General features: G+C 64.5%; 211 protein-coding genes, 9 tRNA genes, 3 rRNA genes, 4 pseudogenes and 1 riboswitch. Of the genes and pseudogenes, 163 read left to right on the top strand and 64 right to left on the bottom strand.

Features of this window, described 5'->3' with window-relative positions; genetic code table 11:
* The first annotated feature begins 153 nt into the window (after window positions 1–153).
* Window positions 154–789: a septal ring lytic transglycosylase RlpA family protein gene (locus BTH_RS28230; protein WP_009906517.1), complete on the top strand. Its 636-nt coding sequence runs from the start codon at window positions 154–156 to the stop codon at window positions 787–789.
* A 94-nt stretch (window positions 790–883) separates the two neighbouring features.
* Here the strand turns inward: BTH_RS28230 and rsmI are convergent, their stop codons facing one another.
* Window positions 884–1,771, bottom strand: a complete 888-nt coding sequence (gene rsmI / locus BTH_RS28225; protein ID WP_009906515.1) for a 16S rRNA (cytidine(1402)-2'-O)-methyltransferase — start codon at window positions 1,769–1,771, stop codon at window positions 884–886.
* A gap of 46 nt (window positions 1,772–1,817) precedes the next feature.
* On the opposite strand from rsmI, the gene BTH_RS28220 reads away from it, so the two are divergent.
* The 5 genes from BTH_RS28220 to BTH_RS28200 all read left to right on the top strand — a co-directional run bounded on the left by BTH_RS28220 (window position 1,818) and on the right by BTH_RS28200 (window position 4,267).
* On the top strand, window positions 1,818–2,252 hold the full coding sequence (locus BTH_RS28220; RefSeq protein WP_009910065.1) for a YraN family protein: 435 nt from the start codon (window positions 1,818–1,820) through the stop codon (window positions 2,250–2,252).
* Between the two features lie 122 nt (window positions 2,253–2,374).
* The gene (locus BTH_RS28215) at window positions 2,375–2,953 is read left to right on the top strand and encodes an SIS domain-containing protein (protein WP_009910064.1); all 579 of its coding nucleotides are present in this window, start codon (window positions 2,375–2,377) and stop codon (window positions 2,951–2,953) included.
* A gap of 18 nt (window positions 2,954–2,971) precedes the next feature.
* On the top strand, window positions 2,972–3,772 hold the full coding sequence (locus tag BTH_RS28210; RefSeq protein ID WP_009906511.1) for a BON domain-containing protein: 801 nt from the start codon (window positions 2,972–2,974) through the stop codon (window positions 3,770–3,772).
* On the top strand, window positions 3,769–4,131 hold the full coding sequence (locus BTH_RS28205; protein ID WP_025369721.1) for a c-type cytochrome: 363 nt from the start codon (window positions 3,769–3,771) through the stop codon (window positions 4,129–4,131). Before BTH_RS28210 ends, BTH_RS28205 begins: the two co-directional genes overlap by 4 nt.
* Window positions 4,132–4,191: 60 nt before the next feature.
* Window positions 4,192–4,267, top strand: a tRNA-Ala gene (locus BTH_RS28200).
* A 10-nt stretch (window positions 4,268–4,277) separates the two neighbouring features.
* On the opposite strand, the gene BTH_RS34120 is transcribed toward BTH_RS28200, so the two are convergent.
* Window positions 4,278–4,634 carry a hypothetical protein gene (locus tag BTH_RS34120; protein WP_127446418.1) on the bottom strand — a complete coding sequence of 119 codons (357 nt, stop codon included), beginning with the start codon at window positions 4,632–4,634 and terminating at the stop codon, window positions 4,278–4,280.
* A gap of 50 nt (window positions 4,635–4,684) precedes the next feature.
* Here BTH_RS34120 and BTH_RS28195 point away from each other — a divergent pair, with 50 nt between their 5' ends.
* From BTH_RS28195 to BTH_RS28175, 5 genes are all read left to right on the top strand, one after another.
* Window positions 4,685–7,972 carry a DEAD/DEAH box helicase gene (locus BTH_RS28195; protein ID WP_227739566.1) on the top strand — a complete coding sequence of 1,096 codons (3,288 nt, stop codon included), beginning with the start codon at window positions 4,685–4,687 and terminating at the stop codon, window positions 7,970–7,972.
* 45 nt (window positions 7,973–8,017) lie between these two features.
* Window positions 8,018–8,425, top strand: a complete 408-nt coding sequence (gene tnpA / locus BTH_RS28190; protein ID WP_009888727.1) for an IS66-like element accessory protein TnpA — start codon at window positions 8,018–8,020, stop codon at window positions 8,423–8,425.
* Window positions 8,422–8,769, top strand: coding sequence for an IS66 family insertion sequence element accessory protein TnpB (gene tnpB / locus BTH_RS28185; RefSeq protein WP_009889515.1), 348 nt, complete (start codon window positions 8,422–8,424; stop codon window positions 8,767–8,769). The genes tnpA (BTH_RS28190) and tnpB (BTH_RS28185) overlap by 4 nt, the downstream gene beginning before the upstream one ends.
* Before the next feature lie 29 nt (window positions 8,770–8,798).
* Window positions 8,799–10,370 (top strand): IS66 family transposase, encoded by a 1,572-nt coding sequence (tnpC, locus tag BTH_RS28180; RefSeq protein ID WP_009889500.1) that lies wholly within the window; start codon window positions 8,799–8,801, stop codon window positions 10,368–10,370.
* Window positions 10,371–10,526: 156 nt separating this feature from the next.
* Window positions 10,527–12,176 carry a type ISP restriction/modification enzyme gene (locus BTH_RS28175; protein WP_234982862.1) on the top strand — a complete coding sequence of 550 codons (1,650 nt, stop codon included), beginning with the start codon at window positions 10,527–10,529 and terminating at the stop codon, window positions 12,174–12,176.
* 500 nt (window positions 12,177–12,676) lie between these two features.
* Here the strand turns inward: BTH_RS28175 and BTH_RS28170 are convergent, their stop codons facing one another.
* Window positions 12,677–13,945, bottom strand: coding sequence for an IS256 family transposase (locus tag BTH_RS28170; RefSeq protein ID WP_011402592.1), 1,269 nt, complete (start codon window positions 13,943–13,945; stop codon window positions 12,677–12,679).
* A gap of 829 nt (window positions 13,946–14,774) precedes the next feature.
* On the opposite strand from BTH_RS28170, the gene BTH_RS28165 reads away from it, so the two are divergent.
* On the top strand, window positions 14,775–16,754 hold the full coding sequence (locus BTH_RS28165) for an AAA family ATPase (protein ID WP_045592532.1): 1,980 nt from the start codon (window positions 14,775–14,777) through the stop codon (window positions 16,752–16,754).
* A gap of 253 nt (window positions 16,755–17,007) precedes the next feature.
* A complete protein-coding gene (locus BTH_RS34115; protein WP_127446417.1) occupies window positions 17,008–17,238 on the top strand; it encodes a hypothetical protein in 231 nt (76 codons plus the stop codon).
* Here BTH_RS34115 and BTH_RS32550 read toward each other — a convergent pair.
* Entirely contained in the window at window positions 17,218–19,164 is a 1,947-nt protein-coding gene (locus BTH_RS32550; protein WP_011402590.1) for an ATP-dependent nuclease, read from the bottom strand. The genes BTH_RS34115 and BTH_RS32550 overlap by 21 nt on opposite strands.
* Before the next feature lie 394 nt (window positions 19,165–19,558).
* On the opposite strand from BTH_RS32550, the gene BTH_RS28160 reads away from it, so the two are divergent.
* Window positions 19,559–20,206, top strand: a complete 648-nt coding sequence (locus BTH_RS28160) for a recombinase family protein (protein ID WP_025404133.1) — start codon at window positions 19,559–19,561, stop codon at window positions 20,204–20,206.
* Window positions 20,207–20,264: 58 nt separating this feature from the next.
* On the opposite strand, the gene BTH_RS28155 is transcribed toward BTH_RS28160, so the two are convergent.
* On the bottom strand, window positions 20,265–20,507 hold the full coding sequence (locus BTH_RS28155; RefSeq protein ID WP_011402588.1) for a helix-turn-helix domain-containing protein: 243 nt from the start codon (window positions 20,505–20,507) through the stop codon (window positions 20,265–20,267).
* A gap of 59 nt (window positions 20,508–20,566) precedes the next feature.
* Between BTH_RS28155 and BTH_RS32545 the strand changes: the two genes are divergently transcribed.
* The 4 genes from BTH_RS32545 (at window position 20,567) to BTH_RS28130 (ending at window position 23,499) form a co-directional block, all read left to right on the top strand.
* The gene (locus BTH_RS32545) at window positions 20,567–21,376 is read left to right on the top strand and encodes a lysozyme inhibitor LprI family protein (protein ID WP_080511557.1); all 810 of its coding nucleotides are present in this window, start codon (window positions 20,567–20,569) and stop codon (window positions 21,374–21,376) included.
* 111 nt (window positions 21,377–21,487) lie between these two features.
* Entirely contained in the window at window positions 21,488–21,973 is a 486-nt protein-coding gene (locus tag BTH_RS28140; protein ID WP_127446416.1) for a YbjN domain-containing protein, read from the top strand.
* A 211-nt stretch (window positions 21,974–22,184) separates the two neighbouring features.
* Window positions 22,185–22,916 carry a hypothetical protein gene (locus BTH_RS34110; protein ID WP_127446415.1) on the top strand — a complete coding sequence of 244 codons (732 nt, stop codon included), beginning with the start codon at window positions 22,185–22,187 and terminating at the stop codon, window positions 22,914–22,916.
* A 229-nt stretch (window positions 22,917–23,145) separates the two neighbouring features.
* Window positions 23,146–23,499, top strand: a complete 354-nt coding sequence (locus BTH_RS28130) for a hypothetical protein (RefSeq protein WP_025404128.1) — start codon at window positions 23,146–23,148, stop codon at window positions 23,497–23,499.
* Window positions 23,500–23,573: 74 nt separating this feature from the next.
* Here the strand turns inward: BTH_RS28130 and BTH_RS32540 are convergent, their stop codons facing one another.
* Window positions 23,574–24,065 (bottom strand): site-specific integrase, encoded by a 492-nt coding sequence (locus BTH_RS32540; protein WP_158347310.1) that lies wholly within the window; start codon window positions 24,063–24,065, stop codon window positions 23,574–23,576.
* Between the two features lie 236 nt (window positions 24,066–24,301).
* Here BTH_RS32540 and BTH_RS28125 point away from each other — a divergent pair, with 236 nt between their 5' ends.
* The 3 genes from BTH_RS28125 to BTH_RS34100 all read left to right on the top strand — a co-directional run bounded on the left by BTH_RS28125 (window position 24,302) and on the right by BTH_RS34100 (window position 26,079).
* Window positions 24,302–25,561, top strand: a complete 1,260-nt coding sequence (locus BTH_RS28125; RefSeq protein ID WP_009891862.1) for an IS256 family transposase — start codon at window positions 24,302–24,304, stop codon at window positions 25,559–25,561.
* 68 nt (window positions 25,562–25,629) lie between these two features.
* Window positions 25,630–25,989, top strand: coding sequence for a hypothetical protein (locus BTH_RS34105; protein ID WP_127446414.1), 360 nt, complete (start codon window positions 25,630–25,632; stop codon window positions 25,987–25,989).
* Between the two features lie 24 nt (window positions 25,990–26,013).
* Window positions 26,014–26,079, top strand: a tRNA-Ala gene (locus tag BTH_RS34100).
* Between the two features lie 155 nt (window positions 26,080–26,234).
* Here BTH_RS34100 and BTH_RS28120 read toward each other — a convergent pair.
* Window positions 26,235–27,641, bottom strand: coding sequence for an amino acid permease (locus BTH_RS28120; RefSeq protein WP_009910062.1), 1,407 nt, complete (start codon window positions 27,639–27,641; stop codon window positions 26,235–26,237).
* A 515-nt stretch (window positions 27,642–28,156) separates the two neighbouring features.
* On the opposite strand from BTH_RS28120, the gene BTH_RS28115 reads away from it, so the two are divergent.
* The gene (locus BTH_RS28115; protein WP_011402584.1) at window positions 28,157–28,474 is read left to right on the top strand and encodes a hypothetical protein; all 318 of its coding nucleotides are present in this window, start codon (window positions 28,157–28,159) and stop codon (window positions 28,472–28,474) included.
* A 627-nt stretch (window positions 28,475–29,101) separates the two neighbouring features.
* Complete coding sequence (locus tag BTH_RS34090) at window positions 29,102–29,497, top strand: hypothetical protein (protein ID WP_127446413.1); 396 nt, start codon at window positions 29,102–29,104, stop codon at window positions 29,495–29,497.
* A 94-nt stretch (window positions 29,498–29,591) separates the two neighbouring features.
* Here the strand turns inward: BTH_RS34090 and BTH_RS28110 are convergent, their stop codons facing one another.
* Entirely contained in the window at window positions 29,592–29,963 is a 372-nt protein-coding gene (locus tag BTH_RS28110) for a hypothetical protein (RefSeq protein ID WP_009910060.1), read from the bottom strand.
* A 1,089-nt stretch (window positions 29,964–31,052) separates the two neighbouring features.
* Here BTH_RS28110 and BTH_RS34720 point away from each other — a divergent pair.
* Window positions 31,053–31,283, top strand: a complete 231-nt coding sequence (locus tag BTH_RS34720; RefSeq protein ID WP_009906499.1) for a hypothetical protein — start codon at window positions 31,053–31,055, stop codon at window positions 31,281–31,283.
* Window positions 31,284–31,374: 91 nt separating this feature from the next.
* Here BTH_RS34720 and BTH_RS28095 read toward each other — a convergent pair whose 3' ends face one another.
* Window positions 31,375–32,130 carry a Mut7-C RNAse domain-containing protein gene (locus BTH_RS28095; RefSeq protein WP_009906498.1) on the bottom strand — a complete coding sequence of 252 codons (756 nt, stop codon included), beginning with the start codon at window positions 32,128–32,130 and terminating at the stop codon, window positions 31,375–31,377.
* A 126-nt stretch (window positions 32,131–32,256) separates the two neighbouring features.
* Here BTH_RS28095 and BTH_RS28090 point away from each other — a divergent pair, with 126 nt between their 5' ends.
* A complete protein-coding gene (locus tag BTH_RS28090; protein ID WP_011402580.1) occupies window positions 32,257–33,126 on the top strand; it encodes an NAD(P)-dependent oxidoreductase in 870 nt (289 codons plus the stop codon).
* Window positions 33,127–33,231: 105 nt separating this feature from the next.
* Entirely contained in the window at window positions 33,232–33,888 is a 657-nt protein-coding gene (locus BTH_RS28085) for a LysE family translocator (protein ID WP_009906493.1), read from the top strand.
* A 99-nt stretch (window positions 33,889–33,987) separates the two neighbouring features.
* Here the strand turns inward: BTH_RS28085 and BTH_RS28080 are convergent, their stop codons facing one another.
* A complete protein-coding gene (locus BTH_RS28080) occupies window positions 33,988–35,256 on the bottom strand; it encodes an MFS transporter (RefSeq protein WP_011402579.1) in 1,269 nt (422 codons plus the stop codon).
* 94 nt (window positions 35,257–35,350) lie between these two features.
* Here BTH_RS28080 and BTH_RS28075 point away from each other — a divergent pair, with 94 nt between their 5' ends.
* Window positions 35,351–36,289: a LysR family transcriptional regulator gene (locus tag BTH_RS28075; protein ID WP_009910052.1), complete on the top strand. Its 939-nt coding sequence runs from the start codon at window positions 35,351–35,353 to the stop codon at window positions 36,287–36,289.
* A 142-nt stretch (window positions 36,290–36,431) separates the two neighbouring features.
* Here the strand turns inward: BTH_RS28075 and BTH_RS28070 are convergent, their stop codons facing one another.
* The 8 genes from BTH_RS28070 to BTH_RS28035 form a co-directional block, all read right to left on the bottom strand.
* Window positions 36,432–37,652 carry an ISL3-like element ISBma1 family transposase gene (locus BTH_RS28070; RefSeq protein ID WP_025404127.1) on the bottom strand — a complete coding sequence of 407 codons (1,221 nt, stop codon included), beginning with the start codon at window positions 37,650–37,652 and terminating at the stop codon, window positions 36,432–36,434.
* 135 nt (window positions 37,653–37,787) lie between these two features.
* Complete coding sequence (locus BTH_RS28065; protein WP_009888202.1) at window positions 37,788–38,618, bottom strand: OmpW/AlkL family protein; 831 nt, start codon at window positions 38,616–38,618, stop codon at window positions 37,788–37,790.
* 19 nt (window positions 38,619–38,637) lie between these two features.
* On the bottom strand, window positions 38,638–39,888 hold the full coding sequence (locus tag BTH_RS28060) for a DUF2957 domain-containing protein (RefSeq protein ID WP_009888204.1): 1,251 nt from the start codon (window positions 39,886–39,888) through the stop codon (window positions 38,638–38,640).
* Between the two features lie 126 nt (window positions 39,889–40,014).
* Window positions 40,015–41,388 carry a DUF2957 domain-containing protein gene (locus BTH_RS28055; protein ID WP_009910051.1) on the bottom strand — a complete coding sequence of 458 codons (1,374 nt, stop codon included), beginning with the start codon at window positions 41,386–41,388 and terminating at the stop codon, window positions 40,015–40,017.
* 476 nt (window positions 41,389–41,864) lie between these two features.
* Complete coding sequence (argC, locus tag BTH_RS28050; RefSeq protein ID WP_009888209.1) at window positions 41,865–42,809, bottom strand: N-acetyl-gamma-glutamyl-phosphate reductase; 945 nt, start codon at window positions 42,807–42,809, stop codon at window positions 41,865–41,867.
* A 151-nt stretch (window positions 42,810–42,960) separates the two neighbouring features.
* Entirely contained in the window at window positions 42,961–43,536 is a 576-nt protein-coding gene (locus tag BTH_RS28045; RefSeq protein WP_009888211.1) for a flavodoxin family protein, read from the bottom strand.
* A 209-nt stretch (window positions 43,537–43,745) separates the two neighbouring features.
* Window positions 43,746–44,342, bottom strand: coding sequence for a YbhB/YbcL family Raf kinase inhibitor-like protein (locus BTH_RS28040; RefSeq protein WP_011402576.1), 597 nt, complete (start codon window positions 44,340–44,342; stop codon window positions 43,746–43,748).
* Between the two features lie 322 nt (window positions 44,343–44,664).
* On the bottom strand, window positions 44,665–45,351 hold the full coding sequence (locus BTH_RS28035; protein ID WP_009888218.1) for an orotate phosphoribosyltransferase: 687 nt from the start codon (window positions 45,349–45,351) through the stop codon (window positions 44,665–44,667).
* Window positions 45,352–45,883: 532 nt separating this feature from the next.
* Here BTH_RS28035 and BTH_RS28030 point away from each other — a divergent pair.
* Window positions 45,884–48,154: an NADP-dependent malic enzyme gene (locus tag BTH_RS28030; protein ID WP_009906482.1), complete on the top strand. Its 2,271-nt coding sequence runs from the start codon at window positions 45,884–45,886 to the stop codon at window positions 48,152–48,154.
* 524 nt (window positions 48,155–48,678) lie between these two features.
* Here BTH_RS28030 and BTH_RS28025 read toward each other — a convergent pair.
* Window positions 48,679–52,260, bottom strand: coding sequence for an indolepyruvate ferredoxin oxidoreductase family protein (locus tag BTH_RS28025; protein WP_009888221.1), 3,582 nt, complete (start codon window positions 52,258–52,260; stop codon window positions 48,679–48,681).
* Window positions 52,261–52,578: 318 nt separating this feature from the next.
* Between BTH_RS28025 and BTH_RS28020 the strand changes: the two genes are divergently transcribed.
* Complete coding sequence (locus BTH_RS28020; RefSeq protein WP_011402574.1) at window positions 52,579–52,779, top strand: hypothetical protein; 201 nt, start codon at window positions 52,579–52,581, stop codon at window positions 52,777–52,779.
* 198 nt (window positions 52,780–52,977) lie between these two features.
* Here BTH_RS28020 and hppD read toward each other — a convergent pair whose 3' ends face one another.
* The gene (gene hppD / locus BTH_RS28015; RefSeq protein WP_009888225.1) at window positions 52,978–54,075 is read right to left on the bottom strand and encodes a 4-hydroxyphenylpyruvate dioxygenase; all 1,098 of its coding nucleotides are present in this window, start codon (window positions 54,073–54,075) and stop codon (window positions 52,978–52,980) included.
* A gap of 151 nt (window positions 54,076–54,226) precedes the next feature.
* Between hppD and BTH_RS28010 the strand changes: the two genes are divergently transcribed.
* A complete protein-coding gene (locus BTH_RS28010) occupies window positions 54,227–54,742 on the top strand; it encodes an Lrp/AsnC family transcriptional regulator (protein WP_009888227.1) in 516 nt (171 codons plus the stop codon).
* A 124-nt stretch (window positions 54,743–54,866) separates the two neighbouring features.
* Here BTH_RS28010 and BTH_RS28005 read toward each other — a convergent pair whose 3' ends face one another.
* From BTH_RS28005 to paaA, 8 genes are all read right to left on the bottom strand, one after another.
* On the bottom strand, window positions 54,867–55,514 hold the full coding sequence (locus BTH_RS28005) for a GNAT family N-acetyltransferase (RefSeq protein WP_009888228.1): 648 nt from the start codon (window positions 55,512–55,514) through the stop codon (window positions 54,867–54,869).
* 243 nt (window positions 55,515–55,757) lie between these two features.
* Window positions 55,758–56,357 (bottom strand): TetR/AcrR family transcriptional regulator, encoded by a 600-nt coding sequence (locus tag BTH_RS28000; protein ID WP_009888231.1) that lies wholly within the window; start codon window positions 56,355–56,357, stop codon window positions 55,758–55,760.
* 28 nt (window positions 56,358–56,385) lie between these two features.
* Entirely contained in the window at window positions 56,386–57,216 is an 831-nt protein-coding gene (locus BTH_RS27995) for a DUF1835 domain-containing protein (protein ID WP_011402573.1), read from the bottom strand.
* Between the two features lie 121 nt (window positions 57,217–57,337).
* Window positions 57,338–58,426, bottom strand: coding sequence for a 1,2-phenylacetyl-CoA epoxidase subunit PaaE (gene paaE, locus BTH_RS27990; protein ID WP_009888234.1), 1,089 nt, complete (start codon window positions 58,424–58,426; stop codon window positions 57,338–57,340).
* A gap of 1 nt (window position 58,427) precedes the next feature.
* Window positions 58,428–59,048 (bottom strand): 1,2-phenylacetyl-CoA epoxidase subunit PaaD, encoded by a 621-nt coding sequence (paaD, locus tag BTH_RS27985; RefSeq protein ID WP_009888235.1) that lies wholly within the window; start codon window positions 59,046–59,048, stop codon window positions 58,428–58,430.
* Window positions 59,049–59,079: 31 nt separating this feature from the next.
* Window positions 59,080–59,883, bottom strand: a complete 804-nt coding sequence (paaC, locus tag BTH_RS27980) for a 1,2-phenylacetyl-CoA epoxidase subunit PaaC (RefSeq protein WP_009888236.1) — start codon at window positions 59,881–59,883, stop codon at window positions 59,080–59,082.
* 10 nt (window positions 59,884–59,893) lie between these two features.
* Window positions 59,894–60,178 (bottom strand): 1,2-phenylacetyl-CoA epoxidase subunit PaaB, encoded by a 285-nt coding sequence (gene paaB, locus BTH_RS27975; RefSeq protein WP_004553825.1) that lies wholly within the window; start codon window positions 60,176–60,178, stop codon window positions 59,894–59,896.
* Window positions 60,179–60,231: 53 nt separating this feature from the next.
* Window positions 60,232–61,230 (bottom strand): 1,2-phenylacetyl-CoA epoxidase subunit PaaA, encoded by a 999-nt coding sequence (gene paaA / locus BTH_RS27970; protein ID WP_009888238.1) that lies wholly within the window; start codon window positions 61,228–61,230, stop codon window positions 60,232–60,234.
* A 525-nt stretch (window positions 61,231–61,755) separates the two neighbouring features.
* On the opposite strand from paaA, the gene BTH_RS27965 reads away from it, so the two are divergent.
* The 6 genes from BTH_RS27965 to rrf all read left to right on the top strand — a co-directional run bounded on the left by BTH_RS27965 (window position 61,756) and on the right by rrf (window position 68,781).
* A complete protein-coding gene (locus tag BTH_RS27965; protein WP_009888239.1) occupies window positions 61,756–63,042 on the top strand; it encodes an SGNH/GDSL hydrolase family protein in 1,287 nt (428 codons plus the stop codon).
* Window positions 63,043–63,563: 521 nt separating this feature from the next.
* A 16S ribosomal RNA gene (locus tag BTH_RS27960) occupies window positions 63,564–65,094 on the top strand.
* 64 nt (window positions 65,095–65,158) lie between these two features.
* Window positions 65,159–65,235 (top strand) — tRNA-Ile (locus BTH_RS27955).
* Between the two features lie 35 nt (window positions 65,236–65,270).
* Window positions 65,271–65,346: transfer RNA gene (locus BTH_RS27950), tRNA-Ala, on the top strand.
* Window positions 65,347–65,669: 323 nt separating this feature from the next.
* Window positions 65,670–68,550, top strand: a 23S ribosomal RNA gene (locus tag BTH_RS27945).
* A 117-nt stretch (window positions 68,551–68,667) separates the two neighbouring features.
* Window positions 68,668–68,781: ribosomal RNA gene (gene rrf / locus BTH_RS27940) — 5S ribosomal RNA — on the top strand.
* Together the 16S, 23S and 5S rRNA genes with 2 tRNA genes alongside form the textbook arrangement of a ribosomal RNA operon.
* 69 nt (window positions 68,782–68,850) lie before the next feature.
* Here the strand turns inward: rrf and tnpC (BTH_RS27935) are convergent.
* The 3 genes and pseudogenes from tnpC (BTH_RS27935) to tnpA (BTH_RS27925) form a co-directional block, all read right to left on the bottom strand.
* Window positions 68,851–69,522, bottom strand: a pseudogene (gene tnpC / locus BTH_RS27935) (IS66 family transposase); the annotation flags it as partial.
* The gene (gene tnpB, locus BTH_RS27930; protein ID WP_009892112.1) at window positions 69,504–69,830 is read right to left on the bottom strand and encodes an IS66 family insertion sequence element accessory protein TnpB; all 327 of its coding nucleotides are present in this window, start codon (window positions 69,828–69,830) and stop codon (window positions 69,504–69,506) included. The pseudogene tnpC (BTH_RS27935) and the gene tnpB (BTH_RS27930), both read right to left, overlap by 19 nt.
* Window positions 69,827–70,234 (bottom strand): IS66-like element accessory protein TnpA, encoded by a 408-nt coding sequence (gene tnpA, locus BTH_RS27925; RefSeq protein WP_009888727.1) that lies wholly within the window; start codon window positions 70,232–70,234, stop codon window positions 69,827–69,829. The genes tnpB (BTH_RS27930) and tnpA (BTH_RS27925) overlap by 4 nt, the downstream gene beginning before the upstream one ends.
* 97 nt (window positions 70,235–70,331) lie before the next feature.
* Here tnpA (BTH_RS27925) and BTH_RS32490 point away from each other — a divergent pair.
* From BTH_RS32490 to dsbD, 50 genes and pseudogenes are all read left to right on the top strand, one after another.
* Window positions 70,332–70,496: pseudogene (locus BTH_RS32490) on the top strand (DDE-type integrase/transposase/recombinase); the annotation flags it as partial.
* A 485-nt stretch (window positions 70,497–70,981) separates the two neighbouring features.
* Window positions 70,982–71,067: transfer RNA gene (locus tag BTH_RS27920), tRNA-Tyr, on the top strand.
* A 43-nt stretch (window positions 71,068–71,110) separates the two neighbouring features.
* A tRNA-Gly gene (locus tag BTH_RS27915) sits at window positions 71,111–71,184 on the top strand.
* Between the two features lie 15 nt (window positions 71,185–71,199).
* Window positions 71,200–71,274, top strand: a tRNA-Thr gene (locus tag BTH_RS27910).
* Window positions 71,275–71,336: 62 nt separating this feature from the next.
* A complete protein-coding gene (gene tuf, locus BTH_RS27905; protein ID WP_004198356.1) occupies window positions 71,337–72,527 on the top strand; it encodes an elongation factor Tu in 1,191 nt (396 codons plus the stop codon).
* Between the two features lie 59 nt (window positions 72,528–72,586).
* A tRNA-Trp gene (locus tag BTH_RS27900) sits at window positions 72,587–72,662 on the top strand.
* A 42-nt stretch (window positions 72,663–72,704) separates the two neighbouring features.
* Window positions 72,705–73,085, top strand: coding sequence for a preprotein translocase subunit SecE (gene secE, locus BTH_RS27895; RefSeq protein ID WP_011402570.1), 381 nt, complete (start codon window positions 72,705–72,707; stop codon window positions 73,083–73,085).
* 1 nt (window position 73,086) lies between these two features.
* Window positions 73,087–73,644, top strand: coding sequence for a transcription termination/antitermination protein NusG (nusG, locus tag BTH_RS27890; protein ID WP_004525645.1), 558 nt, complete (start codon window positions 73,087–73,089; stop codon window positions 73,642–73,644).
* A gap of 143 nt (window positions 73,645–73,787) precedes the next feature.
* Window positions 73,788–74,219 carry a 50S ribosomal protein L11 gene (rplK, locus tag BTH_RS27885; RefSeq protein ID WP_004198368.1) on the top strand — a complete coding sequence of 144 codons (432 nt, stop codon included), beginning with the start codon at window positions 73,788–73,790 and terminating at the stop codon, window positions 74,217–74,219.
* Window positions 74,220–74,918 (top strand): 50S ribosomal protein L1, encoded by a 699-nt coding sequence (gene rplA / locus BTH_RS27880; protein WP_004185135.1) that lies wholly within the window; start codon window positions 74,220–74,222, stop codon window positions 74,916–74,918.
* A 297-nt stretch (window positions 74,919–75,215) separates the two neighbouring features.
* Window positions 75,216–75,713: a 50S ribosomal protein L10 gene (gene rplJ / locus BTH_RS27875; RefSeq protein ID WP_011402569.1), complete on the top strand. Its 498-nt coding sequence runs from the start codon at window positions 75,216–75,218 to the stop codon at window positions 75,711–75,713.
* 63 nt (window positions 75,714–75,776) lie between these two features.
* Complete coding sequence (gene rplL, locus BTH_RS27870) at window positions 75,777–76,151, top strand: 50S ribosomal protein L7/L12 (RefSeq protein WP_009888286.1); 375 nt, start codon at window positions 75,777–75,779, stop codon at window positions 76,149–76,151.
* 363 nt (window positions 76,152–76,514) lie between these two features.
* Window positions 76,515–80,621, top strand: a complete 4,107-nt coding sequence (gene rpoB / locus BTH_RS27865; protein WP_009906448.1) for a DNA-directed RNA polymerase subunit beta — start codon at window positions 76,515–76,517, stop codon at window positions 80,619–80,621.
* Between the two features lie 21 nt (window positions 80,622–80,642).
* Complete coding sequence (gene rpoC, locus BTH_RS27860; protein WP_009888293.1) at window positions 80,643–84,881, top strand: DNA-directed RNA polymerase subunit beta'; 4,239 nt, start codon at window positions 80,643–80,645, stop codon at window positions 84,879–84,881.
* Between the two features lie 203 nt (window positions 84,882–85,084).
* Entirely contained in the window at window positions 85,085–86,932 is a 1,848-nt protein-coding gene (recQ, locus tag BTH_RS27855; RefSeq protein WP_009888294.1) for a DNA helicase RecQ, read from the top strand.
* A 213-nt stretch (window positions 86,933–87,145) separates the two neighbouring features.
* Window positions 87,146–87,526 (top strand): 30S ribosomal protein S12, encoded by a 381-nt coding sequence (gene rpsL / locus BTH_RS27850; protein ID WP_004521903.1) that lies wholly within the window; start codon window positions 87,146–87,148, stop codon window positions 87,524–87,526.
* A 170-nt stretch (window positions 87,527–87,696) separates the two neighbouring features.
* Window positions 87,697–88,167: a 30S ribosomal protein S7 gene (gene rpsG / locus BTH_RS27845; protein WP_004198359.1), complete on the top strand. Its 471-nt coding sequence runs from the start codon at window positions 87,697–87,699 to the stop codon at window positions 88,165–88,167.
* 120 nt (window positions 88,168–88,287) lie between these two features.
* Window positions 88,288–90,390 carry an elongation factor G gene (fusA, locus tag BTH_RS27840; RefSeq protein ID WP_004198357.1) on the top strand — a complete coding sequence of 701 codons (2,103 nt, stop codon included), beginning with the start codon at window positions 88,288–88,290 and terminating at the stop codon, window positions 90,388–90,390.
* A gap of 41 nt (window positions 90,391–90,431) precedes the next feature.
* Window positions 90,432–91,622, top strand: a complete 1,191-nt coding sequence (gene tuf, locus BTH_RS27835) for an elongation factor Tu (RefSeq protein WP_004198356.1) — start codon at window positions 90,432–90,434, stop codon at window positions 91,620–91,622.
* Between the two features lie 152 nt (window positions 91,623–91,774).
* Complete coding sequence (gene rpsJ / locus BTH_RS27830; RefSeq protein WP_004199280.1) at window positions 91,775–92,086, top strand: 30S ribosomal protein S10; 312 nt, start codon at window positions 91,775–91,777, stop codon at window positions 92,084–92,086.
* 186 nt (window positions 92,087–92,272) lie between these two features.
* Window positions 92,273–92,932 (top strand): 50S ribosomal protein L3, encoded by a 660-nt coding sequence (rplC, locus tag BTH_RS27825; protein WP_009888354.1) that lies wholly within the window; start codon window positions 92,273–92,275, stop codon window positions 92,930–92,932.
* Window positions 92,932–93,552 carry a 50S ribosomal protein L4 gene (gene rplD / locus BTH_RS27820; protein ID WP_004199276.1) on the top strand — a complete coding sequence of 207 codons (621 nt, stop codon included), beginning with the start codon at window positions 92,932–92,934 and terminating at the stop codon, window positions 93,550–93,552. The genes rplC and rplD overlap by 1 nt, the downstream gene beginning before the upstream one ends.
* A complete protein-coding gene (rplW, locus tag BTH_RS27815; RefSeq protein ID WP_004199275.1) occupies window positions 93,549–93,863 on the top strand; it encodes a 50S ribosomal protein L23 in 315 nt (104 codons plus the stop codon). Before rplD ends, rplW begins: the two co-directional genes overlap by 4 nt.
* A 2-nt stretch (window positions 93,864–93,865) precedes the next feature.
* Complete coding sequence (gene rplB, locus BTH_RS27810) at window positions 93,866–94,693, top strand: 50S ribosomal protein L2 (RefSeq protein ID WP_009888363.1); 828 nt, start codon at window positions 93,866–93,868, stop codon at window positions 94,691–94,693.
* A gap of 10 nt (window positions 94,694–94,703) precedes the next feature.
* Complete coding sequence (gene rpsS, locus BTH_RS27805) at window positions 94,704–94,979, top strand: 30S ribosomal protein S19 (protein ID WP_004199273.1); 276 nt, start codon at window positions 94,704–94,706, stop codon at window positions 94,977–94,979.
* 12 nt (window positions 94,980–94,991) lie between these two features.
* Entirely contained in the window at window positions 94,992–95,321 is a 330-nt protein-coding gene (rplV, locus tag BTH_RS27800) for a 50S ribosomal protein L22 (protein ID WP_004199272.1), read from the top strand.
* An 11-nt stretch (window positions 95,322–95,332) separates the two neighbouring features.
* Entirely contained in the window at window positions 95,333–96,133 is an 801-nt protein-coding gene (rpsC, locus tag BTH_RS27795; RefSeq protein ID WP_009910030.1) for a 30S ribosomal protein S3, read from the top strand.
* A gap of 2 nt (window positions 96,134–96,135) precedes the next feature.
* A complete protein-coding gene (rplP, locus tag BTH_RS27790; RefSeq protein WP_004199857.1) occupies window positions 96,136–96,552 on the top strand; it encodes a 50S ribosomal protein L16 in 417 nt (138 codons plus the stop codon).
* A 9-nt stretch (window positions 96,553–96,561) separates the two neighbouring features.
* Window positions 96,562–96,756 (top strand): 50S ribosomal protein L29, encoded by a 195-nt coding sequence (gene rpmC, locus BTH_RS27785; RefSeq protein WP_004199856.1) that lies wholly within the window; start codon window positions 96,562–96,564, stop codon window positions 96,754–96,756.
* A complete protein-coding gene (rpsQ, locus tag BTH_RS27780) occupies window positions 96,753–97,025 on the top strand; it encodes a 30S ribosomal protein S17 (protein WP_009888377.1) in 273 nt (90 codons plus the stop codon). The genes rpmC and rpsQ overlap by 4 nt, the downstream gene beginning before the upstream one ends.
* Window positions 97,026–97,341: 316 nt before the next feature.
* Complete coding sequence (gene rplN / locus BTH_RS27775; protein WP_004197951.1) at window positions 97,342–97,710, top strand: 50S ribosomal protein L14; 369 nt, start codon at window positions 97,342–97,344, stop codon at window positions 97,708–97,710.
* A gap of 9 nt (window positions 97,711–97,719) precedes the next feature.
* Entirely contained in the window at window positions 97,720–98,028 is a 309-nt protein-coding gene (rplX, locus tag BTH_RS27770; protein ID WP_004197950.1) for a 50S ribosomal protein L24, read from the top strand.
* Window positions 98,029–98,045: 17 nt separating this feature from the next.
* Window positions 98,046–98,585: a 50S ribosomal protein L5 gene (gene rplE / locus BTH_RS27765; protein ID WP_006029291.1), complete on the top strand. Its 540-nt coding sequence runs from the start codon at window positions 98,046–98,048 to the stop codon at window positions 98,583–98,585.
* A 7-nt stretch (window positions 98,586–98,592) separates the two neighbouring features.
* On the top strand, window positions 98,593–98,898 hold the full coding sequence (rpsN, locus tag BTH_RS27760; RefSeq protein WP_004197948.1) for a 30S ribosomal protein S14: 306 nt from the start codon (window positions 98,593–98,595) through the stop codon (window positions 98,896–98,898).
* Window positions 98,899–98,912: 14 nt separating this feature from the next.
* Window positions 98,913–99,308 (top strand): 30S ribosomal protein S8, encoded by a 396-nt coding sequence (gene rpsH / locus BTH_RS27755; protein ID WP_004185153.1) that lies wholly within the window; start codon window positions 98,913–98,915, stop codon window positions 99,306–99,308.
* A gap of 20 nt (window positions 99,309–99,328) precedes the next feature.
* The gene (gene rplF, locus BTH_RS27750) at window positions 99,329–99,859 is read left to right on the top strand and encodes a 50S ribosomal protein L6 (RefSeq protein ID WP_009888397.1); all 531 of its coding nucleotides are present in this window, start codon (window positions 99,329–99,331) and stop codon (window positions 99,857–99,859) included.
* 12 nt (window positions 99,860–99,871) lie between these two features.
* On the top strand, window positions 99,872–100,237 hold the full coding sequence (gene rplR / locus BTH_RS27745) for a 50S ribosomal protein L18 (protein ID WP_004197946.1): 366 nt from the start codon (window positions 99,872–99,874) through the stop codon (window positions 100,235–100,237).
* A gap of 13 nt (window positions 100,238–100,250) precedes the next feature.
* Window positions 100,251–100,769 (top strand): 30S ribosomal protein S5, encoded by a 519-nt coding sequence (gene rpsE / locus BTH_RS27740; protein WP_009888402.1) that lies wholly within the window; start codon window positions 100,251–100,253, stop codon window positions 100,767–100,769.
* A gap of 15 nt (window positions 100,770–100,784) precedes the next feature.
* Window positions 100,785–100,967 carry a 50S ribosomal protein L30 gene (gene rpmD / locus BTH_RS27735; RefSeq protein WP_004202755.1) on the top strand — a complete coding sequence of 61 codons (183 nt, stop codon included), beginning with the start codon at window positions 100,785–100,787 and terminating at the stop codon, window positions 100,965–100,967.
* A 28-nt stretch (window positions 100,968–100,995) separates the two neighbouring features.
* Complete coding sequence (gene rplO / locus BTH_RS27730) at window positions 100,996–101,430, top strand: 50S ribosomal protein L15 (RefSeq protein ID WP_009888412.1); 435 nt, start codon at window positions 100,996–100,998, stop codon at window positions 101,428–101,430.
* Window positions 101,431–101,474: 44 nt separating this feature from the next.
* Window positions 101,475–102,821: a preprotein translocase subunit SecY gene (gene secY, locus BTH_RS27725; protein WP_009888413.1), complete on the top strand. Its 1,347-nt coding sequence runs from the start codon at window positions 101,475–101,477 to the stop codon at window positions 102,819–102,821.
* A gap of 9 nt (window positions 102,822–102,830) precedes the next feature.
* Window positions 102,831–103,049 (top strand): translation initiation factor IF-1, encoded by a 219-nt coding sequence (infA, locus tag BTH_RS27720; RefSeq protein WP_004521905.1) that lies wholly within the window; start codon window positions 102,831–102,833, stop codon window positions 103,047–103,049.
* A gap of 20 nt (window positions 103,050–103,069) precedes the next feature.
* Window positions 103,070–103,186 carry a 50S ribosomal protein L36 gene (gene rpmJ / locus BTH_RS27715; RefSeq protein ID WP_004199844.1) on the top strand — a complete coding sequence of 39 codons (117 nt, stop codon included), beginning with the start codon at window positions 103,070–103,072 and terminating at the stop codon, window positions 103,184–103,186.
* Window positions 103,187–103,224: 38 nt separating this feature from the next.
* The gene (gene rpsM / locus BTH_RS27710; RefSeq protein ID WP_009888432.1) at window positions 103,225–103,590 is read left to right on the top strand and encodes a 30S ribosomal protein S13; all 366 of its coding nucleotides are present in this window, start codon (window positions 103,225–103,227) and stop codon (window positions 103,588–103,590) included.
* Window positions 103,591–103,613: 23 nt separating this feature from the next.
* Window positions 103,614–104,015 carry a 30S ribosomal protein S11 gene (gene rpsK, locus BTH_RS27705; protein ID WP_004197937.1) on the top strand — a complete coding sequence of 134 codons (402 nt, stop codon included), beginning with the start codon at window positions 103,614–103,616 and terminating at the stop codon, window positions 104,013–104,015.
* Window positions 104,016–104,165: 150 nt separating this feature from the next.
* Window positions 104,166–104,789 (top strand): 30S ribosomal protein S4, encoded by a 624-nt coding sequence (rpsD, locus tag BTH_RS27700; protein WP_009888438.1) that lies wholly within the window; start codon window positions 104,166–104,168, stop codon window positions 104,787–104,789.
* A gap of 127 nt (window positions 104,790–104,916) precedes the next feature.
* Entirely contained in the window at window positions 104,917–105,894 is a 978-nt protein-coding gene (locus BTH_RS27695; protein ID WP_009888441.1) for a DNA-directed RNA polymerase subunit alpha, read from the top strand.
* Between the two features lie 140 nt (window positions 105,895–106,034).
* Entirely contained in the window at window positions 106,035–106,430 is a 396-nt protein-coding gene (gene rplQ / locus BTH_RS27690) for a 50S ribosomal protein L17 (protein ID WP_004197924.1), read from the top strand.
* Window positions 106,431–106,587: 157 nt separating this feature from the next.
* Window positions 106,588–106,914, top strand: coding sequence for a divalent-cation tolerance protein CutA (gene cutA, locus BTH_RS27685; protein WP_009888446.1), 327 nt, complete (start codon window positions 106,588–106,590; stop codon window positions 106,912–106,914).
* The gene (gene dsbD, locus BTH_RS27680) at window positions 106,907–108,790 is read left to right on the top strand and encodes a protein-disulfide reductase DsbD (protein ID WP_009888447.1); all 1,884 of its coding nucleotides are present in this window, start codon (window positions 106,907–106,909) and stop codon (window positions 108,788–108,790) included. The genes cutA and dsbD overlap by 8 nt, the downstream gene beginning before the upstream one ends.
* Before the next feature lie 196 nt (window positions 108,791–108,986).
* On the opposite strand, the gene hemB is transcribed toward dsbD, so the two are convergent.
* Both hemB and yihA read right to left on the bottom strand, forming a co-directional pair.
* On the bottom strand, window positions 108,987–109,985 hold the full coding sequence (hemB, locus tag BTH_RS27675) for a porphobilinogen synthase (protein WP_009888449.1): 999 nt from the start codon (window positions 109,983–109,985) through the stop codon (window positions 108,987–108,989).
* Window positions 109,986–110,267: 282 nt separating this feature from the next.
* Complete coding sequence (gene yihA, locus BTH_RS27670; protein WP_009888451.1) at window positions 110,268–110,927, bottom strand: ribosome biogenesis GTP-binding protein YihA/YsxC; 660 nt, start codon at window positions 110,925–110,927, stop codon at window positions 110,268–110,270.
* A gap of 215 nt (window positions 110,928–111,142) precedes the next feature.
* Between yihA and BTH_RS27665 the strand changes: the two genes are divergently transcribed.
* From BTH_RS27665 to msrQ, 5 genes are all read left to right on the top strand, one after another.
* The gene (locus tag BTH_RS27665; RefSeq protein ID WP_009888453.1) at window positions 111,143–111,790 is read left to right on the top strand and encodes a c-type cytochrome; all 648 of its coding nucleotides are present in this window, start codon (window positions 111,143–111,145) and stop codon (window positions 111,788–111,790) included.
* Between the two features lie 128 nt (window positions 111,791–111,918).
* Window positions 111,919–114,099: a cytochrome c biogenesis protein ResB gene (locus tag BTH_RS27660; RefSeq protein WP_025404124.1), complete on the top strand. Its 2,181-nt coding sequence runs from the start codon at window positions 111,919–111,921 to the stop codon at window positions 114,097–114,099.
* A gap of 4 nt (window positions 114,100–114,103) precedes the next feature.
* Window positions 114,104–115,294, top strand: a complete 1,191-nt coding sequence (gene ccsB, locus BTH_RS27655) for a c-type cytochrome biogenesis protein CcsB (RefSeq protein ID WP_009888456.1) — start codon at window positions 114,104–114,106, stop codon at window positions 115,292–115,294.
* A 177-nt stretch (window positions 115,295–115,471) separates the two neighbouring features.
* Window positions 115,472–116,467: a protein-methionine-sulfoxide reductase catalytic subunit MsrP gene (msrP, locus tag BTH_RS27650; RefSeq protein ID WP_009888459.1), complete on the top strand. Its 996-nt coding sequence runs from the start codon at window positions 115,472–115,474 to the stop codon at window positions 116,465–116,467.
* A gap of 9 nt (window positions 116,468–116,476) precedes the next feature.
* Window positions 116,477–117,199, top strand: a complete 723-nt coding sequence (msrQ, locus tag BTH_RS27645; RefSeq protein WP_009888461.1) for a protein-methionine-sulfoxide reductase heme-binding subunit MsrQ — start codon at window positions 116,477–116,479, stop codon at window positions 117,197–117,199.
* A gap of 171 nt (window positions 117,200–117,370) precedes the next feature.
* Here the strand turns inward: msrQ and lysA are convergent, their stop codons facing one another.
* Window positions 117,371–118,642, bottom strand: coding sequence for a diaminopimelate decarboxylase (lysA, locus tag BTH_RS27640; RefSeq protein ID WP_009888462.1), 1,272 nt, complete (start codon window positions 118,640–118,642; stop codon window positions 117,371–117,373).
* A 10-nt stretch (window positions 118,643–118,652) separates the two neighbouring features.
* Window positions 118,653–118,937: an LPS translocon maturation chaperone LptM gene (gene lptM / locus BTH_RS27635; protein WP_009888464.1), complete on the bottom strand. Its 285-nt coding sequence runs from the start codon at window positions 118,935–118,937 to the stop codon at window positions 118,653–118,655.
* 36 nt (window positions 118,938–118,973) lie between these two features.
* On the opposite strand from lptM, the gene cyaY reads away from it, so the two are divergent.
* The gene (gene cyaY / locus BTH_RS27630; RefSeq protein ID WP_009888466.1) at window positions 118,974–119,300 is read left to right on the top strand and encodes an iron donor protein CyaY; all 327 of its coding nucleotides are present in this window, start codon (window positions 118,974–118,976) and stop codon (window positions 119,298–119,300) included.
* 118 nt (window positions 119,301–119,418) lie between these two features.
* On the opposite strand, the gene BTH_RS27625 is transcribed toward cyaY, so the two are convergent.
* The gene (locus tag BTH_RS27625; protein ID WP_011402563.1) at window positions 119,419–121,812 is read right to left on the bottom strand and encodes a penicillin-binding protein 1A; all 2,394 of its coding nucleotides are present in this window, start codon (window positions 121,810–121,812) and stop codon (window positions 119,419–119,421) included.
* 233 nt (window positions 121,813–122,045) lie between these two features.
* Between BTH_RS27625 and pilM the strand changes: the two genes are divergently transcribed.
* The 12 genes from pilM to ugpQ all read left to right on the top strand — a co-directional run bounded on the left by pilM (window position 122,046) and on the right by ugpQ (window position 134,464).
* Window positions 122,046–122,996: a pilus assembly protein PilM gene (pilM, locus tag BTH_RS27620; protein WP_009888468.1), complete on the top strand. Its 951-nt coding sequence runs from the start codon at window positions 122,046–122,048 to the stop codon at window positions 122,994–122,996.
* Window positions 122,993–123,673, top strand: coding sequence for a fimbrial protein (locus BTH_RS27615; RefSeq protein WP_009888470.1), 681 nt, complete (start codon window positions 122,993–122,995; stop codon window positions 123,671–123,673). The genes pilM and BTH_RS27615 overlap by 4 nt, the downstream gene beginning before the upstream one ends.
* Before the next feature lie 38 nt (window positions 123,674–123,711).
* Complete coding sequence (locus BTH_RS27610) at window positions 123,712–124,557, top strand: hypothetical protein (protein WP_025988500.1); 846 nt, start codon at window positions 123,712–123,714, stop codon at window positions 124,555–124,557.
* A complete protein-coding gene (gene pilQ / locus BTH_RS27605; RefSeq protein ID WP_009888474.1) occupies window positions 124,554–126,284 on the top strand; it encodes a type IV pilus secretin PilQ in 1,731 nt (576 codons plus the stop codon). Before BTH_RS27610 ends, pilQ begins: the two co-directional genes overlap by 4 nt.
* A gap of 80 nt (window positions 126,285–126,364) precedes the next feature.
* Entirely contained in the window at window positions 126,365–126,919 is a 555-nt protein-coding gene (locus BTH_RS27600) for a shikimate kinase (protein WP_009888477.1), read from the top strand.
* The gene (gene aroB, locus BTH_RS27595; protein WP_009888479.1) at window positions 126,916–127,995 is read left to right on the top strand and encodes a 3-dehydroquinate synthase; all 1,080 of its coding nucleotides are present in this window, start codon (window positions 126,916–126,918) and stop codon (window positions 127,993–127,995) included. Before BTH_RS27600 ends, aroB begins: the two co-directional genes overlap by 4 nt.
* Before the next feature lie 48 nt (window positions 127,996–128,043).
* On the top strand, window positions 128,044–129,276 hold the full coding sequence (locus BTH_RS27590; RefSeq protein WP_009888481.1) for a deoxyguanosinetriphosphate triphosphohydrolase: 1,233 nt from the start codon (window positions 128,044–128,046) through the stop codon (window positions 129,274–129,276).
* 84 nt (window positions 129,277–129,360) lie between these two features.
* Window positions 129,361–130,686 carry a sn-glycerol-3-phosphate ABC transporter substrate-binding protein UgpB gene (gene ugpB, locus BTH_RS27585; protein WP_009888483.1) on the top strand — a complete coding sequence of 442 codons (1,326 nt, stop codon included), beginning with the start codon at window positions 129,361–129,363 and terminating at the stop codon, window positions 130,684–130,686.
* 128 nt (window positions 130,687–130,814) lie between these two features.
* Window positions 130,815–131,699, top strand: a complete 885-nt coding sequence (gene ugpA, locus BTH_RS27580; RefSeq protein WP_009906395.1) for a sn-glycerol-3-phosphate ABC transporter permease UgpA — start codon at window positions 130,815–130,817, stop codon at window positions 131,697–131,699.
* Entirely contained in the window at window positions 131,696–132,541 is an 846-nt protein-coding gene (ugpE, locus tag BTH_RS27575) for a sn-glycerol-3-phosphate ABC transporter permease UgpE (protein ID WP_009888484.1), read from the top strand. The genes ugpA and ugpE overlap by 4 nt, the downstream gene beginning before the upstream one ends.
* 25 nt (window positions 132,542–132,566) lie before the next feature.
* A complete protein-coding gene (locus BTH_RS27570) occupies window positions 132,567–133,649 on the top strand; it encodes a sn-glycerol-3-phosphate import ATP-binding protein UgpC (RefSeq protein WP_009888485.1) in 1,083 nt (360 codons plus the stop codon).
* A gap of 53 nt (window positions 133,650–133,702) precedes the next feature.
* The gene (ugpQ, locus tag BTH_RS27565; protein ID WP_009888486.1) at window positions 133,703–134,464 is read left to right on the top strand and encodes a glycerophosphodiester phosphodiesterase; all 762 of its coding nucleotides are present in this window, start codon (window positions 133,703–133,705) and stop codon (window positions 134,462–134,464) included.
* A gap of 145 nt (window positions 134,465–134,609) precedes the next feature.
* Here ugpQ and BTH_RS27560 read toward each other — a convergent pair whose 3' ends face one another.
* Window positions 134,610–135,341, bottom strand: coding sequence for an OmpW/AlkL family protein (locus tag BTH_RS27560; protein ID WP_011402559.1), 732 nt, complete (start codon window positions 135,339–135,341; stop codon window positions 134,610–134,612).
* Window positions 135,342–135,532: 191 nt separating this feature from the next.
* Here BTH_RS27560 and BTH_RS27555 point away from each other — a divergent pair, with 191 nt between their 5' ends.
* The 5 genes from BTH_RS27555 to thpR all read left to right on the top strand — a co-directional run bounded on the left by BTH_RS27555 (window position 135,533) and on the right by thpR (window position 145,149).
* On the top strand, window positions 135,533–136,246 hold the full coding sequence (locus BTH_RS27555; protein ID WP_009888488.1) for a transposase: 714 nt from the start codon (window positions 135,533–135,535) through the stop codon (window positions 136,244–136,246).
* 290 nt (window positions 136,247–136,536) lie between these two features.
* Window positions 136,537–141,240, top strand: a complete 4,704-nt coding sequence (locus tag BTH_RS27550) for a glutamate synthase-related protein (RefSeq protein ID WP_009888489.1) — start codon at window positions 136,537–136,539, stop codon at window positions 141,238–141,240.
* Window positions 141,241–141,334: 94 nt separating this feature from the next.
* Complete coding sequence (locus tag BTH_RS27545) at window positions 141,335–142,801, top strand: glutamate synthase subunit beta (RefSeq protein WP_009888490.1); 1,467 nt, start codon at window positions 141,335–141,337, stop codon at window positions 142,799–142,801.
* Window positions 142,802–143,080: 279 nt separating this feature from the next.
* The gene (locus BTH_RS27540) at window positions 143,081–144,592 is read left to right on the top strand and encodes an alanine/glycine:cation symporter family protein (RefSeq protein WP_009888491.1); all 1,512 of its coding nucleotides are present in this window, start codon (window positions 143,081–143,083) and stop codon (window positions 144,590–144,592) included.
* Window positions 144,589–145,149: an RNA 2',3'-cyclic phosphodiesterase gene (gene thpR / locus BTH_RS27535; protein WP_025404123.1), complete on the top strand. Its 561-nt coding sequence runs from the start codon at window positions 144,589–144,591 to the stop codon at window positions 145,147–145,149. Before BTH_RS27540 ends, thpR begins: the two co-directional genes overlap by 4 nt.
* Window positions 145,150–145,305: 156 nt before the next feature.
* On the opposite strand, the gene BTH_RS27530 is transcribed toward thpR, so the two are convergent.
* Complete coding sequence (locus BTH_RS27530) at window positions 145,306–145,500, bottom strand: hypothetical protein (RefSeq protein ID WP_009888495.1); 195 nt, start codon at window positions 145,498–145,500, stop codon at window positions 145,306–145,308.
* The gene (locus BTH_RS27525; protein WP_009888497.1) at window positions 145,497–147,263 is read right to left on the bottom strand and encodes an ABC transporter ATP-binding protein/permease; all 1,767 of its coding nucleotides are present in this window, start codon (window positions 147,261–147,263) and stop codon (window positions 145,497–145,499) included. The genes BTH_RS27530 and BTH_RS27525 overlap by 4 nt, the downstream gene beginning before the upstream one ends.
* A gap of 273 nt (window positions 147,264–147,536) precedes the next feature.
* Window positions 147,537–147,667: riboswitch (TPP riboswitch) on the top strand.
* A 225-nt stretch (window positions 147,668–147,892) separates the two neighbouring features.
* On the opposite strand from BTH_RS27525, the gene BTH_RS27520 reads away from it, so the two are divergent.
* The 29 genes from BTH_RS27520 to tatC all read left to right on the top strand — a co-directional run bounded on the left by BTH_RS27520 (window position 147,893) and on the right by tatC (window position 169,458).
* Window positions 147,893–149,026, top strand: a complete 1,134-nt coding sequence (locus tag BTH_RS27520) for an FAD-dependent oxidoreductase (RefSeq protein WP_009888499.1) — start codon at window positions 147,893–147,895, stop codon at window positions 149,024–149,026.
* Window positions 149,027–149,080: 54 nt separating this feature from the next.
* Window positions 149,081–149,278, top strand: a complete 198-nt coding sequence (gene thiS, locus BTH_RS27515) for a sulfur carrier protein ThiS (RefSeq protein ID WP_009888501.1) — start codon at window positions 149,081–149,083, stop codon at window positions 149,276–149,278.
* A 52-nt stretch (window positions 149,279–149,330) separates the two neighbouring features.
* Complete coding sequence (locus BTH_RS27510) at window positions 149,331–150,146, top strand: thiazole synthase (RefSeq protein ID WP_009888503.1); 816 nt, start codon at window positions 149,331–149,333, stop codon at window positions 150,144–150,146.
* Window positions 150,143–151,237 carry a thiamine phosphate synthase gene (gene thiE, locus BTH_RS34085; protein WP_009888505.1) on the top strand — a complete coding sequence of 365 codons (1,095 nt, stop codon included), beginning with the start codon at window positions 150,143–150,145 and terminating at the stop codon, window positions 151,235–151,237. The genes BTH_RS27510 and thiE overlap by 4 nt, the downstream gene beginning before the upstream one ends.
* 99 nt (window positions 151,238–151,336) lie before the next feature.
* Window positions 151,337–152,155: an ABC transporter ATP-binding protein gene (locus BTH_RS27500; protein ID WP_009888506.1), complete on the top strand. Its 819-nt coding sequence runs from the start codon at window positions 151,337–151,339 to the stop codon at window positions 152,153–152,155.
* Window positions 152,152–152,919 (top strand): lipid asymmetry maintenance ABC transporter permease subunit MlaE, encoded by a 768-nt coding sequence (mlaE, locus tag BTH_RS27495; RefSeq protein WP_004199929.1) that lies wholly within the window; start codon window positions 152,152–152,154, stop codon window positions 152,917–152,919. The genes BTH_RS27500 and mlaE overlap by 4 nt, the downstream gene beginning before the upstream one ends.
* A 12-nt stretch (window positions 152,920–152,931) precedes the next feature.
* The gene (mlaD, locus tag BTH_RS27490; protein ID WP_009888512.1) at window positions 152,932–153,462 is read left to right on the top strand and encodes an outer membrane lipid asymmetry maintenance protein MlaD; all 531 of its coding nucleotides are present in this window, start codon (window positions 152,932–152,934) and stop codon (window positions 153,460–153,462) included.
* A 47-nt stretch (window positions 153,463–153,509) separates the two neighbouring features.
* Complete coding sequence (locus BTH_RS27485; RefSeq protein WP_009888514.1) at window positions 153,510–154,445, top strand: MlaA family lipoprotein; 936 nt, start codon at window positions 153,510–153,512, stop codon at window positions 154,443–154,445.
* A gap of 114 nt (window positions 154,446–154,559) precedes the next feature.
* Window positions 154,560–155,192 carry an MlaC/ttg2D family ABC transporter substrate-binding protein gene (locus tag BTH_RS27480; RefSeq protein ID WP_009888516.1) on the top strand — a complete coding sequence of 211 codons (633 nt, stop codon included), beginning with the start codon at window positions 154,560–154,562 and terminating at the stop codon, window positions 155,190–155,192.
* Window positions 155,189–155,458, top strand: coding sequence for an STAS domain-containing protein (locus BTH_RS27475; RefSeq protein WP_009888518.1), 270 nt, complete (start codon window positions 155,189–155,191; stop codon window positions 155,456–155,458). The genes BTH_RS27480 and BTH_RS27475 overlap by 4 nt, the downstream gene beginning before the upstream one ends.
* 314 nt (window positions 155,459–155,772) lie before the next feature.
* A complete protein-coding gene (locus tag BTH_RS27470) occupies window positions 155,773–156,699 on the top strand; it encodes an ABC transporter ATP-binding protein (protein ID WP_009888520.1) in 927 nt (308 codons plus the stop codon).
* On the top strand, window positions 156,696–157,451 hold the full coding sequence (locus BTH_RS27465) for an ABC transporter permease (protein ID WP_009888522.1): 756 nt from the start codon (window positions 156,696–156,698) through the stop codon (window positions 157,449–157,451). Before BTH_RS27470 ends, BTH_RS27465 begins: the two co-directional genes overlap by 4 nt.
* Before the next feature lie 95 nt (window positions 157,452–157,546).
* Complete coding sequence (locus BTH_RS27460) at window positions 157,547–157,786, top strand: BolA family protein (RefSeq protein ID WP_004199917.1); 240 nt, start codon at window positions 157,547–157,549, stop codon at window positions 157,784–157,786.
* A gap of 13 nt (window positions 157,787–157,799) precedes the next feature.
* Window positions 157,800–159,149, top strand: coding sequence for a UDP-N-acetylglucosamine 1-carboxyvinyltransferase (murA, locus tag BTH_RS27455; RefSeq protein ID WP_009888526.1), 1,350 nt, complete (start codon window positions 157,800–157,802; stop codon window positions 159,147–159,149).
* A complete protein-coding gene (hisG, locus tag BTH_RS27450) occupies window positions 159,146–159,802 on the top strand; it encodes an ATP phosphoribosyltransferase (protein WP_009888527.1) in 657 nt (218 codons plus the stop codon). Before murA ends, hisG begins: the two co-directional genes overlap by 4 nt.
* A 39-nt stretch (window positions 159,803–159,841) precedes the next feature.
* A complete protein-coding gene (gene hisD / locus BTH_RS27445) occupies window positions 159,842–161,179 on the top strand; it encodes a histidinol dehydrogenase (RefSeq protein WP_009888528.1) in 1,338 nt (445 codons plus the stop codon).
* A 154-nt stretch (window positions 161,180–161,333) separates the two neighbouring features.
* Window positions 161,334–162,404, top strand: a complete 1,071-nt coding sequence (gene hisC / locus BTH_RS27440) for a histidinol-phosphate transaminase (protein ID WP_009909979.1) — start codon at window positions 161,334–161,336, stop codon at window positions 162,402–162,404.
* Window positions 162,405–162,466: 62 nt separating this feature from the next.
* Window positions 162,467–163,054 carry an imidazoleglycerol-phosphate dehydratase HisB gene (gene hisB / locus BTH_RS27435; protein ID WP_009888530.1) on the top strand — a complete coding sequence of 196 codons (588 nt, stop codon included), beginning with the start codon at window positions 162,467–162,469 and terminating at the stop codon, window positions 163,052–163,054.
* 55 nt (window positions 163,055–163,109) lie between these two features.
* Window positions 163,110–163,730, top strand: coding sequence for a YchE family NAAT transporter (locus tag BTH_RS27430; protein ID WP_004199909.1), 621 nt, complete (start codon window positions 163,110–163,112; stop codon window positions 163,728–163,730).
* Window positions 163,727–164,368 carry an imidazole glycerol phosphate synthase subunit HisH gene (gene hisH, locus BTH_RS27425; protein WP_009888535.1) on the top strand — a complete coding sequence of 214 codons (642 nt, stop codon included), beginning with the start codon at window positions 163,727–163,729 and terminating at the stop codon, window positions 164,366–164,368. The genes BTH_RS27430 and hisH overlap by 4 nt, the downstream gene beginning before the upstream one ends.
* 167 nt (window positions 164,369–164,535) lie before the next feature.
* Window positions 164,536–165,291: a 1-(5-phosphoribosyl)-5-[(5-phosphoribosylamino)methylideneamino]imidazole-4-carboxamide isomerase gene (hisA, locus tag BTH_RS27420; RefSeq protein WP_009888536.1), complete on the top strand. Its 756-nt coding sequence runs from the start codon at window positions 164,536–164,538 to the stop codon at window positions 165,289–165,291.
* Window positions 165,292–165,373: 82 nt separating this feature from the next.
* Window positions 165,374–166,147, top strand: coding sequence for an imidazole glycerol phosphate synthase subunit HisF (gene hisF / locus BTH_RS27415; RefSeq protein ID WP_009888537.1), 774 nt, complete (start codon window positions 165,374–165,376; stop codon window positions 166,145–166,147).
* Window positions 166,147–166,560, top strand: coding sequence for a phosphoribosyl-AMP cyclohydrolase (hisI, locus tag BTH_RS27410; protein WP_009888538.1), 414 nt, complete (start codon window positions 166,147–166,149; stop codon window positions 166,558–166,560). Before hisF ends, hisI begins: the two co-directional genes overlap by 1 nt.
* Window positions 166,557–166,925 carry a phosphoribosyl-ATP diphosphatase gene (locus BTH_RS27405; RefSeq protein WP_009888539.1) on the top strand — a complete coding sequence of 123 codons (369 nt, stop codon included), beginning with the start codon at window positions 166,557–166,559 and terminating at the stop codon, window positions 166,923–166,925. Before hisI ends, BTH_RS27405 begins: the two co-directional genes overlap by 4 nt.
* Window positions 166,926–166,977: 52 nt before the next feature.
* Window positions 166,978–167,367 carry a DUF4870 family protein gene (locus tag BTH_RS27400; RefSeq protein WP_009888541.1) on the top strand — a complete coding sequence of 130 codons (390 nt, stop codon included), beginning with the start codon at window positions 166,978–166,980 and terminating at the stop codon, window positions 167,365–167,367.
* 28 nt (window positions 167,368–167,395) lie between these two features.
* A complete protein-coding gene (locus tag BTH_RS27395; RefSeq protein WP_009888543.1) occupies window positions 167,396–167,761 on the top strand; it encodes a histidine triad nucleotide-binding protein in 366 nt (121 codons plus the stop codon).
* 88 nt (window positions 167,762–167,849) lie between these two features.
* The gene (gene tatA, locus BTH_RS27390; RefSeq protein WP_009888545.1) at window positions 167,850–168,083 is read left to right on the top strand and encodes a Sec-independent protein translocase subunit TatA; all 234 of its coding nucleotides are present in this window, start codon (window positions 167,850–167,852) and stop codon (window positions 168,081–168,083) included.
* Window positions 168,084–168,109: 26 nt separating this feature from the next.
* Window positions 168,110–168,637, top strand: coding sequence for a Sec-independent protein translocase protein TatB (gene tatB / locus BTH_RS27385; protein WP_009909978.1), 528 nt, complete (start codon window positions 168,110–168,112; stop codon window positions 168,635–168,637).
* Between the two features lie 38 nt (window positions 168,638–168,675).
* Window positions 168,676–169,458 (top strand): twin-arginine translocase subunit TatC, encoded by a 783-nt coding sequence (tatC, locus tag BTH_RS27380; protein ID WP_009888550.1) that lies wholly within the window; start codon window positions 168,676–168,678, stop codon window positions 169,456–169,458.
* 394 nt (window positions 169,459–169,852) lie between these two features.
* On the opposite strand, the gene BTH_RS27375 is transcribed toward tatC, so the two are convergent.
* Window positions 169,853–171,058 (bottom strand): S1C family serine protease, encoded by a 1,206-nt coding sequence (locus tag BTH_RS27375; protein WP_009888560.1) that lies wholly within the window; start codon window positions 171,056–171,058, stop codon window positions 169,853–169,855.
* A gap of 21 nt (window positions 171,059–171,079) precedes the next feature.
* Here BTH_RS27375 and BTH_RS27370 point away from each other — a divergent pair, with 21 nt between their 5' ends.
* The 7 genes from BTH_RS27370 to BTH_RS27340 all read left to right on the top strand — a co-directional run bounded on the left by BTH_RS27370 (window position 171,080) and on the right by BTH_RS27340 (window position 176,213).
* On the top strand, window positions 171,080–171,826 hold the full coding sequence (locus tag BTH_RS27370; protein ID WP_009888562.1) for a Nif3-like dinuclear metal center hexameric protein: 747 nt from the start codon (window positions 171,080–171,082) through the stop codon (window positions 171,824–171,826).
* Window positions 171,827–172,046: 220 nt separating this feature from the next.
* Window positions 172,047–172,667, top strand: coding sequence for a ubiquinol-cytochrome c reductase iron-sulfur subunit (petA, locus tag BTH_RS27365; RefSeq protein ID WP_009888563.1), 621 nt, complete (start codon window positions 172,047–172,049; stop codon window positions 172,665–172,667).
* Window positions 172,668–174,050 carry a cytochrome b gene (locus tag BTH_RS27360; RefSeq protein WP_009888565.1) on the top strand — a complete coding sequence of 461 codons (1,383 nt, stop codon included), beginning with the start codon at window positions 172,668–172,670 and terminating at the stop codon, window positions 174,048–174,050.
* A 22-nt stretch (window positions 174,051–174,072) separates the two neighbouring features.
* A complete protein-coding gene (locus tag BTH_RS27355) occupies window positions 174,073–174,831 on the top strand; it encodes a cytochrome c1 (protein ID WP_009888567.1) in 759 nt (252 codons plus the stop codon).
* A 92-nt stretch (window positions 174,832–174,923) separates the two neighbouring features.
* Entirely contained in the window at window positions 174,924–175,535 is a 612-nt protein-coding gene (locus BTH_RS27350; RefSeq protein ID WP_004185176.1) for a glutathione S-transferase N-terminal domain-containing protein, read from the top strand.
* Between the two features lie 69 nt (window positions 175,536–175,604).
* Window positions 175,605–176,117, top strand: a complete 513-nt coding sequence (locus BTH_RS27345) for a ClpXP protease specificity-enhancing factor (RefSeq protein WP_011402553.1) — start codon at window positions 175,605–175,607, stop codon at window positions 176,115–176,117.
* A gap of 20 nt (window positions 176,118–176,137) precedes the next feature.
* Window positions 176,138–176,213, top strand: a tRNA-Thr gene (locus tag BTH_RS27340).
* 497 nt (window positions 176,214–176,710) lie between these two features.
* Here BTH_RS27340 and BTH_RS35935 read toward each other — a convergent pair.
* A pseudogene (locus tag BTH_RS35935) lies at window positions 176,711–176,836 on the bottom strand (transposase); the annotation flags it as partial.
* 1 nt (window position 176,837) lies between these two features.
* On the opposite strand from BTH_RS35935, the pseudogene BTH_RS27335 reads away from it, so the two are divergent.
* Window positions 176,838–177,341: pseudogene (locus tag BTH_RS27335) on the top strand (IS3 family transposase); the annotation flags it as partial.
* A 119-nt stretch (window positions 177,342–177,460) separates the two neighbouring features.
* Here the strand turns inward: BTH_RS27335 and icmH are convergent.
* The 3 genes from icmH to tssJ all read right to left on the bottom strand — a co-directional run bounded on the left by icmH (window position 177,461) and on the right by tssJ (window position 180,312).
* Window positions 177,461–178,246, bottom strand: a complete 786-nt coding sequence (gene icmH, locus BTH_RS27330; protein WP_009888580.1) for a type IVB secretion system protein IcmH/DotU — start codon at window positions 178,244–178,246, stop codon at window positions 177,461–177,463.
* A complete protein-coding gene (gene tssK / locus BTH_RS27325) occupies window positions 178,243–179,589 on the bottom strand; it encodes a type VI secretion system baseplate subunit TssK (protein WP_009888581.1) in 1,347 nt (448 codons plus the stop codon). The genes icmH and tssK overlap by 4 nt, the downstream gene beginning before the upstream one ends.
* A 108-nt stretch (window positions 179,590–179,697) precedes the next feature.
* Window positions 179,698–180,312 carry a type VI secretion system lipoprotein TssJ gene (tssJ, locus tag BTH_RS27320; RefSeq protein WP_025404121.1) on the bottom strand — a complete coding sequence of 205 codons (615 nt, stop codon included), beginning with the start codon at window positions 180,310–180,312 and terminating at the stop codon, window positions 179,698–179,700.
* Window positions 180,313–180,685: 373 nt separating this feature from the next.
* Between tssJ and BTH_RS27315 the strand changes: the two genes are divergently transcribed.
* From BTH_RS27315 to tssA, 9 genes are all read left to right on the top strand, one after another.
* Entirely contained in the window at window positions 180,686–181,375 is a 690-nt protein-coding gene (locus tag BTH_RS27315; RefSeq protein ID WP_011402551.1) for a tetratricopeptide repeat protein, read from the top strand.
* A 36-nt stretch (window positions 181,376–181,411) separates the two neighbouring features.
* Window positions 181,412–181,930 carry a type VI secretion system contractile sheath small subunit gene (gene tssB / locus BTH_RS27310; protein WP_009888592.1) on the top strand — a complete coding sequence of 173 codons (519 nt, stop codon included), beginning with the start codon at window positions 181,412–181,414 and terminating at the stop codon, window positions 181,928–181,930.
* A 16-nt stretch (window positions 181,931–181,946) separates the two neighbouring features.
* Window positions 181,947–183,437, top strand: coding sequence for a type VI secretion system contractile sheath large subunit (gene tssC / locus BTH_RS27305; protein ID WP_009888594.1), 1,491 nt, complete (start codon window positions 181,947–181,949; stop codon window positions 183,435–183,437).
* A 72-nt stretch (window positions 183,438–183,509) separates the two neighbouring features.
* Entirely contained in the window at window positions 183,510–184,013 is a 504-nt protein-coding gene (locus BTH_RS27300; protein WP_009906860.1) for an Hcp family type VI secretion system effector, read from the top strand.
* 57 nt (window positions 184,014–184,070) lie between these two features.
* Window positions 184,071–184,553: a type VI secretion system baseplate subunit TssE gene (gene tssE / locus BTH_RS27295; protein ID WP_009888597.1), complete on the top strand. Its 483-nt coding sequence runs from the start codon at window positions 184,071–184,073 to the stop codon at window positions 184,551–184,553.
* Between the two features lie 80 nt (window positions 184,554–184,633).
* A complete protein-coding gene (tssF, locus tag BTH_RS27290; protein ID WP_009888599.1) occupies window positions 184,634–186,472 on the top strand; it encodes a type VI secretion system baseplate subunit TssF in 1,839 nt (612 codons plus the stop codon).
* Window positions 186,436–187,536, top strand: a complete 1,101-nt coding sequence (tssG, locus tag BTH_RS27285) for a type VI secretion system baseplate subunit TssG (protein ID WP_009888601.1) — start codon at window positions 186,436–186,438, stop codon at window positions 187,534–187,536. The genes tssF and tssG overlap by 37 nt, the downstream gene beginning before the upstream one ends.
* A gap of 33 nt (window positions 187,537–187,569) precedes the next feature.
* Complete coding sequence (tssH, locus tag BTH_RS27280) at window positions 187,570–190,233, top strand: type VI secretion system ATPase TssH (RefSeq protein WP_009910486.1); 2,664 nt, start codon at window positions 187,570–187,572, stop codon at window positions 190,231–190,233.
* Between the two features lie 85 nt (window positions 190,234–190,318).
* Window positions 190,319–191,449, top strand: coding sequence for a type VI secretion system protein TssA (gene tssA, locus BTH_RS27275; RefSeq protein ID WP_009888602.1), 1,131 nt, complete (start codon window positions 190,319–190,321; stop codon window positions 191,447–191,449).
* 199 nt (window positions 191,450–191,648) lie between these two features.
* Here tssA and BTH_RS27270 read toward each other — a convergent pair whose 3' ends face one another.
* The 4 genes from BTH_RS27270 to BTH_RS27255 all read right to left on the bottom strand — a co-directional run bounded on the left by BTH_RS27270 (window position 191,649) and on the right by BTH_RS27255 (window position 198,617).
* Window positions 191,649–192,584: an OmpA family protein gene (locus BTH_RS27270; protein ID WP_009888604.1), complete on the bottom strand. Its 936-nt coding sequence runs from the start codon at window positions 192,582–192,584 to the stop codon at window positions 191,649–191,651.
* A gap of 4 nt (window positions 192,585–192,588) precedes the next feature.
* A complete protein-coding gene (gene tagF, locus BTH_RS27265; RefSeq protein ID WP_009888606.1) occupies window positions 192,589–193,578 on the bottom strand; it encodes a type VI secretion system-associated protein TagF in 990 nt (329 codons plus the stop codon).
* Window positions 193,575–197,480, bottom strand: a complete 3,906-nt coding sequence (gene tssM / locus BTH_RS27260; protein WP_011402549.1) for a type VI secretion system membrane subunit TssM — start codon at window positions 197,478–197,480, stop codon at window positions 193,575–193,577. Before tssM ends, tagF begins: the two co-directional genes overlap by 4 nt.
* A 285-nt stretch (window positions 197,481–197,765) precedes the next feature.
* Window positions 197,766–198,617: a M15 family metallopeptidase gene (locus BTH_RS27255; RefSeq protein WP_025369750.1), complete on the bottom strand. Its 852-nt coding sequence runs from the start codon at window positions 198,615–198,617 to the stop codon at window positions 197,766–197,768.
* A gap of 125 nt (window positions 198,618–198,742) precedes the next feature.
* Here BTH_RS27255 and BTH_RS27250 point away from each other — a divergent pair, with 125 nt between their 5' ends.
* Complete coding sequence (locus BTH_RS27250; RefSeq protein WP_009910677.1) at window positions 198,743–199,708, top strand: hypothetical protein; 966 nt, start codon at window positions 198,743–198,745, stop codon at window positions 199,706–199,708.
* Between the two features lie 196 nt (window positions 199,709–199,904).
* Here BTH_RS27250 and BTH_RS27245 read toward each other — a convergent pair whose 3' ends face one another.
* The 7 genes from BTH_RS27245 to BTH_RS27220 all read right to left on the bottom strand — a co-directional run bounded on the left by BTH_RS27245 (window position 199,905) and on the right by BTH_RS27220 (window position 209,304).
* Window positions 199,905–201,353 (bottom strand): TolC family type I secretion outer membrane protein, encoded by a 1,449-nt coding sequence (locus BTH_RS27245; protein WP_009888616.1) that lies wholly within the window; start codon window positions 201,351–201,353, stop codon window positions 199,905–199,907.
* On the bottom strand, window positions 201,350–203,605 hold the full coding sequence (locus BTH_RS27240) for a peptidase domain-containing ABC transporter (RefSeq protein WP_009888617.1): 2,256 nt from the start codon (window positions 203,603–203,605) through the stop codon (window positions 201,350–201,352). The genes BTH_RS27245 and BTH_RS27240 overlap by 4 nt, the downstream gene beginning before the upstream one ends.
* A 14-nt stretch (window positions 203,606–203,619) precedes the next feature.
* A complete protein-coding gene (locus tag BTH_RS27235) occupies window positions 203,620–204,888 on the bottom strand; it encodes an HlyD family secretion protein (RefSeq protein ID WP_009888619.1) in 1,269 nt (422 codons plus the stop codon).
* Between the two features lie 650 nt (window positions 204,889–205,538).
* Entirely contained in the window at window positions 205,539–205,760 is a 222-nt protein-coding gene (locus BTH_RS27230; protein ID WP_009888621.1) for a hypothetical protein, read from the bottom strand.
* A 101-nt stretch (window positions 205,761–205,861) separates the two neighbouring features.
* The gene (locus BTH_RS27225; protein ID WP_009888623.1) at window positions 205,862–206,110 is read right to left on the bottom strand and encodes a hypothetical protein; all 249 of its coding nucleotides are present in this window, start codon (window positions 206,108–206,110) and stop codon (window positions 205,862–205,864) included.
* Window positions 206,111–206,196: 86 nt separating this feature from the next.
* Window positions 206,197–206,538, bottom strand: a complete 342-nt coding sequence (locus BTH_RS34710; protein ID WP_154659998.1) for a hypothetical protein — start codon at window positions 206,536–206,538, stop codon at window positions 206,197–206,199.
* A 615-nt stretch (window positions 206,539–207,153) separates the two neighbouring features.
* Window positions 207,154–209,304, bottom strand: coding sequence for a M1 family metallopeptidase (locus BTH_RS27220; protein ID WP_043288838.1), 2,151 nt, complete (start codon window positions 209,302–209,304; stop codon window positions 207,154–207,156).
* A gap of 602 nt (window positions 209,305–209,906) precedes the next feature.
* Between BTH_RS27220 and BTH_RS27215 the strand changes: the two genes are divergently transcribed.
* The 3 genes from BTH_RS27215 (at window position 209,907) to BTH_RS27205 (ending at window position 213,267) form a co-directional block, all read left to right on the top strand.
* Window positions 209,907–210,413 (top strand): LEA type 2 family protein, encoded by a 507-nt coding sequence (locus BTH_RS27215; protein WP_009888629.1) that lies wholly within the window; start codon window positions 209,907–209,909, stop codon window positions 210,411–210,413.
* Window positions 210,414–211,102: 689 nt separating this feature from the next.
* Window positions 211,103–212,239 carry a methyltransferase gene (locus tag BTH_RS27210; RefSeq protein ID WP_009888630.1) on the top strand — a complete coding sequence of 379 codons (1,137 nt, stop codon included), beginning with the start codon at window positions 211,103–211,105 and terminating at the stop codon, window positions 212,237–212,239.
* 131 nt (window positions 212,240–212,370) lie between these two features.
* Window positions 212,371–213,267, top strand: coding sequence for a class I SAM-dependent methyltransferase (locus BTH_RS27205; protein WP_009888631.1), 897 nt, complete (start codon window positions 212,371–212,373; stop codon window positions 213,265–213,267).
* Between the two features lie 60 nt (window positions 213,268–213,327).
* On the opposite strand, the gene BTH_RS27200 is transcribed toward BTH_RS27205, so the two are convergent.
* Together BTH_RS27200 and BTH_RS27190 are read right to left on the bottom strand one after the other, a co-directional pair.
* Window positions 213,328–213,933, bottom strand: coding sequence for a DUF1415 domain-containing protein (locus BTH_RS27200; protein WP_009888632.1), 606 nt, complete (start codon window positions 213,931–213,933; stop codon window positions 213,328–213,330).
* A gap of 320 nt (window positions 213,934–214,253) precedes the next feature.
* A complete protein-coding gene (locus BTH_RS27190; protein WP_009888634.1) occupies window positions 214,254–214,901 on the bottom strand; it encodes a TetR/AcrR family transcriptional regulator in 648 nt (215 codons plus the stop codon).
* A 158-nt stretch (window positions 214,902–215,059) separates the two neighbouring features.
* Between BTH_RS27190 and BTH_RS27185 the strand changes: the two genes are divergently transcribed.
* From BTH_RS27185 to BTH_RS27175, 3 genes are all read left to right on the top strand, one after another.
* Window positions 215,060–216,343, top strand: coding sequence for an MFS transporter (locus tag BTH_RS27185; protein WP_009888636.1), 1,284 nt, complete (start codon window positions 215,060–215,062; stop codon window positions 216,341–216,343).
* Window positions 216,344–216,654: 311 nt separating this feature from the next.
* The gene (locus tag BTH_RS27180; protein ID WP_009888637.1) at window positions 216,655–217,260 is read left to right on the top strand and encodes a nitroreductase family protein; all 606 of its coding nucleotides are present in this window, start codon (window positions 216,655–216,657) and stop codon (window positions 217,258–217,260) included.
* Window positions 217,261–217,476: 216 nt separating this feature from the next.
* Complete coding sequence (locus BTH_RS27175) at window positions 217,477–218,739, top strand: Hsp70 family protein (protein WP_009888639.1); 1,263 nt, start codon at window positions 217,477–217,479, stop codon at window positions 218,737–218,739.
* Between the two features lie 177 nt (window positions 218,740–218,916).
* Here the strand turns inward: BTH_RS27175 and BTH_RS27170 are convergent, their stop codons facing one another.
* A complete protein-coding gene (locus BTH_RS27170; protein WP_004196837.1) occupies window positions 218,917–219,120 on the bottom strand; it encodes a cold-shock protein in 204 nt (67 codons plus the stop codon).
* A gap of 434 nt (window positions 219,121–219,554) precedes the next feature.
* Here BTH_RS27170 and BTH_RS27165 point away from each other — a divergent pair, with 434 nt between their 5' ends.
* Window positions 219,555–221,156 carry an APC family permease gene (locus BTH_RS27165; protein WP_009888654.1) on the top strand — a complete coding sequence of 534 codons (1,602 nt, stop codon included), beginning with the start codon at window positions 219,555–219,557 and terminating at the stop codon, window positions 221,154–221,156.
* 156 nt (window positions 221,157–221,312) lie between these two features.
* Here BTH_RS27165 and BTH_RS27160 read toward each other — a convergent pair whose 3' ends face one another.
* From BTH_RS27160 to hemA, 6 genes are all read right to left on the bottom strand, one after another.
* Window positions 221,313–222,101, bottom strand: a complete 789-nt coding sequence (locus tag BTH_RS27160; RefSeq protein ID WP_009888656.1) for a DODA-type extradiol aromatic ring-opening family dioxygenase — start codon at window positions 222,099–222,101, stop codon at window positions 221,313–221,315.
* Window positions 222,102–222,356: 255 nt separating this feature from the next.
* On the bottom strand, window positions 222,357–222,953 hold the full coding sequence (locus tag BTH_RS27155; RefSeq protein WP_009888659.1) for a UbiX family flavin prenyltransferase: 597 nt from the start codon (window positions 222,951–222,953) through the stop codon (window positions 222,357–222,359).
* Window positions 222,954–222,966: 13 nt separating this feature from the next.
* Window positions 222,967–223,275: a Grx4 family monothiol glutaredoxin gene (gene grxD, locus BTH_RS27150; RefSeq protein WP_009888661.1), complete on the bottom strand. Its 309-nt coding sequence runs from the start codon at window positions 223,273–223,275 to the stop codon at window positions 222,967–222,969.
* A 79-nt stretch (window positions 223,276–223,354) separates the two neighbouring features.
* Complete coding sequence (prmC, locus tag BTH_RS27145) at window positions 223,355–224,212, bottom strand: peptide chain release factor N(5)-glutamine methyltransferase (RefSeq protein ID WP_009888662.1); 858 nt, start codon at window positions 224,210–224,212, stop codon at window positions 223,355–223,357.
* A gap of 25 nt (window positions 224,213–224,237) precedes the next feature.
* The gene (gene prfA, locus BTH_RS27140) at window positions 224,238–225,320 is read right to left on the bottom strand and encodes a peptide chain release factor 1 (RefSeq protein ID WP_009888664.1); all 1,083 of its coding nucleotides are present in this window, start codon (window positions 225,318–225,320) and stop codon (window positions 224,238–224,240) included.
* Window positions 225,321–225,388: 68 nt separating this feature from the next.
* Complete coding sequence (gene hemA / locus BTH_RS27135; RefSeq protein WP_009888666.1) at window positions 225,389–226,687, bottom strand: glutamyl-tRNA reductase; 1,299 nt, start codon at window positions 226,685–226,687, stop codon at window positions 225,389–225,391.
* Window positions 226,688–226,814 lie beyond the last annotated feature (127 nt).

The following is a 226,814-nucleotide window of genomic DNA, read 5'->3' as shown; positions in this document are numbered from 1 at the left end:
TTGCGCCAGACGTGAAAGCTAATCAGGACCGGTTGCGGCAGAACGTGAGCCGCGCCAGATGCAAGCCGCCCGCGCGCGAGCGCGACTGGGGCATGCATGTCCGTCCGGATCGCATTCGTAGCGACGCGATCCGTACAAGCAGGCGACACGTCGATGAGATTTCGATTACCGAGGCATCTCGGGACTTTAGCTGTATTCTTCGCGCTGACAGGCTGCGCGGTGCCGCCGAACGCACCGACTTCCGAACAGGCGAAAGGCGCCGCGTCGAAGGACGCGCTGCGCACGGCCGCGTCGGGCGCGGCCAACAACAATAAGGAATCGGCGGGTGCGCCGCTGAACTTCGACACGGCACTCGCGTCGATGCCCGCCGCCGGCTCGCAGGACGCATCGCGCCAATCGCTCGCGAACGCGAAGCCGATCGACGCCGCGGACATCTCGGATTTCCGCCAGACCGGCCGCGCGTCGTGGTACGGCAAGGGCTTTCACGGCCGCCGCACCGCGAACGGCGAACGCTTCAACATGAATGAACTCACGGCCGCGCACCGAACGCTGCCGCTCGCGTCGTACGTGCGCGTGACGAACCAGGCGAACGGCAAGTCCGTCGTCGTGAAGATCAACGATCGCGGCCCGTTCTCGCGCGGCCGAATCCTCGATCTGTCGTATGCGGCGGCGAAGGTGATCGGCCTCGTTCGCGCGGGCACCGCGCGCGTGAAGATTCAGGGGCTGTCGCCTGAAGAGGCGCGCGTCGCGCGCGACGAGATGCTCGCGTCGAACAGCACGACGAAGTAATCGCGACAAGGGCGCCGCGTCGGCCGCCCGGACGACGATCGAACGCATGCGAAAGGGCCGCTTCGTGCGGCCCTTTCGCTTTTGCAGCGAATCCTTACTCTTCTTCCGTTTTCTTCAGCGCGAGCGCGCGCGCATAGAGCGCGTTGCGCGACGCCCCCGTCAACGCCGCCGCGAGCTTCGCCGCGCTCTTCACCGGCACTTCGTCGAGCAGCAGCTTGAGCAACGCGTCGTGCGCGTTTGCATCGTCGCCGCGCGCGTCTTGCGGCGCGCCCTCGACCACGAGCACGAACTCGCCGCGCTGCCGGTTCGCGTCCGCGCGCAGCCACGTTGGCCCTTCGGCCAGCGTGCCCTCGAACAGCTCCTCGTGTAGCTTGGTGAGCTCGCGCGCGATCAGCAGCCGGCGGTCGCCGCCGAGCGCCGCCGCGAGCGCCTCGACTGTCTCGACGATCCGGTGCGGCGCCTCGTAGAACACCAGTGCGTACGGATGCGTCTGCAGCGGTTGGAGCGCCGCGTCGCGCTGCTTCGGCTTCGGCGGCAGAAAGCCCGCGAACGTGAATGCGCCCGCCCAGTCGCCCGCCACGCTGAGCGCAGCGGCGGCCGCGTTCGCGCCCGGCAGCGGGATCACGCCGAAGCCGGCGGCGCGCACGGCGTCGACGAGTTTCGCGCCGGGGTCGGAAATGCCGGGCGTGCCGGCGTCCGACACGTACGCGATCCGCTCGCCTGCGCGCAGGTGGTCGATCAGCTTCGCGGCGGCCGCGCGCTCGTTGTGCTCGTGCACGGCGACGAGCGGCTTCGAGATTCCGTAGCGCGCGAGCAGTTGGCCCGTGTTGCGGGTGTCCTCGGCGGCGATGCGGTCGGCGAGCGCCAGCACGTGCAGCGCGCGCAGCGTGATGTCGGCGGCGTTGCCGATCGGCGTCGCGACGACGTAGAGGGCGCCCGTCGGGTATTGCTGCGCCTGCGCGAGATCGAGGAGGGAAGTCATGACACGAAAGGCGCCCGCACGCGGCGCAAACGGAACAAGCCCAGCATTGTGCCACGCACGCGCGGCGCGGCAGGCAACGGGCGAGGCCGAAGCGGCGCCGCGCGACAACTTTTCGAAGGCGGCCGGGTCCAAGCGCGTCGTCGGCGCTGCGTTCGAGACGCGCGCGCAGCGCTTTCTCGAGCGCGCGGGACTCGCGCCCGTCGCGCGCAACGTGACCGTGCGCGGCGGCGAAATCGACCTCGTGATGCGCGAGCGCGACGGCACGCTCGTGTTCGTCGAAGTGCGCGCGCGCACGAGCGGCCGCTACGGCGGCGCGGCGGCGAGCATCGGCGCGCGCAAGCGCATGCGGCTCCTGCACGCGGCGCATCTGTTCTGGGCGCGAATGGGCGGCGCGAGCGCGTGCCGCTTCGACGTCGTCGCCTTCGAAGGCGGCCGGCTCGTGTGGCTGCGCGATGCGTTTCGCGCCGACGAAACAGCCTAGCTTGTGTCGAGATGTAAGGAGATGCGGCGACGCTCTGGCGGCGGGGGCGGAGTGCGGTAAACTCGCCGCACTCACGATGCCGCGCGACGCAGGCCGCGCGCGCAGTACCCGATTAGGAATCGATGTCAGTCGAACGTATACAGCAACATATCCGCGACAGCGCCGCGCTCGCTCACGAAGCGCTCGACGCGCTGTCGCTGCCGATCGCGGCGGCCGTCGACGCGATGTTCATGGCGCTCGCGAACGGCAACAAGATCGTCGCATGCGGCGATGGCCCGTCGGCCGCCGCGGCCGAGCGGCTTGCCGCAGCATTGATCGGCGGATTCGAGCGCGAGCGTCCCGGCCTGCCCGGGCTCGCGCTCCACACCGATGCGAGCCGCGCCTGCACGGGGGCCGACGGCGATCAGATCTTCGCCAAACAAGTGCGCACGCTCGGCCAGATGGGCGACGTGCTGCTCGTGCTCGATCCGCTCGGCGACTCGCCGCGCGTGCTGGCCGCCGTCGAGGAAGCGCGCGAGCGCGAGATGATCGTCATCGCGCTGACGGGCAATGGCGGCGGGCGCCTCGGCGCGTCGCTCGCCGACACCGATATTCAGATCTGCGTGCCGTCCGGGCGGGCGGTGCGTATCCAGGAAGTCCATCTGCTGACCATCCACTGCCTGTGCGACGGCATCGACGCGATGCTGCTGGGCGAGGATTGAATCGAAGGAGAGCCGTCGATGAGTAACAGCCGCGTCAGACAGACGCTAGTCAGAACCACGCTCGTGATCGGCCTGTCGGCCGGCCTGGCCGCAACGCTGCAAGGCTGCGTGCTCGCGGTCGCCGGCGCGGCGGCGGGCGGCGGCGCGCTCGTCGCGACCGATCGCCGCACGCTCGGCGCGCAGACAGAGGATCGCGAGATCCAGGTGAAGGCGTTGACGCAGATGAACAACGGGCTGCCAGACGGCTCGCATGTGAACGTGACGGTGTTCAACCGCCGCGTGCTGCTGACGGGCGAAGTGCCGAGCGACGCCGCGAAGCAGCGCGCCGAAGAGATCGTCCGCGGGATCAACAACGTGAACGCGATCGTCAACGAGCTTGCGGTCGGGCCGGCGAGTTCGCTGTCGGACCGGGCGAACGACTCGTATCTCGAAGGCCGCGTGAAGACCTCGATGATCGCGGAGAAGGGCATCTCCGCGAACAATTACAAGGTCGTGTGCGAGCGGGGCAACGTGTATCTGATGGGCCTCGTGACGAGCGACGAAGGCAATCGCGGCGCGGACGTCGCGAGCCGCGTGCCGGGCGTCGAGAAGGTCGTCAAGGTGTTCCAGTACATCAAGCCGCAGGAAGCGGATGCGCTGACGGCGGCGGCGCCCGCGAGCGGCGCGTCGGCAGTCGCCGCGCCTGCGACCGCGCCCGATGGCGCGACGGTCGGCGCGGTGCCGGATTCGAGCGTCACCGCGACGCCGCTGCAAGCGCCCGCGCCGGTCTCCAATTCGACGAACGTGCATCCGGGCAATCCGAAGACGGGGACGCCGTGATGGTTGCGACGCGCGTGAAACGGATGATGGGCGGTGCGGTTATCGCGATTGCGGCGTTTGGTGGCGCGATGACGGCTGCGCCGGCATATGCGGATGTCGGCGATGGGCTGAGGGTCGCGCGCGGCAATGCGTGCATGGGCTGCCACGCGGTGGACCGGAAGCTAGTCGGACCATCTTTCCAGCAGATTGCCGAGCGGTACAAGAACGACAAGCAGGCGGTGCCGAAGCTCGTGAAGAAGGTGAAGGACGGCGGCTCCGGCGTGTGGGGCGCGATTCCGATGCCCGCGCACCCTCGAATGAGCGACGCGGACGTGCGCTCGGTCGTTCAATGGGTGCTGGCTGGTGCGCCGTCGAAATAATCGGCGCAAACCTGTTGCCAAGCGCCGATGACGTGATGTATGATCGTCGGCTGTTGGTGAGGGGCGGTAGCTCAGCTGGGAGAGCGTCGCGTTCGCAATGCGAAGGTCGTGGGTTCGATCCCCATTCGCTCCACCAAAAAATCCCTTTAAAAACCGGCGCTTAGCCGGTTTTTTCTTTTCTGCGTTGCTTCCGTCGTCGTTGGCTCGACACCCCGCAGGGTGACATCAGGGTGACAGACAGTAGCCTGTCGGGTGGAAGCATGGCACGCGCTCCGATGCAAGGTCAACGGTGACAGCAGGGCGTGCCCGCCATTACCCACGTCTGATGGCGGTCTGTCAGCGATGCGGTTCTTCTCCCGAAGCAATGCCAGCACCGTTTCATAATCATCGTACAAGTCGTGCAACAGGTAGGCCGCGTATTCCTTGGCTACCTTCATTTCTGGCGACGTTACTTCCCCACGCTTCGTGATTTCGTCAGTGTCGGCGGATTGGCCGAAAGGCATAATGTCGCCTTCGTGGTTTCATCTCCACAATAACAAGCGACTCAGCACCTATGACCGCACTCGAAATGCTTCTCGACACCTTCCGCCAAACTGCCGTAACCGAAAGGGAGAAGGGAACCTACTTCGAAGAGTTGATCGTCACCTATTTGCGGAATGAAGCCACGTACCGCGATCTATACAGCGATGTCTGGACCTATGCGGAATGGGCGGACCTGCAAGGGCTGGACAAGCGGGACACCGGCATTGACCTTGTGGCGAAGACGCGGGGCACGGACGAGTTCCATGCGATCCAGTGCAAGCTGTTTGCACAGGGCCACAAGGTCCAGAAAAGCGACATCGACAGCTTCTTCACGGCATCGGGCAAGAAGCCATTCACGCGCCGGATCATCGTCGCCACGACGAATCATTGGAGTGAACACGCCGAAGATGCCTTGCTGGATCAGCAACCGCCAGTCAGCAAGATCGACCTGACCGCCCTTGAAGAAAGCCAGATCGATTGGGGCCAGTACCGTCCCAAGGCCATGCCGGTCATCAAGGCGAAGAAGGAACTGCGCCCGCACCAGACCAGTGCGCTTAACGCAGTCGTGCATGGTCTGGCCGATGCCGACCGTGGCAAGCTGATAATGGCATGCGGAACCGGCAAAACGATGTCCGCGCTGAAGATCGCCGAAACGATGGCCGGTGCGGGCAAGCGCGTACTTTTTCTCGTACCGAGTCTGTCGCTACTTTCCCAGACTTTGACGGAATGGACGCAAGAAAGTGAGACGCCGCTTCACAGCTTTGCGGTTTGCTCGGACAGCGACGTTGGCAAGAAGCGCAAGAAAGAAGACGACATGGTGCAAACCTTCGTCCATGAACTACGCTACCCGGCCACGACCGATTCGGCCCGACTGGCGGCAGAGATGGTGAAGCGGCACGACACGTCGCACATGAGCGTCGTTTTCTCGACCTATCACTCGATTGATGTCATCAGCCGTGCGCAGAAGCAGTTCGGGTTGGCTGACTTCGACCTGATTGTCTGCGATGAAGCGCACCGCACGACCGGTGCGACGTTTGGCGACGATGACGAAAGCACCTTCGTTCGGGTCCACGACGCCGACTACATCCGCGCTGCCAAGCGCCTGTACATGACGGCCACGCCGCGTATCTATGGGGATTCGGCCAAGGCCACGGCGGAACGTGACAACGTTGCGCTTTGTTCGATGGACGACACGGCCCTGTACGGTGACGAACTGTTCGTCATCACCTTCTCGGAAGCCGTGAAGCGCGGGTTGCTGGTGGATTACAAGGTGATCGTGCTGGCGGTCGAAGAGACGCACGTCAACCGGCGTCTGCAAGACCTGCTGAAGGATGAGAACAACCAGTTGAAGGTTGACGACGCTGCCAAGATCGTTGGCTGCTGGAAGGCACTGTCGAAACAGGGATTGACGGAAGATTTGGTTGGCGACGGCGATCCTATGAGCCGTGCGGTGGCCTTCTGTCAGGTCATCGAAGTCTCGAAAGGGGCCAAGACTCACAAGGTTAGTTCGAAACAGATCGCCGGAATGTTTCAAGCGGTCGTTGAAGCGTATCAGGAATCTGAAGAGACCGAAGAATTCGAACAGGCGGCCCGACTTCACTGCGAAGCCGAACACGTTGACGGCGGCATGAATGCCAGTGAGAAGGAAGCGAAGCTGGCATGGCTGAAGGCAGAGACGCCCGAAAACACCTGTCGGATTCTCAGTAACGTCCGTTGCTTGTCCGAAGGTGTGGACGTACCGGCATTGGATGCCGTGCTGTTCCTGACGCCGCGTAACTCGCAGGTTGACGTGGTGCAGTCGGTCGGTCGCGTCATGCGCAATGCGCCGGGCAAGACGCGCGGGTATGTGGTCCTGCCGGTCGTGATTCCGGCTGGTGTCGAACCACACGAAGCCCTGAGCGACAACAAGACCTATGCCGTCGTCTGGCAGGTCCTGCAAGCCCTGCGTTCGCACGATGATCGATTCGATGCGATGGTGAACAAGCTCGACTTGATCGGCAAGGACACCAGCAAGATGGAAGTCATCGCGATCACTGACAAGATTCAGAAGAAGCAGCAGAAAACCAACGGGACGAAGAACAAGGACGCTGGTAAGGGCGGCTTCACCATCGGTGAAGCGGTCAAGAAGCGCACGCCGCAGGAACAGCACGAACTGCAATTCGAGATCGGCGAGATCGAGAAGGCGATCTACGCGAAGCTGGTCCAGAAGGTCGGCAACCGTCACCATTGGGAAGATTGGGCGAATGACATTGCGAAGATCGCGCGGACCCACATCGACCGCATCACCGGCATCATCGAAAACCCGGAGAACACGAAGGAACGGGAAGCGTTCGATTCATTCGCCGCTGAACTGCGTGACGACCTGAACGGCAGCATCACGGATGGCGAGATCATCGAGATGCTGGCGCAGCATCTCATCACGAAGCCGGTGTTCGATGCCCTGTTCGCCGACTACAGCTTCGCGAAGCACAACCCGATGTCGCTGGCGATGCAGAACGTGCTGGATGTGCTGCACGAACACCGGCTAGACAAGGAAGCAGACACGCTGGAAAAGTTCTACGACAGTGTGAAGCTCCGGGCGGAAGGGATCGACAACGCGGCGGGCAAGCAAAAGATCGTCGTCGAACTCTACGACAAGTTCTTCCGCAACGCCTTCCCGAAGATGACCGAGCGTCTAGGGATCGTCTATACGCCGGTCGAAGTCGTGGACTTTATCATTCATAGCGTCGGTCACGTGTTGCAAGCCGAGTTCGGCCAGACCTTGGGTAGCAAGGGCGTTCACATCATCGACCCGTTCGTCGGTACGGGTACGTTCGTGACGCGTCTGCTGCAAAGCGGGCTTATCACGCCGGAAGAACTACCGCACAAGTACAAGCACGAAATCCATGCGAACGAAATCGTGCTGCTGGCGTATTACATTGCTTGCATCAACATCGAAGCGGTATATCACGGCATGGTCGGCGGTAAGTACCAGCCGTTCGAAGGCATCTGCCTTGCGGATACCTTTCAGCTTTACGAGAAGGAAGACTTGGTTGATGCCGTACAGGCAAGTAACAGCGCCCGTCGTAAGAAACAGAAGAAGCTCGATATCCGGGTCATCTTCGGCAATCCGCCCTATTCGGCCGGTCAAGACAGCGCAAATGACAACAACCAGAATGTGGCGTACCCACATCTCGACAGTCGCATCCGAAGCACCTATGCCGAGCGGTCCAGCGCCACGAACAAGAACGCGCTGTATGACAGCTACATTCGTGCGATCCGCTGGGCCAGCGACCGGATCGTAAGCGAGTCGCCGGTACCGTCTCGACGGTGTGAATGAATGTTGCCAGAGTAGACCCCACCACGGCGAGTAGCGGGGACCACAGTGTCAACAGAAGCACCGAAGAGAACTTCACGCAAAGGCATTCCTAATCACCCCGTCGAATTTCGACGGAAACTCGCCAAGCTGGCCTGCGAACCGGGCGTATCCGTAGCGCGGCTGGCGATGGAACACGGGGTGAACACGAACTTGTTATTCAAATGGCGTCGCGCGTTGCGTGCCGGCGAATACGATTCTGTGGGATTTTTGCCGGTCACATTGGAAGCGCCAGCGCCACAGATCGAGCGACCGACTGCGACCGTGGCGCCGACGCCGGTGATCGGCGCTGCCGCGATGGGCGCCATAGAGATCAACGTCGGTAACACTCGTGTGCGGATCGAGGGCTCGCCCAACGAGGGCACGTTGCGGCTGGTGCTGCGCATGTTGCGCAACACACCGGAATCGGCAGCATGATCGGGCTGCCCAGCCGCACAAAGGTCTGGCTGGCCGCGGGTGTGACTGATATGCGTTCAGGCTTCAACAGCTTGGCCGCGAAGGTCCAGACCGTATTGGAACGCGATCCCTTCAGCGGCCACGTGTTCGTGTTCCGAGGCAAGCGCGGCGATCTGGTCAAAGTGCTGTGGTGGAGCGGCGACGGCATGTGTCTTCTGATGAAACGCCTGGAACGGGGCCGATTCGTTTGGCCACGCGCCGACGGTGGCGTTGTCTGCCTGAGCCAAGCCCAACTGTCGATGCTGCTCGAAGGTATCGACTGGCGCCAGCCGATACGAACGACCGAGCCGACATCGGCGTTGTAAACCCGTCGGCCGCCGCGTAAACTGCCGGCATGACCGCGGCCAACGCCTATCCGGACGACATCGAAGCGCTCAAAGCCATGCTGCTCGAGCGCGATGCTCGCATTGGGCATCTCGAGGACGTAGTCGAATCGCACAAGGCGGCGAACGCCACCGCCAAGGCAGAGATCGAGCATCTGAAGCTGCTGATTGCGAAGCTGCGCCGCATGCAGTTCGGTCGCAAGTCGGAGAAGCTCGATCGTCAGATCGAACAACTCGAACTGCGTCTGGAAGAACTCGAAGCGGACGAAGGCGCGGCTCCGATCGAAATCCCGAAGACACCTCGTACCGCGCCGGAACAGTCGCCTCGCAAGCCGCTGCCCGAGCATCTGCCACGTGAAGAGCAAACGCACTTGCCGCAATCGACCGAGACGTGCTCGGAATGCGGCGGCAAGCTCAAGCTGCTAGGCGAAGACGTCTCCGAACAACTTGAATATGTACCTGCGAGCTTCCGCGTAATCCGTCATGTGCGGCCCAAGTTCGCCTGCGCGTGCTGCGATCACATCGCGCAAGCAGCAGCGCCGAGTCGTCCCATCGAGCGCGGCCTGGCGGGCCCTGGACTACTCGCGCACGTGCTGGTCTCGAAGTTCGCAGACCACATCCCGCTGTATCGGCAGTCGGTCATGTATGCGCGTGAAGGCGTCGAACTCGACCGCTCGTTGCTCGCGAAGTGGGTCGGCCACGGCGCGACGCTTTTACAACCACTGGTCGATGCATTACGCCGTCATGTGATGACCGGGACGAAGCTGCATGCCGACGACACGCCGGTCCCAGTGCTCGAACCGGGCAACGGCAAGACGAAGACTGGCCGCTTGTGGGTCTATGTGCGTGACGATCGATCGTCAGCCGATATGACGCCGCCAGCGGTGTGGTTCGCTTACACGCCGGATCGCAAAGGCATCCATCCGCAACAACATCTCGAGACGTTCAGCGGCACGCTGCAAGCGGACGCCTATGGCGGCTACCAGGCTATCTACGAGACCGGACGCGTGAGGGAAGCTGCCTGCTGGGCGCATGCCCGACGCCAGTTCTATGAGCTACACGCTGCGCGCCCGAACGCATTGAATACCGAAGCGCTCGAGCGTATCGGTGCGTTGTACAAGATCGAAGACGCGATACGCGGCAAACCGCCCGACGAGCGTCGTGCGTATCGAGAAGCACATGCCCGACCGCTTCTCAGTCAGCTTCACGCCTGGCTCACCGCCACGCTGGAGACACTCTCAAAGAAATCCGATACGAGTCGGGCGATTCTCTATGCGCTGAACCGATGGGAAGCGCTCACACGCTATTGCGACGACGGCCAACTCGAGATCGATAACCTGCCGGTCGAGCGAGCGTTGCGTGGAGTGGCCATCGGGAGGCGGAATTACCTGTTCGCCGGTGCCGACTCCGGCGGCGAGCGCGCTGCCGCGATCTATAGCCTCATCGGAACGGCGAAGCTCAACGGCATCGATCCCGAGGCGTATCTGCGCTTCGTCCTTGCCCGCATTGCTGATCACGCAATCAATCGTGTCGATCAGCTCATGCCGTGGGCCATAGCTGATCAACTCCGCGACGACAGCTGACATCAAGATCCCGTCGTCAAGACGGCGCTGCCGACACGCTTACACCGGATCGGCAAGAGCGGCGTAATCGGTTTCGTGACCAATGCAGGGTTTCTTGAAGCAAACACTGCCGATGGCTTGCGAAAGTGTCTGGCTGACGAGTTCAGCAGCATCCATGTGTTCCATCTGCGGGGAAATCAGCGAACTTCCGGTGATGTATCTCGCAGGGAAGGTGGCAAAATTTTTGGTGGCGGCAGCCGCGCACCGATTGCCATCTCGATTCTGGTCAAGAATCCGGACGCCGCGCAGCACGGCCAGATTTACTTCCATGACATCGGCGACTACCTGACGCGTGAAGAGAAGCTGGTGAAGATCAGCACCTTCGGCAGCATCGAAGGGATCACGCAAGTGGATGGTTGGCGGTCAATCACGCCCGACCAGCATGGAGATTGGTTGAAGCAGCGCGACGACCGCTTTGGTGAGTACATCGCCCTTGGCGACAAGGACAGCAAGTACGACCGAAAGATTTTTGAAATATATTCGCGTGGTGTGGCTACTAGTCGCGATGCGTGGTGCTACAACAGTTCCGCAACCACAGTGTCATCCAACATGACGCGGATGATCGATTTTTACAACACGGAGTTGTATCGCTTTAATAAGGCGTTTCCCGGTCAGGAAAAAAAAGCACGCGAAGCGAATGTTGACGACTTTGTTGGGAGCGATCCAACGCAGATCAGTTGGAATCGCAGCTTGAAGCAGGAATTCGTGAAGAATCGGAAGTGCGAGTATGACGCGCAGTCCCTGACGCCAAGTTTGTACCGTCCCTTCGCAAAGCAGTGGCTGTACTTCAATCGTCGTCTTAACGACATGGTGTACCAGATGCCGCGTATATTCCCTGACGCCACCGCCGGGAATCTGGCGATTGTGACATCAGGTACGGGCGGACGTACTGCGTTCACCGCGTTGATGGTGAATGTCATACCGAGTCTGCATATGGCGGACATCGACGGTTCCCAATGTTTCCCGTTGTACCTGTATAGCGAACCTGCGGATGAAATCACGGAAGTGTCGCCAAACGCCGAATTGTTCGAAGCGCCGACCGCAGCCACGGCGCATCGCGAACGTCGAGACGCACTGACGGATGAAGGGCTGACGCACTTTCAGGCTGCATATCCGGGCCAAGCGATCACCAAGGAAGACGTGTTCTATTACGTCTATGGCTTGCTGCATTCGCCGGACTACCGTGAACGATACGGTGATACGCTTCGGAAGGAGCTGCCGCGCATCCCATGCGTGAAGACGCCTGCCGACTTCTGGGCGTTCTCGAAGGCTGGTCGTAAGCTGGCCGACCTTCACATCAACTACGAGACTGTCGCGATGTACCCATTGCAGATCGAAGGCGGCGGGCTGTTGTTGACCGATAACGACTACCGTGTCGAGAAGATGCGATACGGCAAGAACGGCAAGGACAAGGACCTGACTACGCTGATCTACAACGACAAGATCACGATCAAGGGTATCCCGCTGGAAGCCTATGAATATGTTGTCAATGGCAAACCGGCCTTGGACTGGGTTGTCGAACGGCAGTGCGTCAAGGTTGACGATGGCAAGAACGGTAGTGGCATCGTCAACGACGCGAACGATTACGCCATCGAGACGATGAATAATCCGCGTTACCCGCTGGAACTGTTTCAGCGGGTCGTGACGGTCAGTCTGGAAACGATGAAGATCGTGAAGTCATTGCCGCATCTCGACATTCAGCAGCCGGGTCAGACTGTAGGACAGTTGATGGAAGCGAAGGACGAACCGGACGCGCTGACTGCGTGACCGGTGCACACCCGTCGGCATCTGCAATGGTGGATCGCCGACCGGTGTACAGTGGTCGGTTGCATTGGTGTGGTCATCACCATTGACAGTGAAGCACCGTTGCCGCCAATGGTGCCGCCGACTGTTGCACCGGACTGTTGCATTGGACCGGACCGAAGAAACTGTCGCTACAGTGGTCGCGCAACGGTATGTCGTATTGATTGCGTGACCGGCCCACGATCACCACGGTGGACGCTGGCGGTACAGTGGTCGGTGTCATTGGTGTCGTTGTCACTGTAGCAATTGAAGCACTGTTACCACTGCCGATGACACTGTTACCAGTGATGCTGGCAGGGTTACACCCACCAACAATGGTAACGCGCACACCACCGTTGATGCAGTGTTACCGCTGACGATGGTGTTGCCAGCCATGCCGATGGGGTGATACACCACCGACCGTGATCGGTGTTCGCCGTTGCGGACGTGTCAGGAATTTCGTGTGCTGAGGCCGGTTAAAGGTCTCAGTTGATGGCGGAGGTGAATCGCTCGCCGAACAGAATGGCGAACTGATTAACTGCTTGCCGCCAAGTGATAGGCGGCATCTTCCAATCCTTTTCGATGTTGCGCAAGGCCAGATACAGCAGTTTGCTGGCGGCTTCGTCGCTCGGGAAGTGGCCGCGGTTCTTGACGATCTTGCGCAACTGCATGTGCATGCTCTCGATAGCGTTTGTCGTATATACGATTCGACGCACCTCCGGCGGATAGGCAAAGAAGGGAATCACCTGTTCCCATTGGCGCTGCCACATGGCCGCGACGGTAGGGAATTTGCGGCCCCACTCGCTCTGCGCAAAGGCGTCGAGCGCCGCTGCCGCCGCCTCGGCCGTGGCGGCCTGGTAGATCGGCTTGATCGCGGCAGCCAGCGGCTTGCGATCCTTCCAGCTCGCCAGATTCAGCGAATTGCGGATCAGATGCACGATGCAGGTCTGGATTTGGGCGGCCGGATAGACCGCCTCGATCGCTTCGGGGAAGCCGCGCAACCCATCGACCACCGCGATCAGGATGTCGTGCAAGCCGCGGTTCTTCAGCTCGTTGAAGACCTTCAGCCAGAACTTGGCGCCTTCGGTTTGCTCGATCCACAAACCCAGTACTTCCTTGCGGCCGTCGGCGCGGATGCCCAGCGCCAGATAGACCGCCTTGTTCTTGACCGTGCCTTCGTCGCGGATCTTCAGCCGCAGCGCGTCGAAGTACACAATCGGATACATGGCCTCGAGCGGGCGCTGCTGCCACTGTTCGACGTCGGCCAGCACCTCGTCGGTGACCGTCGAAATCAGGTCGGGCGACACCTGCAACCCGTACAGTTCCAGCAGATGGCCCTGAATCTCGCGAACGCTCATGCCGCGCGCATACATGCTGATCACGTGGTCGTCGAAGCCTGGCAGCCGGCGTTGGTACTTGCCGACCAACTGCGGCTCAAACGTCGCCTGTCGATCGCGCGGAATATCCAGCTTCAGTTCGCCGTTGGGCGTCAGGACCGTCTTGGGGCTGGTGCCGTTGCGGTGGTTACCGGCCCTGCCTTGCTCGGTCTCGGCTGCCAGATGGTGGCTCAACTCGGCCGCGAGCATGCGCTCGGCCAGTTGCTTCTTGAGCTGGCCGGCCAGCCCCGATTCGCCCAGGATCGACTCGGCATCCTTGCCCTGAACCTGGGCAAGCAACTGATCGATCAGCTCATCGGGAAACAGCTTTGGTGCCTTCGGATTCTTGCTCTTCTTGCTCACTGTTGCATCGGTCATAGGACGTTAGTTCCGTTATCGTCTCATGACCTCAGCACACTAAAAATCTGACAGGCTCGCCGTTGCAGGTACAGCACTAGTGTTAGCGACGACGGTCGATGACACCCCATTCGTGATGACACCCGCGAAGGTCGGCACACCCGTCTATCATTGCCGATACCGTCACGTTGCACCACTGAAGCTGGATCGGACAGTACCAGTGCAACTGGTTGTTATGGTGTTGCCCGATGGGTAGGGGTCGATTGTATGGTTGTGCTGTCGCGGACAATCATCAATGGCAGTGCTACGACGTGGTAGCCGACTGTTGTCGCCACCACTGGTTGCTACCGTCTTTCAACGGTCGGTAATCGAGTGTTGGCGCGACCCAACAAAACGCTACGATGTCAAGAGCACAATTGACAAAGTGGTCGCGCTCTGGCATAATGCGCACTGTTGAGTTGATTATGTGTTCGCGCCTTCGGCGGAACCTACCTGACGTGGCTTCTGCCGCAACGCTTCGACTGTTCTGGTCAAGCGTCTACATGATTCCTTCTAGCAGTATCCAAGCCGTTCCTGGACCCATTGCGTCCGCATGTTTCGCATGGCGTTGTTGCGCCTGATGAAAAGCCGTCCGGGAACTCAATCTAACAATAGGCTTCCTTGTCGTCGGCATCAGCGCGATACGCAATGCGACTGTTCGCGCCCATGATGGTCATTCGATAAGGATTGCGAATTTATCAAGTGCACTCGCACATACGAACATGTTGTCCCGCAATACATATGTAACCGTCATCCAATCGCCGTTTGGCATTCCGCTGCTTGCGGTTACGCTCTCCCGTGGTGCCGAATGATGTCGGCGCTACCTGTCCAAAAAAAGCCGGTCGCCTTGCCGGTCAACTTCGAAGGCATTCCCGCATCGCTGAAAGAGCGTCCGCAGTGGCTCCTGTGGCAGTACGAGTATGACGGTAAGCGGTGGACGAAGGTCCCGAAGCAATCGAACGGACGCCACGCAAGCACGAAGAATCCCAACACGTGGACGAATTTCGATCAGGTCCGTGACGAGTATCAAAGTGGTGAGTTCGACGGTATCGGCATCGTTCTTGTCGATGGCTTGTTCGGTATCGATTTCGATCATGTGCTGGATGCGGACTGCAACCCGGAAGCATGGGCCGACGACGTGCTGCGACAGTTTCCACATACATACGTCGAGAGATCGCCGAGTGGCGATGGTCTTCATCTCTTCGGTCTCGGTGAACTGGTCGAATGCGGCAAGGCCGGTCCCGGCAATCGTCTCGAATGCTACGACCAGAAGAGTCCGCGCTACTTCACGATGACGGGCCATGAGTTCCGCAGCGGCTACGATGTAACCGAACAGCAAGAAGGGCAGAGCTGGCTGCACGAACACTACTATAGCCAATCGGCCAAGCCTGTTGATTCGAATGTCGTTGAACTGGTGCAGCGGCAGGGCAAGGTCCTGACCGACGATGAAATTATTGAAAGGGCTTCCCACATCGGTGACGGCGAGCGATTCCGCAATCTGTTCCATGACGGCCACTGCTTCGATCATCCGAGTGCGTCTGAAGCAGACCTTGCCCTGTGCAACATGTTCGCCCGCTTCACGCGCGATGCGGACCAGATTGATGGACTCTTCCGGCGATCCGGCCTATACCGTGAAAAGTGGGACGAATCGCATACGGCGGGGCAGACCTACGGCCAGACGACGATCTCGAAGGCGCTGACCGGCGAGAACGCCGCGAAGCAAGTCGAAGCCGCTGTTCCGCGCACTGGTGGATTCGTCCGTGCTGCTGATGCAATGGCCGAAACGACCACCGTCGATTGGTTGATCGACGGTGTGATGGAACAGGGCACGTCCTGCATGCTGTTCGGTGCATCCGGCAGTGGCAAGAGTTTCGTTGCAATCGATTGGTCATGTTGCATCGCGACCGGCACCGACTGGCACGGCCAAGATGTCGCACCGGGTGCGGTTTTCTACATCGTCGGCGAAGGTCAGAAGGGCTTCAACCGACGACTGTTCGCTTGGGAAAAAGCAAACGACGTATCCTTGCACACCGCACCGCTATACCTATGGCAGTCGCCGGTTCCACTATCTGATCCCAACAGCGTGAAGCGGTTGGCCGACGACATCACGAAGGCCGCATCTGAGAACGAACCGCCACGAATGATCGTCATCGACACACTGGCGCGAAATATCGGTGGTGCGGACGAGAACAGTAACCGGGACATGGGCCTTCTCATGAACCTGTTGGATACCCACTTGCGTCTTCCTTTCAACGCATCTGTCGTCATCGTGCATCACTCGGGGAATGGCGACAAAGACAGGTTGCGCGGCGCATCTGGCCTGACTGGCGCTGTTGACTACGAATATCGCGTTGACAAGAAAGGTGACGAACGTTCCTTGGTCTGCAAGAAGAACAAAGAAGGTGAAGAAGGTACTGAACACCACTTCCGAATCGAGCGCGTACCCCTTGACGATGGAATGTCTTCTGCTGCCCTTGTAATGCTTGATGCGACATCGAAGAAAGCTGCTGGTGCGAAACTCGGTGATGCAGCGAAAACTTGCCTACGTGTTCTGCGGGACATCACCGAGTTCGAAGGCGTTGAACCGCCAGATGAACTGAAACAGGCATTGGGCTTGATGTATCCGCCGCTTGTCGTCCCGAAGAGTAAGTTGAAACAGGCATCAATCGAAGCGGGTATCAGCAATGGAAGCCCGGACGCATGCCGCAGGGCGTTTGATCGTGCCTTTGACCGACTGGTGAACGAAGCCAACTTGGTCGCAACCTACGGCGATTACGTCTGGTCGAAGTGACAGACGGACAAGCCGGACAAGTCGATGTAACAAGAAGGCCAAGAACTTGACCGCCGACCTAATAAGGACAGACACGGACACACCCCTATAAGGGGTGCCCGGTTGTCCATAGGTGAAGTTTGAAATTGATTTTCTCTCTTCTCCTGTGGCTAATAAAGAAGTGCCCGCCCGTCCTGTCCTTCACCACAAATCCAGTTCATATCAGCCGCTGACAACGGGCGCACAAGCCTAACAAGCGTCCCGAAATCAAATCATGAAACAAGTATCCAGAAAGCAACGCGCGAAATACAACAAATTCGTCGCGGCAACGTCGCATATGTATGAAGTCCTTTTCGGCGAAGACCCGAACGATGTCTATCCGAAAGAAAGCAGCCCCGAAGCCAAGCATCTTCCGAATAGTACGGCCTTGAACAATACATCGACGCCTGTTGCCGACACGCTGACCAAGGGTCAGGATTTTATCTCACGTTGCCTGTATCGATGAGAAGAGTTTAAGCAAGCAGTCGGGTATCAATGATCGAAGCTCGTCAATCACTTTTAAGATTATCGCTCTTTTTAAATCGCCTTCTCTGTGGAAGCGTTTCAATTCATCAAAGGTTGATTTAAGTAAGCCTTCAAGATCGTGACCTTGCATGGTCATATACCAACTCGGCACGCGAATGGAATTACCACCGACATAGCGACACTCTATGGTGTCGGTCGCAACTTCACTCGTTAATCGCTGCTTTACCTTTGCTACGACAAAGTCTGCGATGCCTTGCAATCTGTCATCACTGAATCGAGTGAAATCGGCGTGCGTTTCGTCTTCGGTGAGTTTTAGTTCTTCTCGCGATACAAATCGCTCTCTAAAAAGAAATGCGGCAATTAGAATTGGGTCAAAAATGTAATTTTCGATACTGTATCGCAAGCCTTGTCCTAGCACCTTCACGCGGTCGGCGCTGGAATTAACGCAATCCCAATCGATTATGCCAAAAACCGTTCCGTTCCCTGCGCCGTGCAACTTGCTTACAACATCGCGAACATGAGCGCATCCGCCATCCTTTGCGCCACCTGCTGCAATGAAGGTCAGGGAAATTTCGGGGATGAGACGCGACTTTAGTTTTTCGTAGAACGCTTCGTAGAACTCTGCATCGTAATGGCTTTCCGTAAAAACCTGACGGCGATTTTGATAGTGCATGCTTAAAGACGGCACGCCTTCCATCAGGATGGAAAGCGCACTGTCCTTCGATGTCTTTACCAACCGATTGGTATCGCCCTTTCTCATGGCGTACAACGATTCTTCCGGCGCTAATGCTACCGTCGAAGGGGAGTGCGTCGTTAAAATGACCTTAATCTTGTGTTGGCCTATCAATACAGTCTCAATCGTGCGCAGCAGCGATTGCGTCATTGAAGGATGTAGCGGTGCATCTATTTCGTCGAACAGCAACACTTGTGGATATTCGACAATCTGCCTTTTGTCTTTCGCGTAATATAGGCAGAGCGCGAAAGACATTAAAATCTTTTCGCCAGAAGATAGATCATTAAATTTTACCCGGATACCAGTGATTTGGTCTACGAGATTTGGTTCATACGGGCGCTCGTCGAACTTGTCCGGTGCATTAATCCGGAAACTTAAATTTGCGGTTTCCAGAATGTCATTAACAAAATTCCACGGGGCAACTCCATATCGCGATACGAATTCGTCTTCGCTGAATACTCGGTGATTTTCGCCTTGCGAATTGAGAAATTTCTTGAACTGATTTCTTGTGTGATTTTCTTGGTATTCGGCAAATAGTCGAGCGAACGACTGCTGAAACATATCTACCGGTTGCCACGTCAGCGGGAAGTTCTCGTAAAAATCTTCTTCTTCGAACGCTGCTAGTCGAAGTTGTGTTGATGCCCGAATTCCAGACAAAAGCCGCGAACGGTTTTGCGGGTCTTGTTGTACAAATTGCTGAGTTAATGCCTGATCGACATTGTTGGTTAAGTTCTGAATTTGCTGAAGTATTGCCGTGGCTTCAGATTCTGTGAATCCTTCCGCGCTCAATATTTCAGGCGTAAGCAAAGTCAATTGCTTAACGCTGAATTTCGATAACGTTGGGTATTGGCCGCAAATCTGCTGTATCTGCGGTAATAACGGTGCAGCAAGGGATGAGAGTTGCGACCACATTTGTGATCGTTCTTGCTTTGCTTGGAATCCCGCAAACGATCCGCTGTCGTTCGGAACCATGTTGGACCAATCAAACCGCCGGATATTTCTAGTATGCGGGTTATGGGGGACTTCTTCGATGCGAAGCAATCCAGCTTCAAGCGCCTGTAGGAAATGACTTTTACCAGCGCCGTTTACGCCAGTCAGCACCACAAAATCTGGCAGTTCGACCGTAGGGAACGATTTTATTGACTTGTGGGGAGAACCGAAGCTTATTTTCATTTTTGCAGGACGATATGGAGCAATCGGACGGCTACAAACGTGGGATGCTTTGGGGGATGGAACTGCTGCACGATTTTACACGTTCCTGAGCAGTATTCGTGACACTGTCCAATGTTGCGGCAACATCCCGGTTCTCTATGGGTATGCCTTAGCCGAACCGGTCCGCAGGTGGTTCGGCATACGACTGAACGAGAATCCATGTCGAACTGATATGACCTACGCGTACCGAACCGGGTACACCCGTCGTTGTGCATCGGCCAAGCGACTGTCGCCAAACCACCGTTTCCCAACAGTTATCGGATGTATTGGTCCGGCCTGTTGGAAATATAGGGTTGACTATTTCCGACATCAAGTGATATTCTGACACCCTTTTCCAACGCCTTCGGGGGTGTCTATGGCGATCTTCGGGTACGGTCGGGTCAGCACGCGCGAACAGACAACCGAGAATCAGCGTCTCGAAATCGAGAATGCTGGATTCAAGGTCGATTACTGGTTCACGGACGAAGGCATCAGCGGCAAGACCCATGCGTCGCAGCGCCCGCAGTTCGTCGCGATGTTGGACAAGATCAGGGATGGCGAGACGTTGGTTGTCTCCCGTCTCGACAGATTGGGACGCGATGCCGAAGATGTTCTGCGGACCGTGCGGACGTTGGCCGAACGCAAGATCGAAGTTATCGTGCTTCAACTCGGGAAACTCGATCTGGGGTCATCTGCCGGGAAGCTGATGCTCACGATGTTGTCTGCTGTTGCGGAAATGGAGCGTTCACTGCTGGTGGAGCGCACGCAAGCCGGATTGGTGCGTGCGAAGGCAGAAGGCAAAACCCTTGGCAGACCGTCCAAGACAACGCCAGCGCAACGCGAAGAGATGAAGGGCAAGTACGCGGCGGGTGAGACGGTAAGTGCCTTGGCGCGGACCTACGGCATCTCACGGGCGAGTGTGCTGGCCGTGGTGAATCCGTCACGTGAACCGACTGGTTTCGGAGCGGACGGCGTACCGGTCGCACTCATCGATTGGGATCGTCGCAAGTCGCGCGGCGCATGAACATCAGCCGTCAAACCATGCGGATACGGGAATCGCAGTCGCGCAATCGGCGGCTGTCTCATAAGCCCGCTTCGGTCATCAGCGCCGTCATCGTCATGCCAAGTGCTTCGGCGATGTAATGCAACGCGAGAACAGACGCATTGTTGTCACCGCGTTCCACGCGCCCTAGATAGCTCACATCGATTCCAGCGGTCAGCGCCAGTTGTTCCTGCGACAAACCGCGATCCTTGCGAATGCGCCGGATCGCACGTCCAAGGGCAACGAGAGTGGGGTGTTGGCGGCTGCTGCTGAGATTTGGCATGCCCCGCATCTTTCCGATATGATGCGGCGATCTCTAGGGTACATGTACCGTATTTGTAGATGAAACAAAAAGGGGGATCGATGGATGATCGAGTCAGGCAGTACGAAGAAGACCGGCTTCGCCGTGAGAAGCTTGCATATTTTCAGGCGGCACGGAACCGTCGAGAAGGAGAAGAAGCGGCGCATCGAGCCGACCAGACTATCGAAAACTTCAAGCTCATCGGCATAGTTCTGATCGGGGTTGGTGCGCTCTTCTGGTGGCTCGTCTCAACCAAGATAGGTCGCATTGTCGGCGTGATTCTCCTTCTCGCCGTTGGTGCGCTCTACGGGGTGGACTGGCTGCAAAATGATGCGGCTATGCGTGCGCAAGCACGACAGGTGGAACAGCCCCATAACACGGCAAAACCACAAGCTGGTGCGGACGTGCAATCGGATGCGGGCAAGGTAGCGCAATCGGCGCAGCAGAGTACGACTTCGATGCCATCCGGCAGCGAAGACAGCAATCCCGCGTCGGACACAACTGCTGTCACCAGCGACACGGCCCAGCAGACGGCAGCATCGGAACCTTCGTCACAAGTCGATGCAAAACAGGATGCGCAAGCTCAACAGCCCGTCGCCATCATCGCGTCATTCGACTGTTCGCCTGCTGCGTCGAAGATGGAGAAACTGATCTGTTCGACGCCCGAGACTGCCGATGCGGATCGGCGCTTAGCTGCTGCCTACAGTGCTGCCCGCGCGAAGTCGAACGATCCGAACGGCCTGAAAGCCGATGAACGGAACTGGCTGGTGAACGAGCGCAACGCGTGTTCCGACGTGGCTTGCCTTGCGAAGGTGATGGAAGCCCGTATTCAGAAGCTCGCGGCCATGTAGCTTGCGCGGTTAGCGACGTATGCAGAGAACCAGTAACCGCCGTTCATCGGCGGTTTTTCTTTCCGGGTCACGGCAAGACAGTCGGGCCTTACTTCCTATCGGGAGCGCCTATTGACGAAAATTTTTGAAGAATCCGCAGTTACCATCGAAACTCTTGACGCCCATCTCCGCGATAGCGGTGTGGTGCCCTACGACGTACAGCCTGATGTCATCCGCTTGCGCACCGAACAAGGCATCGCCTATCGTGTGTTCTTGATCCCTGACCGAAAATTCATCCGATTCGCTACGTACTTGCCACTGGCACGACAAGCTCCAATCGACCAGAAGCACGCACTGGCGCGGCGGCTCAATGAAGAAGTGTTCCTGCCGGTGTTCACTATCGACTCGGACGAAGACCTTGCTGTCTCCTACGTCATGCCGTATGGCGGCGGCATGGTGGCTGGGAACTTCGTGTCCATCGTGAGCAGGTTCGCATCGCTGCTTGAATTCGTAGTCGAGACGTACAACAGCGACGGACTGATCGACTTCGGTGTGCCGAGCGTCGCGACGGTGGCCGACGCCGATTCAGCGCCGACCCGTGGCGAACTGCTGCACTGAGATTCAGGCGGGTACGCTAATCGACCTACCGCCTGCACGGCGGTGGGGTTGGCGGGAATTCGCGTCGGCGTCGATGGAATCCCTGACCGATGGTTGGTGCGGTTGCGCGGATTCGAGATAGTCGAACCATTGATTGGTGTCTTGGGTACGTGGCGCAACCAAATCACTGTTGGGCTGTAGTGAAAATAGCAGACGAACGAAGGGGAACGACATGGCGGTGATCTTCAAAGGCATACCGAGTATCGGGAACGGACTCACCGACGATACTGTGTTGTGGCGTTACCTAGATACGGCAAAATTTCTCGATTTGCTCCATAACCGCACGCTCTTTTTTTGTCGCGGCGACCGATTTGCAGACAAGTATGAAGGAGCGTTCACGGAATCGATAAAGCACGCTATAGAAGAAGCCTTTCGTAAGAATGAAATCAACTCGTCGGTAGCAGAGTTCAAAACTCGGCTACGCGAGCGCGTCTTCGTGAACTGTTGGCACCAAAGTAGGGACGACAGTATGGCGATGTGGAGCTTGTACGGGAAGTCTTCTGCTGCTGTCGCAATCACGACCACGGTTGGACAGCTTCGCGATGCGATCAAACTTGCGAAGTTGCCGTATGCCATCAACATCGCCAAAGTTGAATACGTGAAGCACTGGCGTGATCCGCAGTTAGTCTTCAAGCCGTACTCAAACGTGTTCGCATACAAGTTGAAGGCTTACGACTATGAAAAGGAAGTGCGGGTCATTATTGATCGCTTCCATGAGAACGAAGATATAAGCGCACTCCCTGATGGTATGTCTGCGGCGATCCCGTTGGAGACCTTGCTTCGCAGCATCGTTGTTTGTCCCGAAGCTGCGCCGTGGTTCGTCGAATTAGTAGGAGACGTGGTTCACAAATATGGTGTGTCAGCGCCGGTCAACCGCTCGAAGCTTGCGTTCGACCCAAAGTGAAGCCATAAGCGTAAGGCCCTGTTATCAACGGCGTTGACGGCATCAACTCGATGAATGACGCGCTGCGTTCGCGGAATGAAGCATTGAAAGTTTCAACGTGATGAGAACGGTGTTGCCGTTCGTGCGGGGGTGACTAGGCATGCGAAAGGGAACACATCCACGCCGCCGACGCGAACTGCTGAGTCGATACGGGCGAATCACAAGTTGGGACGCGAGTCTAACGGAGCGTGTGGACCGCCCACGCGGTTATCCACCCGAGCGCGAAAGTCGTGCATCGATTCTGTTGGAAGGGGAGTTCACCGAACCGGTACGCGATGTGACCCGGTTCTTGTTCCAAGTCTCCCCGACCGACAAGCCGGGTATCGGCAATCCCGAAGTGCCTAACGTTGGCGCATTCATCTCGATCAAACCGGAGTTACAGGGCGTGGTTGACATGACGGAGAGTCGTTTTCAGGAGTTGCTAACGCTCGCCGCGTCCGGTCGCTTGGAATGGTGCCACGTCGCGTTCACGGTTCCCTTTCGGCGGTCCGCGTTGATCGTCAGTATTGATTTCACAACACGCCCGCCTGATGAAGAAGCATAAGGGGTGAGCGAACACTGATCGATCCACCGCGCGGGCGGGCGATGGACCGATAACCAGTGCTGTTCCAACTACGGTCAGCCGAGCTTCATTGCCAATTCACCGGCGTCAATCGACACGTATCGCTGAAGCATGTTCGCGGTTGCGTGACCGGATATTGCCCGAAGTTCCAGAATGGAAAGCCCCTGCTTTGCCAGTCGCGTCAGTGCATCGTGTCTCAGATCATGGAAAGTGAAGTTGGTGATACCGGCCCGTGCAACCGCTCGTTCGTATGCCTGCTTGACTGTTTCCATCGAAACAGGGAAGACCCGTCCGTCAAGGCTGCGCGGTAGTGCTTCAAGCATGGTGACACACGTTGCGGATAGCGGAATCCTTCGCGGTTGCCCTGCCTTCGTAATCTGTAGGGTCGCCGTCCGACGTGCCAAATCAACGTCTTGCCATGTCAGTGCAAGGATTTCGCCGCGTCGTGCAGCGGTTTCCAGCGCGAAGATCACGACAGGCTTAATCCACGGGTTGTGACACTGACTGCAAGCCGAGATGAGCGCGGTCCTTTCCGATGTGGTCAGCACGCGATCTCGGGCCTTGCCAGACCGTGGCTTCCTGATAAGGCTAACGGGATTGCTGGGAAGCTGAGCGCCCCACTCGCGAATCGCTACGCTGAAGACATGTCCAAGAAGCTGAAGCTCCCGCAGTGCGGTGCCGGACGAAACTTCTCCAAGTCGGGCATCCCGCCACGCCGCGACCATCTGGAGCCTATCCGAATGTTTGTGTGTGAGGCATAAACTGATGGCCAAGGAGCCACTTTATGCCACGCAAACGCAAGGAAGAAGTGACGATTGAACCGGGCAAGGGCTTGAACCTGGACCCGGAACTGATCAAGCAACTGGTACCCGGAACGCTGGATCGGGCAACGATCAACGAGCAGCTCGCCGCGCTCAAGAAAGCAATCTTCGAACGCGCGCTGGGCGGCGAACTGACCCACCACCTCGGCTACGAGAAGGGCGATGCCAAGCCGGCAGGCCGCACGAACCACCGCAACGGCACCAGCCGCAAGCGCATCACGACCGACGACGACCTGCTCGACGTCGAGATTCCGCGCGACCGAGAAGGCACCTTCGATCCGGTGCTGATCGCCAAGGGCGAGCGACGCTTCACCGGCTTTGACGACAAGATCATCGCGATGTACGCACGCGGCATGAGCGTGCGGGAGATTCAGGGTTTCCTGCTGGAGATGTACGGCATCGAGGTGTCGCCGGACTTCATCAGTACGGTGACCGATGCCGTGATCGACGAAGTGCGCGAATGGCAGCAGCGGCCGCTCGAGCCGATGTACCCGGTCGTGTTCTTCGACGCCTTGCGAGTCAAGATCCGCGACGAAGGCGTGGTCCGCAACAAGGCGATCTACCTGGCGCTGGGCGTGCGCCGCGACGGCACACGCGACGTGTTGGGCCTTTGGATCGAGCAGACCGAGGGGGCCAAGTTCTGGCTGCGGGTGGTGAACGACCTTAAGCTGCGCGGCGTGCAGGATATCCTGATCGCCGTGGTCGACGGCCTGAAGGGCTTCCCGGAAGCGATCAACACGGTGTTCCCGGAAACGACGGTCCAGACCTGCATCGTGCATCTGATCCGGAACTCACTGGACTTCGCCAGCTGGAAAGACAGGAAATCGGTCGCAGCGGCGCTCAAGGAGGTCTATCGGGCACCGTCGGCCGAAGCGGCCGCCGTGGCGCTGGAAGCGTTCGATACGAGCCCGTGGGGTACGAAATACCCTCCGATTGCCGCGCTCTGGCGCCGAGCCTGGGATCAGGTGATTCCGTTCTACGCCTTCGCGCCTGACATCCGGAAAATTGTATATACGACCAACGCGATCGAGTCGCTGCACATGCAGCTTCGGAAGATCATCAAGGCGCGCGGCCACTTCCCGTCGGACGAGGCCGCGCTCAAACTGATCTGGCTGGCGCTGCGCAACGTCGTTGCCAAGTGGACCGGCTCCCGGCACGATTGGAAGAGTGCCATGACTCAGTTCGCACTGCTTTACCCGGAACGATTCAACATTGGAGTCTGAATCTCAACCCGCCTCACACACGAAATTCCGGATACCCCCACCATCTGCGGCGTTATTACGGACAGTGCGTGCTTCGCAAGACTGAGTTTCTTGAAACTTTCGATTCTGTAGGATTCGGCGCGGGTTCCACGCTTGCCGCTGCTGACTTCCTTCGCGTATCGGTCGAGAAGTTCGCCCAAGGTCGTTTGGCGATCTTGGGGGCTGTCGATCCACTGCCCGGCATCGATGAGACGTTCCTGCTGTCTCGCCCACTTCTCCGCATCTTTCTTCAGGGTGAATGTCTTCGATTGGACCGGGTAGCCTTTCCGTTTGATGATCGCCTGCCAGCGGTCGGCACGTTGTCGTATGGTTGCCATCACTTCTCCAAGGGTGACAGCAGGGTGACAAGCCAGTTCGACGAATGGGGGCATCAAATGCTAACCCCTTGAATCACAAGATCGTTTGCACGGTCTGGAAGCTGGGAGAGCGTCGCGTTCGCAATGCGAAGGTCGGGAGTTCGATCCTCCTCCGCTCCACCAAACGAATTCAAAGGGCTTAGCCAGATGGCTGAGCCCTTTTTTCTTGGTCGGCCGAATCGGCTCGTAGCATTCGGCGGAGCGGCGCACCGAACCGCACGACAGCCCGCCCAGCGGGCTGTCGCGATTTCACCTCGCGCCGCTCACTCGCGAATCAATCACCCGCGCTCGTACCCGCGCGCCAGCCCCGCCTCCTTCCCGCCTTCGGGCTCGAGCTTCAACGCGTAGTACAGCACTACGAGCAACACGAGCCAGGCCGGTCCGACATAAAGCGCGATTCGCGTATCCGGAAAATAGGCCATCAATCCGACCACGAGCACGAGAAACGTGAGCGCCACCCAGGAGCCGTACGGCCAGAACGGCATCCGGAACCGCAGCGCCCGCTCCTGCGCCGGCGCGAGACTCGCGCGAAATTTCATCTGCGCAACGAGAATGACGCCCCAAGTCCAGATCGCCCCGAACGTCGAGATCGACGTCACCCAGACGAACACCTTTTCCGGCACCAGGTAGTTGAGCAGCACGCCGACGAGCAGCGCCGCCATCGAAACCAGGATCGCCCGGCGCGGCACGCCGCTCGCCGTCGTCTCGCCGAACGTGCGCGGCGCGTGGCCTTGCTGCGCGAGGTTGTACAGCATGCGTCCCGTGCTGAAGATGCCGCCGTTGCACGACGAAAGCGCCGCCGTCAGCACGACGAAGTTGATGATGCCCGCGGCCGTCTTGATGCCGAGCCGCTCGAACGTCATCACGAACGGGCTGCCTTGCGTGCCGATCTCGTTCCACGGGTAGATCGACAGAATCACGAAGAGCGCGCCGCCGTAGAAGAGCAGGATGCGCCAGAACACCGAGTTGATCGCGCCCGGAATCGTCTTCTGCGGGTTCTCCGCTTCGCCCGCCGTCAGCCCGATCATTTCGACGCCGAGATACGCGAACATCACCATCTGCATCGACATCAGCACGCCCTGTGCGCCGTTCGGGAAGAAGCCGCCGTGCGCCCAGAGGTTCGAGATGCCCATCGGCACGCCGTGATTGCCGATGCCCAAGGCGATCATCGCGATGCCGACCGCGATCATCACGACGATCGTCACCACCTTGATCAGCGCGAACCAGAATTCGAACTCGCCGTAAGCCTTCACGGTCAGCAGGTTCACCGAGCCCATCGTGGCCAGTGCGGCGAGCGCCCAGATCCAGCGCGGCACGTCCGGGAACCAGATGCCCATGTAGATGCCGACCGCCGTGATTTCGGCGATGCAGGTGACGAGCCAGAGGAACCAGTAGTTCCAGCCCGTCAGGTAGCCGGCAAGCGGCCCGAGGTAGTTGCGCGCGTAGCGGCTGAACGAGCCCGCGACAGGTTCGTGCACGGCCATCTCGCCGAGCGCGCGCATGATCACGAAGATCACTGCGCCGCCGATGATGTACGACAGGATGATGCCGGGGCCCGCCATTTTGATCGCGTTTGCCGAGCCGAGAAATAGGCCGACGCCGATCGCCGCGCCGAGCGCGATCAAGCGCATTTGCCGTTGCCCGAGTCCTCGGTGTAGGTCGGTTTCCGCACTTCCTTTCTGCATCGGGATGTCTCCTTTGGGTTTGTGAAATCGGCGTGCGTGCGTCGGCGTCGTGCGACGCGCGCGTGGCCCGCCTCGCCTAGAGGGCGGCGAGCAAGGTATGAATCGGCTGAGCGAAAGCGCGCGGGCGGCGCCTCAAGCGCGCGCGATGCGAACGCCTCGCTTGCGCGAGCCGGCATGACTCAAGTGGAAGAGGGAGCGAACAACGCGCGGCGAGGCGAGGCACGACGTCGCGCGACGTGATTGGCGCTCGCCGGCGATGGCGGGCTTGATGCGCGCGTAGCGGCCCGCGCGGCGAATCGGTGGATGCATCGAGCATTGTCTCCGGCATGCATGAACGGATGCCCCTCGGTCGGAGTCTGGTATTCGGCGCTATGCTAGTGGCTGTTTGCGAGTGGATGTTCCTGTATTTGTCTTAATTTTAGAAAAAGAAACTATGCGCGCGCCGTCTGCATCGTCGTGCACGATATCCCCGGATCGCGCGCCCTATCCGAACGACGACATTCACGGAGTCCGTCATGCCAATCGACAGCGGTTGGGTTGCGTCTACCGGGTTGCCTGCGGCCGTCTACGGGTTCTGCCTCGGCTATGCGCTCTTTCGCGCGTTCGGGCCGCGCCGCGCACGCTATCCGAGGCTGATGCGCGGTTATGCGATCGCGTGCGCCGGCGCGATGTTGTTCGGGATGCTCGCGGCATTCGGCGTCGTGCTTCGCGGGGCCGAAGCATCGGCGCTTGCATCGCTCGGATCGACGGTTGCGTTCGTCGGAATCGTCGGCGTGTTGATTGGTTGCCTATGCGAAGCGACCGTGGCGTTCGGCAAGCGTTGGGAGCGTTGATGTCGTTCCGGATTCGGGGCGCGCTCGATTGGTGAATGGCGTCGGGGCCAGACACTCGACACGTCGACAAGAAGCAGGGGCGAGCACATTTTGCAACTAACGAGCAGCGCGCTCTTCGCCGGCACCACTCGCCGATTCACCGCTATCGCCCCGTATAAATCTCCGCCGTCACCCAAGCACTGAATTTGTCCAGCAGAAGACCGTTCGAGTGGATGGCGGATTGCCTCACAGGTGCGACGGGCTGTTGCTTTGGAAAAGTTATCCACCCGAAGCTCTGGAAATCCTCGGGATAACTCATCGCCCAGCCTGTGGACCATATCTTGATAACGCGTGCCCGGCACCCGAGCGCGTTGAAGTTGTCCTTCGCTCGCGACGGATATTCAAGCACAGTCGATAGGGTTATGGAATCGATGTCTCTCTGATGTGTCAGGGAAAACCCGGGTTTTCCACAGAAATGGGGCGCCTTTGTTAACTCTTACTACGTATACATAGATAAATTAAAAGAATTGAAGACAACGGGGCGAACAGTGCCCGTGCCGATGCAGAAAGCAGTCGGCGTCATGCGCTGAACAAGCGCACAGCGCAAGCGTTGCGAAAACCTGTGCGCCGCATAGGTGAGCGGACAGCATGAGAAGTTTCGATGTGCAACGCCTCGTCTGCTTTTCGTTGGCGGAGTTTGGGAAGGGCACGGAATCGTTTGTGCCCGAAGAGGCGACGTTGTCCTATTGGGCGGGGCGCATCGATGTGGCTGCGGCGCGGCGCCGAGATACGCATCGGTCCGGAAGAGATCCGCAATGCGACGCGAGCGGAAACGCCGTCGCTCCGATGTCGAAGCTCAGCGGTTCAAAGGTTCAGCGGTTCCGCCGCAATTCGCCGCACAGCACATCGGCACAGCACGGTGTGGCCGGCATGCGAAATGCGCAATTGACGCGTAAGGGCATGCGTCATCGCACGCACTCGGCACGAAGCGGCTCAAAGCGGCACGACGTGATGCGTCCGGTTATATGGCGGCAGGAGGAATGAAGCAAGACGTAAATTGATCGCGCGACGCCGGCCAACGCGGCGCGCGATCCTCAACCCGCGAACGCGCACGTGGGCGCGCCGCATGCGCTGTGCTTCAGATCGCGCAGCGCGCGATGTGGAAGCGCAGCTCGGATTCCTCTGGATCTCCGTCGCCGCTGCGCGGGCGGTAGACGCCGATGTTCGTGCCGGACGATGCGCTCGGCGCGAGCGTGACGGTCCAGTCCGAATCGACCGAATACGGGCCGATCAGGACGGTCGTCGGGTTGCGCTGCGCAACGCGCGCTTGCGCCACGCGGTTCGTCAGGCAGCTTTCGACATCGCGCGGGCTGCGCGGCGATGCGACATAGATGATCCGGCCGTTGGGCGATTCGGCTTGCGGGCCGTTCGCGGGCGAGCCCGCGCAACCGGCGAGCGCGGTCACCGCGCCGGCGAGCGCGCAACTGGCGAGAATCTGAGTCGATTTCATGGGCAATCCAAGGTAAGTCGTTCGGCAAGAATGCATCCGGATTCTATGCGTTTCGCGTTGGTTCAATACGCGATGTCGCGCGAACGGCGGCGCGCCGAAACGATTGAGAAAAAATCAGATCGTGCCGCGAGCCTAACAAGGCATGCGCGGCGGTTCTGTTAAAAATTGTTTTCGGCCGGATGCGTCGTGCCGTTTGCGAGCATTCGCCTCAGGCCATTCGCGATTGCGCGCATCGCATTCGAATCGGATGCCTGGCGAATGCAATCGCGCCGTGCATCGACGCATCGTTCGTGACGGCGTTCGGCCTTTCGTCGATGTCGAACGCGCCGGCACGACGCATGTTTCGCGATCGCGATGGAGACGCAATGCGCGGTGCGGAGCGCCGATCGACGTGCGTATCGGCGTGCGTATCGACGTGCGTATCGACGTGCGCCGCGCGCGAAACATCGGCGATGCTCATCGAACTTCGCACGTCGCGCGATTGCATGAACGCCCAGCAGCGAGCGATTGATCGATCGCGCCGCGATATCGATTCGCGACCGCGTTTGCCCGCTGCGGTGCGACGCTTATCGAAGTTTCGCCATGCGTCGCAGTGATCCGCAGTCACGCAATCTCGTTGCCGCGCGTCATTTCGAATCGCGCGATGTCGATGGAATCTCCCGTGATCGTCGATCGTTGATTGGCGATCGACCAACCGCCAGTCACTGCGCGGCGCCGTCCGCAACACACTCGCTCATTGCGTCCGCCCGAATCCGGAAATCGATCCGACGGAATTGAATGGCAAGACGCGAGCCGAGCATCCATAAAATCGACGCATCGCATTTGATCGAGATTCGAAAGATCATTCGCCGATCGAGCTATCTATTTGATTCGTCGGACCGAATTCGAATCGTCTCGAAAGACGCATCCGGCGTGTCAACGCCGCGAGCACGCACGGCGTTATAGAGCCGGCGCACGAGCATTCACGCAGACAAAAACCTTACGTCACGTAAGGCGCGTGCGGTGAATCTCGAACAATACCGGCGTCGGATGCGCTCCAACGCATCGTCATTAACCGGATATTTCCGTTTGGATATTCAAGGAAAAACAATGAAGAAGATCATCGCTTCGGTGGCAACCGCCGCTATCGCACTCGCTTCGGCTTCCGTGTTCGCGCAAGCATCGGCGCCGGCGGCTTCGGCACCGGCGGCCGCTTCGGCTGCGAAGCAAGACAAGAGCAAGCCGAAGCACGAGCTGAAGAAGCACGGCTCGGCGAAGGCCAAGGCGAAGGCGGAAGCCGCTTCGGCAGCCGGCACGAACGGCAAGGGCGCGCAGCAGTAAGCGCGTGCCCGCGGCGGCGCATGCGCCGCCGTCGGCTTGTCACGACGAACCCCGCGTTCTCGCGAACGCGGGGTTTGTTTTTATGCGCGCATCATGCGTGCGGCGGCTTCGGCTGCGACACGTGATCGATCAGCGCGCGCATGCGCTGCCAGTGCGAGCCTTCCCAAAACACGCGGCGGCAGACGTCGCAGGTGACGAAGCGCGTGTGACGCTGCAGCACGCCTTGCGGCGCGCGGCCTTCGACCTCGGCGGGATCGATGCGTCGCAGCGGCGCGTTGCACGACAGGCATAGCCGGAACGGCCGCGCGCTGCCGGCCAGATCGAGCCGGTCGAACAACTCGCGCAGTTGCGCCTGCGGCTTCAATGCACGCACGTAGCAGCCATGCGTGATCGTGCGGCGCTTGAGCAGCTCGCGATCGCGCGTGAGGACGATCCGCGCGTCGCGCGCCGCGATCGCCTCGATCAGGTCGTCCGGGTAGTGGTTGTCGTACAGCGTGTCGAAGCCCGCGAGCCGCAGCAATTGCGCGAGCCCGCCCAGATGCGCGTCGGCGATGAAGCGCGTGACGCGCAGCGGCGCGGCGCGCACGCGCAGCAGCGGGCGGATGTCGATTGCTTCGAAGGTCGGGTAGACGGCGACGCGGTCGCCATCCTCGAGCATGCGGCCGAACGGCGCCGATTCGCCGTTGACGAGAATCAGCTCGACTTCGGTGTGCGGGACGCCGAGCGCCTCGATCGCATGCTTGACGCTCGCGCCGCGCATGCACGCATGATCGAACTCGCGGCGGCGTAGCGGCCGCGCGAGGAAATCGTTCAGCTCCTCGTAGAAGCGGAAAGTCACGGTAAGCATCGGTCCAGTATCGCACCGCCGCACGCTTGCCGCACATCGCGCGACGCCCGCCGCGAAACGGCAAATGTCGCGCGCCTGTGCTTTACTCGTGCTTTCGACGGACAAGACGAATTCAAGGAGCGCGAGATGGACATCGGATTTATCGGCGTGGGCGAGATGGGCAGCGCGATCGCGGCGAATCTGCTGAAGGCGGGGCATCGCGTTCGGGCGTGGAACCGCTCGGCCGAACGTGTCGAGCCGCTCGTCGCGCTGGGCGCGCAGCGCGTCGCGACGATCGCCGACGCGTTCTCGGGCGACGCGGTGTTCTCGATGCTCGCCGACGATGAGGCCGCGCGCGGCGTGTTCGACGCGGCGCTCCTCGAACACGCGCCGCGCGGCCTCATTCATGTGAACATGGCGACGATTTCGGTCGCGCTTGCCGAGCAGCTCGCGCACGCGCACGCGCAGCGCGGCATTCACTACGTCGCGGCGCCCGTGATGGGGCGTCCGCACGTCGCGGCGGCCGCGCGCCTCACGATCATCGCGGCCGGGCCGGCGGAGGCGATCGACCGGATGCAGCCGGCATTCGACGCGATCGGCCAGAAGACGTGGCGGCTCGGCTCGCTGCCGCAGCACGCGAACGCGGTGAAGATCGCGGCGAACTTCACGATCGCATCGGCGATCGAGACGATGGGCGAGGCGGGCGCGCTCCTCGCTGCGCACGGCGTCGCGATGAACGACTATCTCGACGTGATCACCAACAGCGTGTTCCCCGGCCCCGTTTATCAAGGCTACGGCGCGATGATCGCCGAGTCGCGCTACGAGCCGGCGCTGTTCAAGGCGCGGCTCGGCCTGAAGGACGTGCGGCTCGCGCTCGAGGCGGGCGACGCGGTGTCGGTGCCGCTGCCTGTCGCGAGCGTCGTGCGCGACAGCCTGATCGAAGCGGTCGCGCACGGCCACGGCGACAAGGACTTCGCGGTGCTCGGCCAGGTCGCGGCGCGCCGCGCGGGGCGGTGACGCACGTGGCGCGGCGTGCGGCGCGCGGCTGTCCCGCTGCAGACAGCCGCGCGCGTTCCCCGGCATAATCGGCGTTTCCATTTCAATTTCGAAAGCGGGGCGGCAATGAATCTGCATACGTGGTGGCTGTTCGTCGCGACGGTGTTCGTCGTGTCGGCGATTCCCGGTCCGAACATGCTGCTCGTGATGACGCACGGCGCGCGCCACGGGCTGCGGCGTTCGACGGCGACGATGTCGGGCTGCATGACGGCGCTCGTCGCGATGCTGTCGGTGTCCGCCGCGGGCCTCGGCGTGTTCCTGGAAGCATGGCCCGCGATGTTCGACGCGCTGCGCTTCGCGGGCGCCGCGTATCTGATCTACCTCGGCGTGAAGGCGTGGCGCGCGCGCATCGACGGGCAATCCGCGGCGGACGCAGCCGATGCCGCGCCGCACGCGGGCCGTGCGGGCGCAATCGCCCCGGCGTCGCGCTGGGCGCTCTTTCGCAACGGCTTTCTCGTCGCGGGCAGCAACCCGAAGGCGATCCTGTTCGCCGCCGCGCTGCTGCCGCAGTTCATCGACGCATCCGCGCCGACGCTGCCGCAGTTCGGCATACTCGTCGCGACATTCGCGGTGATCGAGGTGAGCTGGTACATCGTCTATGCGTCGTTCGGCACGCGGATCGGCGTGACGCTGCGCAGCGCGAACGTCGCGAAGGCGTTCAACCGGCTGACCGGCGGCCTGTTCGTCGGTTTCGGCGCGATGATGGCGCTCGTGCGGCACTGAGCGGGCGCATCAGCCGACGAGGCGTGGTGCGCCGGCGGCCGCACGCCGCGTGAAGGAACGAAACGCCCCGCGTCGGTGACGACGTGGGGCGTCGTCGTTTCAGCGCACGGCTTGCCGGCGCGCGCCGATCCAGTCGAGCGCGAATGCGGCCCCCGCGAACGCGAGACCCACCGCGCACACCGCGCTCCAGCCGGCCCATGCCCACGCCGCGCCGGCGAGCGCGGCGCCGAGCGAGCCGCCGACGAAGAACAGCCCGACGAACAGCCCGTTGAGCCGTCCGCGCGCGGCGGGGTTCAGCAGGTTGATCGCGCGCCGGCCGAGCGTCTGGTCGGCGACGACGCCCGCATCGAGCGCCGCCGCGCCGGCGACGAGCAGCGTGAGCGCCAGCGTCGGATGCGCGGCCGGATCGAACCGGGCCCAGCCCGCGCCTGCGACGCCGAGCGCGACCAGCGCGGCGAGCATGGCCACGTGCGCGCCGCGCAATGCGCGGCGCTCCCAGCCGCGGTCGCCGGCCAGCCCCGCGAACGGCGTGACGATCGCGCCCGTCGCGCCGGCGAACGCGAACATCGCGATTCCATGCAAGCCGAGATCGAATGGCGCGGCGGCGAGGCGCAGACCGATCGCGGTCCAGAACGCGCTGAATGCGCCCATCGATAGCGCCGCGGACAGCGCGCGCCGCTGCAGCACGCGCTCGGTCGCGACGAGCACCCAGAGCGACCGGAGCAGCGCCGCATAACGAGTCGACAGCGACGGCGCGCGCAACGGCAGCTTCGCGGCCAGCACCGCGGCGATCGCGATGTCGGCGGCGGCGGCCGTGCCGTAGAACGCGCGCCAGCCGGCCGTGCCGGCGATCAGGCTCGCGAGCGGCCGCGACAGCAGGATGCCGAGCATCAGGCCGCTCATCACGTTGCCGACCGCGCGGCCGCGCTGTTCGTCCGGCGCCATCGACGCCGCCATCGGCACGAGCATCTGGATCACGCTCGATGCCGCGCCCGCGGCGAACACCGCAGCGAGGTACAGGGCGCCGGAGTGCGTGACGGCAGGCAGCGCGAGCGTCGCCGCGCAGACGGTGAGCGTCGTCACGATGAGCCGGCGGTTCTCGAGCAGGTCGATGAGCGGCACGAGCAGCACGAGGCCCGCCGCATAGCCGAGTTGCGGCAGCATCGCAATGAGCCCGGTCAGGCCGGCAGGCAGCCGCAGTTCGGCCGCGATCGGTCCCGTCAACGGCTGCGCGGCGAACAGGTCGAGCACGATCACACCGACCGTCGCCGAAAAGAACACGGTGAGCGCAGGCGTGAGTGTGGGAGCGGGAGCGGCGCGCGGTTCTCCGGCGGCCGGGCCGGCGCGAAGATCGGCAGGGCAGTTCATCGGAAGGGTCTCGGAAACGAATGAGCCTTCATCGTAGAGACGCGCTTGTTATGCGACAATTGAAATATCTTTAATATGATTATGCGAGTTTGTTTTGAATACGCGTGATCTTCAAGCGTTCGTGGCGGTTGTCGACAGCGGCTCGATGGTGGCCGCCGCGGCCAAGCTCCATCTGACGCAACCCGGTCTCACGCGGCGCGTGCAAAACCTCGAGACGACGCTTGGCGTGCCGCTCCTCGATCGGCAGAGCAAACCGCTCAGGCCGACCGCGGCGGGCCGGGAAGTCTATGCGCTCGCGCGCAACGTGCTGCGCTCGGTCGACGAACTGCTCGCCGTTGCCTCGCCCGGCAGCGAGCCGGCGGGGGAGCTGCGGATCGGCGTGCCGCCGTTTCTGTCGGAGCTCGCGCTCGAGGGGCCGATCGACCGGCTGCGCGAAGCGTTTCCGCGCCTCACGCTGCGGATCACGGCCGGCTGGTCGCCGGCGCTGTTGCAAAACGTCGAGCGTGCGGCGCTCGACGCCGCGGCGGTGATGATGCCGGCGAGCTTCCCGATGCCGGAAACGCTCGTGTCGACGCTGCTCGGCGTGCAGCCGACGGTGCTTGTCGCCGCGCGTGACTTCGCGCTGCCGCCGGGACCGTTGCCGCTCGACGCGCTCGCGCGCTATCCGTGGGTGCTGAGCCAGGACGGCTGCGGAATGCGCTCGGCGCTGAGCCGCGCGTTCAGCGCAGCCGGGTTGCCGTTCGACGTCGCGGTCGAGGCGTTCGGCTCGGACCTGCAACTGTCGCTCGTCGCGCGCGGCGCGGGGCTCGGCATCGCGTCGGCGGCCGCGCTCGCGCGCAGCCCGCACCGCGGCGCGCTGCGCATCGTCGAGACGGCGGACGTCGAACCGGGGATCAACGTGTGGCTCGTGCACGGCGTGCTGCCGGGCCGGCTGATGCGACCGGTCGAGCTGCTGCGCGAGCGGCTTGTCGCCGTGCTGGAGGAGGAAAGAAGCGCACGGTTAGGCGGCGAGGCACAAATACCGGCGAATTAGAACCGGCATTCGAGGGAAAATCCGTATTTTCTCCAAGGAAATGTTGCATTGCGTCAAACAAACCGGTATAGTTCGAACTGTCTCCTCCATGTCTCCTCTGATATGGATTCAGCCCGCCTCTTCAGGCGGGCTTTTTTTTGGTTCATCGCGGAATCCCGGGGAACGCGGCGCGGATCTTGAGGAAGAAGTATTGCTCGTCGCGGTACCCGTAAGCTCGGCGCTTGATGACCTTGATCGTGTTGTTGATGCCTTCGACGACGCTGGTATTGAGCGGATGGCGGCAGCGGGCCACGATTCCGTGCCAGTAACCCTGCAAGCGCTGGGCGAACTTTTGCAAGACGGCGATCCCGCTTTGCTGAGCCTGTTCGAACCATTGCCCCCAAGCCTTTTCCGCGCAGGCCGGCTTGCGGTAGAACCAGAGCCGTTTGAGCTCGTCGCGCAGCACATAGACGCATAACAGCGACTGATTGGCCGCCAGCAGTTCCTTCAGATGCACGGCCTGTTCTGGCTTCAGGTTATGACGGTTGCGCAGCAGCAACCAGCGACTGGACTTCAGAACCTTGCGGGCCGGCTTGTCATGTCGCAGTTGGTTGGCCTGATCCACCCGTACCCGATCGATCACCTCGCGACCGTACTTGGCCACGACGTGGTACAGGTCAAAGACGATTTCCGCCTGCGGGCACTGTTCCTTGATCTCCAGCTCATAGGCCGTGGTCATGTCGATTGCGACCGCTTCGATGCGCTCGGCCACGCCTTCGGGGAGTTGTTCGAAGAAGGCGCGCGCCGTCTCGCGTGACCGTCCGGGCCCAACCCAGAGGACCTGCCGGCCGATCGGATCAACCACCACCGTGGCGTAGCGATGGCCTTTATGGAGCGCGAACTCGTCCATCGCCAGATAACGGATCGTCGACCAGTCCGGTTCGGCCACGCGCGCGCGCAAGCGCATCTTGTCGATCGATTTGACCGTGTGCCAGCCCAGATCGTAGAAGGCCGCCACGGCCTGTACGCTGGCGGCCTGCAGCAACTTCTCGCAGGCCTGGGCAAACCGCTCCGTCACCCGCTGGTAGCGGCCCAGCCAGTCCAGCTTCTCCAGCCGCGCTGCGCCGCAGCGTTCGCACCAGACTCGGCGTCGAGGCACGTGCAGCACCACCCGGTACTCGAACAACGGCAGATCACGTACCCGCCGTACGGTCGTTTCATGAATCTGCTGGCAACGCGCACCGCATTGCTCGCAGTACATGATCCGACTGACCGGCTTCAGGTAGAGCGACAGCGTGCGGCTATCGCCCTGCGGCCACTCCACCCGCTCCAGCCGATAGCCTGTCCAGCAACCTAGTGCCTGAAGTGCCTTGCGATCGAGCAATTCCGCCTCCTGACATCCATAAAATCAGGCGTCAGGTTACGCAATCGTTCTCCAAGGCTCCACGGTTTTCTGCGATGAACCTTTTTTTTGCCCGCGCGAACCCGGGGGCGCGTCCGCGCGGGCGCGCCTCCCAGGTCAGAACTTGTACGACACCGCGACGTAACTGATGATCGGATCGGCCTTCAGGTCCGACTTCGACTCCGCAAGCGTCGTGCCGTCGGCCGCCTTGATCGTCACCGTCGATGTCGTCTTCAGCGGGATGTACGTGACCGACGCGACGAGCCCCCAGTGATCGGTGATGTTGTACGAGAGCCCCGCGTTGAACACCGGCTGCCACGACGACGACGCCTTCGCCGACACCTGCGTGAGCCCGGGCTTGCCGGCGCCCGCGGCGAGGATCGCGCCGAGGTTGTTCTGCGTCTGCTTGATGAAGTTCGTGTTCAGTTGCAGATCGCTGAACCAGTTGTACGACACGCCGATGCCGACGAACGGCCGGAACTTCGCGTTCGCCTGCGCGAAGTAGTACTGGAACACGACGGCAGGGCTCCACTGCCGCACGCTCTTCACGATCGGATTGACCGGGCCGAGCCCGATGTTCTGCGTGCCGAGCGCGCCCGCCGGGCCGGGCGGCGTGATCGTGCCGTGACCCGATACCTTGAAGATGGGGGGCACGCCCGCCACCGACGTGACGGCGATGTGGTCGGTCAGGAAGTGGCTGACGGTCAGGCCGACCGTGTCCGCGCCGCTCGTCGACAGGCCCGTGCCCGCCGACGTGAACGACGACGGCAGCCGCAGCGGCGTGTTGATCGGCGTCGGCGCGACGTTCGTCGTGAGCGGCGTGCTGCTTTGCTGCGGCATCACGTGGAACCAGCCGAGCGTGACGACGTTGCTGCCCGCGCTTTGCGCGTGCGCGGCGAGCGGCGTCAGCGCCGCGACGCCGAGCGCCGTGCAGAGTGCTTTTTTCATAAGGCCTCCCGAGCGCCGGTTACTGCACGAATGCGCCGACCGTGAAGTACGGCGACGACGAGTTGGACATGTCGAGGAAGCCGAACACCCCGCCCGTGAAGATGAACTTGCCGGTTGGCGTCGTGCTGCTCGCGCCGACGTGCGTCGACGTGACCGTGCCCGGCACCGTCTGCGTGTAGTCGAGGTTGAGCGGCGTCGAAAGCGACGCCTGCGACGGCTGGAACGGATCGAGGAGCGTCGCCTGCGTGTTGACGAGCGCGGTGCTCCGGTAGTCGAACTGGCTGTCGACGCCGATGTACTCGCCGTTTTGCGAGCCGACCGCAACCGCCGTCTGCGGCGCGAGGATCGAGATGCCCGATTCGTCGTCGGCGGTGAGGCCCGGCACGCCGTTCGCGTCGGGCGTCGGGTTCGGGTTCGCGACGCCCGTGCGGATCATGATCGGCACGAGCTGGTTGCGCAGCTTGCCGACGATGACGAAGCCCTTCGCCTGCGGGATCGTCGCGAGCGTCGGCTTCACCTGGCCCTGGTAGTGATCGGTTTCGAACGCGCCGGTGCCGTCGGCCGACTGCACGAGGTTCGTGCCCGGCTGCCGGCAGGTGCCCGCGTAGATGCCCGTCGTGTCGCAGCGGACCCAGGTGCCGTCGGGGTTGATCGTCACCTTCGCGTCGATCGTCGTCGGCGCGAAATTCTGCGACGGGACCTGGCCGTAGCCGAGCTGGCTATACGTGCCGGCGAGGTTCGCGATGTTCGTCTCGAGCGACGAGAACGCGATGAACGGATAGTACGGGAACGTCGTGTCGGGAATCGCACCCTGGCCGAGCAGGCCGCCGTACTGGATCTCCTTGCCGGGGATCGTGCCGCCGACGACGCCCATGCCGAGGAAGATCCGCGCCGGACGGTTCGGGTCGAGGCTCGCGCCGTTCAGGCGATACGTGCAGTTGTTGAGCTTTTGCGTCGGCAACTGCGTTTCCATCGTCAGCGTGCCGCTTTGCGTCGTGCCCGCGCGCGTCGGCGTCGCGGTGCCCGTCGTTTGCGGAATCGGGGACTCGACATAGGTGAGCTGCCATGTCAGTTTCGTCGTGTCGATCTGCAGCTTGACGAGCTCGCCGTCGCCGCCGCCGCCCGTGTAGACCGTGTTGTAGTCGACCGCCGACGGACAGAGCGCCGCCTCGACGAGCGGCTGCGATTCGCCGCCGCCGCCGCCGCCGCTGCACGCCGAGATAAAGGGCGCGGCGCAGGCCATCGCCAGGATCAGATTCCGCTGCTTCATGTTGCTCCTCCAAACTCCACAATTGTCTTTATCCGGCGGCCGGCTCCCTGGCGGCCGCTCTCGATCTCGCCCGCTGCGGCGCGGCCGGCCCGGCGCATGTCGAGCCGGCCGCGCGTGCGGGTCTCGTTACTTGCTGACCTGCGCGCCGACGCCGAAGTAAGGCGCGGACGGCGTCTGGCCGGCGATCGCCGAGCTTTGCGTGATCCCGCCGTTGACGGTGCCCTGGACCAGTGCCGCATAGAGCCCGCCGCTCGCGATCACGAAGCCCGGCGCCGACGTGTCGGTTGTCGTGACGCCGAGCAGGCCCGGCGTCGACTGGCCGTAGTCGAGCGCGAAGCCCGTCTCGGCCTGCTGCGTGCTCGGGTTCACGAACGTGCCCGTCGTGCCCTTGATCACCGTCGCCGTGTACTTGAAGTTCGAGTCCGCGCCCGCGTAGCCGCCGTCGATGCCGCCCGCCGCGATCGCCTTCGCGAGCCCGAGCACCGCGATGCCCGATTCGTCGTCGACCTGCGCATCGGTGTGCAACGGCGGCGTGCCGAGGTTCACGTTGCCCGTGCGCACGACAACGGGCACGGTTGCGCCGTTCAACTGGCCGAGCACCATGTGCGCGACGGCCGACTTGCCGGTTGCGCCGATGAGCGGCAACTGCGTCTGCGGCAGGATCTGCGGCGCCTGCGTGCTGTTGAAGTAGCCGTTGCTGCCCGCCGTCCACGGATTGCCGGTCGTGAGGCAGCCCGACGCGCTCGTCGACGTGCACGCGCCGTTCGCATCGAACGTCTCGTTCGAGTTGGTCGCCTTCGCCGCGTAGCTGCTCGACGGCACCGTGTGGTAGATGAGCGCGTTGTACGTGCCGGGCAGCTTCGACAGATCGGTCGTCGTGTTCGCGAAGCCGAGGAACGGATAGAAATCGAAATGGCGCTGCGGCACCTGGCCGATGTTTTGCAGCACGCCCGGGATGATCGTGAGGCCGCTGTACTGGATCGTCGCGCCCGGAATGCCGCCGCCCGCGACGCCGAAGCCGATCAGGATCATCGGCGGGTTCGTCTGGTTGAAGTCGGCAGCGGTCGAGTACGTGGAGTTCGTCGCGGGCGCTGTGCCGCTGCCCGGCATCAGCACGAACGCGCAACGCGTCTGCTCGGCGGTCGGCAGCGTGCCCGCGGGCGGATGCGCGACGCTGCCCGTGATCGTCGTGCCGGCGCGGGTCGGCGTGACCGTGCCGGTCGTGAGCGGAATCGGCGATTCGAGCCACTTGAGCGTGTACGTCATCGTGGTCGCGTTGATGTTCAGGCTCACGACCTCGCCGCCGCCGGCGCCGCCGAGATACGTGCTGCTGCCGATGTCCGCGTCCGCGGGGCAGAGCGACGTGTTTCCCGCGTTCGAGCTGGGCGGCCCCTGGACGCCGCAGCTCGAGCCCGAGCATTGCGGCGCATTGATGGGAGCCGGGGTGCCGCCGCCCCCTCCACTGCAAGCGGCAAGCAAAGGGGCGAGGGCTATGGCCATTGCCACCCCTTTCGAAAAGGCGTCCGACATGCCTCTGTCTCCAATGTGTTTAATTGTGTGGGCTAATTTGGCCGTGTCGTTTTCCGCTGTCAATTGACGGAACCGTCTAACCCAGACGATTTAAACAATTGACTGCATTCGGGACCCCGAAATAAGAGGCGGGCAGCGTCGAATTAAAACGAGACAAGCGTTTGAAATTTGTCCGGGCGGACAGGGTGGCCCTTGTTTTTACAGGGTTTTGTGCGCGAAATCGCGCATTGGATCATCCGTTTAAAGCGTGTGCATCGGGTAAATCCCTATTCGGGATAATCGCGACGCCTTTGGAATTGCGCGGATTTGTTTTTTGGTGGATCTGAAAGTTTGTAAATATCTGTTAATGCCGTGAGGATATTTAAATAACTTTCATTTTCCATGCCGTGCAATAAAAAAGCCGGCCGCGCGGGCCGGCTTCTCTCGTGCTGCAAGCAATGCGCCGTTCAGCGCGCGAGGCCGGTGTCCTCGGCCGCGCCGATGTTGAGGTTCATGCACTGGATCGCGGCGCCCGACGCGCCCTTGCCGAGGTTGTCGAGCCGCGCGACGGTGACGAAGCGCTCCGCGGTGCCGAACACGAACAGGTCGACGCGGTTCGTGTCGTTGTTCGCCTGCACGTCGAAGAAGCCGTCGTCGAGATTCTCGGCTGCGTCGTACGGCGCGACGCGCACGAACGCTTCGCCCGCGTAATGCTCGGCGAACACGCGCTGCACGTCCTGCGGCGTCACGCGCTTCGCGAGCTGGCCCGGCGTGAAATACGTGGTGACGGCAAGGCCCTTGTAGAACGGCCCGACGATCGGCGTGAAGATCGGTGCGCTCGCGAGGCCCGTGTGCGCGGCCATCTCCGGCAGATGCTTGTGCGCGAGGCCGAGCGCGTACGGGCGCGGGCTCGCGAGCTTCGCGCCGCCCGCCTCGTAATCGGCGATCATCTTCTTGCCGCCGCCGCTGTAGCCCGTGATCGAGTAGCTGTGCGCGGCGAAGTCCGGCGCGACGACACCCGCGTCGACGAGCGGACGCATCGCGAGCACGAACGCCGATGCATGGCAGCCCGGCACCGCGATGCGCTTCGCGGTGCGGATGCGTTCGCGCTGCGCGCGGCTCAGCTCGGGAAGGCCGTATGCCCAGTCGGCGCTCGTGCGGAACGCGGTGCTCGCGTCGATCAGCGTCGTGTTCGTGTTCTCGACGAGCGTCGCCGATTCGCGCGATGCGACGTCGGGCAGGCACAGGAACGTGACGTCCGATGCGTTGATGAGGCGGCGGCGTTCGTCGACGTCCTTGCGCTTCGCCTCGTCGATGCGCAGGATTTCGATGTCGCTGCGCGCGGACAGATATTCGAAGATCTTCAGACCGGTCGTGCCTTCCTGGCCGTCGACAAAAACTTTCGTGCTCATCTCGCTCTCGCTGAATCGGGGCGGGCGGCGCGCGGCCGCCGGGAAAACGATCATTTTAAGACGTGATGCGCGACGCCGTAACCGGTGCGGCCGAAAAAAGCCCGCCGCGCCCCGCAGGCGATCCGACCCCTTGCCGGATCGCGCGGCGATCTCAGTTCCCGTTGCCGGCGAGCCAGCGGGCGGTCGCCGTTGCGACGCGCGCGCCGAACGCCTTCGCGGTGTCGAGATCGCCGCCCGCGGGCGCTTCGTCCGGCGACGCGTCGGCCGGCGATTGCGCGAGGAGGCCCGTGAAGCCGCCTGCGTAGTTGAGGTCGTTGCGCGTTGCGGCCTTCGTGTTCGCGGGCAGCAGGCCCGTGCCGACCCACACCATCCCATGCTGCATCGCGAGCGTGACGAAATACTGAATCGTCGAGAACTTGTCGCCGTTCATCGACGCGGAGTTCGTGAAGCCCGCCGCGATCTTGTCCTTCCATTTCTGGCCGAACCACGCTTTCGACGTGGCGTCGGCGAACTTCTTGAAGTCGGCCGATGGGCCGCCCATGTAGGTCGGCGCGCCGAAGACGATCGCGTCGGCGGCGTCGAGCGCGGCCCAGCCGGCATCGTCGAGATCGCCGATGGCGACGAGCCGTGCGTTCGCGCCCGCTTCCTGCGCGCCGGCGAGCACCGATTCGGCGAGCTTCTTCGTGTGGCCGTAGCCGCTGTGATAAACGATGACGAGGTTCGACATTCCCGTTTCTCCAAGATGAGACGACGATGAGGCAGTGAAACCGCGCGCGCCGGGGCGGACCGCGCGGCGGACGATGGCCGTCCGCGAGCGGCGCGTGCGGACGGCTGGCGAAAAAAGTCTAGCGGGGCGATACGCCACGGACGACCGCCGTCGCGCACGACTGAATTTCCTGAACGGAGCGAATCGCGGCGGTCGCGCCTCGCGGCAGACTAGCGGCCGTATGTGACGACGAGTTGCGCGGAGCCGATCGACTCGGTACCGATCTCGTGATCGAACATCTGCGCGGGGCGGCCTGTCGCGACGCGCAGGTCGGTCGCCTTCAGCGCGTAGACGGTGATCACGTAGCGGTGCGGCTTGCCGGGCGGCGGGCACGGGCCGCCGTAGCCGTCGATGCCGAAATCGTTGCGCGCCTCGACCGCGCCGAGCTTGCGCAGGAAGCCGGACGCGCTCGCGTCGGCGGGCAGGCTCGACACGCTCGCCGGAATTCCGGCGACCGCCCAGTGCCACCAGCCGCGGCCGGGCGCGTCGGGATCGAACATCGTGACGGCGAAGCCCTTCGTGCCGGGCGGAGGGTTGCGCCACGCGAGCTGCGGCGAGCGGTTGCCGCCCTTGCAGTCGCCCTGATTGAATACGTGCGGCGCGCCGACCCGGCCGCCGGGGCGCAGATCGTCGCTCGTCAGCGTGAATGCGTCTTCGGCGAGCGCGCGCGAGCTGCCGATCGGGCCGAAAAGTAAAACGCAGGCGAGGGCGAGCGAGAGCCGGCGACGGGACGAACCTCGCGGCACGACTCGGCGACCCACACGCATATGGCCCTTCTCCCGTCAGTTGTGCCGGGGCGAGCCCGGCGCCGATCGTGGTCGAGATGTGATGCTCGAATCCGAAGATGACGGAAAGTCTAGCATTAGGGGACGCATGGCGGACGCTGTCGCGTCAACTTCGCGCGACGGACCGACCTGACAGACCGGCTCGACGGGCCGCCACGACGGGCCGCCACCGAGCCCCGGCGGCTGGCCCAGGCGCGCGAGCGCAACCGCTTCGCGTGCGCAAAAAAAAAAACCGCCCGCCGTCGTCGACGGCGGGCGGTTCGTTTCGTCTGTCTGTCGGGCATGGTCGCCCGCGGGCGGGACGTTACTCCTGCGCGCCCGTCGCGCCGCCGTGCGCGGCCGACCACTCGGCCGGCGCGTGCAGGAATTTCTCGACTTCGTCGAGCGTCTTCGTCTCGAAGTAGCCCGACGCCTTCGCGACGCGCAGCACATCCCACCAGGTCGCGAGCGCGTGCAGGTCGACGTCGATGTCCTTCAGCACGGACACGCTTTCCTTGAAGATGTCGTAGTGGAACAGCACGAAGCAGTGGTTCACCTTCGCGCCCGCGGTGCGCAGCGCGTTGACGAAGTTGATCTTGCTGCGGCTGTCGGTCGTCAGGTCCTCGACGAGCAGCACGCGCGAGCCTTCTTCCAGATAGCCTTCGATCTGCGCGTTGCGGCCGAAGCCCTTCGGCTTCTTGCGCACGTACTGCATCGGCAGCATCATCCGGTCGGCGATCCATGCGGCGAACGGGATGCCGGCGGTTTCGCCGCCCGCGACCGCGTCGATCTGCTCGAAGCCGACATCGCGCAGGATCGTCGTCTCGGCCATTTCCATCAGGCCGCGGCGCACGCGCGGAAACGAGATCAGCTTGCGGCAGTCGATGTAGACGGGGCTCGCCCATCCGGACGTGAAGATGAAGGGCTTGGCGGCGTTGAAGTGCACCGCTTGCACTTCGAGCAGCATTTTGGCGGTCGTGTCGGAGATCGTCTGACGATCGAAGCCTGTCATGGGGCGTTCCTTGATGATGAGCGAGGGGCGGGCGCGGGCCCGGTGGCGCAGCTCGCGTGATTCCCGCCGTGAGGGCCGGGTGGGCGGGCCGACAGGGGCGATGATCGCCGGCGTCGAGCCGCTTCGCTGCGCGCGTAGCCGGCTATTTTACCCGATTTGCGGGCTTTTCGAGACGCCCCGCGATGCGCCGGCGGCAGATTTTACGAGCCGGGAGGGCCGCTTCGCGCGCCGGGCGAGCGAAGCGCGCGAGCGGGATTTTCCGGCGGCACGCGGCGATGAAAGACAGTACGCCGAAACGACGGGCTACCGCGCCGCAGCAACTGGCGCGCCTGCGCGAGGTGTACACTAGACGACCCACTAAGATTTGCTCGGTGCTTTGTACTTCCCGCTTGCCACCCGCCAAGGTTCGATGCCGCGCCGATCCGGCGCGCGACGGACGCCGCAGTCGACCATCCCTTCGATTCCCGAATCCGCGGCTCCCGGTGCTCGGTACTGAGTCTTCAAAATTACGCATGTCTCTCGCAGGTCAACCATGGACGAACAACTGAAGCAAAGCGCTCTCGCCTATCACCAGAATCCGAAACCCGGCAAGATTTCGGTCACCCCCACGAAGCCGCTGTCGAACCAGCTCGACCTGTCGCTCGCGTATTCGCCGGGCGTCGCGGCCGCGTGCGAGGCGATCCACGCGGACCCGCTCGACGCGCAGAAGTACACGTCGCGCGGCAACCTGGTCGGCGTCGTGACGAACGGCACCGCGGTGCTCGGCCTCGGCAACATCGGCCCGCTCGCCGCGAAGCCCGTGATGGAAGGCAAGGGCTGCCTGTTCAAGAAGTTCGCGGGCATCGACGTGTTCGACATCGAACTCGCCGAATCCGATCCGGACAAGCTTGTCGAGGCGATCGCGATGCTCGAGCCGACGCTCGGCGGCATCAACCTCGAGGACATCAAGGCGCCCGAGTGCTTCTACATCGAGCAGAAGCTGCGCGAGCGGATGAAGATCCCCGTCTTCCACGACGACCAGCACGGCACCGCGATCATCGCGTCGGCGGCGATCCTGAACGGCCTGAAGGTGGTCGGCAAGGATCTGTCGAGCGTGAAACTCGTCTGCTCGGGCGCGGGCGCGGCGGCCATCGCGTGTCTCGACCTGCTCGTGAAGCTCGGCCTGTCCAAATCGAACGTGCTCGTCGCCGATTCGAAGGGCGTGATCTACGAAGGCCGCGGCAACCTTGATCCGTCGAAGCAGCGCTACGCGGCGGTGACCGATGCGCGCACGCTCGCCGACGCGATCCGCGATGCGGACGTGTTCCTCGGCTGCTCGAGCGCGGGCGTGCTGAAGCAGGACATGGTGAAGACGATGGCGGACAAGCCGCTCATCCTCGCGCTCGCGAACCCGGAGCCGGAAATCCGTCCGGAAGACGCGAAGGCGGTGCGCCCGGACGCGATCGTCGCGACGGGCCGCTCCGACTATCCGAACCAGGTCAACAACGTCCTGTGCTTCCCGTTCATCTTCCGCGGCGCGCTCGACGTCGGCGCGACGACGATCACCGAGGAGATGAAGCTCGCGTGCGTGCGCGCGATCGCCGAGCTCGCGCAGGAAACCGACCAGAGCGAGGAAGTCGCGAAGGCGTATGAAGGCCATTCGCTCGAATTCGGTCCGGATTACCTGATTCCGAAGCCGTTCGATCCGCGCCTCATCATCAAGATCGCGCCGGCCGTCGCGCAGGCCGCGATGGATTCGGGCGTGGCCACCCGCCCGATCGCCGACATGGACGCGTACCGCGAGCAGCTCGGCACGACCGTCTATCGCACCGGCATGGTGATGCGCCCCGTGTTCGCGACCGCGAAGACGAAGGCCGCGCGCATCGTGTTCGCCGAGGGCGAGGACGAGCGCGTGCTGCGCGCCGCGCAGTTCGTGCTGCAGGAGAGGATCGCGAAGCCGATCATCGTCGGCCGGCCGTCGGTCGTCGAGATGCGGCTGCAGAAGATCGGCTCGAAGCTGAAGTGCGGCGTCGATTTCGAGATCGTCAATCCGGAAGACGATCCGCGCTATCAGCAATGCTGGCAGGCGTATCACGAGATGGGCGCGCGCGACGGCGTGACGCCGGAGGTCGCGAAGGCCGCGCTGCGCAAGTTCAACACGCTGATCGGCGCGATGCTCGTGCATCTCGGCGACGCGGACGGCATGATCTGCGGGATGATCGACACGTATCACAGCCACCTGAAGTTCATCGAGCAGGTGCTGGGCCGCGCGAAGGGCGCCGAGCACTTCGCCGCGATGAACCTGCTGATGCTGCCGGGCCGCAACCTGTTCATGTGCGACACGTACGTGAACGAGCAGCCGAGCGCCGAGCAGCTCGCCGACATGACGATCCAGGCCGCGGCCGAGATCGAGCGCTTCGGCATCACGCCGAAGGCGGCGCTCTTGTCGAACTCGAACTTCGGCAGCGCGCCGTCGGCGTCGTCGCGCCGGATGGCGGAGGCGCGCAAACTGATCGTCGAGCGCGCGCCCGAGCTCGAAGTCGACGGCGAAATGCACGGCGACGCGGCGCTGTCCGAAGTGGTCCGCAAGGCCGCGTTTCCGGGCACGACGCTCACGGGCGAGGCGAACCTCCTGATCATGCCGAACGTCGAGGCGGCGAACATCGCGTACAACCTGCTGAAGATGGTCGGCGGCGAAGGCGTGACCGTGGGCCCGTTCCTGCTGGGTGCGGCGAAGCCCGTGCATATCCTGACGCCGGCCGCGACCGTGCGCCGGATCATCAACATGACGGCCGTCGCCGCAGCGAACGTTCAGGTGAAGTGACGCGCGAAAACCGTGCGTCGCGCGCCGTTCGGGCAGGCGGCGCGCGGTGACGAAACGAAAAGGAGGGCGGCCGCTCGGCCGGATCGGATCTCGGAAGCTGGCATCCAGCTTTGCGGCCGGTTCAGTCGGGCGGCCGCCTTCTTTTTTTGAGCGTCGACGCGCGGGATGAGCGGCGCGCGGCGGTGCTCGGGCTTGCCTGCGGCGTCAGCGCGCGCCAGGCAACCCGAAGCGATCAGCGCTTCGCGGGCGCGGCGAGCTTGCCTGGCAGCGGGCGCCGGCGACGGGCGGATGGGCCATCGATGCGGGTTGGGTCGCCGCTGCCGTCGCACCGAGAATTGCGCGACATCGACCTCGATTCGCGCTTGGCTTCGCGCGCGATTGATCGATTAACCTCGTTGCCGCTTGCCGCTTGCCGCTTGCCGCTTGCCGCTTGCCGCTTGCCGCTTGCCGCTTGCCGCTTGCCGCTTGCCGCTTGCCGCTTGCCGCTTGCCGCTTGCCGGCGCAACTGCGCCGTGCACGACCCGTCACGCGACGTTGCGCGTCTGCCCGCCCTCCGGCGAACGCCACTGCGCGAGCAATTGCGCCCACTTCGCGCGCACCGCGCGCAGGTTGTTCTCCTTTACGTGCCCGTAGCCGCGAATGCCGTCCGGCAGGCTGGCCAGCTCGATCGCGAGCGGCAGCGTGTCGCGCGTGAGGCGGCTGCCGGTCAGCTCCTTCACGAGCGTCTCGTATTCGCCGATCAGCGCGCGTTCGGTGCGTCTTTCTTCGGCGCGGCCGAACACGTCGAACGCGGTGCCTCGCAGGAACTTCAGCTTCGCGAGCACGCGGAACGCCGGCATCAGCCACGGGCCGTACTGCTTCTTCACGAGACGGCCGTGCGCGTCCTTCTTCGCGAACAGCGGCGGCGCCAGGTGGAATTTGAGCTTCCAGTCGCCTTCGAACTGCTCGGCGAGCTTCGCGACGAACGCCGGATCGGCATGCAGCCGCGCGACCTCGTATTCGTCCTTGTACGCCATCAGCTTGTACAGGTTGCGCGCGACCGCTTCGGTGAGCGGCTCCTGCGCCGTGTCCGCGCCGAGCGCGCGCTCGACGTCGCGCACCTTGCCGACGACGGCCGAGAAGCGCGCCGCGTACGCGGCGTTCTGATACGCGCGCAGATGCTCGGCGCGCGTCGCGATCAGCGCGTCGATCGCTTTCTTCGTGTGCAGCGAAATCACCGTCGCGCCGGTTTGCGCGTCGCCCGCCGTGGCGGCGCGCACGCTCGCCGGATCGAATGCGGCGCGGCGGCCCCATTCGAATGCCGCGCGGTTCTGCTCGATCTGCACGCCGTTCAACTCGATCGCGCGCACGAGCGACGCGTACGCGAGCGGCAGCCAGCCGCGCTGCCACGCGTAGCCGAGCACGAACGGGTTGGTGTAGATCGCATCGCCGAGCAGCGCGACCGCGAAGCGGTTAGCGTCGACGAGATCGACCGCGTCGCCCGCCGCCGCGCGGATATCGGATTCGGCGCTCGCGCCCGGGAACGTCCACTTCGGATTCTTGATGAACTCGGCGGTCGGCGTCTTCGCGCTGTTGACGACCACGCGCGTCGCGCCGTGACGCATCCGCGACGTGCATTCGTCGCCGGCCGTGACGATCGCGTCGCAGCCGATCACGAGGTCGGCTTCGCCCATCGCGATGCGGGTCGCATGGATGTCGGCGGGCGCGTGCGAGATCTGCACGTGGCTCATCACGGCGCCGCCCTTTTGCGCGAGGCCCGTCACGTCGAGCACCGTCACGCCCTTGCCTTCGAGGTGCGCGGCCATTCCGAGCAGCGCGCCGATCGTCACGACGCCCGTGCCGCCGACGCCCGTGACGAGCACGCCGTACGCGCGATCGATCGCGGGCAGCGCGGGCTCGGGAATCGGCGGCAGCGCGCTCGCGTCGGCCGACACCGCCTTCGGCTTGCGCAACTTTCCGCCTTCGACAGTCACGAAGCTCGGGCAGAAGCCCTTCACGCACGAGAAGTCCTTGTTGCACGTCGACTGGTTGATCTGCCGCTTCGTGCCGAACTCGGTGTCGAGCGGCTCGACCGACAGGCAGTTCGACTGCACCGAGCAGTCGCCGCAGCCTTCGCACACGGCTTCGTTGATCACGACGCGCTTGGCCGGGTCCGGATACGCGCCGCGCTTGCGGCGGCGGCGCTTCTCGGTCGCGCAGGTCTGGTCGTAGATCAGGAGCGTCGTGCCTTCGATGTCGCGCAGCGTGCGCTGGACGTCGTCGAGCTGGTCGCGATGATGGATCGTCACGCCCGGCGCGAGCAGCGATTGATGGCCGTCGTATTTTTGCGGCTCGTCGGTGACGATCGCGATCTTCTTCGCGCCTTCCGACGCGAGCTGGTGCGTGATCTGCGGCACCGTCAGCACGCCGTCGACCGGCTGGCCGCCCGTCATCGCGACCGCGTCGTTATAGAGGATCTTGTACGTGATGTTCGCCTTCGACGCGATCGCCGCGCGGATCGCGAGGAGGCCGGAGTGGAAGTAGGTGCCGTCGCCGAGGTTCGCGAACACGTGCTTTTCGTCGGTGAACGGCGCCTGGCCGATCCACGGCACGCCTTCGCCGCCCATCTGGCTGAACGTGCTCGTATTGCGGTCCATCCAGACCGTCATGTAGTGGCAGCCGATGCCCGCGATCGCGCGCGAGCCTTCGGGCACGTTCGTCGACGTATTGTGCGGGCAGCCGGAGCAGAACCACGGCTTGCGCTCGGTGCTCACGTGCGGCTTCGCGAGCGCGGTCTCCTTCGCTTCGATCACCGCGATGCGCGCGGCGATGCGCGCACGCACGTCGGACGGCAGCTCGAACTTGTCGAGGCGCGTCGCGATCGCCTTCGCGATGATCGCGGGCGACAGTTCATAATGCGCGGGCAGCAGCCAGTTGCCCATCGGCACCGACCATTCGCCGCCCGCGCCGTCCTTTTCGTCGAACTTGCCGAACACGCGCGGGCGCTGGCCGTCCGGCCAGTTGTACAGCTCTTCCTTGATCGCGTATTCGAGGATCTGGCGCTTTTCCTCGACGACGAGGATTTCGTCGAGCCCGCGCGCGAACGCCTGTGCGCCTTGCGCTTCGAGCGGCCACACGCAGCCGACCTTGTAGAGACGAATGCCGATGCGCGCGCAGGTTTCGTCGTCGAGGCCGAGGTCGGTCAGCGCCTGGCGCACGTCGAGGTACGCCTTGCCGCCCGTCATGATCCCGAAGCGCGCATTCGGCGAGTCGATCTCGATGCGGTCAAGCTTGTTCGCGCGCACGTAGGCGAGCGCCGCGTACCACTTGTAGTCGAGCAGCCGCGCTTCCTGCACGAGCGGTGGGTCGGGCCAGCGGATGTTCAGGCCGCCTTCCGGTAGGATGAAGTCGGTCGGCAGCACGATCTCGGTGCGATGCGGATCGATGTCGACCGATGCCGACGATTCGACCACGTCCGTCACGCACTTGAGCGCGACCCAGAGGCCCGAGTAGCGGCTCATCGCCCAGCCGTGCAGGCCGAAATCGAGATATTCCTGCACGTTCGACGGAAACAGCACGGGCAGCCCGCACGCCTTGAAGATGTGCTCCGACTGGTGCGCGAGCGTCGACGATTTCGCCGCATGGTCGTCGCCCGCGAGCACGAGCACGCCGCCGTGCGGCGCGGAGCCGGCCGAGTTCGCGTGCTTGAACACGTCGCCCGTGCGGTCGACGCCCGGGCCCTTGCCGTACCACATCGCGAACACGCCGTCGTACTTCGCGCCCGGATACAGATTGACCTGCTGGGAGCCCCAGACGGCCGTCGCCGCGAGGTCTTCGTTCAGGCCCGGCTGGAACACGATCCGGTGCGCGGCAAGGTGCCGCTTCGCCTTCCACAGCGACAGGTCGAGCCCGCCGAGCGGCGAGCCGCGGTAGCCGGAAATGAAGCCGGCGGTATTGAGGCCCGCCGCGCGGTCGCGTTCCTGCTGGAGCATCGGCAGGCGCACGAGCGCCTGGATGCCGCTCATGTACGCGCGGCCGCGTTCGAGCGTGTATTTGTCGTCTAGCGTGACGGATTGCAGCGCGGCTTCGAGCGATGCGCGCTGGCCTGCGTCTAGCGGGGCGTTCATGCGGTGTCTCCTCACCCGGTTCGGGATCGCCAAAACTATCGGCGCGTCGGCGTCTTGTGGACGCGTCGGTCGGCCCGAATATTGGCGGGTTTCGCTCGATGGTAGCACTGGGAAAAACCCGCCGCATTGTTTCAAAAAACAGCGAGCCGCAACCCGAAAGCGAGAGGAATCAATGCGTTACAGGCTGTAAAAGCATGTAAAACGGCGGGCCGCGCCAGGCATTTGCCGTTAGTCTCTAGTGCCCTGTCCGGTTGCGCGGGCGGCGCGGGTTCGTGCCCGCGCCATGCCTGAGCGACGGGCGGCTGCAATGGAGGTGCAATGAAGACTCGAAATATCCAGAATTTCCTGATGGTGTCGGCCGCGTTTTTCGCGATGAGCGGCCCCGCGCGTTCGGAAGGCGCGGGCGTGCTGGCGACGGCGGGCACCCGGATGCTGCAACTCGCGACGGCGGCGGGCGGCGCGGATGCGCCGGCGCGCTCGGGCGTCGCGACGAACGAGCGCGGCGCGATGCAAAAGTAGGCCGCAGCGGGCGTGACGGCGGGCGATCGCCGGTCCGTCGCGCGACATTCGATCACGCCAATGCGAAAGGGCGGGAATCTTCGGGATTCCCGCCCTTTTCCTTTACTGGTCCGCTTGCAGGGCTGTCTATCAGGCCATTTGCGGACTCCGCGCGCGGCGCGCGGCGCGCGAGGCCGGCCGCGTGCCGGGCCGGCTCGCTTAAGCCTTGTCCTGCACGACGCCGCGGCGGATCTGGTCGAGCTCGATCGATTCGAACAGCGCCTTGAAGTTGCCTTCGCCGAAGCCCTGATTGCCCTTGCGCTGGATGATCTCGAAGAAGATCGGCCCGATCTGGTTCTCGGTGAAGATCTGCAGCAGCAGTTCGTCGCGCGCGCCGTCGATCAGGATCTTGCGCTTCCTGAGCTCGTCGAGCGGCTCTCCGTGGTTCGGCACGCGGCGGTCGACGAGCTCGTAGTACGTGTCGATCGTGTCGAGCAGCGTCACGCCCGTCGCGCGCAGTCCGTCGACCGCCCGATAGATGTCGGCCGCGCCGAGCGCGATGTGCTGGATGCCTTCGCCGCGATAAGCGTCGAGGTATTCCTGGATCTGGCCGGCCGTGTCCGAGCCTTCCTCGTTGATCGGAATCCGGATCTTGCCGCACGGCGACGTCATTGCCTTCGACTTCACGCCCGTCACCTTGCCTTCGATGTCGAAGTAGCGGACTTCGCGGAAGTTGAACAGGCGCTCGTAGAACGCCGCCCATTCCTGCATGCGGCCGCGGTGGACGTTGTGCGTCAGATGGTCGATGTACGTGAGGCCGTGGCCGACCGGGTTCGGATCGACGCCCGGGATCGGCTCGAAGTCGACGTCGTAGATGCTGATGTCGCCGATCGCGCCCGGCTTCGCGCCGTTCTTGCCGCGCCAGCGGTCGACGAAGTAGATCAGCGAATCGCCGATGCCCTTGATCGCCGGGATGTTCAGCTCCATCGGGCCCGTCTTGTTGTCGAAGCCCCACGCGCCGAGTTCGAGCGCGTGCTTGTACGCCTTCGCGGCATCCTGCACGCGAAACGCGATCGCGCAGATCGACGGCCCGTGCAGCCGCGCGAAGCGCTGTGCGAACGAATCCGGTTCCGCGTTGATGATGAAGTTGATGTCGCCCTGGCGGTACAGCGTCACGTCCTTATGGCGATGGCGCGCAACCGCGGTGAAGCCCATCCGCTCGAACAGTTGGCCGAGCGCTTTCGGATCGGGGGCGGTGTATTCGATGAATTCGAAGCCGTCGGTGCCGACGGGATTGTCCCAGGTGGGGATTTGCATGGCGTCTCCTAGCCCTCGGTGGGGCACGCGTCTTGATGAATGTCTGCGGCAAAGTGTAGCGGGGAGGGCTGGGTGAAAACTTGCGAACTTGATCGCGCAACGCTACGCTTGCGCAATTTCTCGTCCGCACGAACAGGCAGGGAGACAGGAAATGGCGCACGTGGAATTGGATGCGATTGACCGGCGCATTCTTTCGATTCTTCAGGAGAATGGGCGTTTGTCGAACCAGGACATCGCCGAGCGGGTGAATCTGTCGCCGAGCCCTTGCCTGAGGCGGATCCGCCGGCTCGAGGAGATGGGCGTGATCACCGGCTACGTCGCGTTGCTCGATCCGCAGAAGCTCGGGCTCGATCTGCTCGCGTACGTGAGCGTGCGGCTGGAGAAGCGCGGCGGCGTTGTGCCCGCGCGCGGCGACGAGACATCCGCGCGTGCGGGCGCAACGCACGCCGAGCTGTTTCGTGCGGCCGTGCAGGCGTGGCCGGAAGTGGTCGCGTGCCACGCGATGACGGGCGACATGGATTACCTGCTGCGCGTGCAGGTCGAGGACATGGCGCATTTCTCGCGCTTCATGCAGGAGCAACTGCTGCACCATCCGTCGGTGATCGACGTGAAGACGAGCTTCTCGCTCGAGCGCTTCAAGGAGACGACCGCGTTGCCGATCCGATGAGCCGAATGCGGACGTGCCGCAGGCCGATATCGGACGCGATTGGCCAAAAAGGAACGGGCGGCCCGACATGGGCCGCCCGTTCTCGTTCGCGCCTGGCGACGCGAAGCGTCGCGCGCCGTGCGGTTTATGCGGTGAGGCCCGCGGGCAGCAGCGATTCGAAGATCTGCGTCGCGCGGCGCGCCTGGCGCTTGAGCGCGTAGTCGAACACGGCCGCCTGCTCTTGCATCATCTCGGCGATGATCGTCGAGTGGTCGGCGGGCGGCAGCGACAGGTACGCGTCGGCTTCGCCGTACGCGTACTCGATGCGCATCCCCGACTTCTTCGCGATGTGCATCATCGTCGCGTTGCGCGACAGGCAGTGCATGTAGAGCGTCGTCACGTGCGTGTTGCGGCTGCGGATCGCGGCGCGCTCGAACAGCTTCGTGCCGACGCCCTGGCCGCGCGCGCGTTCGAGCACCGACACGCCGAACTCGGCGGTGCGCTTGTCGCCTTCCGCGGGCAAGTATGCGAGATGGCCGACGCCGATCAGCTCGAGCGCGTGATCGAACACGCCGAACACGGTGTCGCGGCCGAAGTCGATCGTGCGGACGTAATTCTCGATCACGTGATCGGGCACCGCCTGGCCGAAGCGCAGCAGGCGATCGTCCTCGCCGAGCGCGAGAAAGTGGGTGAGCAGTGGCTGGCGGTCGCCGGAAGCCAGTTCCCGTACGAGAACTGGCGCGGGACCGGCGATGCCGACCGCATCGGCAGGGCGAAGGTCTGGCTTGTTCATCGTGGGTTCCTCAAAAAGACCGCATAGCTATTTGTGCAATGCAGCGCAATTTTAGCCGAACGGCCGTGCGGAGATTGGTGGAAACCCTGATGTTCGAGTCGAGGTTGGACTCTAAACCCGCCGATTACGGCGTGTATGTATCTGTTTTTATTTGGACTTTACGGATTTTTGACAGGGACGTAGGCAAAGCGTCGCACTGTTACGCTGGCGCAACGTTTGCTGCTCTGCAATAAATCAGATGATTCAGCCGCCGAGCCCGTGCTCGATCATGCCGATCACCTGCTCGGCGAAATCGCGATAGCCAAGGCGGCCGCCCGGCTTCAGCCACGTGAACGTCCAGTTGATCATCCCGAACACCATCATCGTCACGGGCGTCTGATTGTCCTTCGAGATCCGCTCCGGATACGCGCGCGCGAGTTGGCGCGCAAACGCGGCGACGATGTCGCGCTGGCGGTCGAGGATGATCTGGCGCTGCGCGTCCTCGAGGTATTTCACGTCGTTCAGCAGCGCGACATGGCGGCTGTGCGACGTCTCGTATTCGGCGAGAAACGCGCGCACGAGCTCGGCGAACGCCTCGCGCTCGGTGAGCCCGCGCCGCTGGCTCGCGCCCTCGACCTCGGCGATGATCAGCATCAGCCGCTTCGTGTAGCGATCGAGCAGATCGAACAGAATGGCTTCCTTGCCCTCGTAATAGTGATAGAGACGCGCTTTCGACGTGCCGCTCGCGTTCGCGAGGTCGGTCATCGACGTGCTCGGGTAGCTCGTCTGCGCAAACTTGGCGGCGGCGAGATCGAGGATCTGCTCGCGCTGGGATTCGTGGTCGGGGGCGCGGGTGCGGGCCATGTGATTCGGTGCGTGATGCGGGGTCGGGTTAGCGGGGTAGGGCGACGGCGGGCGTCGCGCGCAGCGTCGCCGTTCTCAGGTCGCCGATCGATCGGGCATCGTCCTGCAGCTCGATGCGGCCAGCCGCCGCGAGCTCGCGGCAGCGCCAGAATGCGATCACGTCGCCGACGAACAGGTGGCCGCGGTCGGCGAACGCCATCACGGCGCCGACCGTGCGCGCGGCGGGGCCCCATTCGTCGGGCGCGTGCTCGAGCACGAGCGCGTCGATGTCCGCGTAATGGCCGCTCTTGAACGTGTTGCAGATCCAGTAGCGCAGCTCGGCGTTCACCTGCTTCGCTTCCTGCCATTCGAGCGCGAGCCGGCTGATGCGCAGCACCGAGATCGGCGCCGCCTCCGGCAGCTTCGCGAGCAACTGGGCGGGCGAGAAGATGCCGGTGGCCGTCGCCTGATCGGCGCGTAGCCGCACCCACGACTGCGGATCGTCGATGTCCGCGCTCGACAGCCGCACCTCGTTGAGGCGCTGCGGCGCGTTGCGCAGGTGGTAGGCGACGCGGCGCAGCATCAACTGATCGGCGACGCTGTGCGCGTGCCAGACGACGACCTGGCCCGTGCCGGCCGCGAGCGTCTCGAGTGTCGCGAAGTCGTCGCCGAGTCCGGCCGTCCAGTCTTGTGGCCCGTCGCCGATCGCGCGTTCCCAGAATGCGGCGCGCACGTCCGGCGTGTCGTCCGCGCCGCGCAGCGGGCCGACCGACAGATCGTCGAACAGTTCGACGACGCTTTCGTCGCGACCCGCTTCGGCGAGCGCGATGCGAAGAGAAGCGGCGGCGGAGCCGCCCATGGTCACGTGGATGGTGCTCATTGGCCTGTCGTCAACATGGGAAAAGCCGCCTGGGAGCCGGCGCGTCGCGCGTCCGGTCCGCAGGCGGCCCCTAGTGTAAGCGAGATGGCGGGCGGCGCGTAACCGCGCGGCAAGACGCCGCCTACCGTTCGTCGTAGCTGACGACGATTTTCTCGCTGACCGGATGGCACTGGCAGGTGAGCACGAATCCGTCGGCGATCTCCTGCGGCTCCAGCGTGTAGTTCTTCTCCATCCACACCTCACCTTCGAGCACCTTCGCGCGGCACGTGCAGCAGACGCCGCCCTTGCACGCGTATGGCAGCGCGAGGCCTGCGCGCAGCCCGACGTCGAGGAGGCTCACGCCTTCGTACGGCAGGCGCAGCTTGCGCTTCTTGCCGTCGAGCACGATTTCGAGGTCGGCGGCGGGCGTGTCGTCGGTGATCTCGACGGCGGGCGCGCCCGCCTGAGGCAGCGGCGTGCCGAAGCGCTCGACGTGCACCCGCTCGCGCGGCACGCCCGCTTCGGCGAGTGCGGCCTCGGCGGCGTCCATCATCGGCGCCGGGCCGCAGATGAACGCTTCGTCGATGGTCGCGGCGGGCACGAGCGACTCGATGAACGCCGCGCATTTCGCTTGATCGAGCACGCCGTTGAACAGCTCGACGTCCTGCACGTCGTCGGACAGCACGTGGTAGAGGGCGAACCGCTGCATGAAGCGGTTCTTCAGATCCTCGAGCTCCTCGGCGAACATGATCGAATCGACGCTGCGGTTGCCGTAGATCAGCGTGAACGCGCTGCGCGGCTCGAGCTCGAGCGTCGTCTTGACGATCGCGAGTACGGGTGTGATCCCCGAGCCGCCCGCGAACGCGACGTACTGCTTGCCGTGCTCCGCGTTCAGGTGCGTGAAGAAGCGGCCGTCCGGCGTCATCACGTCGATCGTGTGACCGGGCTTGAGCGTATCGAACGCGAAGTTCGAGAAGCGGCCGCCGCGCACGCGCTTGATGCCGATGCGCAGCTCGCCGTCGCGGTCGTAGTCGGTCGTGCCGACGCAGATCGAATACGAGCGGCGGGTTTCCTCGCCGTCGACATGCGCCTTCAGCGTGACGAACTGACCTTGCGTGAAGCGGTACGCATCGCGCAGCTCGGGCGGCACCTCGAACGACACCGTGACGGCGTCGGCGGTCTCGGGCCGCACGTCGCGAATGCGCAGCGGATGGAATTGCGGAGTCGCCATATCAATAAGGTTTGAAGTAGTCGAAGGGTTCGCGGCAGTCGATGCAGCGATAGAGCGCCTTGCATGCGGTCGACGCGAACTGCGCGAGCCGCTCGGTGTGCGCGGAGCCGCAGCGCGGGCAGGCGGGCGCGGCGAGCGGTTTGGGCACGAAGCGGACGGCGCGCGGCGCGGCGGCGCCTGCGCCGCGCGCCCCGGCGCAGTGGCCGGCGGGCGGCGCGATGCCGTACGCGCGGAGCTTCTCGCGGGCGTCGGCAGTGATCCAGTCGGTCGTCCACGCAGGCGCGAGCACGGTCACGGTTCGGTGCGGTGCGATGGCCGCCTGCCGGAGCGCGGCGTCGATGTCTTCGGCGATCTGCTGCATCGCCGGGCAGCCTGAGTAGGTCGGCGTGATCACGACTTCTAGGGCGCCATCGGCGGCGCGGCGCACGTCGCGCAGGATGCCGAGCTCGCGGATCGACACGACCGGAATCTCCGGATCGGGCACCGCTTCTAGCGCGTTCCACGCGCGTTCGATGAGCGGATCGTCGCCGTGCGCGGCCGCTCGGGCGTAGTCGGGGCGTTCGCCCGGGCGGTGGCCGGCAGTGACCGGCTGGCCGGGGGCGGATGCGGGGAGGGCGGACATCGTCTGGCTCCGTCGTTCGTCGGGCGCGGGCTTACCAGGTCGCGCCCGGATGCTGGCGCGCGACGCTCTGCAACTGAGCGAGCAGATAGCCCATGTGCTCCGAGTGCTCGCCGCGCTTGCCGGTCGGCACGTACTGGCCGGCGGTGGACAGCGTGAGCGTCGCTTCGGCGAGCGTCGCTTCGATATCGGCGCGCCACGCCGGCTCGATCGATGCGATCGCCGCGCCGATGCCGGACGCCGTCGCCGCATCGTCGACCGCGTCCGCCGCGAAGAATTCGCGCGTGTACGGCATCAGATAGTCGAGTGCGGCCTGCGCGCGACGATGCGATTCGTCGGTGCCGTCGCCGAAGCGAATCAGCCATTCGCGCGCGTGGTGCTCGTGATAGCGCGTTTCCTTCACCGATTTCGCCGCGATCGCCGCGAGCTGCGCGTCGCCCGACGCCTCGAGCGCGGTCCACACGTGCAGCATCAGCGTCGAATAGAGGTAGTTGCGCACGACGGTCACCGCGTAGTCGAGCTCCGCGTGCGCGGTGCCGCAGAGCGGGCCGTAGTGCGGCAGCTCGACGAACGTGTAGTTCGCGAACTCGCGCTCGGTGCGGAAGTACGCGTAGTCGTCCTCGGTCCGCGCCGCGCCGGTGAGCTGCCGCTCGAGCTCGGCCGCGTGCGAATACAGCAGGCGCGCCTGGCCGATCAGGTCGAGGCTCATGTTCGTGAGCGCGATGTCTTCCTCGAGCGCCGGGCCGTGCCCGCACCATTCGGCGTTTCGCTGACCGAGGATCAGCGCGTTGTCGGCGAGGCGCAGCACGTACGCGAGATGTTGTGGGGTCGTCGTCATGGCGTGCCGCTTACATGTGGTTGACTTCGTCGGGCAGCGTGTAGAACGTCGGATGACGATAGATCTTGTCGCCCGCCGGTTCGAACATCTCGGCCTTCTCGTTCGGATCGGATGCGGTGATCGCCGCCGACGGCACGACCCAGATGCTCACGCCTTCCTGGCGGCGCGTGTAGACGTCGCGCGCCATGCGCAGCGCCATCGACGCATCGGCCGCGTGCAGGCTTCCGCAGTGCTTGTGGTCGAGCCCCTGCTTGCTGCGCACGAAAACTTCCCAGATTGGCCATTCGTTGTTCATCGCTTTCTCCTGAATCTCCTGAATACGGATCGCGGTGCCGCGCCTTCCGTGCGTCATGCCGCTTGCTGCTGCGCGCGGCGGCGGCGTTTTTCCTCGTGCGCGAGCGCGGCTTCGCGAACCCAAGCACCGTTCTCGTGCGCCTTCACGCGGGTCGCGAGTCGCTCCTTGTTGCACGGGCCGTCGCCGTTGACGACGCGCCAGAATTCGTCCCAGTCGAGCGCGCCGTAGTCGAAATGGCCGCGCGCGTCGTTCCACTTGAGGTCGGGGTCGGGCAGCGTGACGCCGAGCACCTTCGCCTGCTCGACCGTCGCGTCGACGAACTTCTGCCGAAGATCGTCGTTCGAGATCCGCTTGATCCCCCATCTGGCCGACTGATTGCTGTGAACGGAATCGGCGTCGGGCGGGCCGAACATCATCAGCACGGGCCACCACCAACGGTTCACCGCGTCCTGCACCATCGCGCGTTGCGCGTCGGTGCCTTTCATCATCGCGAGCAGCGCGTCGAAGCCTTGCCGCTGATGGAACGATTCCTCTTTGCAGACGCGGATCATCGCGCGCGCATACGGGCCGTACGTGCAGCGGCAGAGCGGAACCTGGTTCATGATCGCGGCGCCGTCGACCAGCCAGCCGATCACGCCGACGTCCGCCCACGTGAGGGTCGGGTAATTGAAGATGCTCGAGTACTTGGCCTTGCCGGCGTGCAGCGCGTCGATCAGTGCGTCGCGCGACACGCCTAGCGTTTCCGCGGCGCTATATAGATAGAGGCCATGACCGGCCTCGTCCTGGACCTTCGCGAGCAGGATCGCCTTGCGCTTGAGGCTCGGCGCGCGCGTGATCCAGTTGCCTTCCGGCAGCATGCCGACGACTTCCGAGTGCGCGTGCTGCGAAATCTGCCGCACGAGCGTCTTGCGGTACGCGTCGGGCATCCAGTCCTGCGGTTCGATCTTGCCGTCGGCTGCGATGACGGCATCGAATCCGGCCTGTTCGGGCGAATCGGCGGCGGCATCGAGCGGCGCGACGTTGCCGGGGATGTCGAGGGATTGCGTGTACATGGCGATGTTCTCGTCCAGGTGGAATGTTCACGCAGTATAAACCAACCGACCAGTCGGTTAATAAATGATTTTAGCGGATGGGCGAGATTCGAGGTTGGGGTGATGACAATTTGCCGCGAACGGGAAGCTTGTGCTGCTTATGAGCCAAGCCGTGCTGCGGATGGCTGGCTTTCCGTCTCGGGATGCGGATGCATGGGCTTGCCGAGTCGCGGGGGCACCCCATAGCCAGGTCGACGAGGGGAGACCGGAGTCGCCAGACAGATAGCGGATAGATAGACTCGCTGCCGACGACCGACGACCGACGACCGACGACCGACGACCGACGACCGACGACCGACGACCGACGACCGACGACCGACGACCGACGACCGACGATTGGAAATTGGCGATCACGAGGCAGTGGGCGCGGCGGATCGAAAACAAGGCGCCGCGCCGGCAAGCGCTGGCGATCGCGTTCCCGCGACCGAACGGAGTTCGCAAGCCGAGTTCAGGCAAAATTCAGAGCTTTGCCGTGAGGAGTATCGAATGACGTCTCGACGTTGGCTCACCGCTCTTTCGTGCTGTCTCGCGCTGGCTGCATCACCGACGGCGAGCGCCGCGCAAGCCGACGCGCCGGCGCAGCAGGCGCGCTGGGTCGCGTCCTGGGCGACTGCGTTCCAGCCGATTCCGGATCTTGCTGCGCCGCCGCCGCTGTACCGGGCGCCGGACGTTGCGGGCCGTACGGTCCGCCAGATCGTCTATCCGACGCTGACGGGCGGAGCGATTCGCGTCCGCGTGAGCAACGCGTACGGCAAGTCGCCACTCGTGATCGGCGAGATGAGCATCGGCCGGTCGACGAGCGGCGCTGCGATCGCGGCGGGCAGTTCGACGACGGTGACATTCGGCGGCCGGCGCGAGATAGAAGTGCCGCCGGGGCAGGAGCGGGAAAGCGACCCCGTCGCGTACGACGTGACGGCCGGCGAGCCGTTCGCGCTCAGCCTGTATTTGGGCGGCCGCCAGGCGATGACGGTATGGCACCGCGTGTCGAATCAGGTCAATTACGTATCGACGCCGGGCAACCACGCGAGCGATACCGCGTCCGACGCGTTCCGGACGCGCTTCACGCAATCCGCGTGGATCGCCGAACTGGCGGTGGAGGCGCGGCGACCGGGCGCCGGGACGATCGCCGCCGTCGGTGATTCGATCACCGACGGCTTGCGCTCGAGCCTGAATCGCAATCGCCGCTGGCCGGACGCGCTGGCGGCGCGGCTCGAGCGCGCAGGTGCGCGCGACATTGGCGTGGTGAATCTCGGCATCAGCGGAAATCGGCTGCTGAGCGACTCACGCTGTTACGGCGTCGCGCTCGAGCGCCGATTCGAGCGCGACGTGCTCATGCGTGCCGGCGTGAAGGTGGCGGTGCTACTGATCGGCATCAACGACATCAACTTCGCGGCGATGCCCGCCCGTTCGGGGCTGGATTGTGACGCGCCGCATACGCCGGTCGATGCGCAATCACTGGTCGCAGGCTACCGCCGGGTGATTGCGGCTGCGCACGCGCGCGGCGTCGAGGTGTTCGGCGCGACACTGACGCCGGCGTCGCTGCCGCCGGCGCGCGAAGCGATTCGCCGCGAAGTCAACGAGTGGATTCGAACGTCGGGCGCGTTCGACGGCGTGGTGGATTTCGACGCCGCGCTGCGCGACCCGGCGAAGCCGTCGGAATTGCAGCGCCGCTATAACAGTGGCGACGATATTCATCCGAGCGATGCCGGGTATGCGGCGATGGCCGATGCGGTGCCGTTGGAACGTCTGATGGCTGCTGCCGGACGCCGTTGAATTTCTCGCTTGGACGCTTCACGCGCGTCCAAGCGAGAAATTCAACGGGACCCTAAAAAAGTGCTTGCACGAAAGCGCAGAGCTGCCTACAATCACGCCTCTTTCGCGCTACGGAGAACGCAGCGCGAAGGGGAGCGGGAAGTTTCACGGCTCGGGTAGTGCGGTCGGCGGTGGTTGCGACCGAGAGCGTGAAATGGTGATCCAGACGCTGCGCGACACGGTAGTAAAAAAGTTGTTGACGTGCTGCGAATAAGTGATCATAATCTCGTTTCTCTGCTGCTGACAACGCAGCGCTGCTGAGAAGACGGAGTTGAGTAGGAAAGTTTTCTCGCAGATGTGCTCTTTAACAATGAACAGCCGATAAGTGTGGGCGCTTGATGTAAGCGGACGATCTTCGGATCGCAAGCAAAAGTATCAAGAGTCTCACACTAAAGTAAGTCAGGTTTATGAAGCAATTCATATGACCTGTCAGCTTTGAGTGAGCGACCGGTTGGAAACAACCGAAAACAGTAACAGGAATTGAACTGAAGAGTTTGATCCTGGCTCAGATTGAACGCTGGCGGCATGCCTTACACATGCAAGTCGAACGGCAGCGCGGGCTTCGGCCTGGCGGCGAGTGGCGAACGGGTGAGTAATACATCGGAACATGTCCTGTAGTGGGGGATAGCCCGGCGAAAGCCGGATTAATACCGCATACGATCTGTGGATGAAAGCGGGGGACCTTCGGGCCTCGCGCTATAGGGTTGGCCGATGGCTGATTAGCTAGTTGGTGGGGTAAAGGCCTACCAAGGCGACGATCAGTAGCTGGTCTGAGAGGACGACCAGCCACACTGGGACTGAGACACGGCCCAGACTCCTACGGGAGGCAGCAGTGGGGAATTTTGGACAATGGGCGCAAGCCTGATCCAGCAATGCCGCGTGTGTGAAGAAGGCCTTCGGGTTGTAAAGCACTTTTGTCCGGAAAGAAATCATCCTGGCTAATAACCGGGGTGGATGACGGTACCGGAAGAATAAGCACCGGCTAACTACGTGCCAGCAGCCGCGGTAATACGTAGGGTGCGAGCGTTAATCGGAATTACTGGGCGTAAAGCGTGCGCAGGCGGTTTGCTAAGACCGATGTGAAATCCCCGGGCTCAACCTGGGAACTGCATTGGTGACTGGCAGGCTAGAGTATGGCAGAGGGGGGTAGAATTCCACGTGTAGCAGTGAAATGCGTAGAGATGTGGAGGAATACCGATGGCGAAGGCAGCCCCCTGGGCCAATACTGACGCTCATGCACGAAAGCGTGGGGAGCAAACAGGATTAGATACCCTGGTAGTCCACGCCCTAAACGATGTCAACTAGTTGTTGGGGATTCATTTCCTTAGTAACGTAGCTAACGCGTGAAGTTGACCGCCTGGGGAGTACGGTCGCAAGATTAAAACTCAAAGGAATTGACGGGGACCCGCACAAGCGGTGGATGATGTGGATTAATTCGATGCAACGCGAAAAACCTTACCTACCCTTGACATGGTCGGAATCCTGCTGAGAGGCGGGAGTGCTCGAAAGAGAACCGGCGCACAGGTGCTGCATGGCTGTCGTCAGCTCGTGTCGTGAGATGTTGGGTTAAGTCCCGCAACGAGCGCAACCCTTGTCCTTAGTTGCTACGCAAGAGCACTCTAAGGAGACTGCCGGTGACAAACCGGAGGAAGGTGGGGATGACGTCAAGTCCTCATGGCCCTTATGGGTAGGGCTTCACACGTCATACAATGGTCGGAACAGAGGGTCGCCAACCCGCGAGGGGGAGCCAATCCCAGAAAACCGATCGTAGTCCGGATTGCACTCTGCAACTCGAGTGCATGAAGCTGGAATCGCTAGTAATCGCGGATCAGCATGCCGCGGTGAATACGTTCCCGGGTCTTGTACACACCGCCCGTCACACCATGGGAGTGGGTTTTACCAGAAGTGGCTAGTCTAACCGCAAGGAGGACGGTCACCACGGTAGGATTCATGACTGGGGTGAAGTCGTAACAAGGTAGCCGTATCGGAAGGTGCGGCTGGATCACCTCCTTTCTCGAGCTTAAATCCGCGAAGTTGAGCGCTCACGCTTATCGGCTGTAAATTAGGACAGACTCAGGGGTCTGTAGCTCAGTCGGTTAGAGCACCGTCTTGATAAGGCGGGGGTCGTTGGTTCGAATCCAACCAGACCCACCAATTGTCTGGCGGAATAAACCTGAGTGTCTCTGTATGGGGGCATAGCTCAGCTGGGAGAGCACCTGCTTTGCAAGCAGGGGGTCGTCGGTTCGATCCCGTCTGCCTCCACCAATCCTCAATGGTAAGTGCTTGGAAGCGAGCATTAAGCATTGGCGATTGAGCCAGTCAGAGTGATGCAGGAAACTGTATCGGCTGTCGTTCTTTAACAATCTGGAAGAAGTAAGTAATTTGGATAGCGGAAGCGTCTAATGAGATGGACGTGGAAACTATCCGGGTTGTGATTGTATCGATGTATCTCAAGATGATTCGAACTTCATGTTCGGCTCGATTTTGGAATACGGCACAACGCGAGAACTCAACCTGTAGCGTACTGTGTATCGGATCATCGTAAGCGCTCAAGCGCTAACGATGATCGAGAGACAGACTCGTTATAGGGTCAAGCGAACAAGTGCATGTGGTGGATGCCTTGGCGATCACAGGCGATGAAGGACGCGGTAGCCTGCGAAAAGCTACGGGGAGCTGGCAAACGAGCTTTGATCCGTAGATGTCCGAATGGGGAAACCCACTCCGAATGGAGTATCCATAGCTGAATACATAGGTCTATGTGAGGCGAACGCGGTGAACTGAAACATCTAAGTAACCGCAGGAAAAGAAATCAACCGAGATTCCCAAAGTAGTGGCGAGCGAAATGGGAAGAGCCTGTACTCTTTATTTGTATTGTTAGCCGAACGCTCTGGAAAGTGCGGCCATAGCAGGTGATAGCCCTGTAGGCGAAAACAGTATGAAAGAACTAGGTGTACGACAAGTAGGGCGGGACACGTGAAATCCTGTCTGAAGATGGGGGGACCATCCTCCAAGGCTAAATACTCGTGATCGACCGATAGTGAACCAGTACCGTGAGGGAAAGGCGAAAAGAACCCCGGGAGGGGAGTGAAATAGATCCTGAAACCGCATGCATACAAACAGTCGGAGCCTCGAAAGGGGTGACGGCGTACCTTTTGTATAATGGGTCAGCGACTTACGTTCAGTAGCAAGCTTAACCGAATAGGGCAGGCGTAGCGAAAGCGAGTCCGAATAGGGCGTTCAGTTGCTGGGCGTAGACCCGAAACCAGGTGATCTATCCATGGCCAGGATGAAGGTGCGGTAACACGTACTGGAGGTCCGAACCCACTAACGTTGAAAAGTTAGGGGATGAGCTGTGGATAGGGGTGAAAGGCTAAACAAACCTGGAAATAGCTGGTTCTCTCCGAAAACTATTTAGGTAGTGCCTCGTGTCTCACCTTCGGGGGTAGAGCACTGTCATGGTTGGGGGGTCTATTGCAGATTACCCCGCCATAGCAAACTCCGAATACCGAAGAGTGCAATCACGGGAGACAGACATCGGGTGCTAACGTCCGGTGTCAAGAGGGAAACAACCCAGACCGCCAGCTAAGGTCCCCAAATATGGCTAAGTGGGAAACGAAGTGGGAAGGCTAAAACAGTCAGGAGGTTGGCTTAGAAGCAGCCACCCTTTAAAGAAAGCGTAATAGCTCACTGATCGAGTCGTCCTGCGCGGAAGATGTAACGGGGCTAAGCCATATACCGAAGCTGCGGATGCGTGCTTGCACGCATGGTAGGAGAGCGTTCCGTAAGCCTGCGAAGGTGCCTTGTAAAGGGTGCTGGAGGTATCGGAAGTGCGAATGCTGACATGAGTAGCGATAAAGGGGGTGAAAGGCCCCCTCGCCGTAAGCCCAAGGTTTCCTACGCAACGTTCATCGGCGTAGGGTGAGTCGGCCCCTAAGGCGAGGCAGAAATGCGTAGCTGATGGGAAGCAGGTCAATATTCCTGCACCATTGTTAGATGCGATGGGGGGACGGATCGCGGAAGGTTGTCCGGGTGTTGGAAGTCCCGGTCGCTGCATTGGAGAAGGCGCTTAGGCAAATCCGGGCGCAGGATTCAAGGGTGTGGCGCGAGCTCCTTCGGGAGCGAAGCAATTGGAAGTGGTTCCAAGAAAAGCCTCTAAGCTTCAGTCTAACGATGACCGTACCGCAAACCGACACAGGTGGGCGAGATGAGTATTCTAAGGCGCTTGAGAGAACTCGGGAGAAGGAACTCGGCAAATTGGTACCGTAACTTCGGGATAAGGTACGCCCTGGTAGCTTGACTGGCCTGCGCCAGGAGGGTGAAGGGGTTGCAATAAACTGGTGGCTGCGACTGTTTAATAAAAACACAGCACTCTGCAAACACGAAAGTGGACGTATAGGGTGTGACGCCTGCCCGGTGCCGGAAGATTAAATGATGGGGTGCAAGCTCTTGATTGAAGTCCCGGTAAACGGCGGCCGTAACTATAACGGTCCTAAGGTAGCGAAATTCCTTGTCGGGTAAGTTCCGACCTGCACGAATGGCGTAACGATGGCCACACTGTCTCCTCCCGAGACTCAGCGAAGTTGAAGTGTTTGTGATGATGCAATCTACCCGCGGCTAGACGGAAAGACCCCATGAACCTTTACTGTAGCTTTGCATTGGACTTTGAACCGATCTGTGTAGGATAGGTGGGAGGCTATGAAACCGGAACGCTAGTTTCGGTGGAGCCGTCCTTGAAATACCACCCTGGTTTGTTTGAGGTTCTAACCTTGGCCCGTGATCCGGGTCGGGGACAGTGCATGGTAGGCAGTTTGACTGGGGCGGTCTCCTCCCAAAGCGTAACGGAGGAGTACGAAGGTACGCTAGGTACGGTCGGAAATCGTGCTGATAGTGCAATGGCATAAGCGTGCTTAACTGCGAGACCGACAAGTCGAGCAGGTGCGAAAGCAGGTCATAGTGATCCGGTGGTTCTGTATGGAAGGGCCATCGCTCAACGGATAAAAGGTACTCTGGGGATAACAGGCTGATACCGCCCAAGAGTTCATATCGACGGCGGTGTTTGGCACCTCGATGTCGGCTCATCTCATCCTGGGGCTGTAGCCGGTCCCAAGGGTATGGCTGTTCGCCATTTAAAGAGGTACGTGAGCTGGGTTTAAAACGTCGTGAGACAGTTTGGTCCCTATCTGCCGTGGGCGTTGGAAGTTTGAAGGGGGCTGCTCCTAGTACGAGAGGACCGGAGTGGACGAACCTCTGGTGTACCGGTTGTGACGCCAGTCGCATCGCCGGGTAGCTATGTTCGGAAGAGATAACCGCTGAAAGCATCTAAGCGGGAAACTCGCCTTAAGATGAGACTTCCCCGGGGACTTGATCCCCTTGAAGGGTCGTTCGAGACCAGGACGTTGATAGGTCGGGTGTGTAAGCGCAGTAATGCGTTCAGCTAACCGATACTAATTGCCCGTAAGGCTTGATCCTATAACAAGTCTGCCTTGCCAGATCTTGTTGATTCTCGTGTGCGATACACACAACCCAATATTACTGCTTCTTCCCAGATTGGTTCTGTTGGCCTGCCCAGCAGAACATCCCTCTTTGCCTGATGACCATAGCGAGTCGGTCCCACCCCTTCCCATCCCGAACAGGACCGTGAAACGACTCTACGCCGATGATAGTGCGGATTGCCCGTGTGAAAGTAGGTAATCGTCAGGCTCCCCTTGCCAAAACCCCCGCCCAACCAGGCGGGGGTTTTGCTTTTTATCCCCACCCACCACACCCCTCTCATCCCTCTGCCGACGCCACCTCCATACCGCCCCGTAAGCGAGTCGCCGGTACCGTCTCGACGGTGTGAATGAATGTTGCCAGAGTAGACCCCACCACAGCGAGTAGCGGGGACCACGGCATGAGCTGATCGACACGATTGATTGCGTGATCAGCAATGCGGGCAAGGACGAAGCGCAGATACGCCTCGGGATCGATGCCGTTGAGCTTCGCCGTTCCGATGAGGCTATAGATCGCGGCAGCGCGCTCGCCGCCGGAGTCGGCACCGGCGAACAGGTAATTCCGCCTCCCGATGGCCACTCCACGCAACGCTCGCTCGACCGGCAGGTTATCGATCTCGAGTTGGCCGTCGTCGCAATAGCGTGTGAGCGCTTCCCATCGGTTCAGCGCATAGAGAATCGCCCGACTCGTATCGGATTTCTTTGAGAGTGTCTCCAGCGTGGCGGTGAGCCAGGCGTGAAGCTGACTGAGAAGCGGTCGGGCATGTGCTTCTCGATACGCACGACGCTCGTCGGGCGGTTTGCCGCGTATCGCGTCTTCGATCTTGTACAACGCACCGATACGCTCGAGCGCTTCGGTATTCAATGCGTTCGGGCGCGCAGCGTGTAGCTCATAGAACTGGCGTCGGGCATGCGCCCAGCAGGCAGCTTCCCTCACGCGTCCGGTCTCGTAGATAGCCTGGTACCTTCGAGCAGCATCGACAGTTGGGCTTGGCTCAGGCAGACAACGCCACCGTCGGCGCGTGGCCAAACGAATCGGCCCCGTTCCAGGCGTTTCATCAGAAGACACATGCCGTCGCCGCTCCACCACAGCACTTTGACCAGATCGCCGCGCTTGCCTCGGAACACGAACACGTGACCGCTGAAGGGATCGCGTTCCAATACGGTCTGGACCTTCGCGGCCAAGCTGTTGAAGCCTGAACGCATATCAGTCACACCCGCGGCCAGCCAGACCTTTGTGCGGCTGGGCAGCCCGATCATGCTGCCGATTCCGGTGTGTTGCGCAACATGCGCAGCACCAGCCGCAACGTGCCCTCGTTGGGCGAGCCCTCGATCCGCACACGAGTGTTACCGACGTTGATCTCTATGGCGCCCATCGCGGCAGCGCCGATCACCGGCGTCGGCGCCACGGTCGCAGTCGGTCGCTCGATCTGTGGCGCTGGCGCTTCCAATGTGACCGGCAAAAATCCCACAGAATCGTATTCGCCGGCACGCAACGCGCGACGCCATTTGAATAACAAGTTCGTGTTCACCCCGTGTTCCATCGCCAGCCGCGCTACGGATACGCCCGGTTCGCAGGCCAGCTTGGCGAGTTTCCGTCGAAATTCGACGGGGTGATTAGGAATGCCTTTGCGTGAAGTTCTCTTCGGTGCTTCTGTTGACACTGTGGTCCCCGCTACTCGCCGTGGTGGGGCCTACTCTGGCAACATTCATTCACACCGTCGAGACGGTACCGGCGACTCGCTTACATTTAGGCGAGAAGGCTTGCTGTTTCACTCGGATCAAGGCGGCCAATATGCAAGCCGGAAATTCCGTCAGCGCCTCTGGCGCTATCGGATACAGCAGAGCATGAGCCGTCGAGGAAATTGTTGGGACAACTCCCCGATGGAGAGGCTGTTCCGCAGCTTCAAGACCGAATGGCTACCCCCCCGGATCATGACTGGGACTGGAGGCGAGAATCATGCCGAGCCTGGCTGGCCAAAGCCCCAATTATCGGGGCGGGAAGATAGTAACGGGGGCAGGTCAGCGGTTGAGTCGTGTCCGGACGTGGCCAACGCGCAGCAAAGGCAAACGCAGATCGATCAAAACGGGGCGAATTTACCCGGCGACTGCGTGCGCGTTTTGTGGTCACGTTTGTCATCCGACGCTTGGCGGCGCTGCTCCAACCCCGTATGATTCAAGTCTCCTGTTTTCCGAGGCGTTTCTACCGGAAAGCCGGAAGCGGCGAAGGGCGGTACCAGACGTCCCGTTCGATTCAGTAGTGCGCAGGCTTGGTCCCGTTGGGGATGCGATGACAACTGAAACGGCGGCGCAGGTCGGACGACGTCAGCGCACTCGAAGATGACTCAAAATAATTTCAACGAAGCGCTTGACACGAACTCGATGTACCCTCATAATCGTCAGTTCTCTGCGGAGGGGTGCCCGAGTGGCTAAAGGGGGCAGACTGTAAATCTGTTGGCTTACGCCTACGTTGGTTCGAATCCAACCTCCTCCACCAAAACATAAGCACAGAGCGGTACAGGGAATCGTTGGTGGCCCTTGCGGGTGTAGCTCAATGGTAGAGCAGAAGCCTTCCAAGCTTACGACGAGGGTTCGATTCCCTTCACCCGCTCCAGTTGAAGCATAAAGCGCCCATGTGGCTCAGTGGTAGAGCACTCCCTTGGTAAGGGAGAGGTCGGCAGTTCGATCCTGCCCATGGGCACCAGCAGGTAGTCGGTGTCTGTTTGCGCGCGGCGCAACATGTGAAATTCCTTTCGGGAGTTGAAAATGGCCAAGGAAAAGTTTGAGCGGACCAAGCCGCACGTGAACGTAGGTACGATTGGTCACGTTGACCACGGCAAGACGACGCTGACGGCGGCGATCGCGACGGTTCTGTCGGCGAAGTTCGGCGGCGAAGCGAAGAAGTACGACGAAATCGACGCGGCGCCGGAAGAAAAGGCGCGCGGCATCACGATCAACACCGCGCACATCGAGTACGAGACGGCGAACCGCCACTACGCGCACGTTGATTGCCCGGGCCACGCCGACTACGTGAAGAACATGATCACGGGCGCCGCGCAGATGGACGGCGCGATCCTGGTGTGCTCGGCCGCGGACGGCCCGATGCCGCAAACGCGTGAGCACATCCTGCTGGCGCGTCAGGTCGGCGTGCCGTACATCATCGTGTTCCTGAACAAGTGCGACATGGTCGACGACGCCGAGCTGCTCGAGCTGGTCGAAATGGAAGTGCGCGAACTGCTGTCGAAGTACGACTTCCCGGGCGACGACACGCCGATCATCAAGGGTTCGGCGAAGCTGGCGCTGGAAGGCGACAAGGGCGAGCTGGGCGAAGTGGCGATCATGAATCTGGCCGACGCGCTGGACACGTACATCCCGACGCCGGAGCGCGCGGTGGACGGTGCGTTCCTGATGCCGGTGGAAGACGTGTTCTCGATCTCGGGCCGCGGTACGGTGGTGACGGGTCGTGTCGAGCGCGGCGTGATCAAGGTCGGCGAAGAAATCGAAATCGTCGGTATCAAGGCGACGGCGAAGACGACCTGCACGGGCGTGGAAATGTTCCGCAAGCTGCTGGACCAGGGCCAGGCGGGCGACAACGTCGGTATCCTGCTGCGCGGCACGAAGCGTGAAGACGTGGAGCGCGGCCAGGTTCTGGCGAAGCCGGGTTCGATCACGCCGCATACGCACTTCACGGCTGAAGTGTACGTGCTGAGCAAGGACGAAGGCGGCCGCCACACGCCGTTCTTCAACAACTACCGTCCGCAGTTCTACTTCCGTACGACGGACGTGACGGGCTCGATCGAGCTGCCGAAGGACAAGGAAATGGTGATGCCGGGCGACAACGTGTCGATCACGGTGAAGCTGATCGCGCCGATCGCGATGGAAGAAGGTCTGCGCTTCGCGATCCGCGAAGGCGGCCGTACCGTCGGCGCCGGCGTCGTCGCCAAGATCATCGAGTAAGCCAGTTACTCGTTGATCGACAGTTTGGGGGTCGGCGTTTGCCGATCCCAACATGGTCTAGGGGTATAGCTCAACTGGCAGAGCGTCGGTCTCCAAAACCGAAGGTTGGGGGTTCGATTCCCTCTGCCCCTGCCACATAAGCCACGTTCTTCTACGTGGCGTTTGTTTTAGAGTGTTATGGCGAATCCTTCCGTCGAAACTGTTAATACCTCTGGCGATAAGCTGATGCTGGCCCTGGGTGTATTGTTGGTCTTGGCCGGATTCGCGGGCTTCTTCTTGCTTGGCGGCAAGGAATGGTATGTCCGCGGCGCTGCTTTGGCAGTGGGGGTGATCGCAGGTGTGGGCGTTGCGCTGATGTCGCTTCCTGGCAAGAGCTTCATCGCTTTTGCGAAGGATTCGTATCGTGAAGTGCGCAAAGTCGTTTGGCCCACGCGCAAGGAAGCCACGCAAACCACGCTTGTCGTCTTCGGTTTTGTGCTGGTCATGGCGCTCCTTCTCTGGATAAGTGATAAATCCATCGAATGGGCGATTTTCTCGGTGATTCTGGGTTGGAAATGATATGAGCGATACTCCGGCATCCCCGAGCGGAAAACGTTGGTACGTCGTGCACGCCTACTCCGGCATGGAGAAGAGCGTGCAACGTGCGCTTCAAGAGCGCATCGAGCGCGCCGGTATGCAGGACAAGTTCGGTCAGATCCTGGTTCCGACCGAGGAAGTGGTCGAAGTAAAGGGCGGCCACAAGGCTGTGACCGAGCGTCGTTTCTTTCCCGGCTACGTGCTGGTCGAAATGGAAATGACGGACGAGACATGGCATCTCGTGAAAAATACCGCGAAGGTCACCGGTTTCGTCGGCGGGGCGCGCAATCGCCCGAGCCCGATTTCCCCGCGGGAAGTCGAGAAAATCATGTCGCAGATGCAGGAAGGCGTGGAGAAGCCGCGCCCGAAGACCCTGTTCGAAGTCGGCGAGATGGTGCGCGTGAAGGAAGGTCCGTTCACGGACTTCAACGGCACGGTCGAGGAAGTGAACTACGAAAAATCAAGGGTTCGCGTGTCGGTCACCATTTTCGGTCGCGCGACGCCGGTCGAATTGGAATTCGGTCAGGTCGAAAAGGTTTAAGAAATCAGGTGGGCAGCTCCGAGAGCTGCCCACCTTCGCGCTTACGGCCCGCGTTAATGGCCGTTGAGGAGCGCAAGTAGTCGCAGGACGAACCCGCGTTATCACTCATCGAACGCTTTCACGCGTTCCAACGAGGTTTTCAAATGGCAAAGAAGATTGTCGGCTTTATCAAGCTGCAGATTCCTGCAGGTAAAGCCAACCCGTCGCCGCCCGTCGGTCCGGCACTGGGCCAGCGCGGCCTGAACATCATGGAGTTCTGCAAGGCGTTCAACGCGCAGACTCAAGGCATGGAGCCGGGCCTGCCGGTGCCGGTCGTCATCACGGCTTACGCGGACAAGAGCTTCACGTTCGTGATGAAGACGCCGCCCGCGACGGTTCTGATCAAGAAGGCAGCGAAGGTCGACAAGGGCTCGAGCAAGCCCCATACCGACAAGGTCGGCAAGATCACCCGCGCACAAGCGGAAGAAATCGCGAAGACCAAGATGCCGGATCTCACGGCAGCTGATCTCGACGCGGCCGTTCGCACCATCGCTGGTAGCGCACGCTCGATGGGCATCACTGTGGAGGGCGTGTAAATGGCCAAGATCTCGAAGCGCCGTCAGGCATTTGCCGCTAAGGTCGATCGTCAGAAGTTGTATCCGATCGATGACGCACTCGCCCTCGTGAAGGAATGCGCGAGCGCGAAGTTCGACGAGTCGATCGATGTCGCGGTTCAGCTCGGCATCGATGCGAAGAAGTCGGACCAGGTCGTTCGTGGCTCGGTCGTGCTGCCGGCCGGTACCGGCAAGTCGGTTCGTGTCGCCGTGTTCGCGCAAGGCGAGAAGGCTGAGCAAGCACGCGCCGCAGGTGCCGAAGTGGTCGGCATGGAAGACCTCGCCGAGCAGATCAAGGCCGGCCAAATGGACTTCGACATCGTGATCGCTTCGCCGGACACGATGCGTATCGTCGGTACGCTGGGTCAGATCCTCGGCCCGCGCGGCCTGATGCCGAACCCGAAGGTCGGCACGGTCACGCCGGACGTCGCGACCGCGGTGAAGAACGCGAAGGCGGGTCAGGTGCAGTTCCGCGTCGACAAGGCCGGTATCATCCACGCGACGATCGGCCGCGCATCGTTCGAACCGACCGCGCTGCGCACGAACCTGTCCGCGCTGATCGAAGCGCTGCAGAAGGCGAAGCCGGCGACGAGCAAGGGCGTGTACCTGCGCAAGATCGCGCTGTCGAGCACGATGGGCGTCGGCGTTCGCGTCGACCAGGGCTCGCTGGCTGCGCAGTAAGCGAAGTATTCGGGCCGTTTCGGTGAGAAGCGGCCTAAAAGGGCTTTGGGCGGTTGTTCGAAGAAGCATCGTCGAACAACCGGTTATCAAAGACCGTTGGTGGGATGGCAGCAGTCGGGCGATCCCTTAATGCAAGCCAACGCAGATGGCGAACCCGAAAAAGTTTTGCAGTGGTGAAGCGGGAGATCGACCGGCAATCGGCGGTCTTCAGCGGAAATACTCCTAACGAGTCGGACGCCGTTGTTGAACGAGGTGCGTGACGCGTCAAGCGAAGCGCATCGTTTCTGGAGGCTAACCGTGCCGCTTAATAGAGAAGACAAGCAAGCCGTCGTCGCTGAGGTCGCCGCGCAAGTCGCGAAGGCCCAGACCGTTGTGCTCGCTGAGTATCGTGGAATTGCGGTTGGCGATCTGACCACGCTGCGCGCGAAAGCGCGCGAGCAAAAGGTTTACCTGCGCGTTCTGAAGAACACGCTGGCGCGCCGCGCCGTCGAAGGTACGCCGTTTGCTCCGCTGGCAGAGCAGATGACTGGCCCCCTGATCTACGGCATCTCGGAAGATGCAATTGCTGCTGCGAAGGTCGTCAACGACTTCAGCAAGAGCAATGACAAGTTGGTCATCAAGGCCGGTTCGTACGATGGCAAGGTGATGGACAAGGCTGGCGTGCAAGCGCTCGCCAGCATCCCGAGCCGCGAAGAACTGCTCTCGAAGCTGCTGTTCGTCATGCAGGCGCCTGTTTCGGGCTTCGCGCGCGCACTGGCTGCGCTCGCCGAGAAGAAGCAAGCCGAAGCTGCTTAAGCGAACGCTCATCAGCGTCACTGATCGCTGGCTGTATCCGAATTCAATTTAGGAGTATTTCAAATGGCAATCGCAAAAGAAGACATCCTGGCAGCAGTCGAAGGGATGACCGTTCTGGAACTGAACGAGCTGGTCAAGGCGTTCGAAGAGAAGTTTGGCGTGTCGGCGGCTGCTGTTGCAGTCGCGGGCCCGGCAGCTGGCGGCGCCGCTGCTGCTGCTGAAGAGAAGACCGAGTTCACGGTCGTTCTGGCTGAAGCCGGCAGCAACAAGGTTGCAGTCATCAAGGCCGTTCGCGAACTCACGGGCCTGGGCCTGAAGGAAGCGAAGGATCTGGTTGACGGCGCACCGAAGCCCGTCAAGGAAGGCGTCGACAAGGCTGCCGCTGACGAAGCGAAGAAGAAGCTGGAAGACGCGGGCGCGAAGGTCGAAGTCAAGTAAGTTCCGACGCGCTGTGCGAAGGCTGGCGGTTTTCCACCGCCGGCCTTTTTGTGCTTTGTGGGGGCAGTGTTTTGACACCCTTTGATGGAGGTCGACGAGCACCCGCAGAAGCCAAAGAAAACCGCCCATCCACCGACGATCGGCGATTTTCTTTGTCTTCTGAAGCGACTGCAGAAGGCAAGTTTGGTCGGGCAGCGGGCAACACAGGCATCCGCTGCCGTCAGCCAGCGGTTGGTAGCGGCCAACCACCAAGCTTCTCGGCTCGTGCCGTCGGACGGCCATCGGGTCTCAGTCGGTGAACACTCGGGTTTGACACGTCCAGGTATCCCGCCTCGATAGCGCCCGTCGTGATTCGGAGATCGTATGCAATATTCCTTCACCGAGAAGAAGCGCATTCGCAAGAGTTTCGCGAAGCGTTCCATCGTTCACCAAGTGCCTTTCCTGCTGGCCACCCAGCTTGAATCATTCAGCACATTTCTGCAAGCCGATGTGCTGCCCGCGCAACGCAAGTCCGAAGGGTTGCAGGCCGCCTTCACGTCGGTGTTTCCCATCGTCTCGCACAACGGCTTCGCTCGTCTCGAGTTCGTGAGCTATGCGTTGTCGTCGCCGGCATTCAACATCAAGGAATGCCAGCAGCGCGGCCTGACCTATTGCTCGGCGCTGCGCGCGAAGGTGCGCCTCGTGCTCCTCGACAAGGAGTCGCCGAGCAAACCCGTCGTCAAGGAAGTAAAGGAACAGGAAGTGTACATGGGCGAAATTCCGCTCATGACGCCGACCGGTTCGTTCGTCATCAACGGTACCGAGCGCGTGATCGTTTCGCAGCTGCACCGCTCGCCGGGCGTGTTCTTCGAGCACGACAAGGGCAAGACGCACAGCTCGGGCAAGCTGCTGTTCTCCGCGCGGATCATTCCGTACCGCGGCTCGTGGCTAGACTTCGAATTCGATCCGAAGGACGTGCTGTACTTCCGCGTCGACCGCCGTCGCAAGATGCCGGTCACGATCCTGCTGAAGGCGATCGGCCTCACGCCGGAGCAGATCCTCGCGAACTTCTTCGTCTTCGACAACTTCACGCTGATGGACGAAGGCGCGCAGATGGAGTTCGTGCCCGAGCGCCTGCGCGGCGAAGTCGCACGCTTCGACATCACCGATCGTGAAGGCAAGGTCATCGTCCAGAAGGACAAGCGGATCAACGCGAAGCACATTCGCGATCTCGAAGCCGCGAAGACCAAGTACATCTCGGTGCCCGAAGACTATCTGCTCGGCCGCGTGCTTGCGAAGAACGTCGTCGACGGCGATACGGGCGAAGTGATCGCGAACGCCAACGACGAGATCACGGAAGGCGTGCTCGACAAGCTGCGCGAAGCGAAGATCAAGGAAATCCAGACGCTCTACACGAACGATCTGGACCAGGGTCCGTACATCTCGTCGACGCTGCGTGTCGACGAAACCGTCGACAAGACGGCCGCGCGCATCGCGATCTACCGGATGATGCGTCCGGGCGAGCCGCCGACGGAAGAAGCCGTCGAGGCGCTGTTCAATCGCCTGTTCTACAGCGAAGACGCGTACGACCTGTCGAAGGTCGGCCGCATGAAGTTCAACCGCCGCGTCGGCCGTGACGAAATCACCGGCCCGATGACGCTGCAGGACGACGACATCCTCGCGACGATCAAGATTCTCGTCGAGCTGCGCAACGGCAAGGGCGAAGTCGACGACATCGACCACCTCGGCAACCGGCGCGTGCGCTGCGTCGGCGAACTGGCGGAAAACCAGTTCCGCGCGGGCCTCGTGCGCGTCGAACGCGCGGTGAAGGAGCGCCTCGGCCAGGCCGAGAGCGAAAACCTGATGCCGCACGACCTGATCAACTCGAAGCCGATTTCGTCGGCGATTCGCGAGTTCTTCGGCTCGTCGCAGCTGTCGCAGTTCATGGACCAGACCAACCCGCTGTCGGAAATCACGCACAAGCGCCGCGTTTCCGCACTGGGCCCGGGCGGTCTGACGCGCGAGCGCGCGGGCTTCGAAGTCCGCGACGTGCACCCGACCCACTACGGCCGCGTGTGCCCGATCGAAACGCCGGAAGGTCCGAACATCGGTCTCATCAACTCGCTCGCGCTGTATGCGCACCTGAACGAATACGGCTTCCTCGAGACGCCGTACCGCAAGGTCGTCGACAGCAAGGTGACCGACCAGATCGACTATCTGTCGGCGATCGAGGAAGGCCGCTACATGATCGCGCAGGCAAACGCGGCGATCAGCAACGATGGCTCGCTCGTCGACGAACTCGTGTCGTCGCGTGAAGCCGGCGAAACGATGATGGTCACGCCGGACCGCATCCAGTACATGGACGTCGCGCCGTCGCAGATCGTGTCGGTTGCAGCCTCGCTGATTCCGTTCCTCGAGCACGACGATGCGAACCGTGCGCTGATGGGCTCGAACATGCAGCGTCAGGCCGTGCCGTGTCTGCGTCCGGAGAAGCCCGTCGTCGGTACCGGCATCGAGCGTACCGTGGCGGTCGACTCGGGCACGACGGTGCAGGCGTTGCGCGGCGGCGTCGTCGATTACGTCGACGCGGGCCGTATCGTCATTCGCGTGAACGATGACGAAGCGGTCGCGGGCGAAGTCGGCGTCGACATCTATAACCTGATCAAGTACACGCGTTCGAACCAGAACACGAACATCAATCAGCGTCCGATCGTGAAGATGGGCGACAAGGTCGCGCGCGGCGACGTGCTGGCCGACGGCGCGTCGACGGACCTGGGCGAGCTCGCGCTCGGCCAGAACATGCTGATCGCGTTCATGCCGTGGAACGGCTACAACTTCGAGGATTCGATCCTGATCTCGGAGCGCGTCGTCGCGGACGATCGCTACACGTCGATCCACATCGAAGAGTTGAACGTCGTCGCACGCGACACGAAGCTCGGGCCGGAAGAAATCACGCGCGATATCTCGAACCTCGCGGAAGTCCAGCTTGGCCGTCTCGACGAATCGGGCATCGTGTACATCGGTGCGGAAGTCGAAGCGGGCGACGTGCTGGTCGGCAAGGTGACGCCGAAGGGCGAAACCCAGCTGACGCCGGAAGAGAAGCTGCTGCGCGCGATCTTCGGCGAGAAGGCGTCGGACGTGAAGGACACGTCGCTGCGCGTGCCGTCGGGCATGAGCGGCACGGTGATCGACGTCCAGGTGTTCACGCGTGAAGGCATCCAGCGCGACAAGCGTGCGCAACAGATCATCGACGACGAACTGAAGCGCTACCGCCTCGACTTGAACGACCAGCTGCGCATCGTGGAAGGCGACGCGTTCCAGCGTCTCGCACGCATGCTCGTGGGCAAGGTCGCGAACGGCGGACCGAAGAAGCTCGCGAAGGGCACGAAGATCGACCAGGCATACCTGGAAGACCTCGACCACTACCACTGGTTCGACATCCGCCTCGCGGACGACGAGGCAGCCGCGCAACTCGAAGCGATCAAGAACTCGATCGAAGAGAAGCGTCACCAGTTTGACCTCGCGTTCGAAGAGAAGCGCAAGAAGCTCACGCAAGGCGACGAACTGCCGCCGGGCGTGCTGAAGATGGTCAAGGTGTACCTCGCGGTGAAGCGCCGTCTGCAGCCTGGCGACAAGATGGCGGGCCGTCACGGTAACAAGGGCGTCGTGTCGAAGATCGTCCCGGTCGAAGACATGCCGTACATGGCGGACGGCCGTCCGGCCGACGTCGTGCTGAACCCGCTCGGCGTGCCGTCGCGGATGAACGTGGGTCAGGTTCTGGAAGTGCACCTCGGCTGGGCGGCGAAGGGCCTCGGCTGGCGTATCGGCGAGATGCTCGCGCGTCAGACGAAGATCGAGGAACTGCGTGTGTTCCTGACCAAGATCTACAACGAGTCGGGCCGTGCGGAAGACCTCGAGAGCTTCAGCGACGACGAGATCCTCGAACTCGCGAAGAACCTGCGCGAAGGCGTGCCGTTCGCGACGCCGGTGTTCGACGGCGCGACCGAAGAAGAAATGTCGAAGATGCTCGACCTCGCGTTCCCGGACGACATCGCCGAACAGCTCGACATGAACCCGTCGAAGAATCAGGTGCGCCTGTACGACGGCCGCACGGGCGAGCCGTTCGAGCGCCGCGTGACGGTCGGCTACATGCACTACCTGAAGCTGCACCACTTGGTCGACGACAAGATGCACGCGCGTTCGACGGGCCCGTACTCGCTCGTCACGCAGCAACCGCTCGGCGGCAAGGCGCAGTTCGGCGGCCAGCGTTTCGGTGAAATGGAAGTGTGGGCGCTCGAAGCGTATGGCGCTTCGTACGTGCTGCAGGAAATGCTGACGGTGAAGTCGGACGACGTGACCGGCCGGACCAAGGTTTATGAGAACCTGGTCAAGGGCGACCATGTCATCGATGCCGGCATGCCCGAGTCGTTCAACGTGTTGGTGAAGGAAATCCGGTCGCTCGGTATCGACATCGACCTGGACCGGAACTAAAAGGACTACTGGAGAGAAGCGATGAAAGCTTTGCTCGATCTATTCAAGCAAGTCCAACAAGAAGAAATTTTTGACGCGATCAAGATCGGTCTGGCCTCGCCGGACAAGATCCGCTCGTGGTCGTTCGGCGAAGTGAAGAAGCCGGAGACGATCAACTACCGCACGTTCAAGCCCGAGCGCGACGGTCTGTTCTGCGCGAAGATCTTCGGCCCGATCAAGGACTACGAGTGCTTGTGCGGCAAGTACAAGCGCCTGAAGCACCGCGGCGTGATCTGCGAGAAGTGCGGCGTCGAAGTGACGCTCGCGAAGGTGCGTCGTGAGCGGATGGGCCACATCGAGCTCGCGTCGCCGGTCGCGCACATCTGGTTCCTGAAGTCGCTGCCGTCGCGTCTGGGCATGGTGCTCGACATGACGCTGCGCGACATCGAGCGCGTGCTGTACTTCGAAGCGTACGTGGTGATCGATCCGGGCATGACGCCGCTGAAGGCGCGTCAGATCATGACCGAAGAGGATTACTACAACAAGGTCGAGGAATACGGCGACGAATTCCGCGCCGAGATGGGCGCGGAAGGCGTGCGCGAGCTGCTGCGCTCGATCAACATCGACGAGCAGGTCGAGACGCTGCGCACCGAGCTCAAGAACACCGGCTCGGAAGCGAAGATCAAGAAGTACGCGAAGCGCCTGAAGGTGCTCGAGGCGTTCCAGCGCTCGGGCATCAAGCCCGACTGGATGATCCTCGAAGTGCTGCCGGTGCTGCCGCCGGAACTGCGTCCGCTCGTGCCGCTCGACGGCGGCCGTTTCGCGACGTCGGATCTGAACGACCTGTACCGCCGCGTGATCAACCGTAACAACCGGTTGAAGCGTCTGCTCGAGCTGAAGGCGCCGGAGATCATCGTGCGCAACGAAAAGCGGATGCTGCAGGAAGCCGTCGACTCGCTGCTCGACAACGGCCGCCGCGGCAAGGCGATGACGGGGGCGAACAAGCGTCCGCTGAAGTCGCTCGCCGACATGATCAAGGGTAAGGGCGGCCGCTTCCGTCAGAACCTGCTCGGCAAGCGCGTCGACTACTCGGGCCGTTCGGTCATCGTGGTCGGCCCGACGCTGAAGCTGCACCAGTGTGGCCTGCCGAAGCTGATGGCGCTCGAGCTGTTCAAGCCGTTCATCTTCAACAAGCTGGAAGTGATGGGCGTCGCGACGACCATCAAGGCGGCGAAGAAGGAAGTCGAGAACCAGACGCCGGTGGTGTGGGACATCCTCGAAGAGGTGATCCGCGAGCACCCGGTGATGCTCAACCGTGCGCCGACGCTGCACCGTCTCGGCATCCAGGCGTTCGAGCCCGTGCTGATCGAAGGCAAGGCGATCCAGCTGCACCCGCTCGTCTGCGCGGCGTTCAACGCCGACTTCGACGGTGACCAGATGGCCGTTCACGTGCCGCTGTCGCTCGAAGCGCAGATGGAAGCGCGCACGCTGATGCTCGCGTCGAACAACGTGCTGTTCCCGGCGAACGGCGATCCGTCGATCGTGCCGTCGCAGGATATCGTGCTGGGTCTGTACTACGCGACCCGCGAGGCGATCAACGGCAAGGGCGAAGGTCTTTCGTTCACCGGCGTGTCGGAAGTGATCCGCGCGTACGAGAACAAGGAAGTCGAGCTCGCGTCGCGCGTGAACGTGCGGATCACCGAAATGGTCCGCAACGAGGATACGTCCGAAGGCGCGCCGCAGTTCGTGCCGAAGATCTCGCTGTACGCGACGACCGTCGGCCGCGCGATCCTGTCGGAAATCCTGCCGCCGGGCCTGCCGTTCTCGGTGCTGAACAAGCCGCTGAAGAAGAAGGAAATCTCGCGCCTGATCAACACCGCGTTCCGCAAGTGCGGCCTGCGCGCGACCGTCGTGTTCGCCGACCAGCTGATGCAGTCGGGCTTCCGTCTCGCGACGCGCGCCGGCATCTCGATCTGCGTCGACGACATGCTTGTGCCGACGCAGAAGGAACAGATCGTCGGCGACGCCGCGAAGAAGGTGAAGGAGTACGACCGCCAGTACATGTCGGGTCTCGTCACCGCGCAGGAACGCTACAACAACGTGGTCGACATCTGGTCGGCGACGTCGGAAGCGGTCGGCAAGGCGATGATGGAGCAGTTGTCGACGGAGCCGGTGGTCGATCGCGACGGCAACGAGACGCGCCAGGAATCGTTCAACTCGATCTACATGATGGCCGACTCGGGCGCCCGGGGTTCGGCGGTGCAGATTCGTCAGCTGGCCGGCATGCGCGGCCTGATGGCGAAGCCGGACGGCTCGATTATCGAGACGCCGATTACCGCGAACTTCCGCGAAGGCCTGAACGTGCTGCAGTACTTCATCTCGACCCACGGTGCACGTAAGGGTCTGGCTGATACGGCACTGAAGACTGCGAACTCGGGTTATCTGACGCGCCGTCTCGTCGACGTGACGCAGGATCTCGTCGTCGTGGAAGACGATTGCGGCACGTCCAACGGCGTCGCGATGAAGGCGCTCGTGGAAGGCGGTGAAGTCGTCGAAGCGCTGCGCGACCGTATTCTCGGCCGCGTCGCGGCGTCGGACGTCGTCAATCCGGAAACGCAGGAAACCCTGTACGAAGCAGGCACGCTGCTCGACGAAACCGCGGTGGAAGACATCGAACGCCTCGGCATCGACGAAGTGCGCGTGCGCACGGCGCTCACCTGCGAAACGCGCTATGGCTTGTGCGCGTCGTGCTACGGCCGCGATCTCGGCCGCGGCTCGCTCGTGAACGTCGGCGAAGCGGTCGGCGTGATCGCGGCGCAGTCGATCGGCGAACCGGGCACGCAGCTCACGATGCGTACGTTCCACATCGGTGGCGCGGCATCGCGCGCGGCAGTGGCGTCGTCGGTCGAAGCGAAGAGCAACGGTACGGTGCGCTTCACGGCGACGATGCGTTACGTCACGAACGCGAAGGGCGAGCAGATCGTCATCTCGCGCTCGGGCGAGGCGATGATCACGGACGATATCGGCCGTGAGCGCGAACGCCACAAGGTGCCGTACGGCGCGACGCTGCTGCAGCTCGACGGTGCGCAGATCAAGGCGGGTACGCAGTTGGCTACGTGGGATCCGCTGACGCGTCCGATCATCACCGAGTACGGCGGTACGGTGAAGTTCGAGAACGTCGAGGAAGGCGTGACGGTCGCCAAGCAGATCGATGACGTGACGGGCCTTTCGACCCTCGTCGTGATCGACGTGAAGCGTCGCGGTTCGCAGGCGTCGAAGAGCGTGCGGCCGCAGGTGAAGCTGCTCGACGCGAACGGCGAGGAAGTGAAGATCCCCGGCACGGAGCACGCGGTGCAGATCGGCTTCCAGGTCGGCGCGCTGATCACCGTGAAGGACGGTCAGCAGGTGCAGGTGGGTGAAGTGCTCGCACGTATCCCGACCGAAGCGCAGAAGACGCGTGACATTACCGGCGGTCTGCCGCGCGTGGCCGAGCTGTTCGAAGCGCGTTCGCCGAAGGATGCGGGCATTCTCGCGGAAGTCACCGGCACGACGTCGTTCGGCAAGGACACGAAGGGCAAGCAGCGTCTCGTCATCACGGATCTCGAGGGCAACCAGCACGAGTTCCTGATCGCGAAGGAAAAGCAGGTGCTGGTCCACGATGCTCAGGTCGTCAACAAGGGCGAAATGATCGTGGACGGCCCGGCCGATCCGCACGACATCCTGCGTCTGCAGGGTATCGAGGCGCTGTCGCGCTACATCGTCGACGAAGTGCAGGACGTGTACCGTCTGCAGGGCGTGAAGATCAACGACAAGCACATCGAAGTGATCGTGCGTCAGATGCTGCGCCGCGTGCAGATCGTCGACAACGGCGATACGCGCTTCATTCCGGGCGAGCAGGTCGAGCGCTCGGACATGCTGGACGAGAACGACCGCATGATCGCGGAAGGCAAGCGCCCGGCGACGTACGAGAACATCCTGCTGGGTATCACGAAGGCGTCGCTGTCGACCGATTCGTTCATCTCCGCGGCATCGTTCCAGGAAACGACCCGCGTGCTGACCGAGGCTGCGATCATGGGCAAGCGCGACGATCTGCGTGGCCTGAAGGAAAACGTGATCGTCGGCCGTCTGATCCCGGCCGGTACGGGTCTCGCGTTCCACAAGGCGCGCAAGGCGAAGGAGCAATCCGATCGCGAGCGTTTCGACCAGATCGCAGCGGAAGAAGCGTTCGAGTTCGGCACGCCGAGCACGCCCGCCGAAGAGCCGCAGCACCCGGCGGAGTAAGCGAAGCGGCGCGAGCCGCTTTGCCTGCCCGCCGAGGAAGCCGCCCGGTTTCGACCGGGCGGCTTTTTTTATGCGCGTGCCGCGCGGCGCGGCCGCGAGCCGGCTGAACGGGCAACGTGCGACCTTCGTCCACCTTTCGCGGCGGCGACGTTGGTAAAATCCCGCCCACCGGCTCCTTTCGCAGTCCATCCATCTCCAGACCCATGTCCCGCGCGCTCGAAATTCTCAACGAAGTCTTCGGCTATCCCGCCTTCCGAGGTCAACAGGGCGAGATCGTCGAGCACGTTGCGGCGGGCGGCGACTGCCTCGTGCTGATGCCCACGGGCGGCGGCAAGTCGCTCTGCTACCAGATCCCGGCGCTCGTGCGCAGCGAGTCGGGCCGCGGCGCGGGCATCGTCGTGTCGCCGCTCATCGCGCTGATGCAGGATCAGGTCGCCGCGCTGTCCGAAGTCGGCGTGCGCGCGGCGTATCTGAACTCGACGCTGTCGGGCGCCGAGGCGGCCGCGACCGAACGCGCGCTGCGCGACGGCGACATCGATCTGCTCTACGTCGCGCCCGAGCGATTGATGACGCCGCGTTTTCTCGATCTGCTCGAGCGCGCGCGCATCGGCCTTTTCGCGATAGACGAGGCGCACTGCGTGTCGCAGTGGGGTCACGATTTCCGGCCCGAGTACATTCAGTTGTCGGTGCTGCACGAGCGCTTTCCGGACGTGCCGCGAATCGCGCTGACCGCGACCGCCGACGCGATCACGCGCGACGAGATCGTTCAGCGGCTCGCGCTCGACGACGCGCGCATCTTCGTGTCGAGCTTCGACCGGCCGAACATCCGCTATCGGATCGTCGAAAAGGACAACGCGCGCTCGCAATTGCTCGATTTCATTCGCGCGGAGCACACGAACGCGGACGGCACGACCGATGCGGGCGTCGTCTATTGTCTGTCGCGCCGCAAGGTCGAGGAGACGGCCGAGTGGTTGAAGGCGCAGGGGGTGCGTGCGCTGCCGTATCACGCGGGAATGGAGTTCGAAATCCGGCAGAAGCACCAGGAGATGTTCCAGCGCGAGGAGGGGATCGTGATGTGCGCGACGATCGCGTTCGGCATGGGCATCGACAAGCCGGATGTGCGCTTCGTCGCGCACCTGGATTTGCCGAAAAGCGTCGAAGGCTACTACCAGGAGACCGGGCGCGCGGGCCGCGACGGCATGCCGGCGAATGCGTGGATGGCGTATGGGCTCGGCGATGTCGTTCAGCAGCGCAAGATGATTGACGAATCGGATGCCGACGACACGCACAAGCGCGTTCAGACGTCGAAGCTCGACGCGCTGCTCGGGCTGTGCGAGACGGCATCGTGCCGCCGGGTGCGCCTCCTTGCGTACTTCGGCGAGACGAGCGGCCCGTGCGGCAATTGCGACACCTGCCTCGAGCCGCCGGCGACATGGGACGCGACGCGTGAGGCGCAGATGGCGCTGTCGTGCGTGTTCCGCGCGCAGCGCGCGAGCGGCTTCAATTTCGGCGCGAGCCACCTGATCGAAGTGCTGCGTGGCGGGCGTACCGAAAAGGTGCTGCAGCGCGGTCACGAGAGTCTCAGCACGTTCGGCATCGGCGCCGAACTGTCCGAAGCCGAATGGCGGGCGATCTTCCGGCAGCTCGTCGCGTTCGGTTATCTCGCCGTCGATCACGGCGGCTTCGGCGCACTCGTGCTGACGGAAGCGAGCAAGCCGGTGCTCAAGGGCGAGGAGAAGGTCACGCTGCGCCGCTACGTGAAGCCGGCGCGCACCCGGCAATCGTCCGGCCGCAGCGGCGCGCGCGTCGATCCGACGGCCGGCATGAGCGCGCGCGAGCGCGCGTGCTGGGAGCGCTTGCGCGCATGGCGCGCGGAAACGGCGAAGAGCGACGGCGTGCCCGCGTACGTGATCTTCCATGACGCGACGCTCGCGGAGATCGCCCGCAACGCGCCGGAATCGATCGACGACTTGCGCCATATCCCCGGAATCGGCGCGCGCAAGCTGGACCGCTTCGGCGACGAGATTCTCGAGGTCGTCGAGGCGGCCTGAGCGGGCTGCTCGCCTTCGCATTCCGGCACCAAAAATCACGCAAGCTGTTGACTCACTTGGGATTTTCGGAATATCATGCCGGGTTCCGGTTCTCGGTGGGTTGATTCCTGGGCGCAAGCCTGGGTGTCGCGCGCGTTCCGGAGCGTCACGCATGTCGGATTTCGCTTTGCCCGAGTTCGACGTGTCGATTTTGGTCAATTTCAGGAATAAACAATGCCAACCATCAATCAACTGGTTCGCAAAGGCCGCGCGTCGGAAACGACGAAGAGCAAGAGCCCGGCCTTGCAGGACTGCCCCCAGCGTCGCGGCGTGTGCACCCGTGTGTACACGACGACGCCGAAGAAGCCGAACTCGGCACTCCGTAAGGTTGCCAAGGTTCGTCTGACGAACGGCTTCGAAGTGATTTCGTACATCGGCGGTGAAGGCCACAACCTGCAGGAGCACTCGGTTGTGCTGATCCGCGGCGGCCGTGTGAAGGACTTGCCGGGTGTGCGTTATCACATGGTTCGCGGCTCGCTGGATACGCAGGGCGTCAAGGACCGTAAGCAGGCTCGCTCGAAGTACGGCGCGAAGCGTGCGAAGGCTGCGAAGTAAGCTGCCTCTGAATGGAGATCGCCTCCGGGCGGTTAAGGCGGTGGTGCCGGATTGCCGGTGCTGTCGAGTAAGTGGTCACCCGGCCAAGCTGGTTAGTCGAGCAGATGTGATCGGGTTAGTTGGTGGCCGCGGGGCTTTCGAGCTCCAACTGAACAGGTAAAGGAAGAATCATGCCGCGTCGTCGCGAAGTCCCCAAGCGGGAAGTGTTGCCGGATCCGAAGTACGGCAACGTGGATGTAGCCAAGTTCATGAACATGCTGATGCTGTCCGGCAAGAAGTCGGTGGCTGAGCGCATCGTTTATGGCGCATTCGAACAAATCCAGACCAAGGGTGGCAAGGACCCGCTGGAAGTGTTCACGGTCGCGCTCAACAACGTGAAGCCGGTGGTCGAAGTGAAGAGCCGTCGCGTTGGTGGTGCGAACTATCAGGTTCCGGTCGAAGTGCGCCCGTCGCGTCGTATGGCATTGGCGATGCGCTGGTTGCGCGAGGCTGCGAAGAAGCGTAGCGAGAAGTCGATGGCTCTGCGCCTTGCAGGTGAACTCTCCGAAGCGGCCGAAGGCCGCGGCGGCGCGATGAAGAAGCGCGACGAAGTTCACCGGATGGCGGAAGCCAACCGTGCGTTCTCGCACTTCCGTTTCTAAGCGCCAGGCTGGGCTTTAGCGGAAAAATTCCGGGCGGGTGCGCTTTTCGAGCGCCTCGCCCGTTTGTGTTGAGGCGCGCTGCGACAAGGGTCGCATCGTGCCAACCAATAGAGGATCAAAGTGGCTCGTAAGACTCCTATCGAGCGCTACCGCAACATCGGTATTAGCGCTCACATCGACGCCGGCAAGACGACGACGACCGAGCGCATTCTGTTTTACACCGGCGTGAACCACAAGATCGGTGAAGTTCACGACGGCGCAGCGACGATGGACTGGATGGAGCAGGAACAGGAGCGTGGCATCACGATCACGTCCGCTGCTACCACGGCGTTCTGGAAGGGCATGGGCAACAACTACCCGGAACACCGCATCAACATCATCGACACCCCGGGCCACGTCGACTTCACGATCGAAGTGGAACGCTCGATGCGCGTGCTCGACGGCGCGTGCATGGTGTACTGCGCGGTGGGCGGCGTGCAGCCGCAGTCGGAAACGGTGTGGCGTCAGGCGAACAAGTACAAGGTGCCGCGTCTCGCGTTCGTCAACAAGATGGACCGTACCGGCGCGAACTTCTTCAAGGTCTATGATCAGCTCAAGCTGCGCCTGAAGGCAAACCCGGTTCCGGTCGTGGTGCCGATCGGCGCGGAAGAGAACTTCAAGGGCGTGGTCGACCTGCTGAAGATGAAGGCGATCATTTGGGACGAAGCGTCGCAAGGCACGAAGTTCGACTACGTCGACATCCCGGCCGAGCTCGCCGACACCTGCCAGGAATGGCGTGAAAAGATGGTCGAAGCGGCTGCCGAAGCCAGCGAAGACCTGATGAACAAGTACCTGGAAGAAGGCGATCTGCCGGAAGCCGACATCGTCAAGGCGCTGCGCGACCGTACGATCGCGTGCGAAATCCAGCCGATGCTGTGCGGTACCGCGTTCAAGAACAAGGGCGTGCAGCGCATGCTCGACGCCGTGATCGACTTCCTGCCGTCGCCGGTCGACATCCCGCCGGTCAAGGGCGAGCTCGAAAGCGGCGAAGCGGCCGAGCGCCAGGCTTCCGACGAAGAGAAGTTCTCGTCGCTCGCGTTCAAGATCATGACCGACCCGTTCGTCGGCCAGCTGATCTTCTTCCGCGTGTATTCGGGCGTCGTGAATTCGGGTGACACGCTGCTGAACTCGACCAAGGGCAAGAAGGAGCGCCTCGGCCGTATTCTGCAGATGCACGCGAACCAGCGTGAGGAAATCAAGGAAGTCCGTGCAGGCGACATCGCCGCCGCGGTCGGCCTGAAGGAAGCGACCACGGGCGACACGCTGTGCGATCCGGCGCATCCGATCGTGCTCGAGCGCATGGTGTTCCCGGAGCCGGTGATCTCGCAGGCCGTCGAGCCGAAGACGAAGGCCGACCAGGAAAAGATGGGCCTCGCGCTGAACCGTCTCGCGCAGGAAGATCCGTCGTTCCGCGTGCAGACCGACGAGGAATCGGGCCAGACGATCATTTCGGGCATGGGCGAGCTCCACCTCGAAATTCTGGTCGACCGGATGAAGCGTGAATTCGGCGTCGAGGCGACGGTCGGCAAGCCGCAGGTCGCGTACCGCGAAACGATCCGCTCGACGGCGAAGGACGTCGACGGCAAGTTCGTCAAGCAGTCGGGCGGTCGCGGCCAGTACGGTCACGCGGTCATCACGCTCGAGCCGAACGAGCAGGGCAAGGGCTACGAATTCTTCGACGAGATCAAGGGTGGCGTGATTCCGCGCGAATACATCCCGGCCGTCGACAAGGGTATCCAGGACACGCTGAAGTCGGGCGTGCTCGCGGGCTTCCCGGTCGTCGACGTGAAGGTCCACCTGACGTTCGGTTCGTACCACGACGTCGACTCGAACGAAAACGCGTTCCGCATGGCCGGCTCGATGGCGTTCAAGGAAGCGATGCGCCGCGCGAACCCGGTGGTGCTCGAGCCGATGATGGCGGTCGAAGTCGAAACGCCGGAAGACTACATGGGCAACGTGATGGGCGACCTGTCGGGCCGTCGCGGCATCGTCCAGGGCATGGAAGACATGGTCGGCGGCGGCAAGATCGTCCGCGCGGAAGTGCCGCTGTCGGAAATGTTCGGCTACTCGACGTCGCTGCGCTCGCTGACGCAAGGTCGTGCAACGTACACGATGGAGTTCAAGCACTACGCTGAAGCTCCGAAGAACGTTGCCGACGCGATCATCAGCGCAAAGTCGAAGTAAATCTGCATCTACCAACCGATTATTTTTGAAAGAAGAGAATCATGGCAAAAGAGAAGTTTGAGCGGACCAAGCCGCACGTGAACGTAGGTACGATTGGTCACGTTGACCACGGCAAGACGACGCTGACGGCGGCGATCGCGACGGTTCTGTCGGCGAAGTTCGGCGGCGAAGCGAAGAAGTACGACGAAATCGACGCGGCGCCGGAAGAAAAGGCGCGCGGCATCACGATCAACACCGCGCACATCGAGTACGAGACGGCGAACCGCCACTACGCGCACGTTGATTGCCCGGGCCACGCCGACTACGTGAAGAACATGATCACGGGCGCCGCGCAGATGGACGGCGCGATCCTGGTGTGCTCGGCCGCGGACGGCCCGATGCCGCAAACGCGTGAGCACATCCTGCTGGCGCGTCAGGTCGGCGTGCCGTACATCATCGTGTTCCTGAACAAGTGCGACATGGTCGACGACGCCGAGCTGCTCGAGCTGGTCGAAATGGAAGTGCGCGAACTGCTGTCGAAGTACGACTTCCCGGGCGACGACACGCCGATCATCAAGGGTTCGGCGAAGCTGGCGCTGGAAGGCGACAAGGGCGAGCTGGGCGAAGTGGCGATCATGAATCTGGCCGACGCGCTGGACACGTACATCCCGACGCCGGAGCGCGCGGTGGACGGTGCGTTCCTGATGCCGGTGGAAGACGTGTTCTCGATCTCGGGCCGCGGTACGGTGGTGACGGGTCGTGTCGAGCGCGGCGTGATCAAGGTCGGCGAAGAAATCGAAATCGTCGGTATCAAGGCGACGGCGAAGACGACCTGCACGGGCGTGGAAATGTTCCGCAAGCTGCTGGACCAGGGCCAGGCGGGCGACAACGTCGGTATCCTGCTGCGCGGCACGAAGCGTGAAGACGTGGAGCGCGGCCAGGTTCTGGCGAAGCCGGGTTCGATCACGCCGCATACGCACTTCACGGCTGAAGTGTACGTGCTGAGCAAGGACGAAGGCGGCCGCCACACGCCGTTCTTCAACAACTACCGTCCGCAGTTCTACTTCCGTACGACGGACGTGACGGGCTCGATCGAGCTGCCGAAGGACAAGGAAATGGTGATGCCGGGCGACAACGTGTCGATCACGGTGAAGCTGATCGCGCCGATCGCGATGGAAGAAGGTCTGCGCTTCGCGATCCGCGAAGGCGGCCGTACCGTCGGCGCCGGCGTCGTCGCCAAGATCATCGAGTAATATCGACGGTCTGCGGATTCGTGTAGAATCCGGCGTTTGGCAGTAGAAGTACCGATCGGGACCGGGCGCCTTGCTCTCCGCAGGCGCCCGGTCCCACGTTCTTTATCTGATCTGGCGGCGCAACACCGCCTCGCTCTTTTCAAGGAATCGTCATGCAGCAACAGAAAATCCGTATTCGCCTGAAGGCTTTCGACTATCGTCTGATCGATCAATCGGCTGCCGAAATCGTCGACACCGCGAAGCGGACCGGCGCAATCGTCCGCGGCCCGGTGCCGCTGCCGACGCGCATCCAGCGTTTTGACATCCTGCGTTCGCCGCACGTCAACAAGACGTCGCGCGACCAGCTCGAAATCCGCACTCACCAGCGCCTGATGGACATCGTCGATCCGACCGACAAGACGGTCGACGCGCTGATGAAGCTCGACCTGCCGGCCGGCGTCGACGTGGAAATCAAGCTGCAGTAAGGCTCTCGGCGCCCTCCGGTCTGCCGGGCGGCGCTAAGTCTTTGATTGCTTGCGAAAAACGAGAGGCCTCGCTATAATGCTAGGCTTTTCGCGTATTTGCGTAAAAAGCTGTCGGCCTGAGCCTCTTCAGGTTGCGGCGTTTTGTAAATTAGCCCCGACCAATCGCAGTCGGGAATGGAGAAAACGATGAGCCTTGGACTCGTAGGTCGCAAGGTTGGCATGACCCGTATCTTCACGGCGGAAGGGGACTCGATCCCCGTCACCGTGCTCGACGTGTCGGACAACCGCGTGACGCAGATCAAGACTGTTGAAACCGACGGCTACACGGCCGTGCAGGTTGCATTCGGCTCCCGCCGCGCATCGCGCGTGACGAAGCCGCTGGCAGGTCATCTCGCCAAAGCCGGTGTCCAAACCGGTGAAATCCTCAAGGAATTCCGCATCGAAGCCGACAAGGCCGCCGAGTTGTCGAACGGCGCCGTGATCGGTCCGGATCTGTTCGAAGTGGGCCAGAAGGTCGACGTGCAAGGCGTGTCGATCGGTAAGGGCTACGCGGGCACGATCAAGCGCTACAACTTCGGTTCCGGCCGCGCGTCGCACGGTAATTCGCGCTCGCACAACGTGCCGGGCTCGATCGGTATGGCGCAGGATCCGGGCCGCGTGTTTCCGGGCAAGCGCATGACGGGTCACATGGGTGACGAGACGGTGACGGTTCAGAACCTCGAAATCGCTCGCATCGACGCCGATCGCAAGCTGCTGCTCGTCAAGGGTGCAGTTCCGGGTGCGAAGGGCGGCAAGGTTTTCGTGACGCCGGCCGTGAAGACGCGTGCCGTGAAGGGGGCGAAATAATGGAACTCAAGCTCCTGAATTCGAATGGTCAGGAAGGTGCGGTGGTCAACGCGTCGGACGTCGTGTTCGGCCGTGACTACAACGAAGCGCTGATCCACCAGGTCGTCGTTGCTTATCAGGCGAACGCTCGCCAGGGCAATCGCGCGCAGAAGGATCGCGAGCAAGTCAAGCACACGACGAAGAAGCCGTGGCGCCAGAAGGGTACGGGCCGCGCTCGTGCCGGTATGTCGTCGAGCCCGTTGTGGCGGGGCGGTGGTCGGATCTTCCCGAACTCGCCCGACGAAAACTTCTCGCACAAGGTCAACAAGAAGATGCATCGCGCAGGTCTCTGCTCGATCTTCTCGCAACTGGCCCGCGAAGGCCGTCTGTCGGTCGTCGAGGACATCGTTCTCGAAGCGCCGAAGACCAAGCTGCTGGCCGACAAGTTCAAGGCCATGGGTCTCGATTCCGTGCTCGTCATCACCGACACGGTCGACGAAAACCTGTACCTCGCGTCGCGCAACCTGCCCCACGTGGCGGTTGTCGAGCCGCGCTACGCTGACCCGCTGTCGCTGATCTACTTCAAGAAAGTGCTGGTCACGAAGGCTGCGGTCGCCCAGATCGAGGAGTTGCTGTCATGAGCGAGATTCGCAAGAACGATCATCGTTTGATGCAGGTCCTGCTCGCACCGGTGATTTCCGAAAAGGCCACGCTGGTTGCCGACAAGAACGAGCAAGTCGTGTTCGAAGTCGCGCCGGACGCCACGAAGCAGGAAGTGAAGGCGGCTGTCGAGCTGCTGTTCAAGGTTGAAGTTGATTCCGTCAACGTGCTGGTCCAAAAGGGCAAGCAGAAGCGTTTCGGCCGGTCGATGGGCCGCCGCAAGGACGTGAAGAAGGCATACGTCTGCCTGAAGCCCGGCCAGGAAATCAACTTTGAAGCGGAGGCCAAGTAATCATGGCAATCGTCAAAGTCAAGCCGACATCGCCGGGTCGCCGCGCGATGGTCAAGGTGGTCAACAAGGATCTGCACAAGGGCAAGCCGCACGCAGCGCTGCTCGACACGCAGAACTCCAAGGCTGGCCGCAACAACAACGGTCGCATTACGACGCGTCACCAGGGCGGCGGTCACAAGCACCACTACCGCGTGATCGATTTCCGTCGCACGAAGGACGGCATCCCGGCGAAGGTCGAGCGTCTCGAGTACGACCCGAACCGCAGCGCGAACATCGCGCTCGTGCTGTACGCAGACGGCGAGCGCCGCTACATCATCGCGCCGAAGGGCGTGACGGTGGGCCAGCAGCTGATGTCGGGCTCGGAAGCGCCGATCCGCGCGGGCAACACGCTGCCGATCCGCAACATTCCGGTCGGTACGACGATTCACTGCATCGAAATGCTGCCGGGCAAGGGCGCGCAGATGGCGCGTTCGGCTGGTACGTCGGCGATGCTGCTCGCACGCGAAGGCGTGTACGCGCAGGTTCGTCTGCGTTCGGGCGAAATCCGCCGCGTGCATATCGAGTGCCGCGCGACGATCGGTGAAGTCGGTAACGAAGAGCACAGCCTGCGCCAGATCGGCAAGGCCGGTGCGAACCGCTGGCGCGGTATCCGCCCGACGGTGCGTGGCGTCGCAATGAACCCGATCGATCACCCGCACGGTGGTGGTGAGGGCCGTACTGCTGCGGGCCGCGACCCGGTGAGCCCGTGGGGCACGCCGACGAAGGGCTTCCGTACGCGTCGCAACAAGCGCACGACGACGATGATCGTCCAGCGCCGTCACAAGCGTTAAGGAGTAGGCAATGGCACGTTCTGTTAAAAAAGGTCCGTTCTGCGACGCCCATTTGCTGAAGAAAGTTGAGGCGGCTGCAGCTTCGCGCGACAAGAAGCCGATCAAGACCTGGTCGCGTCGCTCGACGATCCTTCCGGACTTCATCGGTCTGACGATCGCCGTGCACAACGGCCGTCAACACGTTCCGGTGTATATCTCGGAAAACATGGTCGGCCACAAGCTTGGCGAGTTCGCACTGACCCGCACGTTCAAGGGTCACGCGGCCGACAAGAAGGCCAAGAAATAAGGGGCTATCAAGATGGAAGTGAAAGCAATTCATCGCGGTGCCCGCATCTCGGCGCAGAAGACGCGCCTTGTGGCTGACCAGATCCGCGGTTTGCCGGTCGACAAGGCGCTGAACGTTTTGACGTTCTCGCCGAAGAAGGCGGCTGGCATCGTGAAGAAGGTCGTGCTGTCGGCGATCGCGAATGCGGAGCACAACGAAGGCGCCGACATCGACGAGCTCAAGATCAAGAGCATCTACGTCGACAAGGCTGCATCGCTCAAGCGTTTCACCGCGCGCGCCAAGGGCCGCGGCAACCGCATTGAGAAGCAATCCTGTCACATCACTGTGACGGTCGGGAATTAAGGAGCCATACGATGGGACAGAAAATTCATCCGACTGGCTTCCGCCTGGCTGTCAGCCGCAATTGGGCTTCGCGCTGGTACGCGAACAACAACAATTTCGCGGCGATGCTTCAGGAAGACATCGGTGTTCGTGAGTACCTGAAGAAGAAGCTGAAGAACGCTTCGGTCGGCCGCGTCATCATTGAGCGTCCGGCGAAGAACGCGCGCATCACGATTTTCAGCTCGCGTCCGGGCGTCGTCATCGGCAAGAAGGGCGAGGATATCGAACTGCTGAAGACGGAACTGCAACGCCGCATGGGTGTGCCGGTTCACGTCAACATCGAAGAGATCCGCAAGCCGGAAACCGATGCGCAACTGATCGCCGATTCGATCACGCAGCAGCTCGAGCGCCGGATCATGTTCCGCCGCGCGATGAAGCGCGCGATGCAGAACGCGATGCGTCTGGGTGCCCAGGGCATCAAGATCATGAGCGCCGGTCGTCTGAACGGCATCGAAATCGCGCGTACCGAGTGGTACCGCGAAGGCCGCGTGCCCCTGCACACGCTGCGCGCCGACATCGATTACGCGACTTCGGAAGCGAAGACGACGTACGGCGTCATCGGCGTCAAGGTATGGGTGTACAAGGGCGACACGCTTGGCCGCAACGATGCGCCGGTGGTCGAGGAAGTGACCGAAGACAAGCGTCCGCGTCGCAATGCGCGTCCGGGCGACCGTCGTCCGCGCCGTGACGGCGAAGGCGGCGCTCCGGGCGCTCGCCGTGGCGGTCCGCGCCGCGGCGCCGGCAAGCCGGAAGACGGCAAGACTGGAGAATAACGATGCTGCAACCGAAACGCAGGAAGTATCGCAAAGAGCAGAAGGGGCGTAACACCGGTATCGCCACGCGCGGCAACGCCGTGTCGTTCGGTGAGTTCGGCCTGAAGGCTGTCGGTCGCGGCCGTCTGACCGCGCGTCAGATCGAGGCGGCGCGTCGTGCCATGACGCGTCACATCAAGCGCGGCGGCCGCATTTGGATTCGCATCTTCCCGGACAAGCCGATTTCGCAGAAGCCGGCCGAAGTGCGGATGGGTAACGGTAAGGGTAACCCTGAGTACTACGTCGCCGAGATTCAGCCGGGCAAGATGCTGTACGAAATGGATGGCGTATCCGAAGAACTGGCGCGTGAGGCGTTCCGTCTGGCCGCAGCGAAGCTGCCGCTGAAGACGACGTTCATCGTGCGTCAGCTCGGCGCCTAAGGAGAAAACATGAAGGCTTCCGAACTTCTCCAGAAAGATCAGGCCGCGCTCAACAAGGAGCTGTCGGACCTGTTGAAGGCGCAATTCGGCCTGCGCATGCAACTCGCGACCCAGCAGCTCACGAACACGAGCCAGCTGAAGAAGGTTCGTCGCGACATCGCACGTGTGCGGACCGTCCTGACTCAGAAGGCGAACCAGAAATGAACGATAGCGTGAAAACCTCGCTGAAGCGGACGCTCGTCGGTAAGGTCGTCAGCAACAAGATGGACAAGACCGTCACCGTGCTGGTCGAGCACCGCGTCAAGCATCCGATCTACGGCAAGTATGTCGTGCGCTCGAAGAAGTACCACGCGCACGATGAAGCGAACACGTACAACGAAGGCGATCTCGTCGAAATCCAGGAAACCCGTCCTGTTTCGAAGACGAAGGCCTGGACGGTTTCGCGTCTCGTCGAGGCGGCCCGCGTGATCTAAGCGGGACAGAGTAGCAAGGCAGTAACAGGCACTTCTCCACGAAGTGCTTGAAATCGCAAAGTTTTTGCTTGCGTGACCGGGATTATTTGTTATAATCCCGGTCTTCCCTCTTTATGGGAGCCCCGTCGCGGGCGAAGTGACTGGTGGGGGAAGCGGACTGGCGTCAAGCCTGCTCCGAAGGATTCACCGATTTGCGATGGCGGGTTTCGTTTGCCGTCGCTGCTGTTCCAACCCAAGCAGCCGATCGGCTGACGGGACCAAGACTGACCGTATGCGCCATGGTGGCGTATCCGGATTAAGTTGGGAAAGACAAACCATGATCCAGACCGAATCTCGGCTTGAAGTGGCCGACAACACGGGTGCGCGTGAAGTCATGTGCATCAAGGTGCTCGGCGGCTCGAAGCGTCGTTATGCCAGCATTGGCGACATCATCAAGGTGAGCGTCAAAGAGGCAACGCCGCGCGGGCGCGTGAAGAAAGGCGAAATCTACAACGCCGTGGTGGTCCGCACCGCCAAGGGCGTTCGTCGTCAAGACGGCTCGCTGATCAAGTTCGACGGCAACGCCGCTGTGCTTTTGAATAACAAGCTCGAGCCGATCGGCACCCGTATCTTCGGGCCGGTGACGCGTGAGCTGCGTAGCGAACGATTCATGAAGATCGTGTCGCTGGCGCCGGAAGTGCTGTAAGGAGTCGCGATGAACAAGATTCGCAAGGGTGACGAAGTGATCGTCATCACCGGCAAGGACAAGGGCAAGCGCGGTGTCGTGCTGGCCGTGGGCGCCGAGCATGTGACGGTCGAGGGCATCAACCTCGTCAAGAAGCATGTGAAGCCGAACCCGATGAAGGGTACGACGGGCGGCGTGGAAGCGAAGACGATGCCGCTGCATATTTCGAACGTCGCACTGGTCGACGCGAACGGCAAGGCTTCGCGTGTTGGCATCAAGGTCGAGGATGGCAAGAAGGTTCGCTTCCTGAAGACGACCGGTGCCGTGCTGAGCGCCTGACGCTGCGGAGTAGAGAAATGGCACGTTTTCAAGAGTTTTACAAAGAGAAGGTTGTTCCCGGCCTGATCGAGAAGTTCGGCTACAAGTCGGTCATGGAAGTGCCGCGCATCACCAAGATCACCCTGAACATGGGCCTTGGCGAAGCGGTTGCCGATAAGAAGGTCATCGAGAACGCCGTGGGCGATCTGACGAAGATCGCTGGCCAGAAGCCTGTCGTGACGAAGGCTCGCAAGGCGATCGCGGGCTTCAAGATCCGTCAGGGCTATCCGATCGGCGCGATGGTTACGCTGCGCGGCCGTGCGATGTACGAATTCCTCGATCGTTTCGTGACGGTTGCCCTGCCCCGCGTGCGTGACTTCCGCGGCGTGTCGGGCCGCGCTTTCGACGGTCGCGGCAACTACAACATCGGTGTGAAAGAGCAGATCATTTTCCCCGAAATCGATTACGACAAGATCGACGCGCTGCGTGGGCTGAACATCAGCATCACGACGACCGCGAAGACCGACGACGAAGCGAAGGCTCTGCTCGCCAGCTTCAAGTTCCCGTTCAGAAACTGAGGTTACCGTGGCTAAACTGGCACTGATCGAACGTGAAAAGAAGCGCGCTCGCCTTGCGCAAAAGTACGCTCCGAAGCGTGCTGAACTGAAGGCGATCATCGACGACGCGAGCAAGTCCGACGAAGAGCGCTATGCCGCTCGCCTGGAACTGCAGCAACTGCCCCGCAACGCGAACCCGACCCGCAAGCGTAACCGCTGCGCGATCACGGGCCGTCCGCGCGGCACGTTCCGCAAGTTCGGCCTCGCGCGCAACAAGATTCGTGAAATCGCATTCCGTGGCGAGATTCCTGGCCTGACCAAGGCGAGCTGGTAATAGGAGAAACATAAATGAGCATGAGTGATCCTATCGCCGATATGCTGACTCGCATCCGCAACGCGCAGATGGTCGAGAAGGTTTCGGTGTCGATGCCCTCGTCGAAGGTCAAGGTTGCGATCGCGCAGGTCCTGAAGGACGAAGGCTATATCGACGATTTCGCCGTGAAGGCGGACGGCGCGAAAGCCGAGCTGAACATCGCGCTGAAGTACTACGCAGGCCGTCCGGTGATCGAGCGCCTCGAGCGCGTGTCGAAGCCGGGCCTGCGCGTGTATCGCGGCCGTAACGAGATTCCGCAGGTCATGAATGGCCTCGGTGTGGCTATCGTGTCGACGCCGAAGGGCGTGATGACCGACCGCAAGGCGCGTGCAACGGGCGTCGGCGGCGAAGTCATCTGCTACGTCGCTTAAAGCCGAAAGGAGAGAGGAACATGTCTCGAGTAGGTAAGAGCCCGATCGCGCTGCAAGGCGCGGAAGTCAAGCTGGCCGACGGTTCGATCACCGTCAAGGGCCCGCTGGGCACCATCACGCAAGCGGTCAATCCGCTCGTGAACGTGGCGAACAACGACGGCACGCTGAACCTGTCGCCGGTCGACGACAGCCGCGAAGCAAATGCACTGTCGGGCACGATGCGCGCGATCATCGCGAACATGGTGCAAGGCGTGACCAAGGGTTTCGAGCGCAAGTTGACGCTGGTGGGCGTCGGCTATCGTGCGCAGGCGCAAGGCGACAAGCTGAACCTGTCGCTGGGTTTCTCGCACCCGGTGGTGCACCAGATGCCGGAAGGCATCAAGGCTGAAACCCCGACGCAAACCGAAATCGTGATCAAGGGGATCGACAAGCAGAAAGTCGGCCAAGTGGCTGCGGAAGTCCGCGGCTACCGTCCGCCCGAGCCGTACAAGGGCAAGGGCGTGCGCTATGCCGACGAGGTTGTGATCCTCAAAGAAACGAAGAAGAAGTAAGGGTGCGCAATCATGGATAAGACTCAATCTCGCCTGCGCCGCGCTCGCCAGACGCGTATCAAGATCGCCGAGTTGCAGGTCGCGCGTCTCGCCGTGCATCGCACGAACACGCACATCTACGCTCAGGTGTTCTCGCCGTGCGGCACCAAGGTGCTGGCCAGCGCGTCGACGCTCGAAGCCGAAGTTCGTGCGCAGCTCGCCGACAAGTCGGGCAAGGGCGGCAACGTCGCCGCTGCTACGCTGATCGGCAAGCGTATCGCCGAGAAGGCCAAGGCCGCCGGCATCGAATCCGTCGCCTTCGACCGCTCGGGCTTCCGCTACCATGGCCGCGTGAAGGCGCTGGCCGAGGCAGCTCGCGAAGCTGGGCTCAAGTTCTAAGGAAGGAATCGTCATGGCAAAGATGCAAGCGAAAGTTCAGGCTGACGAGCGCGACGACGGCCTTCGCGAAAAAATGATTTCGGTCAATCGCGTGACCAAGGTCGTGAAGGGTGGCCGTATTCTCGGCTTCGCCGCACTGACCGTGGTCGGCGATGGCGACGGCCGCGTCGGCATGGGCAAGGGCAAGGCGAAGGAAGTGCCGGTCGCCGTTCAGAAGGCGATGGAGCAGGCCCGCCGCAACATGTTCAAGGTGCCGTTGAAGAACGGCACGCTGCAGCACGAGGTGCACGGCAAGCACGGCGCGTCGACGGTCCTCCTCGCTCCGGCGAAGGACGGTACCGGCGTGATCGCCGGCGGCCCGATGCGCGCGGTGTTCGACGTGATGGGCGTGCAGAACGTCGTCGCGAAGAGCCACGGCTCGACGAACCCGTACAACCTCGTTCGTGCGACGCTGGACGGCCTGCGCAAGCAGTCGACCCCTGGCGACATCGCGGCGAAGCGCGGCAAGTCCGTCGAAGAAATTTTGGGCTAAGCCCAGGTGGTCACCATGTCTGAAAAAACTGTCAAGGTTCAGCTCGTGAAGAGCCTGATTGGGACTCGCGAATCGCACCGCGCCACCGTGCGCGGTCTGGGTCTGCGCCGTCTCAACTCGGTCAGCGAGCTGCAGGATACGCCGGCGGTGCGCGGGATGATCAACAAGGTCTCGTACCTTGTGAAGGTCATCGGTTAAGCGTCCGACTACGGATCAAGGAGTTGATATGGAATTGAATAACCTGAAGCCGGCGGAAGGCGCGAAGCATGCGAAGCGTCGCGTCGGCCGCGGCATCGGTTCCGGCCTCGGTAAGACGGCCGGCCGTGGTCACAAGGGTCAGAAATCGCGTTCGGGCGGCTTCCACAAGGTCGGCTTCGAAGGCGGTCAGATGCCTCTGCAGCGTCGTCTGCCGAAGCGCGGCTTCACGTCGCTGACGAAGGAATTCGTCGGTGAAGTGCGTCTCGGCGACCTCGAGAAGCTGCCGGTCGACGAAGTCGATCTGCTCGCTCTGAAGCAAGCCGGCCTCGTCGGCGAACTGACGAAGAGCGCGAAGATCATCGCGACGGGCGAGCTGAAGCGCAAGATCGTCGTCAAGGGCCTCGGCGCGACGAAGGGTGCGCGCGCCGCGATCGAAGCGGCCGGCGGTTCGTTTGCCGAGTGACACGCAACGCGTGCCGTCACTAGCATTTGCATCGGAGAAGATACTTGGCTAACAGCCCGAGTCTCGCAAAACCCGGTCGAAGCACGGCGAAGTTCGGCGATCTGCGCCGGCGTGCAATGTTCTTGCTGCTGGCGCTGATCGTCTATCGCATCGGCGCGCACATCCCGGTGCCGGGCATCGACCCGGATCAACTGGCTAAGCTGTTCCAGAGCCAGGCGGGCGGCATCCTGGGCATGTTCAACATGTTCTCGGGAGGTGCGCTGTCGCGCTTCACGATCTTCGCGCTGGGGATCATGCCGTACATCTCCGCGTCGATCATCATGCAGCTGATGGCGATCGTGTCGCCGCAGCTCGAGGCGCTGAAGAAGGAAGGGCAGGCCGGACAGCGGAAGATCACGCAGTACACGCGGTACTTCACCGTGGTGCTCGCGACGTTCCAGGCCTTCGGCATTGCGGCCGCGCTGGAGAATCAGCCGGGGCTCGTGACCGATCCGGGCGCGGTGTTCCGTCTGACGACGGTCGTCACGCTGGTGACGGGCACGATGTTCCTGATGTGGCTCGGCGAGCAGATCACCGAGCGCGGTCTCGGCAACGGCATCTCGATCATCATCTTCGGCGGGATCGCAGCAGGATTCCCGAATGCCGTCGGTGGGTTGTTCGAGCTGGTGCGCACGGGTTCGATGAGCATCTTTTCGGCGATCATCATCGTCGTTCTGATCGCCGCGGTGACTTATCTGGTCGTGTTCATCGAACGCGGTCAGCGCAAGATCCTCGTGAACTACGCGAAGCGCCAGGTCGGCAACAAGATCTACGGCGGGCAGTCGTCCCACCTGCCGCTGAAGCTGAACATGTCGGGCGTGATCCCGCCGATCTTCGCGTCGTCGATCATCCTGTTCCCGGCGACGATCCTGAGCTGGTTCAGCTCGGGCGAGCGCAAGGGCTGGCTGTCCGACACGCTGCACAACGTCGCGGAAGCGCTGAAGCCGGGCCAGCCGGTCTATGTGTTGCTGTACACGCTGGCAATCGTGTTTTTCTGCTTCTTCTACACCGCGCTGGTGTTCAACAGCAGGGAAACCGCAGACAACCTGAAGAAGAGCGGCGCGTTCGTGCCGGGCATCCGTCCGGGCGACCAGACCGCACGCTACATCGACCGGATTCTCACGCGTCTCACGCTGGCCGGTGCGATCTACATCGTCTTCGTGTGTCTGCTGCCGGAGTTCCTGGTGCTGCGCTGGAACGTGCCGTTTTATTTTGGTGGAACGTCGCTGCTGATCATTGTCGTCGTCACGATGGACTTCATGGCGCAGGTGCAGTCGTACGTTATGTCGCAACAGTATGAGTCGCTGCTCAAGAAAGCCAATTTCAAGGGCGGCAACATCCCAATGCGTTAAAAAGGACTTATGGCCAAAGACGATGTAATCCAGATGCAGGGTGAGGTGATCGAAAACCTTCCGAATGCGACCTTCCGGGTGAAGCTGGAAAACGGCCATGTCGTATTGGGACATATCTCCGGAAAGATGCGGATGCACTACATCCGCATCCTTCCCGGCGACAAGGTGACGGTTGAATTGACGCCTTACGATCTGTCTCGTGCGCGGATCGTGTTCCGGGCGAAGTGATTTGGAAAAAGGGTAATATCATGAAAGTGATGGCATCGGTTAAGCGCATTTGCCGCAATTGCAAGATCATCAAGCGCAAAGGCGTGGTTCGCGTGATCTGCAGCTCGGATCCGCGTCACAAGCAGCGCCAAGGCTGACTGCGCGTTTGTTTGCGCTTTTTGTTTGAGGAAAAACAATGGCTCGTATCGCAGGGGTTAACATCCCGAATCACCAGCATACCGAAATCGGCCTGACGGCGATTTTCGGTATCGGCCGCACGCGCGCGCGCAGCATCTGCGTGGCATCCGGTGTGGCGTTTTCGAAGAAGGTCAAGGACCTGACCGACGCAGACCTCGAAAAGCTGCGTGAAGAAGTGGGCAAGTTTGTCGTCGAAGGCGATCTGCGCCGTGAAGTGACGATGAACATCAAGCGCCTGATGGATCTCGGTTGCTACCGCGGCGTCCGCCATCGCAAGGGCCTGCCCATGCGTGGCCAGCGTACGCGTACGAACGCTCGTACCCGCAAGGGGCCGCGTCGCGCAGCGCAAGCGCTGAAGAAATAAGCTGACAGTTACAGGAAAACGTAATGGCTAAGGCTTCCAATACCGCGGCGCAACGCGTTCGCAAGAAGGTCAAGAAGAACGTCGCCGAAGGCGTGGTTCACGTTCACGCGTCGTTCAACAACACGATCATCACGATCACCGATCGCCAAGGCAACGCGCTGGCGTGGGCGACGTCGGGCGGCCAGGGCTTCAAGGGCTCGCGCAAGTCGACGCCGTTCGCCGCACAGGTGGCTGCCGAATCGGCCGGCCGCGTCGCGATGGAATATGGCGTGAAGAATCTGGAAGTGCGGATCAAGGGTCCCGGCCCGGGCCGCGAGTCGGCAGTGCGCGCGCTGCACGGCCTCGGCATCAAGATCACGGCGATCTCCGACGTGACGCCGATCCCGCACAACGGCTGCCGTCCGCCGAAGCGCCGCCGCATCTAACGATGCGTTGGCGCCTTGCCTGTCGCCGCTTTGCGTCGACGGGCCGCGCTTTTTGTAGCGCATTTGATTGACTAAGCCCACCGTTCGCCCCAAAGGGTGCGGACTAGCGCGGATCGAGATCCGCGTGATCGATAGATAGAGGAATGCAAAGTGGCACGTTATATCGGCCCTAAAGCCAAGCTGTCCCGCCGTGAAGGCACCGATCTGTTCCTGAAGAGCGCGCGCCGCTCGCTCGCCGACAAGTGCAAGCTCGACAGCAAGCCGGGCCAGCACGGCCGCACCTCGGGTGCGCGCACGTCGGACTACGGCACGCAGCTGCGCGAAAAGCAGAAGGTCAAGCGCATCTACGGCGTGCTCGAGCGTCAGTTCCGCCGCTATTTCGCTGAAGCCGACCGCCGCAAGGGCAACACGGGTGAGAACCTGCTGCAACTGCTCGAGTCGCGTCTCGACAATGTCGTGTATCGCATGGGCTTCGGCTCGACCCGCGCTGAAGCGCGCCAGCTCGTGAGCCACAAGGCGATCACCGTCAACGGCATCGTCGCGAACATTCCGTCGCAGCAAGTGAAGGCGGGCGACGTGATCTCGATTCGCGAAAAGGCGAAGAAGCAAGCGCGTATCGTCGAAGCGCTGTCGCTGGCCGAGCAGGGCGGCATGCCGAGCTGGGTTGCAGTCGATGCGAAGAAGTTCGAGGGCACGTTCAAGCAAGTGCCGGAGCGCGCCGACATCGCGGGCGACATCAACGAAAGCCTGATCGTCGAATTGTATTCGCGTTAATCCGATTGATGGCCGAGGTAACCTGCTTATTGCTTCCCGCAAGGCAGGACCTCGGCTGTTCATTTTCAGGTTGTTACCGGTCAGCCTTATCGGTGTAACGAGCCGAGGGTATTGAAAAGGAAAACCTATGCAAACCAGTTTGTTGAAACCCAAGATCATCGCCGTGGAATCTCTGGGCGAGAACCACGCGAAGGTGGTCATGGAGCCGTTCGAGCGCGGTTACGGCCACACCTTGGGCAATGCGCTTCGCCGTGTGCTGCTGTCTTCGATGGTCGGCTACGCGCCGACCGAAGTGACGATCGCCGGCGTCGTGCACGAGTATTCGACGCTTGATGGTGTGCAAGAGGACGTCGTCAACCTGCTGCTGAACCTGAAGGGCGTGGTGTTCAAGCTGCATAACCGCGACGAAGTCACGGTGACGCTGCGCAAGGAAGGCGAAGGCGTCGTGACGGCCGGCGATATCGAACTGGCCCACGACTGCGAAGTCATCAACCCGAATCACGTGATCGCGCACCTGTCGAAGGGCGGCAAGCTCGACGTGCAGATCAAGGTCGAGAAGGGCCGCGGCTATGTGCCGGGCAACGTGCGCCGCTACGGCGACGAAACGGCGAAGATCATCGGCCGCATCGTCCTCGACGCATCGTTCTCGCCGGTTCGCCGCGTGAGCTACGCGGTCGAGAGCGCGCGTGTCGAGCAGCGTACCGATCTCGACAAGCTCGTGATGAACATCGAAACGAGCGGCGTCATCACGCCGGAAGAAGCGATTCGCCAGTCGGCTCGCATCCTTGTCGACCAACTGTCCGTGTTCGCGGCGCTGGAAGGCACGGAAACGGCCGCGGAAGCGCCGTCGCGCGCGCCGCAGATCGATCCGATCCTGCTGCGTCCGGTCGACGACCTCGAGCTGACCGTCCGTTCGGCGAACTGCTTGAAGGCGGAGAACATCTACTACATCGGCGATCTGATCCAGCGCACCGAAAACGAGCTGCTGAAGACGCCGAATCTCGGCCGCAAGTCGCTCAACGAGATCAAGGAAGTGCTCGCTTCGCGCGGTCTCACGCTGGGCATGAAGCTTGAGAACTGGCCGCCGGCTGGTCTCGACAAGTAATCCCGGTTATTGCGGTAACTGGTCAAGATGCGGATTTTCCTTTAAAATCCGCATCTTGCTTTTTTCCATACCGGCCCGTGCGCTTGCTCGTCTCGCGCGATAGAAGAGCTGGATCAAAACTCTGAATCAAGGAAACTGAAATGCGTCACCGTCATGGTCTGCGGAAACTGAACCGCACGAGCAGCCACCGTCTGGCTATGCTCCGCAACATGTCCAACTCGCTGATCGAGCACGAAGTCATCAAGACGACGCTGCCGAAGGCGAAGGAACTCCGCAAGGTCGTCGAGCCCCTCATCACGCTCGGCAAGAAGCCGTCGCTCGCGAACCGCCGTCTGGCGTTCAACCGCCTGCGCGATCGCGATTCCGTCGCGAAGCTGTTCGATGTGCTCGGCCCGCGCTTCGCGAACCGCCCGGGTGGCTATCTGCGCATCCTGAAGTTCGGTTTCCGCGTCGGCGACAATGCGCCGATGGCGCTCGTCGAGCTGCTCGACCGTCCGGAAGTCGAAGAGACCGAAAACGTCCAGGAAGCCGAATAAGCGTCTTCCCGCGCGTAGCATGAAGGGCCAAGCGATGCTTGGCCCTTTTTGTTTTCGTTGACCGATTTCGTGCGTCGGATTGACGCGCGGGCATGGGACACGCGCTCACCCGACGTGCGATACGATATGACGTTTAAACAACGAGGCGGAGGCGCGAATGGTGATCGTGATGATGTTGACGACCGTGCCTGATGCCGCTGTCGCCTGCGCGCTCGCCGACGGCGCGTTGTCGGCCCGGCTCGCCGCGTGCGTGTCCGAACTCGGCGCGATCCGTTCGAGCTACCATTGGCAAGGCAAGGTCGAGACGGCCGACGAGATCCAGTTGCTGTTCAAGACGAGCGCGGTACGCTCGCTGGAACTCGAGCGGTACATTCAGTCGCACCACCCGTACGACGTGCCGGAGATCGTCTCTTGGCAGGCGGCGGCGTCCGCGGCATACGGCCAGTGGGTCGCCACCGAAACTCAGCGTCTATTTCATGTTTAACCGTAATCCGCTTCACGCGCAGTCCCGCTTCCGTTTCCTGCTCGCCGTCGTCGCGATGCTCGGCGTGCTGTTCGGCACGTCGTTCGCGGCGCGCGCGGCGGACGACTTTCTCGACCCCGCAGTTGCGTTCAAATTCAGCGCGAGCGAGGCGCCGGGCCAGGTCGACATTCATTTCAAGATCGCCGACGGCTATTACATGTATCGCGAGCGCTTCGCGTTCGCGGTGAAAAGCGGCTCGGCCACGCTCGGCGAGCCGCAACTGCCGGCCGGGCACGTGAAGTTCGATCCGACGTTCCAGAAGAACGTCGAAACCTACCGCGGCGATCTGACGATCCGCCTGCCGATCAAGCAGGCGTCGGGGCCGTTCGAGCTCGCGGTGACGTCGCAGGGCTGTGCGGACGAAGGAATCTGCTATCCGCCCGCCGAGCACGTCGCGCGAATCGGAGGCGCGGCGCTCGGCGCAGCCGGCGCGACGCCCGTCGCGGCCGCTGCCGGCGCGGATTCCTCCGCGACGGACGGCGGTCACTGGTACGAACGCGTGACGAGCGCCGACTACGCGCGCTCGCTGCTTGAAGGCCATGGATTCCTGACGATCATCGCGCTCTATTTCGTGGCCGGCATGGTGCTGAGCCTGCTGCCGTGTTCGTATCCGATGATCCCGATCCTGTCGGCGATCATCGTCGGCGAAGGCGCGCATGCGACGCGCGCGCGTGCGTTCGCGCTGTCGCTCACCTATGTGATCGGCATGGCGCTCGTCTATACGGTGCTCGGCGTCGCGGCCGCGCTCGTCGGGCAGAGTCTCGGCGCTTGGCTGCAGAACCCGTGGGTGCTCGGCGCGTTCGCGCTGCTGCTCACCGTGTTCGCGCTGCTGCTGATCGGCGGCATCGACATCACGTTGCCGCAGCGCTGGCAGAACGGCGCCGCGCGGACGACCGGGCCGCGCAGGGGCGGACGCTTCGTGGCCGTCGCAACGATGGGCGCGTTGTCCGCGCTCGTCGTCGGCGCGTGCATGACCGCGCCGCTCTTCGCCGTGCTCGCATTCATCGCGCATACGGGCAACGCATTCCTCGGCGGTGCCGCGCTCTTTTCGATGGGGATCGGCCTCGGCGTGCCGCTCCTCGTTATCGGCATCGGCGCGGGAACGCTGCTGCCCCGCGCCGGCGCGTGGATGGACGGCGTGAAGGTATTTTTTGGCGTCGTGTTACTCGCCGCTGCGCTGTGGATCGTCTGGCCGGTGCTGAACGCCGCGTCGCAGCTCGGTCTGGGGGCGTTGTGGTTGTTGATCGCCGCCGCCGCGCTTGGGCTCTTCACGCCGCATTCGGGCTCGTCTTCGATCTGGCGACGGCTCGGGCGCGGGCTCGGCGCCGCGCTCGCGATCTGGGCGGCGACGCTCCTCATCGGTCTCGCGGCGGGGTCGACCGATCCGTTGCGTCCCCTCGCGGTGCTCGCGGCGCGCGCGGCGCCGAGCAACGGCGTCGCCAATGCCGGCGCTGCCGCGCACGAGGGGCCGGTGTTCGCGCCGGTGCGCTCGATCGCGGAGCTCGACGAGATCGTGAAGTCGTCGACTCAGCCGGTGATGCTCGATTTCTATGCGGACTGGTGCGTGAGTTGCAAGGAGATGGAGCAGCTGACGTTCACCGACGCGCGCGTCGGCGCGCGGCTTTCGCAGATGCGTCTCGTGCGCGCGGACGTGACCGCGAACACGCCCGACGATCAGGCGCTCCTGAAGCATTTCGGGCTATTCGGGCCGCCCGGCATCATCGTGTTCGATTCGAACGGGCAAGAACGCGGGCGCGTCGTCGGTTATCAGTCGGCCGACCGTTTCCTGCGCGGTCTCGAACGGATGTCGTTGCCGGCCGCGTCGACGGCATCGTGATGTCGGCGCCGTGACGGCTGGGCGCGGACGCCGCAGATGCCGCGGATTGTCGATGCGCCGCGCGCGAACGCGCGGCGTGCGTTTCCCGGCGGCGAATCGTTTGGGCACAAGTAAGAACGGCGAGGCTTGAAGCCCCGCCGTTTTCATTTTCACTTCCGGCGCGCGCCGCGATGCATGCGGCGCGCGTGTCGCGTGATTACTTCTGCGCGCGCAGCAGCCGCGCCGCGTCGAGCGCGAAGTACGTGAGAATGCCGTCCGCGCCCGCCCGCTTGAACGCGAGCAGCGATTCGAGCACGACCTTGTCGTGATCGAGCCAGCCGTTCTGCGCAGCGGCCTTCAGCATCGCGTATTCGCCGCTCACCTGGTAGACGTAGGTCGGAAAACGGAATGCGTCCTTCACGCGGCGCACGATGTCGAGATACGGCATGCCGGGCTTCACCATCACCATGTCCGCGCCTTCGTCGATGTCGAGGCGCACTTCGCGCAGCGCCTCGTCGCTGTTCGCTGGATCCATCTGGTAGGTCATCTTGTTGCCCTTGCCGAGATTCGACGCGGAGCCGACCGCGTCGCGGAACGGGCCGTAGAACGCTGACGCGTACTTCGCCGAGTACGCCATGATCCGCGTATAGATGTGGCCTTCGCTCTCCAGCATCTCGCGCACCGCGCCGATGCGCCCGTCCATCATGTCGGACGGAGCGACGATGTCGACGCCCGCTTCCGCCTGCGCGCGCGCCTGCTCGACGAGGATCTCGACTGTCTCGTCGTTGAGCACGTAGCCGGCTTCGTCGAGCACGCCGTCCTGGCCGTGGCTCGTGTACGGATCGAGCGCGACGTCGGTCAGCACCCCGAGCTCGGGGAAGCGTTGCTTCAATTCGCGCACCGCGCGCGGGATCAGGCCCTCGGGATTGGTCGCCTCGCGGCCATCTGGCGTCTTAAGCGACGGCTCGATCGCGGGAAAGAGCGACAGGACCGGCACGCCGAGTTCGACGCACTGCTCGGCGACGCCCATCAGCAGATCGACGGACACTCGCTCGACGCCCGGCATCGACGGCACCGGCTGGCGCACGTTCGTGCCTTCGACGACGAACACGGGATAGATCAGGTCGTTCGTGGTGAGAATGTTTTCGCGCATCAGGCGGCGCGAGAAATCGTCGCGACGCATGCGGCGCGGGCGGTGCAGGGGATGGATGCTCATGGCGAAATGGCTGGGATGGGTGTCCGATGAAACCTTACAGTTCCCTTCGGTAAACTTTTGAGACAATGGTATATGATAGCGATCGAGCAAAGCGCACTGCGCAATGCTCCCCGCTTCTCCTCCCTGAGCGGGTGCCTGTCGTTTTTCGATTAGGCTGTTTAACCCGCCGTTGAACGGCGGGTTTTTTTATGGGCAGCCCGAATCGCGACCTTCGCATCCGTTGGTAGGGCGTGAATCACATTGCTATGCGGCTATGCCGTTACGCAGCCTGTAACGCGATCGTCATTCTGCTACAGCCGCGTGATCTTCGTCGGCGGCCGCGGGCCGCAGCCAGCTCTCGATCAGCGCGTGCGCGTCGTCGAGCCCCGTGCGCTTGAGCGCCGAGAAAAGCTGCACGGTCAGCTTGCCGGCGTAGCCGGCGTCCCGGTACGCGTCGAGGCTCTTTTGCGTCGCGCGCAACGCGTTGATGCTCTCCTGACGTGTCAATTTGTCGCACTTCGTCAGCAGCGAATGGATCGGCTTGCCGGTCGGCGCGAACCATTCGATCATCCGCCGATCGAGCTCGGTGAGCGGGCGGCGCGCGTCCATCATCAGGATCATTCCGCAGAGCTGAGGACGGGTCTGCAAGTACGACGACAGCAACTGCTCCCAGTGCGCCTTCGCGGCGCCCGGCACTTCCGCGTAGCCGTAGCCCGGCAGGTCGACGAGGTGCGCGACGGGCTCCGCCGCCGGGCCGACCGAGAAATAGTTGATGTGCTGCGTGCGCCCCGGCGTCTTCGACGCGAAAGCGAGCCGCTTCTGATTGCAAAGCACGTTGATCGCCGTCGATTTGCCGGCGTTCGAGCGGCCTGCGAACGCGATTTCGGGCTGCACGGTCGGCGGCAGATCGCGCAGATGATTGACGGTCGTGAAGAAGCGGGCTTGATGGAGCAAGAAGGCCATGGGACAGGAGGGCGACGGGCGGCGCAAGCCGCGCGGTGGAAGGCGGGAGCCCCGAAGTAGCCCTGATGGGCATCAAGGCTTTCATCGGGGTATTGTACAATACGGCGTATTTGCCGCAGGCGGTGGAAGCGTCGGAGCGCGCTTCTACGGTAGACTGGGCGCCGTCGTTTTTTGCAGAACCTCACTACTCCCACAAGACGAAACAAGGTGTGCGAATGAATCGACTGAGCAAGTCTTTGGTGGTGCTTCAGTTCGCGGTAGCAGGGCTCGCAGGTTTCATGACGGAGGCAAGGGCGGCAGATGCGGCGAAGCCGGATCTCGACCGAGGCAAGGCAATCGCGACGCAGGTATGCGCGGCATGCCACGGCGTCGACGGCAACAGCGCGACGGGCTCGTTCCCGAAGCTCGCCGGCCAGCATCCCGATTATCTCGTCAAGCAGTTGCACGATTTCAAGACGCAGCCGGGCGCGAAAGGACCGGTGCGCGTCAATTCAGTGATGGTCGGATTCGCGAGCGCGCTGAGCGATCAGGACGCGCGCAACGTCGCCGCCTATTACGGGTCGCAGTCGGCGAAGCCGGGCGCCGCGCGCAACGCGGCCACCGTGCCGCTTGGGCAGAAGATCTATCGCGGCGGCATTGCCGAGAAGGGCGTGCCCGCCTGCGCGAGCTGCCACGGGCCGACGGGGCAGGGAATTCCGGTACAGTATCCGCGGCTGTCTGGGCAGTGGGCCGATTACACCGTCGCGCAGTTGACCGCGTTCCAGCAGGGCACGCGCGGCAACGACGTGATGCGTCAGATCGCGCTGCGGCTGACGGACGGCGAGGTGAAGGCCGTCGCCGATTACATCGCCGGCCTGCACTGAGCCGATTTCGGTTCGCGAGCCGGATGAACGAGCCGGCCGCCCACGCGGCGGCCGCTAGAACAAGAAAAGGGTGGGGCGCCGTCGAAGCACGGCCGCCTTGCCCTTTTTTGTTGTGAGTTGGAGTTTGAATGAGCGTTACCACGTCGGGGTTGCAGTCGAGAGCGGGGCAGTCCGCGGTCAGGCGCGCGGTCGAGTTGTTGAGCTCGATGCGTTTTGCGATCGCGCTGCTCGTCGTGCTGTCGATCGCGAGCATCATCGGCACGGTCCTCACGCAGGACGACCCGTACCCTAACTACGTCAATCAGTTCGGGCCATTCTGGGCCGACATCTTCCGCTCGCTGAGCCTCTATACGGTCTACAGCGCGTGGTGGTTCATGCTGATCCTGATCTTCCTCGTCGTGTCGATCTCGCTGTGCGTGATCCGCAACGCGCCGAAAATGCTCGCCGATGCGAGAAGCTGGAAGGACAAGGTCCGCGAAGGCAGCCTGCGCGCATTCCATCACAAGGCCGAGTTCGCGGTCGCGGGCGATCGCGCGCGCGCGACGCAGACCGTCGCCGCGTTCGTCGCGAAGGCGGGCTACCGGCACGTCGTGCGCGAGACGGACGGTGCGACGCTTGTCGCCGCGAAGCGCGGCGCGATGACGAAATTCGGCTACATCGCCGCGCACCTCGCGATCGTCGTGATTTGCGTGGGCGGCCTGATCGACAGCAACCTGCCGATCAAATTCCAGATGTGGATGTTCGGCAAGAGCCCCGTCAACACGAGCGCGACGATCAGCGAGATCGGGCCCGAGCACCGGCTGTCCGCGTCGAACCCGACGTTCCGCGGCTATGCGTGGGTGCCGGAGGGCCAGTACGTGTCGACCGCGATCCTCAATCAGCCGACGGGCTCGCTGATCCAGGATCTGCCGTTTTCGATCCAGCTCGAGAAATTCATCGTCGACTATTACTCGACCGGCATGCCGAAGCTCTTCGCGAGCGACATCGTCGTGATCGACCGTAAGACCGGCAAGCGAATCCCCGCGCGCGTCGAGGTCAACAAGCCGTTCACGTACAAGGGCGTGTCGATCTATCAATCGAGCTTCCAGGACGGCGGCTCGCTGATGGAAATGACCGCGTATCCGATGACGGGCTCGAGCGCCGCGACGTTCCCGTTCAAGGGCACGATCGGCAATTCGGTGCCGCTCCCGGCGGCGGGCGCCGACGGCGAGACCGTCGAGTTCTCCGATTTCCGCGCGATCAACGTCGAGAACATCACCGATGCCAGCGGCAAGACCGACGCGCGCGGTGTCGCGGCACACCGCTCGATCAAGGAGATCTTCGACGAGCGGCTCGGCTCCGGCGCAAAGACGTCGCGGCCCGTCGAACTGCACAACATCGGGCCGTCGGTCCAGTACAAGGTGCGCGGCAAGGATGGCCAGGCGCGCGAATTCAACAACTACATGCTGCCCGTCGACATGGGCGGCGAGCGCGTGTTCCTCGCCGGCGTGCGCGCAAGCCCGAACGACCCGTTCCGCTATTTGCGGATTCCTGCCGACAGCAGCGACAGCGTCGGCGAATGGATGCGGCTGCGCGCGGCGCTCGAAGATCCGGCCGTGCGCAACGAGGCGGCGCGCCGCTTCGCGCAACATTCGCTCGGCGCGGGCGACGCCGCGCTGCGCGGCCGGCTCGAAGACAGCGCGCAGCGTGTCCTGACCCTGTTCGCCGGCGCGGACGGCAGCATCGGCCGCGGCCCGGACGGCAATCCGATCGGCGGCTTCCAGGCGGTCGCGACGTTCATCGACCGCTCGGTGCCGAAGGACGAGAAGGAGAAGGCCGCCGCGCTGCTGCTGCGGATGCTCGAAGGCTCGATGTGGGATGTCTGGCAGATCGCGCGCGAGCGAGCGAACGAGCCGCCCGTGCAGCAGGCGCAGGATACGGTGCGCTTCGTGCAGAACGCGATCAACGCGCTGTCGGACAGTTTCCTGTATGGCGCGCCCGTCTATCTGAAGCTCGATTCGTTCAAGCAGGTGCAGGCATCGGTGTTCCAGCTGACGCGCGCGCCCGGCAAGAATCTGGTGTATCTTGGCAGCCTGCTGCTCGTCGCCGGCATCTTCTCGATGTTCTACGTGCGCGAGCGACGCCTCTGGTTCTGGCTCAAGGATACGGGCGCGGGCGTCAGCGTGCTGATGGCGATGTCCACCGCGCGCAAGACGTTCGACTTCGAAAAGGAATTCGTGCGCACGCGCGACGCGGCCGGGGCCGCGCTGGGCGCGCCGCCAGCCTCCCGCGCGCCCGACGGCGCCGGCACCAAGGACTCGACTCGGTAACATCATGGATCTGACCCAAGTTTCGTCATCCCGCGCGCCGCGCGCTTCCGACGCGGCCGAGCCGGCGTTTTTCGACGACCGGCCGTTCCTGCGCCGCCTGTCGCTCGTCGACTGGGTGTTCGCGCTCGCGCTCGTGGCCGGCGCGGGCTTCGCGCTCGCGCAGTACCACGCGTACATGAACTACTACGACAAGGCCGTGCTGATCGGCACCGTGCCTGCGCTCGTCGTGCTCGGCTGGCGATGGAAACCCGCGCGGCTCCTGATGGCGGCGATCGCCGCGCTGTCGCTCTTGTCGCTGCAGATCTATCAAGGCGACCTCGCGCGTGCCGATTCCGCTTTCCTGCTCAAGTACTTCCTGTCGAGTCAGTCGGCGATCCTGTGGATGAGCGCGCTCTTCGTGCTCGCGACCCTTTTCTACTGGATCGGCATGCTGTCGCGCTCCGAGTCGGGCGGCGCGATCGGCCAGAAGCTCACGTGGATCGCCGTGCTGATGGGCTTCACCGGCTTGATGGTGCGCTGGTACGAGTCGTATCTGATCGGCGCGGACGTCGGCCACATTCCGGTGTCGAATCTCTACGAAGTCTTCGTCCTGTTCAGCCTCATCACCGCGCTTCTCTATCTGTACTACGAAGGACATTACGGCACGCGCGCGCTGGGTGCATTCGTGCTGCTCGTGATCAGTGCGGCGGTCGGTTTCCTGATGTGGTACTCGATCGCGCGCGACGCGCAGCAGATTCAGCCGCTCGTGCCCGCGCTGCAGAGCTGGTGGATGAAGATCCACGTGCCCGCGAACTTCATCGGCTACGGCAGCTTCGCGCTGTCCGCGATGGTCGCGGTCGCGTATCTGACGAAGGAGCGCGGCGTGCTCGCCGATCGCCTGCCGGCGCTCGAGGTGCTCGACGACGTGATGTACAAGTCGATCGCGGTCGGCTTTGCGTTCTTCACGATCGCGACGATTCTCGGCGCACTGTGGGCGGCCGAGGCGTGGGGCGGCTATTGGAGCTGGGACCCGAAGGAGACCTGGGCGCTCATCGTCTGGCTGAACTACGCGGCATGGCTGCACATGCGTCTGATGAAAGGGCTGCGCGGCACGGTTGCCGCGTGGTGGGCGCTGACGGGCCTTCTCGTCACGACCTTCGCGTTCCTCGGCGTCAACATGTTCCTGTCCGGCTTGCACAGTTACGGCAAGCTGTAAGATCCGCGCCGCTCGAACGACTAATGACCGCCGACGCACTGCGTGCTCGGCGGTTTTTTCTTGCGCGGGCGATTCGGCGCTACGCTGTCGAAACGGCCGGCGCGGAACTGGGTCCAAGGTTTGTCGGGACGCGAGCGTCTTGTCTGGCCGTCCCGACTGGCAGAACGGAGCATCGACATGTTGATCAAGAAAACGCTGCGCGCGGCGCTTGCCGGCGAAGACATCCCGCGCAGCGAAATCACGCCGCAAGCGGTGTTCGAGAATCGCCGCCGGATACTGCAGGCGGCGGGCGTCGCCGCGGCGGGCGGGCTCGTCGACGTACACCGGCTCGCGCTCGCCGCGTATTCGTCGCCGGACGCGAAGGCGCGCAAGCTCGCCGCGCCAACCAATCCGAAGTTCGTCGTCCCCGACAAGGTGACGTCGTTCAAGGACATCACGACCTACAACAACTTCTACGAATTCGGCACCGGCAAGGGCGATCCGGCGCGCAATGCCGGCACGCTGCGGCCGCGTCCGTGGCGCGTGTCGGTTGAAGGCGAGGTCAGGAACCCGAAGGTGTACGACATCGACGAGCTGTTGAAGCTCGCGCCGCTCGAAGAGCGCGTGTACCGGTTGCGTTGCGTCGAGGGCTGGTCGATGGTGATTCCGTGGATCGGTTTTCCGCTCGCGGAGCTCATCAAGCGCGTCGAGCCGACCGGCAACGCGAAATACGTGCAGTTCGTCACGCTCGCGGACCCGTCGCAGATGCCGGGGCTGTCCGCTCCGATCCTCGACTGGCCGTATTCGGAAGGCCTGCGGATGGACGAGGCGATGAATCCGCTGACGCTGCTCACGATGGGCGTCTACGGTCAGGTGCTGCCGAACCAGAACGGCGCGCCCGTGCGCGTGATCGTGCCTTGGAAGTACGGCTTCAAGAGCGCGAAATCGATCGTGAAGATCCGCTTCGTCGACCGGCAGCCGCCGACGAGCTGGAATACGTACGCGCCGAACGAATACGGCTTCTATTCGAACGTCAATCCGAACGTCGACCATCCGCGCTGGAGCCAGGCGACCGAGCGGCGCATCGGCGAGGACGGCTTCTTCACGCCGAAGCGCAAAACGCTGATGTTCAACGGCTACGGCGATTGGGTCGCGTCGATGTATCGCGGCATGGATCTGAAGAAATACTTCTGAGCGCGGCAAATGGAGAACGACATGCAACCCTCGACATTTGCCGGCTCGGCAAGCCCGGGCGCCGGCGCGCGCCGCCGCGCGCCTCGTCGGGACGCCGGCCGCGCGGTCGGCGCGCCGCGCTGGCTCGCGCCCGTGAAGATCGCCGTGTTCGTCGCGTCGCTGTATCCGCTCGCGCGTATCGTGTTCTTCGGCATGACGGACCGGCTCGGCGCGAATCCGATCGAATTCATCACGCGCTCGACGGGGCTCTGGACGCTCGTGTTCCTGTGCATCACGCTTGCCGTCACGCCGCTGCGCCAGTTGACGGGCCTCAGCGCGCTGTTGCGGCTGCGGCGGATGCTGGGGCTCTACGCGTTCTTCTACGCGGTGCTGCACTTCACGACCTACCTCTGGTTCGACAAGTGGTTCGACGTGATGGAGATCGCGAAGGACGTCGTGAAGCGTCCGTTCATCACCGTCGGCTTTGCCGCGTTCGTGTTGCTGATTCCGCTCGCCGCGACGTCGCCGCGCGCGATCGCGAGGCGGCTCGGCCGGCACTGGCAGACGCTGCACAAGGCGATCTATGCGATCGCGACGTTCGGCATCCTGCATTTCTGGTGGATGAAGGCGGGCAAGCACGATCTCGTGCTGCCCAAGCTGTACGGCGCGATCGTGCTCGTGCTGCTCGGCTGGCGCGTGGCCGCGTGGGCATGGCGGCGCTGGGGCGGAGCGAGGGCGGGGCGCGTGTCGTAGCGCGAGTGCAAGCGCGAAGCGCGCGCAGGCGATCCGCACGGTGTGCGTGATCGGGGGCGCGCCGGGCGCGCCGCGCGTGGGCAAACAAAAAGGCGATGCCCGAATGGACATCGCCTTCTTTCTTGACGAGGGCTTGCCGGCTCGCCGCGCAAGCGCGCCGTTTGCCTGCGATTACTTGCCGTCGGGCAGAACCGCTTCGCGCTCGAACAGGCTTTCGACCGTCTCGCGCGGCCGCACCAGATACGCGCTCGCACCGTCGACGATCACCTCGGCCGCACGCGGCCGCGCGTTGTAGTTCGAGCTCATCGTGAAGCCGTACGCGCCCGCCGAGCGGATCGCGAGCAGATCGCCCGGCGCGATCGCGAGCGAGCGATCGCGCCCGAGCCAGTCGCCGCTTTCGCAGACCGGGCCGACGACGTCGTACACGGCGGCTGCAACGTCCGTGCGCGGGGTCACCGGCTCGATCGCGTGAAACGCCTGGTACATCGCCGGGCGCGCAAGGTCGTTCATCGCCGCGTCGACGATCGCGAAGTTCTTCTCTTCGCCCTGTTTCAGGAATTCGACGCGCGTGAGCAAGATGCCGGCATTGCCCGTCAGCGAGCGGCCCGGCTCGAACCAGATTTCGCGATGGCCGTGGCCGCGCGCGTCGATGCGCTCGAGTACCGCGCGCACGTACGCGCCGATGTCGGGCGGCGTTTCGTCGTCGTACGTGATGCCGAGCCCGCCGCCGACGTCGACGTGATGGATCTTCACGCCGTCCGCCTCGATCTGCTCGACGAGATCGAGCAGCTTGTCGATCGCGTCGAGGTACGGGCTCAGCTCGGTGATTTGCGAGCCGATGTGGCAATCGATGCCGACGACTTCGAGGTTCGGCAGCGCGGCTGCCGCGCGGTACGTCGCGCGCGCGTCATCGAACGCGATGCCGAACTTGTTCGCCTTCAGCCCCGTCGAGATGTACGGATGCGTCTTCGGGTCGACGTCCGGATTCACGCGCAGCGACACGGGCGCGCGCTTGCCGAGCGACGCCGCGACGGCGTTCAGCCGGTCGAGCTCCGGGATCGATTCGACGTTGAAGCACTTGACGCCCGCTTCGAGCGCGATGCGCATTTCGTCGGCGCTCTTGCCGACGCCCGAGAACACGACATTTTGCGCGCGGCCGCCCGCCGCGAGCACGCGTGCGAGCTCGCCGCCCGACACGATGTCGAAGCCCGCGCCGAGACGCGCGAACACGTTCAGCACGCCGAGGTTGCTGTTCGCCTTCACGGCGACGTGAATCGACGCGCGGCGGCCCGCGCAGGCCTTCGCGTAGGCCTCGTAGGCCGCGGTGAGCGCGGCGCGCGAATAGACGAAGAGCGGGGTGCCGAAACGCTCGGCGAGGTCGGCGGTGCAGACGCGCTCGGCGTGGAGCGTGCCGTCGACGTAGTCGAATGCAGCTTGAGTCATGCAGGATCGATCATTGGGCGGAGGAAGCGCCGGACGCGGACGCCGCCTTCGGCGTGCGTTGCGTCGACAGGTCGGGCGACAGCGTGAGCGGCGCGTCGGCGGCGCCCAAGGCGCCGTCGTCGCGCGCCGAAGCCGTTTCGGCATCGGGCGTCACGTCCGACGGCGGCGGCTGCGTCTGTTCGGTCGGCTTGGGCGGCAGCGGCGGCACGTCCGGCATGTACAGCGGGCCACGCTGGCCGCAGCCCGCGAGCGCCAAAGCCGCTACAATCGCGCTCATCTGCAAAACGATACGCATGACCGTCCCTAAACAATTGAATCGATAAAGTTTAGCATGTCCGATACCGATTACCTGACCCGGGCCGAAGCTGTGCTGGCGGCCGTCGAGCGGTCGGTCGACGCCGCCAACGACGGCGACGCCGACGTCGATCTCGAGCGCAACGGCAGCGTGCTCACGCTCACGTTCGAGAACGGCTCGAAAATCATCGTGAACCTGCAGCCGCCGATGAAGGAAGTGTGGATCGCCGCGAAGGCAGGTGGTTTTCACTACCGGTTCGTCGACGGCGCATGGCGCGATACGCGAAGCGGCGACGAGTTTTTTGCGGCGCTGACGGGCTTTGCGACGCAGCAGGCGGGCATGCCGATCGCGTTCAGCGCGTGATGCGCGCTTAGGCGGCGCGTGAGCGTGTGTCACACGGACGCGATCGCAGCCTGATCGAGCCCCATATGAAAAAAGCGGCCAGAAAGGCCGCTTTTTCGCTGTGGCGCGCGAACGATGCTCAGTTGCCGCCGCGGAACAGATTCATGATGTCCTGCTTCTCCTGCTCGTCGACATGCCCGGGCACGGCGCTCGCGGAATCGGGCGGCGCGGCCGGCAGGTTCACGCCGACTGTCGAGACGAAGCCGCGGCCCGGCGTGAACTGGTCGAAGTACAACTCGCCGCCGAGCGTCGTGACGCCGTCGGGCATCGGCATTTTGTATTCCGGCACATTCTTGAGCGCGGGGCCCATGTAGTCGATCCACACCGGCAGCGCGAGGCCGCCGCCGGTTTCGCGATCGCCGAGGCTGCGCGGGTTGTCGTAGCCGATCCACGCGATCGCCGCGAGCGTGTGCTGATAGCCGCCGAACCATGCGTCGCGCGAGTCGTTCGTCGTGCCGGTCTTGCCGGCCAGGTCGGTGCGTTTCAGCACGTTCGAGCGCGCGCCGGTGCCGCGTTGCGCGACGCTTTGCAACAGGCTGTTCATCACGTACGCGTTGCGCGCGTCGATCGCGCGCGGCGCGTTCTGCTCGGCGACGAGCGGCTGCGCGCGCGCGACGACGTTGCCGCTCGGATCGGTGACTTCGGCGATCAGATACGGATTGACCCGGTAGCCGCCGTTGGCGAACACCGAGAACGCGCCCGCCATCTGCAGCGGCGTGACGAGGCCCGCGCCGAGCGCCATCGGCAGATAGGCCGGGTGGCGATCCGCGTCGAAGCCGAAGCGCGTGATGTATTGCTGCGCGTATTTCGGGCCGATGTGATTCAGGATGCGAATCGATACCAGGTTGCGCGAGCGCTGCAGCGCGACGCGCATCGACATCGGGCCCTCGAAGCCGCCGCCGTAGTTTTTCGGCTCCCACGGCTGGCCGCCCGTCTCGGCGGCGCTGAAATAGAGCGGGCCGTCGTTGATGATCGTCGCGGGGCCGAGCCCCTTGTCGAGCGACGCCGAATAAATGAACGGCTTGAACGACGAACCCGGCTGCCGCCACGCCTGCGTCACGTGGTTGAACTTGTTCTTGTTGAAGTCGAACCCGCCGATCAGTGAGCGGATCGCGCCGTCCTGCGGAACGATCGAAATGAACGCGCCCTCGATCTGCGGCAGTTGCCCGATCGCCCACGAGCCGTCGTCGTTCTTGAACACGCGCACGATCGCGCCGGGGCGGATCCGCTTGTTCGGCTGCGCGCTCGCCGACAGCGAGCTTGCGGCGAAGCGCAGATCGTCGCCGCTCACCGTCGCGTCGCTGCCGTTCGAGAACACGACGCGAATCTGTCGCGGGCCGGTTTCGGTGACGACGGCCGCGACCAACTCGCCGTTATCCGGATGGTCGACGAGCGCGTCGTCGATCGCCTGCTCGCGGTCGTCCTGGCTCGCGGGCAGCTCGATGAAGCCTTCGGGGCCGCGATAGCCGTGGCGCCGGTCGTACGTCATCAGGCCCTTTCGCAGCGCGCGGTACGCGAGCGTCTGGTCTGCGGAATCGATCGTCGTGACGACGTTCAGCCCGCGCGTGTACGCCTCGTCCTTATATTGCGCATACATCATCTGCCGAACCATTTCGGCGACGTATTCCGCGTGCACGCTGTATTCGCGGCTCGGGCTCTTGACGACAAGCGGCTCGGCGAGCGCCTCGTCGTACTGCTCGCGCGTGATGAAGTTCAGCTCGAGCATCCGCTGCAGGATGTATTGCTGGCGGACCTTCGCGCGTTTCGGATTCGCGACCGGGTTGTATGCGGACGGCGCCTTCGGCAGCCCCGCGAGCATCGCGGCCTCGGCGAGCGTGATGTCCTTCAGGTCCTTGTTGAAGTACGCGTGCGCGGCGGCGGCGAAGCCATAGGCGCGCTGGCCCAGATAGATCTGATTCATGTAGACCTCGAGAATCTGATCTTTCGTGAGCGCACGCTCGATCCGGTACGCGAGCAGCATCTCGTAGATCTTGCGCGTGTATGTCTTCTCGCTCGACAGGAAGAAGTTGCGCGCGACCTGCATCGTGATCGTGCTCGCGCCCTGCGTCGCGTGGCCGTTCGTCAGCGCGACGATGCCGGCGCGGATGATGCCCGTCAGATCGACGCCGCCGTGTTCGTAGAAGCGCGCATCCTCGATCGCGAGCACCGCTTTCTTCAGCGAATCGGGCACGTCCTGCAGACGGACGATGTCCCGGCGCTCCTCGCCGAATTCGCCGATCAGCACGTGATCCGCCGTGTAGATGCGCAGCGGCACCTTCGGGCGGTAGTCGGTCAGCGCGTCCAGCGACGGCATGTTCGGCGACGCGACGACGAGCGCGTAGCCGAGCACGAGCCCGACGCAGACCGCGAGCGCCACGCACACGCCTGCGACGCCGAGCACGAGCTTCAGCCACATCGGGCGGCGGCGCGACTCGGGCGGGGGAGGCGGGGACGTAGGATTCGTGGATTGCATAGACACACCAGAAAAACAGTCCCGCGATTATAGCTGCCCGGTTTTGCCGGACGCCGGAAGGGTTCCGGGCGGGAACCGGCGCGGCCTGGCGGCGCGCCGATGACTCACTGTAGCGCGCCGGCGGCCCGACGGCGCATGCGTTGGCCGTTCGGCAGACTCCCGGCGCGCCGGCCGGCTTCGCAAAATGACCCCATATCGCGCCTCGACGGGAGGCGCGCGGATGGAGGACTGAGATGCAAGGACGTTCGTGGTGGTCGGTCGGCCGGCGCTTCGCGGCAGGGATCGACGTGAGCCGGCGCGCGGTGCGGATCGCGGTGCTGAGCCGGCGTGTCGGGGGCGGCACGGTCCGGCTCGAGGCGCTCGACGCGGAACCTTTGCCGGCCGGCGCGTTCGCCGAGCCGGCCGATGCCGACTGGACGGCCGTGGCGGCCGCGATGACGGCGGCGCTCGGCCGCGCGCCGCAGGTACGGCCGGCGGGGCTCGCGCGGCGGACGATGGCGGGCGTGATGGCGCTGCCGGAGGGGGCGTTCTCGAGCTCGACGCTCGCGTGGCCGAGCGCGGAGACTGCGGCGGCGGCCATCGAGCCCGCGGTGCGCGCGGCGGCCGAGCGGCTGACGGGGCTCGCGCGCGACGCGCTCGCCGTCGACTGGTGCGTGAACGACGCGGGCGCTTCGCCGGAGGTCGCGTTCGCGACCGCGGCGCACGTGCATCTCGACGCGCGGATCGAGGCGGCCGCGTCGGCGGGCGTCGAACTCGTCGCGATCGACGGCGAGCCGCCCGCCGCCCTGCGGGCGATACGCCATGTCGCCGCGCGCGAAGTCGATGACGGCGAGCCGTATCTTGGCGTCTGGATCGGCGAGGGCGGGGTGTACGGCTGGCTCGTGTCGGCCGATACGGTTGCCGCGCAGATTCGCTATCCGGCGCCCGAGCACGCGGATCTTGCCGACGCGCTGCGCGAGCTTGCGCGGGCCGGTGCGCCGCGCTGCGCGTTCATCGCGGGCGACCCGGAGTGGCTCGGCGGCGCGCAGATTTCGCTCGCCGATGTGGGCGACCTGCTCGGCTGCATCGTATTGCCGTTCGAATGCGCGGCAGGCGGCACGCTCGGCGCGGTCGACGACGGGTTCGCCCGGTCGCCGGGTTTCGCGGTCGCGTTTGGGCTCGCGCTGCGCGGGGTGTACGAATGACGCCCGGCATCGCGAGCGGCGTGGCGCCGCGCGACGCGCGGAACCGGCGCGCGTGGCTCGGCGGCTTCAATCTGCTGCCATATCGCGCGCGCGACGCGCGTCGCGCGCGGCGGCGCGTCCTCGGCGAACTGGCGGCGGCCGCTTGCGCGGGGATCGCGGGCGTTGCGCTTTGGCGCATCGGGCGTACGTTCGAGCGCGCGCGCTACGATGCGCAGCGTGCGCTGATGGAGCGCCAGCTCGCCGCATGGGCGCCGCAATTGAAAGCCGCGGAGCAGGCCGCGCGGCAGCGCGACGCCGAGCGCGAGCGTACGGCGCTTGCCGCCGAACGCGCCGTGCCGCGCCAGCGGACGGTCGACCTGTTCGATACGCTGCGGCAATTGCGCTACGACGGCGTGCGGCTGCGGTCGATCCGGTGCGACGGGCACGACGCGTTGCTCGAAGCGAGCGCGCTGGATTCCGCATCGGCCGAGCGCTGGCTGCGCGATCTCGACGCCGCGCAGCGCGGCTGGACGACGGAGGTCGCGGGTTTGCAGGCGGCGCGAACTTCGTGGGGGCGAGAGGCTGCCGGCGGCCGATCGCTGTCTTTCTCCGTACGGATTCGTTGGCCCGCCGGCGATCGCGGCCGCGTCGCGAGCGTGGCCGCGCGTGCGCAGGCGGTTGCACGGGAGGGCGCGTGAGCAAGCGGGGCGAACGAGCGTCGGGCTGGCGCGCGTGGGTGCGTCGGACCGATTCGCGGCGCGTATCGGGCGTTGGCTGGCGAACCGCGGCACGCGTGGCGCTCGCGTGCGGCGTGTTCGTTTGCGGCGTGTACGCGGGCCGCGATGCCGATTGGGGCGGCGTCGAGCGAAGCAGGGCGGCGCTCGGCGCGGTTGCGTCGCGCGACGCGCGCGCGCGGCGGCTCCTTGCCGCGTCGTCTGTCCGTCCGGCGCGGCCGGCGGGCGCGGGCCGCTCGCCGGCCGCGCAGCAGACGCCTTCCGATTTCGCGATGCGGCTTGCCGCTCACGCGGGCGCGAGCGGGCTGCGGGTACGCAAGCTCGAACGGCTTGACGGTGAGCGCACCGGCGGGCAGCGCGACGATGGCGCCGTCTACGTGTTTGCCATCAGCGCGGAAGGTGATTTCGACGCGCTATGCCGCTTCCTGTCGGGGCTTGCTGCGTTGCCTGCGCTCGTGGTGCCTGCGACATCGAGCGTCAAGCGCGACAACGGCGCGACCATGCTGGACGCCCGGCTCGATGTCTGGCCGGCGTTGCCTGGCGGTGAGGCCGATGGGCGGCGGCGTGCCGACGGGCGCGAAGTGCCCGAAGCGCCCGCCGCCGATCCTTTCTCCGCGATGCCGATGCTGGCAATCGACGATGCGGCCGACGCGGCGCGGCTCGTCGGCGTGATGCACGACCGGCGCAGCGGGCTCGCGCTGTTCGAGCGCGGCGACGATGCGTGGTCGGTCGCGCCGGGGCAGATGGTCGACGGCGCGCGTGTCGCGCGAATCCAGGCGGGCGGCGTGACGCTCGCGACACATGGCGGCGGACGGCGCGTAATGACCGTGAGCGGAGCGGCAGGATGATGCGCGGATTCGTTTGGGTCATGCTGGGATGCGCGATCGGGGCGGCGGGCGTGGCGGTCGCATCGCCGCCGCCGTTGCCCGCGGGTGTGCCGGCCGGTTGGGCGGTGTCGGCCTCGGTCGGAGCGGTGGGGCGCGCGCCGTTGCCCGACGCGGCCGCGTCGAGGTGGCGAATCGATTCCGAGCGTGACGCGGTTGCCGAAGCGCCGACGCCGGATGCGGGCGGCGGCGCGCCGGCCGATGAGTTCGCCGGCGACGCCGCGCCCGAAAGCACGTCGGCAGCCAATTCGGTCGAGCCATCCGGTTCGGCGCCGGCCGCCACCGGGCTGCCGAGCCGGGCGGCGTCGGTGCAAGCGGAGGATGCGGCGCTGGATGCGGTGCTGGAGGGGCCGCCCGTGCCACTCTCGCCGGAGCAACGCATGAGCGACGAGCATCCTGCGTTGCCGTCGGATACTGAAGTCGCATCGGCCGGCGCCAACGCCAACGCCAACGCCAATGCCGAGACCGCGGCCGAATCCGACGACAACCGCGCGATCTCGCTCAATCTGCAGCAGGCGAGCCTCGCAGCGGTCTTCGATGCATTCGCGCGCTTCACCGGCCTCAATATAGTGGTCAGCGAGCGGGTGCGCGGCACGGTGTCGTTGCGTCTGAACAATGTCCGCTGGCGCAGTGCGTTCGACGCGCTGCTGGACGCCCACGGCCTCGCGATGGCGCGGCGCGGCAGCGTGATATGGGTCGCGCCTGTCGCGGAACTCGCCGAGCGCGAGCGCCGGCGTTTCGATGCGCACGCGCGCGCCGCTCAACTCGAACCGCTCGCGAGCCGCAGCTTCGTGCTCCGCTACGCGCGTGCGGCCGACGTGCAGCGTCTGCTCTCGGGCTCGGCCGCCCAGCGGATACTGTCGAAGCGCGGCTCGGTGCTCGCCGATCCTCGGACGAATCTGCTGTTCGTCACGGATCTGTCCGGGCGTCTCGCGCAGATCGCCGATCTCATCGGCAAGCTCGACACGCCATCGCGGCAGGTGTTGATCGAGGCGCGGATCGTCGAGGGCGATCGCGGGTTCTCACGCAATCTCGGCGCGCGTCTCGCGCTGCGTGCGCCGGATGCGGGCGACCGCGCGGCGGGCGTCGTCGCGGGCCGTAACGGCACGTTGGCCGACCTCACCGCCAGGCCGATCAGCGGCTTCGACGCGGCGACAGCCGGCCTCACGCTGTTCGCCGCGCGCGCGAGCCGCTTGCTCGACATCGAATTGAGCGCGCTCGAGGCGCAGGGCCGGGGCCAGATCGTGTCGAGCCCGCGCGTCGTGACGGCGGACCGGACCAAGGCCGTCGTCGAGCAGGGCGCAGAACTGCCGTATCAGGCGAAGGTAGGCAACGGCGTGTCGGGCGTCCAGTTCCGGCGCGCGACCTTGAAGCTCGAAGTCGAGCCGCAGATCACGCCCGACGGGCGCGTGATCCTCGATCTCGACGTCGCGAAGGACAGCGTCGGCGAGGAAACCGCATCCGGCCCCGCGATCCATACGAAGCACGTGCAGACGCGCGTCGAGGTCGAAAACGGCGGAACGGTGTCGATCGGCGGGATTTTCGAGAGCGACGACCGCGACGATGTGACTCGGGTGCCGCTCTTGGGCAAAATACCGGTGTTGGGCGCGCTTTTCAGGCATCGCGCACAGCGTGCGCAGCGCAGCGAGCTCGTCGTCTACATCACGCCGACCGTCGTGATCGGGCCCTGAACCCCGTGGGAGCCAGGCTCGACAAGGCGGGCGCTTTGCCAGTAAGCTGCGCGACACACTCATTGAAGCAGAGGAAGCCGTTGCAAGCGCGGGACCCACACGTGAACGTAATTTTCGTCGGGCTCATGGGGGCGGGTAAGACCACCGTGGGCCGGGCGGTCGCGCGCCGGCTCGACAGACCCTTCTTCGATTCGGATCACGAGATCGAGGCGCGCACCGGCGCGCGCATTCCGGTCATCTTCGAACTCGAGGGCGAATCCGGCTTCCGCGATCGCGAGGCGCAGATGATCGCCGAGCTCACGCAACGCGAGAACATCGTGCTTGCGACGGGCGGCGGCGCAATCCTGCGCCCCGAGAATCGCAAGCTGCTTCACGAACGCGGCCTTGTCGTCTATCTGCGCGCGAATCCGCACGATCTTTGGCTGCGCACCCGCAAGGACAAGAACCGCCCGTTGTTGCAAACCGACGATCCGAAAGCCAAGCTCGAAGCGCTGTACGAAGCGCGCGACCCGCTCTACCGCGAATGCGCGCACTTCGTCATCGAGACCGGCCGGCCATCCGTCAACGGGCTCGTCAACATGGTGCTGATGCAGCTCGAAATGGCGGGCATCGTCGCCAAGCCACTACAAGCATGATGACCGTCAACGTCGACCTGGGCGAGCGCGCCTATCCGATCCACATCGGCCCCGATCTGATCCGCCGCACCGAGCTTTTCGCGCCGCACATCGCGGGCGCGTCCGCCACGATCGTCACGAACACCACCGTCGATCCGCTCTACGGCGACACGCTGCGCGCGGCGCTCGCGCCGCTCGGCAAGCGCGTGTCGACCGTCGTCCTGCCCGACGGCGAGGCGTACAAGAACTGGGAAACCCTCAATCTGATCTTCGACGGCCTGCTCGAGCAGCACGCCGATCGCAAGACGACGCTGATCGCGCTCGGTGGCGGCGTGATCGGCGACATGACGGGCTTCGCCGCCGCATGCTACATGCGCGGCGTGCCGTTCATCCAGGTGCCGACGACGCTCCTGTCGCAGGTCGACTCGTCAGTCGGCGGCAAGACGGGCATCAACCACCCGCTCGGCAAGAACATGATCGGCGCGTTCTATCAGCCGCAGGCGGTGATCGCCGACATTGGCGCGCTGTCGACGCTGCCCGACCGCGAGCTTGCCGCGGGCGTCGCCGAGATCATCAAGACGGGCGCGATCGCCGACGCCGCATTCTTCGACTGGATCGAGGCGAACATGGGGGCGCTCAATCGCCGCGATCCCGATGCGCTCGCGCATGCGGTCAAGCGCTCGTGCGAGATCAAGGCGGGTGTCGTGGCGGCGGACGAGCGCGAGGGCGGCCTGCGCGCGATCCTCAACTTCGGCCATACGTTCGGGCACGCGATCGAAGCGGGGCTCGGCTACGGCGAGTGGCTGCATGGCGAGGCGGTCGGCTGCGGGATGGTGATGGCGGCCGATCTGTCGGTGCGAACCGGCCATCTGGACGAGGCGTCGCGCGAGCGGCTGCGCCGCGTCGTCGAGGCCGCGCACCTGCCGACGCGCGCGCCGGCACTCGGCGATGCGCGCTATGTCGAGCTGATGCGCGTCGACAAGAAGGCCGAAGCCGGCGCGATCAAGTTCATTCTGCTCAAGCGCTTCGGCGAGACGATCATTACCCCGGCGCCGGACGACGCCGTCTCCGCGACACTGGCGGCAACCACCCGGTAAACGCGACACGGGCCGATCCGGCGCAATTGACGTGGAGGACACGACACGGTGAGCGAAGTACCCGGCGGCAGCATCCCACGCGAAACGCGCGACGCGCGACCCGCGCGCGCGGGCGGCGGGCAGGCGATTCCCGTCGCCGCGCCGACCACCGCCGCGCTCGAGGCGCATCTCGCGCCGTACGCGGCGCACGCGTCGCAATCGCGCGGCAGGCGCCATCCCGAGCCGCCGCCGGCGGCGCGCACCGAATTCCAGCGCGATCGCGACCGCATCGTGCATTCCACCGCGTTCAGGCGTCTCGAATACAAGACGCAGGTCTTCGTGAACCACGAAGGCGACCTGTTCCGCACGCGCCTCACGCACAGCCTCGAAGTCGCGCAGATCGCCCGGTCCGTCGCGCGCAACCTGCGCCTGAACGAAGATCTCGTCGAGGCGATCTCGCTTGCGCATGATCTCGGCCACACGCCGTTCGGCCATGCGGGGCAGGACGCGCTCAACGCTTGCATGCGCGACTACGGCGGCTTCGAGCACAATCTGCAGAGCCTTGCCGTCGTCGACGAGCTCGAAGAGCATTACGGCGCGTTCAACGGGCTGAACCTGTGCTTCGAGACGCGCGAAGGCATTCTCAAGCACTGCTCGCGCGAGAACGCGCGCAAGCTCGGCGAGCTCGGCGAGCGATTCCTGCAGGGCCGCCAGCCGTCGCTCGAGGCGCAGCTCGCGAACATCGCGGACGAAATCGCATACAACAATCATGATGTCGACGATGGCCTGCGCTCGGGCCTCATCACGATCGAGCAACTCGCCGAGGTCGAGCTGTGGCAGCGCCATTACGAGGCCGCGCTCGCCGAGTATCCGCATCTCGAGGGCCGCCGGCTCGTGCACGAGACGGTGCGCCGGATCATCAACACGCTGATCGTCGATCTGATCGACGCGACCACGCGCAATCTCGCGCGCCACGCGCCGACGTCGCTCGACGCCGTGCGCGCGGCGCCGCCCCTCGTCGCGCACGGTGAGCAGATCGCCGCGCAGGCGGCGGCGCTCAAGCGTTTCCTGTACAAGAACCTGTACCGTCACTACCGCGTGATGCGGATGGCGAGCAAGGCGCAGCGGGTCGTCGCCGGCCTCTTCAACGCTTTCACGAGCGACCCGCGCCTGCTGCCGCCCGACTATCAGGCGGCCGACGCCGCGCACCAGCCGCGCCTCGTCGCGCACTACATCGCCGGGATGACCGATCGTTTTGCACTGAAAGAGTATCAACGCTTGTTTGTCATGGACGAGAACTAAACTGTCCGGCTCGCCGCATCCGGCGCGGATGCAGCGGCGGTGCGGCGCGCGTTGCCCGGACCGAGGAGAAAAGGAGAGAGGTCGATGAAATACAAGACGCTGGTTCGTTCGCTCGCGTTCGGGGGCGTGCTTTGGTTCGGCGCGCAGCAGGCGGCGTGCGCCGCCACCGAAATCCAGTTCTGGCATGCGATGGAGGCGGCGCTCGGCGAGCGCGTGAACGAGATCGCGGCGCAGTTCAACGCGTCGCAAAGCGATTACAAGATCGTGCCGGTCTTCAAGGGCACCTACGACCAGGCGCTCGCGGCGGGCATCGCCGCGTACCGCAGCGGCAACGCGCCGGCGATCCTGCAGGTGTACGAAGTGGGCACGGCGACGATGATGCAGGCGAAGAAGGCGGTGCTGCCCGTGTCCGACGTGTTCCGCCAGGCGGGCGTGCCGCTCGACGAGAAGGCGTTCGTGCCGACGATCGCGAGCTACTACAGCGACGCGAAGACGGGCCGCCTCGTGTCGATGCCGTTCAACAGCTCGACGCCCGTGCTGTATTACAACAAGGATGCGTTCAAGAAGGCGGGCCTCGATCCGAACCAGCCGCCGAAGACGTGGGCCGACGTGAAGGCCGACGCGGAAAAGCTGAAGAAGGCGGGTTACGCGTGCGGCTACACGACGGGCTGGCAGGGCTGGATCCAGCTCGAGAACTACAGCGCGTGGCACGGCCTGCCGTTCGCGACGCGCAACAACGGCTTCGACGGCGCCGACGCGGTGCTCGAATTCAACAAGCCGCAGCAGATCGCGCACATCCAGTTCCTGCAGGACATGGCGAAGGGCGGCACGTTCACGTACGTTGGCCGCAAGGACGAGGCGACCGCGAAGTTCTACAGCGGCGACTGCGCGATCATGACGACGTCGTCGGGCGCGCTCGCGACGATCCACAAGTACGCGAAATTCGACTTCGGCACCGGGATGATGCCGTACGACGCGAGCGTGAAGGGCGCGCCGCAGAACGCGATCATCGGCGGCGCGAGCTTGTGGGTGCTCGCGGGCAAGGACCCGGCAACCTACAAGGGCGTCGCGAAGTTCCTCGCGTATCTGAGCTCGCCCGCCGTCGCCGCGAAGTGGCACGAGGACACGGGCTATCTGCCGGTGACGACGGCCGCGTACGATCTCGCGCGGGAGCAGGGCTTCTACGCGAAGCATCCGGGCGCGGACACGGCGATCAAGCAGATGATGAACAAGCCGCCGCTGCCGTACACGAAGGGGCTGCGCCTCGGCAACATGCCGCAGATCCGCACGATCGTCGACGAGGAGCTCGAGCAGGTGTGGGCGCAGAAGAAGACGCCCAAGGCGGCGCTCGATTCCGCCGCCGCGCGCGGCGACGAACTGCTGCGCCGCTTCGAGAAGTCGGGCGGCTGAGCCAGCGCCGCCGGCGCGCGTGCTCGCCGGCGCGGCCTGTTCGCGCGTGCGGTTTGCCGAGCGAACGGGTTGCGCCGGCGGCCGCCCGGCGGCATTCGTCTGACGTCTGTCCGTTCGGAATCCTGCCGATGACACCTCATTCCCGTTTCGGCGCGAGCGCGCTGCCGTACCTGCTCGTCGCGCCGCAGCTCGCGATCACCGCGATCTTCTTCCTGTGGCCGGCGGGCGTCGCGCTCTGGCAGTCGACGCAAATGCAGGACGCGTTCGGCACGTCGAGCGAGTTCGTCGGCTTCGCCAATTTCGCGCAGTTGTTCGGCGATCCGCTCTACGTCGATTCGTTCAAGACGACGCTCGTGTTCAGCGCGAGCGTGACCGTCTGCGGGCTCGTCGCGTCGCTGTTGCTCGCCGCGTGCGCCGATCGCGTGATCCGCGGCGCTCGCGCGTACCGCACGCTCCTTATCTGGCCGTACGCGGTCGCGCCGACGATCGCCGCGGTGCTGTGGGCGTTCCTGTTCAATCCGAGCATCGGCGTGATCACGTATGCGCTCGCGCGCTTCGGCATCGTCTGGAATCACGCGCTCAACGGCGGGCAAGCGATGCTGCTCGTCGTGATCGCGTCGGTGTGGAAGCAGGTCAGCTACAACTTCCTGTTCTTCTATGCGGGGCTGCAGGCGATTCCGCGCTCGCTGATCGAAGCGGCCGCGATCGACGGCGCGGGCCCCGTGCGGCGCTTCTTTCACATCGCGCTGCCGCTGCTGTCGCCGACGAGCTTTTTCCTGCTCGTCGTCAATCTCGTCTACGCGTTCTTCGACACGTTCCCGGTGATCGACGCGGCGACCGCGGGCGGCCCCGGCCAAAGCACGAAGACGCTGATCTACAAGATCTACGCGGAGGGTTTCCAGGGGCTCGACATCGGCAGCTCGGGCGCGCAATCGGTCGTGCTGATGGTGATCGTCGTCGCGCTGACGGTCGTCCAGTTCCGTTTCGTCGAGCGCAGGGTGCAATACGCATGATCGAGAATCGCAAGGGCTTCGACCTGTTCTGCCACGCGGTGCTGATCGCGGGCATCGCGGTCATCGTGTTTCCCGTGTACGTCGGCTTCTGCGCGGCGACGATGAACGCGCGCGAAGTGTTCACGGTGCCGCTGTCGCTCGTGCCGAGCACGCATCTGTTCGAGAACGTCGCCGAGATCTGGCGGCGCGGCAGCGGCGGCATGACGACGCCGTTCGGCACGCTGCTCGTCAACAGCGTCGTGATGGCGCTCGTGATCGCGGCGGGCAAGATTTCGGTGTCGATCCTGTCCGCGTACGCGATCGTCTATTTCCGCTTTCCGCTGCGCAACGCCGCGTTCTGGCTGATCTTCGTCACGCTGATGCTGCCCGTCGAGGTGCGGATCTTTCCGACCGTGCAGGTGGTGTCGACGCTGCATCTGACGAACAGCTACGCGGGCCTCACGCTGCCCCTCATCGCGTCGGCGACGGCGACCTTCCTGTTCCGGCAGTTCTTCATGACGCTGCCCGACGAGCTCGTCGACGCGGCGCGCATCGACGGCGCGGGCCCGCTGCGCTTCTTCTGGGACGTCGTGCTGCCGCTGTCGAAGACGAGCATCGCCGCGCTGTTCGTGATCACGTTCATCTATGGCTGGAACCAGTATCTGTGGCCGATCCTGATCACGACCGACGCATCGCTCTCGACGGCCGTCGTCGGCATCAAGTCGATGATCGCGAGCGGCGACGCCGCGACCGAATGGCATCTCGTGATGGCGGCGACGCTCGTCGCGATGCTGCCGCCGCTCGTCGTCGTGCTCGCGATGCAGCGCTGGTTCGTGCGCGGTCTCGTCGATTCGGAAAAATAAAACGCAACCTGGAGGAAGTCCAAGCATGGCCGCGCTGAGCTTGAAGGGCGTCAGGAAAAGTTACGACGGCGCGCAGTACGTGCTGCACGGGATCGACGTCGACATCGCCGACGGCGAGTTCGTCGTGCTCGTCGGGCCGTCGGGCTGCGGGAAATCGACGCTATTGCGGATGATCGCCGGCCTCGAGACGGTGACGGAAGGCGAGATCGCGATCGGCGGGCGCGTCGTCAATACGCTCGAGCCGAAGGATCGCGACATCGCGATGGTGTTCCAGAACTACGCGCTGTATCCGCACATGACGGTCGCGCAGAACATGGGCTACGGGCTGAAGATCCGCGGCGTCGAGCGCGCGCTGATCGACGCGCGCGTGCAGGCGGCCGCGCAGATTCTCGAGCTCGGGCCGCTGCTCGCGCGGCGCCCGCGCGAGCTTTCGGGCGGCCAGCGGCAGCGCGTCGCGATGGGGCGCGCGATCGTGCGCGAGCCGTCGGTGTTCCTGTTCGACGAGCCGCTGTCGAATCTCGATGCGAAGCTGCGCGTGCAGATGCGCCTCGAAATCCAGCGGCTGCACGCGCGCCTCGCGACGACGAGCGTCTACGTGACGCACGACCAGATCGAGGCGATGACGCTCGCGCAGCGCGTGATCGTGATGAATCGCGGCTATGCGGAGCAGATCGGCGCGCCCGTCGACGTGTACGAGAAGCCGGCGACGACGTTCGTCGCGAGCTTCATCGGCTCGCCGGCGATGAACCTGCTGCACGGGCGGCTGTCGGAAGACGGCGCGGCGTTCGATATCGCCGACGGTCCACGGCTGCCGGTCGCGGGCGCGGCGGGCGCCGGCCGCGAGATCGCGCCGGGGCGCGAATGGATTCTCGGCGTGCGGCCCGAGCACATGACGCCGCTGCCAGGCGCGGCGCTCGCGACGCTCGCCGTCGATTCGTGCGAGCTGCTCGGCGCGGACAATCTCGCGCACGGCCGCTGGGGCGTGCACGACGTCGCGGTGCGGCTGCCGCACGCGATGCGCCCGGCGCGCGGCGAGACGCTGCCCGTCGCGCTGCCCGCGCAACATCTGCATTTCTTCGATCCGGCGACGGGCAAGCGCGCCGGTTGAGTCGATTCGCCGAATTCACGATCCACCGATTCACCGCTTCCAGCGAGACTGCGATGACGATCCTGCAAACCTGGCCTTATCCGCGCGTGGTCGCGCACCGCGGCGGCGGCGCGCTGGCGCCGGAGAACACGCTCGCCGCGCTCGATGCGGGCGCGCGCTACGGACACAAGATGGTCGAATTCGACGCGAAGCTGTCGGCGGACGGCGTTGCGTTCCTGCTGCACGACGACACGGTCGAACGCACGTCGAACGGCACGGGCGCCGCGTGCGACATGCGCTATGCGGCGCTCGAGGCGCTCGACGCCGGCGCGTGGTACGACGCGCGCTTTTCGGGCGAGCGGATGCCGACGCTCGCGCAGGCGGCGGCGCGCTGCCTTGCGCTCGGCCTCGCGGCGAACGTCGAGATCAAGCCGTGTCCGGCTCGTGACGAAGAGACGGGCCGCGTCGTCGCGGCTCAGGCGGCCGCGCTTTGGCGCGACGCCGCCGTGCCGCCGCTGCTGTCGTCGTTTTCGGCGGCGGCGCTCGGCGCGGCGCGCGAGGCCGCCCCGGCGCTGCCGCGCGGGATGCTGTACGAGGAGATTCCCGCCGGCTGGCAGGAGGAAACGCGACGGCTCGGTTGCGTGTCGCTGCACGCGCATCACGCGCAATTCAACGAGGCGCTCGTGCGTGACGTGAAGGCATCGGGGCTGCGCATTCTCGCGTACACGGTGAACGACCCCGTGCGGGCGCGCGAACTCGCGGATTGGGGCGTGGACCTCATTTGCACGGACCGAATCGACATGATTGGCGCGGGCCTTGCCGATCGGGAAGGATGAAATCGGCGTTTTGCGCGCCACGCGCGAACGAAATCGCTCCGACGGGAGCCCGTCGGAGCAGGAGGCGACGGCCGCCTCGTAACCTCAAGAAAATTCCGCTACAAATTGCAGCGGAATTAACCATTCCCCAAATATTCGACTACGCTTAGAAACGGTAGCCGATGTTCAGGTAGGTCACGATCGGATTCAGCGCGATCTTCGCTTGCGAGGTCTGCGTGAGCGTGCCGATCGGCGTCGGGCGCTGCGTCGTCAGCGTGGCCGTCAGGCTGACGGGGATGTACGACACCGACAGCCCGCCGAACCAGTGGTCGGTGAAGTTGTACGTGAAGCCTGCATTGATGACGGGCGCCCACTGATTGCTGGTCTGCACGCTGGTCGGGCCGCCGAGCGCGCCGCGCTCGAACGCGCTGTTGGTGATCTTCGCGCCGGTGAACCAGATGTAAGACGCGCCGATGCCGACGTAAGGCCGGAACTTCGCCTTCGCGTCGTTGAAGTAGTACTTGAGGAGGACCGCCGGGCTCCATTGGTAAGCATGGCCGAGCACGCCGAACTGTTCGAGTGAGCCTTTGCCGTTCAGATTGAACCTTGGCGGGATCCCGGCGACCAATTCAGTGACGATGTGATCCGTCAAGAAGTAGCCGGCGGCAAGGCCGATGGTGTCCGCATTGTCGATGCCCGCGCCCGTGTTGGGCACCTCGTGGTTGACCGGCGTGCCGCCGACGTTCATGACCTTGAGCGGATCGCTGCTGTCCTGGGGGGCGAGATGGAACCAGCCGGTCGTGACGTAGAAGCTGCCTGCGGATTGCGCGTGCGCTGCGGTCGCGGTTGCCGCGAATGCGAGCGCAACGGCCCCCGTAATGGCCATTTTTTGTTTCATCCTTTGTCTCCTCCGATAAAAGGCGTGCTCATTATGACGACGGTGTTTCAAACAGAACAGAGTTGTAAGCTAGAACGTTTTCCCTAGAATTCGCACGACCGTGCGTATTCCCGCACCGCGGCGGGCTTTGACGCGGACGCACTTAAACGAGCCTTCGGGTATTTCCTAACGCGATCAAACGGACATTCAGCATGGCACGGCTAGCACGACTTTACGTACCTGATCAGCCGCAGCACGTGATTCTACGCGGCCTCGATCAGCAACCGGCGTTCGTCGACGACCAGGATTACGAATTATTCATCGATTGCCTGAAGGCGGCGGCGCGTGATCATCATCTGGCGGTGCATGCATACGTGCTGCTGCCGCGCCAGGTCCAGCTCCTCGTGACGCCGAGCGACGAGGCGAGCCTGCCGAAAGCGATGCAGGCCGTCGGCCGCCGCTACGTCGCGCATTTCAACCGGCGCTATTCGCGGCGCGGCACGTTGTGGGAAGGGCGCTATCGCGCGACCGTCATCGAGGGCGAACGCTACTTCCTGCTCGCGAGCCGCGTCGTCGAGATGAGCCCCGTGCGCGCGCAGCTCGTGACGAGCGCGGATGCGTACCGCTGGTCGAGCTATCGGCACCACGTCGGCCTCACCGTCGACAGCCTGATCACCGATCATCCGCTTTACTGGGCGCTCGGCAACACGCCGTTCGAGCGGCAGCGCGCGTACAAGGAGCTGTGCGAGCAGCCGCTCGACGAGCGCCAGGCCGACCAGCTTCAGCAGGCGACGCTCAAGGGCTGGGTGCTGGGCGGCGAGACTTACCGCGAATGGGCGGCGCGCACGGCGAACCGGCGCGTGTCGCCGTTGCCGCGCGGGCGGCCCCGCAAGGTTCGCGAGAGCACGCCGCCCATCCAGCGGTGAGCGTGCCGGCGGTGGGCGCGAGGCGGCATCCTCGGGTGCCGCTTGTTTTTGCCCCATTTTGATACGGCCCTAATAAATTGGCTGGATCGTGCACCAAGTTAGTAATTGGGGTTATATCATTGGGATTTATTTGCTATTCCCTTGATTCGTCGCGTATATTCCGAATTCCGGCGGTCGCAGGCTCACCCGCTCCTGCCCGGCCGGCCACGTCGCGATCCACACGAAGGGGGACGACGGGCAACAAGCAAATGGTTTCAACGGCCGCGAGGCCCCTTTCCGACGGTGTCCCCATGATCGACCACCAGCAGCCGAAGAGCGCGCTTCCCGCCGCGCAAGGTCTGTACGACCCGCAAAACGAGCACGACGCCTGCGGCGTCGGCTTCGTCGCGCACATCAAGGGCAAGAAGAGCCACGAAATCATCGAGCAGGGTCTGAAGATCCTCGAGAATCTCGATCACCGCGGCGCGGTCGGCGCCGATCCGCTGATGGGCGACGGCGCGGGCATCCTGATCCAGATTCCGGACGCGTTCTATCGCGAGGAGATGGCCAGGCAGGACGTGACGCTGCCACCCGCCGGTGAATATGGGGTCGGGATGATCTTCCTGCCGAAGGAAAGCGCGTCGCGGATCGCATGCGAGCAGGAACTCGAGCGCACGGTGAAGGCGGAAGGCCAGGTCGTGCTCGGCTGGCGCGACGTGCCGGTCGACCACGCGATGCCGATCTCGCCCGCGGTGAAGGCGAGCGAGCCCGTGATCCGCCAGATCTTCATCGGCCGCGGCAAGGACGTGATGGTGACGGACGCGCTCGAGCGCAAGCTCTACGTGATCCGCAAGACGGCGAGCCACCGGATCCAGGCGCTCAAGCTCAAGCACGGCAAGGAGTACTTCGTGCCGTCGATGTCGGCGCGCACGGTGGTCTACAAGGGCCTGCTGCTCGCGGGCCAGGTCGGCGTGTACTACCGAGATCTGCAGGACGAGCGCGTCGTATCGGCGCTCGCGCTCGTGCACCAGCGCTTCTCGACGAACACCTTCCCCGCGTGGGAGCTCGCGCACCCGTACCGGATGATCGCGCACAACGGCGAGATCAACACGGTCAAGGGCAACGTCAACTGGCTGAACGCGCGCACCGGCGCGATCGCGTCGCACGTGCTCGGCGACGATCTGCCGAAGCTCTGGCCGCTCATCTATCCCGGCCAGTCGGATACGGCGTCGTTCGACAACTGCCTCGAGCTGCTCGTGATGGCGGGCTACCCGCTCGTGCACGCGGTGATGATGATGATTCCGGAGGCGTGGGAGCAGCACACGCTGATGGACGACAACCGCCGCGCGTTCTACGAATACCACGCCGCGATGATGGAGCCGTGGGACGGCCCCGCCGCGATCGCGTTCACCGACGGCCGCCAGATCGGCGCGACGCTCGACCGCAACGGCCTGCGCCCCGCGCGCTACATCATCACCGACGACGATCTCGTGATCATGGCGTCGGAAGCGGGCGTGCTGCCGATTCCCGAATCGAAGATCGTCAAGAAGTGGCGCCTGCAGCCGGGCAAGATGTTCCTGATCGACATGGAGCACGGCCGGATCATCGACGACAAGGAACTGAAGGACAACCTCGCGAACGCGAAGCCGTACAAGAGCTGGATCGACGCGGTGCGCATCAAGCTCGACGAGATCGAGCCGGAGGCCGGGGACGTCGCCGCCGAGCGCCGCTCGGCGGCCGCGCTGCTCGATCGCCAGCAGGCGTTCGGCTACACGCAGGAGGACCTGAAGTTCCTGATGGCGCCGATGGCGCAGCAGGGCGAGGAAGCGGTCGGCTCGATGGGCAACGATTCGCCGCTCGCGGTGATGTCGAACAAGAACAAGACGCTCTACCACTACTTCAAGCAGCTGTTCGCCCAGGTCACGAACCCGCCGATCGATCCGATCCGCGAGAACATGGTGATGTCGCTCGTGTCGTTCATCGGCCCGAAGCCGAACCTGCTCGACACGAACAACATCAACCCGCCGATGCGTCTCGAAGTGTCGCAGCCCGTGCTCGACTTCAAGGACATCGCGAAGATCCGCTCGATCGATCGCTACACGGGCGGCAAGTTCAGCGCGTACGAGCTGAACATCTGCTATCCGGTCGCATGGGGCAAGGAAGGCATCGAGGCGCGCCTCGCGTCGCTGTGCGCGGAGGCGGTCGACGCGGTGAAGTCGGGCTACAACATCCTGATCGTGTCGGACCGCAAGACGGATGCCGAGAACGTGGCGATTCCGGCGCTGCTCGCGACGTCGGCGATCCACACGCACCTCGTGCAGCAGGGCCTGCGCACCAGCACGGGCCTCGTCGTCGAGACGGGCTCCGCGCGCGAGACGCACCATTTCGCGCTGCTCGCGGGCTACGGCGCGGAAGCCGTGCATCCGTATCTCGCGATGGAAACGCTCGCGAAGATGGCGCAAGGGTTGCCGGGCGACCTGTCGCCGGAGAAGGCGATCTACAACTTCACGAAGGCGGTCGGCAAGGGCCTGCAGAAGGTGATGTCGAAGATGGGCATCTCCACCTACATGTCGTACACCGGCGCGCAGATCTTCGAGGCGCTCGGCCTCGCGACCGATCTCGTCGAGAAGTACTTCAAGGGCACCGCGTCGAAGGTGGGCGGCATCGGCCTGTTCGAAGTGGCCGAGGAAGCGATTCGCCTGCATCGCGACGCGTTCGGCGACAACCCGGTCCTTGCCGACATGCTCGACGCGGGCGGCGAGTATGCGTTCCGCGTACGCGGCGAAGACCACATGTGGACGCCCGATTCGATCGCGAAGCTGCAGCATGCGACGCGCGGCAATTCGTACCAGACGTACAAGGAATACGCACACCTGATCAACGATCAGACGAAGCGCCACATGACGCTGCGCGGCCTGTTCGAGTTCAAGGTCGATCCGGCGAAGGCGATCCCGATCGACGAAGTCGAGCCGGCGAAGGAGATCGTCAAGCGCTTCGCGACGGGCGCGATGTCGCTCGGCTCGATCAGCACCGAGGCGCACACGACGCTCGCGATCGCGATGAACCGGATCGGCGGCAAGTCGAACACGGGCGAAGGCGGCGAGGACGAAAACCGCTATCGCAACGAGCTGCGCGGCATTCCGATCAAGGTCGGCGACACGTTGAAGTCGGTGATCGGCGACGAGATCGTGCGTGACATTCCGCTGAAGGAGGGCGATTCGCTGCGCTCGAAGATCAAGCAGGTCGCGTCGGGCCGCTTCGGCGTGACGGCCGAGTATCTGGCGTCGGCGGACCAGATCCAGATCAAGATGGCGCAGGGCGCGAAGCCGGGCGAAGGCGGCCAACTGCCGGGCCACAAGGTGTCCGAATACATCGGCAAGCTGCGCTACTCGGTGCCGGGCGTCGGCCTCATCTCGCCGCCGCCGCACCACGACATCTATTCGATCGAGGATCTCGCGCAACTGATCCACGACCTGAAGAACGTCAATCCGGTCGCGAGCATCTCGGTGAAGCTCGTGTCGGAGGTGGGCGTCGGCACGGTCGCGGCGGGCGTCGCGAAGGCGAAGGCCGATCACGTCGTGATCGCGGGCCACGACGGCGGCACGGGCGCTTCGCCGCTGTCGTCGGTCAAGCACGCGGGCACGCCGTGGGAGCTCGGCCTCGCCGAGACGCAGCAGACGCTCGTGCTGAACCGCCTGCGCGGGCGCATCCGCGTGCAGGCCGACGGCCAGATGAAGACGGGCCGCGACATCGTGATCGGCGCGCTGCTCGGCGCGGACGAATTCGGCTTCGCGACGGCGCCGCTCGTCGTCGAAGGCTGCATCATGATGCGCAAGTGCCATCTGAACACGTGCCCAGTCGGCGTCGCGACGCAGGACCCGGTGCTGCGCGCGAAGTTCTCGGGCCAGCCGGAGCACGTCGTCAACTACTTCTTCTTCGTCGCCGAGGAAGCGCGCGAGATCATGGCGCAGCTCGGCATCGCGAAGTTCGACGATCTCGTCGGCCGCGCCGATCTGCTCGACATGCGCCGCGGCGTCGAGCACTGGAAGGCGAAGGGCCTCGATTTCTCGCGCGTCTTCTACCAGCCGGAAGGCTGCGAAGGCATCGCGCGCCGCCACGTCGAATCGCAGGAACACGGCCTCGAGCGCGCGCTCGACCACACGCTGATCGAGAAGGCGAAGGCCGCGATCGAGAACGGCGAGCACGTGTCGTTCATCCAGCCGGTGCGCAACGTGAACCGCACGGTCGGCGCGATGCTGTCCGGCGTGATCGCGAAGAAGCACGGCCACGACGGGCTTGCCGACGACGCGGTTCACATCCAGCTGAAGGGCACGGCGGGCCAGAGTTTCGGCGCGTTCCTCGCGAAGGGCGTGACGCTCGACCTCGTCGGCGACGGCAACGACTACGTCGGCAAGGGCCTGTCGGGCGGCCGGATCATCATCCGTCCGACCAACGATTTCCGCGGCAAGTCCGAGGAGAACATCATCTGCGGCAACACGGTGATGTACGGCGCGCTCGAAGGCGAGGCGTTCTTCCGCGGCGTCGCGGGTGAGCGCTTCTGCGTGCGCAACTCGGGCGCGACGGCGGTCGTCGAGGGCACGGGCGATCACGGCTGCGAATACATGACGGGCGGCACGGTCGTCGTGCTCGGCGAGACGGGCCGCAACTTCGCGGCCGGGATGTCGGGCGGCGTCGCCTATGTGTACGACGCGGACGGCACGTTCGCCGCGAAGTGCAACAAGTCGATGGTCGCGCTCGATCCGGTGCTGCAGCAGGCCGAGCAGGAGCGCACGGTCGATCCCGCGCTCTGGCACGCCGGCGCGACGGACGAAGCGTTGCTCAAGGGGCTCGTCGAACGCCACTTCCAGTTCACCGGCTCGCCGCGCGCGAAGTCGCTGCTCGAAAACTGGGATGCGGCGCGCCGCCAGTTCGTGAAGGTGTTTCCGCACGAATACAAGCGCGCGCTCGGCGAGATCGGCGCGAAGAAGAAAGCGGGCGAGGTGCTCGCCGCCTGACGCAACGCGGCTCGACGACATAGCGAACGCGCCCGCCCGAACCGGCGGGCGCGGGTCCCCCTTACCCGATTCAACAGATTCAGAAGAGAACCTCATGGGCAAGATCACCGGTTTTCTGGAGTACGAGCGCCGTCACGAGGCGTACGAAGCGCCGCTCACGCGCGTGAAGCACTACAAGGAATTCGTCGCGGCGCTGACCGACGAGGACGCGAAGATCCAGGGCGCGCGCTGCATGGATTGCGGCATTCCGTTCTGCAACAACGGCTGTCCGGTCAACAACATCATTCCGGACTTCAACGATCTCGTGTATCGCCAGGACTGGCGGCAGGCGATCGACGTGCTGCACTCGACGAACAACTTCCCCGAGTTCACGGGCCGCATCTGCCCGGCGCCGTGCGAAGCGGCGTGCACGCTCGGGATCAACGACGATCCGGTCGGCATCAAGTCGATCGAGCACGCGATCATCGACAAGGCGTGGGCGCAAGGCTGGGTCGCGCCGCAGCCCGCCGCGCACAAGACGGGCAAGAAGGTCGCGGTGGTAGGCTCCGGCCCCGCGGGGCTCGCCGCCGCGCAGCAGCTCGCGCGCGCGGGCCACGACGTGACGGTGTTCGAGAAGAACGACCGGATCGGCGGGCTGCTGCGCTACGGAATTCCCGACTTCAAGCTCGAGAAGTGGCTGATCGACCGCCGGATGCGCCAGATGGAGGCCGAAGGCGTGACGTTCCGCACGAGCGTGTTCATCGGCCGCGATCCGCTGCCCGAGTCGATCGGCAACATGGCGAAGGAGACGATTTCGCCCGAGACGCTGAAGGACGAATTCGACGCGGTGGTGATCGCGGGCGGCTCGGAGACGCCGCGCGATTTGCCGGTGCCGGGGCGCGAGCTCGCCGGCATCCATTTCGCGATGGAATTCCTGCCGCAGCAGAACCGCGTGAACGCGGGCGACAAGGTGGCCGATCAACTGCTCGCGAAGGGCAAGCACGTCGTCGTGATCGGCGGCGGCGACACGGGCTCGGACTGTGTCGGCACGTCGAACCGCCACGGCGCGAAGCACATCACGCAGTTCGAACTGCTGCCGCAGCCGCCCGAGGCGGAGAACAAGCCGCTCGTGTGGCCGTACTGGCCGATCAAGCTGCGCACGTCGTCGTCGCACGAGGAAGGCTGCGAGCGCGACTGGGCGGTCGCGACGAAGCGTTTCGAGGGCAAGAACGGCAAGGTCGAGAAGCTGATCGCGGTGCGCGTCGCGTGGGTCGACGGCAAGATGCAGGAAGTGCCGAACTCCGAGTTCGAGATCAAGGCCGATCTCGTGCTGCTCGCGATGGGCTTCACGCAGCCGGTCGCGCCCGTGCTCGAGGCGTTCGGCGTCGCGAAGGACGCGCGCGGCAACGTGCGTGCGGGCACCGAGGGCGATCGTGCGTACTACACGTCGGTCGACAAGGTGTTCGCCGCGGGCGATATGCGCCGCGGCCAGTCGCTCGTCGTCTGGGCAATCCGCGAAGGCCGCCAGTGCGCGCGCTCGGTCGACGCGTACCTGATGGGCGGCTCCGAGTTGCCGCGTTGAGCGGGCGGCGTTCGCCAGAACGTCGTTTCGACGAACCGGGCGTCCCATGGGCGCCCGGTTTTTTTATGCGCGGACGCTTTGCCGCGACGCGCATCGCAAGCATCGGGCGGTTCGCGATGGCGACACACGCGCAACGTGCCGCCCAAGGCGCATCCTTTCATCTTCCTCCGCAAAAATTTCATTTTGTAAGAGTTGGGGCAACCTGTCATATCATGTCGGCCCTCGGCCGGCTATGACCGGAATCAATACATAATCCGACCCCAAATCAGGAGATGATGGATGGAAGGCTTTGTGCACACGTTGATCGACGGGATCAACGGCATTCTCTGGAATTACGTGCTGATTGCGCTGCTGCTGGGCGCCGGCGCGTGGTTCACGCTGCGCTTCAGGATGATCCAGTTGCGTGCGCTGTTTCTCAGCATGCGCCTCGTCGGCAGCAAGGGCGAACCGGGCAGCATCTCGTCGTTCCAGGCGTTCGCGACCGGGCTCGCGAGCCGCGTCGGCACGGGCAACATCGCGGGCGTTGCGGTTGCGATGACGGTGGGCGGCCCGGGCGCGATCTTCTGGATGTGGATGACGGCGCTCGTCGGGATGTCGTCCGCGTTCGTCGAGGCGACGCTCGCGCAAATCTTCAAGGTGTCGCATCATGACGGCACGTATCGCGGCGGTCCCGCCTACTACATCCAGATCGGGCTGCGCTCGCGCGGCTTCGGCGTGCTGTTCTCGCTGTCGCTGATCCTCGCGTTCGGCTTCGTGTTCAACGCGGTGCAGGCGAACGCGATCGCCGAGGCGTTCAACACGTCGTTCGGCGTGAGCCGCGCCGCGGTCGGGCTCGCGCTCGTCGCGCTGACGGCGCCGATCATCTTCGGCGGCATTCGCCGGATCGCGCACGTCGCGCAGGTGATCGTGCCCGTGATGGCGATCGGCTACCTCGCGCTCGCGGTCTACGCGGTCGCGACGCACGTAGCGCTCGTGCCGGAGATGATCGTGCTGATCGTGAAGAGCGCATTCGGCCTCGATCAGGCGGCGGGCGGCCTGACCGGATACGCGGTGAGCCAGGCGGTGTCGATCGGCGTGAAGCGCGGCCTGTTCTCGAACGAAGCCGGGATGGGCAGCGCGCCGAACGCGGCCGCGACCGCGAGCACGCGGCATCCGGTCACGCAGGGGCTGATCCAGATGCTCGGCGTGTTCGTCGACACCATCGTGATCTGCAGCGCGACCGCGTTTGTGATCCTGTTGTCGGGGCAATACGAGCCGGGCACGTCGATGGAAGGCGCGGCGCTCACGCAGCGCGCGATCTCGAGCCACGTCGGCGACTGGGGAGGCATCTACATGGCGGTGGCGATCTTCTTCCTTGCGTTTTCTTCAGTGATCGGCAACTACGCGTATGCGGAAGGCAACGTCGGATTCGTCACGAGCCGGCGCGGCGCGCTTTTCGTGTTCAGGCTCGCGGTGCTCGGGATGGTGATGTTCGGCAGCGTCGGGCAACTGCCGCTCGTGTGGGCGATGGCCGATACTAGCATGGGGCTGATGGCGCTCATCAACCTGATCGCGATCCTGATGCTCGGCAAGTATGCGCATGCCGCGTGGCGCGATTATCAGCGCCAGCGCGCGGCGGGCGTCGCCGATCCGGTGTTCACCCGCAAGACGATTCCCGCGCTCGCGAAGGTGCTTCCGGACGACGTGTGGGGCGAGCACGGGCCGCTGCCGCAGGGCGACAAGCTCGCGGCGGGGCGCGCGCCGGGTGTCGATGCGGCTCGGGCCGCGGGGCCGGTCGGCTCCGCGCGGTGACGATGGCGGGCGGCCGGTTGCGCTGCTTCGTCGCGCTGACGCTCGATCCGGCGTCGCGCGACGCGCTTGCCGCGCTGCCCGTCGCCGCCGGCGCGCGCCGCACGCGGCGCGATCAGTTGCACGTGACGATCGCGTTTCTCGGCGCGATCGAGCGGGTGAAAAGCGAGCAGCTCGGCGCGCGTCTTGCCGGGCTCGCGGCCGTCGAGGCGGTGCCGCCCGTCGACGTCGAGCGCGTCGTGTGCTGGCCGAGCACCGCGCACGCGCGGCTCGTCGTCGCCGAGCTCGCGCCGCAGCAGCAATTGCTCGCGCTCGGCGAGCGCGTGGCCGGTGCGCTCGCCGAGCTCGGCCTGCCGCCCGATAGCCGCGCGTTCAAGCCGCATGTGACGATCGCGCGATTTCCTCGCGACGCGCATCGCGTGACGATCGATGGCGCGAACGGCGCGGCGGGCCGCGAGCCGCTCGCGTTGCGCTTCGAAACGCTCACGCTCTACGAGAGCGTCCTCGCGCGCACGGGCGCCGAGCATCGGGTGCTCGCGGCGGCGGCGCTGCCGGAGTGAGCGCGGCGCGAGTCCAGCGGGCGGTGACGGGCGCGTTCGCCGCGCTCGACGCGGCCGCGGAACCACCGAGCCCGCGCGTCGCGCGATTTCCTTCCATCTTGCGCTCGATCGGCCAGTGAAGCGGCCGGCAGGGGCTGCGGCGTCTCGCGTCGGTCATCAACCGGCGCGCGCACGGCGCGCTGTCGTGCCCCGTACGTCTGCCGACCATGCGACGCGCGCGTGGCGCGCGGCTTCGTCCGCGCCACGCGCTTGCGGCATCGGCGCGATGTCGAGCGTGGCGAGCCGCGCGGCGAGCGTCGCGCCGATCCCCGCGCCCGCGATCAGCACGACGCGCTCGCGCGCGGCGCTCACGCGGCCACGCGCGCTTCGTCGCGGCGCACGTCGAGCGTCTGCTGATGAAACGACGCGACCGATTCGCGATGCGCGATGCTGACGATCGCCGCCTTCGGCAGCCGTTCGTCGAAGAGCCGGTAGAGGCGCGCCTCGTTGTCCGCGTCGAGCGCGCTCGTCGCCTCGTCGAGGAACAGATAGTCGGGCTTGTGCAGCAGCACGCGCGCGCCCGCGAGGCGCTGCTGCTCGCCGGGCGACAGGATGCGCGTCCAGTGGCCCGTCTCGCCGAGCCGCTCGACATAGTCGGCGAGACCGCACGCGCGCAACGCGTCGCGGCATGCGTCGTCGCTGAACGCGTCGACGGCCGACGGGTACGCGAGCGCCGCCTTCAGCGTGCCGATCGGCAAATAGCTCTGCTGCGGGACGAACATCATTCGCGCGGCGACGGGCGCGTCGATCGCGCCGTCGCCGAACGGCCAGAGGCCCGCGAGCGCGCGCATCAGCGTGCTCTTGCCGGAGCCGGACGGCCCGCGCACGAGCCAGCGCGAGCCGGGCTCGATCGCGACGTCGCCGATCGACGCGAGCGCCGCGCCGTTCGGCAGCGCGAGCTTCAGGCCCGATGTCGTGATCTGCTGCGCATCGACGTAGTGCAGGTTGATGCCGCCGTGCTCGGTCGCGGGCGACATCGCTTCCTTCAGATGCGACGCGCCCATCACGCGCTTGAATTCGCGCAGACGGTTGACGGTCGCGCGCCACTCGGCGAGCGTGCCGTAACTGTTGATGAACCATGAAAACGAATCGCTGACGGTGCCGAACGCGCGGCTGATCTGCATCAGCACGCCGAACGTGAACGCGCCCGCGAAGTAGCGCGGCGCGGCGACCGCGATCGGAAAGAGGCTCGCGAGTTGCGCGTAGAAGTTCAGCACGAACGTGAGCCGCTTCGTGTAGCGCATCACGCGCCACCAGTTTTCGCGGATACGCTGGAACAGGTTCTGCTCGTGCGCGGTCTCGACGGGTTCGCCGTTGTAGAACGCGATCTGCTCGGCGTTCTCGCGGATGCGGATCAGGCTGAAGCGGAAGTCCGCCTCGACGCGCTGCTGCTGGTAGTTGATCGACACGAGCGGATGGCCGAAGCGGTGCATCACGTACGAGCCCGCGATCGCGTAGACCATCGCGACCCACACCATGTAGCCGGGAATCGTGATCGCGTGGCCGCCGAGCGAGATCGTCGCCGCGCCGGCGATCGACCAGAGGATCGTCGCGAACGAGATCAGCGTGACGACCGTCGACAGCAGGTCGAGCGACAGCGACAGCGTCGTCGACGCGAGCGACTGCAAGTCGTCCGAGATCCGCTGGTCGGGGTTGTCGGCGAGCCGGTCGCGCTCGATCCGGTAGAAGTTGCGATCGCCGAGCCATTCGTTCAGGAAGCGCGTCGTGAGCCACTGCCGCCAGCGAAAGCCGAGCATCTGCCGCAGATAAAGGCCGTAGACCGCGAGGATGATGAACGCGAATGCGAGCACGGCGAACGTGATCAGCAGGCTCGGAAAGTCGCGCACGTCCTTCGATTGGAGCGCGTTGTAGAACGACGCGCTCCACGAGTTGATCCGCACGTTGATCCACACGAGCGTAAGGTTGATCGCGACGATCGTGACGAGCAATCCCCATGCGACCTTCCACTCCTCGGAAACCCAATAGGGCTTGATGAGGCTCCACGTGGATACCGGGGGCGGGGATTGCGTCGGATCGTCCGGGACGGGGGCGAGGGCTTGCGTCGATTGAGTCATGAGCTTCCTGATGTGAGGCCGGCGACGCCGAGCCAACGTGCACGCCGCGCCCGGCGCGTCCGTTCGGCGCCGCACGCGGCACGCGTGCCGCGGATTCTGGCGAGCATGCCTTAAACGGCGCTTAACGCCGGGAACGGCATCGGCCCGGCGCGCGGCGGCGATGCCGCCCGCGCGCCGGTTCCCAGCGGCATTGTGCCAGCGCCGCCGCGCGCCGGGCGAATTTGCCGCAGCGCGAGGTTTGCGGCCGTTTCCGCTTTTATGGTCTAATGACCGCCGACGAAACAGGGGTGCTTCGCGCGCCCCGGCCTGCCGGATCGGCAGGGCCGGATGCGCGGCGAGGCTGAGAGAGACCCTTCGCACCCGATCCGGGTAATACCGGCGCGGGAAGTTTCCGATCCCGCCGGGCCATGCCCGCCGCCGTCGTTTCGGCGAGCCGCGCGCATCACGGTCCCGGCCGGCCTTAGTTGCCGGTTTCGTCCTTTTGAGTGCGCAACTTCGCGCGTGGCGGAAGGTATCGATGACCGTGCAATCTTCAGTTCTTTTGCGTCGCTGCGAGCCGTCGGCCGCGGCGGCTTTCCCGGCTCCCGCTGCGAGCCGTTTCCCGGTGACGAATGCGACGGACGGATGCGATGAACATGCGTGCGTCTGAACCCGATTTCGCGGTGCTGGGCGGCGGCCTCGTCGGCCGCCTGATCGCGTGGCGCCTCGCGGGCGCGGGCCACCGCGTGTCGCTCTACGAGCGCGGCGACGCGGCGGGCTCCGGCTCGGCCGCGTGGGTCGCGGCCGCGATGCTCGCGCCGCTCGCCGAGGCCGCGAGCGCCGAGCGCTTCATCACCGATCTCGGCGTCGCGTCGTTCGATCTCTGGCCGGGCTGGCTTGCCGAGCTGCCGGAGCCCGTGTTCTTCCAGCGCAACGGCACGCTTGTCGTCTGGCATCACGCGGACCGCGCGGAAGCGCCGCTCTTCGAGCGCCGCGTGCGCGCGAACGCGGGCGCCGAACTGCTCGACGGCGGGCTCGTCGCGCTCGCGGGCGCGCAGGTCGACGCGGCCGAGCCGGCGCTCGCCGGGCGCTTCGCGCACGGCCTGCTGCTGCCGCGCGAGGGCCAGCTCGACAACCGCCAGGTGCTGCACGCGCTCGCCGCGGGCCTCGCCGAGCGCCGCGTCGACGCGCACTGGAACGTCGCCGTGGCGCCCGATGCGGCGCCTGCCGCGCGTGTGACGATCGACTGCCGCGGACTCGGCGCGAAAGCGCAGATGCCGACGCTGCGCGGAATCCGCGGCGAAGTTGCGCGCGTGCATGCGCCCGGCATCGGCCTGACGCGGCCCGTGCGGCTGCTGCATCCGCGCTATCCGCTCTATGTCGCGCCGAAGGAGAACGATCTCTACGTGATCGGCGCGACCGAGATCGAGGGCGAGGACATGTCGCCTGTCAGCGTGCGCTCGGCGCTCGAGCTGCTGAGCGCCGCGTTCTCCGTGCATCCGGCGTTCGGCGAAGCGCGTATTCTCGAACTGAATGCGCAATGCCGGCCGACGCTGCCGGACCATCGTCCGGCGCTCGTCTGGGACGGCGGCGCGACGCTCGCGGTCAACGGCCTGTACCGGCACGGCTTCATGATCGCGCCGGAAGTCGCCGATACCGCGGCCCGCTTCGCGCAGGCGCTCATCGAGCGCACCGTGAAGGACGCCGACACGTTCGCCGCTTGGCGGCGCGACGCACGCTGGCCGGCGCTGCTGCAGCACCGCGCGGCGCACGCGTCCGCATGAGCGCCCGGGACGATTCGCTCTAATCCGATCAAATCCGATCAATCGACAGTCACCATGGACATTCAGGTCAACCAGCAGACGCTCTCGCTGCCCGAAGGCGCGACGCTCGCCGACGCGCTCGCCGCATACGGCGCGCGGCCGCCGTTCGCGGTCGCGGTCAACGGCGCGTTCGTCGCGCGCACGCAGCATGCGGCGCGCGCGCTCGCCGCGGGCGACAAGCTCGACATCGTGCATCCGGTCGCGGGCGGCTGACGCGCCGGCGTACCCGCATCGTCCCCGCACCCCGTTTCCACAGGATCTTCCGATGACGCTCCTTTCCTCCGCCGATACGCTCACGCTGCACGGCCAAACCTTCGCGAGCCGCGTGCTGCTCGGCACGTCGCGCTATCCGTCGCTGCAGTCGCTGTCCGATTCGATCGCGGCCGCGCGGCCGGGGATGGTGACGGTCGCGCTGCGGCGCCAGATGAACGCCGGCGCGGCCGAGGCCGGCTTCTTCGATCTGCTCAAGCGCCACGACGTGCCGCTCTTGCCGAACACGGCGGGCTGCCAGACGATCGCCGAGGCTGTGACGACCGCGCAGATGGCGCGCGAGGTGTTCGAGACCGACTGGATCAAGCTCGAGCTGATCGGCGACGACTATACGTTGCAGCCGGACCCGGTCGGCCTGATCGAAGCGGCGGCGCTGCTGGTGAAGGACGGCTTCAAGGTGCTGCCGTACTGCACCGAGGATCTCGTGATCGCCCGGCGCCTGCTCGACGCCGGCTGCGAGGCGCTGATGCCGTGGGGCGCGCCGATCGGCACCGGCAAGGGCGTCGTGAACCCGTACGGGCTGCGCGTGCTGCGCGAGCGGCTGCCGGACGTGCCGCTCATCGTCGACGCGGGGCTTGGCGTGCCGTCGCATGCGTGCCAGGTGATGGAGTGGGGCTTCGACGGCGTGCTGCTGAACACGGCCGTATCGCAGGCGACGCATCCGGAGATCATGGCGCGCGCGTTCGCGCAGGGCGTGGACGCGGGGCGCGCCGCGTATCTCGCGGGGCCGATGGATGCCCGCGAGAGCGCGCATGCGAGCACGCCCGTCGTCGGCATGCCGTTCTGGCACCAGGACGGGAGCCACGCATGAGCGCCGCGCTGCCCGACGCGTTCTGGCCGCCCGCGGACGAACTCTCCGAGGCCGCCGAGCGGATCCGCGCGGCGCTCGGCGTGTGGCCGCGGCCCGATGCGCGCACGCGAATCTGCCTCGCGCCGCCCGAGCATCCGCGCGCGGGCGACCTGTGGGTCGCCGCCGCGGGCGACGCCGACGTGCACATCGCGCGGCTGACCGCGGCGGGCGCGCAGGCGATCGTCATCGATGACGTATCGGCGACGCTCCATACGGGCGCGGCGCGCCACGCGCTCGCTTCGCGCGCGCCGCTCGCCGACGACTGGATCGCGGCGCTCGCCGCCTTTCTCGATTGCGGCTTCGCCGCGCCCGACGCGCTCGTGCTCGCGCTCGCGTGGCGGGACGGTGACGAGGCGCGCGGCGACGATCCGTGGCCCGTCGATCCGGCGCGCTTTCCGCGCGTGCTCGGCGTGCCGGCCGCGCCCGAGCCCGCGTTCCCGCCGTGTCCGCAGCGGCTCGGCCTGTATCCGGTGCTGCCGAGCGCCGAATGGGTCGAGCGCGTGCTCGACTGCGGCGTGCGGACCGTGCAGCTGCGCGTGAAGGACGCGTCGCCCGACGCGCTGCGCGCGGAGGTCGAGCGGGCCGTCGCCGCGGGCCGCCGTCATCCGGACGCGCGCGTGTTCATCAACGATCACTGGCGGCTCGCGCTCGACGCGGGCGCGTACGGCATCCACCTCGGCCAGGAGGATCTCGAGACCGCCGAGCTTCGAGCGATCGCGCAGGCCGGCGTGCGGCTCGGCCTGTCGAGCCACGGCTATTACGAAATGCTCGTCGCGTTGCAGTTGAAGCCGAGCTATCTCGCGCTCGGCCCGGTGTTCGCGACCGCGACGAAGGCGGTCGCCGCGCCGCCGCAGGGCCTCGCGCGGCTCGCGCGCTATGCGCGCTTCGCGGGGCCGCAGGCGCCGCTCGTCGCGATCGGCGGAATCACTGTCGACACACTCGGCGCGGTGCTGGCGGCGGGCGTCGGCAGCGCGGCCGTCGTCAGCGCGATCACGGCAGCGGCCGATTACCGGGAAGCGATTGTTGCAATGCAGAAAAACTTCGGACGATAATTTGACAATCTCTGACTGGGGCGCCTGAGAAGCCTTCACGACATCATTCCGATGCAGGCCCTATAATTCGGCGTTCTGCGTATAAGGATTGTCCGCTCCGTGAGCTCCTCCTCCGAGTCCCTGCTGGCGCTTCGCGACGTCGATTTCGGCTACGGCGAGCGTCTCGTCCTGTCGAACCTGAACATGCGCTTCGCACGCGGCCAGGTGGTCGCGGTGATGGGCGGTTCAGGCTGCGGCAAGACCACCGTGCTGCGCCTGATCGGCGGGCTCGTGCGCGCACGCCGCGGCCAGGTGCTGTTCGACGGCGCCGATGTCGGCGCGCAGACGCGCGAGGGCCTCTACGCGCTGCGCCGCAAGATGGGCATGCTGTTTCAGTTCGGCGCGCTCTTCACCGACATGTCGGTGTACGACAACGTCGCGTTCGCGCTGCGCGAGCACACGGATCTGCCCGAAGAGCTGATCCGCGATCTCGTGCTGATGAAGCTCAACGCGGTCGGCCTGCGCGGCGCGCGCGAGCTGATGCCGTCCGAGGTGTCGGGCGGGATGGCGCGGCGCATCGCGCTCGCGCGGGCGATCGCGCTCGACCCGCAGCTCATCATGTACGACGAGCCGTTCGCGGGCCTCGACCCTATTTCGCTCGGCATCACCGCAAACCTGATCCGCACGCTGAACCATGCGCTCGGCGCGACGTCGATCCTCGTCACGCACGACGTGCCGGAATCGTTCGCGATCGCGGATTACGTGTACTTCCTCGCGAACGGCGGCGTGCTGGCCGAGGGCACGCCCGACGAGCTGCGTGCGTCGACCGATCCGAGCGTGCGCCAGTTCATCGACGGCGCGCCGGACGGCCCGTTCAAATTTCACTACATGAGCCAGCCGCTCGCGGCGGACTTCGGACTTGGCGGAGGGCGCAGATGATCAGCGCGATCGGGCGTTTCGTGATCGGCGGACTCGAGCGCACGGGCTATGCGACCCGGATGTTCGTGCGCGTCGTGCTCGAATTCTTTTCACTGTTGCGGCGGCCACGGCTCGTCACGAAGCAGATCCACTTCCTCGGCAATTATTCGTTCGTGATCATTGCCGTGTCGGGCCTGTTCGTCGGCTTCGTGCTCGGCCTGCAGGGCTACTACACGCTGAACCGCTACGGCTCCGAGCAGGCGCTGGGCCTGCTCGTCGCGCTGTCGCTCGTGCGCGAGCTCGGCCCCGTCGTGTCGGCGCTGCTGTTCGCGGGCCGCGCGGGCACGTCGCTCACGGCCGAGATCGGCCTGATGAAGGCGGGCGAGCAACTGACCGCGCTCGAGATGATGGCGGTCGATCCGCTGAAGAACGTGATCGCGCCGCGGATGTGGGCGGGCGTCATCGCGATGCCGCTGCTCGCGGCGATCTTCAGCGCGGTCGGCGTGCTCGGCGGCTACGTCGTCGGCGTGCTCCTGATCGGCGTCGATCCCGGCGCGTTCTGGTCGCAGATGCAAGGCGGCGTCGAAGTGTGGGCCGACGTCGGCAACGGCGTGATCAAGAGCGTCGTGTTCGGCTTCGCCGTCACGTTTATCGCGCTGTTTCAGGGTTACGAAGCGAAGCCGACGCCCGAGGGCGTGTCGCACGCGACGACCAAGACAGTCGTGTACGCGTCGCTTGCCGTGCTCGGCCTCGATTTCCTGCTGACCGCGTTGATGTTCAGCTAAGCCTTTTCTGGGATGACGATGAAAAAGACTGCTCTCGACTTCTGGGTCGGCCTCTTCGTAGTGTTGGGATTTCTCGCGTTGCTGTTTCTCGCGCTGAAAGTCGGCAACATGAGCTCGCTGTCGTTTCAGCCGACTTACGCGGTGAAGATGAAGTTCGACAACATCGGCGGCCTGAAGCCGCGCGCGGCCGTGAAAAGCGCGGGCGTCGTGGTCGGGCGCGTGAAGACGATCGGCTTCGACACGAACACCTACCAGGCGCTCGTCACGATCGATCTCGACAAGCAGTACCAGTTTCCGAAGGATTCGTCGGCGAAGATCCTGACGTCGGGCCTGCTCGGCGAGCAGTACATCGGCCTCGATCCGGGCGGCGACACGGAAATGCTGAAGGCGGGCGATACGATCACGATGACGCAGTCGGCGATCGTGCTCGAGAACCTGATCGGCCAGTTCCTCTACAGCAAGGCCGCGGACGCGGGCGGCGCGAAGCCGGCCGCCGCGTCGGGCGCGCCCGCGCCGGCCGCGTCGGGCGCGGCGGCACATTGAACGCCGCGCGAGCGGCATACGAGAGAAGAAGCGAGGGGAAGAACATCATGCAGACGATCCGCATCAGCCAAGCGGTGCTGGCGGTCACGGCCGCCGCGGCATTGAGCGGTTGCGCGACGGTCCAGACGCCGACGAAGGGCGATCCGTTCGAAGGCTTCAACCGGACGATGTACACGTTCAACGACAAGGTCGACCAGTACGCGCTCAAGCCGGTCGCGCGCGGCTACCAGTGGGCGGTGCCGCAGCCGATGCGCGACAGCGTGACGAACTTCTTCTCGAACATCGGCGACGTCTACATCGCCGCGAACAACCTCGTGCAGTTGAAGATCGCCGACGGCGTCGGCGATATCATGCGGGTCGTGATCAACACGGTGTTCGGCGTGGGCGGCCTGTTCGACGTCGCGACGCTCGCGAAGCTGCCGAAGCACGCGAACGACTTCGGCGTGACGCTCGGCCACTACGGCGTGCCGAGCGGCCCGTACCTCGTGCTGCCGCTGCTCGGCCCGAGCACCGTGCGCGACACGGCGGGCCTCGCCGTCGACTACGCGGGCAACCCGCTCACCTACGTGCGGCCCGACAGCGTGAGCTGGGGCCTGTTCGGCCTGAACCTCGTGAACACGCGCGCGAACCTGCTGGGCGCGGGCGACGTGCTCGAGGCGGCCGCGATCGACAAGTATTCGTTCGTGCGCAACGCGTACCTGCAGCGCCGTCAGGCGTTGATCGGCGGTGGCGCGGGGGCGCAGTCGAACCTGCCGGATTACGGCAACGAAGCGCCGCCGCCGAATTACGAGATGCCGGAGGAGGGCGCCGCGGCGCCCGCGAGCGGCGCGGCCGCGGCGCCGGCGGCATCGGGCGCGCCGGCCGTGGCTGCACCGGCCGCGGCCTCGGCGCCGAACCCGAGCAGCGCGACGAACGTGCCGGCGCAGCAGGTCGTGCCGCCGTCGCCGGGCGGCATCCATTGGCCGAGCATCCGGCTGCACTGATCCGGCGCTTACATCGGTTACAGCCGGAAACGATTCTGACGGCGGCCGGCGAGAACTTGCGCCGCCGTCGATGGTTCCAAGTCTGGCATCGACTCACACAAGCAGGTCATACCTATGAAGAAACTGTTTCTGATCCCCGTCTTTGCTGCGCTGTTCTCGTTCGGTGCGGCCGTCGCGCATGCGGAGGTCGACCAGTCGAACCCGCAGGCGCTCATCAAGTCCGCGACGCAGCAGGTGCTCGACGAAGTGCGCACGCAGACGATCAAGCAGGGCGACATCGCCCGCATCATGACGATCGTCAACAAGGACATCCTGCCGTACACCGATTTCCGCCGCACGACGCAGCTCGCGATGGGCCGCAACTGGCGCACCGCGACGCCCGCTCAGCAGCAGCAGGTGATCGAGCAGTTCAAGCAACTGCTGATCCGCACCTATTCGGGCGCGCTCGCGCAACTGAAGCCGGATCAGCAGATCCAGTACCCGCCGTTCCGCGCCGATGCGGATGCCACCGACGTCGTCGTGCGCACGGTCGCGATGAACAACGGCCAGCCGGTGCAGATCGACTACCGCCTGTACAAGACGACGCAGGGCTGGCGCGTCTATGACCTGAACGTGCTGGGCGCATGGCTGATCCAGACCTACCAGCAGCAGTTCAACGAGAAGATCCAGCAAAGCGGCGTCGACGGTCTGATCCAGTTCCTGACCGAGCGCAACCAGCAGCTTGCCTCGGGCAAGCAGGCATCGTGAGCAGCTTCGACGCCGGCGCGGCGCTGACCCATGCGAGCGCGAAGGCCGCGCTCGCGCAAGGGCTCGCGCGCATCGAGGCGGGCGCGACCGCCGTCGAGTGCGGCGCGCTCGCGCAGTTCGATTCGTCGGCGCTCGCGGTGCTGCTCGCGTGGCAGCGCGCCGCGCGTGCGCGCGGCGTGACGCTCGACATCGTCAACCTGCCGCCGAAGCTCGCGAGCCTCGCGCAGGCGTACGGCGTCGACACGCTTCTCTCCGGGCGACATTGACGCTCGCGTCCGGGCTCGCCCGCGGCCGCCGCGTGCCGTTTGCGGGCCTTCCCCCGCTTGGTTGATCCATGGCACGCGCGCCGGCTCCGGCCTGGCCGGGGCGGCCGGTGCGCGCAAGAGCACGCAAAAGCGCGGCTCAACGCCTTCGCGACGCGCATCGCGCGTCCGGGCTTCGACTCCGGGTTCCCCGCGCCGGCCGGTCTCGCCGGTTTGCCCTATAATCAACCGTTTTGCGGGACTGCCGAACGGTCCCCATTTCCCCCTTTCGCATCGAGCATAAACAAGGTGCTGCGGCCGTCGTGCCGCGCTCAGTCATGTCAGCCATAGAAATCCGTCACGTCAAGAAGCGCTACAAGTCGCTTCAGGCGCTCAAGGGCGTCAGCCTGTCGGTCGAGGAGGGCGAGTTTTTCGGTCTGCTCGGCCCGAACGGCGCAGGCAAGACCACACTCATCAGCATTCTCGCCGGCCTCGCGCGCGCCGACGAAGGCACCATCGCGGTGCGCGGCCACGACGTCGTCAAGGATTTCCGGGCCGCGCGGCGCGCGCTCGGCGTCGTCCCGCAGGAGCTCGTGTTCGATCCGTTCTTCACGGTGCGCGAGACGCTGCGCATCCAGTCCGGCTACTTCGGGCTGCACCGCAACGACGACTGGATCGACGAGGTGATGGCGAACCTCGATCTCACCGACAAGGCCGACGCGAACATGCGCGCGCTGTCGGGCGGAATGAAGCGGCGCGTGCTCGTCGCGCAGGCGCTCGTGCACCGGCCGCCCGTGATCGTGCTCGACGAGCCGACGGCGGGCGTCGACGTCGAGCTGCGCCAGACGCTCTGGAAGTTCATTTCGCGCCTGAATCGCGAAGGCCACACGATCGTGCTGACCACCCACTATCTCGAAGAAGCCGAATCGCTGTGCGACCGCATCGCGATGCTCCGGCGCGGCGAAGTCGTCGCGCTCGACCGCACGCGCGCGCTGCTGCAGCGCTTCTCGGGGCTGCAACTGTTCGTGCGGCTGTCGGGCGGCGCGCTGCCCGCCGAGCTGCGCGCACTCGAGGCCGAGCCCGCGCCCGCCGCGGAGCCCGAGCATCTGCTGCGGATCACCGATTACGACGAGGTCGAGCGGATTCTGTCGCTATGCCGCGCGGCCGGCTGCGGCTTCGATGAGATCGAGATCCGCAAGGCCGATTTGGAGGATGTGTTCGTGCAGGTGATGAGCGGCGCCGACGTGATCGAGGGGGTGGCATGAGCGGGTTTCGCACGCTGTTCTACAAGGAAATCCTGCGGTTCTGGAAGGTGTCGTTCCAGACGGTGCTCGCACCCGTCGTCACCGCGCTCCTTTATCTGACGATCTTCGGCCACGCGCTGACGGGCCGCGTCGACGTGTATCCGGGCGTCGAGTACGTGAGCTTCCTCGTGCCCGGCCTCGTGATGATGAGCGTGCTGCAGAACGCGTTCGCGAACAGCTCGTCGTCGCTGATCCAGTCGAAGATCACGGGCAACCTCGTGTTCATGCTGCTGCCGCCGCTGTCGTACGCGGACATCTTCGGCGCATACGTGCTCGCGTCCGTCGTGCGCGGGCTCGCCGTCGGCGCGGGGGTGTTCGTCGTCACGATCTGGTTCATTCCGATGAGCTTCGCCGCGCCCGTCTACATCGTCGCGTTCGCGCTGTTCGGCTCGGCGATCCTCGGCACGCTGGGTCTCATCGCCGGAATCTGGGCCGAGAAGTTCGATCAGCTCGCCGCGTTCCAGAACTTCCTCATCATGCCGCTCACGTTCCTGTCGGGCGTGTTCTATTCGACGCATTCGCTGCCGCCCGTGTGGCGCGAGGTGTCGCGGCTCAACCCGTTCTTCTACATGATCGACGGCTTTCGCTACGGGTTCTTCGGCGTCGCCGACGTGAACCCGCTCGCGAGCCTTTCGGTCGTCGCCGGCTTCTTCGTGCTGCTCGCGCTGATCGCGATGCGGCTCCTCGCCACCGGCTACAAACTGCGTCATTGATATGAAACGACGGTCGCCCGCCGCGTTCGCCGCCGCCTTGCCGCGCGCGCCGAACGCGCGCCGGGCGGCCTAGCGCGTACTGACAGGAGCATTTCATGTTGCCGACTCCCGAACTGGTCAAGCAATACATCGAGGCGGGCCTTGCCTGCACGCATCTGGAAGTCGAGGGCGACGGCCAGCATTTCTTCGCGACGATCGTGTCGTCCGCGTTCGAGGGCAAGCGGCCGATCCAGCGGCATCAGCTCGTCTATGCGGCGCTCGGCGACCGCATGAAGCAGGAAATCCACGCGCTCAGCATGAAGACGCTGACGCCCGCCGAATGGCAGAACGCATAAACGGAAACAGTCAGTGCAAGTCACCGTCAACGAACGCGACGCCGTCGAGCGCGTCGCCACGGCAACCCCAGCCGGCAATCGGGAAGCGCACGCGCATGGCACGGACAAGCTCGTGATCGAGGGCGGCCGGCGCCTCGCCGGCGAGATCGCCGTGTCGGGCGCGAAGAACGCCGCGCTGCCGATCCTCTGCGCGGGCCTGCTGAGCGCGGAGCCCGTGCGTCTCGACAACGTGCCGGACCTGAAGGACGTGCGCACGACGCTCGCGCTGCTCGCCCAGATGGGCATGCGCGAGGAGACGGACGGCGCGCGCGTCGTGCTCGACGCGTCGCGCGTCGACAATCCGGTCGCGCCGTACGAGCTCGTGAAGACGATGCGCGCGTCGATCCTCGTGCTCGGCCCGCTGCTCGCGCGCTTCGGCTATGCGAAGGTGTCGCTGCCGGGCGGCTGCGCGATCGGCGCGCGGCCCGTCGACCAGCACATCAAGGGGTTGCAGGCGATGGGCGCCGAGATCCGCATCGAGCACGGCTACATCGAGGCGCGCGCGAAGCGCCTGAAGGGCGCGCGCATCGTTACCGACATGATCACCGTGACGGGCACGGAAAACCTGCTGATGGCGGCGACGCTCGCCGACGGCGAGACGGTGATCGAGAACGCCGCGCGCGAGCCGGAAGTGACGGACCTCGCGCATCTGCTCGTCGCGATGGGCGCGAAGATCGACGGGATCGGCACCGACCGGCTCGTGATCCAGGGCGTCGAACGCCTGCACGGCGCGACGCACGCGGTGATCCCGGACCGGATCGAGGCGGGCACGTTCCTGTGCGCGGTCGCCGCGGCGGGCGGCGACGTGACGCTGACCGGCATGCGCGCGGGCATCCTCGACGCGGTGATCGACAAGCTGCGCGAAGCGGGCGCGACGATCGACGAGGGCGCCGACACGCTGCGCGTGCGGATGGCCCGCCGGCCGAGCGCGGTCGCGATCCGCACGTCCGAATATCCGGCGTTTCCGACTGACATGCAGGCGCAGTTCATGGCGCTGAACGCGGTCGCGGAGGGTTCGGCGCAGGTGATCGAGACGATCTTCGAGAACCGCTTCATGCACGTGCAGGAGCTGAACCGCCTCGGCGCGAACATCGCGGTCGACGGCAACGCGGCGCTCGTCACGGGTGTGCCGAAGCTCTCGGGCGCGAGCGTGATGGCGACCGACCTGCGCGCGTCGGCGAGCCTCGTGATCGCCGGTCTTTGCGCGCAAGGCGAGACGCTCGTCGAGCGCATCTATCATTTGGACCGCGGCTACGACCGGATGGAGACGAAGCTGACGGCCGTCGGCGCGAACGTGCGCCGCATTTCAGGGAGCGAAGCATGACCGCACCGCTGACGCTGGCGCTGTCGAAAGGGCGTATCTTCGAGGAAACCGTGCCGCTCCTCGCGGCGGCGGGCGTGACCGTGGCCGAGGACCCTGAGCGCTCGCGCAAGCTGATCCTGCCGACCACCGATCCGAACCTGCGCGTGATCGTCGTGCGCGCGACCGACGTGCCGACCTACGTCGAGTACGGCGCGGCCGACTTCGGCGTCGCCGGCAAGGACGTGCTGCTCGAGCACGGCGGCGGCGGGCTGTATCAGCCGATCGATTTGAACATCGCGCGCTGCCGGATGTCGGTTGCGGTGCCGGCCGGTTTTGATTATGCGAATGCGGTGCGCCAGGGCGCGCGGCTGCGCGTCGCGACGAAGTACGTCGAAACGGCGCGCGAGCACTTCGCGGCGAAGGGCGTGCACGTCGACCTGATCAAGCTGTACGGCTCGATGGAGCTTGCGCCGCTCGTCGGCCTGGCCGACGCGATCGTCGACCTCGTCAGCTCGGGCGGCACGCTGAAGGCGAACAATCTGGTCGAGGTGGAGGAGATCATGCCGATCTCGTCGCGCCTCGTCGTGAACCAGGCCGCGCTGAAACTGAAGCGCGCCGCGCTGAAGCCGTTCCTCGACGCGTTCGAACGCGCGTCGCAGGGCGGCGGTGCCTGACCTTGCGGCTTTCGGCGCATTACCGGAACGGATGACAGCATGGCTATCAAGATACGCAAACTCGATTCGGCAAGCGCAGGCTTCGCGGCCGAATTGCGTGCGGTGCTCGCGTTCGAGGCGAGCGAAGACGACGCGATCGAGCGCTCGGTCGCGCAGATCCTCGCCGATGTGAAGGCGCGCGGCGACGCCGCGGTGCTCGAGTACACGAATCGCTTCGACCGGCTGAACGCGGCAAGCGTCGCGGCGCTCGAGCTGCCGCAGGACGCGCTGGAGGCGGCGCTCGAGGGCCTCGAGCCGAAGCGCCGCGCGGCGCTGGAGGCGGCGGCCGCGCGCGTGCGCGGCTACCACGAGAAGCAGAAGATCGAGTGCGGCAGCCATAGCTGGCAGTACACGGAAGCCGACGGCACCGTGCTCGGCCAGAAGGTGACGCCGCTCGACCGCGTCGGGCTGTACGTGCCGGGCGGCAAGGCGGCGTATCCGTCGTCGGTGCTGATGAACGCGATTCCGGCGCGCGTCGCGGGCGTCGGCGAGATCGTGATGGTCGTGCCGACGCCGGACGGCGTGAAGAACGATCTCGTGCTCGCCGCGGCGCTTCTGGGCGGTGTCGACCGCGTGTTCACGATCGGCGGCGCGCAGGCGGTCGCCGCGCTCGCGTACGGTACGAAAACGGTGCCCGCCGTCGACAAGATCTGCGGGCCGGGCAACGCGTACGTCGCGTCGGCCAAGCGCCGCGTGTTCGGCACGGTCGGCATCGACATGATCGCCGGGCCGTCCGAGATCCTCGTGCTGTGCGACGGCACGACCGATCCGTCGTGGGTCGCGATGGACCTGTTCTCGCAGGCCGAGCACGACGAGCTCGCGCAATCGATCCTGCTGTGCCCGGACGACGCGTTCATCGAGCGCGTCGAGAAGGCGATCGACGAGCTGCTGCCGACGATGCCGCGCCAGGACGTGATTCGCGCGTCGCTCGAGGGGCGCGGCGCGCTCGTCAAGGTGCGCGACATGGCCGAGGCGTGCAAGATCGCGAACGACATCGCGCCCGAGCATCTCGAGATATCCGCGCTCGAGCCGCACCAATGGGGCAAGCAGATCCGCCACGCGGGCGCGATCTTCCTCGGCCGCTACACGAGCGAAAGCCTGGGCGATTACTGCGCGGGCCCGAATCACGTGCTGCCGACGTCGCGCACCGCGCGCTTCTCGTCGCCGCTCGGCGTGTACGATTTCTTCAAGCGCTCGAGCCTGATCGAGGTGAGCGCCGAAGGCGCGCACACGCTCGGCGAGATCGCGTCCGAGCTCGCGTACGGCGAAGGATTGCAGGCGCACGCGAAGAGCGCCGAGTATCGGATGAAAGGGGCGGGCGACCGCCAGAAGGGTTAAGGGTAAGCCCAGCGCGCGGGTTGCGCGAGACGAGACCAGCCCAAAAAGACGATAACCCGAGACCGCCCGGCGAGGCGTCTCGCGCGGCGCGACCGATGCGCCGCGCGAGACGCTTCGGCCGGGGCCATGCCGGCGCCCGCGCGCCGTTGCCATCATGACTACGCCAGAAGACATCATCCGCCGCGACGTGCTCGCGATGACGAGCTACCCGGTGCCGGACGCGACGGGCTTCGTGAAGCTCGACGCGATGGAGAACCCTTATTCGCTACCGGCGCCGCTCGCGGCGGAGCTTGGCGAGCGGCTCGCGCACGTTGCGCTGAACCGCTATCCGGCGCCGCGTCCCGCCGCGCTGATCGACCGGCTGCGCGCCGTGATGGGCGTGCCCGCCGCGTGCGACGTGCTGCTCGGCAACGGCTCGGACGAGATCATCAGCATCCTCGCGATGGCGTGCGCGAAGCCGGGCGCGAAGGTGCTCGCGCCGGTGCCGGGCTTCGTGATGTACGAACTGTCGGCGAAATTCGCGCAGCTCGAGTTCGTCGGCGTGCCGCTTCGTGCGGACCTGACGCTCGACGTCGACGCGATGCTCGCGGCGATCGCCGAGCATCGGCCGGCGCTCGTCTATCTCGCGTATCCGAACAACCCGACGGGCACGCTGTACCCGGACGAGGACATCGAGCGGATCGTCGCGGCGGCGAACACGAGCCTCGTCGTGATCGACGAGGCGTACCAGCCGTTCGCGCAGCGAAGCTGGCTGCCGCGCGCGGCGGAATTCGACAACGTCGTCGTGATGCGCACGGTGTCGAAGCTCGGCCTCGCGGGCATCCGCCTCGGCTATCTGGTCGGGCTGCCCGCGTGGCTCACGCAGTTCGACAAGGTGCGCCCGCCATATAACGTGAACGTGCTGACGCAGGCGGCGGCCGAATTCCTGCTCGAGCGCGTCGACGTGCTCGACGCGCAGGCCGCGCAACTGCGCGACGCGCGCACGGCGCTCGCGCACGCGATCGGCGCGCTGCCGGGCGCGACCGTGTACCCGAGCGCGGGCAATTTCCTGCTCGTGCGGGTGCCGGACGCGGCCGCCGTGTTCGACGTGCTCCTGACCGAGCGGGTATTGATCAAAAACGTGAGTAAAATGCATCCATTGCTCGCCAATTGCGTGCGCGTAACGGTTGGGTCTCCCGAAGAAAACGCGCGCCTGCTGGCGGCACTGAAACTGGCGCTGCCCTGACGGGCCACCCCGGGGCGCCGCCTTTCTCGTCCCCATTACCTCAGTCAACTCAAGGAATCACCATGCGCGTGGCGGAAGTCGTTCGCAACACCAGCGAAACGCAGATCCGTGTGAAGATCGACCTCGACGGCACCGGCCGGCAGAAGCTCGCCACCGGCGTCCCGTTCCTCGACCATATGCTCGATCAGATCGCGCGCCATGGTCTCGTCGATCTCGATATCGAAGCGCATGGGGATACGCACATCGACGATCACCATACGGTCGAGGACGTCGGCATCACGCTCGGCCAGGCCGTTGCGAAGGCGGTCGGCGACAAGAAGGGCATTCGCCGGTACGGCCATTCGTACGTGCCGCTCGACGAGGCGCTGTCGCGCGTCGTGATCGACTTCTCCGGGCGTCCGGGCCTGGAATTCCACGTGCCGTTCACGCGCGCGCGGATCGGCACGTTCGACGTCGACCTGTCGATCGAGTTCTTCCGCGGCTTCGTCAATCACGCGGGCGTGACGCTGCATATCGACAACCTGCGCGGTGTCAATGCGCACCATCAGCTCGAGACGGTGTTCAAGGCGTTCGGCCGCGCGCTGCGGATGGCGGTGGAGCTCGACGAGCGTGCGGCGGGGCAGATTCCGTCGACGAAGGGCAGCCTCTGATTCCCGGCCGGAGCGAACACAACACCATTGGCCGCGGCGGCTGCGCCGGCTTGCGATGGATCTGCTCAAATCGTTCATTTCCCTGCTCGCGCTGATCAATCCGCTCGGCGCGGTGCCGTTTTTCCTGAGCCTGACCGCCCAGCAGACGGAAGCCGAGCGGCGGCACACGATCCGCATCGCGGCCGTTTCGGTGTTCTGCGTGATCGCGGTGACGACGCTGCTCGGCCAGCAGATCATCGATTTCTTCGGGATCTCGGTGGGCTCGCTCGAAGTCGGCGGCGGGATCATCATGCTGCTGATGGCGATCTCGATGCTGAACGCGCAGATCGGCAACACCCGGTCGACGCCCGAGGAGCGCGACGAGGCGGAGTCGAAGAACAGCATCGCCGTCGTGCCGCTCGCGATTCCGCTCCTGACGGGGCCGGGCTCGATCAGCACGGTGATCGTCTACGCGGCGAACGCCCGGCACTGGTACGACCGGCTCGGGCTCGTCGCGATCGGCGCGGCGCTCGCGCTCATCTGTTTCTTCGCGATGCGGCTCGCCGAGCCGATCGCGCACTGGATCGGCCGCACCGGCATCAACATCGTCACGCGTCTGATGGGATTGATGCTGTCGGCGCTGGCGGTGGAATTCATCGTCGACGGACTGAAGGCATTGTTGCCTGCACTGACATGAAAACTTCGATTGCGATTGTGGATTATGGAATGGGCAACCTGCGCTCGGTCGCGCAGGCGCTCATGAAGGCGGAACCCGCGGCCGACGTGAAGATCGTCGACCGGCCCGAGGCGATCCGCGCGGCGGACCGCGTGGTGCTGCCCGGCCAGGGCGCGATGCCCGACTGCATGCGCTGCCTGGGCGAGTCCGGCCTGCAGGAGGCGGTGGTCGAGGCGTCGCGCACGAAGCCGCTCCTCGGCGTGTGCGTCGGCGAGCAGATGCTGTTCGACTGGAGCGCGGAAGGCGGCACGAAAGGGCTCGGCCTGCTGCCGGGCAAGGTCGTGCGCTTCGCGCTCGAAGGCCGGCTGCAGGACGACGGCTCGCGCTTCAAGGTGCCGCAAATGGGCTGGAACCGCGTGCACCAGACGCAGGCGCATCCGCTGTGGGACGGCGTGCCGGACGACGCGTACTTCTATTTCGTGCACAGCTATTACGTGGTGCCGGACAACCCGGCGCACACCGCGGGCGAGACCCGGTACGGCGACGTGTTCACGTCCGCGGTCGCGCGCGACAATCTCTTCGCGACCCAATTTCACCCGGAAAAGAGCGCCGAAGTGGGGCTGCGGCTTTACCGGAATTTTGTCCACTGGAACCCCTGAACGTGGCGCGAGAGCCACACCCGGCGCGCGCAAAAGGCCCGCCGCACGGGCTTCGCGAGCGGATACGCAGAAAGAGTTGTACTAAACTAGCGGGACGGCATCGCGCCGGATGGGTTGGCGCGCGCCTTTTCGATCTCTTCATTTTTCCCTGACAACACCCGATTGCTATGCTGCTGATTCCGGCCATCGATCTTAAAGACGGTCAGTGTGTGCGCCTCAAACAAGGCGATATGGACCAGGCGACGATTTTTTCCGAGGATCCTGCGGCGATGGCCCGTAAATGGGTCGATCTCGGGGCGCGGCGTCTGCATCTCGTCGACCTGAACGGCGCGTTCGCCGGCAAGCCGAAGAATCTCGAGGCGATCGAGGCGATCCTCGGCGAGGTCGGCGACGAAATCCCCGTGCAGCTCGGCGGCGGCATCCGCAGCCTCGAGACGATCGAGAAGTACCTCGACGCGGGCCTGTCGTACGTGATCATCGGCACCGCGGCGGTGAAGGACCCGGGCTTCCTGCGCGACGCGTGCAGCGCGTTCGCGGGCAACATCATCGTCGGCCTCGACGCGAAGGACGGCAAGGTCGCCACCGACGGCTGGAGCAAGCTCACGGGCCATGAAGTGATCGATCTCGCGCAGAAGTTCGAGGACTACGGCGTCGAATCGATCGTCTACACCGACATCGGCCGCGACGGGATGCTGCAGGGCATCAACATCGAGGCGACGGTGAAGCTCGCACAGGCGGTCGGCATTCCGGTGATCGCGAGCGGCGGCCTGTCGAACATCGTCGATATCGAGAAGCTCTGCGAAGTGGAAGACGAGGGTATCGAAGGCGTGATCTGCGGCCGGGCGATCTACTCGGGCGACCTCGATTTCGCCGCCGCGCAAAAGCGTGCGGACGAACTGAACGGCGAACTCGACGACGCCTGACGCACCGTCTCGGCACGACGCCTTTTCGCCAAGCCGTCCGCCTCGCGCGGCCGGCATTACCCGCGGCATGCCGCGCAACATCATGGCTCTAGCTAAACGCATCATCCCCTGTCTCGACGTGACCGCCGGGCGCGTCGTCAAGGGTGTCAATTTCGTCGAGCTGCGCGACGCGGGAGACCCCGTCGAGATCGCGCGGCGCTACGACGACCAGGGCGCCGACGAACTCACGTTCCTCGACATCACCGCGACGTCGGACGGCCGCGACCTGATCCTGCCGATCATCGAGGCGGTCGCGTCGCAGGTGTTCATCCCGCTCACGGTGGGCGGCGGCGTGCGCGCGGTCGAAGACGTGCGGCGCCTGCTGAACGCCGGCGCGGACAAGGTCAGCATGAACTCGTCGGCAGTCGCCAATCCGCAGCTCGTGCGCGACGCGGCCGACAAATACGGCTCGCAGTGCATCGTCGTCGCGATCGACGCGAAGCGCGTGTCGGCCGAAGGCGAGCCGCCGCGCTGGGAGGTCTTCACGCACGGCGGCCGCAAGGGCACGGGCCTCGACGCGGTCGAATGGGCGCGCAAGATGGCCGAATTCGGTGCGGGCGAGATCCTGCTGACGAGCATGGACCGCGACGGCACGAAGGCGGGCTTCGATCTCGCGCTCACGCGCGCGGTATCGGACGCGGTGCCCGTGCCCGTGATCGCGTCGGGCGGGGTCGGCTCGCTCGAGCATCTCGCGGCGGGCATCACCGAGGGCCACGCCGACGCCGTGCTCGCCGCGAGCATTTTCCACTACGGCGAGCACACGGTCGGCGAGGCGAAGCGCTACATGGCCGAGCGCGGCATTGCAGTGAGGTTGTGATGAACGAAGCAGCGAAGCCGGGCGGCTGGCTCGACAAGGTCCGCTGGGATGCGAACGGCCTCGTGCCGGTGATCGCGCAGGACGCGGCGACGAACGACGTGCTGATGTTCGCCTGGATGAACCGCGATGCGCTGGCGAGGACGATCGAGCTCAAGCGCGCGGTGTACTACTCGCGCTCGCGGCAGCGTCTGTGGTTCAAGGGCGAGGAGTCGGGCCATGTGCAGCACGTGCACGAAGTGCGCCTCGATTGCGACGAGGACGTCGTGCTGCTGAAGGTCGAGCAGGTCGAAGGCATCGCGTGCCACACGGGCCGGCGCTCGTGCTTTTTCCAGAAATTCGAGGGCACCGTCGACGACGGCGAATGGGTCGCGGTCGATCCGGTGCTCAAAGATCCCGAACATATCTACAAATGACGCAACCGACGATCGAAGACACGCTGCTGCGCTTGGCGGCCGTGATCGACAGCCGCAAGGGCGGCGATCCTGAGCAATCGTACGTGTCGCGCCTCTTTCACAAGGGCGACGACGCGGTTCTGAAGAAGATCGGCGAGGAAGCGACGGAAGTCGTGCTCGCCGCGAAGGACGTGCGCCAGGGCGGCGCGCCGTCCGCGCTCGTCGGCGAGGTCGCGGACCTGTGGTTCCATTGCCTCGTCGCGCTGTCGCATTTCGACCTGAGCCCCGCCGACGTGATCGCCGAGCTCGAGCGCCGCGAAGGGATGTCGGGCATCGAGGAAAAGGCGCTGCGCAAGCGCCGCGAGCGCGAGGAAAACGGCGGGTGAGCCGATGCGGCCACACGCCGCGCAAGTTTTGTCATCAAAGGGGAATAGCATCATGCCGGAGTCGCCGAACCAATTTCCACCGTCGTACCAGAGCGCGACCGAGAGCGAGCGTCAGCAGTCATTGCGCACGCTGACGCACATCCTCTACCTGCTGTACGCGATTCACTGGCTGACGGGCGGCATCACGGGCATCGTCGCGATCATCATCAACTACGTGAAGCGCGACGACGCGGTGGGCACCGCTTATCAGGCGCATTTCGAATGGCAGATCCGCACGTTCTGGCGCGCGCTGATCGCGTATCTGATCGGCTTCGCACTGCTGTTCGTCGGGATCGGCTTCATCGTGCTGGGCGCGGTGTGGATCTGGACGCTGTACCGTATTATCAAAGGCTGGCTGTACCTGAACGACAACAAGACGCTCGATCCGCTGGCATGGTTCTGACGCCGCGGAGCGTGCGTCGGGGAACATGATGAGTCACGACCCGAACTGCCTGTTCTGCAAGATCGCGGCAGGCGAGATTCCGAGCACGAAAGTGCACGAGGACGCCGAGTTCGTCGCCTTCCGGGACATCCGGCCCGCGGCCGACACGCACGTGCTCGTGATACCGCGCAAGCATTTGCCGACGCTGTCCGCCGTCACCACGGACGACGCGCCGCTGCTTGGTAGAATGATGGTTCTCGTCGCGCGGCTCGCCGAGCAGTTGGGCTGCGCGTATACGGGCGGCGAAACCGGGTTCCGGACGGTGATCAACACCGGGCCGGGCGGCGGGCAGGAGGTCTACCACCTGCACGCGCATATTCTGGCCGGGCCGCGTCCGTGGCGCCGGATGGGGTGAGATGGCGGGTGGCCCGCCATCCGAACGAAGCCGGCACGGGGCCGGCGATTTGCGCCGCGAGACCGGCGAGGTTTAGGAGAGTTTCATCATGGGCGGATTGAGTATTTGGCACTGGCTGATCGTGTTGCTGATCGTCGCGCTGGTGTTCGGCACGAAGAAGCTGCGCAACATCGGCAACGATCTGGGCAGCGCGGTCAAGGGCTTCAAGGACGGCATGCGCGAAGGCGAGGCCCCCGCGGACCCGCAGCAACTGCCGCGCTCGGGCTCGGTGAACGTCGACGCGAAGGATGCGACGCGTTCGTCGGATTCGAACAAGGCGTGACGCGCGGACACTGACGGGGCGTCTCGATGCTCGATCTCGGTCTTTCGAAGATGGCGCTGATCGGCGTCGTCGCGCTCGTCGTGCTCGGCCCCGAGCGGTTGCCGCGCGTCGCGCGCACGGCGGGCGCGCTGTTCGGGCGCGCGCAGCGCTACATCAACGACGTGAAGGCGGAAGTCTCGCGCGAGATCGAACTCGATGCGTTGCGCACGATGAAGAGCGATTTCGAGCAGGCCGCGCGCAACGTCGAGAACACGATCCACGACAACCTGCGCGAGCACGAGCGCGATCTGAACGCCGCGTGGAATTCGGCGGTGTCGTCGGGCGATCCGGCGGCCGCCGATGCGTCGGGCGGCTTGGGCGCGACGTCCGACGAGCCGTCGTGGCGCACCGTGGCCGCCGCGCCGGCGAAGCGCCGCAACTGGCGCGTGAAGAAGACGGCGACGCCCGTCTGGTACAAGCGGGCGACGATGCGCCGCACGCAGGTTCAGTCGGGCGCCGCACGCGTCGCGCGGCATCAGCCGTCAAGCCTGCGCCGTCCCGCGCGTTTCTTCTGATCGATGATTCGCGCTAGTCATTTCAACCGAGGGCCGGTGTGAGCGACCCCCAGCACAATCCGGACGAAGGTCCGGAAGAAACCTTCATCTCCCATCTCGTCGAGTTGCGCGACCGGATCATTCGGGCAGGCACGGCCGTGATCGTCGTGTTCCTCGGGCTCGTCTACTGGGCACCGGACATCTTCCGGCTGCTCGCGCGACCGCTGATGGAGAACCTGCCGAAAGGCGGCAAGATGATCGTGACCGACGTCACGGGCTCGTTCTTCGTGCCGATGAAGGTGACGATGCTCGTTGCGCTCGTGATCGCGCTGCCGGTCGTGCTGTACCAAATCTGGGCGTTCGTCGCGCCGGGGCTCTATCAGCACGAAAAGAAGCTCGTCGCGCCGCTTGTCGGCAGCAGCTACGTGCTGTTTCTCTGCGGGATGGCGTTCGCGTACTTCCTCGTGTTTCCGACGATTTTCCGCGTGATGGCGCACTACAACGCGCCGCTCGGTGCCGAGATGTCGACCGATATCGACAATTATCTGAGCTTCGTGCTCGGGATGTTCGTCGCGTTCGGGGTCACGTTCGAGGTGCCGATCGTCGTCGTGCTGCTCGTCCGGATGGGCGTGCTGACGGTGAAGAAGCTCAAGGAGATTCGGCCGTACGTGATCGTCGGCGCGTTCGTCGTCGCGGCCGTCGTGACGCCGCCCGACGTGTTCTCGCAGTTGATGCTCGCGCTGCCGCTCGTGCTGCTGTACGAGGCCGGGATCATCGCGGCGCGGCTGTTCGTGAAGCCGCCCGCGAAGGAAGAGGACGAGAGCGAGGCCGCGGCGAATTGACGGAGGCCGTGACGCGGTCGGGGTGGGGCGGCCCAGCCGGTTGTGTCCACGGGAGCGGCTGGGCCTGGGGCGCGGTCGCGCGCATCTTGCGTGCTGAAGGGATGTGCGGGGCGCGATTCGAAGCGCCGGCGGCAACCGCGCCGCCATTCCGGCTCGAGGCAGAGCCGCATCGCGTTGGCCTACCGTTACAGCGGCTACGTAGCCGCTACAAGGCGGCCGGCGCGATCGGCGGCTCGAAACGAAAAAAGGCAACCCTCGGGGTTGCCTTTTTGTTTGTTGGCGCGCGTCGCCGGAAACGCTGCGCGGCCCAGCCGGAATAACCATGCGGCCGCGCCGGGGCGGTGCGCACAGCGCGGGCTCCGCGCGGCCGCCCCTGCGGAGCCCGCCGCCGCGCTTACTCCTCGTCGCTGTTCTGATCGTCGAGCGCCTGTTTCGGTGGCGGCGGCCGCTTGCCGATCACGACCGTCACATCGAACTCCTTGCCCTTGCGCACGACATGAACCTTCGCCGGCGTGCCGGGCTTGATCTGCGCGACGACGTTCAGCAGCTTCGTCGTATCGGTGATTTCCTCGTCGTCGATCGACACGAGAATGTCGCCCGGCTTGATTCCCGCCTTGTCGGCCGGGCCGCCCTGCAACACGCCCGCGACGATCGCGCCCGATTTTTGCGCGAGGCTGAACGACTCGGCGATTTCCGGCGTCACGTCCTGCGGCTCGACGCCGATCCATCCGCGCGTGACGGCGCCCGTCGTGATGATGCTTTCGAGCACGTTGCGCGCGGTCGATACGGGGATCGCGAAGCCGATGCCGAGCGAGCCGCCCGAGCGCGAGTAGATCGCCGTGTTGATGCCGAGCAGGTTGCCGTTCACGTCGACGAGCGCGCCGCCCGAGTTGCCCGGATTGATCGGCGCGTCGGTCTGGATGAAGTTCTCGAACGTGTTGATGCCGAGGTGGTTGCGCCCGAGCGCGCTGATGATCCCCATCGTGACCGTCTGGCCGACGCCGAACGGGTTGCCGATCGCGAGCACGACGTCGCCGACCCGCGCCTGGTCCGAGCGGCCGAGCGTGATCGTCGGCAGATTCGTCATGTTGATCTTGAGCACCGCGAGGTCGGTTTCCGGATCGCTGCCGATCACCTTCGCGGTGGCCGTGCGGCCGTCGGCGAGCGCGACTTCGATCTGGTCCGCGCCGTCGACGACGTGCTGGTTCGTTAGAATGTAACCCTCCGAGCTTACGATGACGCCCGACCCCAGATTGGCCGCGGGCTCCTCCTGCTGCCGGCGCGCGTTGCGGTCGCCGAAGAAATAGCGAAAGAGCGGGTCCTTCGCGCGCGGATCGGGCGGCAGCGAGCCGTCCTTGCTGGAGAATACGTTGACGACCGCGGGCATTGCCTTTTGCGCGGCATCCGCGTACGAGGATTGAGCGGGCGCGCCGCCGACGCCGGGCGCGACTTCCCGCAGCGCGACGATCGGCGCAGCGAGCTGTTTGCCGAGCTGGCCCTGCCGTTGGAGCCACTGCGGCTTGAGCGTCGCCACGATGAACATCAGTGCGAGCAGCACCGTCACCGCTTGGGCGAAGAACAGCCAGAAGCGTCTAAGCATTTGAAGATACTAGAGGTTTATATGGATCGGATCGAACTTGAATTGTACTTGAACAATACCCTCGAAATCGGGCGGTTCAAGGACTACAGCCCGAACGGCCTCCAGGTGGAGGGCCGTCGCAAGATTGAAAAAATCGCCACCGGCGTGACGGCTTCGCTCGCATTTCTCGATCGCGCCCTCGAATGGGGCGCGGACGCGGTGCTCGTCCATCACGGCTACTTCTGGCGCAACGAGGCGCCGCAGATCACGGGCCGCAAGTACCAGCGCCTGAAGCGCCTGCTCGCGAACGACCTGAACCTGTTCGCGTTCCATCTGCCGCTCGACGCGCATCCCGAATTCGGCAACAACGCGCAGCTCGGCGAGCGCCTTGGCCTCATTGGCGACGCGCATTTCGGCGACCAGGACCTCGGCTGGCTCGCGACGCTGCCGATGCCCGTCTCGCTCGAGCACTTCACCGCGAAGGTCGAGAACACGCTCGGCCGCGCGCCGCTCGTGCTCGGCGACTCCGACCAGCAACTGCGCCGCGTCGCGTGGTGCACGGGCGGCGCGCAGAGCTTCTTCGACGCGGCGATCGACGCGGGCGCCGACGTGTTCCTGACGGGGGAGGCGTCCGAGCACGTGACGCACGCGGCGGCCGAGAGCGGCGTCGCGTTCGTTGCGGCGGGGCACCATGCGACCGAGCGTTTCGGCATTCAGGCGCTCGGCCAGCATTTATCGGAGCGTTTTGATCTCGAGCATATTTTCATCGATATTCATAACCCGGTTTAATTGCGCAAATTGCCGCACCGCATCCAAAACAAAACGCGTTGCGGTGCACATTTCGCGCATTATCGAAACGGGTATTTCGATAGCTCGGGGAAACCCTTGATTAATAATAGCTTCGGGAGGTATTTAACGTCCGGGTCTTGTAAATGCCGACTCCATTCGAGCAAACTAGCGGCGGTGTGAAATGTCGTGACGGATATCCAACTCAGAATTGGGGCGTGTGATGCGAGACAAAGAAGACGAACACGTCGACAGCGGCCGCCGGACATGGCTGATTGCGACATCGGTTGCGGGCGGCGTCGGTGGCGTCGCAACCGTGATACCTTTTGCGGCGTCGATGGCGCCGTCCACCAAGGCTAAGGCGGCCGGCGCGCCCGTCGAAGTCGACATCAGCGCGCTCAAGCCGGGCGAGATGCTCACGATTCCCTGGCGCGGCAAGCCGGTGTGGGTGCTGTACCGCACCGACGACATGCTCGCCGACGTCGTCAAGGCGGACAAGGAAGTCGCCGATCCGCAGTCGAAATCGCCGTACTCGATGCCGTTGCCGTCGTACTGCGCGAACGAGTACCGGTCGAGAGCCGACCACAAGAACATCCTCGTCGTGATGGCCGTGTGCACGCACCTCGGCTGCACGCCGACCTCGCGCTTCACGCCGGGGCCGCAGCCGAACCTGCCCGACGATTGGCCGGGGGGCTTCCTGTGCCCGTGCCACGGCTCGACCTACGACCTCGCCGGACGGGTCTTCAAGAACAAGCCGGCCCCGCAGAATCTGGACGTCCCGCCTTATATGTTCACGTCGGCCACGACGCTCGTGATCGGCAAGGACGAGAAAGGAGAAGCGTAAATGGCGACCGACAACAAAGAGATCTCCACAACAGGCTTGCTCGGCTGGGTCGACCGGCGCTTTCCTCTTACTTCCACCTGGAAGCAGCATCTTTCCGAGTATTACGCGCCGAAGAACTTCAACGTCTGGTATTTCTTCGGGTCGCTCGCGCTGCTCGTGCTCGTCAACCAGATCGTCACCGGCATTTTCCTGACGATGAACTACAAGCCCGATTCGACGCTTGCGTTCGCGTCGGTCGAGTACATCATGCGCGAGGTGCCGTGGGGCTGGCTCATCCGCTACATGCACTCGACGGGCGCGTCGATGTTCTTCGTCGTCGTCTACCTGCACATGTTCCGCGGCCTGCTGTACGGCTCGTACCGCAAGCCGCGCGAACTCGTGTGGATCTTCGGCTGCGCGATCTTCCTGTGCCTGATGGCCGAGGCGTTCTTCGGCTACCTGCTGCCGTGGGGCCAGATGTCGTTCTGGGGCGCGCAGGTGATCGTGAACCTTTTCTCGGCGATTCCGTTCGTCGGTCCGGACCTGTCGCTGTGGATTCGCGGCGACTACGTCGTGTCCGACGTCACGCTGAACCGCTTCTTCGCGTTCCACGTGATCGCGATTCCGCTCGTGCTGCTGCTGCTCGTCGTCGCGCACCTGATCGCGCTGCACGAAGTGGGGTCGAACAACCCGGACGGCATCGAGATCAAGGAGAAGAAGGACGAGAAGGGCGTGCCGCTCGACGGCATTCCGTTCCATCCGTACTACTCCGTGCACGATTTCTTCGGCGTTTGCGTGTTCCTAATGGTGTTCGCGCTGATCGTGTTCTTCATGCCGGAGATGGGCGGCTACTTCCTCGAGGCGAACAACTTCATCCCGGCGAATCCGCTGCAGACGCCGCCCGAGATCGCGCCCGTCTGGTATTTCACCGCGTTCTACGCGATGCTGCGCGCAACGACCGACCCGTTCAAGATCGTGCTGATGATCGTGATCGCCGCGCTCGGCCTTCTCGCGCTCGTGCGCGCGCGCGGCAAGTGGAAGATCGCGCTGCCCGTGCTCGCCGCGGCGCTCGTCGTCTTCATGTACTTCACCGAATCGAAGTTCTGGGGCGTCGTGGTGATGGGCGGGGCCGTCGTCACGCTGTTCTTCCTGCCGTGGCTCGATCGCAGCCCGGTGAAGTCGATCCGCTACCGGCCGTTCTTTCACAAGGTGTTTTTCGGGATCTTCGTCGCCGTGTTTTTGACGCTCGCGTTCCTCGGCACGCGACCGCCTTCGCCCGCCGCGACGCTGATCGCCCAGGTGTGCGCGCTCGTGTATTTCGCGTTCTTCCTCGGCATGCCGTTCTGGACGCGGCTCGGCACCTTCAAGCAGCCGCCCGAACGCGTGCGGTTCAAATCCCATTGACGTGAGCGAAGGGGGAATTCGTATGAAGAAATTGCTTTCGACGCTCGCAATGTTTATTGTGTCGGCATGTCTGCTGACGAGCGTATCCGTGCGGGCCCAAGAGGGGGAGTTTCCGCTCGACCGGGCACCCGATAACACGGAGAATCTCGTCTCCTTGCAGCATGGCGCGCAATTGTTTGTAAACTATTGCCTGAATTGCCATAGTGCGAACCTGATGCGCTACAACCGGCTGACGGACCTCGGTATCTCGCAGAAGGAGATCGAGAAGAATCTGCTGTTCACGACCGACAAGGTCGGCAGTACGATGACCGTTGCGATGCGGCCGGAAGACGCGAAGAGCTGGCTCGGCGTCGCGCCGCCGGATCTGTCCGTCGAAGCGCGCGCCCGCAGCCGTGATTGGCTCTACACGTATCTGCGCACTTTCTACCGCGACGATACGCGCCCGACGGGCTGGAACAACGCCGTGTTCCCGAACGTCGGCATGCCTCACGTGCTGTGGCAGCTTCAGGGGGAGCGCATTGCAAAATTCGAGGAAAAGACGGACGAGGAAACGGGCGAGAAAGTGCGCAAGCTCGTCGGATTCCAGCAGTTGACACCCGGAACGCTCGCGCCGGCGGATTACGATGCCGCCGTCGGCGATCTGGTTGCGTACCTGAGCTGGATGTCCGAGCCGGCGCAACAGACCCGCAAGCGCCTTGGCGTGTGGGTGCTGCTGTTCCTTGGTGTCCTGACGTTCCTCGCATGGCGGCTCAACGCCGCCTACTGGAAAGATATCAAGTAATCACGCCGAGACTGGCGTGGGGCCAGCGCAAGGAAGAGCCTGCAAGGGGCTTTTCCACGCGCTGGCCCTCGGCTTTTTGAGGAAACGCAAACATGATGGTTCTGTATTCCGGCACGACTTGCCCGTTCTCCCAGCGTTGCCGGCTGGTGCTGTTCGAAAAAGGGATGGATTTCGAGATCCGCGACGTCGACCTGTTCAACAAGCCGGAAGACATTGCGGTGATGAATCCGTACGGACAGGTGCCGATTCTCGTCGAACGCGATCTGATCCTGTACGAATCGAACATCATCAACGAGTACATCGACGAGCGCTTCCCGCATCCGCAACTGATGCCGGCCGACCCGGTGCAGCGCGCGCGCGCGCGCCTGTTCCTGCTCAACTTCGAGAAGGAACTGTTCGTGCACGTGAGCACGCTCGAGAACGAGAAGGGCAAGGCCGCGGAGAAGAGCCACGAGAAGGCGCGCCTTGCGATCCGCGATCGCCTGACGCAGCTCGCGCCGATCTTTCTGAAGAACAAGTACATGCTGGGCGAAGAGTTTTCGATGCTCGACGTCGCGATCGCTCCGCTCCTGTGGCGTCTCGACCACTACGGGATCGAGTTGTCGAAGAATGCCGCGCCGCTGATGAAGTACGCAGAGCGGATCTTCAGCCGTCCTGCCTATATCGAAGCGCTGACGCCGTCCGAAAAGGTCATGCGTCGTTAAGCTGTATGTGACTGGGGAACGGATGCGGCGGCATGGCGCTGCCGCATCCGTTCCCGTTCGAGGATGGCGATGCAAGAGATTTCCACGAAGCCGTATTTGCTGCGCGCGTTGTACGAGTGGTGCACGGATAACGGATATACGCCCCATATCGCGGTGCGGGTCGACAAGTCGACACGCGTGCCGCGCCAGTTCGTGCGCGACGGCGAGATCGTGTTGAACATCAGCTTCGAGGCGACGAGCCAGTTGCAGATGGGCAACGAATGGATCGAGTTCACTGCGCGGTTCTCGGGCAAGGCGCACAAGATCGAGGTGCCGGTTGCGAACGTGCTCGCGATCTACGCGCGCGAGAACGGGCAGGGAATGGCGTTTCAGGTCGATGTCGTCGCGGAGACGGGCGATGCCGAGGGCGGCGACGGGCTTGCTGCGGCGGAAGAGGGAGGCGATGCCGGCACTCACGCTGCGCCCGACGCCGTGATCGAGGCGGCATCCGAGTCCGATGAACCTGCGGATGAACTGCCGAAGGTCGATGGCGACGGCGAAGGCGCGAAGGGCAGTCGGCCTCGCCTCAAGATCGTGAAATGAGGTAGAATTTCGGGTTCAACGCCGGCTTAGCTCATCTGGTAGAGCAGTTGATTTGTAATCATCAGGTGGCGGGTTCGAGTCCTGCAGCCGGCACCAATAAAATCAAGGGGTTACGTGAATTTCACGTAACCCCTTGTGCTTTCTGGGCGTTGAAAAGTACATTTTCGGTACAGTCAGCTCTCAGAACAGGTACATGGCAACCATCGTCAAGACGCCTTCCGGCACGTGGAAGGCCGTCATCCGCAAGATCGGTTGGCAACATTCATTCACACCGTCGAGACGGTACCGGCGACTCGCTTACTGCTGTCCATGCGGCAGGGTTGGACTGGTGGCATACAGGCATAGGTAACCAAGTTCGTTGCGGACGCAAGAATCCAGGCAGTGAGCGTGCTATCGGTGTGCTTGGTGTCATTCAAGGCGCGCACATTCGCAAAATTTCCTGGAAGCGTCAGATTGGCACAGTTCCAACGTTGCAACGCGAGCCATTGACCGAGGACTTGGTGGCAAGAGTGGAGTTAGCGCTATCTACCGCACGCGATAGTCTGGATGAGTGGTTGATCTTGGAAAACGAGCGTCCTGGACTATGGCCCGATCAGCTGCGCGACGAGCCAGGCGTGAAGCTGACTGAGAAGCGGTCGGGCATGTGCTTCTCGATACGCACGACGCTCGTCGGGCGGTTTGCCGCGTATCGCGTCTTCGATCTTGTACAACGCACCGATACCAGAGCCGCTGGCGGCGCCGTCCGCCGTCAACCAGGTCTGGTCGATGGACTTCATGCACGACCAACTGGCCGACGGACGCAGCATCCGGCTATTCAACGTGATCGACGACTTCAACCGCGAGGCACTCGGCATCGAGATCGACTTCTCATTGCCGTCGGAACGCGTGATCCGTGCGCTGCGGCAGATCATCGGTTGGCGCGGCAGGCCAAAAGCGATTCGGTGCGACAACGGGCCCGAGTACCTGGGCGCTGCGATCATCGAATAGGCTCGACAGTACGGCATCAGGCTCGACTACATCCAGCCGGGCAAGCCGCAGCAGAATGCGTATGTCGAACGATTCAACCGGACCGTGCGGTACGAATGACTGTCGCCGTACCACTGGGACGACCTGGACCACGTGCAGCGTTTCGCAACCGACTGGATGTGGACTTACAATCACGACCGCCCGAACATGGCCTTGGGCGGATTTACGCCAAAACAGCGGCTGGTCATGGCCGCTTAGTTTCTACTTCTGAGCCCCGTGCAAAGCGGGGGGATTACCGGGCCGCTCATCGAAAACGATATTCGCGGCCGTCTTTTCTATCGACGTGAAAAATCCGGCATCCGCCGGGCTTTCCCCAATCAAGGCAACGAAATCGTCAAATTAGCCGACTCCGGCCCAACCTTGATGACCTGCGAATAAGGCGCGAGCGCCCGCACGGTGCTGTCCTTCAAATACGTATTCAACCCGACGAACGCCAGCAGCCCGACGAGCGCGAACACCGCCCCGATCGCCCACAGCGGCACCTCGCGCTTGAGCCGGTGCGAGATCTGATCCGGAAGTGGCCAATGCGGCGCGAACGGCGCGCGCTTGCCCTTCATGTTCGCGATCTCGTCGCCGAGCCGCGCGGTCAGATACGCGAGCTTCTCCGGCCCTTCGAGCAGATACTTGCCCTGGAAGCCGAGCAGCAGGCACATATGGAACACCTCGAGCGACTGCAGCCGTGCCGCGCCCTGCGCGCGGCATTCTTCGAGGTACTGATAGAACTTCTCGCCCGCAAGCTGTTCGCCGAACAGCACGAGTTGCAGCGGCCGGCGTTCCCAATCCGCGCGGATCTTGAACTGCGACGACAGCACCGATTCGTCGATCGCCGCGCAAAACGCGAACTTCGCCGCGTAGACGTCGTCGGCGGCGATGTTGAGCTTCTTCGCGCCGCGCTCGAATTCGCCCAGGAACTCCTGAATGCGCGTGCTGAATTCCGACGCGTCGTTCGGTTCGCGGCCGTTCTTCAGCAGGAACAGCATGAAGAAGCCGTCGTACAGCAGATCGACGAGCGAGCGTGCCTGGAAGCCGGCGTCGGTCGACGACACCGTGTGCGGCGCGGGAGGCGGCGTGTTGCCGCCGAAGAGGGAAGGCGCGTAACTCATGAGGTGACGGCGATCAGTTCGAATTTGAGATCGTTGATTCCGGACGGCGCATAGATCATCGCCGACTGGGCCTGCAGCATCCGCTCATAGAGCGGGCTGCGCGCATCGAGTGCGAAATAGCATGCGCCCGGGCGCACGGGGATCGCGGGCGGCACCTGCGGCGTATACGCAAGGCGCACGCCGGGCATCGCGGACAGCACGAGCTTGTCGACGTCGTCCGGCGCGCCGACCTTGAAGCGCGCGGGCACGGCATCGACGAGCTCGACCGACGGCATGTCGGCCGACACAGCGAGATAGAACGCGGTCTTGTCGTCGATCTTGCCCGAATCGAGCCGCCCGACATGGAACGACGGCCGCACTTCCTCGAGCGTGATCGCGAAGTAGCGCGTCGAGATCACGGTTTCGAGCAGGTCGCGCAGGATCGAATCGAGGCGCGCGAAGCCCGGGCCCGGATCGTCGTGCCGGTACGCGGGCAGATCGGCGAGCACGTAGCCCTTCGAGAACGTCATCAACTGGCCCGCGAGGCGCAGCAGTTCCTGGAACAGCCGCTCCGGATGGAGCGCCGAATGCTGATGCAGGTGCGCGAGCGTCGCGAACGCGGCGCTTGCCGTATGCAGCAGCCAGAATGATGCGATGTCGCCCGATCGGAATTCGATGATGTTCTTCGTCGGTTCGCGATGGAAGCCGTACAGCGCATTCACTTTCGCCTGCAACGCGTCGATCAGCTGCCGCAGGCGTTGATGCAGGATCGGCGACGCCTCGATCGCGAGGCACGGCGGCACGAAGCTGTCGTCGATCTCGAAGCCGGACGTCGCGGTGCGCCGCACGCGCACGAGCGGGATCGACAGCAATTGGTCGCGCGGCTCGCTGTGCGCGATCAGCTTCACGTTCGTCTTCAGGAACATGATGTCGGCTTCGGCGGCGTCGGTGAAATGATCGGCGACGCTCGCCTGCTCGCTGACGAAGCGCGACACGAAGCCGGTGTCGCGGCTGTCCGCGTAGTTCGAGCCGGTTTCGCGCAGCGGGTGCAATGCGAGATAGAACGTGAATTCGTTGATGCCTTCGGGCAGCGTGTCGAGCGCGATGGGCGGCGGCAATTCATCGGCTTGCGGCGCGGAGTAGAGCGCGCCGTCCGGGAACACGAGCGACAGTTCGCTCGCGCGCAGCACGTTGCTGCCGAGTGCGTCGCGATCGAACCGCACCGAACGCACGCCCCAGTTGTACGGCTGGATCGCCTGAATCGATTCGAACAGGCGCGCTTCGTGGTATGCGTCCTGCCGCTGAAAGTGCTGCGGCCTCAGAAAGAGGCCTTCCCCCCAGAGCACCTTGGCCGAATAACTCATGTCAAATCCGCTTAAATGTAATTGGGCCGTTGGTCGGTTAATTCGCGTCGCGATCCGCAAGCGAATCGTTAATCTTTGTCAGATGACTTTCTGATGTCATCTCGAATTTCACCCGCAGTTCACCGACGAAAGCAAATCGAGCCGCTGCGTCGGCATGCCCTGCTGCGAAGGAATGACGGTGCCGCCCGTCACGGTCATCGCGCAGTTGTGCAGGCCGATAATTATGCCGGATTTCTCGGACTTCGCCGGATCGAAAGTCAGTTTCCAGCGCTGCAGCGCCGGGTCGCGAAAGAGCGCGACGACGCCGAATGCCTGCGCTTCGCGCGATACCTTCTCTGTCGCGTTGTAGCGCTGTCCGGGAATCAGCGTGATTTCGCGCACGCTCAGCAGATCGGCGCCGAGCGCGGTCTTCTCTTTCGCTGGATCGGTGAAGCTGTCGAACGGCGCCTGCTGGAACGACGTCGGGTCTTTCAGCGCGTAGAGGCGCACGACAAGCGCGAGCGGGCGGTTGTCGTTCGCGGCGTTGAGGTTCTGCGCGGCGTAGAGCGTGAGGCCGAGATTGCGCGGCGGCTTTTGCGAATCGGGCACGTCGGGCTTGCCGATGCCCACCATCTGCAGCGCGGCGCTGCCCGCCGAACCGAGGAGCGGCACGGCGGCCGCGCAGCCGCCGAGCAGAATGCAGGCGGCGAGCGGCAACGCGTAACGAGTCACAAGCGGATTCATCGATTTTTCCGGGCGCGGCGCCCGTTGCTCCCTGTCAAAACTATCAGTTGCGTTGCCGATTTGGCTGCACAAAAACGTCTGCGACTTCAAATGCCGGATGACTGCCGGCAATGCCGTGTTATTCGGAAAAATTTTCCACCGATTGAGTGAAATCGAATTCCGTTGCGGCAATAATTGCAATGGGAGCGGTACACGGTGATCCCCGGAGTTTGCGTGGCGCGTCAGGCGGCGCGCCGCACTGCTTTTAAAACGGCCGCTCTTCACGCGAAGATTGAATTATGAAAAATTGATCGGTACTATACCCGCGCGCTTGTAGCAAAGCAAAATCACGAATTCTCAACGATTTAAAACGCCCGCGCCGGGGATATAAACGATGAAAGACCGTCTCTTCGCAAAACTTTCTGGGGTAGTGCTGGCCTGCGGCATCATTGCCGGTTGCGCCTCGCAGCCGACGCCGCCGAGCGCCGAAGTGTTCAACAAGTCGTTGGCCGATGCCGACGCGGTGGCGAAGGCGGGCGATCAGGAGCGCGCGATCGGCCTTTACCAGGAGCTCGCGAAATCCGATCCGACGCGCGAGGAGCCGTGGTCCCGGATCGCGCAGATCCAGTTCCAGCAAGGTCACTACGGTCAGGCGATCGTCGCCGCGCAGGAAGCGCTGCAACGCGACAAGACCGACCGCCAGGCGAAGAGCGTGCTCGCCGTCGCCGGCCTGCGCATCGCGACCGAATCGCTCGGCGAGTTGCGTCAGGATTCGTCGCTCGCGGGTGACGCGAAGTCCGACGCGCAAGCGCTCGCGAAGCAACTGCGCGACACGCTCGGCGAGGCCGCGCTGTTCCCGCCCGAGCAACAGGCGACGAAGCCTGTCGTGAAGAAGCGCCGCTTCGTGCGCCGCGCGAAGCACGTGCGTGAAGTTGCGCGCGCCGCGGAAAGCGAGACGGCCGCCGCACCCGCGCCGCCGCCCGCGCCGCCCGCCACGCCGGCTGCTCCGACCGCGGCGCCGTCTGCAGCTCCGTCGGCGCCCGCGAAGGCGGCCGGCGGCGATCCGTTCAGCGCACTGCGTTAAGCCGCGCTCGATCCACACACCAACCGGGAGCCGTCGATGGCGAAGAAAGAAAGCATTCAAAAGCGCTTGCAGAAAGTGCGGCCGCCCCGCGTCCAGCTCACGTACGAAGTCGAACGGGGCGACGCGATCGAGATCAAGGAATTGCCGTTCGTCGTCGGGGTCGTCGGCGATCTGGCGGGGCAGTCGGAAGTCGAGCAGCCGAAGCTGCGCGATCGCAAGTTCGTCAACATCGACCGCGACAACTTCGACGACGTGATGAAGGCGATCGAGCCGCGCGCCACGTTCCAGGTGGAGAACCGTCTGAGCGACGCGGGCGGCAAGTTCGCGGTCGATCTGAAGTTCCGATCGATCAACGATTTCAATCCGGACGAGGTCGTCGGGCAGGTCGAGCCGTTGCGGCGCCTGCTCGAGGCGCGATCGAAGCTCGCTGACCTGCGCAACAAGCTGGCCGGCAACGACAAGCTCGAAGACCTGCTGAGCGAAGTGCTGTCGAACACGCAGCAGCTCGAAGCGCTGAAGAAGGGCGCGGACGGCGGCGACAAGCAGGGCGAATGAGTAACGGGGTGGTGAAATGAACCAGCAAACGGCTGCGGCCCAATCGACCGGCGCTCAAGTCGGCACGGAGTCCTCGCTGCTCGACGAGATCGTCGAGAAGAGCAAGGTCGCGAAATCCGAATCCGAGCATGCGCGCGCGAAGGATTTGATCGGCGAACTCGTCAATCAGGTGCTCGACGGCACGGTGGTCGTGTCGGACAACCTGTCGGCGACGATCGACGCGCGCGTCGCGGAGCTCGACCGCCTGATTTCGTCGCAACTCTCGGCCGTGATGCACGCGGCGGAGTTTCAGCGTCTCGAGAGCACGTGGCGCGGGCTCGACTATCTGGTGAAGGAAAGCAACACCGGCTCGACGATCAAGATCAAGGCGCTGCACGCGCCGAAGCGCGATCTCGTGCGCGACTTCAAGAATGCGACCGAGTTCGATCAGAGCGCGCTCTTCAAGAAGGTGTACGAAGAAGAATTCGGCACGTTCGGCGGCTCGCCGTTCGGCGTGCTGGTGGGCGACTACGAGATCTCGCGCCAGCCGGAGGATCAGTACTTCATCGAGCAGATGTCGCATGTCGCGGCGGCCGCGCACGCGCCGTTCATCGCATCGGCGGCGCCCGAGCTGCTCGGCCTCGAATCGTTCGCCGATCTCGGCAAGCCGCGCGATCTCGGCAAGGTGTTCGACACGGTCGAATACGCGAAGTGGAAGTCGTTTCGCGATTCCGAGGATTCGCGCTACGTCGGCCTCACGTTGCCGCGCTTCCTCGGCCGCCTGCCGTTCAATCCGAAGGACGGCGCGATCGCGGAGAGCTTCAACTTCGTCGAGGACGTCGACGGCACCGATCACGACAAGTACCTGTGGTGCAACGCGTCGTGGGCGTTTGCCGCGCGCCTGACGGCCGCGTTCGACGATTTCGGCTGGTGCGCGGCGATTCGCGGCGTGGAAGGCGGCGGCCTCGTCGAGGATCTGCCGACGCACACGTTCAAGACCGACGACGGCGAAATCGCGCTGAAGTGCCCGACCGAGATCGCGATCACCGATCGCCGCGAGAAGGAGCTGAGCGACCTCGGCTTCATCCCGCTCGTGCATTGCAAGAATTCCGATTACGCCGCGTTCTTCGCCGCGCAGTCGGTGCAGAAACCCAAGAAATACAGCACCGACAGCGCCAATGCGAACGCCGTCCTGTCCGCTCAGCTGCAGTACATTTTTTCGGTATCGCGCATCGCGCATTACCTGAAAGCGATGATGCGCGACAAGATCGGCAGCTTTGCGTCCGCACAGAATGTCGAAACGTTCCTCAATCGCTGGATCTCGCAGTACGTGTTGCTCGACGACGACGCGACCCAGGAACAGAAAGCGCAGTTCCCGCTGCGCGAGGCCTCCGTACAAGTGTCAGAGATTCCGGGCAAGCCGGGTGCGTATCGTTCGGTCGCGTTTTTGCGTCCGCACTTCCAGCTCGACGAGTTGTCGATTTCTCTGCGCCTTGTCGCTGATCTGCCCAAACCGGCAAATTCATAAGCGAGCTGAGATCGCCCGGGCGGGCCGCCTGGGTAGGACGTTAAAACCACCTCTTTGGGGAGTCGAAAGACCATGTTACATATGCATTTGAAGTTCGGTAGTCCCGCCATCAAGGGCGAGTCCGCCGACAAGGACCACGAAGGCTGGATCGAACTGAAATCCTGGGATCACTCGATCGTTCAGCCGCGTTCGGCAACCGCGTCGACCGCGGGCGGCCACACGGCAACGCGTTGCGAGCACGGCGACATGGTGTTCACGAAGGAAATCGATTCGTCGAGCCCGCTGCTGTATCAGCACGCGTCGGGCGGCACCACGTTCGACGAGGTGACGGTCGATTTCCTGCGCGCGGATGGCGAAGGCCAGCGCGTCAAGTACCTCGAGATCAAGCTGAAGTACGTGATCATCTCGAGCATCGCGCCGAGCGTGCACAACGAAGGCCTGCCGCTCGAGACCTTCTCGCTGAAGTACGCCGCGGTTCAGTGGAAGCAGACCCAGCAGAAGATCGGCGGCAACCAGGGCGGCAACACGCAGGGCGCCTGGAGCCTCACGAAGAACGACAAGACCTACGCGGTCTAAGTTCGGCGCGGGAACGGGGCACGGCGCGTGCCTCGTTCCCGTTTTGCTTGGAGCCCGATGAAACGCTTCGAACCGAGCTTCCTCGACAAGCTGTTCGACGACGAACCGCATGTGCCGGCGCCCGCCGCGATGCGGCAATTGTCGCTGGAGGAACTGAAGAACACGGTCGCGCGCGACGTCGAGGCGATCCTCAACACGCGCATCGCGCTGACCGAAGAAGATCTCGCCGCGCTGCCGGAATGCCAGCGCTCGGTGCTGACTTACGGGCTGAACGACTTCGCCGGCCTGAGCCTCGCGAGCCACTACGACCGCACGTTCATCTGCAAGTCGATTCAGCAGGCGATCGCGCGGCACGAGCCGAGGCTGCAGCAGGTGCAGGTGACGTTCGAGCTGAACGAGCAGTCGACGAACGCGCTCTATTTCGCGATCCAGGCGCTGCTCGTCGTGCATCCCGCCGAGGAGCCGGTGACCTTCGATGCGATGCTGCAGCCGTCGACGTTGCAATACTCGGTGACGCGCTCGCGCGCCGCCAAGGTGTGAGCCGTATCGCGTGAGCCGCCGGGTGCCGCGCGGCAGTGAGAGGTCCGGCACGAAGAGCATCAAGGTTTCGGGGATCGTAGATGGAAGAGTTGTTGCCGTATTACGAACGCGAACTGTCGTTTCTGCGGCGCTATTCGCTCGAATTCGCGAACCGGTACCCGAAGATCGCCGCGCGCCTCGCGCAGACGGGCGAGCACTGCGAAGACCCGCACGTCGAGCGGATGATCGAATCGTTCGCGCTGCTCGGCGCGCGGATCAACAAGAAGCTCGACGACGAGTATCCCGAATTCACCGAAGCGCTTGTCGAAGTCCTCTATCCGCATTATTTGCGGCCGTTCCCTTCATGCTCGATCGCGCAGTTCGGCGCGTCGCATGCGTTCGCCGAACTGACCGAGCCGCAGGTCGTCGAGCGCGGCACCGAGTTGAAGAGCCGCGCGATTCGAGGCGTGCAGTGCCGGTTCCGCACCGCGTACGACGTGACGCTCGCGCCGATTCGGCTCGCCGATGCCCGCTACGGATCGATCGCCGCGGCGCCCGCCGCGGCCGCGCTGCCCGGCAACGCGACAGGCGTGATCTCGATCACGTTCGAATCGACGTCGCCGCAGCTCGACCTTGCGGCGCTGAAGCTCGGCAAGCTGCGCGCGCATCTGCACGGCGAGCAGTCGTTCGTCGCCGCACTGACTGATTGCCTGTTCGCGCACGCGCTCGCCTGCTACGTCGAGCCCGATCGCAGCGGCCGCTGGATCGCGCTCGGCAAGACACCGTTCGAGCACGCGGGATTCGACGAGACCGACGCGCTGATCGACTATCCTGCCCGTTCGCACCCGGCCTATAGGCTGCTGACCGAATACTTCGCATTCCCGGACAAATTCAACTTTGTCGACTTCGACCTGGGCGTGCTCGCGCGGCGCGCCGGGCATTGCCGGCAACTGACGCTGCACGTCGCGCTGCGCGACGTGCGCAGCGATTCGCACGTCGCGCGGCTGCTCGATCTGTTGAGCGCGAGCCACTTTCGGCTGTTCTGCACGCCGGTCGTGAACCTGTTCCGCCAGCACGGCGAGCCGATCCGGGTCGACCATCGGGCGGTGTCTTATCCGGTGATCGGCGATGCGCGCCGCGCGTTCGCGTACGAGGTTTATTCGATCGATTCGGTGCACCTCGTGCGGCAGCGCGCGGATCGCGAAACGGTTGTCGAGTTTCGGTCGTTCTACTCGCTGCATCACGGCGAGGCGGCGCAGGCCGGCCACTACTGGTTCGCGCGCCGCAACGACGATGTCGCGCGCAAGAGCCCCGGCTATGAGACCGAGATTTCGATCGTCGATGTCGATTTCGAGCCGGGCGCGCCGCAGACCGACACGCTGAGCCTCGACCTCACCTGCACGAACCGCGATTTGCCCGCGGCGCTCGCGACCGGGCTCGACGGCGGCGATCTCTTCATCGACGGCGGCGCGCAGCCCGGCCCGATCGCGCTGCTGCGCCGGCCGACGCCGAGCGCGCGCTTCGAGCGCGGCCACGCCGCGCACTGGCGGCTCGTGTCGCATCTCGCGCTCAATCACGTTTCGCTTGCCGAAGAGGGGCTCGCCGCGCTGAAGGAGGTGCTCGTGCTGTACGATCTGAGACGTTCCGCTGTGTCGACGCGGCACATCGACGGGATCGTCGGCATCGAGCAGAAGAGTGCCGTGCAGTGGCTGCCGGGCAAGCCGTTCGCGACGTTCGTGCGCGGCGTCGAGATCCGGCTCGCGATCGACGACGAGCATTTCGTCGGTTCGAGCCTCGCGACGTTCGTGCGGATGATCGACGCATTCTTCGGACTGTACGTGCACCTCAACAGCTTTGTTCAACTGATCGTCGTGTCCAAGCGCACCGGCGAGGAGATCATGCGATGCAAACCGCGCAGCGGCGAATCGATCCTGGCGTAGTCGAGCGGCTGCTCGACGAGCCGCATCGCTTCGAGTTCTTCCAGGCAGTGCGGCTGCTCGAGACCTGGTTCGCGAAGCGCCATCCGCAACGCCATGCTGCGAGCCGGCCGGGCGAGATCGTCGCGCGGCGGATCGGTTTTCGCAATACGCTGTCGCTCGGCTTTCCGCCGAGCGAGATCGAGCGCGCGCAATCGTATGACGCAGCGGGCGACGCGCTGAAGGACGATTCGCAGCGCAACGCGGCGCTCGAGGCGGGCGCGCTGTCGCGCGTCGAGCTCACGCCGGCGTTCTTCGGGCTGCTGGGCGGCCAGGGCGCGCTGCCGCTGCATTACACCGAGCAGATCATCGCGCGCGAGCAATTGAAGCGCGATCACGCGGCGCGCGCATTCTTCGATGTCTTCTCGAACCGCGCGACCGCGCTGTTCTACTCGGCGTGGAAGAAGTACCGTTTGCCGCTGCATTACGAGCTCGATCGCGACGAGCGCTATTTACCCCTCTTGCTCGCGCTCGCGGGCGTGTCGAACGACGATGCGCGCTCGACCGTGCAGCAGGGCCGCGGCGCGCTGCTCGATGAAGCGATCGCCGGCTATGCGCTCGCCGCGCGGCATCGGCCGGTGTCGGCCGCGTATCTGCAGCGCACGCTGTCCGAGTATTTCGGCGTGCCGATCCGCATCGAGCAGTTCGTCGGCAAGTGGTATGACGTGCCGTCCGATCAACTGAGCGTGCTGGGCGACGTGAACGTGACGCTCGGCGCGACGGCGCTCGTCGGCGAACGCGTATGGCAGCGCGACATGCGCGCGAGGCTCGTCGTCGGCCCGCTGACGAAGCGCGACTACGAGGCGTTCCTGCCCGGCGAGGAGCGCGCGATCGCACTCGAGCGAATGCTGACGCTGCTCGCCGGCGTGACGCTCGAGTACGAAGTGTCGCTCGTGCTGCGCCGCGCGGAGGTCGGCGCGAGCGTTCTCGGCGTGGGCGCGCGGCTCGGCTGGGATGCGTTTCTCTGCACGCGTGAAGCCGAGCGTGATCGCGCCGACGCACGCTACGAACTGCACGTCATTCATTGATAACAACGATCGAACCTGAGTGGACCGTAACCGATGAGCACGCCCCTGAAGACCCTGATCGCGAAACTGAATCCGGTGTGCCGGAAGGCCGCCGAACGCGCCGCCAGCCATTGCTTCGCACGCGGTCACTACGAAGTGGATCTCGAGCACTTGTTTCTCGCGCTGCTCGACGAATCGACCGGAGACGTGCCGCTCGTGTTGCGCGCGAGCGGCGTCGATCCGCACGCGCTGCGCGCGGACCTCGAGCGCGAGCTTGAAGGCCTGAAGGCGGGCAACACGCGTACGCCGGTGTTCTCGGTGCATCTGACCGAGCTGTTCGAGCAGGCGTGGCTCATCGCGTCGCTCGATTCGCAGATCGGACGGATTCGCTCGGGCCACCTGCTGCTCGCGCTGCTGACGGGGCCGGATCTCGCGCAGTTCGCGCAGCGGATGTCGCCGCAGTTCGCGCGCGTGAGAATCGATGACCTGAAGCACAAGTTCGACGAGATCACGGCGGGCTCGATCGAGACCGAGCCGCGACAAGCGGAAGCCGACATCGCGGTGCCGGACGGCGCGGCGGCGGACTCGCCGCGCGGCCCGTCGAAGACGCCGGCGCTCGACACGTATACGACGAACCTCACGCAGCGCGCGAGCGAAGGCAAGATCGATCCGGTGATCGGCCGCGACGCGGAGATTCGCCAGGCGATCGACATCCTGATGCGCCGCCGGCAGAACAATCCGATCATGACGGGTGAGGCGGGCGTCGGCAAGACGGCCGTCGTCGAAGGGCTCGCGCTGAAGATCGCGGCCGACGACGTGCCGCCGCCGCTTTCCGGCGTCGCGTTGCACGTGCTCGACATGGGTTTGCTGCAGGCGGGCGCAAGCGTGAAGGGCGAGTTCGAGAATCGCCTGAAGAGCGTGATCGACGAAGTGAAGAAGAGCGCGCACCCGATCATCCTCTTCATCGACGAAGCGCACACGATCATCGGCGCGGGCGGGCAGGCCGGCCAGAACGACGCGGCTAACCTGCTGAAGCCGGCGCTCGCGCGCGGCGAGCTGCGCACGATCGCGGCGACCACGTGGAGCGAATACAAGAAGTACTTCGAGAAGGATGCGGCGCTCGCGCGGCGCTTCCAGGTCGTGAAGATCGACGAGCCGAGCGAGCCGCTCGCCGCCGCGATGCTGCGCGGGATGGCGGGGCTGATGGAGCAGCACTTCAACGTACGCATTCTCGACAATGCGATCACCGAGGCGGTGCGGCTGTCGCATCGCTACATCAGCGGCCGCCAACTGCCCGACAAGGCGATCAGCGTGCTCGACACCGCGTGCGCGAAGGTCGCGCTCGCGCACAGCGCGACGCCCGCCGCAATCGACGACGCGAAGAAGCGCATCGAGCGGATCGACGCGGAGATCGCGGCGCTCGAGCGTGAAGCCGCGAGCGGCGCCGCGCATGACGAGCGCCTTGCCGAGCTGCGCGCCGAGCGCGAGGCCGATCTGAAGGCGCTGGCCGAAGACGAGGCGCGCTACGAAGAGGAGCGCGCGCTCGTGACCGAAATCGGCGCGCTGCGCGCCGAGCTCGACGCCGCGCGCGAGCCGTCGGCCGACGGTCGGCCGGCCGACATCGACGCGACGCGCGCGAAGCTCGCCGAGCGCGTCGATGCGTTGCGTGCGCTGCAGGGCAACCAGCCGATGGTGCCGCTGCAGGTCGATGGCCACGTCATTGCGGAAATCGTCGCGTCGTGGACGGGCATTCCGCTCGGACGAATGGTGAAGGACGAGATCGAGACCGTGCTCAATCTGCGCGATCTGCTCGGTGCGCGCGTGATCGGCCAGGACCACGCGCTCGACGCGATCGCGCAGCGCGTGCGCACCGCGACCGCGAACCTCGAGGACCCGAACAAGCCGCGTGGCGTGTTCATGTTCGTCGGGCCGTCGGGCGTCGGCAAGACCGAGACCGCGCTTGCGCTTGCAGACGTGCTGTACGGCGGCGAACGCAAGATGATCACGATCAACATGAGCGAGTATCAGGAGGCGCACAGCGTGTCGGGCCTGAAGGGCTCGCCGCCCGGTTACGTCGGCTACGGCGAGGGCGGCGTGCTGACGGAGGCGGTGCGCCGCAATCCGTACTCGGTCGTGCTGCTCGACGAAGTCGAGAAGGCGCATCCGGATGTGCTCGAAATGTTCTTCCAGGTGTTTGACAAGGGCGCGATGGACGACGCCGAAGGCCGCGAGATCGACTTCCGCAATACGCTGATCATCCTGACGTCGAACGTCGGCTCGCCGGCGGTGATGCAGGCGTGCCTGAACAAGACGCAGGAAGAGCTGCCCGATGCCGAGACGCTTGCCGAGACGCTGCGCCCGCAACTCTACAAGACCTTCAAGCCCGCGTTCCTCGGCCGCATGAAGGTGATTCCGTACTATCCGATCTCCGACGACGTGCTCGCCGAGATCATCGAGCTGAAACTCGAACGGATTCGCCGCCGGATCGAAGCGAACCACAAGGCCGCGTTCGAATGGGACGAGTCGCTTGTCGACGCCGTGCTCGCGCGCTGCACCGAAGTCGATTCGGGCGCGCGCAACGTCGATCACATCCTGAACGGCACGCTGCTGCCCGAGATCGCCGAGCACGTGCTGTCGCGGATCGCCGACGGCGAGGCGATCGCGCGGATCGCCGCGCGCGCGGCCGAGACGGGCGAGTTCGAGTACACGGTCGAGTAAGGCCGGCGCGCGGCGCGCGCGTCACGCGCCGCGCGTGTCTTCACGCAACGATGGACGCCGCAACGCACTGACATAGCATTCGACCATGCCGATCAACCTTACCGAGTTGCTGACGCCGATCAGCGAAGCGTCGCCTTGCGGCGACGATCTCCTGTTCTCCGCCGAATTCGACGCGATCCAGCACGCGCGCAAGTTCGACGATCCGTCGCTCGACCAGGGCGAATGGATCACCGACATCAAGGAGGCGGACTGGGGCTTCGTCGTCGAGCAATCGAGCACGCTGTTGCGCGAGCGCACCAAGGACCTGCGGCTCGCCGTATGGCTGACCGAGGCGCTCGCGCTCGAGGACGGCATCGGCGGGCTCACGCAGGGCTACGAACTGCTCACGAACCTCTGCCGGCAATTCTGGGATCACGTACACCCGCTGCCGGACGGCGACGATGCCGAATACCGGCTCGGCAACGTCGCGTGGCTCGCCGGGCGCACGGTCGCGCTGCTGCGCGCGGTGCCGCTTACCGACGGCGCGTCGAACGCGTTCAGCGAGCTCGACTGGGACGTTGCGCAACACGTCGCGCAGGCGATCCGGCGCGATCCCGAGCAGGCGAACGAGATCGCGCGCGGCAAGCCGTCGGTCGAGCAGATCGAGGCGTCGAAGCGGATGACACCCGTTGCGTTCTACGCGCGGCTGCTCGGCGAACTGAAAACGTTCCAGGCGGCGCTCGACGCGCTCGAGCAGGAACTCGACCAACGCGCGGGCGACGCGGCGCCGAGCTTCCGTCAGGCGCGCGATGCGTACGAAACCGTCTACCGGCTTGCCGAGCGTTTCGCGAAGGAGCAGGGCTACTCGGCCGATGCGCAGCCGCGGGGCGTCGCGCCGAATGCGCAGGACGCATCGCGCGAGCGCGCGGAGCCGAGCTTCAGGACGCCGCTTCATTCGGAGGAACCCGTGCAGAGACACGCACACGCGCCGTCCGCGCCCGCGCCGATCGTGATCGCCGGCATCCAGAATCGCGCGCAAGCGGTCGAGCAACTGCGCGCGGTCGCAAAGTATTTTCGCGGAACCGAGCCGCACAGCCCGGTTGCGTATCTCGCCGACAAGGCGGCAGAGTGGGCCGACATGCCGCTGCATCAATGGCTCGCGTCGGTCGTCAAGGACGACGGCTCGCTCGCGCATATCCGCGAGCTGCTCGGCCTGAAGCCGGACGACAACGCGTGAGCGCAGGCCGGTCCGCGTGGGCCGGCCGCAAAAACGTAAAAGCGACGCAGCGGCCCCGAGGGGCCGCTGCGTCGCTTTTTTTCAGATGTCGTATCGACCGTGCGGCGAGGACGCCAATATCGCCGATGTCGACGATGTCGCTCGTGGACGCCGTCGGCACGGGGTGGGCGTGCGGCGCGCCGCACGCCGTTCGCGCCGCTTACTGCCCCGCGCGGAACTCGATCCGGCGATTGCGCGCGCGCCCGTCGGCCGAGTCGTTCGACGCGATCGGCTGGTCGGGGCCGACGCCCGTCGTCGTCAGCTGTTGCGACGCGATGCCCTTCGTCACCAAGTAGCCCTTCACCGCGTCCGCGCGCGACTGGCTGAGCGCGATGTTCGACGCGCGATTGCCCGAATTGTCGGTGTGGCCGATGATCTCGACCGTCCGGTTCGGCATCTTCGCGAGCGCGCCCGCCATCTGGTCGAGGATCGTGCGGCCTTGCGGCGTGAGCGTCGCGCTGCCGGTCTCGAACTCGATCGTGCGGTTCGCGAGCGTCTGGTCGAGCAGACCCTGCTCGGACGCGCTCACGCGCAGCCCGTTCTTGATCATGTAGGTCGGGTTCAGCGCGTTGGCCATGTCGCTCGCGAGCTGCTGCCGCTGCGCCTCGTTGTGCACCTCACCCTTCACGTCGATCTGCGTGCCGTCGATCTTCAGCTGTCCTTTGCTGATCTGCTTCAGTTGCGGGCCGATCAGCTTCTGGACGTTCGCGGACCAGTTCGGCGGCGTCGCGACGTTGCCGACTTCGATCTGGTCGACGACGTTCGCGGCGCCGTACGTGTCGCGCAGGCGCTGCAGCACGGCGGCCTTCGTCGCCTCGTCGGCGACCTTGCCGCCGGCGACGACCTGGCCCGGAGCCGCGTTCGCGGGCGGCGGCGACGACACGATCGCGCCCGTGCCCGTGCCGTTCGCCGCGGCGCCGGGCGCCGCGAGCGGCGTCGATTTCACGGATACGCCGCCCGCGTCGATCGGCGTGACGGTGGCGGGGCCGACGTTGTCGGCGCGCGCGGCGCCGCCGAGCGCGCCGCCGAGCGCGAGCGCGGCGAGCGTGAGCGCGAAACGGGAAGCGCGGCGGGAGGGCAGGCGCGGCTTCGTCATCGCGTCACGCTCCCGTGAATGCTTCGCGGAACGTGTCGATGCCCACGCGCAGCGACAGTTGCGGTTGTTCGAGATAACTGACGAGCTTGCTGATCCCATGGTCGTTTTGCGCATGTGCGTCGATCCATTCCGGATCGTCGATGTCGATGTTGTGTTCGGCGTAAGTCTGCGGATCGACCACGCTGTGCAGGGTTTTCGCGGACGCGCCGTTGAAGCCGATGATGAGCCGCTCGCGCTCGGCGATCGTGCCGATGAAGATCGCGAGCTCGAAGTCGGCGCGCGACACGAACGGCGCGACGAGTTCGAGCCAGAATGCGGCGACGAGGCTCCGGTAGAACGGATCGGTCGGCAGCGGCAGCGTGAGCCCGCGCTCGATGTGCGACGTGCCGCTTTGCATCACCGGGCGCAGCAGCGAGCCGAGCGCGAGCATCGCGCCGCGCAGCTTCACCGGATGGCCGCTCGCGAGCAGCATCTGCTCGAGGCCGAAGAGCGTCTGGTGCTCGACGAAATCGTTGAACGTGCCGTCGTGCGCGCTGCCGGGGCCGCCCGTGTCGATCGGCACCTGCGTGTCGCCGAGCGCCTGCAGCGCGCCGGGCGGCTCCTGCGGGCCGAGGAGCGACTGCATCTGCGCGGCGGCGCGCGACCAGAGCCGCGCGAACGCGAGCGGGCTGCGCGCGAGGAACGTGAGCGGGCGCTCGACTTCGAGCGCCGTCGCGGCGAGGAACGGGAAGCGCCGGTTCGATGCGTCGTGGCTCGCGATCATGTGGCCCGCGATCGCGAGCCGGCTCTTCGAGCCGAGAAACGCGAAGTGCATCGGCTTCGCGCTTTCGTAGACGATCTTCCAGCGCGGGTCGTCTGCGAGGAGCTCCATCGCGCGCGCGATCCAGTGGTCGAGCGTCTGCAGCAACTGCGGGTTGTGCGCGCTCTTCACGAAGTCGCCGCGCGACGGGATCTTGCCGAAGTAGGCGATCTGGGCCTGGACCGTTTGCGTCATTGCGCCCCCTGTGCATTCGATGCGGAAGCCGTCGCGACGGCGGCCTGCGGGGCCGCGGCCGTGCCGCCCGAGCCGGGCTGCGCCGTTGCGTTGGCCGCGCCGCCCGCGCTCGCGTCGGCGACCGACGACGGCAGGCGCAGGCCGCGCAGGCTCTGCTGCTGCGGCTGATCGCCGCCGCCGCCAGTCGGCTGCGACGTGCTGATGATGCGCATCGTCACCGACACGCTGACGCTGCCTTGCGTCCACGTCAGATCGAACGTGCCGTCCGCACGGCGCTTGCGCTGCGCCGAGTTGATCAGCTTCTCGAGACCGTAGCGGCCCGGCTCGTTGACGAGCTGCACCGTACGGCCGTCGAACGTCGTGGCGGACAGCGTCGCGCCGGGCGAGCCCTGCGGGTTCGGCCACACGAAGTTCGTCCATTGCGGCGGCGTGTTGCGGTAACGCAGTTGCTGGCCGTCGATCGCGATCGTGTACTCGGTCGTGCCGCTGCTCGGCTGCGGCAGCACCTGGAACACGGTCTGCGGTTCGGACGACCCGGCGGCGCTCGTCGCCGCGCCGCCCGCGAGCGGCGCGACCCAGCGCGCGAAGCCGCTCGTGAAATCCGGCGTGAGCGCGAGGCCCATGTCGCCCCAGGTGCGCGCGGACAGCGTGTCGCCGCGGCGCACTGCGAGCGGCCCGAGCGTCGCGCCGACGAACTTCGCGATCGAGCCGTCGGGGCCGAACACCTGCGCGATCTCGCCCGCGCCCGCTTCGACCTTCGCGCCCGCCGCGAACGGATACTTGTTCGCGAGCGAGTTCTGGAACGGCTGGTACACCTGCGCGTTCCACACCTTGTTCACCTCGACGCTCGCCGGCTGGATCACGACCGCGAACGCCTGCATCAGCGGACGCACGAGGAGCGGGCGCAGCGACTTGCGTTGCGAATCGGTCAGGCCCGTGAGCATCTGCTCGTCGACGAACTTCAGCGAATCGGCGAGCTCCGAGCCGTTGCCGTCGAGCGTCTGCTGCATCAGCTGGCGCGCGCCGGGGCCGGGGTCGCCCTGGTTCTTGATCACGTTAAAGCGCGTGCGGACCTTCGACAGCGTGTCCATGTAGCCCTTGAGCATCGACGTGCCGTCGTGCGTCGCGACGATCCGGCCGAGCCCGACGAACTCCTGGCCGATCGGGCCCATCGGCACGTCGGCGGGATTGCCGTTGATGTCGACGTTCGCCGCGATCTGGCCGCCCGGCTGGCGCGTGAACCACTGCTTGACCCAGTTCACGACGCCCGTCTGCGCCTTCCTGATCGTCGCGTTCGCGAGCGACGGGTTGTCCCACGAGGTCTGGTCGTACGCGGTCTCGAGCACCTTGCGGATCGGCGAATCCTGCGGGTCGCCGAGCTTGTTCATCGCATCGACGGCCTGCGTGAAGTTGCCGAAGCCCTGCACCGCGATGCCCTGCATGAACTTCTGCCAGTGCTGCGCGTACTCGGTCTTGTACATCGCGACGAGCGTCTTCTGGATCTGCTCGGGGCTGCCCTCGAGCGTCAGATCGTCGGCCGACGCGGTGTTCAGCACCCAGTCCTTCGCCTGCAGCTCCTTGGTCGCGGCGTCGCGGATCGCCGGCTGCACGTACTGGAACCACGCCTCGCGCGTGAACGTGCCGGGGATCGCATAGCTGCCCGCGACGAGGCCCGTGTTGCCTTCGCCGACGATGCGCGCGATCGTCATCGGCGCGAAGCGGGTCGACGCGCGCGCCTTGATCTCCTCGTACACGCGCTGGCGGGCCGGCATCCCGCGCACGACGCGGCGCAGGTTCTCGCGGGTCTGATCGACGAGCGCGAGATTCGCCTCGATCATCGGCCAATCGTTGTCGGACACGCGCGACAGGTAGAACGTGATCATCCGCTCCGCGCTCTTGATCATCTCGTCGCGTGGCATGTTGCCGCGATTCGTCTCGAGCCAGCCGCGCCAGAAGCGCGCGACCTGATCGGTCAGGTGCGCCTGCTCGACGTGCCGCTTGTCGGACAGCATCAGGTAGGTCTTCAGCGCGTTGTACGCGTCCTCGACGTTGGTCGGCGACGCGTCGTTATACAGGCCGCCCTGTTGCTGGTTCGGCGCGACGGCAGGGGAGGGGGCGGTACCCGGCGCAGCTGCGGGATTCGCCGACACCGGCATCGGGCCTGCGGGCGTCGCGCCCGATTCCGGGGCGCGCGTCATCGGCGCGAGCTGGTCCGGGTGCGCGTTCACGTCCTTCAGGAACGAGGCGAGGTTGTCCGACACGGGGGCGAGCAGGATCTGCCGCACGCCGTTGTAGTACTCGGTCAGCAGATGCTGCTCGAGCCGGTTGCCCTGATACAGGCCGAGCGACACGGACAGCGGCTTGTCGCGGCGGAACTGCTCGAGCTGCTCGATCCGGTCCTCGAGGATGTCCATCGCCTGCAGGCGCGACTGCAGGTCGTTGCGGTTCTGCTGCAGGCGGGTCACGTTGTCGAGGTCGGCTTGCACGTTCGAGACGAGCTGCTGGTTGCCGATCGTCGACCACGTCCAGCCGCCGAGCGCGAGCGCGAGCGCCGCGACGAAGCCGAAGAACGTCGCGTAGCGCACGCGCGTCTTCGTCGGGCTCGCGAACTGGCGGACTGTCTGGCGGTCCGCGAAGATCACCTTCGAGAACAGGTCGCGCAGGAAGAAGCCGTTCTTCGAGAATGCGCTGTGCGGCTTCGGCAGGCTTTGCGAATCAAGGCCGAAGCGGTTCGCGATCCGCTGCGCGGCCGCGCTGTTCGTTTCGCCTTCCTGCAACGCGCTGGTGAAATAGAAGCCGCGGAAGATCGGCTTGTACTGGAACGGGTTGTCCTCGAACAGCGTCGCGAGGAACGAGCGCAGCGCGGGCTTGATCGTCGAGAATTCGAGCGGGAAGCTCAGTTGGCCGGGCGAAAGCTTGTTGCCGCGGCTGATCGACAGTTGCGCGACGCTGATCTCCTTCAGCCCGTCATACAGCTCTTCGAAGCGCTGATCGAACAGCGCGACGACATCGCGCTTCTCGTCCGGCTCGTACGGCAGCGTCGCGCCCCACACGCGGTCGTATTCCTGGCGGTCGCTGCTGCTGAAGAACTCGGTGAAGCCCGTGATCAGGTCGGCCTTCGTGAACATCACGTAGACGGGCGCGAACACTTCGAGCTTCTCGGTGAGCTCCTGCACGCGCTGGCGCAGGTTCTTCGCGAGGTTGATCGCGAATTCGGGACGGTTGCCCGTCAGCTCGGCGATGCTCGCCGTCACGATGATCCCGTTGATCGGCGCCTTCGGACGATAGCGCTTGAGCAGATCGAGGAAGCCGAGCCATTCGCTGCGGTCTTCCTCGTGCACCGAATAACGGCCCGCGGTGTCGAGCAGGATGCCTTCCGTCGTGAAGAACCAGTCGCAGTTGCGCGTGCCGCCGATGCCGTGGATCACCGCGCTGTTCTTGTCCGCGAACGGAAACTGCAGCCCCGAGTTGATGACGGCGCTGCTCTTGCCCGCGGCCGGGTTGCCGATCACGATGTACCACGGCAGTTCGTACAGCGCGGAGCCGCCCGACACCTGGCCGATCTTCGAGGTCTTGATCGTCTTCACGGAGTCGGCAAGGCGGGTGCGCAGCACGTCGAGGTCCGCCCGCTTGGCGGGCTCGGCCACGGCGGCGGACACCTTGCCCGTTTCGGCCTGCTGCTCGAGCATGTCGCCGAGCTGGCGATTCGCGCGGCGCACGCGCGAGCGGCGCCAGAGCTTCGTCGCGAGCCAGAGCGCGAGCGCGACGGCGAGCGCGCCGGCCGCCCATACGAAGCCGATCTGTAGCGCATCGGCCGCGATGAACAGAACCGCCGCGAGCGCGGCGAAGCCGACGATCGTGAGCGTGCGAGGGTGAGTCAACACGTTGAGGAAGCGTTGCATAGGACGTTCAGGTTCCGGTGCGATTCAGATTCGATACAGGCGAATGCGGCGACGGCGCGAAACGTGGGCGCCGCGCGCACGGCCAAGCGTGACGGCGTTGGATGACGTCACGTTGTCGCGCATGCGTTTGGGGAGAGGAAAAGCCGCCGCAGCGGAGCGGGCGACGGTGCGCTCGCGCGCGATGCGCGCGTCGCGCGGCGCGCGCCGCTCGAGCGAATGCCGGATTGTGATCCCGTCGCGATGTCTGGTAGCCCCATGCCGCCCTCATTATTTACTGCTCGTCCTTTATCGAGCGGACGAGCGCCCGAGCTTGAAGCCGGGCTTATGGTATTCGACGTGTCCGAGGTCCATCATTTTCCATCGGCCACCCCAGGTCAAGCCGACCTCTTCGGCGACTTGTCCGTACAACTGATAGCCTCGCATGGCCCACGGATCTTTTTCCGAGATGACGAGCTTGCCGTCGCGCAGGAACGCGTTGTCGGCCGCCAGTCCGTATTGGTGATAACTCTGGAACGCCGCCGCGTTGGTGACGTTGCTGCCCATCTGCGCCAATCGGTTTTGCCGCTCGGGGCTGCGATAGCCTTCGAGCAACGCCATTTCATAGCCGTGCTGTTCGCGCATGATCTTGTAGACGAGCAACAGGCGCGTTCTGAAATCGGTATCGAGCAAATTCCAATCGCGGCTTGCGTCCTTCAGCGCGGGCCTGACCTGCTCGACCTCGCGGGTGGCGAAGACTTCTGGCGGCAGCGGCAGCGGCGGAACGAGCTGCTCGCCTTTTAAAAGCGCGGCGATTTTCTCGTCCGGGACGCGCAATGTGTCGTCGTATTGGAATAGTTGCCGACCGCGTAACGCGATAGCAATCAATGGAGGCGTCGCAAGAATACCTGTCGTGGTCGCAATCAGCAAGCGCCGCCGCACTAGTAAATTTTGCATGCCGCTTAAGGTCGAGCGCGACATTTTTGCCGATTGCGCGAGATGTTCGCGCGCACGGGCCGCGCGATCGGATGCGCGCCGGCTGATTCGGCCGTGGAATTGGGCGACCGAATCGAAAACCGTCGTGCGCACTGCCGGCAATAACAGCAGCGCCGCAGCGAAGACAGCGACGGTGAAATAGGCGACTAGAACGACGGCAATCAAAGAAAACCCCGGAATATGGAATCGATTGTAATTTGCAATGCTTGATCTTAGAATCAGGCCTGCTTCCGCGTAGGCCGGGACAATATTATTGCGGCGAATTAAACCAGGATTCAACGAGACACTGAATGAGCGCGCCGGACGATTCGAATTCGAAAGCCCCGCCTAGCCTGCTTTCTTCCGATGCCGGCAAAGGAAGCGGCGCGAACAACTCGCGTATTCTCGCGAATCTCGAAGGCCGCGTCTCCCCCCAGACCGAAAACGCGCCGCGTTCGCGCAAAGGGCCGATCGCGCTCGTCGCGCTCGCCGTCGTCGCGGTAGCCGGTTGGGGCGCATGGCGATTGCAGCAGCCTTCCATTGAATCGGCCGAAGTGGCGGCGTCGGCGCCCGCCGCCGTGGTGCCCGCGAGTCACGCCGTGCCGGCGAGCGCGGTGCAGATCGCGCAGGCGCCCGCGCCGCAACCCGCGACGATTGTCAACGACGACAGCATCGCAAGCGATGCGAAGCCGGCTGCCGCGGCGTCGGCGGTGAGCGAGAGCCGCCTGTCGCGCGCGCTCGCAAACGGCGCATCCGACGTGCCGACGACCGGGGCCGCCGCAGGTGCGACGGCCGCCGCGGTCGCGGTTGCAGCCGCAAAGCCGGCGAAGAGCGTGGAGAAGAGCGCCGCGAAGAGCACCGCCGCGAAGCAGAGTAAGCAGGATGCGGCGCACGCGAAAGCGGAGGCCGCTGCGCGCAAGCGCCACGAAAAGACTCAGGCCGCGCAAGTTGCGCAGGCGAAGAAGGCGCGCCACGAGGCCGCCGCGAAGAAGAACGGGAAAGACGATCCGGACGCCGATCTGCTTGCCGCGCTCGTCGCGCGAACGAAGCCGGCGGGCGCGGCGAAGTCCGGCGAGGCGGCGAAGTCGAACGCGACGCCGAAGATGGCCGCGGCGGCGGCGACCGGATCGGCCGATGCGTCGCTTGCCGCGCGCGTGAAGGCGTGCGGCGAGCGCGGCTTCTTCGAGGATCAGCTTTGCCGTTGGCGCGTGTGCGAAAACCACTGGGGCAAGGACCCGGCGTGCCCGACTTCCGCGACGCAGAACCGCCAGCCGTGATGTGACGTGACGCTCGCGCCGTGACGCGAACGTGAAGGCGTCGCGCCCGCGGCCGCATTTCTCCCGCCGGCACCTCTCGCCGATTGTTCAATCTTGCGTTTTTTCCGCCGGTGCCGAATCGCGGCGCGCGTCGCCGCGTTCGGCAATCGCCGCGTCATCCGGAGCGAGAACGCACCGCCGCATCGTTCACGTTCTTTCAATGCGCCGACCACAGGCCGATGCTGCCGAGGCTCGCCGCGAGCTTCAGGCGCGCAGTCCGCCATTTCGATATCGCCTGCACGCGCTGCTTCTGCGCGTCGGAGAGCGCCGTTTGCGCATTCAGCAGCTCCGTGAACGTGCCGACCCCCGCCTTGTAGCGGCCGCGCGCGATGTCGAGCGAGCGCTGCGCATCGTCGAGCAGGTCCTTCGAGTTGTCGAGATTCGCGGTGTCTGTCTGCAGGCTCTGATAGCTCTTCCATACGTCGAGCGATACGTTCAACTCGGTGTTCTGCACATCGGCCTCCTGCGCATCCGCCTGCGCTTGCGCGGCCGCGACGCGGTAGCCCGACGCGAAGCCCTCGAACAGCGGAATCGTCACCTGCACGCCGATCATGCTGCCGTGGCTCGCGGTGGTCTGGATGCCCGGCTGTTGCTGATAGGACGGGCTGTTGCGGCTGAGGCTGCCGGTCAACGAGATGGTCGGGCGGCCCTGAGCACGCACCGCATCGACGTTCGCGCGCGCCGCGTCGAGTTTCGCGCGCGCGGCGACGAGCTTCGGATGCTGCCGCTTCGCCTCGTCGATCAATTGCGCGATGCCTTCGGCGAACGCGTTGCGATCGACCGGCGGCTCGGCGGTCGCGATCCGCAGCGGCGTGTTCGCGTCGAGCCCCATCGCGACGGCGAGGACGCCCGTCGCGTTCTGCACGTCGCCTTCGGCGCTCACACGATCGAGCACCGCGCGGCGATAGCTCGTTTGCGCCTGCAACTGATCGCTCAGCGTGCCCGCGCCGGCGTCGTGCTTCGCCTTCGCCGCAGTGAGGCTATCCTGCGCGACGCGTTCGGTCGTGCGCGCCGCGTCGAGCGCCGCCTGCGTGTCGCGCAGGTTGTAATACGCCTGGGCGGCATTGAACAGGATGGTCTGGAGCGTGTCGTCCTGCGTCGCGTTGGCGGCGGCGAGGAGCTCGCGCGCCTGCCTGAGCGCCGCGCTGCGCTTGCCGAAATCGAACAGCACCCAGCTCAGGTTCAACGCGCCGTAGCGGCTCGTCTGGATCTGCTTCTGGTCGGCGGTGAGCGTGATCGGGCCGAGGTTCTGCTCATACGTCGTCGTTTGCCAGTTGCGCTGAATGCCCGCTGTTGCATTGAGCGTCGGCAGATACGCTGCCTCCTTCACGCCGAGCTGTGCGGCCTGCGCGCGCGCATCGGCCCACGCGCGCCGTGCCTGCGGGTTCGCGCAGATCGCCTGCAGGATCGCGTCTTCGAGCTCGATCGGACGGTCCGCGAGCTCGGGCTGGCATGTCGCGTTCTTCAGCATCGGCGCGGCGGGAGAATCCGACACATTCTTTCGGGTTCCGTAGAGATCGAGCCATTGCGCGTGTGTCGCTTGCGACGCGAAGAGCGCGAGCGCGCCGGCCATGGCGAGAATGCGTGCGGGCTTCATCACGATCATCGCCCCGTGGCCGGTTGCGTAGCGGCGGGCGGCGCGGCGGGAGCCGCGCAGGCCGGAGCGGGCGCCGCCTGTGCCGCGGCGGGAGCAGGCGCTGCCGCGGGCGCGGCGGGCGGCCTCGGCGCCGCAGCGAGCGCGGCCGTCGGCTTGTCGAGCGCGACCTTGCCCGCGTCGAGCATGATCACGCGTGACGCGGACGCGATCGTCTCCGGACGGTGCGCGACGATCACGCGCGTCATCTTCAGTGCGCTGACCGCGGCGTTCACCAGCCGTTCGCGCTGCAGATCGAGGTGACTTGTCGCTTCATCGAGCACGAGAATCTTCGGCCGCTTGTAGAGCGCGCGCGCGAGCAGCACGCGCTGCTTCTGTCCGCCCGACAGCACCGTGCCCATGTCACCCACGAGCGTGTTGTAGCCCATCGGCATCGCGACGATGTCCGCGTGCACGGCCGCGAGCTGCGCGCATTCGGCAACCCACTTCGGGTCGGCATCCGGATCGAAGAAGCTGATGTTGTCGGCGATCGAGCCCGCGAACAGCACGTCGTCCTGCAGCACGGTGCCGACGAGCGAGCGCAGGCGATCGAGCCCGAGGCGCTCGACGTCGACGCCGCCGATCCGGATCTTGCCGCCCGTCGGCTCGAGGATGCCGAGCAGCACGTTGACGAGCGTCGTCTTGCCGCAGCCCGATGCGCCGATCAGCGCGACCGACTCGCCCGGCTCGATCTTCAGCGACACGCCGTCGAGCACGGTCGGCTCGCCTTCGGCGTAACGGAACACGAGGTTGTCGGCTTCGATGCTCGCGCTGAGATTCTCCGTCTCGCCCGGCACGTGACGCACGCCCGCGTCGGATTCGCCTTTCGCGAACACGATGTCGGAGAGCCGCTCGCCCTGAAGCTGGAGCATCTTCACTTCGAAGAACTTGTCGATCAGGCTGCCGACGCGGCTGTCGAACTGCCCCTTGTATGCGTTGAACGCCATCAGCACGCCGACCGTGAATTCGCCGTCCATCACGAGCCGCGCGCCAAGCCAGATGATGACGAGCCCTTCGAGACCGAACAGCAGGCTGTTCAATTGTTGATACAGCAACTGAAGCTTCTGCACGTGCAGGCCGGCGTTGATTTGCTCGACGAGCAGCGTGAGCCAGCTTGAGCGGCGTTCGCTCTGGCGGTTGAACAGCTTGATCGTCTTCACGCCGCGCACGGTTTCGAGGAAATGGCTCTGCTGTTTCGCGGTGTGAATGATCTGATCCTCGGTCGCGCGCCGCAGCGGCCGGTACCACAGCCAGCGCAGCAGCGCGTAGAGCGCCATCGTGCCGAGCGCGACGAATGCGAGCGTGCGGCTGTAGACGAACATCATCGCGAGCGTGACGATCGTCATCAGGCCGTCGATCACAGCGGACAGGAACGACGTCGTCAGCGTCTGCTGGATCGTATCGATCGAGCCGAAGCGCGACACGACGTCGCCGAGATGGCGGCGCTCGAAATACTGGACCGGCAAATTCAGCAGATGCGTGAACACGTTCGCGCGCCATTGCACGTTGAGCGTCGTGCCGAAATACATCAACGCCCACGCGCGGATCGCGCTCGTCGCCTGCTGCATCAGCAGCAACAGGCCGAAGCCGAGCGCGAGCACGGTCAGCAGATCGCGGTCGGCGCTGACGATCACTTCATCGATCACCCATTGCAGAAAGAACGGCGACACGAGCGTGAACACTTCGAGCGCGATCGCAAGCACGAGGATCTGGCCGAGCGAGCGCGACAGCCCGGACACGGGGCCGAGCAGTTGGCGCAGCTTCACGCCGGGAGAAGCCTCGCGCGGTTTGAAGCCCCCTGTCGGCCAGAGCTCGAGCGCGACGCCGGTAAACGAGCGCGACACCTCTTCAAGCGACAGCTTGCGCACGCCCTGCGCCGGATCGTGAATGACGACGTGCTTGCCGTTGACTTCCTTCAGCACGACGAAATGGTTGAAATTCCAGTGCAGCATGCAGGGCATGCGCAACTGGCCGAGCTGATCGAGATCGAGCTTCAGCGCGCGCGTGCCGAGGTCGAGGCGCTGCGCGATGTCGATCACGCGGCCGAGGCCCGCGCCTTTGAGCGACACGGGGAAGCGCCCGCGCATCGTCGCGAGGTCGACATGATGGCCGTGAAAGCCGGCAATCATCGCGAGGCACGCGAGGCCGCATTCGGCGGCTTCGGTCTGCAAGATCATCGGCAGCTTGCTGCGGATGCCGAACGAGAGACGATCGAGAAGTGACATAGGCTTGGACCGCGTCAGAGTTTGCCCGTCAGGCTGTAAAGAGGTTCGAGCACCCATTCGTACAGGCGGCGGCGCTCCTGCAGGATGTCGGCTTGCAGCGCCATGCCGGCCTGCAACGGTTGCGCCTTGCCGTACGCCGTCACGCTTTGCGATTTCAGCGCGACCGTGATCCGGTAGTACGTGCCGCTCGATGTTTGCGCGGCGGGGCCGCCGCTCGTCGCGAGCTCGGCGGCCGACAGCGCGGTGCGCGCGATCGACACGACGCTCGCTTCGTACTGGCCGAACTTCTGGTACGGATACGCCTGATAGCGCACGAGCACGCGATCGCCGACGTGTACGAAGCCGACCGCCGCGCTCGGCACGAACAGATACGCCTGCCAGTGCGCGTCCGTCGGCACGATGCTCGCGAGCGGGTGCGACGTGTCGGCTGTCTGGCCCGGCTCGGCGATCACCGCGGTCGCGGTGCCCGTTTCCGGCGCGGTGACGACGAACTCGCGCTTCGCCTCGCTCTCGATCAGCGTGCGATCGACGTCGATCACGCTGCGGTCGATCTGCGACAACTGGTTCTGCTGTTTGAGCGACAGGCCCGACAGGTCGTTGAGCGCTTCCTTCAAAGTCTGCGCCGTGCTCGCGCGGTCGCGCATCAGGCTGTTCAGCTTCGAGCGTTGATCGAGCAGATCGGCCTCGCGCTGCTGCGCCTGATCTTTCGAGATGTAGTCCTGAGCGAGCAAGCCTGCATAGCGCGACGCGGCGTCGGCCGCGAGCGACGTGCGCGTGCGTTGCGCGGCGATCTGATCGTCGATGCCCGCGAGCTCCGCGCGCAAGCTCGCGATCTTCGATTGCAGCGTGTCGCGCTCATCCTGTTGCAGTCGCTTGGTCTTGTCGAGTTCCTGTTGCAGCGATGCCTTGCGTTGCTGTGCCTGATCGATGAGCGCCGCCTGCGTCTGCCCCGCGGCCGCGCTCTGCAGGTCGGTCGACACCGTGTATAGCATCTGCCCGCGCGTGACATGCTGCCCCTCGACGACGTTCTTCTTCAGCACGACGCCCGTCTGCTGCGCGTAGACCTTGACGAGGCCCGTGTCCGGCGTGAGCACGCCGTCGACCGTCGTGCGCCGCGTATAGGTGCCGAACGTGAAGAGCAGGATCACGCCGAGCGCCATGCTCGCGGCCGCGCTCGCGAGCACGGCGAACGACACGGGGCGAATCAACACGATCTCGCCGAGCGTTTGCGTGCGCTGCGCTTCCTGGGCGGCTGTTCGAAAGAGTGGAGTGTTGGGCGTCATGGATGGACTGCCGAAAGTAGCGTTGGAATCGCGGCTGTGGTTTGACGTTTCGCGTTCGGGCATTGCGTGGCGACGCCGTCGGTTCGCTCGATCATCGTCGTGTTTGCGTTCGTCTTGCAGGAGACGCATCAGCTGCGCCGCCCGGTTTCGGCATTCCGTCGAGCCGGTTGTCGCAAGGAGCGATTTGTCGATGTCGTCACGACTCTTTCGCGATCGAGACCTGGCCGCGCCCGACCGCTTCGTCATTACATCGCGCGCGGCTTGAGGCCGATGACGATTGCAGCGATCGCGGCGACGGATACGGATCGTTCGAAACGCGTCGGCACCGGATCGAAACTTATCGGACACCGATGAAACGGGAAAGCGCGTTGGACTACGTTTTAACGATATTTGAAGTGTTTTTCGCTACTTGACATTCCAATCAGTAGAGAATCGGTCAATCGAAACGGATCGGCGCGCATCTGCATGCGGCGGGCCGGATCGTCGTCGCGACAAATCGCGCGCCGTCTGCGCGCATGGCGCATTGCGCGAACGGCGGCGCAAAATGCGAAACGCGCGCCGGGCATGACCGGGCACGCGTTTCGTGTGACAGGCACGAGCAACGGACGGCGGCCGCCGCCATGTCGTACCGGTCGTGCAACGGGCAGTGCTTAGTTGCCGCCCGTCAGCACGTTCGCCGTGCCGTCGACGACTTCCTTGACGCCGTTGACGAGGCCGATGGCCAGCAGGCCGACCGTGTCGGTCAGGTTCACGCCGAAGTTGTACGCACCCGCGCCGAGCGCGCTGATGACATTTTGCGCGCCCAGAACGATGCCGGTCAGGAGGCCGGCGCCGCCGACGAGATCGATTTCCTGTTGGTTGAGTTCTTGCATGGTAGTTATCCTAAATATCGAGAATTGAAGTTCGACGCTCTGGTCAATCGGCAGGGCGAGCCGGTGAGGCGGCTCTAACTCGTTCGATTGACCACGCCGATTTACAGGCCGCCTTGGGAGATGCCGTCGACGATGCCGCCGATGGCGCCGCCAACCACGCCGACTGCCGTGCCGCCGATGATCTGGATCGCGCCGATGAGGCCGCCGGCGAGCGTGTCGGTGACGGCTGCGCCGACGTCATACAGGCCCTTGCCGTACACGCCGACGAGGCCCGTGAGCGCGCCGATCAGGCCGCCGCCGACCGCAGCGCCGCCGACGAGATCGATTTCCTGTTGATTGAGTTCTTGCATTGCCTTACTCCGATTTAATTGCCAGATGGCCCATCTGGCGGGGCAGATCTGCGACGCCGTTGACGAAGCGCTGCAAATCAATCCGGTCATTGACGATTGCTCGTCGAGGCGAGTGGGTCGATGCGGTGTGCGCCGATCCATTCGAGGCGCTCGATGGTCGAGTCGTCCTTGTGTCCGGCGCATCGTCGACGCGAGTCGCGATGCGCGAATGCTTGATCCACGCTGTTTTCCCCTGCCTTCGTCATCAATCGGCCCCCGAGCTTGCTTGTTGGATGAGTGGCAACGTTCGTTCGTCGTCGAGCAACGGATCGATCGCCGACGAACGGCGCCGAGCCGGAGACAACGCGTATCGACCGATCGCGACGCGCCTGTCGTACTGCGCATCGCGCGATCGCATGAACACGGTTGCGCAGGTTCAGCGAGTTCAATTCGTAACGACTGGCGGCGTGTTTGGATGCTCGCGTCGTCGTGGGGCAATTATCAAAGGTCGGATTGAACTTTTAAGTTCGGTAGCGTACTCATCATCGTAGTGCGCTAGGGCTGGATCAATCGATGTTTAGATCACGTCAAGGAATGCGATGAAGAAGTTCTAGTGATCGGGCTATTCGAGATTGGGCATGAACGGAATCGCGCATGCGCGCGTGCGCCGGCCGCGCGATCCGCGCGGATGCGCGTCGACACGCGTTGCCGTGTGTTCGCACCGTGACGCGCGCGTAGTGGGAGTATTCGATTGAGTGGCCGAACGAACGTCGAATCGATTCAATTTGCCTGTCACGGAAGCGATTGTTAAATACTTTAAAAATAAGATCGCATTCCGAAAAAAGATGAGGCGCCGAACCGAATCGTGCTCGAAGAAGGTGCGTGTTCGTTCCGTGTCGATGCGCCGCTCGAACGTCATTTTCGACGAGGCGGCGAAAATAAGAACGGGCCTCCGGTTGGAGGCCCGCATGGTGCGCATCGCAACGTGCGTCGCCGCTTCGTGTTTTCCGTCGTCGCATGCAGCACGACGACGGACGACGCAGGCGGCGACGTTCGCGAGCCGCTTATTCCGTCCGCTGTTGCCGCGGCGTGAACTGGCCTTGGTAACGCAGTTGCGGACGTTCTTTCGGCGTTTCGAGGATCGACGGCACCTGGCGCAGCTTCATCGCAGCCGGCGAATTGATCGACGAGATGCTCGTTTCGCGCGAAGGCGGCGCGAGATTCGACGCGACGAGCAGTGCAGCCTCGCTCTTCAGGTTCAGCAGCAGCACCGGGTCCGTCGACGCGTTGATCTGCGTGAGGAGCGCGCTCCACGCGGCATCGCTGTAGTTCGTCACGTAGTAGTCGAACCCGCTGGGATTCGCGACGACGGCGGAGCAGCCGTCGAGACGGATCTGCGTCTGCGTATCCTTCAGCGCGAGCGTCTTGCGATTGACGAGGCCGTCGCCGTACGCGAGCGTGACGGGGATCGTCCACTGCGCACCCGGATACTTGTTCTTGTTCGGGAACGGCGACTGCTTGAGCGTGACGACGTTCTGGTTCTTCGTCAGATCGCACTGCGTGTCGAGCGTCAGCAGCGGCACGCCGGTCTGGCGCACGAAGCTGTCGCCGATCGGGCCGACCTGCTGGCCGCTTGCGGCGGAGAGCGCATCCCACAGACGCTTCGGCGTGCCGTTTCCGAACGCATAGTCGTTCAGGTACTGCTGAAGGCCCTTGCGCAGCGTCTGCTCGCCGAGATAGCCCTCGAGCATCTTCAGCACCATGCCGCCCTTGTTATAGACGAACGAACTCGCGCTTATGACGAAGTCGTTCGACGCCCAGCCGTTGAAGTTCGGTTGAATCGGGAACGCGTCCGCGCTGATGTCCTTGTTGATCACGCGATACTTGGACTTGATGTGATCGAGCCAGTTGAACTCGTCCGGGAAGAACTGGATCGTCGTCTTCGTTTCGAAGAAGCGCGCGAACGATTCGTTCAGCCAAACGTCGTCCCACCAGTCCGTCGTCACGAGATCGCCGAACCATTGGTGCGCGACTTCGTGCGTGAGCACCTGGTTGCCGTAGCGCGACATCGGCTTGCCCGGTTCGGGCAGGATATCGTCGGCGAACTCGAGAATCGAGCCCCAGTTCTCCATGCCGCCGAAGTTCAGGTCCTTCTGCTCCTTGAACGCGTCGTTCGCGGCGACCGTGTCGAACTTCTTGAGCGGCAGCGCAATGCCGGTGTAGCGATAGTAGTAATCGAGCGCCTGCTTCGTGCGCTGCATCGCGGGGCGTGCCCATTCGCGCATGCCGGGCGGCGTGAAGATGCGCAGGTGCAGACCGCGGCCGTCCGGCAGCGGGCTCGAGAAGTCGTCTTCGAGCACGTCGAACAGGCCGCCGCCGAAGAACAGCAGATACGACGGCATCGGCGGCGTCTTCTCGAACGACACCAGCTTGTAACCGCCGCCGACGTTCACCGACGGCAATTCGGCCGCGTTCGACACGACGCGCCATGCCTGCGGCACCTCGGCAGTCACTTCATAGGTCGGCCGGAACGCTGGCTCGTCCCAGCCCGGGAACCATTGACGCGACAGGTTCGTTTCGCCCTGCGTGAGAATCGCGCCGCTCGTCGTGCCGTCGGTGCTCTTCAGGTCCACGCGGAAGATGCCTTCGGCCGCGGAGCAGCCCGGATACGGATCGTTGCCGCAACTGCCGCCCGTGTGATTGACAGGGTCGTCATACGACTTGAAGTTGATGATGCCTTGCCACTCCATGTGCAGCGAGTAGTTGCCCGGAGCGATCTGGCCGCTCGCGGGACGCAGTTGATAGAAGTCGCCCTTGTCCTGCGGCGTCGCGATCAACTGCACGTTGCCGGGCTGCAGCGTGATCTTGCCGTTCGCGAACTGGATTCGGTGGCCCGCGACGACGATCGCGTTGACGGGCTTGAGCACCTTGATCTCGACGTCCGCGCGGCCGCTGAATTGATTCAGGTCCGCGTTCGGGCGGAACCAGAGCTTGTAGTTGACGGGCACGACGGTGTCGGGCATTTCGACGGGTTTCGTGCTTTTGTCGACCGCGGCGGCAGGCGCGGCCGCGTTGCCGTTCGCGCCGTTCGACGGGCTGTGCGCGGCGCCGAGCGACACGGCCGAGCCGGTGCCGCCGTCGTCGCCGCCGCAGGCGGCGAGCGCGAGCGCGCCGAGCAGAGACAGATATCGCAATCTACGATTGTTTATCCACATACTGAACCTCGAATTGAAAAGAAATCGTTCGGTCCTGCATGAATTCGACGGGTAATAGTTCTCCTTCGCCATCAATCGATGGCGAAATGAATTACTCCGTTTATATTCGAGAAGATTGCGGATTTATTACGTGAAGATAATCATGATTGGGTGCCCCCTTTTGATTCTGGTTTGTGAATGATGGCCGGCGCGGCGGAGTGCGCGTCCGGCGGCCTTCGTCGCCCATGCGATCCCATTTGGCGGGGCGAAGGCCGTCCGCTCCTCTCCAGGCGGAACGTCAGCTTCGTCAAGCTGCCTTAAGGAATGTCGGGTGATTCGAAAGATGGCTCAATATACTTGATGGATTAACGTAAAGGAATCAAAAAAAATTTGATGAGAAGTGTTTTTTAGATTCCTTCTTCAAATTTCATTTTCGAAATGTTTAATTCGGGAATGATGTTGATTGAATATTCGTAGTGCCCGTGCAAAGCGTGCGGGAAGTCGATCGCTGAACTACGAAAGATTGGAGTTGCGTGCCGGGTGGTGCACGGGCGGTTCCGTGTGCGTCGCGCACGCGCTGGTTAGAATGGCGGCTCCCGCCCCTGTTTCGAGGATCGTCGTCAATGCGTGTCTGGCACAGTACCCGCTCGTTCGTTGGACTGTTGTTTGCCGCGCTCGCCGTGCTGCTCGCGCTGGGCGGGTGCGCGGCGCTGACCGCGCGCGATCCCGTGCGCGTGAGCGTCGTCGGCATCGAGCCGCTCGCCGGGCAGGGGCTCGAGATGCGCTTCGACGTGAAGCTGCGGCTGCAGAACCCGAACGATGCGCCGATCGACTACGACGGCGTCGCGCTCGATCTCGAACTGAATGGACGGCCGTTCGCGAGCGGCGTGAGTGACGCGCGGGGCACGGTGCCGCGTTTCGGCGAGCAAGTGCTGAGCGTGCCGGTCACGGTGTCCGCGTTCGCGGCGGCGCGGCAGGCGTTCGGACTCGCGGACGCGACGGAATCCGGCAAGCTGCCTTATGTGCTGCGCGGCAAGCTCGCGGGCGGATTGTTCGGTAGCGTGCGCTTCTCCGATTCGGGCACGCTGAGCTTACCCGCTTCGTCGTCGGGCTACACGGACGGACGCTAGCGCGTGCCAATCCGACATCGTTCGAAATCCTGAATGCTCGAGCGTGTCTTGGGAGCGGCGGTGTGCACCCCGCTGCCCGCCGCTTTGGGAAAATTGTTCGGAGTCCGATCAGGCGGACGCATCTTGTTCGTGCGGCGCGCATGCCGAGCAAGAGGAAGGTGAATTCGATCTTCCGAGGCTCGGGAGAATCCATGACGATTGATGCAATGCGCGTGCGCGCCGATCTGGCTTGCGTGACCGATCCTCACTATCCGATGCCGAAGTCGTGGGTCCGCGCGACGGGCTCGCGGTGATGTGCGCGAACGATCAGGTGGCGGCGAATCAGGACGGGGGAAACCGATCGTGATGGTCGAGTTCGGCGGGTCCGGCTGGTTCGACGCGCAGGGGAAGTGACGCGCGGCGCTGTTCCAGCCGTCCGGAGTGTGGTCACGCGCGTGCGCGCGGCCGCCGGTCAGCCGCGTCGATTCACGTCGCGATCGGATCGCGAGTCTCGCGCCGACGCTTGCTTGCCGTCGATTCCGTGCGCGGCGGCAGGTGTGCGTACCTCGTTCCGTTCGCGATGAGGTCGAGGGCCGGGAGGCGAATGACGGGGCCCGCACGGGCCGCCTTTTGCTGCGGGTCGCAAAGCGCGGTACTGTGTCGTCCGCGGCGTGTCGCGCCGCCTGCCGATCAACGTATCCCGATTTCTCGTGACTGCCTTTCCCGAATTTCATTGGACCGACGCCGACGGCGTCGAGCACGTCGCCCGCTGGCGCTCGGAAGCCGGTTCGCCGCCGCCGCGCCGCGCGGTCGTGGCCGACGATCGCACGACGGCCGACATTGCGTATCGCCTTGCGTGCGAAGGCACGTCGCTCGTCTGGCAAGGCGATTTCCAGAACGCGCGCCAGCTGTTGCAGGCGCTCGCGCGCCGCATCGAGCGCAGGCCGAAGAAGGCCAAGCCTGCCGCGGCGCCCGGCGACGCGTTCAATCTCCATCGGATGGCGCAGGCGCAGCGCGCCCGCACGCTCGGCATGCTGCTGATCCCGCTCGAGGCCGACTATTCGATCGCGCTGCGCCGCGCGCCGGATCTGCGCGCCGCGTGCGAGGAGGCGTACGGCGCGGGCGGCGAGCGCTCGATCGCGTCGCTGCGCGAGTTGCTCGGCATCGTCGGCGCGCACGAATGGCGCAAGAAGGGCGTGCCGGTCGCCGCGCTCGGCGGGGAGCGGATTCATCCGCACTACGGCGTGTTCTCGCCCGTGCGCGGCGAGTACGTCGAGCTCGTCGCGCGCGCGCCGCTGCCGTCGACATCGCTTGCGTTCGACATCGGCGTCGGCACGGGCGTGCTTGCCGCGGTGCTTGCGTCGCGCGGCGTCGAGCGCGTCGTCGCGACCGATCAGGACAAGCGCGCGCTCGCGTGCGCGGCGGAAAATGTCGCGCGGCTCGGTTACGCGCAGCAGGTCGAGATCGTCGAAGCCGATCTGTTTCCCGACGGGCGCGCGCCGCTCGTCGTCTGCAATCCGCCGTGGGTGCCCGCGCGGCCGAGCTCGCCGCTCGAATACGCGGTCTACGATCCGGACAGCCGGATGCTGAGAGGCTTTCTCTCGGGGCTTGCCGCACATCTCGCGCCGGGCGGCGAAGGCTGGCTGATCCTGTCGGACTTCGCCGAGCATCTCGGCCTGCGCACGCGCGACGAACTGCTCGGCTGGATCGACGCGGCGGGCCTTGCCGTCGTCGGCCGCGACGACGTGAAGCCCGCGCACCCGAAGGCGTCGGACCCCACGGACCCGCTGCACCGCGCGCGCGCCGCCGAGACGACTTCGCTCTGGAGGCTTGCCGCCCGCAATTAGCGGGCCGTTCGCCGCACGCGTCCGAGGGCGGCGCGAGTGGTTTTCGGTAAACTGTGACGCTTCCACGCACGCTTTGACGCCGCCCACCGCCGCTCGACCTTCGGTTCGCGCGGCCGCCGGCCCGCTTCCCGATGTCGACCAAGACCTACGAAATCCGCCCGAACCAGTCGATCGAACTGCTGAAGGAACTGCATATCCTGACGCGCGACGGCAAGATGAACCAGGACAGCCGCCGCAAGCTGAAGCAGGTGTATCACCTGTTCCAGTTCATCGAGCCGCTGCTCGAGGACGTCGCGCGGGAGACGGGCGGCGTGACGCTCGTCGATCACGGCGCGGGCAAGTCGTATCTCGGTTTCATCCTGTACGACCTGTTCTTCAAGGAGCGTCCGCACGCGGGTTCGCATATCTACGGGATCGAAACGCGCGAGGAACTCGTCGCGCGCTCGACCGAACTCGCCGCGCGGCTCGGCTTCGGCGGGATGTCATTCCTGAATCTGTCGGTGGCCGATTCGATCACGTCACCGACATTGCCGGAAACGGTCGATGTCGTCACCGCGCTGCACGCGTGCGACACCGCGACCGACGACGCGATCCGCTTCGCGCTCGCCAAGCGCGCGCGCTACATCGTGCTCGTGCCGTGCTGCCAGGCGGAAGTCGCGGGCGTGCTGCGCAAGAACAAGGGGAAGTCGCTTGCGAACGCGCTGGCCGAAGTGTGGCGGCATCCGTTGCATACGCGCGAGTTCGGCAGCCAGATCACGAACGTGCTGCGCTGCCTGCAGCTCGAGGCGCACGGCTATCAGGTGAGCGTGACCGAGCTCGTCGGCTGGGAGCATTCGATGAAGAACGAGCTCATCATCGCGCAATACAAGAACCTGCCGCGACGCAAGCCGAGCGAGCGGCTCAACGAGATCCTCGACATGTTCGGTCTCGCGCAACTGCGCGAGCGCTTCTTCGCGCCCGGCGCTCAGGCAACGGGCGATGCGCGCGCCGAGCCGGCCGCGGCGGACTCCGGGCCGCCGAGCGCGTGACCTCCGGCGCGTGGCGCGCCGTTCACCGCATGCGAAGCGCGGGCGCTCGCGCGGCGCGCGTTACTGCGCGGCCTCCTTGCCTTCGTCCCCGTCTTCTCCTTCCCCTTCGCCGCGCCGCGCCATCCAGTCGCGCCAGCCCGCGTGGCCGAGGCGGCGCATCGTCGCCTGGTTGCGCGCGTAGATGTCTGCCGCGTCCGGGAACGCGTCGACCGCGCGCTCGATGCTCGCCTCCCGCAGCAAGTGCAGGATCGGATACGGCGCGCGGTTCGTGTAGTTCTCGATGTCGTCGGGCTCGGTGCCTTCGAACTGATAGTGCGGATGGAAGCTTGCGATCTGCAGCGTGCCGTCGAGGCGCAACTGTTGCAGAAGGCGATCGGCGAACCACAGCGCGTCGTTGTAGTCGAGGAAATCGGCGAACGCGTTCGGAAAGATCAGGAGCGTTGTGTCGATTTCGTCGGGATCGGCGCCGTCGAGGCGGCGCAGCTCGTTTTCGAGATCCGGCAGCGCGGCTTCGAGCGACGTCGCGCGGCTGATCGCGTAGCGGACCTGCCGCTTCACATGGACGCTCTTCGCGAACGGGCACAGATTGAGCCCGATCACCGCGCGCGCCAGCCAGTGGCGGGTGGCGGCGAGGATATCGGCGTCGGACGGGGAGACTTCGGTCATGGCGGAAACGGCGTGGCGGTCAAGCAGCGATTGTAGCGGGCGCTCGCCGCGCGACGTGTGGCGCGGCGACGCGTTTCGTGTGCCCTCAGCCGATGCGTTCGCGGCGGGCACTCGCGGGCCGGGGCCGTGACCGGGCACGCGAGCGGCAGCGCGAAATCGACCGATGCCGCATGCGGCGGGCAGTCGGCCGGCAATGACGTGCGGCGGGGCGCGCCCGATGTGTCGATCCGCGGCCGCGGCGATTCGCCCGCCGGCCGACGATCGCGCGTCGGCGCGTCATGCGCGGCGCACCCGGCCGCTGCGCGCCTGCCGGCGGCGCATCACGCGCACGCCGCGTCGATCAGTTGCCGCGCGACACCCGGCGCGCTGCCGATCGGGGATGCGCCCGGCCGGTACGTCTGGCTCGCCGCGTAAATGCCTTCGATCACCAATGCGAGCGCGCCGGCGAGCGCCTGCGGCTCGCGCGCGCCCGCCGCCTCCGACAGCGCGACGAGCCGCGCCGTCAGCCGGTCCTTGTTGTCGGCCACTGCGCGCCGCGCCGGATGATCGAGATCCGGGAACTCGGTCGCGACGTTGACGAACGGGCAGCCCCGGTAGCCCGGCTGCGACGCGCGCTGCGCGAGGTCGTCGAAGTACTGGACGAGCTGCGCCTTCGGGTCGTTCGGATGCTTGGCGACGCTCGCGTCCAAGCGCTCGAAGAAGCACGCGTCCATTCGATCGAGGTACGCGAGGACGAGCTCGTCTTTCGACGCGAACTGCCGGTAGAGGCTCATCTTGTTGACGCCCGCGCGCTCGACGACCGCGTCGACGCCTACCGCGCGAATTCCTTCCTGATAGAACAGCTCCTCGGCGGCGCGCAGCAGGTGCTGCTGCGCCTGCGCGCCCGCGACTTGCGTGCTGCGCGCCCGGCGGCCGGCCGGTTTGGCGGCGGCCTTGGCGGCAGGCTTGGCGGCGGTAGTGGTGGCCATGCTCGATCCCGACTACGAAAATTGAACGCTTGACATGTTACCGATCGGTCACTAGGATCGCAACAACTTGTGACCGATCGGTAACAAGATCGGCGGAATTTCCCCTCAACCACCGGCGCGTCGACGGCTTGGCGCGGCCGGCGTCAGGAGTGAAACGAATGAACTGGGCGGCAAGGCGGATAGGCGGGCGTTTTCATTACGGCTGGCTCGCGGCGGCGGTGGTGTTCCTGATTCTTCTCGCGGCGGCGGGCACCCGTGCGACGCCGAGCGTGCTGATGGTGCCGCTCGAGCACGAGTTCGGCTGGAGCCGCGCGTCGATCTCGCTCGCGATCTCGGTGAACATCGCGCTCTACGGGCTGACCGGGCCGTTCGCGGCCGCGGCGATGCAGCGCTTCGGCGTGCGGCCGACGATTCTCGCCGCGCTCGTCGTGATGGGCGCGGGCGTCGCGTTGTCGTCGATGATGACGGCGACGTGGCAGATGGTGCTCGTCTGGGGCGTGATGGTTGGCGGCGCGACGGGCGTCGCGGCGCTCACGCTGTCGGCGACCTTCGTCACCCGCTGGTTCGTCGCGCGGCGCGGCCTCGTGATGGGGCTGCTGACCGCAAGCTCCGCGACGGGCCAGCTCGTGTTCCTGCCGATGCTCGCGGCGATCGCGCAGCACCACGGGTGGCGGCCCGTCGTGCTGACGGTCGCGGTGGCCGTGGCGATCGCGGTGCCGCTCGTCGCGCTGCTGCTGCCGGAGCGGCCGTCGGATGTCGGGCTGCGCCCGTATGGCGAGCCCGCGAACGCGCCGCGCGCGGACGACGGCGCGAAGCGCAACCCGATCGCGGTTGCATTCGGCACGCTCGCGACCGCGTCGAAGACACGCGACTTCTGGCTGCTGTTCTTCAGCTTCTTCATCTGCGGCGCGAGCACGAACGGCTACGTCGGCACGCACCTGATCGCGATGTGCAGCGACTACGGGATGACTGAAGTGCAGGGCGCGTCGCTGCTCGCGGCGATGGGCGTGTTCGATCTGATCGGCACGACGATGTCGGGCTGGCTGTCCGACCGCTACGACAGCCGCGTGCTGCTGTTCTGGTATTACGGGCTGCGCGGGCTGTCGCTGATCTATCTGCCGCACGCGTTCGGCATCGATTTCTTCGGGCTGCCGCTCTTCGCGGTGTTCTACGGGCTCGACTGGATCGCGACCGTGCCGCCTACCGTGCGTCTTGCAACCGACGTGTACGGCAAGGACGCGGCGCCCGTCGTGTTCGGCTGGATCGTCGCGGGCCACCAGCTCGGCGCGGCGTTTGCGGCGCTCGGCGCCGGCATGCTGCGCGCGAGCCTCGGCACTTATACGGTCGCGTCGATGATCTCGGGCGGGCTGTGCATCGTCGGTGCGCTGATCGTGTTGCGGATCAATCGCGGGACGGCGCGGGTCTCGGCGAGCGCGGCTTGAGCGGCGTGGCTGCGCCGCGCACGCGGAGCCGGCGGCGCGGCGGGAGCTGCCGCGATGTTCTTGCCGCACGCGACCGGCGCGGGAAGGTCGAGGCGCGGCCGGGAATGCGCGGCGCACATTGGCTTGCATTGTCCCGCTCTCCGCACGGCAGGGCCGGTGCGCCGGCCGCCGCCTTGCCGCGTCCGGCGTTCCTCTGCGCAAACGCCGATTTGCATTTGCGCGCACGGTTCGGCAAGCTCATCGACAAGCGGTTATGCTGGCGTTTCTTTTCCGGGCGACCGAGCCCTTTTTAAAAATTGGTGAGGAAACGCATGTCCGTCAAACCCGCTCCCACTTCCGTTTCGATTCACGAACTGATCGCCGGCCGCTGGAGTCCGCGCGCGTATTCGAGCGAGCCCGTCAGCGCCGAGCATCTGCATGCCGTGCTCGAAGCGGCGCGCTGGGCGCCGTCCGCGTACAACGCGCAGCCGTGGCGCTTCATCGTATTCGACCGCAGCAAGGACGAAGTCGCGTTCAAGCGCGCCTTCTCGACCCTCGTGCCGTTCAATCAGGGCTGGAACGCGCCCGCGCCCGTGCTGATCGCGGTGACCGCGCACACGCTCACGTCGAAGGGCGAGCCGAGTCCGACGGCGCTCTACGACGCCGGTGCGGCCGCGATGTCGCTCGTGCTGCAGGCGCACGCGCTCGGTCTCGCGGCGCACCAGATGAGCGGTTTCGACGTGAAGGCGTTCCGCGACGCGTTCGCGATTCCCGCCGACGTCGAGCCGCTCGCGATCATCTCGATCGGCCACTACGGCGATGCCGACAAGCTCGATCCGGTGCTGCGCGAGCGCGAACGCGCGCCGCGCACGCGCCACGCGATCGGCGAGGTCGTCTACGCGGACGCGTGGCACAAGCCGTTCTCGTCGGCGGCTTGACGTAACGAAACGCACGGCCGGCGCGCGCCTCACGGTGAAGCCGCCGCCGGCCGGCGCGGCAATATGGGCGCGCGCCCGTCGTTCCCCTGCGCCGGCCGCCGCCTCGCGCGCCGGGTCTCGCGTGCATCCGTTCGCGCCCCGGTTGTGACGCGCGGCGGTTTCGTGATAAAAAGCCGGTCCTTTTCGTTTTTCGCACCGCTGTCCGGCGGCCCGCCCATGACTTACTGCGCGATCGACTTCGGCACGTCCAATTCCGCGGTCGCGCTGCCGCGCGGCGGCGGCGCGACCGGGATGCGGCTCGCTCCCGTCGAAGGCGAGCACCTGACGCTGCCCACCGCCATCTTCTTCAATACCGACGAGGGCGCCCGCGAGTACGGCCGCGCGGCGCTCGCATCGTACATCGACGGCTTCGACGGCCGCCTGATGCGTTCGATGAAGAGCATTCTCGGCTCGCCGCTCGCGGAAACGACGACCGATCTCGGCGACGGCTCGGCGATCGCGTACACCGACGTGATCGCGCTCTTCCTGATGCATCTGAAGCAGAAGGCCGAGGCGTGCGCGGGCGGGGCGATCGGCCGCGCGGTGCTTGGCCGCCCGGTGTTTTTCGTCGACGGCGATCCGCGCGCAGACCGCCTTGCGCAGCAGCAGCTCGAGGCGGCCGCGCACGCGGTCGGGCTCGCCGACGTGCAGTTCCAGTACGAGCCGATCGCGGCTGCGTTCGATTACGAATCGCGGCAGGACGCCGAGCGGCTCGTGCTCGTCGCGGACATCGGCGGCGGCACGTCGGACTTCTCGCTCGTGCGGGTCGGCCCCGAGCGGATGCGCCGGCTCGAGCGCAAGGACGACGTGCTTGCGCATCACGGCGTACATGTCGCCGGCACCGATTACGACCGGCGCGTCGAGCTGTCCGCGGTGCTGCCCGCGTTCGGCTACCGCGCGCTCGATCCGGAGGGCCGCGAGCTGCCGAACCGGATCTATTTCGATCTGGCGACCTGGCACCTGATCAACACCGTCTATACGCCGAAGCGAATCGGCGAGCTCAAGCTGATGAAGCACCTGTACGTGGATACGCGTCATTTCGAGCGCCTGCTGCGCGTCGTCGAGCTACGGTTCGGCCACGCGCTCGCCGCGCGCGCGGAGGAGGCGAAGATCGGCGTGTCGGCGGGCGGCGAGACGATGATCGATCTGAACGACGTCGAGGAGGATCTGCTGATCGCGTTCGACGCGGATCAATTGGTTGACGCGAGCCGCGACGAGACCGCGCGGATCGTCGACGCCGCACGCGAGACGGTGCGGCTCGCGGGGATCGCGCCGCACGACGTCGGCGCGCTGTATTTCACGGGCGGCTCGACGGGGCTCGCGTTCCTGTCGGGCGCGCTCGCGGCGGCGTTTCCGGATGCGCAGCCGGTGTACGGCGATCGCCTCGCGAGCGTCGCGACGGGCCTCGGCATTCATGCGCAGCGCGTGTACGGCGGCTGACGCGTCGCGCGCCGGAAGGCGTTCGACTTCCGCGGACGTGCACGCGGCGGCAGGATAGGCCGCACGCTGCCGGCGCCTTGCGAGCGTGCGCCGCGCGCGGTTCGACGCGTGCGCAGCAAAAGCAAAAGCCCCGCCGAAGCGGGGCTTTTTGCTGTGCTGCGAAATCTCGTGCTGCGCTTACAGCGGCTTGATGTTCGCTGCCTGCAGGCCCTTCGGGCCGGTCTTCACTTCAAACTCGACCTTCTGGTTCTCTTGCAGCGTCTTGAAGCCGTCGACGCGGATTTCCGAGAAGTGCGCGAAGAGATCTTCGCCGCCGCCTTCCGGCGTGATGAAACCAAAACCCTTAGCGTCGTTGAACCACTTGACGGTACCGGTTGCCATAACTTGTTCCTAAAAATGTAAAACAGGGCCAAAGCCCGGGGAGCGCATGAAAATCAAGGAAGGGGGTAATGGGACCAACCGGAGTACCGTTGATGGGCGAACTACGAAAGAACCTATTCACTCGCCGCTTGAAATCCTGCTCGACCGTTTATACGACTATTCGATTCGACGGTCAATCGTCTTCGATCATGTCTCAGGGTTTTTTCTTAGATAACCCAATATTAGAGCTTACAAAGCTTGCTAATGTCATGGATTTTTTGTAGGGGGCGATCGATTTTTGCGTCCATTGTCCGGTGCAACCGTTAAACTACGCGCCGCGCGCGGATGGGTTGCTCCCGATCGGGCAACCTGTCCCCCAAGAATGCATGCGCGGTGCCGTCCGGCTCGATCCCGGGCGGCGTACCGACCTTGCTTGTTGAGACATAGGAGAGGTTGTGAAGAGTTCTATTCAACGGAACATCGGCCCGTTCGCCCTGATGCTGACCGGGCTGGGTTCGATCATCGGATCGGGCTGGCTGTTCGGCGCATGGAAAGCCGCCAAGATCGCCGGGCCTGCCGCCATCTGCGCGTGGATCATCGGCGCGGTCGTGATTCTCGCCATTGCGCTCACGTACGCCGAGCTCGGCGCGATGTTCCCCGAATCGGGCGGCATGGTCCGCTATGCACGCTACTCGCACGGCTCGCTCGTCGGCTTCATCAGCGCGTGGGCGAACTGGATCGCGATCGTCTCGGTGATCCCGATCGAGGCAGAGGCGTCGATCCAGTACATGAGCACGTGGCCGTATGCGTGGGCGCACGCGCTCTTCGTCAACGGCGAGCTCACGACACCCGGGCTGCTATTGTCGGCCGTCCTCGTCGTCATCTACTTCCTGCTCAACTACTGGGGCGTGAAGCTCTTCGCGCGTGCGAACACCACGATCACGATCTTCAAGTTCCTGATTCCGGGCCTCACGATCGCGGGCCTGCTGCTGTCGAGCTTCCATAGCGAGAACCTCGGCACGGCGGGCGGTTCGTCGAGCTTCGCGCCGTACGGCTGGTCGGCCGTGCTGACGGCGGTCGCGACGAGCGGCATCGTGTTCGCGTTCAACGGCTTCCAGAGCCCCGTGAACCTCGCCGGCGAAGCGCGCAACCCGTCGCGCAGCGTGCCGTTCGCGGTGATCTCGTCGATCCTGATCGCGCTCGTGATCTACGTGCTGCTGCAAGTGGCGTACATCGGCGCAGTGAACCCGGCCGACGTCGCGAAGGGCTGGGCGCACTTCAACTTCGCGTCGCCGTTCGCGGAGCTGGCGATCGCGCTGAACCTGAACTGGCTCGCGATCCTGCTGTACGTCGACGCGTTCGTGAGCCCGAGCGGCACCGGCACGACCTACATGGCGACGACGACCCGCATGATCTACGCCATGGAGCGCAACAACACGATGCCGAAGATCTTCGGCAGCGTGCATCCGCTGTACGGCGTGCCGCGTCCCGCGATGTGGTTCAACCTGATCGTGTCGTTCATCTTCCTGTTCTTCTTCCGCGGCTGGAGCTCGCTTGCCGCGGTGATCTCGGTCGCGACCGTGATCTCGTACCTGACGGGCCCGATCAGCCTGATGGCGCTGCGCCGCGCGGCGACGGACCTCGAGCGTCCGCTGTCGATTCCCGGCATGAAGCTGATCGCGCCGTTCGCGTTTGTCTGCGCATCGCTGATCCTGTACTGGGCGAAGTGGCCGCTGACGGGCGAGATCATCCTGCTGATGGTCGTCGCGCTGCCGGTCTACTTCTACTTTCAGGGCAAGTCCGGCTGGAGCGGCTGGGGCCGCGACCTGAAGGCCGCGTGGTGGCTCGTCGCGTACCTGCCGACGATGGCCGTGCTGTCGCTCATCGGCAGCAAGGAGTTCGGCGGCCACGGCCTGCTGCCGTACGGCTGGGACATGCTGGTCGTCGCGGCGATCGCGCTCGTGTTCTACTACTGGGGCGTGAACACCGGCTATCGCACCGAATATCTCGACGAGCGCGAGTCGCGCGACGAGATCCTCGAAGGGATCGGCGCATAATCGTACGGTGCGTCGCCGGCGATCGGCGGCGACGGCCGAATCTCTCGAACGAAGCCCGCCCGGGATGTCCCGGGCGGGCTTCGTCGTTTGGGGCGATCCTCGCGGCCCGTTGGCCCGTAGCCTCTCGGGGATGCCGACATTCCCGCGCCGCGTCGTTCAGGCGGCCGGGTCGAACACGTAGTTCGTCATCGCGAGCACGCGCTGGTACGTGCCGAGCGACTGGATTCTCGGCCGGTAGTCGTCGTCCGCCGCGCCGAGCGCCGCGAACACGGGCAACAGGTGCTCGTCGGTCGGGTGCATCAGTGCCGCATGTGGCGCCTGGCGGCGGTAGTCGAGGAGCGCGTCGATGTCGCGCGCGGCGAGCTTCTCCTCGAACCAGCCGGTGAATTCGGCGACGCGCGGATCCGCGTCCTCGGGCGCGGCCGAGAAATCCGCCGCGCGCAGGTTGTGCGTGATCTGGCCCGAGCCGATCACCATCACGCCGTCGTCGCGCAGCGACCGCAGCGCGCGGCCGACGCGAAAGTGGTGCGCGGCGCCGGCGCGCGGCTGGATCGACAACTGCGCGACAGGCACGTCGGCGTGCGGGAACATCAGCAGCATCGGCACCCACGCGCCGTGATCGAGGCCATGCGGCGTGGCCGCGGTCTCGATGCCCGCGCCGCCTAGCAGCGCGGCCGCGCGGGCCGCGACGTCGGGCGCGCCGGGCGCCGGATAGCGGATTTCATAGAGCGCGCGCGGAAAGCCGTAGAAATCGTGGATCGTGTCGGGCCGCTCGGCGGTGCTGACGACGGGCTGCTGCGTGAGCCAGTGCGCGGACAGCATCAGCACCGCGCGCGGGCGCGGCAGCTCGCCGCCGAGCGCGGTGAATGCGCCGGACGGCAGCGTCGGATCGATCGGCAGCGTCGGCGCGCCGTGCGATAAATAAAGTGACGGAAGGCGGTTCATGATGAGCGGGACTTCTGCGAAACGATATTGCCTACGACTATAGGCTCGCACCGATCATTGATAAATGCCAAAAACGGATTTGATTGTGTCTTTGGTGTTGTTAATCGTGCGGGCGCGGCCATGCGTTTCGTCGATGCGGCGCGACACGGCGAGGTGCTGATCGCGCAGGAACGAAGGCGACGGAGAACAGCCGGAATCGGAGGGCAAGCCGATGCACAACGGAAACGCCGCGCCATCGGCGCGGCCGGGGCGGCGTCAGCCGTGCTCGCGCAGCCCCTGCCACGGCGCGGTGCGCGGCACGCCGAGCGCGAACATGTCGAGCACGCGCGCGACCGTATGGTCCACCATCTCGCCGATCGTCTTCGGCATTGCGTAGAACGCGGGCAGCGGCGGGAAGATCACGCCGCCCATCTCGGTGACGGCCGTCATGTTGCGCAGATGCACGAGGTTGAACGGCGTCTCGCGCACGAGCAGCACGAGCCGGCGGCGCTCCTTCAGCGCGACGTCGGCGGCGCGGGTGATGAGATTGTCGGACAGCCCGTGCGCGATGCTCGCGAGCGTCCTCATCGAGCACGGCGCGACGATCATGCCGTCGGTCGCGAACGAGCCGGACGCGATGCTCGCGCCGACGTCGCGCACCGAATGGACGACGTCGGCGCGTGCGAGCACGTCGTCCTTCGACAACTGCAGTTCGTGCTGGATGTTGAGCCAGCCGGCGCTCGAGATCAGCAGGTGCGTTTCGACGCCGCCCGACGCGCGCAGCATGTCGAGCATGCGCACGCCGTAGATCGCGCCGGTGGCGCCCGTGATTGCGACGATCAGGCGCCGCGGCGGCGCCGGACGGGGCTCCATCGGAGGGGAGCGATCAGGCGGTGAAGAGCTGTTGCAGCTCGCCCGACTGGTACATCTCCATCATGATGTCCGAGCCGCCGACGAATTCGCCCTTCACGTAGAGCTGCGGGATCGTCGGCCAGTTCGAGAACGCCTTGATGCCCTGACGGATCTCCTCGTCTTCGAGGACGTTGACCGTCTTGAACTGGTCGACGCCGCACGCCTTCAGCACCTGGACGGCGCGGCCCGAAAAGCCGCACATCGGGAACTGCGCGGTGCCTTTCATGAAGAGCACGACCGGGTTTTCGTCGACGATTTGCTTGATGCGTTGTTGGGTGTCCATGACTGACCTTGCTGTGGCTGGGCGTGAGAAAAGAAATGATACTGGATTTCACCTGGGCCGGCGGGCGGCGAGCGCCCCGTCAGCCGGGCAGGCGGCCGCCCGTCGCGCGCTCGATCGATGCGAGATCCGCAAGCGATTCGACGTCGGCGAAGCCCGCCGCTTCGAGCAGCGCGCGCACCGCGGCCGCCTGATCGTAACCGTGTTCGATCCACAGCGCGCCGCCCGGAGCGACGAACGCATGCGCGCCCGCAACGATCGTGCGGATCGCGGCGAGGCCGTCGTCTTCGTCGGTGAGCGCGCCGCGCGGCTCGAAGCGCAGGTCGCCTTCGGCGAGATGCGGATCGTGCCGCGCGATGTACGGTGGGTTGCTGACGACGACGTGAAAGCGCAGGCCGGGATCGAGCGCCGCGTACCAGTCGCTTTCGAGAAACCGCAGCGGGCCGCCCGCGCGCGCCGGATCGAGCAGCTTGCGCGCATTGCGGCGCGCGACGTCGAGCGCGGCGGCCGAGCGGTCGAGCGCCCACACGCGCGCGTCCGGCCGCACGGACGCGATCGACACCGCGATCGCGCCGCTGCCCGCGCCGAGATCGAGCACGCATGGCGACGCGATGCCGTCGATCGCGTCGAGCGCCGTCTCGACGAGCAGCTCCGTCTCCGGGCGCGGGATCAGCACGTCCGGCGTGACGTCGAAATCGAGGCCGAAGAACTCGCGCGCGCCGGTGAGCTGCGCGACCGGCTCGCCCGCCGCGCGGCGCGCTTCGAGCGCCAGATAGCGCTCGATCGCCGCCGCGTCGAGCGGCTCGTCGGCGCGCGTGATCAACTGCGTGCGGCTCCAGCCGAGCGCGTGCGCGAGCAGGATTCGCGCGTCGACCGCGTCGAGCGGCGACGCGCGCAGCAGGCGGGCGGCGGTGGCGTGCGCGGGGCTCGTCGTGTTCATCGGGGGGCGCGTGGGGCGGGCGGCGTCATTCGGCGTCGCCGAGCGACGCGAGCAGCTCGGCCTGGTGCTCGCTGACGAGCGCGGCGATCAGCTCGTCGAGATCGCCGTCCATGATCTGCTCGAGCTTGTACAGCGTCAGGTTGATCCGGTGATCGGTCATCCGGCCCTGCGGGAAGTTGTACGTGCGTATCCGCTCGGAGCGGTCGCCCGAGCCGATCAGGCTCTTGCGCGTGGCCGCTTCCTTCGCGTGCTGCTCGTGATATTGCTTGTCCTTGATCCGCGCGGCGAGCACCTTTAGCGCACGGTCCTTGTTCTTGTGCTGCGAGCGGTCGTCCTGGCACTCGACGACGATCCCTGTCGGAATGTGCGTGACGCGCACCGCCGAATCGGTCTTGTTGATGTGCTGGCCGCCCGCGCCCGACGCGCGGAACGTGTCGATCCGCAGATCGGCCGGATTGATCTCGACCTCGCCGATCTCGTCGGCCTCCGGCATCACCGCGACCGTGCATGCGGACGTGTGGATGCGGCCCTGCGTCTCGGTGGCGGGCACGCGCTGCACGCGGTGGCCGCCCGATTCGAACTTCAGGCGCGAGTACGCGCCATAGCCCGCGATCCGCACGATCACTTCCTTGTAGCCGCCGAGATCCGACGGGCTCTCCGACATCATCTCGACCTGCCAGCGCTGCCGCTCCGCGTAGCGCAGGTACATCCGCAGCAGGTCGCCCGCGAACAGCGCCGATTCGTCGCCGCCCGTGCCCGCGCGAATTTCGACGAAGATGTTGCGTTCGTCGTTCGGGTCCTTCGGCAGCAGCATCGTCTGCAGTTCGGCCGCGAGGCGGCTCATCCGCTCGCGCGCGCCGCGCAGCTCGTCCTCGGCGAAGTCGCGCATCGACGCGTCGGCGAGCAGTTCCTGCGCGGCGAGTTCGTCGGCGCGCGCCTGGCGCCACTGCGCATAATGCTCGACGACGGGGCCGATCTCCGCGTGCTCGCGCGTCAGCTTGCGATACTGGTCGAGGTCCGCGGTGACGTTCTCGCGGCTCAACAGGTCGTTCAGTTCGGCCAGCCGGGTTGTGAGCTGGTCGAGCTTGCTTTGCATGCTCGTCTTCATGGTGCGGAGCGATGCTCCCAGGGAAGAATTCGAAAAGGGAAAGGAAGGGGCGGGCAGGCCGGGCGCCGCTAATGGTCCGACGTGTCCGACGAGCGGGGCGCGTGCTGGTAGAAACCGCGCATCAGGTCGATCAGCGAATCGCGATCGGCGCCGTTCGCGCGGTTGAGCGCGCTCGTCGGGCCGTGAATCAGCTTGTTGGTGAGCGCCTGCGACAGCGCGTCGAGCACGGCCGCCGGATCGTCGCCGCGCGCGAGCATCTTGCGTGCGCGCTCGAGTTCCGCGCGGCGCAGCGCGTCGGCTTGCGTGTGCATGTGGCGGATCACGGGCACGATGCTGCGCGCATCGAGCCACTGCATGAAATTCTGCACGCGCGTCTCGATGATCGCCTCGGCCTGCGCGACCGCGGCCTGCCGCGATGCGTTGCCTTCGCGGACGATCGCGCCGAGATCGTCGACGGTATAGAGAAACACGTCCTTCAGCTTGCCGACTTCGGGCTCGATGTCGCGCGGCACCGCGAGGTCGACCATGAAGATCGGCCGGTGGCGGCGCGCCTTCACCGCGCGCTCGACGGCGCCGAGGCCGATGATCGGCAGCGTCGACGCGGTGCACGACACGATGATGTCGAATTCGTGCATCCGTGCGGGCAGATCGGAAAGCGGCATCGCACGGCCGCCGAACCGTTCGGCGAGCTTCGCGCCGCGCTCGGCGGTGCGGTTCGCGACGACGAGCTCGCGCGGGCCTTGCGCGGCGAAGTGCGTCGCGCAGAGCTCGATCATCTCGCCCGCGCCGATGAACAGCACGCGCTGCTGCGCGACCTGCTCGAAGATCCGCTGCGCGAGCCGCACGGCCGCGGCCGCCATCGACACCGACTGCGCGCCGATCTCGGTCGTGCCGCGCACTTCCTTCGCGACCGCGAACGTGCGCTGGAACAGCTGGTTCAGGTAGGTGCCGAGCGAGCCCGCCTCGGACGCGGTGCGCACCGCGTTCTTCATCTGGCCGAGGATCTGCGTTTCGCCGAGCACCATCGAATCGAGCCCGGAGGCGACGCGAAACGCGTGGCGCACCGCCTCGGATTGCGGCAGCGCGTACACGTGCGGCGCGAGCTCGTCGGCGGGAATCCGGTGGTAGTCGGACATCCAGCGGATCGCCGCGTCGCGCGCCGCGCGATCGTCGGTCGCGCAGTACAGCTCGGTGCGATTGCAGGTCGACAGGATCGCCGCCTCGGGCGCGTTCGGCGCCGGATGGCCGAGGAAGACGCTCTTGAACGTCGACAATGCGGGCTTGATCTGTTCGAGCGGAAACGCCACGCGTTCGCGCAAGGCGACAGGCGCAGTGTGGTGGTTGATTCCGATCGTGAGGAGCTGCATGTCCAAGAGGCTATCGTTTAGTCCCATATTATAGCGTTTCGACGACAAATCCATGGTCGGCGCGTGTCGCGGCCCGTCCACGCGGCCCGTGTGGACGATCGCCGCCTCCCCGCCCGCGCGCGGGCCC

Origin of the sequence: Burkholderia thailandensis E264, from assembly GCF_000012365.1 — a bacterium.
GTDB classification, from domain to species: Bacteria; Pseudomonadota; Gammaproteobacteria; order Burkholderiales; family Burkholderiaceae; genus Burkholderia; species Burkholderia thailandensis.
This window is presented reverse-complemented; position numbering and strand designations above follow the sequence as displayed.

Coding starts and splice junctions, on each gene's coding strand:
- BTH_RS28230 (WP_009906517.1), top strand. CDS start 154: ATGAGATTTCGATTACCGAGGCATCTCGGGACTTTAGCTGTATTCTTC.
- rsmI (WP_009906515.1), bottom strand. CDS start 1,771: ATGACTTCCCTCCTCGATCTCGCGCAGGCGCAGCAATACCCGACGGGC.
- BTH_RS28215 (WP_009910064.1), top strand. CDS start 2,375: ATGTCAGTCGAACGTATACAGCAACATATCCGCGACAGCGCCGCGCTC.
- BTH_RS28210 (WP_009906511.1), top strand. CDS start 2,972: ATGAGTAACAGCCGCGTCAGACAGACGCTAGTCAGAACCACGCTCGTG.
- BTH_RS34120 (WP_127446418.1), bottom strand. CDS start 4,634: ATGCCTTTCGGCCAATCCGCCGACACTGACGAAATCACGAAGCGTGGG.
- BTH_RS28195 (WP_227739566.1), top strand. CDS start 4,685: ATGACCGCACTCGAAATGCTTCTCGACACCTTCCGCCAAACTGCCGTA.
- tnpB (WP_009889515.1), top strand. CDS start 8,422: ATGATCGGGCTGCCCAGCCGCACAAAGGTCTGGCTGGCCGCGGGTGTG.
- tnpC (WP_009889500.1), top strand. CDS start 8,799: ATGACCGCGGCCAACGCCTATCCGGACGACATCGAAGCGCTCAAAGCC.
- BTH_RS28170 (WP_011402592.1), bottom strand. CDS start 13,945: ATGACCGATGCAACAGTGAGCAAGAAGAGCAAGAATCCGAAGGCACCA.
- BTH_RS28165 (WP_045592532.1), top strand. CDS start 14,775: ATGTCGGCGCTACCTGTCCAAAAAAAGCCGGTCGCCTTGCCGGTCAAC.
- BTH_RS34115 (WP_127446417.1), top strand. CDS start 17,008: ATGAAACAAGTATCCAGAAAGCAACGCGCGAAATACAACAAATTCGTC.
- BTH_RS32550 (WP_011402590.1), bottom strand. CDS start 19,164: ATGAAAATAAGCTTCGGTTCTCCCCACAAGTCAATAAAATCGTTCCCT.
- BTH_RS28160 (WP_025404133.1), top strand. CDS start 19,559: ATGGCGATCTTCGGGTACGGTCGGGTCAGCACGCGCGAACAGACAACC.
- BTH_RS28155 (WP_011402588.1), bottom strand. CDS start 20,507: ATGCCAAATCTCAGCAGCAGCCGCCAACACCCCACTCTCGTTGCCCTT.
- BTH_RS32545 (WP_080511557.1), top strand. CDS start 20,567: ATGAAACAAAAAGGGGGATCGATGGATGATCGAGTCAGGCAGTACGAA.
- BTH_RS34110 (WP_127446415.1), top strand. CDS start 22,185: ATGGCGGTGATCTTCAAAGGCATACCGAGTATCGGGAACGGACTCACC.
- BTH_RS28125 (WP_009891862.1), top strand. CDS start 24,302: ATGCCACGCAAACGCAAGGAAGAAGTGACGATTGAACCGGGCAAGGGC.
- BTH_RS28120 (WP_009910062.1), bottom strand. CDS start 27,641: ATGCAGAAAGGAAGTGCGGAAACCGACCTACACCGAGGACTCGGGCAA.
- BTH_RS28115 (WP_011402584.1), top strand. CDS start 28,157: ATGCCAATCGACAGCGGTTGGGTTGCGTCTACCGGGTTGCCTGCGGCC.
- BTH_RS34090 (WP_127446413.1), top strand. CDS start 29,102: ATGAGAAGTTTCGATGTGCAACGCCTCGTCTGCTTTTCGTTGGCGGAG.
- BTH_RS28110 (WP_009910060.1), bottom strand. CDS start 29,963: ATGAAATCGACTCAGATTCTCGCCAGTTGCGCGCTCGCCGGCGCGGTG.
- BTH_RS34720 (WP_009906499.1), top strand. CDS start 31,053: ATGAAGAAGATCATCGCTTCGGTGGCAACCGCCGCTATCGCACTCGCT.
- BTH_RS28095 (WP_009906498.1), bottom strand. CDS start 32,130: ATGCTTACCGTGACTTTCCGCTTCTACGAGGAGCTGAACGATTTCCTC.
- BTH_RS28090 (WP_011402580.1), top strand. CDS start 32,257: ATGGACATCGGATTTATCGGCGTGGGCGAGATGGGCAGCGCGATCGCG.
- BTH_RS28085 (WP_009906493.1), top strand. CDS start 33,232: ATGAATCTGCATACGTGGTGGCTGTTCGTCGCGACGGTGTTCGTCGTG.
- BTH_RS28080 (WP_011402579.1), bottom strand. CDS start 35,256: ATGAACTGCCCTGCCGATCTTCGCGCCGGCCCGGCCGCCGGAGAACCG.
- BTH_RS28065 (WP_009888202.1), bottom strand. CDS start 38,618: ATGAAAAAAGCACTCTGCACGGCGCTCGGCGTCGCGGCGCTGACGCCG.
- BTH_RS28060 (WP_009888204.1), bottom strand. CDS start 39,888: ATGAAGCAGCGGAATCTGATCCTGGCGATGGCCTGCGCCGCGCCCTTT.
- BTH_RS28055 (WP_009910051.1), bottom strand. CDS start 41,388: ATGGCCATAGCCCTCGCCCCTTTGCTTGCCGCTTGCAGTGGAGGGGGC.
- argC (WP_009888209.1), bottom strand. CDS start 42,809: ATGAGCACGAAAGTTTTTGTCGACGGCCAGGAAGGCACGACCGGTCTG.
- BTH_RS28045 (WP_009888211.1), bottom strand. CDS start 43,536: ATGTCGAACCTCGTCATCGTTTATCACAGCGGCTACGGCCACACGAAG.
- BTH_RS28040 (WP_011402576.1), bottom strand. CDS start 44,342: ATGCGTGTGGGTCGCCGAGTCGTGCCGCGAGGTTCGTCCCGTCGCCGG.
- BTH_RS28035 (WP_009888218.1), bottom strand. CDS start 45,351: ATGACAGGCTTCGATCGTCAGACGATCTCCGACACGACCGCCAAAATG.
- BTH_RS28030 (WP_009906482.1), top strand. CDS start 45,884: ATGGACGAACAACTGAAGCAAAGCGCTCTCGCCTATCACCAGAATCCG.
- BTH_RS28025 (WP_009888221.1), bottom strand. CDS start 52,260: ATGAACGCCCCGCTAGACGCAGGCCAGCGCGCATCGCTCGAAGCCGCG.
- BTH_RS28020 (WP_011402574.1), top strand. CDS start 52,579: ATGAAGACTCGAAATATCCAGAATTTCCTGATGGTGTCGGCCGCGTTT.
- hppD (WP_009888225.1), bottom strand. CDS start 54,075: ATGCAAATCCCCACCTGGGACAATCCCGTCGGCACCGACGGCTTCGAA.
- BTH_RS28010 (WP_009888227.1), top strand. CDS start 54,227: ATGGCGCACGTGGAATTGGATGCGATTGACCGGCGCATTCTTTCGATT.
- BTH_RS28005 (WP_009888228.1), bottom strand. CDS start 55,514: ATGAACAAGCCAGACCTTCGCCCTGCCGATGCGGTCGGCATCGCCGGT.
- BTH_RS28000 (WP_009888231.1), bottom strand. CDS start 56,357: ATGGCCCGCACCCGCGCCCCCGACCACGAATCCCAGCGCGAGCAGATC.
- BTH_RS27995 (WP_011402573.1), bottom strand. CDS start 57,216: ATGAGCACCATCCACGTGACCATGGGCGGCTCCGCCGCCGCTTCTCTT.
- paaE (WP_009888234.1), bottom strand. CDS start 58,426: ATGGCGACTCCGCAATTCCATCCGCTGCGCATTCGCGACGTGCGGCCC.
- paaD (WP_009888235.1), bottom strand. CDS start 59,048: ATGTCCGCCCTCCCCGCATCCGCCCCCGGCCAGCCGGTCACTGCCGGC.
- paaC (WP_009888236.1), bottom strand. CDS start 59,883: ATGACGACGACCCCACAACATCTCGCGTACGTGCTGCGCCTCGCCGAC.
- paaB (WP_004553825.1), bottom strand. CDS start 60,178: ATGAACAACGAATGGCCAATCTGGGAAGTTTTCGTGCGCAGCAAGCAG.
- paaA (WP_009888238.1), bottom strand. CDS start 61,230: ATGTACACGCAATCCCTCGACATCCCCGGCAACGTCGCGCCGCTCGAT.
- BTH_RS27965 (WP_009888239.1), top strand. CDS start 61,756: ATGACGTCTCGACGTTGGCTCACCGCTCTTTCGTGCTGTCTCGCGCTG.
- tnpB (WP_009892112.1), bottom strand. CDS start 69,830: ATGATCGGGCTGCCCAGCCGCACAAAGGTCTGGCTGGCCGCGGGTGTG.
- tuf (WP_004198356.1), top strand. CDS start 71,337: ATGGCCAAGGAAAAGTTTGAGCGGACCAAGCCGCACGTGAACGTAGGT.
- secE (WP_011402570.1), top strand. CDS start 72,705: ATGGCGAATCCTTCCGTCGAAACTGTTAATACCTCTGGCGATAAGCTG.
- nusG (WP_004525645.1), top strand. CDS start 73,087: ATGAGCGATACTCCGGCATCCCCGAGCGGAAAACGTTGGTACGTCGTG.
- rplK (WP_004198368.1), top strand. CDS start 73,788: ATGGCAAAGAAGATTGTCGGCTTTATCAAGCTGCAGATTCCTGCAGGT.
- rplA (WP_004185135.1), top strand. CDS start 74,220: ATGGCCAAGATCTCGAAGCGCCGTCAGGCATTTGCCGCTAAGGTCGAT.
- rplL (WP_009888286.1), top strand. CDS start 75,777: ATGGCAATCGCAAAAGAAGACATCCTGGCAGCAGTCGAAGGGATGACC.
- rpoB (WP_009906448.1), top strand. CDS start 76,515: ATGCAATATTCCTTCACCGAGAAGAAGCGCATTCGCAAGAGTTTCGCG.
- rpoC (WP_009888293.1), top strand. CDS start 80,643: ATGAAAGCTTTGCTCGATCTATTCAAGCAAGTCCAACAAGAAGAAATT.
- recQ (WP_009888294.1), top strand. CDS start 85,085: ATGTCCCGCGCGCTCGAAATTCTCAACGAAGTCTTCGGCTATCCCGCC.
- rpsL (WP_004521903.1), top strand. CDS start 87,146: ATGCCAACCATCAATCAACTGGTTCGCAAAGGCCGCGCGTCGGAAACG.
- rpsG (WP_004198359.1), top strand. CDS start 87,697: ATGCCGCGTCGTCGCGAAGTCCCCAAGCGGGAAGTGTTGCCGGATCCG.
- tuf (WP_004198356.1), top strand. CDS start 90,432: ATGGCAAAAGAGAAGTTTGAGCGGACCAAGCCGCACGTGAACGTAGGT.
- rpsJ (WP_004199280.1), top strand. CDS start 91,775: ATGCAGCAACAGAAAATCCGTATTCGCCTGAAGGCTTTCGACTATCGT.
- rplC (WP_009888354.1), top strand. CDS start 92,273: ATGAGCCTTGGACTCGTAGGTCGCAAGGTTGGCATGACCCGTATCTTC.
- rplD (WP_004199276.1), top strand. CDS start 92,932: ATGGAACTCAAGCTCCTGAATTCGAATGGTCAGGAAGGTGCGGTGGTC.
- rplW (WP_004199275.1), top strand. CDS start 93,549: ATGAGCGAGATTCGCAAGAACGATCATCGTTTGATGCAGGTCCTGCTC.
- rplB (WP_009888363.1), top strand. CDS start 93,866: ATGGCAATCGTCAAAGTCAAGCCGACATCGCCGGGTCGCCGCGCGATG.
- rpsS (WP_004199273.1), top strand. CDS start 94,704: ATGGCACGTTCTGTTAAAAAAGGTCCGTTCTGCGACGCCCATTTGCTG.
- rplV (WP_004199272.1), top strand. CDS start 94,992: ATGGAAGTGAAAGCAATTCATCGCGGTGCCCGCATCTCGGCGCAGAAG.
- rpsC (WP_009910030.1), top strand. CDS start 95,333: ATGGGACAGAAAATTCATCCGACTGGCTTCCGCCTGGCTGTCAGCCGC.
- rplP (WP_004199857.1), top strand. CDS start 96,136: ATGCTGCAACCGAAACGCAGGAAGTATCGCAAAGAGCAGAAGGGGCGT.
- rpmC (WP_004199856.1), top strand. CDS start 96,562: ATGAAGGCTTCCGAACTTCTCCAGAAAGATCAGGCCGCGCTCAACAAG.
- rpsQ (WP_009888377.1), top strand. CDS start 96,753: ATGAACGATAGCGTGAAAACCTCGCTGAAGCGGACGCTCGTCGGTAAG.
- rplN (WP_004197951.1), top strand. CDS start 97,342: ATGATCCAGACCGAATCTCGGCTTGAAGTGGCCGACAACACGGGTGCG.
- rplX (WP_004197950.1), top strand. CDS start 97,720: ATGAACAAGATTCGCAAGGGTGACGAAGTGATCGTCATCACCGGCAAG.
- rplE (WP_006029291.1), top strand. CDS start 98,046: ATGGCACGTTTTCAAGAGTTTTACAAAGAGAAGGTTGTTCCCGGCCTG.
- rpsH (WP_004185153.1), top strand. CDS start 98,913: ATGAGCATGAGTGATCCTATCGCCGATATGCTGACTCGCATCCGCAAC.
- rplF (WP_009888397.1), top strand. CDS start 99,329: ATGTCTCGAGTAGGTAAGAGCCCGATCGCGCTGCAAGGCGCGGAAGTC.
- rplR (WP_004197946.1), top strand. CDS start 99,872: ATGGATAAGACTCAATCTCGCCTGCGCCGCGCTCGCCAGACGCGTATC.
- rpsE (WP_009888402.1), top strand. CDS start 100,251: ATGGCAAAGATGCAAGCGAAAGTTCAGGCTGACGAGCGCGACGACGGC.
- rpmD (WP_004202755.1), top strand. CDS start 100,785: ATGTCTGAAAAAACTGTCAAGGTTCAGCTCGTGAAGAGCCTGATTGGG.
- rplO (WP_009888412.1), top strand. CDS start 100,996: ATGGAATTGAATAACCTGAAGCCGGCGGAAGGCGCGAAGCATGCGAAG.
- infA (WP_004521905.1), top strand. CDS start 102,831: ATGGCCAAAGACGATGTAATCCAGATGCAGGGTGAGGTGATCGAAAAC.
- rpmJ (WP_004199844.1), top strand. CDS start 103,070: ATGAAAGTGATGGCATCGGTTAAGCGCATTTGCCGCAATTGCAAGATC.
- rpsM (WP_009888432.1), top strand. CDS start 103,225: ATGGCTCGTATCGCAGGGGTTAACATCCCGAATCACCAGCATACCGAA.
- rpsK (WP_004197937.1), top strand. CDS start 103,614: ATGGCTAAGGCTTCCAATACCGCGGCGCAACGCGTTCGCAAGAAGGTC.
- BTH_RS27695 (WP_009888441.1), top strand. CDS start 104,917: ATGCAAACCAGTTTGTTGAAACCCAAGATCATCGCCGTGGAATCTCTG.
- rplQ (WP_004197924.1), top strand. CDS start 106,035: ATGCGTCACCGTCATGGTCTGCGGAAACTGAACCGCACGAGCAGCCAC.
- cutA (WP_009888446.1), top strand. CDS start 106,588: ATGGTGATCGTGATGATGTTGACGACCGTGCCTGATGCCGCTGTCGCC.
- dsbD (WP_009888447.1), top strand. CDS start 106,907: ATGTTTAACCGTAATCCGCTTCACGCGCAGTCCCGCTTCCGTTTCCTG.
- hemB (WP_009888449.1), bottom strand. CDS start 109,985: ATGAGCATCCATCCCCTGCACCGCCCGCGCCGCATGCGTCGCGACGAT.
- yihA (WP_009888451.1), bottom strand. CDS start 110,927: ATGGCCTTCTTGCTCCATCAAGCCCGCTTCTTCACGACCGTCAATCAT.
- BTH_RS27665 (WP_009888453.1), top strand. CDS start 111,143: ATGAATCGACTGAGCAAGTCTTTGGTGGTGCTTCAGTTCGCGGTAGCA.
- BTH_RS27660 (WP_025404124.1), top strand. CDS start 111,919: ATGAGCGTTACCACGTCGGGGTTGCAGTCGAGAGCGGGGCAGTCCGCG.
- ccsB (WP_009888456.1), top strand. CDS start 114,104: ATGGATCTGACCCAAGTTTCGTCATCCCGCGCGCCGCGCGCTTCCGAC.
- msrP (WP_009888459.1), top strand. CDS start 115,472: ATGTTGATCAAGAAAACGCTGCGCGCGGCGCTTGCCGGCGAAGACATC.
- msrQ (WP_009888461.1), top strand. CDS start 116,477: ATGGAGAACGACATGCAACCCTCGACATTTGCCGGCTCGGCAAGCCCG.
- lysA (WP_009888462.1), bottom strand. CDS start 118,642: ATGACTCAAGCTGCATTCGACTACGTCGACGGCACGCTCCACGCCGAG.
- lptM (WP_009888464.1), bottom strand. CDS start 118,937: ATGCGTATCGTTTTGCAGATGAGCGCGATTGTAGCGGCTTTGGCGCTC.
- cyaY (WP_009888466.1), top strand. CDS start 118,974: ATGTCCGATACCGATTACCTGACCCGGGCCGAAGCTGTGCTGGCGGCC.
- BTH_RS27625 (WP_011402563.1), bottom strand. CDS start 121,812: ATGCAATCCACGAATCCTACGTCCCCGCCTCCCCCGCCCGAGTCGCGC.
- pilM (WP_009888468.1), top strand. CDS start 122,046: ATGCAAGGACGTTCGTGGTGGTCGGTCGGCCGGCGCTTCGCGGCAGGG.
- BTH_RS27615 (WP_009888470.1), top strand. CDS start 122,993: ATGACGCCCGGCATCGCGAGCGGCGTGGCGCCGCGCGACGCGCGGAAC.
- pilQ (WP_009888474.1), top strand. CDS start 124,554: ATGATGCGCGGATTCGTTTGGGTCATGCTGGGATGCGCGATCGGGGCG.
- aroB (WP_009888479.1), top strand. CDS start 126,916: ATGATGACCGTCAACGTCGACCTGGGCGAGCGCGCCTATCCGATCCAC.
- ugpB (WP_009888483.1), top strand. CDS start 129,361: ATGAAATACAAGACGCTGGTTCGTTCGCTCGCGTTCGGGGGCGTGCTT.
- ugpA (WP_009906395.1), top strand. CDS start 130,815: ATGACACCTCATTCCCGTTTCGGCGCGAGCGCGCTGCCGTACCTGCTC.
- ugpE (WP_009888484.1), top strand. CDS start 131,696: ATGATCGAGAATCGCAAGGGCTTCGACCTGTTCTGCCACGCGGTGCTG.
- BTH_RS27570 (WP_009888485.1), top strand. CDS start 132,567: ATGGCCGCGCTGAGCTTGAAGGGCGTCAGGAAAAGTTACGACGGCGCG.
- ugpQ (WP_009888486.1), top strand. CDS start 133,703: ATGACGATCCTGCAAACCTGGCCTTATCCGCGCGTGGTCGCGCACCGC.
- BTH_RS27560 (WP_011402559.1), bottom strand. CDS start 135,341: ATGAAACAAAAAATGGCCATTACGGGGGCCGTTGCGCTCGCATTCGCG.
- BTH_RS27555 (WP_009888488.1), top strand. CDS start 135,533: ATGGCACGGCTAGCACGACTTTACGTACCTGATCAGCCGCAGCACGTG.
- BTH_RS27550 (WP_009888489.1), top strand. CDS start 136,537: ATGATCGACCACCAGCAGCCGAAGAGCGCGCTTCCCGCCGCGCAAGGT.
- BTH_RS27545 (WP_009888490.1), top strand. CDS start 141,335: ATGGGCAAGATCACCGGTTTTCTGGAGTACGAGCGCCGTCACGAGGCG.
- BTH_RS27540 (WP_009888491.1), top strand. CDS start 143,081: ATGGAAGGCTTTGTGCACACGTTGATCGACGGGATCAACGGCATTCTC.
- BTH_RS27525 (WP_009888497.1), bottom strand. CDS start 147,263: ATGACTCAATCGACGCAAGCCCTCGCCCCCGTCCCGGACGATCCGACG.
- BTH_RS27520 (WP_009888499.1), top strand. CDS start 147,893: ATGAACATGCGTGCGTCTGAACCCGATTTCGCGGTGCTGGGCGGCGGC.
- thiS (WP_009888501.1), top strand. CDS start 149,081: ATGGACATTCAGGTCAACCAGCAGACGCTCTCGCTGCCCGAAGGCGCG.
- BTH_RS27510 (WP_009888503.1), top strand. CDS start 149,331: ATGACGCTCCTTTCCTCCGCCGATACGCTCACGCTGCACGGCCAAACC.
- thiE (WP_009888505.1), top strand. CDS start 150,143: ATGAGCGCCGCGCTGCCCGACGCGTTCTGGCCGCCCGCGGACGAACTC.
- mlaE (WP_004199929.1), top strand. CDS start 152,152: ATGATCAGCGCGATCGGGCGTTTCGTGATCGGCGGACTCGAGCGCACG.
- mlaD (WP_009888512.1), top strand. CDS start 152,932: ATGACGATGAAAAAGACTGCTCTCGACTTCTGGGTCGGCCTCTTCGTA.
- BTH_RS27485 (WP_009888514.1), top strand. CDS start 153,510: ATGCAGACGATCCGCATCAGCCAAGCGGTGCTGGCGGTCACGGCCGCC.
- BTH_RS27480 (WP_009888516.1), top strand. CDS start 154,560: ATGAAGAAACTGTTTCTGATCCCCGTCTTTGCTGCGCTGTTCTCGTTC.
- BTH_RS27470 (WP_009888520.1), top strand. CDS start 155,773: ATGTCAGCCATAGAAATCCGTCACGTCAAGAAGCGCTACAAGTCGCTT.
- BTH_RS27465 (WP_009888522.1), top strand. CDS start 156,696: ATGAGCGGGTTTCGCACGCTGTTCTACAAGGAAATCCTGCGGTTCTGG.
- BTH_RS27460 (WP_004199917.1), top strand. CDS start 157,547: ATGTTGCCGACTCCCGAACTGGTCAAGCAATACATCGAGGCGGGCCTT.
- hisG (WP_009888527.1), top strand. CDS start 159,146: ATGACCGCACCGCTGACGCTGGCGCTGTCGAAAGGGCGTATCTTCGAG.
- hisD (WP_009888528.1), top strand. CDS start 159,842: ATGGCTATCAAGATACGCAAACTCGATTCGGCAAGCGCAGGCTTCGCG.
- hisC (WP_009909979.1), top strand. CDS start 161,334: ATGACTACGCCAGAAGACATCATCCGCCGCGACGTGCTCGCGATGACG.
- hisB (WP_009888530.1), top strand. CDS start 162,467: ATGCGCGTGGCGGAAGTCGTTCGCAACACCAGCGAAACGCAGATCCGT.
- BTH_RS27430 (WP_004199909.1), top strand. CDS start 163,110: ATGGATCTGCTCAAATCGTTCATTTCCCTGCTCGCGCTGATCAATCCG.
- hisH (WP_009888535.1), top strand. CDS start 163,727: ATGAAAACTTCGATTGCGATTGTGGATTATGGAATGGGCAACCTGCGC.
- hisA (WP_009888536.1), top strand. CDS start 164,536: ATGCTGCTGATTCCGGCCATCGATCTTAAAGACGGTCAGTGTGTGCGC.
- hisF (WP_009888537.1), top strand. CDS start 165,374: ATGGCTCTAGCTAAACGCATCATCCCCTGTCTCGACGTGACCGCCGGG.
- hisI (WP_009888538.1), top strand. CDS start 166,147: ATGAACGAAGCAGCGAAGCCGGGCGGCTGGCTCGACAAGGTCCGCTGG.
- BTH_RS27405 (WP_009888539.1), top strand. CDS start 166,557: ATGACGCAACCGACGATCGAAGACACGCTGCTGCGCTTGGCGGCCGTG.
- BTH_RS27400 (WP_009888541.1), top strand. CDS start 166,978: ATGCCGGAGTCGCCGAACCAATTTCCACCGTCGTACCAGAGCGCGACC.
- BTH_RS27395 (WP_009888543.1), top strand. CDS start 167,396: ATGAGTCACGACCCGAACTGCCTGTTCTGCAAGATCGCGGCAGGCGAG.
- tatA (WP_009888545.1), top strand. CDS start 167,850: ATGGGCGGATTGAGTATTTGGCACTGGCTGATCGTGTTGCTGATCGTC.
- tatB (WP_009909978.1), top strand. CDS start 168,110: ATGCTCGATCTCGGTCTTTCGAAGATGGCGCTGATCGGCGTCGTCGCG.
- BTH_RS27375 (WP_009888560.1), bottom strand. CDS start 171,058: ATGCTTAGACGCTTCTGGCTGTTCTTCGCCCAAGCGGTGACGGTGCTG.
- BTH_RS27370 (WP_009888562.1), top strand. CDS start 171,080: ATGGATCGGATCGAACTTGAATTGTACTTGAACAATACCCTCGAAATC.
- petA (WP_009888563.1), top strand. CDS start 172,047: ATGCGAGACAAAGAAGACGAACACGTCGACAGCGGCCGCCGGACATGG.
- BTH_RS27360 (WP_009888565.1), top strand. CDS start 172,668: ATGGCGACCGACAACAAAGAGATCTCCACAACAGGCTTGCTCGGCTGG.
- BTH_RS27355 (WP_009888567.1), top strand. CDS start 174,073: ATGAAGAAATTGCTTTCGACGCTCGCAATGTTTATTGTGTCGGCATGT.
- BTH_RS27350 (WP_004185176.1), top strand. CDS start 174,924: ATGATGGTTCTGTATTCCGGCACGACTTGCCCGTTCTCCCAGCGTTGC.
- BTH_RS27345 (WP_011402553.1), top strand. CDS start 175,605: ATGCAAGAGATTTCCACGAAGCCGTATTTGCTGCGCGCGTTGTACGAG.
- icmH (WP_009888580.1), bottom strand. CDS start 178,246: ATGAGTTACGCGCCTTCCCTCTTCGGCGGCAACACGCCGCCTCCCGCG.
- tssK (WP_009888581.1), bottom strand. CDS start 179,589: ATGAGTTATTCGGCCAAGGTGCTCTGGGGGGAAGGCCTCTTTCTGAGG.
- tssJ (WP_025404121.1), bottom strand. CDS start 180,312: ATGAATCCGCTTGTGACTCGTTACGCGTTGCCGCTCGCCGCCTGCATT.
- BTH_RS27315 (WP_011402551.1), top strand. CDS start 180,686: ATGAAAGACCGTCTCTTCGCAAAACTTTCTGGGGTAGTGCTGGCCTGC.
- tssB (WP_009888592.1), top strand. CDS start 181,412: ATGGCGAAGAAAGAAAGCATTCAAAAGCGCTTGCAGAAAGTGCGGCCG.
- tssC (WP_009888594.1), top strand. CDS start 181,947: ATGAACCAGCAAACGGCTGCGGCCCAATCGACCGGCGCTCAAGTCGGC.
- BTH_RS27300 (WP_009906860.1), top strand. CDS start 183,510: ATGTTACATATGCATTTGAAGTTCGGTAGTCCCGCCATCAAGGGCGAG.
- tssE (WP_009888597.1), top strand. CDS start 184,071: ATGAAACGCTTCGAACCGAGCTTCCTCGACAAGCTGTTCGACGACGAA.
- tssF (WP_009888599.1), top strand. CDS start 184,634: ATGGAAGAGTTGTTGCCGTATTACGAACGCGAACTGTCGTTTCTGCGG.
- tssG (WP_009888601.1), top strand. CDS start 186,436: ATGCAAACCGCGCAGCGGCGAATCGATCCTGGCGTAGTCGAGCGGCTG.
- tssH (WP_009910486.1), top strand. CDS start 187,570: ATGAGCACGCCCCTGAAGACCCTGATCGCGAAACTGAATCCGGTGTGC.
- tssA (WP_009888602.1), top strand. CDS start 190,319: ATGCCGATCAACCTTACCGAGTTGCTGACGCCGATCAGCGAAGCGTCG.
- BTH_RS27270 (WP_009888604.1), bottom strand. CDS start 192,584: ATGACGAAGCCGCGCCTGCCCTCCCGCCGCGCTTCCCGTTTCGCGCTC.
- tagF (WP_009888606.1), bottom strand. CDS start 193,578: ATGACGCAAACGGTCCAGGCCCAGATCGCCTACTTCGGCAAGATCCCG.
- tssM (WP_011402549.1), bottom strand. CDS start 197,480: ATGCAACGCTTCCTCAACGTGTTGACTCACCCTCGCACGCTCACGATC.
- BTH_RS27250 (WP_009910677.1), top strand. CDS start 198,743: ATGAGCGCGCCGGACGATTCGAATTCGAAAGCCCCGCCTAGCCTGCTT.
- BTH_RS27245 (WP_009888616.1), bottom strand. CDS start 201,353: ATGATCGTGATGAAGCCCGCACGCATTCTCGCCATGGCCGGCGCGCTC.
- BTH_RS27240 (WP_009888617.1), bottom strand. CDS start 203,605: ATGTCACTTCTCGATCGTCTCTCGTTCGGCATCCGCAGCAAGCTGCCG.
- BTH_RS27235 (WP_009888619.1), bottom strand. CDS start 204,888: ATGACGCCCAACACTCCACTCTTTCGAACAGCCGCCCAGGAAGCGCAG.
- BTH_RS27230 (WP_009888621.1), bottom strand. CDS start 205,760: ATGCAAGAACTCAACCAACAGGAAATCGATCTCGTCGGCGGCGCCGGC.
- BTH_RS27225 (WP_009888623.1), bottom strand. CDS start 206,110: ATGCAAGAACTCAATCAACAGGAAATCGATCTCGTCGGCGGCGCTGCG.
- BTH_RS27220 (WP_043288838.1), bottom strand. CDS start 209,304: ATGTGGATAAACAATCGTAGATTGCGATATCTGTCTCTGCTCGGCGCG.
- BTH_RS27215 (WP_009888629.1), top strand. CDS start 209,907: ATGCGTGTCTGGCACAGTACCCGCTCGTTCGTTGGACTGTTGTTTGCC.
- BTH_RS27205 (WP_009888631.1), top strand. CDS start 212,371: ATGTCGACCAAGACCTACGAAATCCGCCCGAACCAGTCGATCGAACTG.
- BTH_RS27200 (WP_009888632.1), bottom strand. CDS start 213,933: ATGACCGAAGTCTCCCCGTCCGACGCCGATATCCTCGCCGCCACCCGC.
- BTH_RS27190 (WP_009888634.1), bottom strand. CDS start 214,901: ATGGCCACCACTACCGCCGCCAAGCCTGCCGCCAAGGCCGCCGCCAAA.
- BTH_RS27185 (WP_009888636.1), top strand. CDS start 215,060: ATGAACTGGGCGGCAAGGCGGATAGGCGGGCGTTTTCATTACGGCTGG.
- BTH_RS27180 (WP_009888637.1), top strand. CDS start 216,655: ATGTCCGTCAAACCCGCTCCCACTTCCGTTTCGATTCACGAACTGATC.
- BTH_RS27175 (WP_009888639.1), top strand. CDS start 217,477: ATGACTTACTGCGCGATCGACTTCGGCACGTCCAATTCCGCGGTCGCG.
- BTH_RS27170 (WP_004196837.1), bottom strand. CDS start 219,120: ATGGCAACCGGTACCGTCAAGTGGTTCAACGACGCTAAGGGTTTTGGT.
- BTH_RS27160 (WP_009888656.1), bottom strand. CDS start 222,101: ATGAACCGCCTTCCGTCACTTTATTTATCGCACGGCGCGCCGACGCTG.
- BTH_RS27155 (WP_009888659.1), bottom strand. CDS start 222,953: ATGGAGCCCCGTCCGGCGCCGCCGCGGCGCCTGATCGTCGCAATCACG.
- grxD (WP_009888661.1), bottom strand. CDS start 223,275: ATGGACACCCAACAACGCATCAAGCAAATCGTCGACGAAAACCCGGTC.
- prmC (WP_009888662.1), bottom strand. CDS start 224,212: ATGAACACGACGAGCCCCGCGCACGCCACCGCCGCCCGCCTGCTGCGC.
- prfA (WP_009888664.1), bottom strand. CDS start 225,320: ATGAAGACGAGCATGCAAAGCAAGCTCGACCAGCTCACAACCCGGCTG.
- hemA (WP_009888666.1), bottom strand. CDS start 226,687: ATGCAGCTCCTCACGATCGGAATCAACCACCACACTGCGCCTGTCGCC.